A 230,686-nucleotide genomic window follows, 5' to 3' on the forward strand; every position below is an offset into this window, starting at 1 on the left:
AGTCCGTAGACTTTATTCTTTCGTCTCGCAAGTGCCCACACAGATTGTCTGTTTCTTCTTTTTAAAGAGCTGACAGTGTTTTTTTACCTTATCAAGTTTTGTTGATTTAGTTTGCTGTCTCAAGGGTTGCGTATGTTACTCACTTCACTTGATGTCGTCAACCCTTATTTTGGTTTTTTTATTATTTTTGGGTTGAGTGATTGCTTTTTATTCAAAACAAGGCGTTATAGTATAAATTTTATCTGATTTGTAACCTGTTTAGCTTTATCTATCGCATCGTTTATATTATTTGCTCTTGCTAATGCAACCCCCATTCTTCTTACCCCTTTAACCTCAGGTTTACCAAACAGACGTAAATCGGTCTGTTCAACGCGTAGTGCTTGGGCTAAATGAATAAAAGAAACTTGATTTGAGTCACCTTCTACCATTATTACAGCGGACGCACTCGCCCCATATTGTTCAATCGTTGGAATAGGCAACCCTAAGATAGCTCTTGCATGTAACGAAAATTCGGAAAGATTTTGTGATATTAAAGTCACCATTCCGGTATCATGAGGACGAGGTGAAACTTCACTAAACCATACTTGATCACCTTTTACAAATAACTCAACCCCAAATAACCCTCTACCTCCTAGCGCTTCCGTTATTTTTGATGCAATCTCTTTTGACAAATTTAGCGCTTGGTCAGACATGTGTTGTGGTTGCCAAGATTCACGATAATCACCATTTTCTTGTCGATGTCCAATCGGTTCACAATAAGATACGCCATCAATATGTCTTACTGTTAATAAGGTAATTTCATAATCAAAATCGATAAAACCCTCAATAATGACTTTACCACTGCCTGCTCGCCCACCTTCTTGAGCATATCGCCATGCAGATTCTAGGTCACTATTATTTTGTAATAAAGATTGTCCTTTACCAGATGAACTCATCACAGGTTTAACCAAACAAGGAAAACCAATTTCATTAACAGCTTTTTCAAACTCTATAAAATTTGTCGCAAATCGATAAGGAGAAGTCGGTAATTTTAATTTTTCAGCGGCTAAACGACGAATCCCTTCTCGATCCATTGTTAATTGCGTTGCTTTTGCGGTAGGGATAACATTAAAACCTTGTTGTTCTAATTCTACTAATGTATCTGTTGCAATGGCTTCAATTTCTGGCACGATATAATCTGGTTTTTCTTTTTTAATTACGCTTTTTAGCTCATGACCATTTAACATGTCGATAATATAGTAACGATGCGCAACTTGCATTGCAGGTGCGTTAGCATAACGATCAACGGAAATCACCTCACAACCAAACCGCTGTAATTCAATAACAAGCTCTTTAGCCAGTTCGCCTGCACCACAAATTAAGACTTTTGTCGCCGTTACCGATAATGGCGTTCCTATTTTAGACATACTTTCCTCAACCACAATTATTTATTTGCAGAAACAAAAAATCGGGATAATTTCCCGATTTTGATTAATTTATTATTAGGCTTGGTATGGATCACGTAGAATCATCGTTTCACTTCGATCAGGACCAGTTGAAATAATATCAATTGGCGTCTCGGTTAATTCTTCAATCCTTTTAATATAAGCTTTTGCTGCTTGTGGCAAAGCATCATAGCTTTTAATACCAAAAGTTGACTCGTTCCAACCAGACATGGACTCATAAACAGGTTTAACTAAGCTCCACTCTTCAGCCGAAGCTGGGGCGTTTTTAATCACATCGCCATTAGGTAATTGATAACCCACACAGATTTTAACTTCTTTTAATCCGTCTAATACATCAAGTTTAGTTAAACAGAAACCTGAAACTGAATTAAGTTGCACTGCTTTTCTAACAGCGACCGCATCAAGCCATCCTGTACGGCGACGGCGTCCTGTTGTAGCACCAAATTCATTCCCTTGTTTACAAAGATATTCGCCAACCTCATCGAAAAGTTCTGTTGGAAAAGGGCCCGCGCCAACACGAGTAGAATAAGCTTTTACAATTCCCAGAACATAACCGACATAACGAGGTCCGAAACCAGAACCCGTTGCTACTCCACCAGCTGTAGTATTAGATGAAGTTACAAAAGGGTAAGTACCATGATCAATATCAAGTAATGTACCTTGTGCGCCTTCAAACATAATTCTTTCGCCTTTTTTGCGAGCTTCTTCTAATAGTGCTGGAATATCAGCTATCATGGCAATTAAAATATCAGCAATCGCTAATGTATCATTTAGCACTTTTTGGTAGTCAACCGCTTCTGCTTTGTAATAGTTGACTAATTGGAAGTTGTGATATTCCATCACTTCTTTCAATTTTTCTGCAAATGCTTGGCGATCACGTAAATCACCTACACGGAGACCACGACGAGCTACTTTATCTTCATATGCCGGACCAATCCCACGACCTGTTGTCCCAATCGCTTTACTACCACGGGCTTTTTCACGAGCTTGATCCAGTGCAATATGATAAGGCAAAATCAAAGGACATGATTCTGAAATGAGTAATCTTTCTTTGACCGGAATACCTTTATTTTCTAACTCTTTCATCTCTTTCATTAAAGCATCAGGACAAAGTACAACTCCATTGGCAATGATACTAATAACATCATTACGTAATATTCCTGAAGGAATAAGATGTAATACTGTTTTCTCACCATTAATGACTAATGTATGTCCTGCATTATGTCCACCTTGATAACGGACAACATATTTTGCTTTTTCTGTGAGTAAATCAACAACTTTACCTTTGCCTTCATCACCCCATTGTGTTCCTAACACAACAACATTATTACTCATAGACTTTTACTCATTCTGTTAGTTATTAGATTTTAATTTCATGTATTGAAAAAATTCACTATCTGGACTAATGACCATTACATCATTACCAGAAAAACTTTGTTCATAAGCTTTTAAACTTCGAATAAAACTAAAAAATTCTCTGTCTTTACCAAAAGCATCCGCATAAAGCTTAGCTGCAATGGCATCACCTTCACCACGAATCGCACGTGATTGACGTTCAGCTTCCGAAAGTATTTTTGTTTCTTGTAATGTCGCTTCTGCTCGAGTCTCTTCGGCTTTTCTTACACCTTCAAAACGTTTATCTCGTGCAATAACTTCACGTTCAGCTCGCATTCTGGCATAGATAGAGCCTGAAACTTCAGCAGGAAAGTTAATTTGCTTAATTCGCACATCGATAACTTCAACACCAAATGCACGTAAGCTTGTTTTATTACTTTCTATTTCTTTATGTTCATCCGATGATACATTTTCAGTTACTTCTTGAACACCGCCATTTAGCGCATCTTTAACGCGATTCATCAAAGAATTACGAGATTGTGTATCCGCATTAGAATCATTGATAATATCTTTATTACTTAATTTACCAATCTCAGCACGTAAACGACCGTTTAGTCTTGCTAATAATAAGTCTTCGACATTATTACCACCAGCGACTGTTTCATAATAACGATTGAAATCAATAATTTTCCATTGCACAAAATAGTCGACGATTAATTCTTTCTTTTGCACATTAAAAAATCGTTGTTCTTTATTGTTATTAGAGCTATTAGTCGTTTGAATTTTAGCATCAATTACTTTAACTGTATCCATGCCCGGGATTTTAAAATGTAAACCAGGTTCAGATAATCCAATGATTTTATTGAATCTTAAAACAACACCACGTGTACCTTCTTCAATAACATAAACGCTTGAAATATATACACCAATTAATATTAAAACTATAGGAATTAATAATTTTCTCATATTTTTCTCCTTAACGTCCCATAGTCCGCGTAGTATTTCTTACGCTGTTTGAGTTATTACTACTGCTATTTGTTTTTGGTGATTCAGATGCCGTTTGAGACTGATTTTTTACAGCTTCAGAAGAAGACACATTAAAATTATAATCACTCGTGATACTTGATGATGTTGGTGAATTAGAATTTGTCATTTCTTTATTTTGAAATAACTTTTCTAATGGTAATACCATAATGTTACCACTTTTATCATTAACAATAACTTTATTGGTTTTGGTTAATACTCTTTCCATGGTTTCAATATACAAACGTTCTTTAGTGATTTCAGGTGCTGCTTTATATTGAGGTAGGATTTTTTCAAAGCGTGCAACATCACCCGCAGCTTCAAGTTCAACACGTACTTTATAAGCATTAGCATCGGCCAAAATTCTCGCTGAGCGACCTTCTGCTTGTTGTACGATTTGGACTTTATCTGCTTCAGCCTTTTTAATTTCACGCTCACTATCACCTTGAGCACGGATAGCATCATCATAAGCATCTTGAACTTCATCTGGTGGACGCGCTACCTGAAAGTTCAAATCAACAATATTTATACCCATATCATAATGCGTAATCACATTGACCAATTCATCTTTAGTACTACTTTCAAGCACAGAGCGTCCATCAGAAATAATTGCGTCAATATTTGAACTACCGACAGCGGTTCTAAGTGCACTATCAGCCGCTTGTCGCAGACTATCTTCTACATTTGTGACATTAAATAAATATTTTAAAGGATTATTAATACGATATTGTACGTTCATCTCAACAAACACTAGGTTTTCACCTGTCGTGACGATAAATCCTTTTACATTGAAATTTTTAGTACCTTGAGTATCAACAGGATAAACTTTGTCTACTAATGGTATTCTCCAATTTAATCCGGGTTGAATAATTTCAGGTTGTACTTGACCAAAACGAGTAATTACACCACGTTGGCTTTGATTTATGGTGTAAAAACCACTTGCTCCCCAGATAAGGAGTAAAATGATAAGTATGACAACAATAATGACACTTAGCGGGAATTTATTAGCCGAAGATCCGCCATTGTTGCCTGAATTACCTTTTTTTAAGAGGTCATTAATTTTATCAAAAAAACCGCCAGATAAGTTAGATGGTTTTTTGTTATTATTACCCCATGGATCGTTATCTTGTCCGTTATTGCCGGGCTGATTCCACGCCATATTTTATTTGCTCCATTAAACAATTAGTTGTTATTTTGCGTATTGATAAAGTATAACAGATCTGGCTCTTGTTTACACAAACGGTTCCATTCAATTGCAGGCATTCTTACATCTAAATGGAAGCTACCATCGCTATTAATTACTTCGTGTTCAACTGCATTTAGCTGATATAAACGGCTTCTTAGTTTTGCTAAATGAATTGGTAAGTTTAATTGGCAAACTTGAATTTGCCTAGCAAGTCTTTCTGTTAATGCCGTAAATAAGAGATCTAATCCTAAACCATTTTCAGCAGAAATCCAAACACGAATTGGTACACCATTTGAATCACGATCAATACTTGGCTGTTTATCTTCGATTAAATCAATTTTATTCATGACTAATAGTGTTGGAATTTCATCAGCGTCTATTTCCAACAAAACCTCTTCAACCGCTTGCATGTTATCTAAAAAGTTGGGATCAGCGGCATCAACAATGTGTAATAATAAGGCTGCTTCTTGAGTTTCAAGCAAGGTTGCTTTAAATGCAGCAATAAGATCATGCGGTAAATGGCGTATAAAACCAACCGTGTCAGCCAGCACGACTTCGCCTACATCATCAACAACTATTCGGCGTAAAGTTGGATCAAGTGTTGCAAATAACTGATCTGCGGCATAGACATTCGCTTGTGTTAATGCGTTAAACAGTGTTGATTTACCGGCATTAGTATAACCCACTAAAGATATAGTCGGAATATCTGCTTTATTTCGAGATTGTCTGTTTTGATTGCGCTGTTTTTCAACTTTGGCAAGTTTAGATAAGATTAATTGAATACGATGACGAATTAATCGCCTATCGGTTTCTAATTGAGTTTCGCCTGGGCCTCTTAACCCAATTCCCCCTTTTTGTCGCTCAAGATGAGTCCAACCACGAACTAAACGTGTTGATAAATACTGTAATTGAGCTAATTCAACTTGTAATTTTCCTTCATGGGTTCTTGCACGTTGTGCAAAAATATCAAGAATCAATCCAGTTCTATCGATAACACGACATTCACACAATTTTTCGAGGTTTCGTTCTTGGGTAGGCGTTAGGGTATGATTGACTAAAATAACAGAGGCATCTATTTCTTTCACTTTTTCAGCGATTTCAATAGCTTTACCTTCGCCAATAAAATATTTGGCTTGAGGCGCCTTTCTTGAAGTTGTCACGATATCGAGAATATCTATCTGAGCTGAAGAAACTAGTATTTCAAACTCTTTAAGATCCTCAATATCGCTTTCTTGGGGAAAGAACACATGCACTAATAAGGCGGATTCACCACCTTTATATCGTTCAAACAATCGAACTCTCCACTGAAATTATCAGCTTTCAGTTTCCTCTTCAGGCTGAGATACCAATCCTGAAATAGGTCTTGATGGTACGACTGTTGAAATAGCATGTTTGTAAACCATTTGGCTTACCGTATTCTTTAATAAAATAACAAATTGATCGAATGATTCAATTTGACCTTGTAATTTGATCCCATTGACTAAATAAATTGAGACAGGAATATGCTCGCGACGAAGCAAATTTAAATAAGGATCTTGTAATGACTGCCCTTTTGACATGAGTTTATCCTTTATAGATGAAATAATAATGAAGATAAAATAATTGTAAACGCAAAAAATAATATTTAATGCGACATAAGATACTTCTGTATTATCAAAATAACATAAAAAGCATCGCTATAAAACTAACGAAAAGCGATTAATGCACAAATAACTAAAATTTTAATGTATTTAAACTAAAAAATACAAAAATTATACCGAATCTTGACAATTATCCAAAAAATTTTAAGAAAATGCAATTTTCTATTTTAACTTAAAAGGTTAAAAAAGAAAATTAAAACAATTGACATCATTATATATTTTGGAAAACAGAATCCATATTATCCCCATTTAACCATGTGATTGGTTGCTTCCAGCCCCTTAGCCAGGTAATCTGTCTTTTCGCTAATTGCCGTGTGGCGCAAATCCCTTTAAAGACCATTTCATCATAACTTATTTCACCACTTAAATATTCCCACATTTGACGATAACCGACACAACGTATAGAAGGTAAATTTGGATGTAAATCTCCACGTTCCATTAATCGTTTAACTTCATCCTCAAAGCCAAGTTCTAACATTTGTAAAAAACGTTGTTCAATACGTTGATGCAACTCCGCTCTATCTGGTGGCATAATGGCAAATTGCATAATATCGTAAGGTAATAGTTCTCCACTATGTTGTGTCAATTCAGTTAAACTTTTTCCTGAAATTAAATAAACTTCCAAAGCACGATTAAGACGCTGTGGATCATTAGGATGAATTCTACTTGCCGAAACAGGATCGACTTTTTTTAACTCTTCGTGAATTGACTGCCAACCGTATTTATTGGCTTTTTCTTCAATTTGCTGACGTATTTCACTATTCGCTGCTGGCAGAGGTGAAAGTCCCTCAATTAAAGCTTTGAAATAGAGCATTGTTCCCCCCACTAATAGTGGAATTCGACCATTATTCAAGGTGTTTTCAATTGCTGAAATCGCATCAGACCGAAAATTTGCAGCAGAATAACTTTCAGACGGATCACAGATATCAATTAATTTATGAGGGTATATTTGTAATTCCGATTGTGTTGGTTTTGCTGTGCCAATATTCATCCCACGATAAATAAGCGCAGAATCCACACTAATTATATCAATAGGATAACGATCATAAAGTGCCATAGCAAAGGCAGTTTTACCTGATGCAGTTGGCCCCATTAACGAAATAATTTTTGGTTTACTCATAATAAAATTGATTGCGTAATAGTTTGAATATCAATAGGGTATAAAAACGTTTCTTGATTTAATAGTTTAATATCTATCTGTTCTAATTGAGCAAGCAATTGAATTACGTTAGCGACACTCCAACTGACCATGCTGTTATCTTCGCATTCAATAGCTAACCAACTGGCAATTTGAGTAGGATCGATAGTTGTATTTTCAGCAGATAAAAAAGAAATTAAAGCAGGTAATAACTGTTGCCAATTTGTCGTACGTAACATTTTAGGAACGTTTTGCAAATGTAATTTTGCTTTTTCAAAATAAAAATCAAAGCCTAAAAAGGTTAATTGTGCTTTATAGTGCGTAAGAACTTGCTCTTCTTTGCGATTAATTAAAATTGTTAATGGAATCAGTAATTTTTCAGATTCTTGCGATAATAATTTAATCGCATTCACTTTTTGCTTTGCAACAGGTAGCTTCATTAACATTAGTTTTTGCTCACTGTCTTCATATTTTTCCAGTAATGCAATATCAGGTTGAATAACAGTTAAAACTCGACCAAATTGGACTAATGATGAACTATCAAATTGGTGTTGTAATGATGACTGTAAAGGAGTTGTTCGTTTCGGGAATAAAGTTTCAATCACCGCTTTTTGTGGTTCAGTAATGTGATGATCCGGTGGTAAATCAATCTGTTGTTTTTGCTCTTGATTCTGACGGTTTTGCTGAGCATCAACATTAACAAGTTGTCCGTACAGCGCATTATTTTCTTTTACATTATTGGTTATCTTTTGAGGAAATGGCTTATTCGTAGAATAAGGTAACGGGTTGGTTTGTCGATTGAAAATATTATCACCCGCCGCTTGTCTATTCGGTGTAAAAGCGATTTTAGTTTGGTTATCTTCTAAAGGTAATGTGGATTCAACTGACGACTCCAGTGCCATAACAATAGCTTGATAAACAAAATCATGAACAAGTCTAGCCTCATGAAAACGAACTTCATGTTTAGCTGGATGAACATTGACATCAACTTGCTTTGGATCAAGCTGTAAAAAAACAACATAACTTTGTTGTTCGTTCGTTCGGTTTACATAAGCTTGTCGTAAAGCATGATTGAGTAATTTATCTTTAATTACGCGCCCATTAACATAAAAATATTGTAGATCGCTAACTTCATTACTAGCAACCCATCCTTGAATCAACAAATCATCATGTTGCCAATCTAACTTTACTGCTTTTTGAATGAAAGCACGACCACACACTGATTCAACGCGCTTATCTAACTCAGATGCACGATATTGTTTAACTAATTTACCATTATGTTGCAAGTTAAATGTCACATCAGGACGCGCCAACGCAATACGTCTGATAAACTCTTCAATATGCATAAATTCCGTTTTTTCGGTTTTCAAAAAGCGACGTCTAGCAGGTGTATTATAAAATAGATCCAACACTTCAACTGTTGAACCCACTGGATGTGCTGCAGGTTTAATGGTGGGGGACATATCACGACCTTCAGCATAAACTTGCCAGGCTTCAGATTGTTCCGCAGTACGAGAAGTTAACGTTAATCGAGAAACTGAACTGATACTAGCAAGCGCTTCTCCTCTAAATCCCAGACTTACAATCGCCTCCAAATCGTCTAAAGTATTAATTTTACTTGTTGCATGACGAGCTAACGCTAAGGCTAATTCACTCTTATTAATTCCACAACCATTATCTCGAACGCGGATTAATTTACATCCACCCTGTTCCAAATCAATATCAATTTGCGTACTACCAGCATCTAAACTATTTTCAATTAATTCTTTAATAACCGATGCCGGACGCTCTACCACTTCGCCAGCTGCAATTTGATTTGCTAACTGAGGTGATAGAATATGAATAGCCATTAATGTCTTTCTCCAAACTTAGGATTTTGCTTTACATAATTTTTTATACCTAGATAAATTGCTTTGGCAATTTTATCTTGATGCGCACTACTACCAATTAATTTTTCTTCCCCCACATTTGATATAAAACCAACTTCAATTAAAATTGATGGAATATCTGGGGATCGCAATACACCTAAACTTGCATGCTCAGGTTTATTTTTATGCAATTTGATTGTATTGTTCATCGCTTTTAACACTTGGGTCGCTAACTCATAGCCTACACGTTGTGAATAAGAAAATTGCAAATCGAGTACCGCTTGACTTAAATGAGCATCATGACCATCGCTCAGTGCATCGCCTGCGCCACCTAATAATTGTGACTGTTTTTCCTCTTGCTCAATCCAACGCCCAAGTTCAGTATCAGCTCGCTTAGTTGATAATACCCACACTGAAGCACCAGTAGCACTACGATTCGGCGCTGCATCAGCATGGATTGATATAAGCAAATTAGCTTTACTATTACGCGCAATCTCTGAACGTTTGGATACCGAAATAAAATTATCACTGGTTCGAGTTAATACACCTTTAAATTTTGGATCGTTATTGAGTAAAGTTGTCAGTTTTTTAGCAATAGAAAGGGTTACGGTCTTTTCATATAATTTATTTTTACCTATCGCACCTGAATCTTTGCCACCATGTCCTGCATCAACAGCAATCACCACTTTAGCAGCATAAGCAGAACTGCAAAGCAACAATAACATCACAAAAGTAAATAATTTTTTCATCATGTATTCGCTAAGTGTAGTTGATTAATAATAGCTTGACCTTTTTCCGTTTTTGCCAATAAAGTCGCTGTGCGTTCAAGTTTTAAATAGTTTAAATGAACTTCGATATCTGCAATTGGCAAAATACCTTGTGCTTGCTGTGGCCACTCTATTAAAGAAATAGATCGCGAAGCAAAATATTCACGAATCCCCATAAACTCAAGTTCTTCTGGATCATAAAGCCTATATAAGTCGAAATGATAAACCGAAAATTCATCAAATTGATATGATTCTACTAAGGTATAAGTTGGACTTTTTACATTACCAACATGCCCTAATTGTTGTAAAAAACCACGACTAAATGTTGTTTTTCCAGCACCAAGCTCACCAATTAAATAAATGACTATTGTACTATTATTATTCAATAAATAACTTAAACAATGCTTTGCTAACTGCTTTCCAAAGAAGATGGTTTGTTGTTCGTCGGCTAAAATAATAGGTTTCATAACGGATATTTTGCTTAATAAATAGTTGTTATTATATACTAATAACCTTTAAAGATGTACTAACCAAAATTAACTCAATTTTTGAGTAAATTTTAACTTTAATATCATGTCTTGACATAATAAGTGAAAAAACATGCTACATACTATTTCAACGGATAACCAATCAATAATCGATCCACAACTTATCTGTGCCCAAGATGCGGTCTTATTTTGGCAAAATGGCGTATTTGTTGCGTTACAAAATACTCCTGTTCTTAATGCTATTTTAGAAAAAACTCAACATTGTTATATTTTAGATAATGATATAACAGCGCGTGGACTTGATCCGTTTATTGATAAAAGATTGCATATCATTAATATGCAACAGGTGGTTGAATTAACCGTTCAATATTTTCCTCAAATGAATTGGCAATAATCAAGTAACCTTGTTAACTTTGATTTTTACTTCCTGTATCAACAATATTTCACAATAGACAGAGCCAATTTGCAATTCAATACACCTCGGTTTAATATGATTTTCATATCCTATAATTCTATATCCAACTGTAAATGGTAAATTTATTATCAATAAAAGAAATTAATGACTTGCTAAAAAAAGGCGAAGTTGTTGCTTATCCAACCGAATCCGTTTTTGGATTAGGATGCGATCCTGATTGTCAAACCGCAGTAATGAAACTGCTTGATTTAAAACGCCGTCCCATTGAAAAAGGTTTAATTCTCATTGCCAGCCATTATGATCAACTTATTCCTTACATCGATGAGTCAGCCTTGACCTATCAACAAAAACAGTTAGCTCTTACCAGTTGGCCAGGTGCGGTTACTTGGATTTTTCCTAAGAATAAAAATACCCCACAATTTTTAACCGGACAATTTGATTCGATTGCAGTACGTGTTACTGATCATCCATTGGTATGTACATTATGCAACCTATTTGGTAAACCTTTAGTTTCAACAAGTGCGAATCTTTCAAATTATCCGCCTTGTTTTACCTCAAACGAAGTTGCATTACAATTTGGTGAACAGTTTCCTATTTTACAAGGTGAAACCGGATACAGGGCTTCACCTTCTGAAATTAGGGATATAAAAACCGGCCAAATCATACGACAAGGTTAGTATTATGCACAATTTATATATTGGTATTATGTCAGGTACCAGCATGGATGGGGTAGATATTGCGTTAGTTGATATTACCGCAGGAAAAGTTAAATCAATAGCCAGCAAATGTTATTCGCTGCCAGATGATATTAAACAACAATTACTGACCCTTTGTGAAACCAAACAGACTTCATTACAAGATTTAGGTGAACTGGATCATCAGTTAGGCTTAGTTTATGCCCATCATGTGAATCAATTTTTAACACACCATAAAATAGAACGTAATAAAATTAAAGCTATTGGATGTCATGGACAAACTATTTATCATGCACCATTTGGAGCAAACCCTTTTACGATGCAAATTGGCGATGCCAATATCATTGCCGCCCTAACAGGCATTACTACCGTCGCTGACTTTAGACGAAAAGATATTGCTTATGGTGGACAAGGCGCACCTTTAGTGCCTGCTTTTCATAAATCACAACTTGAAAATCCATCAATTAATCGTGTGATATTAAATATTGGTGGAATAAGCAATATCACGGTACTTATTCCACATCAGCCCGTCATCGGTTACGATACCGGACCGGGTAATGTATTGCTTGACGGTTGGATAAAGGCTTGTCTTGGTAAAAATTATGATAACGATGCTAAATGGGCAAAAACAGGAAAAATGGATACCAAACTTCTCACTAAATTATTAAATGAAGATTATTTTCAATTACCCGCCCCTAAAAGCACAGGACGAGAACTGTTTAACCTATCTTGGTTACGTCAAAAATTGACAGGTATCACATTAAAATCTGAAGATATTCAAGCAACACTGGTTGAATTGACTGCATTATCTATCGTGCAAGAAATAATAAAATTATCCATTAATACAGAATTGCCATGTGAACTTTTAGTCTGTGGTGGAGGCGCAAAAAATCCACTTATCATGCAAAGACTATCTGCGTTATTGCCTAATTGGAACGTGTTAACTACTAGTGAAAAAGGAATAAACAGTGATGATATGGAAGCAATAGCATTCGCTTGGCTTGCCTATTGTCGACTTAATAATATTCCGTCGAATATTCCAGAAGTGACTGGTGCAAACCAAGCTGTATCTTTAGGGGTGATTTATCAGTAACAATATTTAAATCAAACCAAATTTTTTTAGGGCTTTTGCAATCCCATCATTATCATTGGAATCAGTGACAAATTCAGCTTGCTCTTTTAATTTGTCCACAGCATTAGCCATTGCTATCGGGTGATTAACGGTTGTAAACATCTCAAAATCATTCATCCCATCACCAAATGCGTAAGTTGGCACATCAGTGAATCCTTTTTTTTGCAATAACTGATTAATACCGTTACCTTTAGATCCACCATGATTAAAAACATCAACGCAATATGGCGTGTTACGTATAAACGTTAATTCCGGAAAAGCATCACGATAAACAGATTCACCTTCTTCGCACAACAATAACATCATTTGAATCGGTTCGTTTAGATAAAGCAGATCATCAACAGGGGGAATAGGTTGTTTAAGATAGTGATAAAACGTTTTTGCGGCTTGAGTACACTCAGAAATACGCATTATTTCATCATTATAAAAAGCTAAAGGAATATTCATTTGCTGTTTTGAAAACTGATACATTCTGGCGATTAAATCTTTATCGATATTATTCGTAAAAACTTTCTCGCCTTTATATAGAACAATTTGCCCATTCATACCGATAATAGAATCAATCGACAATTTTTTCATTAAATCGGTCACTTCACAAGGTGTACGACCTGTTGCAAGCATTGGAATAATATTATTTTGCTTTAGCTTTGTTATTGCCTCAACTGAACTTGCTAAAACCTCTATTTGACTATTAAATAAAGTCCCATCTAAATCAAAAAAAACGATAGCTTCAGGCTTATTACTCATATTACAAATCCAAAATATTTTTAATAAAAGGAATCGTTAACTTACGTTGTTCCGCTAATGTTGCTACTTCAAACTTTTCTAACAAAGAAAACAGGGTACGCATATCACGATGGACACGCTTTAATAAAAATAATCCAACTTCAGTCGATAATTCAAAACCGCTTAATTGGGCTCGTAGTTGTAACGCCTTAAGCTTATCATCATCACTTAATTCTTTTAATTGATAAACTTGCCCCCAACTAAGTCGTGATACCAAATCAGGCAATATAAAAGAAACCTGTTTAGGGGGTGCACTGGCAGTAATCAATAATTTACTAATATTTTTTTCAGTCAGACGGTTAAATAAATCAAAAATAGCTTCTTCCCAATCCCGATTGCCTGCAATAGCATCAATATCATCTAAACAAACTAAATCATAATTATCCAACCCTTGTAAAATTTCGGGAACAAGGTGGAAATACTGTTTTAAAGGAATATAACTAGCCAGTTTATTTTGACTTGAGGCATGCAATAGATGAGTACGACCAGCAGCACTTGCCGACCACATATAAAATACATTGAAACCTTGCTTAACCAATAAAGTTTGCAATGAATCAAGTAATAATTGATTATCACCTATATAAAAACTGTCGAAAGTTTCACTATTTGGTAATGAAAAAGGCAACGGTAATTGTGAAAGAGTAATAAAGTAACCTCACACTAAAAAATTAATCTAGTTAAGTATAAATTTGCTTTTGTAAAAATAAAAGAATTTTATAAAAAAGGAACAATTTAAAAAAATAAAAAATCGTTATTCAAAAAACCCTCGATATATTTTATCAGTAAACTATTAAAAAACAGCCAACAAAAAGACCAAAAAATAAGCAATCAAAATATATTTTTGTGGATAACTCTGTGCTAAAAGAAAGTAATAAGCTGTGATAAGGCTATTAATAACCTAAATGACAAAACCAATTGTGGATAACTAAGCTAATTATCAACAAGTTTAGATCAACAAAGATCCGATCAATTAACAGTGTTACAGGATCAATAAGATCCTATAAAATAATTACTATATCCAGTTATCAACAGAAAGGATCCGCTCTAGCAGTAATAAAAATAAAAAGATCACATAAAAGATCTTATTTAATTTAAATGGCGATCAAATTAGATCATTTGACGTATTCAAAAAGATGAGTAAAATCGCTAACGCTAATTTAGATCAAAACAACATGTCTGAACTAACAATCATCTTCATAGAAAATAACAACGAGGCTTTATATGTTTTATCCAGATCTTTTTGATGTCATTATTGTCGGCGGCGGTCATGCTGGCACAGAAGCTGCCATGGCATCAGCAAGAATGGGCCGCAAAACACTACTTTTAACCCATAATATCAATACATTAGGACAAATGTCCTGTAATCCTGCTATAGGTGGTATTGGTAAAGGTCACTTGGTAAAAGAAATCGATGCCATGGGCGGATTAATGGCTCATGCGATTGATCTTGCAGGGATCCAATTTAGGATCCTTAATAGCAGTAAAGGTCCAGCGGTCAGAGCAACACGTGCACAAGCGGATCGATCGCTTTATCGAAAAGTGATCAGAACAACACTTGAAAACCAAGAAAACTTAATGCTCTTTCAACAATCCGTAGAAGATGTGATCATTGAAAACGATCAGATCACCGGAGTTAAAACGCAAATGGGCGTCTCTTTTAAAGCTAAAGCCGTCGTCTTAACGGCTGGCACTTTTCTAAATGGAAAAATCCATATTGGTTTAGATAATTACAGTGGAGGAAGAACAGGGGATCCTGCCTCAATTGGACTATCTAAATCATTACATCAATACCCATTTAGAATGGGAAGATTAAAAACAGGTACACCACCGCGTATTGATGCCCGAACAATTGATTTTTCTAAATTAGGTACACAATATGGAGATGATCCTGTTCCGGTATTTTCGTTTTTAGGTAATGCTAATCAGCACCCAAAACAGATCCCATGTTATATAACAAGCACAAACGAAACGACACATGAGATCATTCGTAATAGCTTAGATCGAAGTCCAATGTACACAGGGGTGATTGAAGGCGTAGGTCCAAGATATTGTCCTTCAATTGAAGACAAAATTATGCGTTTTTCAGATCGCAATTCTCATCAGATCTATTTAGAGCCAGAAGGATTAGATAGTAACGAAATATACCCAAATGGGATCTCAACCAGTTTACCATTTGATACGCAACTTGCTTTTGTACGTAGTATGAAAGGTCTTGAAAATGCTAATATCATCAGACCCGGGTATGCGATCGAATATGATTATTTTGATCCTCGTGATCTCAAACCTACACTTGAAAGTAAAGTGATCAAAGGGCTATTTTTAGCTGGACAAATTAATGGGACAACAGGGTATGAAGAGGCAGCAGCTCAAGGCATGTTAGCAGGTTTAAATGCCGCACGGTTTGTTTATGATCAAGATCAATGGTATCCAACGCGTGATCAAGCTTATTTAGGTGTACTGGTTGATGATCTTTGTACGTTAGGCACCAATGAACCTTACCGAATGTTTACTTCTCGTGCTGAATATCGTTTGATGTTACGTGAAGATAACGCTGATATTCGCTTAACTGAAATTGGTCGTAAGCTAGGCATGGTTGATGATTATCGTTGGCAAAAATTTAACGAAAAATTTGAAGCGATAGAACAAGAAAGAGCACGTTTACGCGATATATGGGTGCATCCACATATTGAAACTATTGATGAAGTGAATGCCGTTTTAAGTGCTAATTTAACCAAAGAAGCAAATGGTGAAGAGTTACTTAAACGCCCTGAAATGAGCTATAACACATTGAAATCATTATCACTATTTGCGCCTGGATTAACTGATCCTAGTGCTGCAGAACAAGTTGAAATTCAAGTTAAATATGATGGATATATTAAACTTCAAATTGAAGAAATCGAGCGCCAAAAACGTAACGAAGAAACATTAATTCCTGAGCATATTGATTATGCTGAAATTTCTGGATTATCAAACGAAGTTGTCGCTAAATTGAAACAGCATAAACCAGTATCGATCGGGCAAGCTTCACGTATTTCAGGCATAACACCAGCGGCAATATCAATGTTATTAGTTTATTTAAAAAAGAAGAATTATGTTAAAAAAGAAACTCACTAATCTTATTGATCAAACAGATCTTTTGATCACAGATCAGCAAATTGATCTGCTTATTGAGTATGTTGAAATGCTGAATAAGTGGAATAAAGCCTATAATTTAACTGCTGTGCGTGATCCCAACGAAATGTTAGTAAAACACATTATGGATAGTTTAGTGGTATCGCCCTATTTAGTGGGCGAACATTTTATTGATGTTGGAACAGGACCAGGGTTACCTGGTATTCCATTAGCGATCATCAATCCGGATAAACAATTTGATTTAGTTGACAGTTTAGGAAAACGTATCCGTTTTTTAAAACAGGTAAAATTTGAATTAAAACTGAATAATATTAATCCGGTGCAAAGCCGCATAGAAGACTATACCGAACAACAGTTTGATGGTGTCATTAGCCGAGCGTTTGCTTCATTACAAGATATGCTCACTTGGTGTCAGCATCTACCAAATCAACAGGGATCGTTTTATGCTTTAAAAGGTAGTGAACAAGATCCTATCCCTGAAGGGTTCGAACTTAAACAGAATATCAAACTGACTATTCCACAATTAAATGCGGATAGATGTTTAACGATTATTACTAAAGTTAATTGACGATAATTTTAATTCTTACCTGAGAAAGAAATATTAATTTTTACGCTTTTTCAGGTAATCTTTGATACCACTAACAATCGCTTTTGATACTTGATTCTGGAAAGAAGCGGTTTTTAATTTTTTTTCTTCGTTAATATTACTAATAAAAGCGGTTTCCACCAAAACAGAAGGAATATCAGGGGCTTTTAAAACAGCAAAACCTGCTTTTTCAAGTGAAGGTTTATGTAAACTATTGACGCCTTTTAGTCGATTTAATATAGCATTACCTAATAATACACCGTTGCTAATAGTTGTTTTTTGGACTAAATCTAAAATAGTATTATCTAAATATTTATCACCACTGCGACTCACGCCACCTATTTGATCGGCATTATTTTGTGTTTGAGCCAAATAATTTGCTGCCGAACTTGTCGCCCCTCGGGTGGATAATGAAAATACAGAAGATCCTCTAACTGATCGACTGGTAAATGCATCTGCATGGATAGAAATAAAAAGATCGGCATGTAAAGATCGTGCTTTAGCTACTCGTACTTTCAATGGGATAAACACATCTTCATTACGGGTCATATAAACTTTAACATTCGGCTCTTTTTTCAATAAATTAAAAGTTCTGCGTGCAATTTGTAAAACAATATCCTTTTCTCTGGTTTTGTTATAGCCAATCGCACCCGGATCTTCACCGCCATGACCGGGATCGAGCATCACAATAATCGGGCTATTTTTCTTTTTATTAATGGGTGGTTTGATCTCAGCTTGCTGTTGGTTTAGATCACCTTTTGTATATTCTTCTAACAGTGCTAATAAAGGATCATCATCTGTTATTGAAGATTGTTTTGAAGGATAAAGATCGATGACTAAACGGTTTTTAAATTCGGCTACAGGGGGTAACGTAAAAGTATTGGGGTCTATTCCTTGCTTAGCTTCGATCATGATTCTGACCGTTTTAGCATCCAGCTGGATAACTTGAATTGATTTGATGTAAGGATCGTGACTTAATACTTTCGATGAAATACTTTTTAAAACAGGATTTGAATTGATATTATCAATATCGATCACTAATCGATCTGGGTTAAATAATGCAGCACTTTTGTATTTAAGCTTACTATTAGATTCTAACGTAATTCGTGTGTAAGTAGAGGAAGGCCAAATACGAACAGCGACCATTTGTGCCATTGCTGAAGCAAGACCAACACGAGTGACAGACAATAAACAAGTCGCAAGAATACCTTTAACTAAAAGGCGTTTTGTTGGACTGAACGTTTTTGACATATCTAGGCACTTTCAATAATTAAATTAAGGCGGATAATAACATAAATTATTGTGAATGGTAAAAGTTACCAAGAATTATAACTGTTTCGCATCGTTGCAAAAAAAGCTTTTGCTTTAATTCGAAAACATATTCATAAAATTAAAAAAAAGAGAGTAACAGAAGTTACTCTCTCACTCAATTGGAAGAACTTTGAAAACTACCAAAAGAGTATGTTATAAACTGTATTTAGCAGTTATATCGATTCCTTTAAAAAGGAGGACTACTGATAAATAACGAGTTACTTCTCGTTAAATTTATCCCAACAAATATTAACGAGAAAATCTAGCTTAATGGCCAGTCAATTCAGTGCTAAAGTATTGTTAGTTGTAGTCCTCCAACAATAAGCACCGATTGTTAACTAAAGTCAATCTTTAATTTAATAAAGAAAGCATTTAGTAACTGCTAAATAGTATATCATTTAGAATAAAAATATGAAAGGTAATTTAGTGACTAAAAATTAAAAATATTTAATTGATTGATAGAGTTATTAAGAGCATCTGAAATAAATATAAAGATTATCGTTACAAAAAGACGAGTAACCTAAGTCACTCGCCCTCATTATGTCATTTAAAATCTAAATAGCAATAGTCTTAAAAACGACTACACTAGATGGATTTATTTTGTTTAAATATTTCTGAATTATTCAAATCATTTTGAAATATTTAAAATAAGTTCTGACGAGAAATTCTAACAAATGGTTAGTCATTCAAGTTGGTAGCATAACTTTGTGTAGTTCCTGCTGACAACTATGTTAATACTGAAAAATCCTATGGTAGAACCAAATGATACAAATCAGTAGTAGTAACTATAATCCAAAAAAATGAAAAATATAACAATTAATTAGTAATTTTATGTTAACTGTTTTAAGCATAAATTAAAAAGGTTAAATTGAAATTATTTTTTTTAGATAACAATTATTATTTTATTATAGACCCTACATTCACAAAGGATTACAATATGGCACGCTAAAATCGCGGATTTAAACCCGTTTTCATTTTAACAATTAAATATAGCTGAGTTATTGATGAGCAAAAAATTACATATCAAAACTTGGGGCTGCCAAATGAATGAATATGATTCAACCAAAATGGCAGATCTCCTTGAATCCACCCACGGTTTAACATTAACAGACAACGCAGAAGAAGCAGATATTTTATTATTAAATACTTGCTCGATTCGAGAAAAAGCGCAAGAAAAAGTTTTTCATCAATTAGGACGTTGGAAAAATTTAAAACAACATAATCCCGAAATTATCATTGGGGTTGGTGGATGTGTGGCTTCTCAAGAAGGTGCGCATATTCGTAAACGTGCACCTTTTGTCGATATTATTTTCGGTCCGCAGACTTTTCACCGTTTACCGGAAATGATAGAGCAAATTCGAAGTGGAAAAGGAAATCATGTTGTCGATGTAAGCTTTCCTGAAATTGAAAAGTTTGATCGCTTACCTGAACCTCGCAGTGAAGGTCCGACAGCGTTTGTCTCGATTATGGAAGGATGTAATAAATATTGTACCTATTGTGTGGTACCTTATACCCGTGGTGAAGAAGTGAGCCGACCTTGTGACGATGTAATTTATGAAATAGCTCAACTGGCAGAACAAGGTGTGCGTGAAGTTAATCTGCTTGGTCAAAATGTCAATGCTTATCGAGGACCAACCTTCGATGGCGATATTTGTTCATTTGCAGAACTACTTCGGTTAGTCGCTGCCATTGATGGTATTGATCGTATTCGTTTTACAACCAGTCATCCAATTGAGTTTACTGATGATATTATCGATGTTTATCGTGATACGCCTGAATTAGTTAACTTTTTACATCTACCGGTGCAAAGTGGATCGGATCGTGTTTTAAATTTAATGAAACGTACGCATACGGCACTTGAATACAAATCAATTATCCGAAAACTACGTAAAGTCCGTCCAGACATTCAAATTAGTTCTGATTTTATTGTTGGATTCCCGGGTGAAACACAAGAAGATTTTGAACAAACCATGAAATTAATTGCTGATGTCAATTTTGACTTAAGCTATAGCTTTGTCTATTCTGCACGCCCTGGTACACCAGCGGCAGAAATGGAAGATAACGTTTCTGAAGACGAGAAAAAACAACGTCTTTATATCCTACAAGAACGTATCAATCAACAAGCAATGCAATTTAGCCGTCGTATGTTAAATACCGTGCAACGCATTTTAGTCGAAGGACCATCTAAGAAAGATCTGATGGAACTAACGGGCAGAACTGAAAATAACCGTATTGTTAACTTTGAAGGTCATCCTAATATGATTGGTAAATTTGTTGATGTTGAAATTACCGATGTTTATCCAAATTCATTAAGAGGTAAAGTTGTGCGTACCGAGGATGAAATGGATCTGCGTGTGAGTGAATCTCCTATGTCTGTAATCTCAAGAACCCGTAAAGAAAACGATTTAGGTGTCGGTATCTACCAACCATAATAAAAATAACATATTGAATTATTAAAAAAATAATATTTTATCATAATGGAAAGGAAAGAAAAAAATGCTTATTATATTCGGCTCGAGAGGTCGTGAAGTAAACGAAAAAACAGGGCAATTTAATTGCCCTAGTTGTTGTACACAGCAAAACATCAAAACTGATGAAAAACAACAACAATATACGCAAGTTAAAGTGGCAAGATATTTTACATTGTTTTTTATACCAATATTCAGTTTTCAAACATTAGGAAGATACATTAGATGTAATCATTGTCATTCAGAATATAATGAAAATGTTTTAAAATATGTACCGCCTACATTAGAAGAAGAAATTGGTCAGGATGTTGAGCAAGAATTAAAAAGTGGTACACCAATCTCAATGATGATCAATAAACTAAAAACGCAAGGATTAGATGAACAACAGGCTACAAAACTGGTTGATCAGATAGTATCGGGAAATATTGTTACTTGTCATCATTGTAAAAAGGAATTTTTGAAAGGTGTTGAAAAATGTCCTTTATGTGAAGGATATCTTAGCAATTAACATGAATGATTAGAGGGCTTATCATTGAAAATTATTACACATCAAACCGTGCTTGAACCAGATGATAATCAAAGATTAAATAGTCTTTGTGGCCCTCATGATGACAACGTAAAACAACTTGAACGTCGACTTGGTATTGAAATTAATCATCGAGGTAATCTATTTTTGATTACCGGTGATCAGATTTGTGTTAACGCAGCCGATCAGATTTTAATGTCACTTTATCAACAAACTAAAACCAAAAACAACATTATTGATATTGAACCCGAACACATTCATTTAGCAATAAAAGAATCCGGTGCGCTTGAAAAAATGAAAGAACATCTTCCTGCTTATACTGATCAGCATGGAAGTAAAATGGTGATGATTAAAACAAAACGTGGGGTAATCAAACCAAGAACGCCCAATCAGGCTCAATATATTGCGCATGTTTTAGATTATGATATCTCGTTTGGTATTGGACCTGCGGGAACGGGTAAAACCTATTTAGCGGTGGCAGCTGCTGTTGATGCATTAGAAAAGCAACAGATTCGTCGGATAGTACTGACTCGACCCGCTGTTGAAGCGGGTGAAAAACTTGGATTCTTACCAGGTGATTTAAGCCAGAAAGTCGACCCGTATTTACGCCCACTTTATGATGCGCTATTTGAAATGCTGGGTTTTGAAAAAGTCGAAAAACTGATTGAAAAAAGCGTGATTGAAGTTGCGCCACTAGCGTATATGCGTGGTCGTACCCTAAATGATGCATTTATTATTCTCGATGAAAGCCAAAACACCACAATAGAACAAATGAAGATGTTTCTAACACGCATTGGCTTTAACTCAAAAGCTGTTATAACAGGGGATATCACTCAAATTGATTTACCGCGTCACCAAAAATCCGGTTTACGTCATGCAATTGAAGTTTTAAGCCAAGTTGATGAAATTAGTTTTAACTTTTTTAATAGTGAAGATGTTGTTCGTCATCCGGTAGTTGCCAGAATTGTCAACGCTTATGAACAATGGGAACAACAAGAGCATCAATCAAAAAGCAGTATTTAAGGAGTATTATTATCCCTATTACAACAAAAAAAAAGCGAACTAATATTCGGGATCATTCAGCAGAAACAAACTTATTCCTGCGTAGAGCTTTGTTTGCTTTTGTGGTAATTATCTTTTTGATTATTATTTTATTAGTGAATTTAGCGGATCTTCAAATTGCTAATTTTAGTTATTACAGTACTAAATCAAATAATAATCGTATCGAAATTATTCCTATTCCTCCTAGTCGCGGCATGATTTATGACCGTAATGGAACGCCATTAGCCAGTAATAATATCACCTATCAACTAAACATTATTCCTGATAAAACCAAAAATCTGAATGAACAATTTGAACAATTAAAAAAAGTGGTTGATTTGACAGATGAAGATATTGAAAATTTCCAAAAAGAAAGACGAAATTATCGCGCTCACAGACCCGTTCCGCTAAAAGATAACCTTAGTAAAGAACAAATTGCACGATTTGTTGTCGATCAACACAGATTTCCTTTTGCCTCAATTGTTAAAATACAACACCGCTATTACCCTTATGGTGCATCACTAACTCACATTCTGGGGTATATCTCAAAAATAAATAGCCAAGATAAAAAGCGGTTAGAAGAAGAAAATAAAACCAGTAATTATGTTGCGACGCTCAATATCGGAAAAATGGGCATTGAACGCTATTATGAAAACATATTACATGGCACAGCTGGTTATGAAAAAGTTGAAGTTAATAGTCGCGGACGTATCGTCCGACTCCTTGAACAGCATCCACCACAAGCAGGCGAAGATATCTATTTATCAATAAATCTCAAATTACAACTTTACATCGAAAAACTTCTTGCTGGGCGCAAAGCTGCTGTGGTGGCGATTGATCCCAATAACGGTGAAGTCCTAGCGATGGTATCAAGCCCTAGTTATGATTCAAATGATTTTGTTGGAGGGATATCAAGTGCAAAATATAATGAATTACTTAATGATCCGAACAAACCTTTATTTAATCGGGCTTTATTGGGGGCTTATCCACCTGCTTCAACCGTAAAACCCTTTATCTCTGTAGCTGCATTAAGTGAAGGGGTTGTAACGCCCAAAAGCGTGGTTAACGATCCTGGATGGTGGCAATTACCGGGAACTGAAAGACGTTACCGAGACTGGCTAAAATGGGGACATGGTCGGGTTGATGTACTAAAAGCGATAGAAGAATCAGTAGATACCTATTTTTATCAAGTTGCTTATGATATGGGGATTGATCGTTTAAGTTTATGGATGACTAAATTTGGCTATGGTCAACGCACTGGAATTGATATGTCACCAAGTGAAGAGACACGCGCTGTTATGCCAAGTCGAGAATGGAAAAGTAAACGTCATAAAAAATCCTGGTTACAAGGAGACACTATCCCTGTTGGCATTGGTCAAGGATACTGGACTGCAACACCAATGCAAATGGCAAAAGCATTAACTATCTTAATTAATAATGGAAAAACTTATACCCCCCATTTTTTACTGTATAAAAAGAGTGATATTTTAAATTCCAATGAAGATCAGTTTCACATTGATCCCGTTCAATTTGAACAGCCAAATAATTTAACAGAAGTTAAAACAAATTATTGGGATTTAGCGAAAGAAGGGATGTATAGAGTGATGTTTGGTTCACGAGGAACAGCACGTAAAGTGTATGCTGGCGCTCAATATCAAGCAGCAGGAAAATCAGGAACAGCACAAGTGTATGGTTTAAGAGAAAACGAAACTTATAATGCGAACAATATTCCCGAGCATTTACGTGATCATGCATTATTTATTGCTTATGCGCCTTACGATAAACCCAAAATAGCATTGGCTATTGTACTTGAAAATGGGGGGGGCGGAAGCTCAAATGGTGGTGCGGTTGCACGCAAAATTCTTGATTTTTATCTATTAGGCAATCACTCCACTGATCTCGATGACGCAGTTCAAGATACAGGATATGAAAATTAATTATGAATAACATCAAAAAATCTTTTTGGCAAAAGATACATATTGATCCCCTTTTTTTTCTATTTATAACGCTACTACTCTGTTATAGCTTATATATACTTTGGAGTGCGAGTGGGCAAAATATCGATATGATACAAAAGCGAGTGATACAAATACTTCTTGGTTTTTTTATCATGATATTTTTAGCTCAATTTTCACCTCGAACCTATGAAAAATGGGCTCCCTATCTTTATATTTTTTGTATTATCATTTTACTGTTTGTTGATATTTTTGGTTACACCAGTAAAGGCGCACAAAGATGGTTAGACTTAGGTGTATTGCGATTTCAACCATCAGAAATTGCAAAAATAGCCGTGCCATTAATGGTTGCTAAATTTATTCATCGTGATGGCTGTCCTCCACCTTTAAAAACCACATTACAAACCTTGGCTATTATTGGTGTGCCAACTTTACTTGTTGCAATGCAACCGGATTTAGGTACAGCTATATTAATTGTCATGTCAGGAATATTTATTATCTTTTTGGCTGGTATTGATTGGCGATTTATCATTGTTGCTGTCATCTTAATTGCTGCTTTTTTACCTATCATGTGGTTCTTTTTAATGCATGATTATCAACGTGAACGGGTGTTAACACTTTTTAATCCTGAGCGAGATCCAAATGGTACGGGTTATCATATTATTCAATCTAAAACCGCCATTGGTTCTGGAGGGATATGGGGTAAAGGATGGCTTGAAGGCACGCAATCACAATTAGAATTCTTACCAGAAAGACATACTGACTTTATTTTTTCTGTAATTGCAGAAGAATTTGGTTTTATTGGTACTATCGTTCTGTTAATTCTTTTTTTATGTTTAATTGTTCGTGGGTTAATTATTGCATCACAAGCACAAACGACATTTGGTCGGATATTATCCGGTGGTTTGATTTTAGTCTTCTTTGTCTACGTGTTCATTAATATCGGTATGGTCAGTGGAATCTTACCGGTAGTTGGTGTACCATTACCTTTAATAAGTTACGGTGGCTCATCATTAGTCGTTTTAATGGCATGTTTTGGCATTATGATGTCTATTCACACACATCGATATATGTTATCTAAAAATATTTAACGGAATTCAAATAAATGAAAAAGAAATTTAAATTATCTTTTGCTATCTTGATGCTGTCAATTTGCACATCAGCATCTGCTGATATGCCTTTTCCTATTCCAGCTATTCCCCAATTAAATGCTGAATCTTATATTTTAATGGATGCCAAATCAGGCGAAATTTTAGCGGAATATAACGCTGAACAACAACGTGATCCAGCCAGTCTTACCAAAATGATGACCAGCTATGTAGTTGGTCAAGCTTTACACTCAGGTCGAATTAAAAATGATGATATGGTTGTAGTCAGTAAAGATGCATGGGCAACGGGTAACCCTGTATTAAAAGGATCATCATTAATGTTTTTGGAAGTGGGTAAAACCGTTTCTGTTTCGGATCTTAACAAAGGTATCATCATTCAATCAGGTAACGACGCTTGTATTGCAATGGCTGAACATATCGCAGGTAGCCAAGGTGCTTTTGTTAATTTAATGAATGACTATGCCAAAAAAATAGGTTTGGAACATACCCATTTTGAAACTGTACATGGACTTGATGCGCCAGGACAATATACCACAGCCAAAGATATGGTGTTATTAGGTCGCGCATTGATTCGTGATTTACCTGATGAATATGCGATTTATAAAGAAAAAGAATTTACTTATAATCTTTCTAAACCGCAATTAAATCGTAATGGCTTACTATGGGATACTACATTAAATGTAGACGGAATCAAAACAGGTCATACCCAAGCAGCCGGTTACAACTTAGTTGCCTCTGCTGTCGAGGGTAATACCCGTTTAATATCGGCAGTATTAGGCGGAAGAACCTATAAAGGTCGGGAAGAAGAAAGTAAGAAATTATTAGTTTGGGGCTTTCGATTCTTCGAAACGGCTAACCCTATAAAAGCGAATATGCCTTTATTTACTGAATCCATTTGGTATGGAGATGAAAATAAAATCCAACTAGGTTCAATAGACGGTGCTTATGTTACTGTACCAAAAGGTCGTTCAGCTGATCTACAAATAAAATATGTCATTGATAACTATATTTATGCACCGATAATGAAAGGAAGAACAGTAGGTAAAATACAATTTTTATTAGATGGCAAAGTGATTAATGAACAACCATTAGTGGCACTGCAAAATGTTGCAGAAACTGGGTTCTTTGGATCTGTATGGGATTGGATAGAATTACAGTTTGTAAAAATTTTTAATTAATAGCTTCCTTTTTTAGTTTTGCAAGCTTTGCTTGCAAAACGCTCTATTTATAGCCCTTCATTAATGATTTGATGAAAAAATATCTCCCGTTCTAGTTTCACCTTCCTCCTCAATATTTAAAAAAATTAAAAGCCGTCAATTCACTTTATTTAAATGCGTTTAACATCACTGTATCCATTATCAATAGCAATAAAAAATTAACCTTATTAACAAAATATTTTCAATTTATTTAACAAAAGCTTGCTTAGCTTAACGAATGATCTTATCATTGTAAAATGATTAAGATTATCAAAATCGATAACATAAATAAAAGTTAATTAGGGATAGTATGGATATTAAGGAGTAGTTGTGGTTCGTTGTTTAGTGCTATCAGATAACCGATTACCTATTTACGGTCATTTCTGTCATTTTCATGATGATTTGTATCTCAACTTACAATCATTATCACATCAATTTCTTGATTCTTTTCTGATTATCGATGTCCCCAATTACTCCAACTTAATCAACCAAAATCATTATTACCTAAATAACGTTGGAAAGCTGATTAATCAGTTTGATACATCAGGAAAGGAGTAACCCATGGCGAACAAAATAACTACCCTTATCAATCAAGTCGGTGAAGGTTTACTGAATGAATTAACGGGTGAGGTCAGCCACAATCGCTACACCTTAACGGTTGATAATCTGATTTCGCCTGTTTCTGTTTTACACGTACAAGGTGATGAACAGCTCAACCAGCCATGGCATTACACCATTGACTTTACCAGCCCTGATAAAACCTTATCGCCCGATGATATACTCAACCAAAAAGCGTCATTTTCCTTTAACCCTGCGGTTAAAAATGTGCTGGCAACGGCGATTCGTTCCCTAAGTGACCTGCCTGTCGAGAGTGACTTACGCAAAATATATGGTGCTATCACCCGTTTTAGTTTGTTATCGGTCAGTAAAGAGCAGGCACATTATCAGATAGTGTTATCGCCTCGTTTAGCCAGATTAGCTTTAAATCGCAATAATGCGATATACCAAAACCAAAGTGTGATTAGTGTGGTTGAAGAAGTGCTGCGCAGTCATGGTTTTACCGGCATCGATTACCGTCTGGAATTAAACAGCAGCTACCCTGAACGTGAATTTATCACCCAATGGCAGGAAAGTGACTTAAGCTTTATCCAGCGTCTGCTGGCAGATATTGGTGTCTGGTTTCGATTTGAAACGCATGCTGAGCACAATTGCGATGTAATGGTGATAAGCGATTATGAACAAGGTTATGAGCAGGTCAGCGATATTGATTACCAGTTACCCAGCGGGACGCTGGATGGCGGCGCAGAAAGTATCTGGGATATCCGGTTACGCAGTCGGGTGGTGGAATCATCGGTTAAAGTGCAGGATTACAACTATCGGGATGCGAAAGCGAATTTACACGGTGACGTGAACAGCCAGCCAAAAGACAGCACCACCTATGGCACGGATTACCGTTATGGCGAACACTACAAAGGGCTGAGAAGTAACGGACAAGAAGATAAGCTGAACGGTGATGTAGATGATGTAGATAACGATAACGACGATAATCATTCTAACCCGAGCGACCCGAATAATGTCACGGAAAGCGGACAATGGTATGCCCGAATACGGCATGAACAGGCAATCAGTGAAAAAATCGTGATTAGCGGTAAAAGCAACCGCTATCACCTGACACCGGGACAACGGATACAGATTAAAGGCAGTCCGTTAGTTGATATTGCTGACGGGGTGATAATATTAAGTGTGGAAGGGCAAGGCAACCGCACGGATGCTTACGAGCTGCATTTTACCGCTATCCCGTATCAGGTATTCAAACCATACCGTCCCAAACCGATAGCCTGGCCGCAAATCGGGGGGACTTTACCGGCACGGGTGAGCAGTCCGGACAATGACACCTATGGCTATATTGATACTCAAGGTCGGTATCGGGTGAAATTTAACTATGACCTGAAAGCGTGGAAAGCAGGCAATGAAAGTTTATGGGTAAGACTGGCAAAACCGTATGCCGGAGGCACTTATGGCTTTCATTTTCCGTTAATTGACGGCACGGAAGTCGCCATGGCATTTATGGACGGCAATCCTGACCGCCCGTATATCGCTCATGCCATGCACGACAGTGCCCACCCCGACCATGTCACCACCATAAACAAACACCGTAATGTGATTCGCACCCCCACCAATAACAAATTGCGCATGGATGACAAACGAGGGCAGGAGCATATCAAGCTGGCGACCGAATACGGCAAAACGCAACTTAATCTGGGTCACTTAGTCAACCAAAAAAAAGCGTTACGGGGCGAAGGGTTTGAACTGCGCACTGATGAATGGGGGGCGATAGCGGCTGAAAAAGGCTTATACCTGACCAGCCAGACCGAGCCGAAAGCGCAGGGCAAACAGCTGGATATGCAAGATGCGATTGCGCAACTAGAAAACGCCTTATCGATTGCTAAATCACTGCAAAATGCCGCCAGTCAAGCCGAAGCCCACGGCGCTGACACCGACAGCCAAGACCAGCTCAAGGCAAACTTAACTGAGCTGGCGCAAAGTGGCATATTAGCTTACGCTCAGCAAGGTATTGCGTTAACCAGTCCTGAAAACATCCAGTTATCAACCGGTAACAGCGTAAGTGTCACCGCTGAAAACCAGACTGACATCACGGCATTAAAAAACATCACACTAACATCGGGCGATGCGATAGGGTTATTTGCTCATAAATCGGGGATGAAGGTCTTTGCCAACCAGGGGGATATTGAAACACAAGCCCAAAATGCCAACCTGAATATGGCGGCTAAACAAGATGTCCACATTGACAGTGTAGACAGCAAAATGACATTAAGCGCAGACAAAACAATCGCCTTAATGTGTGGCGGTTCATACATTGAAATTAGCGAAAAAGGCATTGTACTGGGCACACCGGATAATGTGTACATGAAATGTAATGCGATGCAAAAAATGGGACCAAAAACATTAAATTACGAACCAATAAATGTACCTGCATTATTTACAGAACAAGACATGCAAGAAGGTTTAACGTTGATCTTAGAAACTGAAGATGGCTATCGAATCCCAATGACCAAGTATGTTGTACGGTTTAAAAATGGCGAATTAAGGCAAGGAAGATTAGACCGTGAAGGAAAAGTTGTATTAAAAAATGTGCCACAAGGAATGGAATATGCTTATGCCTATCCAGATCAAGACGATATTTTAGCTAAAGCAAATGCACAGCGATTACATAATGCAATAGAAGCCGGAAACGCAGAAAAAATGATTGATTATTTGTGTTTTGCGGAAGAAATTGTTGCAAAAACAATTGAAGTTTATAAACAAATCTATCATCAAGATCTGGTTAAAAATATAGAAAAATCAATTGGTCCTTACAATAACCACAAAGATCTCATTAATTTTCTGTTAGCTAAAGCTAATTCAATCAATAAAAACAATTAGGATTTAAAACAATGGATACTGTAGAGGATTATATCATTGTTGCTAGCCCTTCTTTAAGGTATGTAACACCTAATAGGACAATGTCCTTTTATTTAAAAAAAGTCAACCCCAATGCTAAAGATATAAAAGACTTATCTATTCGTTGGGTATGTATTAATCATACAAATAGAGAAAAAAGTAAACAGAGTAATTTTTTTGGACCACGTGGTGGTCCCGAATGGCTTAATGCAAAATGGAATCTGGTTGGTGTACATACTGTAATGTGTTACGTCAGGGAATCGTTGGGTGGTGAAGCCAAAATTTATCATTATGTACAACATGTGGTGAGTCAAGGTGATTGCTTGAGCTATGACCCAGCGACATTTGAAGAAACAGAAAACCCATTTGAATTTATCCACAACATTAAAAAACAAAATAATATAATTGAGACTTTAGAAAAATACAGTGAATTGGATGAAGAACAACAAGAAAAATATAATGAACGCAAAGAAAATAGGAAACAATTTTGCGATAAATTAGAAAATTTGTTAGAAAAAATACCATTAAGTCACAGAAATCATTTCAAAATGATGAGTGCCAGACACTATTCGTATGAATATCCTGATACCAACTCAATCCTACTACAAGTATGTTATTTTTATCATGAAAAAACAGTTTATTTATTAGATTGGACTAATCCCCTACAACAAGGGTGGTGTGGTGTATTTGAAGGTAAGGGAGATACAGAACAAGCTGCTCTGCTAGATGCCTTAGATGAATGGGAAAGTGATAATCGTTATCCAGAGGGCATATTAAAATGTCGATATTTAAGTGTTAGTCATCCAACACTTGAAATCCCTAAATATGATGGTGAAGGGTTACTTGTTTGGACTATAGAAGATCATAATTTTACTGAAGAATATCAATTTTCAACTGACGGCAAAACTTGGCTTGACAGTATTTCAACAGCCCTCACTTATCTTGCATTTGGTGCATTAATTGTTGCCGGCGCAATAACATTGTTTGTACCTTCGGGGCAAATAGCAACAGCAGCATTTTGGACTTATGGGGCAATAATATTATCGGCTACTGCAGGTGTTAGCTCATCAGCTATCAATATAACGCAACGTTATAATAAAGGTTTTAGTAATTGGAAAGATGATGGTTTTGATGCATTAAATATTGTTGGCAATATGTTAGGCACTGGTGCGGGGCTAGCCTTGGCGAAATGGGGACCGCTTAAATTTTTATCCCAAGTAGGTACGAATACCATGAAAGTGAATGCCATTAAAGCGATGTTAATTGGTGAAGTAACGACAAATGGTGTGCAAGGTATTATGATTTCTACCGATATTGCGTCAGCTATTTACACAGTAATAGAAGATAAATCGCTTCCTCCTGATGAAAAACTATCAAAAATTATGAGTTTAATTGGATCAGGGATGGTAACTGGCGCGTTAGTTTATCTCAATTTAAAAAACACTAAAGCAAATTTTGATTTTATAAAGAAAGATTCGAATTTAGTTCAAAAACTAAGTCGAGAAGAAATCGATGCCTTTATAAACGATCCAAATAGTATCATTATAGATCAACTAACAGAAATAGAAAAAAAATCAACAGGAGTTGCGCTACCAAAAGTTGAATTAGCCGATATGCCGATGCGTGTCTCTGTTAAACAGTTGCAAGAGCAGAATTTATTACCATTAACGAATAATACAACTATCTCAATTGCTAACAACAATCTACCGAATGTTGTCATTCCTCCTGCTAATTATTTTCGGATATTAAATAGCCAAATTAAAAGAGAATTTTTCTTATCTAATGAACTTAATAAGCATATTAATTTAACTGATCCCTTCCAGGCAACAAGAGTCGCATTATTAAATTCAAACCCAGAAGGCAAAATACAAATCTTAGCCAGAAATGGTGATCAAAAGATCAGTAAAACGGTCGTTAATACCCGTATATATGAAGATAAACGTAGTAATCTACAAAGTTTTCAGGCGGAGCTTAGGGAACGCATTTCTAAAGAAGATGGATGGAAAAGTAAGGTTGCTGCTTCAAAGGCAACTTGTACTATTCATGGCATGGACTTTGAAAGTGCTAAGGAATTTAATAATTTACCTTTTACGTTAAAGCATGCGCTAAAAGAAAAGGTTGTTGTACAAGGCGAATTTACGGGTCAATCGGCGCCAATTAAGGTGGTTGATATCAAAGGGTATATTGCGACTTTAAAACCGTATTATCCTGACAAAAATATGGATGAAGCGACGGAAGAATTGATTAAAAAATATCTTATAAAACATAAAGATAATTTGTCAAATTTTGATGGAATGCCTGGTGCGCATGCTGAAATATTGGCGGTAGATGATGTGTTTAAACAACTGCGCGCGAAAGGTTTAACTCCAGGAGATTTTTTCAAGGATATTGACGTTTATACTGTCTATGTCAAAAACACAAAAAATAAAGAACAATTTGGACAACCATTTGTAGCCTGTCGTAATTGTAGTGGTATATTAGATCCACTAATTAACGTGGTAACGAAGCGAAAAGGAGAGTAACCATGAGTAACAGAACCGATATTAAACCGTTTGATTTGCCGGTACGGGTCGAATTGAGCCATTTACAGCTTATTCAAGGCTTTTATTTTTTAAATGATGTGTTATTTAGTGGGTTGGCTTATGACCATCGAGAACAAAAATTGCATAAAGTGTACCAAATGACCGAAGGTAAAATTACGGGGGAACAAGAATTTGGTTTTTATCAGCACAGCAGTGGGGTAAAAATCGATTTTGCGGTGATAGAAGATGATGAGTATTATGAATCTGATGATCCTGTCTATTATCAAGGTGAGTTGTTAAACGGGGTAACTTATAAATACTATGACGGTTTTGTGTGTGTCGAGTCATTGTGGATTGATGGTTATGACGTTGAATGGATTAATTGGTATGTCGATGGCTCAGGATTAGTGCGCGAATATCAGGCTAATTACGAAGAGTCAAGAAGTGTATTTAAGTGGGATTATAAACGGCTAATTAGCGTTGATTGTACTAAAGGCGATATTAACAGCCGATCAAGTTTCACTATAAGTGTAAATGAGCAAAATCAGATTAATTCTTTTGTTTTAGATACCAAAGATACAGCAAGCTTAGAAAAACTGGTTCAATATGATGATCTTCCGTTACCGGCTAATAGTTTATCAGGATTACTGGCTTATTACTCTTTGGCGGAAGAAGTAAGTCTTAGTATTTTTAGTGATGAAAACTTTGAATATTTTGCTGCGCACACTAATTTTCAGCCCGTTAAACGATTACAAATAGCAACGCAAAATTTGTCGTTAGCCCTGTTAACAAAATATATGGACTTGCCACAGTTAACCTGGTTATTTTTTAATGAACGTGGTATTAGCGATTATGACTTAAAAAACTTGCCTGAAGATGAGCGATTGATTAAACAAAAGGAGTGTGATACACGTAACCATGCACTTATCACGTTGTTGTTAGCAATACAGGCTAAATATCATGGTGAAATTCAGTTAAATGCCAGTTCGGGTATTATGTTTCGCTATATTGATACTCAAGGTGAACTAATGATGAATGTGAATCAACATGATTTTAGTTATTTATTAGATCTGTTACCGAACGATAAAATAGTGGATTTGCGTTTACGTCAATGTAAATACCCAATTGTTTTATTAGAAAAGCTTAGTCGGCTGACGCATTTAAAAAAAATCTCCATTAGAGAAGGTGTTTCGCGTTTTGACGGTGATAATCCATCCGAAGCGGAATTGATACAAAGGAGTAATGCACGTAATCAGGCGTTATGGGGATTGTTAAAAAATCTGCAATTAAAATTGCATTGTGATATAGAGCTTATTTCAGAAACATCCGAAGTATTTAAAGAAGACTATCAAGGTGAATAGACAGAGTAAAACATGATTAATGTTGAGTTGAGTGATTTGCCGGTACGGGTCGAATTGAGCCATTTACAGGTTATTCAAGGCTTTTATTTTTTAAATGATGTGTTATTTAGTGGGCTGGCTTATGACCATCGAGAACAAAAGTTGCATAAAGTGTACCAAATGACCGAAGGCAAAATCACGGGGGAACAAGCGTTTGGTTTTTATAGGCACAGTAGTGGGGTAAAAATCGATTTTGCGGTGATAGAAGATGATGAGTATTATGAATCTGATGATCCTGTCTATTATCAAGGTGAGTTGTTAAACGGGGTAACTTATAAATACTATGACGGTTTTGTGTGTGTCGAGTCATTGTGGATTGATGGTTATGACGTTGAATGGATTAATTGGTATGTCGATGGCTCAGGATTAGTGCGCGAATATCAGGCTAATTACGAAGAGTTCAGAAGTGTATTTAAGTGGGATTATAAACGGCTAATTAGCGTTGATTGTACTAAAGGCGATATTAACAACCGATCAAGTTTCTGTATAAGTGTAAATGAGCAAAATCAGATTAATTCTTTTGTTTTAGATACCAAAGATACAGCAAGCTTTGGAAAACTGGTTCAGTATGATGATCTTCCGTTACCGGCTAATAGTTTATCAGGATTACTGGCTTATTACCCTTTGGCGGAAAAAGTAAGTCTTAACATTTTTAGTGATGAAAACTTTGAATATTTTGCTGAGCACACTGATTTTCAGCCCGTAAAACGATTAGAAATAGTAACAGAACATTTGTCATTAGCCTTGTTAACAAAATCGATGGATCTGCCGCAGTTAACCTGGTTATTTTTTGACGAACATGGTATTAGCGATTATAGCTTAGAAATCTTGCCAGAAGATGAGCGATTGATTAAACAAAAGGAGCGTGATACACGTAACCATGCACTTATCACGTTGTTGTTAGCAATACAGGCTAAATATCATGGTGAAATTAAGTTAAATGCCAGTTCGGGTATTATGTTTCGCTATATTGATACTCGGGGTGCATTAATGATGGACGTGAATCAACATGATTTTAGTTATTTATTAGATCTGTTACCGAACGATAAAATAGTGGATTTGCATTTGCGTCAACGAAAATTTCCGATTGTTTTATTAGAAAAGCTTAGTCAGCTGACGCATTTAAAAAGATTATGCCTTGAAGAAGGTGTTGCGAGAATTTTCGATGAAAAGCCATCAGAAGTGGAACTGGCACAACAGTGTAACGCGCGTAATCAGACATTGTGGGCATGGTTAAATTCGCTACAGTTAAAATTGCATTGTGATATAAAGCTAGTCTCAGAAACATTAGACGTTTTTGAACAACGCTATCAAGGTGAATAGACAGAGTAAAACATGATTAATGTTGAGTTGAGTGATTTGCCGGTACGGGTCGAATTGAGCCAATTTAAAATAAAAAAACGATTCAATAAAATCATTTTTTAATAAAAATAGCGTAATAAAAAATGTGGATTATGCATTATTAAATTATGAAATGAAATTGATGGTATTTAAAAATTATATTTAAGGCGTTAATCGATAACTTAATCCTCATTTATTATGACTGTAAATCTTTTTTTGCCAATAAAAATCACATCGATATAAATAAAACTAGCAATATTTATCTAAATATGGTATAAAACGCGCGCTACTTTTCACATTCATTTTTCAAAAAAATCGTTGTGAAAGTCAGCACAAATTTTAAACTTTAATTAACGTTATAACACACACATATCATTACTCTTTTCCGGGGTGCCTTTTGTTTTATGCAATAAGGTCGGTTAAAGCGGGTATGTGGAGGCATAACCCCAACGTCAAAATGAGGAAATCATGACTACAGTATCAATGCGCGATATGTTACAAGCAGGTGTACACTTTGGACACCAAACCCGTTATTGGAACCCAAAAATGAAACCATTTATTTTTGGTGCGCGTAACAAAGTTCACATTATCAACCTTGAAAAAACAGTACCAATGTTTAACGAAGCGTTAGCTGAATTAAATAAAGTGGCTGCACGTAAAGGTAAAATTTTATTTGTTGGTACAAAACGAGCAGCAAGCGAAGCGATTAAACAAGCCGCTGAAAGCTGTGGACAATACTATGTTAATCACCGTTGGTTAGGTGGTATGTTGACTAACTGGAAAACAGTACGTCAATCAATCAAACGTCTTAAAGATTTAGAAACACAAGCTAGTGATGGTACATTTGACAAATTAACCAAAAAAGAAGCACTAATGCGTGCTCGTGAAATGGCTAAATTAGAAAATAGCTTGGGTGGAATTAAAAATATGGGTGGCTTACCCGATGTGATTTTTGTTATTGGCGCAGACCATGAACATATCGCTATCAAAGAAGCTAACAATTTAGGTATTCCAGTCGTTGCTGTTGTTGATACCAACTCAGATCCAGATGGTATTGATTACATCGTTCCAGGTAATGATGACGCAATTCGTGCAATTCAATTATATGCAAATGCAGTTGCGGAAGCCGTTCGTGCTGGTCGTGAACAAAATCAATCTCCAGTATCTGAAGAAAGCTTTGTTGAAGAAGCTCCAGCAGCAGAGTAATAAACTCAAATATTTTCAGGGTCGATAATATAAATAATCGACCCATTCTAATGAAAATCATCACAATGGTTAAATAGAGGATTTAAAAATGGCTGAAGTTACCGCTTCTATGGTAAAAGAACTGCGTGAAAGAACTGGCGCAGGTATGATGGAATGTAAAAAAGCATTAGTTGAAGCAAATGGTGATATCGAAGTTGCTATCGACAATATGCGTAAATCAGGTCAAGCAAAAGCGGCTAAAAAAGCAGGTCGTGTAGCGGCTGAAGGTGTGATTATTTCTAAGATTTCTGCGGATAAAAAATCGGGTGTAATTTTAGAAATCAACTGCGAAACAGACTTTGTTGCTAAAGATGCAGGTTTCTTAGAGTTTAGCGAAAAAGTTGCTACAACTGCATTGAACGATAACATGACTGATCTTGCTGCGTTACAAGCAAAATTTGAAGAAGAACGTACAGCACTAGTTGCAAAAATCGGCGAAAACATCGGTATTCGTCGTATTCAACAAATTTCAGGTGATGTTGTTGGTAGTTACCAACATGGTGCACGTATCGGTGTATTAGTTGCTGCAAACAGTGGTTGTGATGAAGAATTAGTTAAACATATTGCAATGCACATTGCTGCAAGCAAACCAGAATATGTTAGCCCAAGCGATGTTCCAGCTGATGTTGTTGAACATGAGCGCAATATTCAAATCGAAATTGCAATGCAATCAGGTAAACCACGTGAAATCGCTGAAAAAATGGTTGAAGGCCGTATGCGTAAATTTACTGGTGAAGTTTCACTTACTGGTCAACCATTTGTTATGGATCCAAGTAAGACTGTTGGTGATTTACTGGCTGAGAAAAAAGCGACTGTTGCTTCTTTCATCCGTTTTGAAGTGGGTGAAGGCATTGAAAAAGTGGAAGTTGATTTTGCAGCCGAAGTTGCTGCGATGTCGAAACAATCTTAATTGTTTCGTAACAAACCGCCGTCAAGGCGGTTTTGTTTATCTACAAATTTTTTTAAATTATTGCTAGCTAGCCATTTTTAGCTTGTCAGGTAATTAAATAACGAAATAGTGAGACTTCATATGGTAACCCCTTTCTATAAACGTATTCTTCTTAAACTCAGTGGTGAAGCACTACAAGGCGATGAAGGTTTTGGTATTGATCCCACCGTTCTTGACCGCATGGCGCAAGAAATTAAAGAACTTATTGAAATGAATGTTCAAGTTGCTGTTGTTATTGGGGGCGGTAATCTATTTCGTGGCGCTGGTCTTGCAAAAGCCGGTATGAATCGTGTTGTTGGCGATCATATGGGGATGCTAGCAACAGTAATGAATGGTCTTGCAATGCGTGATGCGTTGCATCGAATTGAGGTTAATGCGCGTTTAATGTCAGCTATTCCACTTAATGGAGTATGTGACGATTACCGCTGGACAGAAGCAATTAGCTTGCTTCGTCATGGTAAAGTGGTTATTCTTTCAGCAGGAACAGGTAATCCTTTTTTTACAACTGACTCAGCAGCGTGTTTACGTGGTATCGAAATTGAAGCAGATGTGGTGTTAAAAGCAACAAAAGTTGATGGTGTTTATTCGGCCGATCCTGTTAAAGATCCAAATGCAACACTTTATAAAACATTAAATTATGAAAAAGTGCTTGATGATGAATTAAAAGTAATGGATTTAGCTGCGTTTACGTTAGCACGTGATCATAACCTGCCGATTTGTGTCTTTAACATGAATAAACCAGGTGCATTACGTCGAGTGATTTTAGGTGAACCCGAAGGGACATTAATTAATAATCAGGCAACAGTAAGCTGTTAGTCTTATTTATTCAATATAAGGTTTTTATTATGCTAAATGAGATTCAAAAAGAAGCGCAAGTGCGCATGGAAAAAAGTATAGATGCGTTTCAAACTCATATTTCTAAGATTAGAACAGGACGGGCATCGCCAAACTTATTAGACGGTATTATGGTTGAATACTATGGTAGCCCAACGCCGCTTCGTCAATTAGCAAATGTGGTGGCTGAAGATGCAAGAACATTGGCTATCACCGTATTTGATAAATCATTAACACCAATGATTGAAAAAGCAATTTTATCTTCTGATTTAGGGCTTAATCCAGCGTCGGCAGGTACGGTTATTCGAGTACCATTGCCACCACTAACAGAAGAACGTCGTCGTGATTTAACGAAAATTGTTCGTAACGAAGCAGAACAAGGTCGTGTGTCAATTCGTAATATTCGTCGTGATGCGAATGATCAAGTCAAAGCATTATTAAAAGATAAACAAATATCAGAAGATGATGAACGTAAATCACAAGATTTTATTCAAAAAGCAACTGACGCAGCCATTAAAAAATTAGATGCTGTGCTTGTTGATAAAGAAAAAGAGTTAATGGAATTTTAATTCTTTGTTTAAAAAGCTTAGTTGATTTAACTAGGCTTTTTTCATTTTATTTATATCATTAGCTTTTAAAGTTTTGATTTGCATTTAGTGAATAATGCTTAAATATTCTAAATCAATGGGTAATGTTAGAGTGCGCATTACTTACCCAATTTCTTACCTATCCTATCAACTTGTTAAAAATTAGTGTTACTACGCCTGTTAAATTTTTTAGGCAATAAAATTGCATTCATTGTATTAGACGGCAATCGGGCAGTATCCAGATTTGGATTATGAGCAATTTGTTAATTATTTTTCTGGTCAGTTTGAAAACAAAGTAATTAATGCTGATGAACTTTACTCTAAGATTATTAACCTGTTGAAAACTACTGAAGTGTTAACTACTGTATTTTAATTGCTAACACAATATTGGAATGCATTTGAAAAATACCTGTCAATAATGATATGGAGAAATCACGATTCATTAAAGCTGGGTCTTTATTAAATAATTTTTCTGTTTAAATTGTCTGTAGTTAGCACAGAGTTTTGTTTTTAATTATCATAATTTAAGTATATAATGTTAGGATAATAACATCTATAGTCATATAATGTTATTATCCTAACATTACTAACAATATTTACTAGATATCATTAACAATAATTAAAGGACATTTTATGGGTTATGCAAAGTATATTGATCATACTTTACTCGCAATGAATGCGACTGAAGATCAAATACGTAAATTATGCGAAGAAGCTAAGCAGTACCATTTTTATTCTGTATGTGTTAATTCAGGTTATGTTCCTTTAGTCGCTAGCTTATTAAAAGGTAGTGATGTAAAGGTTTGTTCGGTTGTTGGTTTTCCGCTTGGTGCGATGTTAACATCGGCTAAAGCATTTGAAACCGAAATGGCTGTCAAATCAGGTGCTGAAGAAATCGATATGGTTATCAATGTCGGTTGGCTAAAAAGCAATGATTGGGAAGCAGTGAAAAAGGATATTGAAGCTGTTTTTAAAGCATGCGGTGCAGTTCCGTTAAAAGTCATTTTAGAAACTTGCTTGTTAACCAAAGAAGAAATTGTGAAAGTTTGTGCTATTTGCAAGGAAATTGGTGTTGCTTTTGTAAAAACATCGACTGGTTTTAGTGTATCTGGTGCGACGGTTGAAGATGTAAAATTGATGCGTGAAACAGTCGGTGATAAAATGGGTGTTAAAGCATCAGGTGGCATTAGAGATCGTCAAACGGCTGAAAAAATGGTTTATGCTGGTGCAAATCGATTAGGCGCTAGCGCGGGTATTGCGATTGTATCAGGCGATAAAACTTCCTCTAGCGGTTATTAATTCATCCTTCATAAGCTACTGATACAGTAGCTTATGGCTATAGATGGAATAGCAATGGAAACACAACCCAAAAAAAGAGTCAATGCACTTATTGAACATTTAAAAATAATCGATAAAATTCATTTAAAACAAGCAGCACAAATGCTTGGTGTTTCTGAAATGACAATTCGTCGTGATCTTAATAATCACTCCTCATGTTTGGCTGTTTTAGGCGGTTATGTGGTTAATCAGGCACGTCATACCATATCGCAATATTTTGTGTCTGATCAGCAAGATAAGCAAGTAATTGAAAAACGTTATATTGGTAAGTTGGTTAGTCAATTTGTTGATGAAAACGATACAATTTTTTTTGATTGTGGTACGACTATGCAATTTATCATTGATGAAATTAGTGATGATATTTCTTTCACTGCCATCTGCTACTCGCTCAATTCCTTTCTGGCATTACAAAAAAAACCAAAGTGTAAAATCATTTTATGTGGTGGGCATTATCAACTTAATAATGCAATTTTTACCAGTATTTGTTCAAATAATCAGCTCGATGTTATTTGTCCAAATAAAGCCTTTATTTCGGCAGCGGGTATCGATCTAACTCAAGGTACCACTTGTTACCATTTTGATGAGTTAAATATGAAACATAAAGCCATGAAAAAATCTAATCAAAATATATTAATTGTCGATCACACTAAGTTTAACCAAGTTAAGCCAGCTTTTATTTGTAACCTTGATGAATTTAATTTGGTAATGACAGACAAAGTACCTGATTTAGAATATGTTTCATATTTTAAAGAAAATAACATTGGTTTAATTTATTAATTATGAAAAACATCGCAATTTTAGGTTCAACAGGATCAATAGGCTGTAGCACTTTAGCGGTCATTCGGCAAAATCCAACATTATTTAATGCTTATGTGCTAGTGGGTGGCAGTAATGTAAAAAAAATGACTGAACAATGCCAAGAATTTAAACCCCATTATGTGGCAATGGCAAGTGAACAAGCTGCACAACAGCTTAAAGCAAATCTTGTTGATCTAAAATTGGATATTGAAGTATTAAGTGGTGAACAAGCTATTTGTGATTTAGCACAGTTGCCCGAAGTTCACCAAGTCATGGCTGCCATTGTGGGCGCAGCAGGATTAAAACCGACGCTTGCTGCAATTGAAAAAGGAAAACGTATTTTACTGGCTAACAAAGAGTCTTTGGTTACTTGTGGACATCTGTTTATGCAAGCCGTAAAGCGATATGGCGCTGAACTGTTACCGGTTGATAGTGAACATAATGCGATTTTTCAAAGTCTGCCAACCGCCGTTCAGCATGATCTCGGGTTTGCTAATTTGGTTGATCATGGTGTGACCAAAATCGTGTTAACCGGCTCTGGGGGGCCTTTTCGAGATTGGGCTGTCAATCAATTATCTTCTGTGTCACCTTCACAAGCGATTGCTCATCCTAATTGGTCAATGGGAAAAAAGATTTCCGTTGATTCCGCTACGATGATGAATAAAGGTTTAGAATATATTGAAGCACGTTGGTTATTTAATGCCAGTGCCGAGCAAATGGAAATCATTGTCCATCCACAATCAATTATTCATTCAATGGTCCGTTATCAAGATGGCAGTGTTATTGCTCAATTAGGTGTGCCTGATATGCGGACACCTATCGCTTATTCTATGTCTTATCCATTACGTATCACCTCTGGTGTTCCTGATTTAGATTTTACTCAGATGTCATCACTGACGTTTAATACACCTGATTTTAATCGTTATCCTTGCTTAAAATTAGCCATTGAGGCTTCTTGTCGAGGGCAAGCTGCAACCACGACCCTTAATGCGGCTAACGAAGTGGCGGTTGAAGCATTTTTGCAAAATAAAATTGGTTTTATGGATATTGCCAAACACGTATCGGCAACATTAGATAAACTTGTTTTACCTGAACCAACCACTATTGAGGACGTTGTGGCTATCGATACATGGGCTAGAGCACAGTCAGTTAAGGTGAATTAAAGCGTTTTATACTCTCGACAGGGTGCGCCCATGGCGACCACATTTGAAGGGATATCACGATCAACAATGCTTCCGGCTGCGATAACGGTATTATCACCGATAGTTACATTTGGCAGTATAATTACATTACCGCCAATCCAAACGTTGTGACCAATAGTAATTGGTTTTGCAAACTCAAGACCACGGCATCGTGTTTGGCTATCCAGTGGATGCCCTGAAGTGTAAAAGCCGCAATTAGGTGCAACAAGCACATTATCACCAAATGTAATTTTAGCCGCATCAAGCATGATGCAATTAAAATTGGCGAAAAAGTTTTCACCAATTTCAATATTATAACCGTAATCACATTGGAATCCCGGCATTATCGTAAACTGCTCTCCTGTTTTTCCCAGTAGCGTTTGAAACAGCTGATATCGCTGTTTTTCGGCAAGGGGGGATAATTGATTGAGTTGAAAGCAGAGATCTTGAGCGTAAAGCCGATCGTTAGCCAGTAAATGGATACCAGGATCATACAGTAACCCAGATAACATTTTTTCTTTTTCTGTCATTGAATTACGCCATTTGTTTAGCGGTTAATGCTGGATTATCGCTAATAAATGATTGTAAAAATGCGCTATCAGGTAGTGCCGTTAATGCTCCTTTTTGAGTTGTGGCTAAAGCACCACAGGCACTGGCAATGGTCATCATGCTTTCTAGCATGAGTTTATCTTCTGGCATTCCTGATGACGCTATGCTACTTAACAAACCTGCGACAAAAGCATCGCCAGCTCCGGTTGTGTCAACACTATTCACATGGTAGGAATCAAACGAAAAGGTTTTACCTTGCCATACGACAATACTGCCATCTCGACCTTTGGTCACCAATTTTAGTGGAGCATTATAGTGCTGCTGAAGTTTATTTAATGCTTCATGCCAATCTTGACTTTCTGTCAACCAAAACAGCTCTTCATCAGACAGTTTAAGAATATCTGCATCGTGACAAAACTGCGTAATAATGGTGCGCATTTCGTCTTTATCTTTCCACATTTGCTCCCGTAAATTAATGTCAAAACTAATTAACCCATTTTTAGCGGTCAGATCTTCAATAGCGGTTTTAAGTGTTTGTCGACAAGTTTGTCCAACTAATGCCAAAGAACAAAAATGTAAAATGTCTTGATTAAAATGGGGTATTGCTTGTTTTGAAAGGAATTGATCGGCTGACGGCGAGACTAAAAAAGTAAAGCTGCGTTCGCCGTTTTTACCTAAATCGACAACGACAGTACTGGTTCGATGAAGATCATCTTTTTCAAGGCTTTGGCAGTCAACATGATATTCTTTGAATGTTTTTTCCATAAAGTGACCAAACGGATCATTACCGACGCGGCCGATAAACGCCGAAGGAAGACCTAACTTAGCCACGCCAATAGCAACATTTGCAGGTGCACCCCCTGCACAAGCTTGATAATTCATTTCGCCAAATGGCAATAAATCAATAACCGCATCGCCAAGAGACCAGACTTTAGTATTATTCATTTCATTACTCGATATAATATTTGGTTAATAGGGTTTAAGGTGTGTGAATAGGTTGACGATATTTCTTATTGATATCGTCTGCTACATACAGATTAAACCAAGTTTAATAATTAGTCATTCGCCATAGACTAAATCATTTCAAAAAAAATTCATTGTTAACGTTAAAAATGTGTGACTTTCATCACATATTTTATCGCTTAATTTATCTATAGTTAACGTTAACAATTAAATTAATATACCATATAATCAGATAAATCTGATATCGGATGAACAAAGGGGATTTTATGTCTACTGCTATTGATAAAGCAAATCAAGCTGTTTTGCAATTAGAAACGACCATGAATAAACAGTATTACCCACATTTTCATTTAGCACCACAATCGGGATGGATGAACGATCCAAATGGTTTGATTTACTTTAAAGGGCAGTATCATGCCTTTTATCAACATCATCCTTATGATGAAAACTGGGGACCGATGCATTGGGGGCACGCTGTTAGTGATGATTTAGTGACATGGCGAAGATTACCCATAGCCATTGCACCCGATCAAGAGTTTGATAAAAGTGGCTGTTTTTCCGGTTCGGCAGTCGAAAAAGATGGCGAATTATATTTAATTTATACGGGGCATATTTGGTTAAATGGTCAAGGTAACGATGAGCAAATTCGGCAAACCCAATGCCTTGCTATTAGTAAAGACGGTATTCATTTTGAAAAACAGGGAACGATTTTAACGCCAGAAGATGGCATCATGCATTTTCGCGATCCTAAGGTTTGGCAACAAGATGGGATATGGTGGATGGTTGTCGGCCAGCGAGATCGCAACGATGTGGGCAAAGTTTTACTGTATCGCTCACAAGATCTTAAAAAATGGCAATTTGATCATGTTGTGATAAGTGATATCGATCCTGATGTTTATATGCTTGAATGCCCTGATTTTTTTCCGTTAGGTGACAAATGGATTTTAATGTTTTCTCCGCAAGGTATGAAAGCTAAAGGTTACCAATATCGTAATCGGTTTCAATCAGGTTATATTGTTGGTGATTGGCAACCAGGACAAAAATTTTCTGTTATTAAACCTTTTCAAGAAATGGATTTTGGTCATGATTTTTATGCCCCTCAATCGTTTCTTGCAGCAGATGGACGCCGAATTATTTTTGCTTGGATGGATATGTGGGAATCAGTCATGCCGAGCAAAAAAGATAAATGGATGGGGGCATTTACCTTACCCCGTGAATTGATCTTAGATGCAGACAATAATGTTCGCAACAGACCGATTAAAGAACTTGAAGTATTACGTGAAAAACCTCAATCATTAACCAATATATTGTTGAGTAGTGAATTGAAAAATACGTCGATTGAATCAATTAGTTGTGAACTTAATGTCGAAATTGATCTCTCTGAAAGTAATGCAGAACGTTTTGGCTTGCAACTGGCAGCAACTGAAGATGGTAAACAAGCAACGTTGTTATTTATTGATTTACAATCTAATCGCATTGTACTTGATAGAAGTCTTTCTGGTTTAGAGCTTAAAGGTTACCGTAGTGTACCATTACCAAAAACCGATAAGTTAAGCTTACATATTTATGTTGATGCATCATCCGTAGAAGTTTTTGTGAATAAGGATTTATATAGCTTGTCTAGCCGTATTTACCCTAAATTACCTGCGACAAGAAAGGTGAATTTATTTGCAGAAAATGGGCAGGCTAAAATCATTAAATTAGAAAGCTGGCAATTAAAATCAATCTATCAATCATGAGTCATTAACCCACCATCTCGTCTGGTGGGTTTGTCACTGTGTCTATAAAGATTGGCGTTGTAAAAATGCTGATGCAACTTGTGTTACCGTTTTTTGGGTTTGACCTGTGATGATATGTAAAGCTGCTTGTTCGCCTATTTCATAATGGGGAAGCTGTACTGTTGTTAAAGGGGGATAAAAAAGCTCGCCAGTACCCACCATATTATCATAGCCTAAAATAGCAACATCGTTAGGAATATGGAAACCATTACTTAGTAAATATTGATAAGCAACAAAAGCGATCCGATCATTACCACAAATTAATACATCAAATTCAGGTTTTCTAGCACAGTGTTGTTTTAATATTTCAACTGTCATCATATATTCTTGCGCAAGATTACCTTGAGATGTGGATGTATGATAACTAATTAGGTCATCTAAATTTTTACCTGCATCAAGCCAAGCTTGTTCTGCTGCCTGACGTCTAATGCTACCGGCTAAAGTATGTTCGGATAAATAGATACAAAGCGGTTTTTGATAACCTTTATTAATGACTTGCTGCATTGCTTGGTATTGACCAGAGTAGTCATCAGGAATATAACAAGCTAATTGTTCGGAATCACTAATACAGTTGGCGAGCACCACATTTTTACCAAGTAATCTTTCAGGAAGCTCAACTTTTCTTAGTCCCATGGTGGTGTAAATAATGCCATTAGGGCGATAAGACAATAGCGTGTTAATGGCATGATTCGCATCTTTATCGTCAAATAAATTGACAATAAACGTATTCCAGCCATGTTGCTGGGCTGTTCGTTCAATAGCTTGTAGCAGTTCAACTGAAAACGGTGTCGTGGCGGTTTCTAATGCTAAGACACCGATAGCATGTGGACCAGAATGATCACCACGTATTTTTCGTGCAGATAAATCGGGAACATAATTGAGTTGTTCAATTGCTTTTTTTACCCGTTTATATGTTTCTTTATTTAATTTTTCAGGATTATTGATTGCACGCGAAACAGTCATCAATGAAACCGATGCTAACTTTGCGACATCCTTAAGTGAAGCCATAGTTAAATCCTTTTGCTCAGCATTAAAAGGTTAATAATTAGTAATTACTTAATGTGATGATACCACAAATAAAAATGATAAAAAGTGTGAGGAATGTAACATTTATGATATCTGATTCTATCTATTTAGTTTCATTTATGACAATAATGTTAACATTAACATGTTAACGTTAAACTTCCATAATATAAGAGTACTAAAATATGAAAACGATAGAAACGGTAGAAAATAAAAATTATTGGTTCTCATCAGGTTATCTTATAACCTTTTATGCAGCATGGTCTCTTTGGTGGTCTTTTTACGCCATATGGCTTAAAAGTACAATTGGATTATCTGGCGAGCAGTTAGGAATTGTTTACGCAGCCAACTCTGCCGCCGCTATGTTTTTTATGATCTTTTATGGCATTATTCAAGATAAATTACAAATCGGTAAAGCAGTTATTACGTTTCAAAGTATTATGATGTTGCTGATTGGTCCATTTATGATTTATGTCTATGAACCCTTATTAAAACACGATTTTATTCTTGGTGCTTGCATTGGTGCGCCGGTATTAAGCGCTGGGTTTATCTCTGGATGTGCTTTAGTTGATTCTTTTATTGAGCGAATAAGTCGATTATTTGGTTTTGAATTTGGTCCTGCTCGTTTTTGGGGATCATTTGGTTATGCCGCAGCAACCTTTGTTGCCGGTATTTTATTTGGTATAAACCCGCATATTAACTTTTGGATGGCATCGGCTGTTGCAGCAATCTTTTTTACCATTAATATCCTATTTAAACCTAAACATTATTCGGAGTCCTCATCGGGAAATGATAAAAATCTTGTTGTTGAAAAAACATCAACTATTCCAACGATGAGTGAAATAGTGTCTTTATTTGGCATGAAAAAGTTTTGGTTATTTGTTTTCTTTATTATTGGAACCAATAGTTTTTATACCATTTACGATCAGCAATTATTTCCTAATTTCTATACCACTTTTTTTACTCAACAAGAATGGGGTTACAAAGTATATGGTTATTTGAACTCTTTCCAAGTTTTTTTAGAAGCTATCTGTATGATTTTAGCTCCATACATTATTTATAAAATTGGCGCTAAAAGAGCGTTATTAGTGGCAGCGTTAGTGATGATTTGCCGAATTGCATTATCAGCAACATTAGATAATGTGTATTTAATTTCATTAGTGAAACTTTTTCATGCTATTGAAACCCCGTTATTTATTTTAGCCGTATTTAAATATGTTGTTGCGAATTTTGATGAAAGATTGTCTTCGACATTATATTTAGTTGGCTTTAATATCTCATCAAATATTGGGGTTATTGTGCTTTCATGGTTAGTCGGAAAACTATTTGATACTACCGGATATTCAACCACATTTTATGCCCTTGCCGGTATTGTTCTATTGATTTTGGTCATTGCTATATTTACCTTGTGTGATGAAAAAAAAGCTAAGCTAGAATCTTCATTATCATCGTAAAAATCGTCAAAAATATGGAAACAGATTGTTTCCATTTTGCTATTTAAATGATGATAATAAAATACAACACTTGCTTACTTGATAAGTTTGCGAAACAATGTTGATTATTGTGATTAATATTTATAGGTCGTCATTGTGAAGATTACGAAAAAAGTGGTTGAAGCAGATATGTTATGGCATACCATTCGGCAGGAAGCTTCTCAATTAGTTGAAAGTGAGCCAATGTTAGCGAGTTATTTCCATGCAACTTTACTCAATCATAAAAACTTGGGTAGTGCATTAAGTTATATTTTAGCGAATAAACTTGTTACCCAAGTAATGCCGGCAATTGAAATTCGTGAAATTGCAAGGCAAGCTTATGAAGCAGATACCACGATTATTCAATCAGCCGTGACAGATATCTTAGCGGTTTATGTACGCGATCCAGCAACAAACTACTATTCGACCCCGTTACTTTATTATAAAGGCTTTTTATCGTTACAGGCTTATCGAATTGCCCATTGGCTTTGGAAACAAGATCGTAAGTCGCTGGCTATTTTTTTACAAAGTCAAATCGCCATTGTTTTTGGTGTTGATATTCATCCAGCAGCCCAAATTGGCTGTGGTGTGATGTTTGACCATGCAACCGGTATTGTAATTGGTGAAACGGTCGTTATTGAAAATGATGTATCGATTTTGCAATCTGTGACCTTAGGTGGTACAGGTAAAGAAAACGGTGATCGGCATCCTAAAATTCGTGAAGGGGTAATGATAGGGGCTCACTCTACGATATTAGGCAATATTGAAATCGGAAAAGGGGCAAAAATTGGTGCTGGTTCGGTCGTGTTAGAGCCTGTTCCTGAGCATACAACGGTTGCCGGTGTGCCAGCGAAAGTGGTTGGATGCCCTGATTGTGACAAACCAGCCTTAAATATGAATCAAGATATTTTATATGAAAAAGAGGTTGTTTCAATTTCCGTCGACGTTGATCGACGGAAGTAAAAGAAAACAACTCACTCATTAGTGGTTGGTGGTGACATTGACATCCATTGTTGGATAAGGAATATTAATATTATTCTCAGTTAATGCGTTTTTAATATTTTCGAGTAACTCTGCTTTTAAAGCGCCATAATTTTCGTTTAGTGTCCAAACTAAAACATTAAAATTCATTGATGATGCATCAAGTACATCTAAACGAATAATTGGTTTTTTAGTGGTTAATATATTGCTGGTTTGATTAACCGCTTGATTAAGTACCTGATAAACTTTCTGGATATCGGAGTTATAACCAACATTAATCACTAGATCTAAACGTCTTTCAGGTAGACGACTATAATTAATAATATTGGCACTTACCACTTGCCCATTCGGGATGACAACCACTTCATTAGTCGGTGTGACAATTGAGGTTGAGAAAATTTGAATTGAATCAATTACTCCTCTTTGATTGTTAATCACCACTGTCTCGCCGACTTTAAACGGACGGAAAATGATCAAAATTACTCCGGCAGCGAAATTCGATAATGAACCTTGTAATGCTAAACCGACCGCTAAACCGGCAGCACCAATGACTGCAACAATTGATGCAGTTTGAACACCTAATTGCCCTAATACGGCAACTAATGTCATTATAATAATGGCATAGTAAGATAAAGCACTAACAAACTTTACAACGGTAGGATCTACTTGCCGATTAATTAATATGCGTTTTAGCTGACGGCTAATAAATTTGGCAATAATTCGACCAACGACAAAAATGATAATCGCAAAGCAGAAATGAACAATATAACCAATTACTACGCCGTCATATTTATCAATAAGTGTGACTATCTGCTTTAAAATATTTTCAAAATCCATATATTATCCTCAATAAAGATTATAGAGCAGTTAGTTAAAGATTATTTTATATGTTTAAATTAATTGTTTCGCTAATAACGCCCAACGTGTATCAAAATTGGTGGTTGGTAAATATTTAAAGCCGGAACGAGAATAGCGAACCATCATCCCTTCACAAAAAGCTAATAATTGGCTGGATAAAATTCGCTCATCGGTGGTAAATGCAACGCCTTCACGAATTTTTCGTTCACGTAATACTTGCTTAATTTGAGTTTCAATTCGTTCAAATAGCTGACTAATACGTTCTTGAAGTTGCTCTTGTTCAAACATTAAGGCATGCCCAGTCATAATTCTGGTTAATCCGGGATTTTTTTCAGAAAAACCCAATATTAATGCGAGAATTAACTGTAAACGGACAAAGGTATTTAGCTCATCTTGCATAATGACATTAATGCGAGAAAGTAAAATATCTTCAATGTAGACAATTAAACTTTCAAACATTTTAGTTTTACTCGGAAAATGTCGATAAAGTGCAGCTTCTGATACACCAACACTTGCTGCTAACTTTGCTGTAGTAATGCGTTGGGTACCTTCATTAGATTCAAGCATGGTGGCTAAAGCTTGCAGTATATCTTCTTTCCTATTTTTATTTTTGCTGCTCACAATCATTTTTTACCCGAATGCCCAAATCCACCTTCGCCGCGTGCTGACGCTGTAAATTCATCAACAATATTAAATTCTGCTTGTATGACAGGAACAATAATTAACTGGGCAATGCGATCACCTGCTTCAATCACAAATGGAGTTTGACTACGGTTCCATACTGGTACAAATAACTGACCTTGGTAATCTGAATCAATGAGACCCACTAAATTACCAAGTACAATCCCATTTTTAGATCCTAACCCTGATCGAGGTAAAACTAATGCCGCTAAAGTCGGATCTGCAATATGCATGGATAAACCTGTTGGCGTTAAAATGGTTTCACCGGGTTTTATCTCGGTTGTTTTATCAAACATTGCTCGTAGATCAATGCCAGCCGATCCTTCGGTTGCATAGGTTGGAAGCGGAAAATCATTACCTAAACGTTTATCTAATATTTTAATATCAATTTTTCTTTTCATCATGACTCGCTTTATATCGTGTTATAACAACTTCAAGTAACTGTGTTGCTAATTGTTGTTTACTACTTAATGGTAATGTTTGTTCACCATTTTGCCAATAAAGTGTTAATGCATTTTGCTCAGAATTAAAGCCAATTTTTTTATCAGAAACATCATTAGCGCAAATCAAATCTAGGTTTTTAGCTGTTAATTTTTTTAAGGCATAATTTTTAACATTTTCGGTTTCAGCCGCAAAACCAACCACAAAAGGGCGCTGTTCTTTTAACGCTGCAATATGCGCAATAATGTCAGGATTTTTGACTAACTTAATCAATAATTCATTACTATTATCTGTCTTTTTAATTTTATTTTCGGCGATAGTTTCAGCTCGATAGTCGGCAACGGCGGCACACCCAATAAAAATAGAGGATTGTTTAGCAAATTTTAACGCTTCGTTATACATCTCATTTGCACTTTTTACATCAATTCGATTCACATTTTTGGGCGTATCTAAATTTACCGGACCACTTATTAGGGTTACCTTTGCACCCATATCAGCGGCAACTTTAGCAATAGCAAATCCCATCTTTCCTGAACTATAATTACTAATATATCGAACAGGATCTAACTCTTCAATCGTTGGGCCAGCCGTGATGGTTAGCGATATGCCTGATAATGCAGATGAAGTTGAAAAACAACGTTCAATTTGATCGACAATTGCTTGAGGTTCAACCATTCGTCCTGGGCCGTAATCACCGCAAGCTTGAAAACCATCGTCAGGGCCTAAAATGAATGTATTTCGGTTACTTAGTACAGATAGATTATGTTGGGTTGCTGCTGCTTTATACATCTGTTGATTCATGGCTGGTGCTAACGCAATATTTGCTGATGTTGCTAAACAAACCGTTGATAACAGGTCATCGGCAATGCCATTGGCTATTTTAGCAATAATATTCGCTGTTGCAGGGGCGATTAATACTAAATCCGCCCATTTTGCCAGTTCAATATGGCTCATAGAGAGTTCAGCAGAAGGATCAAATAAATCAGTTGAAACAGGATTACCTGAAACGGCTTGTAACGTCATTGTTGTGACAAAATGGCTAGCCGAGTCAGTGACGATTACTCTTACGTCCGCTCCCGCTTTTTTTAAATGGCGAACAAGATCCGGGCATTTATAAGCAGCTATGCCTCCTGTAATTCCTAATAAAATATGTTTACCAGAAAGATTCATGATCAAGTTTCCTTCACCTTCAAATCAAAATCACTATATTACCACAATTCATTTAGATAATAAGTAACTCTTTCGCATTGGCTAATGTTGCATCAGTAATTTTATCTCCGCCTAAAAGTCGGGCTAATTCATTTAAACGTCCATTATTGTCTAATTTTTGCATATCAGTTGATGTCTGTTTGCTGTTAGTTTGCTTACTGACAAAATAGTGTTGATTAGCTTGTCCCGCAACTTGTGGTAAGTGGGTAACAGTAATAACTTGGGTAGATTGTCCAAGTTGTCTTAATAATTGCCCAACTTTAGAAGCTGTAGGGCCGCTAATGCCTACATCGATTTCATCAAATATCAATGCCGGTGTATCCATTTTTTGAGCCGTCAAAACCTGTATTGCTAGCGCAATACGTGATAATTCACCGCCAGATGCCACTTTGGCAAGGGGCAAGGCATGCTGTCCGACATTGGTGGTAACTAAAAAAGTAACTTGATCGGCGCCGTCTTCATTTAAACGCGTTTCATCAAAGGTTATATCAATGCTAAATTGTCCATTAGGCATAGATAATTCATGCATAATAGCCGTGACTTTTTTAGCTAATGCTTTACTGCTCGTTAAGCGTTTTTGATGTAATTTTTGGGCAATTTCAAGTGCAAATTGATGATATTTGGTAATATCTGCCTTTAGTTGTTCACTTTGTTCATCTTGTTGATTAATCTGTTTGAATTCGGTAAGCAAATTCTGATGCAATTCAGGAAGTGCCTCTGGTGCAACATGGTGTTTACGGGCAAGCGCTATTTGCTTTGATAGCCGTTGTTCAAGTTGCATGACACGCGCTGGATCAAGCTCTAAACTTTCGCTGTAATGGCGCAGTTCATAACTGGCTTCTTTGATCTGGATAGCGGCTTCTTCCAGCATGTTAAACACGTTACTTAAATTTGGATCGAGTTCGGATAACTCCTGCACACTGTTTTTAACACTACCAAGTAGATTACTGACATTGTATTCATCAGCTTCATCTAAAAGCATCACCGATTGTTGGCTAAGCTGAATTAACTGTTCACTATTCGATAAACGTTTGTATTCTTCATCAATTTGTTGGTATTCCCCTTCAATAGGTGAAAATTCATTTAGCTCTTTAAGTTGATATTGTAATAACTGAACATGTGCTTCTCGTTCTTGTCGTGATGCTTGATACTGTTCATAAGTCTGGCGTGCTACTTTCCATTGCTTATAAGCTTGTTGCATTTGATTGAGCAGTGATGGCTCATTCATATAATGATTAAGTAATAACTGCTGATATTCACCTCGTAAAAGACGTTGGGGTTCATGTTGTCCATGAATTTGGATTAACATTTGCCCTAAATCTTTGAGTTGGGATATGGGCACAGCACGACCATTAATAAAGGCTTTTGAACGTCCATCTTGATTGATAACTCGTCGTAATATACATTCATTACCTTCGTCTAGCTGATTTTCGGTTAGCCAAGAAAAGGCGGCTGGTGTGTCATCAAGCACAAAGCAGGCTGAAATATCGACACGTTCAGCACCTAAACGGATAGATGAAGCATCGGAACGATTACCTAAACAGAGCCCTAAAGCATCGATCGCGATCGATTTCCCTGCTCCGGTTTCACCGGTTATAGCAGTCATCCCGGTTGTAAAGTCAACTAACAGGTGATCGACGATAGCAAAATTATTTATAGTAAGTTGAGTTATCATAAAAAATTAATCAGTAATGCTAGTGAAAATATGAGCAGTATAGCAACAAAAATACTGTAAATAAATACAGTTTAATGGTGTTTTGTAAGAAAACTCGTGTTTATTGATGATTTGAATATCCACTGTCATTTGTTTTTTCTAAAAGTTAAATAACGAAAATCCCGTGAATTTACGATGAAATATGAAACAATTGAATATTTTTCTTTGTAAAATGAGTTTTAGATCAAGTTTTACCAATTATTATAATAGATTTTCTTGTGAATTAATCTTATTATACCCTCTTTCAACCTAAATTATTATGCAATATAATTTGGAAAATTTTAACAATAATTAAGGACATTTAACATGTTTGGAAATAAAACAAATCGTCAAATTATTATTTGGACAACTCTGATTGGTGGATTCATTAGTGCGTTAGTTAAATGGGGCTCAGAAGTCAACATGCCTCCTCGTGTACCCGGTGAAGTTTCTCCTCCTGCAGCACATATTGATGCATGGCTTGGTTGGTTAGGTATTAATTCTCACTCGCTTGATTATGCTTATCAAACGGCTATCGTTTCAGGTGCAGTGACACTTTATCACTGGCTATTTAGTTTTGCATTTGCTTTTGTCTATGTGTTTATTGCCTACTTTTGGAATAAAATCCGATTATGGTATGGTGCATTCTACGGCATTATCATTACCGTCACCATGCATGGCTTTTTAATTCCACTGCTTGGTTTCCGTCATCCTGCTTACGATCCAGAGGGTACAGTAGGTTGGTTATGGAATTTAAATGGTTATGAACTTTGGAGTGAATTTTTAGGACATATCTACTGGGGTGTGTCGATTGAAATTTGTATGATTGCCGTACTTGCTTATTTTTCAAGACCTATTCGTGGTGAATGGCGTAAATAGTCAATTTTCCTAAATAATTAACTAAAATCCTTCTGACAATATAACGTTAGAGGGATTTTTTTTGATGTTTAGATATAGAAAAAAACTATATCAATCAATAAAAAACTAGAATTATTCAATAACAGTTTTTTTTGTTATCTTTTTTGCTACTTAAGAAATGTGATGAAAGGAAAACAAAAAATGAATACTGCTGTAATTGGATATCCTCGTGTTGGTAAGCTTCGTGAACTTAAATTTGCTACCGAAGCTTATTTTAAAGGCAATAAAAGCCAGACTGAATTATTAAATGACGCTAAAGCACTACGTGCTGAGCATTTGCAACAACAAGCATCACATAACATTGCTTTTATCTCCTCAAATGATTTTTCGTTTTATGATGCAGTATTAGATACCGCTTGTTTACTCAATGTTATTCCAAAACGTTACCAAGATTTAAGTTTACCGGAATTGGATCGTTATTTTGCAATGGCACGGGGTTATCAAGGTGAGAAAGGTGATGTTCGTGCATTGGCAATGAAAAAGTGGTTTAACACCAACTATCACTACTTAGTACCTGAAATTGAAGATTCAGTACAGATTAAATTAGCTGGCACAAAGCCTTTTGATGAATATCAAGAAGCGAAAGCACTTGGTATACAAACTAAACCGGTTGTTATTGGTGCGTTAACATTTTTCAAACTTGCACAGTATTTAGGAAATAAAAAACTGGTTGATTTTAAAGCTGATATTATTAAAGCTTATCAAGACATCATTCAAAAATTTACGACACTTGGCGCACAGTGGATTCAAATTGATGAACCAATTTTGGTGACTGATTTAAATAAAGATGATATTGCTTTATTTACTGAACTTTATCAGGCGATCTTATCGGTTAAAGGGACAACTAAAGTCGTGTTACAAACCTATTTTGGTGATGTTCGTGATTGCTACAAAGAATTGGTGGCACTACCATTTGATGGTATTGGACTGGATTTTGTTGAAGGCAAGCAATCATTAGCATTACTTGAAAATCATGGATTCCCGTCTGATAAAGTGTTATTTGCTGGTGTGGTTAATGGTAAAAATATTTGGAAAAACAATTATCAAAAAACATTGGCATTAGTGACTAAAATTAAACAAAAAGCGGGTAAAGTGGTGATCAATACGTCATGTTCTTTACTCCATGTGCCTTACACATTGCAAAATGAAACAAAGTTAACAATTCAACAACGTGCTTATTTTGCTTTTGCCCAAGAAAAACTTCAAGAACTTGCTGAACTGGGGTTATTAGTTAACGAGTCTCAACCTGAAAATCATGCAGCGTTTAAAGCTAATCAAACGTTATTTACGCGTGAACGAGAAGGCGCCAATCAAGCAGTACGTCAGAAAGTCGCTGCATTAAAAGAATCCGATTTTACCCGTTTGCCAGCGTTTTCAGTCCGTGAAGCGACGCAGAAAAAAGCCTTCAATTTGCCACTTCTACCAACAACAACGATTGGTTCATTCCCACAAACTCCTGATGTTCGTTTAAATCGAGCAAAATTCAAAAAAGGTGAAATTTGTTTGAATGAATATACCGAGTTTAATAAGCAAAAAATTGCAGAATGCATTAAGCTCCAAGAAAAGATTGGTATTGATGTGTTAGTTCATGGTGAATTTGAACGTAATGATATGGTCGAGTATTTTGGCGAAAGCTTAAATGGTTTTGTCTTTACTGAAAAAGCATGGGTGCAATCATACGGTACTCGTTGTGTTAAACCACCTATTGTTTGGGGTGATATTTCACGCTCTAAACCCATTACTGTTGAGTATTCACAATACGCTCAAAGCCTCACTGATAAACCTGTTAAAGGCATGTTAACTGGCCCAGTCACGATCCTTAACTGGTCGTTCCCTCGTGAAGATATTTCACAAAAAGAATCAGTCTTCCAAATTGGTTTAGCAATCAGTGATGAAGTGTTAGATCTTGAAGCGGCGGGTATTAAAGTTATCCAAATTGATGAGGCGGCGCTAAAAGAGAAATTACCACTACGTAAAGCGGATTGGAATAGTGAATATTTAGATTGGGCTATTCCAGCATTTAGATTAGTTCATAGCAAAGTACAAGCTGATACACAAATTCATACGCATATGTGTTACAGCGAATTTGCTGACATCATCAAAGATATTGACGCAATGGATGCTGATGTGATTTCGTTTGAAGCTTCTCGTTCAAATCTGCAATTGATTGACGTACTTAAAGCTAATCACTTTAAAACAGAAGTTGGCCCAGGTGTTTACGATATTCATTCACCTCGTGTCCCACCGGTTGCCGAAATTAAAGCCACGATTGAGAAGTTACTGGCTAAAATTGAAAAGCAAAAATTATGGATTAATCCAGATTGTGGTTTAAAAACGCGTGGCGAAAAAGAAGTTGTTGAAAGCTTAGAACATTTAGTTCAAGCAACATTAGAAGTTCGAAAAACACTCAATTGATAAGCTTTTTTAACGCTAAATAACGTTGTTAAGCCTTATTATTCCGCCGCCGATTTTGAGCGGCGGAAATGTCAGTAAGGACAATCGTTGGCACACGAATGGATGAAACAAATGAAAACAAATTTACTTTTTAATAAAAAAACGGTGTTCTCTTTTGAAGTGTTTCCACCTAAAAAAACGTCGCCTTTAGAGACTATCTATAGCACATTACGTGAACTTGGCTATTTTAAGCCTGATTTTATCAGTGTAACTTATGGGGCTGGTGGCAGTTTGAACGGTCAAACCACTATTGATATTGCCCACTCGGTCAAACACACTTATGGTATTGAAAGTGTCGCTCATTTACCCGGTATTAGTTTTGATAAAGCAGAAATGCAAAAAATTCTTCATGATCTTAAATGTGCTGGTATTGATAATGTGCTTGCCTTACGAGGCGATATTAATCCTAATATTGCGCCTAAAGATGATTTTCGCTATGCCAGTGAATTGGTCTCATATATTAAAGAAAATGGGGATTTTAATGTAATAGGTGCTTGTTATCCGGAAGGGCATCTTGAAACCTCAACCCTAAAACAAGATTTGATACATTTAAAAGAAAAGGTGAATGCCGGAACGGATCAACTTATATCACAGCTCTTTTTTGATAATGACTATTTTTATACTTTTTTAGATAAAGCACATGATATGGGAATTAACGTACCGATAGAAGCAGGTATTATGCCGGTGACCAATAAAAACCAAATAGAGCGCATGGTATCGATGTGTGGGGTTAATCTTCCGAAGAAGTTTAAACAGATGATGGAAAAATATGAACATCATCCTGATGCATTCCGTGATGCAGGGATTGCTTATGCTATTGATCAGATTGTTGATCTTGTTTCACAAGATGTTGATGGTATCCATTTGTATACGATGAATAATAGCTATATTGCCAGAAGAATCAGTGAGGCAGTATCAACGTTACTTGCAGTACCTAAATCGGCATAATGTGTAACTAATAGAAAAGCTGAAAGTATGGAAGAATTGGTTGCGGGGGCTGGATTTGAACCAACGACCTTCGGGTTATGAGCCCGACGAGCTACCAAGCTGCTCCACCCCGCGTCAAAGAGGTCGCTATATTATAGTATTAAAATAATAAAGCAATACCTTTTTCGCGTAACTGCCCCATTTTTGAACACATTATCTATAAATAGACACTTTCTTTACTAAAATGTATGCCTTTTCTTAAATTTTTTAGATAAAAATCACTTTGTTTTTTGATTAAAAGCTAGGCTGCTATTTATTGCATATTAGAGTAATTGTTATTTATTCAAGAAAGAAAAAAATGTCTAATCAATATTATGGATCATGTTTGCGTGGAAAGGTTAAATTAACGCTACCATTTAAAAATATCCTTAATACTATATTTTAATAGTATTAAGGTTCTTGTTCTCAGCACTTCTGTTAGTCACTATTTTTTTATAGGCTTGCTTTTCACCCAATATTTATGCATAAAGTGTTTGCAATGAAACAACATATTGTGCTGGATCGCAGTCTAATGCAACCGTTGTGGCGTAAGCGGCGTTCATCGTTGTATCATAGTGAACTTTGTACTGTATTGCACTACGACGCAGAATTTTCGATGCTTCAATGGCTGCTCGCCCAGATGTAGTATTAAGAATATAGCTATATTCGCCATTTTTAATATGGTCATGAATATTCGGGCGTCCTTCGTTTTCTTTTTTGACCATTTGGCATGGTATGCCAGCTTGTTGTAATGCCTTAGCGGTGCCAAAAGTGGCATCAATACTAAACCCATGCGCAATTAATCGTTTAGCGATCGCTACCAAGCGAGTTTTATCTTGATCACGAACAGATAACAAGGCTTTCCCCGATTTTTTCATATTCGATAAGCTACCTAGTTGTGCTTTAGCAAAAGCTTCGGCAAAGGTTTTACCGATTCCCATTACTTCACCAGTGGATCGCATTTCTGGCCCTAAAATTGGGTCAACGCCACTAAATTTATTAAATGGTAAAACCACTTCTTTTACTGAGTAATAAGGTGGAATAAGTTCACTGGTCATGTTTTGTTTAGCAAGTGTTTGACCTGTCATGACCCTAGCGGCTATTTTGGCAAGTGGCAGTCCTGTTGCTTTCGACACGAATGGCACGGTACGAGCAGCTCGAGGGTTGATCTCAATCAAATAAATTTGATTATCTTTGACGGCAAATTGTCCATTCATCAAACCTTTAACATTAAGTTCCAAGGCTAACTGTTTGGCTTGTTTGCGCAATTGGTCTAAAATGTCCGGACTTAATGTATAAGTGGGTAATGAACAAGCGGAATCGCCTGAGTGAATACCGGCTTGCTCAATGTGCTCCATAATGCCGCCGATCATTATTTGTTCGCCGTCGGCAATCACATCAATATCAACTTCAATTGCGTCATCTAGAAAGTGATCAAGCAATACAGGAGCGTTGTTAGATTCGCTGATAGCGGTTTTAAAATATCGCCTTAAATCGGATTCATTATAAACAATCTCCATTGCCCGACCGCCAAGCACGTAAGAAGGCCTGACCACTAATGGATAGCCAATTTGTTCGGCTTTAATGACGGCTTCTTCAATATCTGTTACAGTAGCATTAACCGGCTGTTTCAACTTTAATTTTTCAACAATGGCTTGAAAGCGTTGACGATCTTCAGCCTGATCGATTGCATCAGGTGAAGTACCAATAATTGGTAATCCTGCTGCTTCCAGTGCTCGAGCCAATTTAAGTGGTGTTTGTCCACCATATTGGACGATTACACCGTTTGGCTTTTCAACGTAGGCAATTTCTAGCACATCTTCCAATGTAACAGGCTCGAAATAGAGTCGATCTGAAATATCATAATCAGTTGATACCGTTTCAGGATTACAGTTAACCATAATGGTTTCATAACCATCTTCACGTAATGCTAGTGCTGCATGCACGCAACAGTAATCAAACTCAATACCTTGCCCAATCCGATTCGGTCCACCGCCTAATATCATAATCTTAGGGCGAATGAATTGTGGTTTGGCTTCACACTCTTGTTCATAGGTTGAGTAAAGATAAGCTGTATCGGTTGAGAATTCTGCTGCACAAGTATCAACCCGTTTATAAACCGGATGAATATGGTATTGGTTTCGTCGATCACGAACGTCTTGCTCTTTAACATTCAGCAGTTTAGCGATTCGTAAATCTGAAAAACCTTTACGCTTAAGTTGCCATAATGATTCTGAATTAAGGCTAGCGAATGATTGCGATTTTAGTTGGTTTTCAAGCTTGATAAGCTCTTCAATTTGCACCAAAAACCAGCGATCAATATTGGTTAATGTGAAGACGTCGTCTAAACTGAAACCGGCTCGAAAAGCATCCGCAATATACCAAATTCGTTCAGCCCCGGCTTCTTGTAGTTCATAACGTATTTTGTTGAGGTTTTTTTCATCATCATAATTGTCAATTTTCGGATCAAAACCACACGCACCGACTTCAAGTCCTCGTAGCGCTTTTTGTAATGATTCTTGAAAAGTGCGCCCAATCGCCATGACTTCACCTACTGATTTCATTTGTGTGGTTAAGCGATCATTACAACCGGCAAATTTTTCAAAGTTAAAACGTGGAATTTTAGTGACGACATAGTCGATCGAAGGCTCAAATGATGCCGGTGTTCTACCGCCTGTAATATCATTGGCGAGTTCATCAAGAGTATAACCGACTGCCAGTTTGGCGGCGATTTTAGCGATAGGGAAACCAGTTGCTTTTGACGCTAATGCGGATGAGCGTGATACCCGTGGGTTCATTTCAATGACAATCAAGCGTCCAGTTTTAGGATCGACCGAAAATTGAACATTTGATCCGCCTGTTTCTACCCCAATTTCACGAAGTACCGCTATCGAGGCATTACGCATGATTTGATACTCTTTATCAGTCAAGGTTTGAGCTGGGGCAACAGTAATGGAATCGCCGGTATGAATGCCCATTGGGTCAACATTTTCAATTGAACAGACAATTATGCAGTTATCATTTTTATCTCGCACAACTTCCATTTCGTACTCTTTCCAACCGATCAATGACTCATCAATTAGTAGTTCTTTCGTTGGTGATAAATCTAATCCTCGAGTACAAATTTCATCAAATTCTTGAGTATTATAAGCAATTCCACCACCGGTACCGCCCATCGTAAATGAAGGACGAATAATGCAAGGAAAGCCCACTTGTTCTAGTACAGCGTAAGCTTCTGTCAGTGAATGGGCAATACCCGAGCGAGCCGTATCAAGACCAATTTTTTTCATGGCTTGATCAAAACGTTTGCGATCTTCGGCTTTATCAATGGCGTCAGCGGTAGCACCGATCATCTCAACATTAAATTGTTTTAAAATACAACGTTTTTCAAGTTCCAGAGCGCAGTTAAGGGCAGTTTGTCCTCCCATTGTGGGTAAAATCGCATCGGGTCTTTCTTGTTCGATAATTTTGCTTACCGTTGTCCAATGAATAGGTTCAACGTAGGTTGCATCTGCCAGTTCAGGATCGGTCATAATGGTGGCAGGATTAGAATTCACTAAAATAACCCGATAGCCTTCTTCACGTAGTGCTTTGCAGGCTTGTGCGCCTGAATAATCAAATTCACATGCTTGACCAATAACAATCGGGCCTGCGCCAATAATTAAAATAGTGTTGATGTCTGTTCGCTTAGCCATGTTATTGCTCCTGCTGGTAAAATTTAATTAACTCTATAAAGTGATCAAAAAGCGGGGCGGCATCATGTGGTCCAGGACTGGCTTCGGGATGTCCTTGAAAACTAAAAGCGGGTTTTTGATTATGATGAATACCTTGCAATGAGCCGTCGAATAGGGATTGATGCGTAACACGTAAGTGAGCCGGTAAACTGTGTTCATCAACGGCAAACCCATGATTTTGCGCGGTAATCATGACACGATCATGCTCAAGATCTTTAACCGGATGATTTCCACCATGGTGACCAAATTTCATTTTTTTGGTTTTCGCACCACATGCCAGCGCTAACAGCTGATGTCCAAGACAGATGCCAAATATCGGAATATTGGCAGTTAAAAACTGCTTAATGGCATCTATGGCATACGTACACGGTGCTGGATCGCCAGGCCCATTAGATAAAAAGATACCATCAGGATGTAATGCTAAAACTTGTTCGGCACTCGTTTTAGCCGGCACAATGGTTAATTTGCAACCCCGTTCAACTAACATTCGTAAAATAGTTTGTTTAACACCAAAATCATAGGCAACAACATGATAGGGTAAAGCACTTTCAGGTTTTGGTGTTGGATGCTCATTTTGTCTTGTCCAAATGCCTTGCGTCCAACAATAACTTTTAGCACACGTTACTTCTTTAGCTAAATCAAGTCCGGTTAATCCTTTAAAATTGAGAGCTATTTGTTTGGTTGCTTCTGCATTTTCGAGTAAAGTTTGTTTATCTTTGCCCGTTACAATAACGCCATGTTGTGCGCCTTTTTCACGTAAAATACGGGTTAAACGGCGAGTATCAATATCGGCAATAGCAACAACATTGTGTTGTTTTAGATAACTGGAGAGATCTTTTTCACAGCGATAATTACTAGCTAATAGTGGCAAATCACGAATAATAAGTCCTTTTGCGTAAACTTGATTTGATTCAGCATCTGCATCATTAGTGCCCACATTACCAATATGTGGATAAGTTAAAGTAACTAATTGTTCACAGTAAGAGGGATCGGTCAATATTTCTTGATAGCCAGTCATTGAGGTATTAAAAACAACTTCGCCAACAGTTTGACCTTCAGCGCCGATAGATGTACCGATAAATTGTGAACCGTCTTGTAATATAAGGAGGGCATAAGTTTGCATGATTAAAAAGACCTTTAAGAATAAAAAATCATTATATATGAATAAAAATTCATTGCTATTAATCTTGATAAGATAATATTTAGCCATTTTATTACACTTTTTTATACAAAAAAAGCAATATTATTAAAATTAATTGAATAATAATGTCTCATTTTTGAGACTTGTAACGAATCACATAAATTATCAAAGATATTATTATGTTTAGCTTGAAAGTGAATAATTATTCAAATAGAATGGCGTGAATAATAATCTCGATTAGGAGCTTGTCATGCACGGTTTTTATCAGCGCCACTTTTTACGTTTACTCGATTTCACCCCAAGCGAAATTAATCAATTGATCGATCTTTCTATTCAATTAAAGCACGCTAAGCAACAAGGCACTGAAAAAAAACATCTGGTAGGTAAAAATATTGCCTTAATTTTCGAAAAAGACTCAACCCGTACGCGCTGTGCTTTTGAAGTGGGCGCATTTGATCAGGGTGCCCAAGTGACCTATTTAGGTCCAAGTGGGAGCCAAATAGGCCATAAAGAATCTATTGCAGATACTGCCCGTGTATTAGGACGGATGTATGACGGTATTGAGTATCGAGGTTATGGACAAGATATTGTCGAAACTTTAGCGAAGTATGCCGGTGTCCCTGTGTGGAATGGATTAACCACCGAGGCACACCCTACACAGATTTTAGCTGACTTTATGACCATGAAAGAACATATCGGCAATCGGGCATTAAGCAGTGTCAAATTCGCCTATCTAGGTGATGCGCGTAATAATATGGGGAATTCGTTAATGGAAGGCGCAGCTTTAATGGGTATGGAGATTCGTTTAGTGGCGCCTAAAGCGTGCCAACCCGAATCGGAACTGGTCAAACAGTGCCAAGATATAGCAAAAACGACAGGCGCTAAAATCCTTTTAACAGAAGATGTTGCTGATGGTGTTAACGGCGTTGATTTTCTCTATACCGATGTGTGGGTTTCCATGGGAGAACCTAAAGACGTTTGGGATGAACGGGTCAAACTGTTAGCGCCTTATCAAATTAATCAAAATGTGATTAATCTTACTCATAATCCCGATGTGAAATTTATGCACTGTTTGCCCGCTTTTCACGATATGAATACCACCGTCGGCAAGCAAATGGCAGCGCAATATGGTTTAACAGATGGTTTAGAAGTGACTAACGATGTATTTGAATCTCGACACAGTATTGTTTTTGATGAAGCAGAAAATCGTTTACATACCATTAAAGCCGTAATGGTTGCAACGTTAACCAAAGACGAATAATATAATACTCATCAATAAAAATGCTAATTAACTATCAGCATTTTGCTATGTTTGCCGACGTTAAGTCGGCATCATTTTATCAAATTTAAAAGCAAACATGACAAAACAAGCACGTAATAAAGATTTTAAAAAACACTTAAAACTTACTAATCCGATCCATTTTTTAGCGGTGGGATTAGGAAGTGGCTTATCCCCAATTATGCCTGGCACAATGGGGTCATTAATGGCGATTCCGCTGTGGTTGTTATTTAACGAGTTACAACCGATTTTATATTGGATCTTTATTTTTGTGATATTTATGTTTGGCTGTTTTCTTTGTCAAAAGACATCAGATGATACACATACACATGACTCAGGGCATATCGTTTGGGATGAATTTGTTGGTATGTGGATAACGCTATTTTTTATCCCACAATATTCACTACTATGGATTGCGATTGCTTTTGTTGCTTTTCGAGTATTTGATATGGCAAAACCTTGGCCTATTCGTTGGTTTGATAAGCGTGTGCCCGGTGGTTTTGGTATTATGGTGGATGATGTGATTGCAGCGATTTTTTCATCCCTGACTGTTTATGTGTTGGCTTATGTGATTCCCTGCTGATTTAAAATAACAACATTTTTACCTTCTTGGTATGCTCGCAGGTTAAAATGATTACCTGCGAGCCATAATCGATAATGATTTTCTGTCTAAAAGTGGTTAGCTAAATGATTTAATACATTTTTTGTGACCAACCCAATTTACTGGAAAGGTTATTAAAATAATCATAATCTTTAGAATGAATTAAATTAAATTCATATCCAGAACGGCGAATAATAACATCATAGCTTGGTTTGACCGGTAAAATAATTTGGCTATCGCAAGCAATATTCAAATCTAATGCAGTGGTTGGAAACTTAAGATGGATAGGGTTATCACTTTTGATGACTAATGGCCTTACCGCCAATGAGTGTGGAAACATTGGTGTAATAATGAGTGCATCTAAGTGAGGCGCTAAAATTGGTCCACCAGCAGACAAGGAGTAGGCGGTAGAGCCGGTTGGGGTTGCAATAATTAAACCATCCGCACGCTGTGAGAATGCATTGCGTTCATTAATATACACATCGTAATCAATCATATGCGCAACCGTGTTGGGCGTAACGACAATTTCATTAACGGCAAAACCGGAATTGATTAGATTGCCATTATCATAAATTGAAACTTCAAGTAAAAAGCGAGGGTCATCGTCATATTCTCCGGCAATAACTGGACTTAACTGTTCCACGACTTGCTCATGCGAAATGTCGGTTAAAAAGCCCAAATTACCCCGATTCACGCCGATTACTCTAATTTTATAGTGTGATAAATAGCGAGCCGAACGCAACATATTGCCATCGCCACCAACAACAATGGCCAGATCAGCTTGTTCTCCAATTGTATCCAAATTGGCATAGACATTGGCTGGAAATTTAATAAATTCCGCTAATCGGTCTTCAACTAAAACACGAATACCTAATTTGATTAACCAATCATAAAGCACTCTGTGGGTTTCGATAGCGTCTAATTTGCGTGGAATGCCAACTAAACCAATACATTTAAATGGTGCACCCATAAAATATCCTTGTCATTTTTTTATTTAAGTATCATTGATTTTTTTAATTAAAAATAAAAAAATATATATTAACCTATAGAGATAACCTTGCAATAACAAAAATCGTCCCCATAATAACCTTAATTCACTAAGTTTTCGACTATATTTGGAGTACCTTATGACAGAGCAAGACAAGAACATGTCAGAAAATGAACCTAACATTGATGTAGCGGTAGAAGAACCAAAAGAATCAGAAGCGCCAGCTGAACCGAATTACGAGGAGCAATTAAAAGCGAAAAATGCACGTATTGCTGAATTAGAACAGGCATTACAAATTGCGAAAAAAAATGAGAGTGAGGCGATGATTCGTGCCCGTGCTGAGATTGATAATGTTCGTAAACGTGTTGAACAAGACGTTGATAAAGCACGAAAATTTGCGTTAGAAAAATTTTCGAATGAACTGTTGCCAGTTATCGATAATTTAGAGCGAGCTCTAGAATCTACCGATAAAAATAATCCTGAACATCAAGCAACTGTTGAAGGATTAGAGCTTACCTTAAAATCATTTTTAGATACCGTCAAAAAGTTTGGGATTGAAGTGATTAACACAGTAGATTCACAATTAAATCCTGATGTTCACCAAGCGATTAGCATGGTTGAATCGCCAGATCATCAATCAGGTCAAATCGTCAATACCATTCAAAAAGGTTATACTTTAAATGGTCGTTTAATTCGTCCGGCAATGGTGATTGTTGCGAAATAAATAAGCGATTATGTTGAAATAAAAGGGAAATGAAGTATTTCCCTTTTTTGTTTCGGTTTGCTTAAAAAGATAGGTTAATACACCCTTTATCTTTTATTTATGCTGTTTTGGCAATGATAAATATCCTTTTATAAACTCAACGATTGGATCGGCTTGATTGATATCAAATACAGGTAGATGACTCTCTAATGGCTCATCACTGGCGATGGCTAAGGTATATTCGTCAATATACAGCTGAGGTTGATTTGTATGCCGATGACAAATAATTTTAGGTATTTTCTCTTCTTTAAATCCTTCAACCAAAACGATATCGACATGGCTAAATTGGTTAATCAGTGTCGATAAATCGACAGGATTGTTTGGGGTCTCTTCAATAAATGCATAGCGGTTATCACAAGCAATAATGGTTTGTAAAGAACCGGCTTTTCGCAGTTCATAACTATCTTTTCCGGGAATATCAAGTTCAATATTATGATGCGCATGCTTTAACGAGCCTATGCGAAAACCCTGTTCGACCAATAAAGGAATTATTTTTTTGAGTAGGGTCGTTTTACCACTGCCACTATAGCCACTAATTCCAATCATTTTTGTATTGTTCATAGACTCTCTGCTTTATAGTGTTATATTGAAGATGCAATTAATATAACATCATATTAAAAAATGATGGCGGAATAAAGGTAATGATATGTATGATTTTTTGAATGATTATAACCAAACAGTGCATCCAAGCTTGTTAAAAAGCTTTGTTGAAACGACCAATAAAAAGTTAAGTGGCTATGGTTTAGATGAGTGCTGTCATCAAGCTAAAGAAAATATCAAAAAGCGTCTAAAATCGCCGAATGCAGATATACATTTTATGCCAGGTGGAACTATCACGAATTTAACAGTTATTTCACATATTTTAAAACCTTATCAAGCGGTTATTGCGACCGAAAGTGGACATATTAATGTGCATGAAACAGGGGCGATTGAAGCAACAGGACATAAAGTATTAACGGTGAAAAGCCAAGATGGAAAATTGACGCCTGAATTGCTAAAACCCGTTTTGGCACATCATCATGATGAACATATGGTACAACCTAAATTAGTGTATATTTCAAACACCACCGAACTTGGTACTATTTATAGTAAGCAAGAGCTTAAAAAGCTATATCAATTTTGTCAAAATAATCAACTTTATCTGTATTTAGATGGTGCACGTCTGGCAATGGCATTAGCCGCAAAAGATAATGATCTAACCTTTCCGGATTTAGCTAAATATACCGATGTTTTTTATATAGGTGGCACGAAAGTGGGGGCATTTGCGGGTGAAGCATTGGTGTTTAATAACCTGACGATTAACCAAGATTTTCGATTTAGTATGAAGCAAAAAGGCGCAATTTTAGCTAAAAGTTGGATTGTTGCCGTACAGATGAATGCGTTGATGCAAAACAACTTGTATATCAAACTGGGTAAGCATAGTAATTATATGGCAGATAAACTGCAAACACTGTTTGAAAATGCTGGATTTTCATTCTTAAGTAAACCACAAAGCAATCAATTATTTGTTAGTGTGCCAAAACGATTAGCCAAGAAAATCCTTGCACATTATTCGGTCGATAATCTTGGGGCAATTGATGAGGCGCATATCGGGTTACGTTTTTGTACTTCTTGGGCAACACAGGATGTTGAAATAGACGATTTTGCTAAACACCTAACAAAATGGAATAAATAGCAGTTTAATCTAGAAATAAGAGATTTATTTTTTTGATTGAGTGAGTTGCTCAAGTATCTCAGGGGTATTAATATTGGTAAAACATGATGGTTTATCACTAAAATCGACAGCATAAGCATTGATTTGTTGTAAAAATAACATCAATTTACGTTCACCTTGTGCCAAATAAGCTTTAAGTGGGGTAATTATGGTTTTATGAATCAATAAAATGGTGGGATGATGATACCGCCCGTCAAAGGGATAAATAGCGTAATGTGTCGTGGTGTGTTGGGTTAAACGAAAGATTAAATCGTCAGGTAAAAAAGGCGTATCACAACTGACAAATAAGTTCCAGTCGGTAGTGCTACGTAATAACCCACTGTAAATGCCGGAAAGGGGGCCATGATAACCCGCTAAATCATCAATGAAGGTAGGATAGCCTGCCTTTTGATATTGATTTAGATTGCGATTACAGTTAATCATGATGAAATCTGTTTGTGATTCAATACGTTCAATGACATGTTGATAAAGCGGTTTACCATTTAGCTGTAATAATCCTTTATCGTTACCATTCATTCGGGTACTTTTTCCGCCAGCTAAGATAATTGTTGTAATAGGTAGTTTGCCCATAAAATGTCTCTGTTTCACATTGCGAAAAATCTAAATAGCATTACTATATAGCAAAATTAATTTAAGTTATAAGGGAAAATAGACTTATCACAATTATTTCATAGACATTAAATGGTATTGAAAGATAAGTCGATACCCATGACTTTTAACGTGTCGTTTGTATTTAATAAAAAGAATCGCTACTATTGTTTATGTTTCTGTGACAGAATTTATAGCGTTAAATATTTAACATTAATTTTATCTCATCATCTTCAATTAATTTGAAGTATACAAAAAGGTATGAATTATGAAATGTCATCGTATTGATGAATTAATGGAGTTATTACAGGCAGCCTGGGAAAAAAACTCAGATCTGAATCTGTTACAATTTCTTGCACAATTAGGGCAAGAAGCAGGTTTTGAAGGCGACTTAAAAGAGTTAAGTGATGAGGTTCTGATTTATCATTTAAAAATGCGTGACGCTGATAAAAATGAAGCTATCCCCGGTCTAAAAAAAGATTATGAAGATGATTTTAAAAGTGCCTTGTTAAAAGCGCGTGGCATTATTAAATAATAAGGAGAATTGACTAATGAAAAAGACGTTTATTGCTTTGGGAGTATTACTTTTTTCGGTAAATAGTTTTGCAGAGCAAGCCCCCGCAAGTATTGACTCTAAGGAAGATCAAACACCGACTATTACGGCACCATTAGCACCGATTGAAAAAGGTGTTCAGTATGTTGTACTACCGACTAATCCATCACCAGACAAAGAAGTGATTGAGTTTTTTTCATTTAATTGTCCTAGTTGCTACCGATTTGAAACAAAATATCATGGTGCACAACTTATCAGCAAGGATTTACCAGAAGGGGTTAAATTTAAACGTTATCATTTAGAGGATTTTGGGCCACTTGCCAAGGAACTTGCTCAAGCATGGGCGATAGCTAATGTACTTGGTATTCAAGATAAAGCTTCAGACGCTTTTTATCAGGCAATACAAGAAGAGCGTAGCATAAAATCTGCTGACGACATCAAAGCGGTATTTTTAAGGTTAGGCGTGGATAGTAAAACGTTTGATGAAACGAAAGACAATTTTTTAGTTAAAGCTTTTATGGCACAACAAACCGATGCCATTAAAGAATTGAAACCAAACTCAATACCTTCTGTTATCGTTAATCGCAAGTTTTATGTCAATTCCAAAGGACTTAATATATCTGATGAACAAGCATTTATTAATGATTATTTAAGAGTGACTTCGTTCTTAGTCGGCTTAGATCCGAAAACCGAAAATTAAGCGAGTGTCATTGATTAAAACATCTGTTTTGAGTGCGATAGATTGTCATATTATTTGAATGTAACATGATGACAATTTTTAAGGTTGTTATTTTAAATCCCTTTGCAATATCATGATTGCAGAGGGATTTTAATTTTAGGTGAGGTTTTAAAAACGTTATTCTCGTTCTAAAGCATAAATCGGATCAAGTTTGGCGGCTCGTTTAGCTGGAAAATAACCAAAAATTATGCCAATGACACTTGAACAACTAAAGGCAGCGATAATTGAAATGATAGAAAAACGCATCGCAAAAGATGTGACAACATAATTGAAAATCCCACCAACCACAAATGATAATAAGATGCCTAATGTACCACCGATAAGACATACTAATACCGCTTCGATTAAAAACTGTTGCAGTATATCACTTGAACGTGCACCCACTGCCATGCGTACGCCAATCTCTCGGGTTCTTTCTGTGACGGATACTAGCATGATATTCATGACACCAATCCCCCCCACTAACAGTGAGATAAATGCAATGGTTGAAATTAATAATGTTAATACCCAAGCTGAGGAGTTAACGGTGTCACGAATGCTATCTGAATTAAAAATAAAAAAGTCTTTAACACCATGACGTTGTATCATGATTTTATTAATCGCTTGTTCAGCAATCGATAAATCAACATTATCATTGACCCGAACCGTAATACTTCTTAACGAGGTTTGTCCCACCATGCGATTAATGACTGTGGTGTAAGGAAGCCAGATGTTAAGGCTTTCATTATTACCAAAACCTTGTTGTTGTTTTGTGGCAACGCCAATTATTCGTACCGGTAATTGACCCACCATCAGAATTTTGCCGATTGGATTTTCATTCTTAAATAGCTGTTTAATGGTATTTTCATCGATAACGGCATCTTGTGCTGACGAAGCAACACTGGTCTGATCAAACGCAATACCTTGGGTAATGTTATAGCCACGAACGGCAAAAAATTGCTCTCCCACACCATTTACAGTCCCCGTTACAGCCAAATTTTTAACCCGAAAATAGACTGATGTTGCCAGATTTGGGGTCGTGCTATGTACAAAACTTTGTTTTGCTAAAAAGTCGGCGTCGGATGAGCGTAAGGTGGTAATTTTATCTGCGTTGCGATCCCCAAATCCGCTTCCGGGATAAATTTCGAGTGTGCTTGTCCCTAACGAATTTATATTCGATAATATTTTTTGTTTTGTGCCTTCGCCTAAGGCAACCATTGAAACCACCGAGGCAATACCAATGATAATACCAAGCATGGTAAGAAAAGTTCGTAATCGTTGAGAAAGCATCGACAATATTGCCATATTAAAGGCATCTCGAAAACGATTATACTTAGCTTGAAAGTTGTCTTGGGTTTTAGTCGTTTCGATCTGTTTGACTTGGCGATGATCCTCTTCTTCTGCGTGATAGTTAAGATTGATTGAGTCAGAGATAATATTTCCGTCACTGATTTCAATAATCCGTTCTGCACTTTGGGCAATATTGCTATCATGTGTCACAATAATGACGGTATGCCCTTGTTTATGAAGTTCTCGCAAGATAGCCATGACTTCTAAACCGCTTTTACGGTCAAGTGCGCCCGTCGGTTCATCTGCTAAAATAACTTGTCCGCCGTTTATTAAGGCTCGAGCAATACTGACACGCTGTTGTTGACCGCCAGATAATTGACTGGGTTTATTATTAATCTTATCTTCAAGCCCTAAACGGGTTAATATTTCAATAGCTCGTTTTTTCCGTTGTTCATTGGTGATTCCGGCATAAATAGCTGGGATTTCAACATTACCTTGTGCCGTTAAGGCGTTTAGCAAATGATAACGTTGAAAGATAAAACCAAAGTGTTCACGACGTAATTCAGCTAATTCATCAGGTGATAATTGATTGGTGGTTCGTCCTCCAATGGTATAGACACCAGAGCTTGGTTTGTCTAAACAACCTAAAATATTCATTAATGTTGATTTGCCCGAACCAGACGCACCAATAATGGCAACCATTTCGCCAGCATTAATCGTTAGATTGATGCTTTTAAGCACTTGTATGGTTGAATCGCCAGCTGGAAATTCACGAACAATGTTTTCAAGTTTGATCAGCGGATTATTAGTGTTTGTCATATCAGAATCTTATCCTCGGCGTGCGTCCATTAGGATTGAATAATGCGCCATTGTCACTACCAATAATGACGACTTCCCCTTCTTTAAGTCCGGATTTGATTTCCACATTAATATTATTATTGATACCTAAACTGACTTCTCGTTCTTCAGCATTATTTTGTTGATTAAGTACATAGACAATTGCTTTATTACCTGCCAAATTTTTTTGGATTGCTTGAGATGGGATTGCCAATACATCTTTTGCTTCAGATAAAACAATATAAACTTGGGCTGTCATCGAAATTCGTAAAATATGATCAGGATTATCAACATCGAATAATCCATTATAGTAAATTGCTGTTTTGGTGGTGGATGACGAAGAACTTAAACTTGATGAACTTTCCGTATTAATCGAATCTGGCGCAGGTTCAATGGCGCGTAATGTTAAACCGTCAAAACGTCTATTGGGCTCACCTAATATGGTGAAATAGACGGGCATTCCTTTTTTTACATTAATGACATCTGCTTCCGAAATTTGTGCTTCAACGGTCATCTTATCCAATTGTGCAACTTTCACAATGGTTGGTGCACTTTGAACAGAGTTAACGGTTTGACCTTGATCAACGGGTATAGCGACAATCACGCCATCAATAGGGGATCGTATTTTGGTATAACCAAGATTCACTTTGGCTGTATCAACAGCGACTTGTGCACTGATGATATTTGCATCTAAGGCAGCGATATCGGCTTTGATTGCATCGAGATCGGCTTTGGCTGAATCTAAATCGGATTGAACGCCGACCCCTTTATTGACGAGTTTTAATTGGCGATTATAAGTCAGTTGGTAATTAATTAAGTTGGCTTGTTTTGATTTACGTTGTGCTTCAAGGCTACTAAGCGAAGCTTCGGCTTGTTTCAAATCATTGCTTTGTTTTAAATCATCAATTTCAGCAATCATGTCTCCTTGTTTAACTTGATCACCTAATTCAACATATAACTTTTTGATCTGACCCGAAACCTGCGCACCCACGCTGACTTGCTTGAAGGCGCTAATTGTTCCATCAGCCAGTACCGTTTTTTCAATATTAACTTTAGTCACGGGTGAGGTAATATAATTCACTGGCGATTGTGACGGAAAAACGATCAACTTGATAATATAGAGAAGCACAAACAGAAAAATAGCAATCACTATATTTTTGAATTTAATTAACTTTAACAATATCTTTTCATCCTTTTATTCTATTCTTTAATCGTTTTAGCATTGTAGCGTAATAATATAAATGTTATTGATAACTATTCTTAATAAATTGTAATTATTATGAAAATAATACAGGCTAAATTATCTAATTTATATTGAAATATTTCAATAAATTCAAACTTATTTGGTTTATCATGAACATGATAGCTGTATTCTTTTTTAGAAATTAGGAAGGATTGCGCTATAATGGCGCAAATTTTTTGGAGATGATAAAGTTAATTGAGCAATGGCATTAAAAATAACCAGTAAATGTATTAATTGTGATATGTGTGAGCCTGAATGTCCTAACGAGGCTATCTCTATGGGGTTTGATACTTATGAAATCGATCCCAACAAATGTACTGAATGTGTCGGTTATTATGATCATTCAACTTGTCAGCGTGTTTGCCCCATTCAAAATGCTATTATTGCTGATCCTGAGCATATCGAGACCCATGATCAGCTATTGGCAAAGTTTGAGCAACTAAAACACACAAATTAACCCGTTAGTTTGCTTTTACTTCAATACGCAATTCTTTAGGAATTTCAAAGGTAATATTTTCTAAAATTCCGTCTGTTTCGATCAGTGATGTGCAACCCAAACTTTTCAAATGTTCAATAACCTGTTGCACTAAAATATCGGGCGCAGATGCGCCTGCCGTTACGCCCACCGTGCGAGCATTAGTTAACCATTCTTGTTCAATATCGGTGGCATAATCAATCAAATAGGCATTTTTACTGTTGCGTCTGGCAAGTTCAGCTAATCGGTTGGAATTGGATGAATTTTTTGAGCCGACGACAAGTATCACATCTGCTTGGGATGAAAGTTGTTTTACGGCTTGTTGTCGATTGGTTGTGGCATAACAAATATCATTTTTACGCGGGCTACGGATTTTAGGAAATCGTACTTTTAAGGCAGCAATGATTTCCGCCGTATCTTCCACTGATAAGGTTGTTTGGGTTGTAAAGCACAGGTGATCTTCGTTTTTGACTTGTAATGTTTGAACATCGTTTATCGATTCAATCAAATAAATACCACCATTAGGATTATTGTATTGACCTAATGTACCATCCACTTCAATATGCCCGGCATGACCGATTAAGACTACTTCTTCACCACGATAACTGGATCTTGCCACTTCCATATGAACTTTAGTCACTAACGGGCAAGTCGCATCAAAGATACGAAGTTTTCGTTTTTTTGCTTCTTCACGCACCGCTTTAGATACACCATGCGCAGAAAAGATAAGAATACTATCGTCAGGGACTTCGTCAATTTGTTCAATAAAAATTGCGCCTAGCTCTTTCAAGTTGTTAACCACATAGCGGTTATGCACCACTTCATGGCGAACATAAACAGGTGCGCCAAAGAGTTCAAGTGCGCGTTCAACGATCGTGATAGCTCGATCAACACCAGCACAAAAACCTCGAGGGTTAGCTAAAATAATTTGCATGTTATTCGGTCTTTTGGGGTTTTTTATAACTACTTAGAATAAATAATCCAATACCGATACAAATCGCACAATCAGCAATATTAAAGGTTGGGTAGTGCCAGCTACCGAAATTTACATCTAGAAAATCAACCACAAATCCATGATAAAGGCGGTCAAATAGGTTGCCTAAAGCACCACCTAATATAAGTGATAGTGAAAAATTTTCTAATTTTTGCTGTCGTTTGTTACGATAAAGCATATACACAATGGCACCACTAATGAGTAAAGCAACGGCTGCAAGCATCCAACGTTGACCTTCAAAAATACTAAATGCAGCGCCAATATTTTGTACATAAGTAATCGAGAAGAAAGGCAACACGTTGATTGATTCATAAAGGTTGAATTTAGTTAGGATCCAAAATTTACTAGCAATATCAACAAAGAACACAATTGTGCTAATAATTAACCAGTAAAGTCCATTCTCTTTTTTCATAAAGTTCATGCTCATGATGATATTTCGCCGACTGTTGTCGGCGCTTAATGTAATAAGTGGCTATAAGCTATTGTCTTATAGCCGTGTTTATCTGTCATTCTATTGCTAGGCGAAATGTCTAACTTCACCCTTACCATGAATATTTTCTTCACAGCGTTTACATAAATGTGTTGTTGGTTCATTATCAATGGTGTAATGCCAACAGCGAGGACACTTATCACCTTGCGCTTTAGTGAGCTCGATTTTAAGACCGGCTATATCACTTTGTACTGCCTGTTGTGGCGCACTGTCTAGTGGTTTCACGCTGGCTTGTGACGTGAGTAGTACAAAGCGTAATTCGTTCTCTAATTTAGCGAGTGCTGTGGCAATCTGATCGTCTGCATAAAGGGTAACAGCGGCTTCAAGAGAACCACCAATCACTTTATCGTTACGACCTTGTTCTAGCACTTTGTTTACTTCGCTACGAATTGCTAGAATTTGCGCCCAATACTCACTATTTAATGTTTCGTTATCGGATAAACTAAATAGTTCGTTATACCATTCATCTTCAAATACAAATTCTGATTTTTCAGCTGAAGGTAAATATTGCCAAATTTCATCAGCGGTAAAAGATAGTACCGGCGCTATCCAACGTACCATTGCTTGAGCAATATGATATAACGCAGTTTGGCAACTATGACGAGCAACGCTATCACTTTTTGCAGTGTACTGACGATCTTTAATAATATCTAAATAGAATGATCCCATTTCGATTGAACAGAATTGCATAATACGTTGTACGACTTTATGGAAATCATAACTTTCGTAAGCTTGGATAATTTGATCTTGTGCCTCTTTTGCCATGCTGACCGCCCAGCGATCCAGTACCACCATATCTTCAGGTTTGACCATGTTTTTAGCTGGATCAAAGCCGTTTAAGTTAGCCAGTAAAAAGCGAGCTGTATTACGAATACGACGGTAACTATCCGCTGCACGTTTGATGATTTCGTCAGAATAGCTCATTTCACCCGAATAATCAGTCGAAGCAATCCATAAACGTAGAATATCCGCTCCGAGTTTACCCATAACTTCTTGTGGGGTAACGATATTGCCTAACGATTTAGACATTTTTCGACCTTGACCGTCAACCACAAAACCATGCGTTAACACTTGCTTATAAGGGGCTTTGTTATCAATCGCTGTTGATAGCATTAATGATGACATAAACCAACCACGATGTTGATCTGAACCTTCTAAATACATGTCAGCTTCGTGCCCTTCAAACTCAGGGCGTACACCGACTACCGAAAAGAAAGTTGATCCTGAATCAAACCAGACATCAAGGGTATCTGGCACTTTGCGATAATCGTCTGCATCGGGGCCAAGCAAATCTTTGATATCTGCATCCCACCAAGCTTGGATACCGTGTTGTTCAACTAATTTAGCGACTTTTTCAACCAGTGCTAGGGTATCGGGGTGTAGCTCTTCGGTCTCTTTGTGGACAAATAACGTCATCGGTACGCCCCATGTACGTTGACGAGAGATACACCAGTCAGGGCGATTAGCAACCATTGTTTCAATTCGTGCTTGTCCCCAATCCGGAATCCAGCGAACTTGTTTAATTTCTTGTAATGATTGGGCACGTAAACCTTGTTTATCCATGCTAATAAACCATTGCGGTGTTGCACGATAAATAACCGGTGTTTTGTGACGCCAACAACATGGATAGCTATGTTCAATATTTTCAAAATGAAGTAGCGCATTGTGGTCTTTTAATATGTCGATCACAACTTTATTCGCTTTAAATACAAATAAGCCATCTAAGCCTGCACCTGTGCCTGGTAAATAGCACCCATTGCCACCAACAGGGTTAGCAACTTCAAGTCCATATTTTTGACCAACTAAAAAGTCTTCCGCACCATGGCCGGGCGCAGTGTGCACCGCACCGGTACCCGCATCAACCGTAACGTGTTCACCAAGTACAATGGGTTCATCAAAATCAAGGAAAGGATGCTTAAAGCGTAATAGCTCAAGCGCATCACCTTTACAGCTGCCAAGAATTTTCCATTCTGAAATTTCGGCACGTTTCATGACAGATTCGACCAGATCAGTGGCTAAAATTAAGCATTCTTTATCGTTTATTTGTACCAGTTGATACTCAAACTCAGCATTTAAGGCAATACCTCGGCTAGCGGGTAATGTCCAAGGTGTTGTCGTCCAAATCACGGCATAAATAGTTAAATCGGTATGAACGCCAAATTTACTCGCAACAGCTTGGTTATCCACCGCTTTAAATTTTACATCTATAGCGGGTGAAGATTTATCATAATATTCTACTTCTGCTTCTGCTAACGAAGACATACAATCTGTACACCAGTAAACAGGTTTTGCCCCTTTGACTAAATGCCCGTTTTTGATGACTTTACCTAACGCTCGAATAATATTTGCTTCCGTATCGTAATTCATTGTGCGGTAGGGATTTTGCCAATCACCCAATACACCCATACGTATAAAATCAGCTTTTTGTAGTTCAACTTGAGAAGCAGCATAGTCACGACAAATTTGACGAAACTCAGCCGGTGTCACTTTTACGCCTGGTTTGCCAACTTGTTCTTCAACTTTTTGTTCGATTGGCAGACCATGACAGTCCCACCCTGGAATATATGGGGAATCATAACCGCTTAAACCTTTTGATTTAATGATAATATCTTTGATAATTTTATTAACTGCATGACCAATATGAAGTTTGCCGTTTGCATAAGGAGGGCCATCATGCAAAATAAAGGCTTTTTTCCCTTTTTTTACTTGGCGGATTTTGCGATAAAGTTCTTTATCGTACCAGTTTTGCAACATCGCCGGTTCACGTTTGGCAAGATCACCTCGCATTGGGAAACCGGTTTCCGGTAAATTCAATGTATTTTTATAATCTGTCATGCTGATTTATTCCAGTTAATTTTGTTGATACTACTTTCTTAATTGGTTAATTGTGCACTGATCTTTTTCGCAGTGCAAACATCTTGTGTAATTTGTTCTTTTAACGCTGTTATAGAGTCAAATTTTTTCTCGTCTCGTAATTTTTCGAGGAAGGTTACGTCTAAATATTGTCCATAAATATCACCCGAAAAGTCAAATAGATTCACTTCTAAAATGGCTTTTTTTCCTTGAATAGTTGGTCTTATACCAATATTAGCAATGCCATAATAAGATTGTTGGCTACAACAATTTTTGACGTTAACTAAATAGACACCGTGTAAGGCTGGTTTTTTGCGGTGTAGTTGAATATTTGCCGTAGGAAAACCTAATTGCCTTGCTAATGCATTGCCATGAATAACACGCCCTTGAATGCTATACGGACGCCCTAATAGGCAACGAGCTAATTCAAAATCATTGTTGAGTAAAGCTTTACGCACCGCGGTACTACTAATTCGTAACTGATTCCAAACGTAGGTTGGCATGCTTTCGACAGTAAAATCATTTTTTTGTTCATAATGTTCAAGAAGATGAATATCACCTTTACGTTCAAACCCAAACCGAAAATCATCACCAATAATAATATATTTGGCCCGTAACTGATTTATCAACCACGCTTGAATAAAGTCATCAGCAGACATTTTGGCAAAGGTTTGAGTAAACGGAACAGCAATAATATAGTCGATACCGAGTTTTTCAATAAAAATCACTTTTTCTTGAAATGAGGTTAATCGGGAAGGGGCATTTTCCGAACAAAAAAACTCTAACGGTTGCGGTTCAAATAGCATAACCACGGTTGGTAGATTTAATTTTTTACCTTGGGTGATTAAATGGTTAATTAATTGCTGATGTCCTAAATGTACGCCATCAAAATTGCCCAATGTCAGTACGCACTGGGAAAATTGATTTTTTAAATTAGCAATACCGCGAATGATCTTCATGAAAATGTGTTATTTAACTGTGTAATTTAACTCAAGTAGCCGAGAATTATACCAATCTTTCTTGAAGATGCACGTAATATAAAGCTGATTTTCGGTTGTTTTGTATTTGAGTTTTAGGTTTTGATAATTGTTAAATATTCAATTCCCATAAGATTGTTACAAAAATCCGCTGAATTTAGGTTTACGTCAATTTTGATTGTTACCAAAAAATCCGACAATAAGCCAGCTCATTTGCCCGTTTTTTATATTCAGCTTGTTGCGCTTTAGGAATAAAAAAACGGTTTTTTTCTATCTCTTCGCACTCTTTTACATCACGTTTAATTTGTTCTGCTTCTTCTTTTGAAATTCGAAAGAAAACTGTATTAAATATACCGATTTTTGAATAGTTATCGCCATGGAAAGTCACTCTGTTTTCTAAACCAAAATTTCTTTCTGATGGATAAGCGAGTCCATCGAAATTGTCTTGGGGTTTTGTGACTTTTCGCATCGCAATGGTTTGATCATTACCATAAACATAGTTTTCATTGATAAAGTAATTATCCCCTTGTTTACTTATTTCAACAAGATTGGCATAGGTTGCAGTATATTTAAAATCGGGACCACCTTCTACCCAAAAACCAATAAATTTATCGTTATTATTAGAATTATTAGATTCCTGTTCAGAGCATGCTGTTATCAATAATACCATAAAAATGAGTGATAAAAATTTCATTGAATATCCTTATATTAATAGTGATGTAATGCTCTTAAAAATTCTTGTCTGGTACTTGGATTGGTTTTAAATCCGCCACCCAGTGCGGTCGTGGTTGTCATACTGCTTGAATCTTTAATGCCTCTGGCTTTCACACAATAGTGAGTCGCATCGATTGAGACCGCCACATTTACCGTGCCAAGTAAGGTTTGAAGGGCAACAAGTATTTGTTGAGTTAATCTTTCTTGTACTTGTGGTCGCTGTGAAAAAAATTCAACAATTCGATTAATTTTGGATAAGCCAATAACTTTATCTTTAGGGATATAAGAGACGGTGGCTTTGCCGTCAATGGTGACAAAATGGTGTTCGCATACACTGGTTAAGGTAATATCACGAACGGTGATCATCTCGTCGACTTGCATTTTATTTTCAATGAGTGTGATTTTGGGAAAATTTTCATAATAGAGCCCAGAAAAAATCTCATCAACATACATTTTAGAGACACGATGTGGTGTTTCGGCAAGACTGTCATCAGTAAGATCCAACTCCATTAATTTCATGATCTCACGAAAATGTTCTTCGATTTTTGCCTTGCGCTCACTATTATCCATTGCTAAACGACAAGAAGGGGTTTCAAGATTTTTAGCTGCCAGTGCATCTTTAACTTTTTGTGCAGCAAGACTTAACTGTGTCATTAATCGTATACTCAGGTTAAAAAAGATACAGTATTATATAATACTCATTTTGCAATATACAGTTTTTTAAGTTAAAACTTTCTATTAAAACATTGTGTAAATATGAAAGATTTTTACATTTTATTGTTGTAGATAATAAGAATATTGTTGTTAATTGGGGTATACTGTTAACCATTAAAGCGAATAACCTTTGGGTAATACTAATGCCAAATAAAACACCAATTATCCTGATTGATGGATCTTCTTATCTCTATCGTGCTTTTTTTGCATGTCCGCCGTTAACCAATGCCAAAGGTGAGCCAACAGGGGCTATTTTTGGTGTCATCAATATGATCCGTAGTCTGATTAATCAGTACAATCCGACACATATTGCTGTTGTTTTCGATGCTAAAGGCGGCTCTTTCCGTAACGAAATCTACAGCGAGTATAAAGCCACACGTGAGGCAATGCCGGAAAATCTTCGTCCGCAAATTGAACCAATTCACACTATTTTAAAAGCTATGGGGCTGCCTTTACTCTGTATTGAAGGTGTGGAAGCGGATGATGTGATTGGTACACTGGCAAGGCAGGCTGAAAAAGAGAATCTGGACGTTTTAATCAGTACTGGTGATAAAGATATGGCACAGCTTGTCAGCGATAAAATTACCCTGATTAATACCATGAATAATACGGTGCTTGATCCGAAAGGCGTGATGGAAAAATTTGGTGTGCCACCCGAAAAGATTATTGATTATTTAGCATTAAGAGGCGATTCGTCTGACAATATCCCAGGGGTTCCGGGAGTAGGTGAAAAGACGGCCCAAAGTTTATTAACTGAATTTAACAGTGTTAACGATATCTATCAGCGTTTAGATGATATTGAAAAATTATCAATCCGTGGTGCAAAATCATTAAAACAAAAATTGATTGATAATCAGAAAGAAGCCGAATTGTCTTATTTGCTGGCAACGATTAAAACCGATGTGCAATTAGATTTTACTAATGAACAGCTCATGTCGAGCGATATGGATGTTAATGCATTAAACGAATTATTTGCCTATTATGGCTTTCATCGTTGGCAAAAAGAGTTGATATCGGGCAGTTTTTTAAAAAATCAAAAAGCATCAGCGGTCAATGTGAACCAGAACATGCCGTTATTGGCGCAAGAACATTCATCCGCCAAAAATAAGCAGACTGATTATCAATGCATTTTGACTGATAAACAATTAGATCAGTGGGTAAACAAATTATCCCAAAGTCAACAATTTGCATTCGATACTGAAACGGATAATGTCGATCATGTGCATGCTAAATTAGTCGGGATTTCGCTCAGTATCACGCCGCATGAAGCAGCTTATATTCCGCTTGCTCATCAATATCTTGGTGTTCCCGAGCAGTTACCGCTTGATAGCGTGCTGGCGAAATTAAAGCCAGTGCTAGAAAATCCGAAGATTAAAAAAATCGCGCAAAATGCTAAATTTGATTACAGCGTACTGGCTAACTATGGTATTAAAGTACAAGGTATTGCCTTTGATACCATGCTTGAATCGTATGTACTAAATAGTACAGAAAGACACGATATGGATAGCATGGCTAGTCGTTATTTGAATCATAAAACCATCACTTATAATGAGCTAACCAAGCAGGATAAAAAACAAGTGACCATTGATGCTGTTGATGTTGAAAAAACGACACAATACGCAGCAGAAGATGCAGATATTACGTTACAATTACATGAAAAACTGTGGCCAGAGTTAGAAAAAGATTCAAAATTAACTAAACTGTTTACTGATATTGAAATGCCTTTAGCCATTGTGTTGGCTGAAATGGAAAGAACAGGGGTATTGGTTGATGCTAAACAGTTAAATGATTATTCCCATGAACTTGCCAAACAGTTAATGGCGACGGAAGCCGAACTTCAATCATTGGCCGGTGAAAAATTTAATCCTGCTTCGCCAAAGCAGATTCAAGCAATTTTATTTGATAAGCATCAATTGCCTGTTTTGAAAAAGACGCCAAAAGGTGATCCGTCAACCAGTGAAGATGTGTTGAGTGAATTGGCTAATGACTACGAATTACCGCGTATGATTCTATTTTATCGAGGACTGGCCAAGCTTAAAAATACCTATACAGATAAATTACCTTTAATGATTAGTCCAATCGATCATCGTATTCATACAAATTATAATCAAATTGGGACAGTAACAGGACGTTTATCTTCTAATGATCCTAATTTACAAAATATTCCGGTACGTAATGAAGAAGGGCGTCGAATCCGCCAAGCATTTATTGCACCAGAAGGGTATAAGATTATTTCTGCTGACTATTCACAAATTGAATTACGCATCATGGCACATCTATCGCAAGATAAAAGTTTACTCAACGCGTTTGCCCATGACAAAGATATTCACCGTGTGACGGCGAGTGAAGTGTTAAGTAAACCTGAATCAGATGTGACGTCGGAAGAACGTAGACGCGCTAAAGCAGTCAATTTTGGTTTGATTTATGGAATGAGTGCTTTTGGCTTATCAAAACAAATCAATATTCCTCGAAAAGAGGCGCAATTTTATATCGATCGCTATTTTGAACGTTATCCGGGGGTACAAACTTACATGGAAGAGACCCGTCAATTGGCAGCACAGCAAGGTTATGTCGAAACCTTATCTGGTCGACGTTTATATCTGCCTAAAATCACTTCGACTAACGGCATTGAAAAACGAGGAGCCGAACGAGCAGCAATTAATGCGCCAATGCAAGGTACTGCGGCGGATATTATTAAAACTGCGATGATAAAAATGAGTGATTGGATTAACAACCAACCGTCTGGCAATATTAGAATGGTGATGCAAGTACACGATGAATTAGTGTTTGAAGTCAAACAAGAATTGGTTGATAAGTACAGTGCGCAAATCAAATCCATTATGGAAAATTGTTATCAATTATCTGTGCCATTAAAAGTCGATGTTGGCGTCGGTGATAATTGGGATGAAGCACACTAATTTTTCATCAGCATTAGTAAATTATAAGATGTTTACGGTTTTAGATTTAAATGCAAGCTTAAGCTTAAACATCTTGAAAATTTGTGATCGATTTTAAGGCGTGAATAGGCTATTGCTCAAACCTTTTAGCGTGTTAGAATAAGTAACGAAACTGAATTTATATCAAAATGTTATTATTCTGGTTAGTTAGTTAACCGAATTGAATAAAAGAGCGCTGTTAACGCTTTTTTCGTTTACGTGCTCTTTTTTATTATTATTAGGATTATTTCATGAAAATTAAAACCCGTTTTGCACCAAGCCCAACCGGTTATTTACATGTTGGAGGAGCACGTACTGCGCTCTATTCTTGGCTTTATACCCGTCATGCACAAGGTGCATTTGTCTTGCGTATTGAAGATACTGATCTAGAGCGTTCAACGCCAGAAGCCATTGAAGCGATCATGGAGGGAATGAATTGGTTAGAATTATCATGGGATGAAGGTCCTTATTTCCAAACTAAACGTTTTGATCGCTATAATCAAGTGATTGATGAAATGCTCGCTAAAGGAACAGCTTATCGTTGCTATTGCTCAAAAGAACGCTTAGAAAAACTGCGTGAAGAGCAGATGGCGAAAGGCGAAAAAGCCCGTTATGATGGTCATTGTCGTTGTGATGAAGTCCAAAAACAACATAACCACAGTGAACCGCATGTTGTCCGTTTTGCCAATCCGATTGACGGTGTTGTCGTATTTAACGATTTAATCCGTGGCCCTATTGAGATTGCCAATAAAGAGCTTGATGATTTAATTATTCGACGAACAGACGGTTCACCAACTTACAATTTTTGTGTTGTGGTGGATGATTGGGATATGGAAATTACGCATGTGATTCGTGGTGAAGATCATATCAATAATACACCTCGTCAGATTAATATTCTCAAAGCATTAGGTGCACCGCTTCCTGAATATGGTCATGTATCCATGATTTTAGGGGATGACGGGCAAAAATTATCTAAACGTCATGGTGCGGTGAGTGTTATGCAATACCGTGATGATGGCTACTTACCGGAAGCTTTACTCAATTATTTAGTACGCTTAGGCTGGTCACATGGTGATCAAGAGATATTCTCCGTGCCTGAAATGATTAGTTATTTTACATTAGATGCAGTAAGCAAATCAGCTAGTGCTTTTAATACTGAAAAATTATTGTGGTTAAATCATCATTATATTAATCATTTAGATGCTGATTATGTCGCTCAACATTTAGTTTGGCATATGAATCATCAAGGCTATGATTTAACACAAGGACCGGATTTAATCACAATTATTAAATTGTTTGGTGAACGTTGTAAAACACTTAAAGAAATGGCGGAATCATGCCGTTATTGTTATCAAGATTTTGATGATTTTGATGCTGATGCCGCTAAAAAACATTTGCGCCCCGTAGCTAAAGAGCCGTTAGAACTCATCAAAGCTAAAATTGGTGCAATTGCTGATTTTGACTGGCAAATTGATAAAATTCATCATGCTATTGAAGCCACGGCGACTGAACTTGATGTTGGAATGGGTAAAGTGGGGATGCCATTGCGTGTTGCAGTAACAGGAATTGGGCAATCGCCATCCGTGGATGCAACGGTATATGCCATTGGAAAAAAACGAACATTATCTAGAATTGATAAAGCATTAGCTTATATCGCACAGCGAGAACAGTCACCAGCGTAATATTATTGCATTGCCGAGCAACACTCGGCAATAAACCTTGCTAAGTAGAGAGTTTATTTATGGCTCGCTTGAAAAAACGCTATTGGTTTTCATTTATTTTTATGCTGATTATTTCAATGCTAGGTCTGTTTGGATGGCAATATTGGTTGTCTTTTAAGCAAAAAAATCAGTTAACCTTAGATTGGCATGGCTTCAATATTAGTTTGGATGGGCTATCATTTGATACTTTTACCGTTTCTCAGCAATCACAATTATCCTTAACGGCAAAAAATTTGCATGTTTCGTGGTCAAATCTATCAGCAGAAAATGTAGATATCTATTGGCAGTCCGTTAACACTAAAGTAGAGAATATTAGCGATCATGGAGTTGATGGCGAGGCTGATCATCTTGATCGATCTGAATTTGATACCTCATCTTTTTCATCAATGTTGTATTGGTTACCTAAAGCTATTCATATTCATTCGTTGCGATTTTATCAAAACAAAGTGCCTTTGTTTGATATCAAGCTAGATATGAATAAACAGCCACAAGCTATACAGCTTGAGTTATCCACCAATACCCAATACGCTGCAAAGTTATCGACTGTTTTACAATTTAATGAAGCCGATTCCCGTATTGAGATTCAACATGGCATGTTAACGACCTCATTAGCTCAATTTGGCATACAAAATAGCGATTTATCCTTACCGTTTAAAGGATCGATAACTCAAAAACAGCTTACACTAACCAATTTGGATAATGCGTCATTTAGCTTAAAAAAAGCGAATGTTTCGGAAGATTTCATTGTTAATGATCTAAGAGGAAATATCCGCTTTCAAGTTCAGTCATCGCTTCCATTTCAATTGAATCAAACCTCAGCGACAGGTCAATTAACGATTAGTGAGTTTAATGGTCTTTATAAAAATAGTGAGATTAAATCGGCAACAGGTAATATTAATCTTTCGGTTAACAACAATAATTTTACGCTTTCCACATCTGATTTACATATCCAAGAAATCAATCTTGGCATCAATTTTGAAAAAGTTAATGTTGCTGGCGCTTATTCGTCAACTTTAACTGCACCGACAAGAGGCGTCATTACATGGAAAAAATTACAAGCGAGGCTATTTTCTGGTCAGCTGTCGGTTGATAAAGGAAAATTGAATTTAACCAGATTGCCTCAACAAATTAATGTCAGATTAAAACAAATACAGTTAAAAGATGTGTTAGCCAAATATCCGGTTGAAGGGCTTGCCGGTAATGGGGCGATAGATGGCATCTTACCAATTACATTAAGCGAAGTTAAAAACAACAATGAGCTATCATATAAGTTGGTAATTAAAAATGGTCAACTAGTTTCAACTAATCAGGGTGAATTACAGTTTGAAAATTCAGCGCTAAAAGATTATGTAAAAAATAATCCAAATATGAAAATACTCACTGATATTCTTAAAAATTTTCATTATACTAAGCTATCAAGTAAAGTTGATTACGCTAATGATATTGCTAAGTTAGGTCTGACTATTCAAGGAAATAATTTAGATGTGCAAAATGGTAAAGCGGTGAATTTAAATATCACGCTTGAAGAAAATATCGCTAAATTAATGACCAGTTTACTCTTATCAGACCAAATTAGTGAACCGATTCGTAAACGAATTGAAGCACGATTGAAAAAAAATCATGATAAATGAAAGAGGCTATTTTTATGATACGGAATGTGATTGCAGTCATGGTAGTGAGTAGCGTATTAATGGGATGCTCACCGACGGTTAGAGTTCAGGCTCCCAATGAACCAATAAACATAAATCTAAATGTTAAAATAGACCATGAAATCAACATAAAGGTTGATAAAGCGTTAGACAATGTAATTAATAAATCTGGTTTATATTAATTATTTATTGAAGATTCACGATTATATTTTGGTTGGCTTTGTCAAAAGTGAATTAAAAGTGTAAATCACTTTGGCGTTAATGAAATATAAAGTATTTATTAAAGGGGTTATTATGACTATTTATAAAAAGTTAACGATTGCATTATTAACAGCAGCTTTATCTTTACCCGTGTTTGCATTAAATTTAGATCAAGCGATTAACGCATTAAGTCAAGCAAAAGCGAGTGGTTTAGTGGGCGAACAAGAGGATGGTTATTTAGGTGTAGTTAAAAACGAAAGCAATGCAAGTGAAATAGCGCAACTCATTAATCAAGCGCGTAAACAAGAATATCAAAAAGTTTCTGCTGAAAGTAACGTTCCTTTGAACGAAGTTGAAGTGAGAGCAGGAACAAAAGCTCAGGATAAAACACCTGCTGGACAATTTATAAAACAACAAGGTCAATGGAAAAGAAAGTGATGATGTCATAAAGTCGCTAAGTTCTTTTTGCAACGATAGGAAAAGTATCACGACTTGGGACTTTAATTGTTTATAAATAGTGTGTATGCTGTCTACCTTTATTATTTGCGCTTTAAGCTTGGTAAGAATAAAGGGCAAAGTAATTTAAAATAAAAAAATTTTTTCAAATTTTCATATAGTTATTTTTACGTACAAATAGTATCGCGTTTGCGATTTTAAGTGGAGAAAATCAATGTGTTCGATTTTAGGTATTCTTGATATTAAATCAGATCCGGAACAACTACGAACAAAAGCATTAGAACTATCAAGTCTACAGCGTCATCGTGGGCCGGATTGGTCTGGTATTTTTGCTTCTGATAAAGCAATTCTTGCTCATGAACGTTTATCAATTGTAGATGTTAATACAGGATCTCAACCGCTTTATAATAAAGATAAAACTCTCGTTTTAGCGGTGAATGGCGAAATTTATAATCATCAAGAACTCCGAAATCAGTACAAAGATCGCTATGAATTCCAAACAGGTTCTGACTGTGAAGTCATCTTAGCGCTCTATCAAGAAAAAGGAATTGATTGTCTTGATGAACTACAAGGTATGTTTGCCTTTATTCTTTATGATATTAATAAAGGCACTTACTTTATTGGTCGTGATCACATTGGTATTATCCCGATGTATATGGGACACGACGAAAATGGTACATTCTATGTCGCCTCTGAGATGAAAGCGTTAGTACCCGTTTGTAAAACGATTGAAGCTTTTCCTCCTGGATGCTATTTATCGAGCACTGAAGGTGAAATTAAAACCTACTATAAACGTGATTGGATGGATTACGAAAATGTCAAAGATAATAAAACAGACATTAATGCGCTTCGTATAGCATTAGAAGAGTCTGTTAAAAGCCATCTTATGTCAGATGTGCCTTATGGCGTTTTATTATCTGGTGGGCTTGATTCTTCCGTTATTTCGGCAATCACTAAAAAATTCTCAGCGCGTCGTGTTGAAGATCATGAAAAATCTGAAGCTTGGTGGCCACAATTGCATTCATTTGCAGTGGGTTTAAAAGGTGCGCCAGATCTTAAAGCAGCACAAGCGGTTGCCGATCATCTTGGTACAGTTCACCACGAAATTAACTTTACTATTCAAGAAGGTATTGATGCCATTCGTGATGTCATTTATTTTATTGAAACTTATGATGTCACAACTATCCGTGCTTCTACGCCAATGTATTTAATGGCAAGAAAAATTAAAGCAATGGGTATTAAAATGGTGTTATCTGGTGAAGGAGCTGACGAAGTATTTGGTGGTTACCTCTATTTCCATAAAGCGCCAAATGCTAAAGAGTTCCATGAAGAAACAGTGCGAAAATTAGCCGCGTTACACATGTATGATTGTGCACGTGCTAATAAAGCGATGGCGGCATGGGGCGTTGAAGCTCGTGTTCCATTCCTTGATAAGAAATTCTTAGATGTGGCAATGCGCCTTAATCCGAAAGATAAAATGTGTGGTAGTAACGGAAAAATGGAAAAACACATTGTTCGTGAAGCATTTGAATCTTATTTACCTGCGTCTGTGGTTTGGCGTCAAAAAGAGCAATTCTCTGATGGTGTTGGTTATAGTTGGATCGATACTTTAAAAGAGATTGCAGAAAGCAAAATCACGGATCAACAATTGGAAAATGCAAAATTCCGCTTCCCTTATAATACGCCAACGTCGAAAGAAGCTTACATGTACCGAGAAATTTTTGATGAGCTATTCCCGGTTGAAAGTGCAGCACATTGTGTGCCGGGTGGTCCAACTGTTGCTTGTTCTACGGCAAAAGCGATTGAATGGGATGAGTCATTCAAAAATCTTAATGATCCATCAGGTCGTGCGGCAGTAGGTGTACATAATGATGCTTATAAAAAATAAGCGTTAAATGTTGTTATTCATTGATATAAAAAAACGGGGAAATTACCCCGTTTTTTATTGCTCTCATCACTTGTTTTAATAACAGCGACAATTAGTGAGCAGCGCCTTTAGGTGCACCAATTGGTAAAATAGTGCGTCCGTATTGTTCGTTAAGTACTTCAGCCATTGCTAAATAAATCGCACTTGCACCACAAATAATCCCTTCAAAGCCTGCGATATGAATGATGCTGTGATTACCAGAAATATTACCAATTGCTAATAAAGCAAACAGGACAGTTAAACTAGCAAAAACAAATTGTAATACTCGATTACCTTTTAACGTACCGATAAACATGAATGCGGTGAAAATCCCCCATAATGCGAGGAAGATACCAACGAAGGTTGCATCGGTTGGTGCTGTTGCTGGTGAGGTTGGTAAATACCAAATGCCAACAAGCGCAATCCAAAAGAAACCATATGAAGTAAACGCTGTTGTCCCAAAAGTGTTACCTTTGCGAAATTCTAAAATTCCAGCGATCACTTGTGCTAGTCCACCATAAAAAATACCCATAGATACGATTGCTGTCATCACAGGGAAAAATCCCGCATTATGAATATTCAATAAAATGGTTGTCATACCAAATCCCATTAGTCCTAGTGGACCTGGATTTGCAAGTTTAGTTTGTTCCATAAGGATCCTATAAAATGTGTCTTAATAAAAAAAGAGCGGCAATAATAAGTGTAGAAAACTTTATAATCAAGATTTATGCAAAAATAATTTTTCATTCCCCCCCTTGATATTAATAATAATGTTCCCATCTATGTGGAAACACTAACATTTCTTTGACTAAATTAAAGACTTGAAAATCACAATTTCAGTCTTATATATAAGAAATAAAATACAGGTTTTGAGGAGAAAAGATTATGGGTAAAATTATTGGTATCGATTTAGGTACAACAAATTCATGTGTTGCAGTAATGGATAATGGTCAAGCTAAAGTTTTAGAAAATGCTGAAGGTGACCGTACAACACCGTCGATTATTGCTTACACACAAGATGGTGAAATTTTAGTTGGTCAACCAGCAAAACGTCAGGCAGTAACAAATCCACAAAATACATTATTTGCCATTAAACGTTTAATTGGTCGTCGTTATGAAGATGCTGAAGTACAACGTGATGTGGGTATTATGCCATATAAAATTGTTAAAGCTGATAACGGCGATGCATGGGTAGATGTAAAAGGTCAAAAAATTGCGCCACCACAAATTTCTGCTGAAGTACTAAAGAAAATGAAGAAAACTGCAGAAGATTATCTTGGTGAGCCAGTAACAGAAGCGGTTATTACCGTTCCAGCTTATTTTAATGATGCTCAACGTCAAGCAACTAAAGATGCGGGTCGTATTGCTGGTCTAGATGTTAAACGTATTATTAACGAACCAACAGCTGCTGCACTTGCTTATGGTTTAGATAAAGATGTCGGTAACCGCACAATTGCAGTCTATGACCTTGGTGGTGGTACATTTGATATTTCAATTATCGAAATTGATGATGTCGATGGCGAAAAAACATTCGAAGTATTAGCAACTAATGGTGATACTCACTTAGGTGGTGAAGATTTTGACTCTCGGTTAATTAACTATTTAGTTGATGAGTTTAAACGTGAACAAGGTTTCGATCTTAAAAATGATCCACTTGCAATGCAACGTTTAAAAGAAGCTGCAGAGAAAGCAAAAATCGAATTGTCATCAGCGCAACAAACGGATATCAACTTACCTTATATCACAGCTGATGCATCAGGCCCTAAACATTTAAATATCAAAGTGACACGCGCTAAACTTGAATCTTTAGTCGAAGATTTAGTTAAACGCTCTATGGAACCAGTGAAAACAGCATTAAAAGATGCAGGTCTTACTGTTTCTGATATTAAAGATGTGATTTTAGTTGGTGGTCAAACCCGTATGCCAATGGTTCAAAAAGCGGTTGCAGACTTCTTTGGTAAAGAACCACGTAAAGACGTTAACCCTGACGAAGCAGTAGCAGTAGGTGCTGCGGTACAAGGTGGTGTATTAGGTGGTGATGTTAAAGATGTATTATTACTTGACGTTACACCATTGTCTTTAGGTATCGAAACGATGGGTGGTGTAATGACTACCTTGATTGAGAAAAACACAACTATTCCAACTAAACATAGTCAAGTGTTCTCAACGGCTGAAGACAACCAATCTGCGGTAACGATTCATGTATTACAAGGTGAGCGTAAACGTGCTGGTGATAATAAATCACTAGGTCAATTTAACCTTGATGGTATTCAAGCTGCGCCACGTGGTATGCCACAAATTGAAGTGACCTTTGATATTGATGCCGATGGTATCTTACATGTATCAGCAAAAGATAAAAATACTGGTCGTGAACAAAACATTACCATTAAAGCTTCTTCAGGTTTAAGTGAAGAAGAAATCCAAAAAATGGTCAATGATGCGGAAGCGAATGCTGAAGCTGATCGTAAGTTTGAAGAGTTAGCACAAGTACGTAACCAAGCAGATCACCTTGTTCACTCAACTCGTAAACAAGTGACTGATGCAGGCGATCAATTATCTGCTGATGATAAAAAAGCGATTGAAGATGCGGTAACTGCGTTAGAAAATGCTGCTCGTGGTGAAGATAAAGCTGAAATTGAAGCTAAAATCAATGCGTTAATGGAAGCATCAAAAAAATTACTTGAATTAGCTCAACAACAAGCTCAAGCAGATCAATCTGCAGGTCAAGCAAATAATGGTAGCGCTTCGGCACAAGATGATGTTGTTGATGCTGACTTCAAAGAAGTTGATGATGATAAAAAATAATCGTTAACTAAAATGTTTTTTAATGAGTTATTTCAACGAGTTTTAGACATGTAACACATTAAACGGGCGCGAGGTAACTCAAGCCCGTTTAGTTGTTTATGCAATAAAAAATAAAGGTTAATTATGGCGAAGAAAGATTATTATGAAACATTAGGCGTGAGTAAAAGTGCCAGTGAAGCTGAGATAAAAAAAGCCTATAAACGCCTAGCCATGAAATATCATCCTGACAAAAATCAGGATAATAAAGCTGAAGCAGAAGCGAAATTCAAAGAAGTTAAAGAAGCTTATGAAGTATTAACCGATTCGCAAAAGAAAGCGGCTTATGATCAATATGGTCATGCAGCCTTTGAACAAGGGCATGGCGCAGGCGGTGGTGGTTTTGGTGGCTTTGGTGGCTTCGGTGGTTTTGGCGGAGGTTCTGCATTTGATGATATCTTTAGTGATTTCTTTGGTGGGGGTCGAGGACGTAGTCAAACTTCCTCACGCGGTGCGGATCTGCAATATAATATCTCGTTAACACTGGAAGAAGCTGCTGCAGGCGTCAGCAAAGAGATAAAAGTACCGACTTGGGTAACTTGTGATGTTTGTCATGGACAAGGAACTGAAAAAGCCTCAGATGTAATGACTTGTGAAACCTGTCATGGTGCAGGTGTTGTACAAATGCGACAAGGTTTCTTTGCTGTGCAGCAAGAGTGTCCAACCTGTCATGGTCGGGGTAAAGTAGTAAAAAATCCATGTAAAAAATGTCATGGTGAAGGACGAGTTCAGAAAACTAAAACGCTTTCTGTAACGATTCCTGCCGGAGTTGATACCGGTAGTCGTATTCGACTTTCTGGAGAAGGTGAAGCAGGTTTAAATGGCGCACCAGCTGGTGATTTATATGTTCAAATGCAAATTAAACCACATGCCATTTTTGAACGTGATGGTACTAACTTACATTGTGAAATTCCAATTAACATTGCTTTAGCATCGCTAGGTGGAGAAGTAGAAGTACCAACACTTAATGGTAAAGTAAGCTTAACTATCCCTGCTGAAACACAAACAGGTAAAGTGTTCCGCTTACGAGGTAAAGGCGTTAAATCGTTACGTGGAAGTTCAATTGGTGATCTTTATTGCCATGTGGTTGTTGAAACACCAGTTAATTTAACCAGTAAACAGAAGGAATTACTTAAAGAGTTAGGTGAAAGTTTTAAAGCCGATAAAAGCTCTAAGCACAGTCCAAAAGAGAAAAGCTTTTTTGATAAAGTGAAGAAGTTTTTTGGTTAAAAAGACGGATTTAGCTATAAACGAGATTAGTTTTGCTAATCTCGTTTTTTTATGCTTTTATCTTTGATTTTATTAGATGCTATTACCATAATGTTTAAACATACTCTTTATTATCTACTTTTCACTGTTTTAAGCGATATATCTTCTCAAATTTAGTAGTACAGCTGTATAAATGCTATTAATAGGTATCTTCAAGAAGGAAATAAATCTATTGAGATATCGATTGATTTGATTAATCAGAAGATGCAATTAATGCAACTTTAGAAACTAATAAAAACAGAATTCATTGCCAGAATATAGTTAACAGTTGTTAGAAGTAGGTTGTGGCTTGGTAAAGATGAGGTATTAGCCATTTATCTTGCTCAGTATATCGCAAGACAAAATAAGATGCTTTCTATATATTTAATGTGATTTCGTTCCAGTTTGATCACACGATTGAGGCTGGGTTGATTGAGCTGATGAATAACAGATAAAAATAAACCCAGTAAGTACTGGGTTTTATAATGTGTTATCAAAAAATTACATTTTAGTTGTGAATGTACGAGCGATAACGTCGCGTTGTTGTTCTGCTGTTAATGAGTTAAAACGTACAGCATAACCAGAAACACGAATAGTTAATTGTGGATATTTTTCTGGATGTTGTACAGCATCTTCAAGTGTTTCACGACGAAGTACGTTAACATTTAAGTGTTGTCCACCTTCAACTTTGATAGTTGGTGCAATATCTAAAGGAATTTCACGATATTCAAACTGACCAAGTTCAGCTGTTGGAATAACTTGATCTTCTTTATATACTGATTTAGCTGCGACACAACGCGCTTCATTAGTTGAGTCATCTAATAACCAAAAAGAATTAAGAAGTGCTGAGTTGTCAGCTTTAGTAATTTGGATACCTGTAATCATTTTAAAACCTCCTATGAGCGTTATTGCCCCTAAAATATTAGGGTTAATATAACACTTATATAATTTGATTAAAGTCAAAAAAAGCTATTAATACGATAAGCTGTACCTTTTATTTAACTTTTAGAGCACTATAGGTTATGATGAGTAAAAATGAGAATTTCTCAGCAAGATATATTCAGTAATTTTTACGGCGTGGACAAACTATGACAACACAATTAACATGGCATGATGTTATTGGTACTGAAAAAGACAAACCTTATTTTCAAAAAATCATGCAATTTGTTACCGCTGAGCGTAATAGCGGTAAAATCATTTATCCTCCTCAACACGATGTATTTAATGCATTTCGTTTTACTGCTTTTAATGACATCAAAGTTGTCATTTTAGGCCAAGATCCTTATCATGGACCGAATCAAGCACATGGACTTTCCTTTTCCGTGTTACCGGGAGTTAAACCTCCTCCTTCATTATTAAATATTTATAAAGAGTTATCTACCGATATTCCTAGTTTTCAGATCCCTTCTCATGGTTATTTAGCATCTTGGGCGACTCAAGGGGTACTTTTGCTTAATACAGTATTAACGGTGGAAGCTGGTCAAGCTCATTCACATGCCAAAATAGGTTGGGAGACTTTTACCGATAATGTTATAGCGGCTATAGACAAACATCTTGAGGGAGTGGTGTTTTTATTATGGGGATCACCTGCGCAAAAAAAAGGGCAATTTATTAATCGGCAAAAGCATCATGTATTAACTTCTGTGCATCCTTCACCTTTATCAGCCCATCGTGGATTTTTAGGTTGTAAACATTTTTCCAAAGCTAATGATCTTATTGTGCAACAAGGTAAAGCAGCTATTGACTGGCAACCTAAATTACCTTGAAATTAGACATAATTATATAAATTATTGGGTTTTTTGAAAGCGATTTAGAAGTGAAGTTAAACTAAAAATAGTCAATACGATAATGTGTTGTTAATATTCTCATCAGGTTAGCTGATGAGAATAAAAAAACTTACTGAATCCCTTTAGGATTTTCGCCATATTGGTTGCTACCAGGTGTTGAATCTGTAGCTAAAAAGACGATTAAAATAATACCACCAACAAGAGGAATAAGAGCGATCAACATGAGCCAGCCTGATTTATTTGTATCGTGTAAACGACGAGCAGTTACAGCAAGATTAGGTAATAAGCTCCCAAATGCAACAATAAGATATAAGATAGCGCTTAAAGTTTCAGAAATAAAACCTATCACACTAAGATTCACAGCTTGTATAATTAATAAGAATAAAATAAACATCCAGTACTCTTGACGACGAGCACGGCCATTAAAATTAACATAATTTTTTGTAAAACAATTAATAAACCAATTCATCCTATTTCTTTCCTATAAAATTTAATAATTAACAATTAAAAACCACCTTATTAAGGCGGCTGGTTATTCTAATCAAAAAAATTACATAAAACAAATTTTTCATCAATTTTATACTTTTTACATATTATTATCTTTTTTAGTTTTATAAAACTTAGCAATTTAATTTGAGTTTTCTCTCGCTTCTATCTATGTTAAAATCACCCCTCAGTGGTTATTTAAAGTGACCAAAATCTTTCAGCAAAATAACACTGAGGCCCTCCATGAAAATAGTTGAAGTTAAACACCCTCTTGTACGTCATAAAATCGGTTTAATGCGCGAACATGATATTAGTACTAAAGACTTTCGTGCGCTTGCCAGCGAAGTTGGTAGTTTATTAACTTATGAAGCCACGGCTGACTTACCTACTGAAAAAGTGACCATTGAAGGTTGGTGTGGACCCGTTCAAATTGAGCAAATCAAAGGAAAAAAAATAACTGTAGTACCAATCCTTCGTGCCGGTTTAGGTATGATGGATGGTGTGCTTGAGCATGTGCCTAGTGCTCGTATTAGCGTCGTTGGGTTTTATCGTAATGAAGAGACCCTTGAGCCAGTGCCTTATTTCCAAAAATTAACGTCGGACATTGCGGAACGAATGGCTTTGGTTGTTGACCCTATGCTAGCAACGGGTGGTTCAATGGTGGCGACGATTGATTTATTAAAACAAGCAGGATGTAAAAACATTAAAGTATTAGTTTTAGTGGCTGCACCTGAAGGTATCAAAACATTAGAAAAAGCCCATCCAGATGTTGAACTCTATACTGCATCCATTGATGAACGGTTAAATGAACAAGGTTACATTTTACCAGGACTTGGCGATGCTGGAGATAAAATATTCGGCACTAAATAAAATTTCATTTTTTAAACCGGCTTAGCCGGTTTTTTTATGCTTAAAAAATGAGTTTAAAAGATTAAGTTGAAGTGGAGATGATCAACATGTCAAATAAAATAAATGATAAACAAAAATCTAAAACATCACAGGAGAAACCTGCTTGGCAAGATATTTTTACTGGTGCACAAATGCTCTTTGTTGCTTTTGGTGCGTTAGTATTAGTGCCACTATTAACGGGTTTAAATCCTAATGTCGCATTGTTTACAGCGGGTATAGGCACATTATTGTTTCAACTCACCACGAAAGGCAAAGTACCGGTATTTTTAGCTTCCTCATTTGCCTTTATTGCACCGATCTCTTTTGGTGTAGCTCAATGGGGGATTCCTGCAACTTTGGGGGGATTGGTTGCAGCAGGATTTGTGTTTATGTTTTTTGCTTTATTAGTCAAACTAAATGGCAAACATGTTATCGATCGTATTTTACCGCCAGTGGTAACTGGCCCTATTATAATGGTCATTGGTTTATCTCTTGCGCCTGTCGCAGTGGGTATGGCAATGGGTAAAGATAGTGGTCTTCAGGTTAAGGATTATCAATTAATTATGATTTCAATGTCCTCATTATTGACTACGCTGATTGTGGCAATTTGGGCAAAAGGGTTTTTCAAACTTGTTCCAATTATTGCAGGTATTGTCGTTGGTTATGTGATGTCTTGGATAATGGGTATTGTCAACTTTCAACCGGTTATTGATGCACCATGGTTTAAGATACCGGATTTCACTTTTCCTGAATTTCATTGGCAAGCTATTTTATATATGATACCTATTGTTATTGCACCAACGATTGAGCACGTTGGCGATATCATGGCGATTAGTTCTGTTACTGGCAAAGATTATACTCGTGAACCGGGATTACAACGCACACTTTTGGGGGATGGATTAGCAACTTCAACCGCAGGCTTTTTTGGTGGCCCGCCTTGTATCACCTATGCAGAAGTGATTGGGGCCGTCACCTTAACACGAAACTTCAAAACTCGTGTAATGACATGGGCAGCAATTTGGGCGATTTTAATGTCATTTATTGGTAAAATCGGCGCATTTTTGAGTACTATCCCAACTGTTGTCATGGGCGGAATTATGGTGCTTTTATTTGGTTCGATTGCATCCGTTGGCATTAATATATTAATCAAACATAAAGTTGATCTTTCTGTTTCGCGCAATATGTGTATTGTTTCATTAGTGTTGGTGTTTGGTATTGGTGGGATGATTTTTGATTTTGGTTCTTACGCATTGCAAGGGATAAGTTTATGTGGCATTTTGGCTATTTTATTAAATTTAATCTTACCTTATCCGAGCAAAACAGTAAAAACTGATTAAAATGAATAGATATCACGGTTAACGAATTAATCGTTAACGGTGATAAATTAAACTAAAGAAAGGGTGTGGTATTTTCATAAAATATATCATTCATTTATCAATAAAAAGTGAGTAGACACTCACTTTTTTAGTCTCTGGTTAATGACATGTTATTCGTCGTTTTTCTTAGTGGATAAGAAACTTATCCTATTTTTACATTGAATAAAGTTTAATTTTTAGTCCTGATTTTATCACGATGAATGACTATGTTGAGTCCCATTTCTGTGGTTGGTAAGCGATAACTTATTTAAGTTTATAGATTTTAAGAAAATATCATTATTTTCTGTATTTTATTTATACTGATTCAATTTAAAAAAATGTTGAATTGTTGAAATACGCTTGATTAAGATGAACTCACATTTTTAGTTGCATGAAAAACATTATTCAGTTTGTATAGAAAAGTCAGTAATGGCTTACTTAATTATTAACAAATTGATAAACATAAAATATTTTACGAATTTTTGGTATGGTGGAAAGCTAAACTAGAATTATTTTTAGTTGTATAAAAGATATTTGCATTACAATAAAAAACTCACTTATTTGTTGAGATAAGTGAGTTTTCAATAGTAGAGTATCTTATTTTATTGGACGCATGGTTGGGAATAAAATGACATCACGAATAGTATGACTATTCGTAAATAACATCACCGTTCGGTCAATACCAATGCCTAATCCAGCTGTCGGCGGTAAGCCATGTTCTAAAGCCGTAATATAATCTTCATCATAGAACATTGCTTCATCATCACCGGCATCTTTTTGTGACACTTGATCAGCAAAACGTTGAGCTTGGTCTTCCGCATCGTTAAGTTCTGAGAAGCCATTGCCAATTTCACGCCCACCAATAAAGAACTCAAATCGGTCTGTGACAAATGGATTTTCATCATTTCGACGAGCCAGTGGTGATACTTCAGCAGGATATTCGGTAATAAATGTCGGTTGAATCAGATTGGCTTCAGCAACCTCTTCAAAAATTTCAGTCACAACTCGACCAAGTCCCCAACCTTTTTCAATTTTGATACCTACTGCGCTAGCAATGGCACATGCTTTATCAAAATCATCCAAATCAGCATTATTGGTTTCTGGACGATAATGGCATATAGCTTCACGCATAGTCATTTTAATAAAAGGTTTACCAAAATCGAAGGTATGTTCACCATATTGAACAACGGTATTACCCGTTACAGCGATTGCCAGACGGCGGAATAATGCTTCAGTTAGCACAATCAAATCTTTATAATCAGCATACGCCATATACATTTCCATCATGGTAAATTCTGGATTATGTCTTGGCGATACCCCTTCATTACGGAAGTTACGATTAATTTCAAAGACACGCTCAAAACCACCGACAACCAGACGTTTTAAGTAAAGTTCTGGTGCGATACGTAAGTACATATCTAAATCAAGGGCATTATGATGCGTAATAAAAGGTTTCGCTGACGCCCCACCAGGAATAACTTGCATCATCGGTGTTTCAACTTCCATAAAGTGATTTTCAAGCATGAAATTGCGAATTTCAGTTACCACTTTTGAACGAGCGATAAATGTATTTCTCGATTCTTCATTTGTGATGAGATCCAAGTAGCGTTGACGATAACGCATTTCTTGATCTGCAAGCCCATGGAATTTATCCGGTAATGGACGAAGTGCTTTAGTTAATAAGCGAATTTCTTCACAGTGAATAGAAAGTTCGCCAGTTTTAGTTTTAAATAAATAACCTTTAGCACCGACAATATCCCCTAAATCCCATTTTTTAAATTGCTCGTTGTAGTAATTTTCGGGAAGATCATCACGCGTTACATAAAGTTGAATTTGCCCAGCAACGTCTTGTAAAGAGACAAAAGAAGCTTTACCCATTATACGGCGCATCATCATTCGACCGGCAACAGTGACAGTAATTTTATTCTCAATTAATTCTTCGTTGGTTTTATCGTCATACAATTTATGAAGATCACTTGAAATAGCATCACGACGAAAGTCATTTGGGAAAGCAATGCCTTGCTCGCGAATATTTGCTAGTTTTTCACGACGTATAGTTAGCTCGTTATTTAACTCTTCAATATGGTTTTGTTGCTCTTGCTGTGTTGACATAATTTTACCTTTTATTTATCACCAAGCAGTTTATAAACCTGCTTTTAAGCTTTCTTCAATAAATTGATCTAAATCACCGTCTAAAACGGCCTGAGTGTTGCGTGTTTCAACGCCGGTACGCAAATCTTTGATTCTTGAATCATCAAGCACATAAGAACGGATTTGACTACCCCAACCGATATCCGATTTGTTCTCTTCCATCTGTTGCTTTTCAGCATTTTTCTTCTGCATTTCAAGCTCATACAGTTTCGCTTTTAACTGTTTCATTGCTTGATCTTTATTACTATGCTGAGAACGATTATTTTGACACTGGGTAACAATTCCCGTTGGTATATGCGTAATTCGAACAGCAGATTCGGTTTTATTGACATGCTGTCCACCAGCACCTGATGCCCGATAGACATCAATACGAAGATCGGCAGGATTGATATCGATATCAATATTATCATCAATTTCTGGATAGACAAAAACAGAAGCAAATGATGTATGACGGCGATTACCCGAATCAAAAGGACTTTTTCGTACTAAACGGTGGACGCCTGTTTCGGTACGTAACCAACCGTAAGCATAGTCGCCAGTTACTTTAATGGTCGCCGATTTAATTCCTGCAACATCGCCATCAGATACTTCCATGACTTCTGTTGTAAACCCTTTAGATTCTGCCCAGCGTAAATACATTCGCAGTAACATTTCAGCCCAATCTTGTGCTTCAGTCCCCCCAGAACCTGACTGAATATCTAAATAACAATCTGCGCTATCGTAATCGCCTGAAAACATTCGACGAAACTCTAGCCCAGCCAGTTTTTTTTCTAACTGTTCAAGCTCTAGATTTGCTTCATCAAACGTATCTTGATCGTCGGCTTCAATGGCAAGTTCAAGCAAACCTTCAACATCGTCAAGACCTTGAGTTAAAGAATCAATTGTATTGATGATTTCATCAAGCGTTACCCGCTCTTTGCCTAACGCTTGTGCTTTTTCGGGATCTGCCCAGACTTCAGATTGTTCTAATTCGGCATTAACTTCTTCAAGTCGCTCTTTTTTTAAATCATAGTCAAAGATACCCCCGAATCACATTAGTGCGCTCGGTAAGTTCGGCTATTTTGGATTTTATCGGATTAATTTCAAACATGTATTATTTAGTTCGGTTTTGCGATTTTCAATTAATCGCCCATTGTAGCGGATTTAAGTATAATTTAGCAATTGCCAATTTGCAGATACGATGATTGGAAATTAATACCAATAAATAAAAATGACGCATTAAGCGTCATTGATAATTGAGTAACTATACTAAAAACAGTTATTTTTTTGCTTGAGCGTATAACTCAGCAACTTTATCCCAGTTAATTACATTCCAAAATGCACCAATATAATCAACACGACGATTTTGGTATTTTAAGTAATATGCGTGTTCCCAGACATCTAATGTTAAAATAGGCGTACCTGAAACACCTGAGAATTTTTCGCCCATGACAGGAGAATCTTGGTTTGCGGTTGAAACTACTTCAAGTTTACCATTTTGTAACACTAACCAAGCCCAACCAGAACCAAAACGAGTGGCTGCTGCGTTTGAAAATTTTTCTTTGAATGCGTCTACAGAACCGAAATCTTTTTCAATAGCTGCTTTAAGTTCACCTTTAAGCTCGGTACCAACTTTAAGTAATTCCCAAAATAGGGTGTGATTAACGTGACCACCCACATTGTTTTTGATACCTGTTAGTTTATCAGCTGGCACTTTATCTAAATTTTTAAGTAAAGTTTCAGGACATAATTCTTTAAGTTCTGCCGGTAAAGTCTCTAAGAGCGCATTTGCATTATTGACATAAGTTTGATGATGTTTGTCATGATGAAGATGCATCGTTTCCGAGTCAATATACGGTTCTAATGCGTCATAAGCATAAGGTAGAGGTGCAAGAGTGTAAGCCATGAAGATACTCCTTTCAAAAATTAGATATTCGTTATTGCTATATTTTACAGAGTATACGGTCAAATTGCTTATCTCACAATCTATTATTTGAATAGTTCAGAACTATTTAATGATTGGATAATCAATAAATCAAATTGCCTAATTGACAAAGCCCTCCACCAATATCTTTCCCAATCTTACCATTATGCAAAAAAACGACCTTCTAAAAAACTTACGATTTTCCATCAGTTAATTTTACGTTTTAAGATTAAATACTCTTTATCTAATTTTAACCTCAATTTACTTCGTTTTTCGGGGTTGTCTACTTTTAATATTTTGCATAATTTCGAACAACCAACCATGAACGATAATAGAATTTAATTTGTAGAAGCAGATAGATAGTATTGACTCAGCTTATCCAAAAAAACAAAGAGTTTATAATTCATTTTACTATAATCATGTAGACGTAATTTTTCCTCTGTATCAACAAAACGAGATTTAGCCGCTTGACTAAGGTCATTTTGCGAATGGGCAATCAACTTTTCAACTACCTCATGGGTTAACTCCATATGACATTGGAAACCATAAACCAATTTGCTATAAGCAATAATTTGTCGAGGACAGCCTTCACTATAAGCAATGATTTGCGCATTTTGCGTTAAACCTGGCATATCATTGTGCCAGTGACCTACTGCTAGCGTATCGCCGAAATGAGAAAAAAGCGGATTTTTTTTGCCTGCTTCCGTTAAGGTAATGGGGAATTTACCGATCTCTTTTTCAGGACTATGCTCGAAATGAGCACCTAGCGCTTCGCCAATTAATTGGGAACCAAGACAAACGCCAATCACGATTTTATTCGCTTTAATTGCTGATAAAATGAAGGTTTGTTCTGCTAATGAATCAAAATGTGCACACTCTTGTTTCGTTGTAGCAGGGGATTGTGGGCCGCCCATAATAATAAGAAAATCAATGTTATCTATCCTTTCAGGAAGTGGCTCGCCCAGATAAACTCTTGAATAGGTAACCGTATGAAGATGTAACTTAGCCCATTGTTCATAAGCACCTGGTGCTTCAAACTCTTCATGAAGAATAAAATGGATATGCATGGATAAAAATTTCCTTTCTTATTAATTTAACAATAACATTATAGATAAATTTTAAACATTTAAAGTGTTATCAAAAGTATTATGGGTCACAATTTTTTTAAAATATTATTAACCATTTTACTTTAAACACAATATTAAAATTTGAAAAGGAGTGTAATTTGTCGGAAATAAAAAAACCTGCTATAAGCAGGTTTTAATAATTCGGTAAGTTGGCTCCTCCAACTGGACTTGAACCAGTGACATACGGATTAACAGTCCGCCGTTCTACCGACTGAACTATGGAGGAACCGAAATGTAGCGCGCATATTATAGATTAAATGGCGCTATGTCAATAGTTAAATTGTATTAAATGCTTTTTCGTTTTAATAACCTCCCTTTATTTTATTCAAGTGTTAGGATTGTCTTGAATAATTCCGTTTGCCTTAAGAGTTGTTGAGGATGAGATCCAAGCTGTTGTTCTGGGATCTTCTCTTTTAGCGAATGATAATAATCGATCCAATAAGGTAAAACTTGATGGGTCGTTAAATCTCTAAAATTCATCGGATATAAAGCAAAATAACTTTCATTGTGTTCATTTCGAAAAGCGTAGGTAATGAGTTCACTGCAATAAAGTCCAGCTGTATTTGGACGAAAGCTAGGGTTATAAGGTAGACCAATACATGATTTAGCTCGTTTAATAGCATTTTTAATCAACCCTAAATTATCAATTCGACCAATGATATTAAATTGTGCTGCATTGATAAAATGCGTCAGTGTTTGGTTAATGACCCCGTATTTTGGCGTTGCTTCAATAACGATATTATTTCCAATATATAATCCTACATGATTGATATTATTGGTTAACTCATCCACGTTACGTGTTGCACCAGAACAGGTGACAGCATCATTAAAGTCATTAACCTCGTTCAGACACTGGAAAATAATATCGCCTTTTTTTAAATCAGTGATTTTTAGCACGGTAACGCCATAAAAGGAACATGACTGAAGTTGCTATGATAAACTTAAGTGCATCAAATCCTGCAAAAGGGAGATATCCGAGTTTTATTGCTTCAATGAGGTTAATATGTAAATAACCAGCAAGATAAAGAACGCCAAATACAAAGATTAATAAATGTGCACAAGCGAATGCGATTAATCCTAAAATAAAATGGCGATCATAACCTTTTTCAGCGGCAAAGCCGGCTAAATAAGCACTAAATACCGCCCCATATAAATAACCGGCAGAAGGGGAATGTAAAGCTATCATGCCACTACTTCCGTTGGCAAACAATGGTAATCCTATTGCACCTAAAAAAAGATATTGAATTATCGCTAATGCACCTAATTTACGTCCTAAAAACGCACCAATAAGGAGTATTGCTAAAGACTGTAAAGTAAAAGGAACAGGATAAGTTGGAATGCTAATGTTAGCGGCTAGTCCTAATAATAATGCCGCACTTGTTGTTACAAAGAGTTTTCGTTGCCAAGAGGATAGCTTAAATAGCGTTGTAATAAAGGTTGGATAATATGGGGTAACTTGATGTTTCATAATAATTATATCTTGCTTTTATGTGTAAATATTTTGCTAATAATATAGCAAAGTTTTATTATGTAAACTTATTTTTTATAGAAAGGTTTACTTTTGAGAGGGTTATCACACTCTATGAAAAATGAATGTGATAACAACCGCAATATTTTGATTAAACTAAGAAAGGATTATTCATGCGCTCATGGCCAAAGCTAGACATAGGGCCATGTCCGGGAACAAAAATGAAATCATCACCAAGTGGTAATAATTTATGTTTAATTGAAGAAATCAAATCGGCGTGATTGCCTCTCGGAAAATCCGTTCTTCCTATACTACCGTTAAATAACACATCACCAACAAAAGCGATTTTATCAGGATGATTAATAAAAACGATATGACCGGGTGTATGACCTGGGCAATAAAGTACATCGAGTGAAATATTGCCGACTTTGATTTTATCCCCTTCTTTTAACCAATAATCCGGTAAAAAGGGTTCAATATAAGGAAAACCAAATTGAATACATTGCTGAGGTAATCCACTAAATAAAAATTCATCTTCTTGATTTGAGCCGATGATTTTTACATCATAATGTTTTGCTAATTCTACAGCCGCGCCAACGTGATCCAAATGTCCATGCGTTAATAGGATTTGTTTAATATTCACGCCCAGTTTTTCCACGGCTTTTTTGAGTAATTCGGGTTCACCACCTGGATCGATAAAGGCTGCTTCTTTTGTTTCATCACACCAAATAATGCTACAATTTTCCTGAAAAGCAGTAACCGGAATGATTTGGTATTGAAACATATTGTTATCTCCTTGTTTCTTGATGATGAGCGGTTAAGTTTTGCCCATCTTGTTTTTTTAAAGCTGCAAACACAATGCTAGAAAGTATTGTGATAATTCCTAATATCATAAAAGTAATTTGGAAAGACTTAATGGTAGCGGTTTCCTCACCGACTAACCTCACAAGCACGGCACCTAAGGCGATACCGAAGCTAATAGCAAGTTGTTGGTTTACCGCCATTAAACTATTCCCACTACTGGTTGTTTCACCTTGTAAATCAGCTAAAGTGATACTGTTCATTGCCGTAAATTGTAATGAATTGGTACAACCAATGCAAAAAAGTAATAGACACATCAGGATGATCGGGGTGGATAAACTTAATTGTGACATTAATAAAATGAACGTTCCAGCCAATATAGTATTGCCAATCAAGACGTTTCGATACCCTAATTTAGCTAAAATTGTAGGAATAAACGATTTAATAGCCATTGAAGCTAACGCCATAGGAATTAATATCATTCCTGCTTCAATTGCTGAATAACCAAAGCCAACTTGTAATAGTAATGGAATTAAAAAAGGAACGCCTGAAATACCTAATCGACTAATCAAATTACCGATAATACCGATTTTAAAAGTGCGAATACTAAATAAAGATAATGGGAATAGAGGGGTAGTTGCTTTTTGAGCGTAGAATCGGTAACCAAACAGAAAGATTAAACTTATTATTGCCAAAAATAGTGAAATATAACTACTTTGTCCCTCACTTAGCAGCTCCAAACTTAACGTGGCACTAATAAATGTTATGGCAATAATAACAAAGCCCCAAAAATCAAAATAGATGCGTTCACCTTTAAGGTTTGGCATATATTTCCAAGCAATAATGATCCCGGCAATACCAACAGGGATATTGATTAAAAATACCCAATGCCAACTGATCATTTCAGCTAAATATCCGCCAAGAACAGGGCCGATTACAGGGCCTACCAATCCTAAAATGGATGAGGTATTTAGCGCTGATAAAAATTCATTACGTCGATAAGATTTAATTAAGACTAATCTGGAAACAGGTACCATCATTGAACCGCCAATACCTTGTATAACCCTTGAAATATCCATAAAAATAAGAGTATTTGATAGGGCACAAGACAGCGATCCAGCTGTAAAAAGAAACACGGCAGTCACAAAAACATTTTTTGTTCCAAAGCGATCGGATAATAAACCACTAATCGGAATAAACAATGCTAAAGTTAATGCATAACAGATTACCGCTGATTGCATATTTAAGGGGGATTCATGGAGATCTTTAGCAATCGAGGGGAGTGCCGTATTTAAAATTGATGTATCGAGTGATTGCATTAAAAATGCGACTGCCGCAATCCACGGCAACATTCGATATACCATAGGGGATAATTGAATATCATTGCTCATTATAGTGATTACCTATTATTGTTGCGATGATAGTTTTAAGGCTATCAATAAGATGATAGAAGACAATTTATCTCATATTACCTCGAAACGACTTTGTCGTCGATGAAATAAACCAGAAAGCATAATTTATTTAAGTTTTCTTTACAGTGAGTTGGTGATGCTTGTCGGTTTGGATTTGATTGGTCTATCTTATCAATACTTGGAAAGTAATAGATAGCGATTACGCATTGTGTAATATTCATAATGAAATTAAGCGGGTAAGAGACACAATTGCAAAGTCTAAAAATCGATTTTAACCAGTCAAAAAAACTGCCTTGTATCGCTAATGTTTGACAGTGATAATGCACATATAATTATAAAGCTATTTATAATCAATGCTTCAATGCTTTTTGATTGATTCGACTAAATAGCGTTAAGGTATTAGATAAGATTGTACGAAGTATTTCTGGTTGGGGTTCTTTGCGTAACTGACTTAAAACATGAAATATTTCAATTAGATATTCTGGGCGATTGATTTGACCTTGTCGACCACTTAATGGCATATCGGGGGCGTCGGTTTCAAGTACAAGACTTTCTAAAGGCAGTTGGGCAATGGTTTGGCGAGTTTTATTAGCGCGTGCGTAACTTATCACTCCCCCGACACCAATATAATAACCGAGTTTCACAAATTGCATCGCTTGTTGATAACTGCCCGAAAATCCATGTATGACACCCCGACAAGGTAAATTTGCTTGATGAAGTTCGTGATACATAATGTCATGCGTTTTACGTGAATGAATCAAAACGGGTAAATCATATTTTTTAGCCAAGGTAAGCTGTGAACGAAAATAAAATAGTTGTTGTTGCCAATCAACGGTAAGATTGTATTTATCCAGACCAATTTCGCCCATTGCTACTAATTTTTTTGGGTTTTTATTGATAATATCGGATAATTTTTCTAAATCTGATTCTGTGTGTTGATAAATGGGATGTAAACCAAGTGCTGCATAAACTTCATTATATTGTTCAGCAAGGTGTAATATTGTATGAAAATGATTCGCAGAGACAGCTGGCACAATGAGCGCATCAATTTTTGCTTGCTGTATTTTGTCGATAGAATCAGCGATATCTGCGGTAAAAATGGGAAAATCAAAATGACAATGTGTATCAATAAACATAATGCCTCCTATTTTACCTTTTCTTGATGTAATAAAATGGGTAATAAAAATTGTCGAGCCGAATAAATAATCTGCTCAATAAGTGGATTGGTTAATTCAGGATATAATCGGGCATAATAATTATCACATTCTGCTGAATTGAATCCCCCTCCTTGCCAGGTGTTTTTAAGTTGATTGATAGCTTTTTGACTGATTTCAATCTCATTTGTTTTAGAATTATACGCAGATACTAACCAATTCCACGCACTTTGAATTGGGAAGAGTAACGGTTGATTAATGCCTTGCAAATAGCCTTCGATTAAAGTTGTTAAAATAATTTGTGCTTGCTCAGGGTTTAAATATTCAAAACGCCATTCACTCTCTTCCCGACCATAGATGCGACTATAGCTATTCGTGTTTTCAGGATTGGAGATGCAATAAATAAGATGATCGATCCATAATGTCATGCCATCACGGATCGAAAGTTTCGATGGTCGCCATGTTAAAATTCCATCCTCTTGAACATGGGTTAACCAGCCTTGCAGTATGTAATGTTGTCCATTAGCAAAAAGGGTTAAATTGACCTCTTCGGCAGTTTGTATCAGGCGTTCTTGGCAAATTTTATTCGCTAACGATTGCATAGATTCATTTTGTTCATCATAAATAATCTGACCAAAGGCGCCGTCTGGTAACTCGCCGGTTAATGCTAATCGATGATACAAATCTGATTCTTGGATAGTGTGATCAATCAATTGATTTAAAATTTTTACATTAAGCTGGTATCGTTCAAAATTATCCAGATTAAAATTTTCAGCATCCGGTAAAGTATCATCAAGATAATTAATATAGAAATTGAATCGTTTTTGTAAAAAAAATCGTATGGAGTGTTGATAGAATCGTTTTAATTCATCAAGACTAATGTTATCAATCGTCATCGCCGAAATATCACTAATGAAGGATTGACTTTCACCTTGCTGTTGTGCTGCCGGTAGCCATTCATTGGCATAGCTTTTAGGCGGATTTAAATAATTTTGAGGATTAAATGGTGTGCGCGTATGGATGACACGTAAATTATCGAAACCGTTTGTACTATCTTTGGTATCATTATAGTATTGAATGATATAGTCCCATAGTTCATCAATTAATACTGACGGATAACGTTCAGTATTATCTTTAATTTCTCGCCCAATATAACTCATGTAGAGTTGTTTTTGAGCCGATAAAATTGCTTCTAAAAAGAGATACCGATCATCTGTGCGACGACTTCGATCCCCTCGTCTTGGGTACTGAGCAATCAAATCAAAATCAAGCGGTAGCGAAGTTCTAGGATAATCACCATCGTTCATGCCTAATAAACATACCACTTTAAAGGGAATTGAACGCATTGGCATCATAGTACAAAAATTGATTTTGCCCACTAAAAAACGATGAGCTAAATGATTTTGTTCTAAACGTGATTGCATCGCATCATGTAAAATAGTCATCGATATGTTATCCGCAAAATTTGCTAACAATCCACTGTCAATCAGCTTTTGCCACTCATCTTGAATCATCAATAAAATAGATTCACGTTGTTCATTACTAATAAAAAAATCATTGAGTAATTCAAGGCAACAACTTTGCCATTCAACTAATGGTTTGGCTTGACTTAACAATGTTGACCATTTACGGACTATACTAATAAATTCAGCTAATTGACCAATAAGTTCAGCATCCAAACCAGTCGCGCCATCATACGGGAGTATTTGCTGCCAGCTTCCTTGCTCACTGCTCATCGTATAACCAAGCAACAAACGTTCAAGTCCAAATAACCAACTATGGGCATTTTCAAGACCAAAACGAATACCCGATTCAATGATCCATGTCCTTAAAAGCGTTAATTGTGATTCATTGATCGAAAATTTTTCCGAAATTGCTGGAATCTCCAGTAAATTAAATAACTCTTCTGCCGTAAATCGACTTTGAGGAAAATTTAAAATCGCAAAAAATGCTTGCACAATGGGATCAATATTTCGAGCTTTTTGATCGGAGATAGTGAAAGGTAGATAACGTTGACCTTCAGCATTACCAAAAACGGCACGAATATAAGGGATGTATTTATCAATATCTGAAACCATCACAATACAATCACGTAACTCTATGGTTGGATCAGCATCAAAGACAGATAGTAAATAGTCATAGAGTACTTCGACCTCACGCTGTTCGCTATGGCATGCATGAAACGAAATTGATTTATCGGTTGAGTTAATGTGAAGTGCAGTTTTATCTGACGGATATAGCTCCAGTATATCTTGCTGAATAGCATGTAATAAACAAGTGCGATCGTGATCAGCAAACACATCAATATCTTGTTTGTTTTGGAATTCTTGTAATAAAAACAGACAATCCCGTCCTAGTTTTCCCCATGACGTTAAGAGTGGATTTGGGATTTTATCGGGTGTATTTTGTATGTCAGTTAGCTGTTTTTCGACAATATCTCCCCAATACCATTTGCAAGGATTGTTAAACATTAAATGTACATCGATATGTTTTCCAAGTGCTGAGAGTAGCGAAAGATAAATGGGTGGAAGGGAAGTAATACCAAAAATAAAAATACGGTCGGGTAACGTATTTAACCGTTTTTTATCAAAATGGTCATCCAGTAGGATATCAAGCATTTGCTGGTAGATATTTGCACGGTGATACGGCTGACTAATGGCTATTAATTGTCTCCACAGCTCAGCTTGCCAAATTTCATCGGGATGATGATTTAATTCGACCACGGTTTTATTCGATTCCCATTTTGCTAGCCAGTCAGGGCGATAAACTAAGTACTGATCGTATAAACGAGCAATACGTGTTGCCAGTTGATATAACTTTCTTTCTGTTTTATCTATATTGAGATAATGTTTGAGTGCGCTAAATTCCTGCTTATCAATGAGTTGAGGCAGCAAATAAAATAGACGCCAAGTCATGGCTTCAGGATTAAAACTGTTTTCAATAGGCGAATCGGGTAATAAAGCTTGATAAACTTGCCAGATAAACTGAGTTGGATAAGGAAAAGCAATGTTTGCCACAATACCGAGTGCATCTGCAAGCTCGATCTGCAACCATTGCGCCATGCCTTGGCTTTGCACGATCACCATATCGGGCATGAACACATTTTCTAATGGTTGTCTTTGCATCAATTCACTCACCAATGATTTGAGCAGATCGACTTGATTTGAATGATAAATGGTAAACATAGTCGCTTTAAATTCGAAAAGATTATTCAAAATTATCGCTGATAGTGAGTAATAAATCTAGTAGCCTATCTTCATAGAAAACAGATTTTGGGGCTGTATAATTTTAAACGTAATGGAGATCATCAAAGAAAAACACACACAAAACGTTCATAATTTATCTTACTCAAAGTAAATTTTGCAGTTTGCTTAGCAGTATTCTCATTTTTAATTTTTTTTATTTACGACATAAAAATTTAACAATATAAAAAAAGATGAATTAATTATTCAATTCAATTATAAAAGTAATAAACGGTTTTACTTCACAGTGTGAATATGAAGACTTGTCGTTATTGGGGTACTGAACAGGACTATTGGAAAAGCAGAAAAGATTACAAAATTAATTTTTGTAATCTTTTTGATTTTAATAACGAAACTATTGTCCAATACGGCGTGTTAATTCGATAACACGCATTTTAGCTAAAGCTTTTGACAATTCAGCAGAGGCTTGTGCAAATGACATATCATCACTTGGGTGATTAATATGTTCTTGGGCACGTCTGACTGCTTCTTGTGCTCTGGCTTCATCTAAATCTTCGCCTCGAATAGCCGTATCAGCTAAGATTGTTACTATATTGGGTTGAACTTCTAATATACCACCCGATAGGTAGATAAATTCTTCTTCACCATTGGGTTTCACAATACCCACCATACCTGGTTTAATGGTAGTAAGCAGTGGCGTATGACCCGGGTAAATACCGAGTTCACCTTCAATACCTGTGACTCTGATTCGCTGAACATCACCCGAAAATAGGTGAGATTCAGCACTAACAACTTCTAATTGATAGGAAGTTAGTGCCATAATACTATCTCCGTTCAATGAATCTCTTACAGAGATTTCGCTTTTTCAATCGCTTCATCGATTGAACCAACCATATAGAATGCTTGTTCAGGAATGTGATCATAATCACCGTTCATGATACCTTTAAAAGCACTGATTGTATCTTTTAATGGCACATATTTACCCGGTGAACCAGTGAACACTTCGGCAACGAAGAATGGTTGAGATAAGAAGCGTTGAATTTTACGTGCACGAGCCACGGTCAATTTATCGTCCTCTGATAACTCATCCATACCAAGAATAGCGATAATATCTTTTAATTCTTGATAGCGTTGTAAAATTGATTGCACGCCTCGTGCACAATCATAGTGTTCTTGACCAACAACCAATGGATCTAATTGACGACTGGTTGAATCAAGTGGATCAACCGCAGGATAGATACCTAATGAAGCGATTTGACGACTTAATACGATTGTTGCATCTAAGTGAGCAAAGGTTGTTGCTGGTGATGGGTCTGTCAAGTCATCGGCTGGTACGTATACGGCTTGAATTGATGTAATTGAACCAGTTTTAGTCGATGTAATACGTTCTTGAAGGATACCCATTTCTTCGGCTAATGTTGGTTGATAACCTACTGCTGATGGCATACGACCCAATAGTGCCGATACTTCTGTTCCGGCTAAGGTATAACGATAAATATTATCGATAAATAAGAGTACGTCTTTACCTTCATCACGGAATTTTTCAGCCATCGTTAACCCTGTCAACGCTACGCGTAAACGGTTTCCAGGTGGCTCATTCATCTGACCATAAACAAGCGATACTTTATCAAGTACGTTTGATTCTTTCATTTCATGATAAAAGTCATTACCTTCACGAGTACGCTCACCAACACCTGTAAATACAGAGTATCCAGAATGTTCGATAGCGATGTTACGGATTAACTCCATCATGTTAACGGTTTTACCTACACCTGCACCACCGAAAAGACCGACTTTCCCCCCTTTTGCAAATGGACAAATTAAGTCGATAACTTTAATACCGGTTTCAAGTAACTCAGTTGAGTTAGCCAGTTCTTCATAGGTTGGCGCTGCACGGTGAATAGCCCAGCGCTCTTCTTCGCCAATTGGACCTGCTTTATCAACAGGATCACCAAGTACGTTCATAATACGACCTAGTGTTTTAGTACCTACCGGTACTTCAATGCCGTGCCCTGTGTTGACGACTTTAAGTCCACGTCTTAAACCATCAGATGATCCCATTGCGATACAACAAACAACGCCACCACCTAATTGTTGCTGAACTTCCAGAACTAATTTTTCGGCGCCAGTTTCCACTTCTAATGCATCATATACCTTTGGTACTGCATCTTCTGGGAATTCGACATCAACCACCGCACCGATGATCTGGACAATCTTTCCAGTAGCCATTTTTATTCCTCTACGTCTTTTTCTTAACTATAAGCCAATATATTTAGCATTAACCTGAAACAGCAGCTGCGCCCGATACAATATCAATCAATTCATTGGTAATCGCACCTTGACGTGCTTTGTTATACACAATCTGTAATTCATTGATTAAATTTGCACCATTATCGGTTGCTGCTTTCATGGCCACCATTCTTGCTGCTTGTTCACTCGCTAGATTTTCTACCACAGCTTGATAAACCTGTGATTCAATATAACGACGTAAAATCACATCTAAAAGCGATTTAGCATCAGGCTCATAAATATAATCCCATGTTGAAGCAGTGAGTTTTTTATCTTCTGAATGTGGTAATGGTAATAATTGCTGAATAGTCGGTTTTTGCGACATGGTATTAATAAATCTATTCGTTGCGATATATAATCTATCAATTTTTCCATTGTCATACGACTCAAGCATCGTTTTTACTGGACCTATCAAATCAGATAATTCTGGTTCATCACCTAAATTAGTCACTTGGGTTAAAATATTTGTTTTTACTGATGAGAAAAACGAAACCCCTCGTGAACCAATTAATGCGACATCTGCTTCTACACCTTTTTCCTGCCATGCTGACATATCAGCAACGACAGTTTTAAAAAGATTGATATTTAAACCACCACATAAACCACGATCGGTTGAAATAATAAGATAACCAACTCGTTTTACATCCCTTTCTTCTAAATAAGGATGTTTGGCACCTATTTGAGCTAACGCTAAATGTCCAATTACTTCACGAATCATTTCGGCATATGGACGAGAAGATGCCATTCTATCTTGCGTTTTACGCATTTTGGAATTGGCAACCATTTCCATTGCTTTTGTGATCTTTTGCGTACTTTGGATACTGGCAATTTTCGTTCTGATCTCTTTTGCATTAGCCATTTGTTACCTCACCCTTACCAAGTTTGAGTTGATTTAAAGCTATCAAGCATTGCTTTTAACTTACTTTCAATCTCATCATTGTAATTGCCTGTCTCGTCAATCTGTTTAACAAAATCGGCATATTGACTATGCGCATAAGCTAGTAGTGCTGCTTCAAATGGTAAAACCTTAGCGAGTTCAACATCTTCAAGATAACCACGCTCTGCCGCATAAAGAACAATTGATTGTTCAGCAACTGTCATTGGTGAGTATTGCTTTTGTTTCAATAATTCAGTTACTTTTTCACCATGACTTAATTGGTTTCTTGTTGCTTCATCTAAATCAGATGCAAACTGAGAAAACGCCGCTAATTCACGATATTGTGCAAGGGCTGTACGAATACCACCAGATAATTTTTTCATTATCTTAGTTTGTGCAGCACCACCTACACGAGAAACCGAAATACCCGGGTTAACCGCAGGACGGATACCAGAGTTAAACAAGCTGGTTTCTAAGAATATCTGACCATCAGTAATTGAAATTACGTTAGTTGGTACGAACGCTGAAACGTCACCAGCTTGGGTTTCAATAATCGGTAGAGCCGTTAATGAACCTGTTTTACCTTTCACTTCACCTTTGGTGAACTCTTCAACATACGCTTCGTTAACACGTGCTGCACGTTCAAGTAGGCGAGAATGTAAATAGAATACATCACCCGGATAAGCTTCACGTCCAGGTGGACGACGAAGTAACAATGAAATTTGACGGTAAGCAACCGCTTGTTTAGATAAATCATCATAAACAATTAATGCATCTTGACCACGATCACGGAAGTACTCGCCCATTGCACAACCTGCGTACGGCGCTAAGTATTGTAATGCCGCTGATTCAGAAGCGGATGCAACAACAACAATGGTATTTTTTAGTGCACCATGTTCTTCAAGTTTACGTACAACATTGGCAATGGTTGATTGTTTTTGACCAATGGCAACATAGATACATTTAACACCTGAGTTACGTTGGTTAATAATTGCGTCGATTGCTAATGCGGTTTTACCGGTTTGTCGGTCTCCGATGATAAGTTCACGTTGACCACGTCCGATAGGAATCATTGAGTCAACGGCTTTATAACCCGTTTGTAATGCTTGGTCAACCGATTGACGGTCGATAACACCAGGTGCGACGACTTCAACCGGAGAAAACCCATCATTTTGAATTGAACCTTTACCGTCGATTGGTTCACCAAGGGTATTAATAACCCGACCTAATAAACCATCGCCGACAGGTACTTCTAAAATACGACCAGTACATTGTACTTTCATCCCTTCGGATAGATCTTCGTATGGTCCCATAACGACTGCACCGACAGAATCTCTTTCAAGGTTTAACGCCATTGCGTAACGATTTCCTGGTAGTGAAATCATTTCACCTTGCATGACATCGGTTAATCCGTGGATTCGAAGGATACCATCACTTACCGATATGATCGTTCCTTCATTGTGAGCGTTACTCACAATATTGAACTGAGCAATACGCTCTTTAATTAGTTCACTTATTTCAGTTGAATTTAGCTGCATTATCAGTCCCCTTAAGACTGTAGAGCGTCATTTAATCTTGTTAAACGCCCTCTGATACTACTATCAATAACCATATCGCCCGTACGAATAATAAAACCAGAAATGAGCGATGGATCAATATGACATTTTAGTTTTACTTTTCGTGATAAACGTTTTTCGACAGCGATAGAAATCTTATCAAGTTGTTCGTTAGACAGTGCTTGTGCCGAAATGACATCGACATCTGCTTGCGCTTCTCTCTCTAAACAATATTGTTCAAACAGTGTAAGCACTTCGGGAAGAAGAGATAACCGTTTGTTTTCAGACATAATCTTAATAAAATTTGTACTAAACTCATCTAATACATCTTGACAGATATTGATGAGTAAGTTTGCAACCGAATCGGCTTTCATGTCAGATGTCAAAATACTACGTATTTGTTCGTTTTGACTAACTTGAGATGTTACCATTAGCATTTTATGCCATGATTCGATATTGTTTTTTTCTACCGCAAACTCGAAAGCAGCTTTAGCATAAGGGCGAGCAATTGTAATTAAGTCTGCCATTGCTCTTGTCTCCTTATAATTCAGCTACGAGTTTATCAATGATGTCGCTATTTGCGGCTTCATTAACAGAGCGTTCAATAATTTTTTCTGCACCAGCAATAGCAAGTGTAGCGACTTGTTGTTTAAGCTCTTCTTTAGCTCGTTTACGTTCAGCCTCTACTTCAGCAAATCCTTGCGCAACAATTCGTTCTTTTTCTCGAATTGCTTCTTGTTGTGCTTCTTCAAGAATAATTGCTTTGCGTTTATTGGCTTGCTCTATAATTGCATTAGCCTCAACCTTAGCCTGTTGCATTAAGTCAGATGTATTTGCTTTGGCTAGTTCCAAATCTTTTTTTGCTGTTTCTGCTGAAGCAAGTCCATCAGCTATCTCTTTTTGACGTTTTTCAATCGCAGCGATAACAGGAGGCCAAACAAACTTCATACAGAACCAAACAAACAATACAAATGTAATTGCTTGGCCGAGGAGAGTTGCGTTCATATTCATGAGACGATTCCTCTTAGATTTTTATTAGCCGGCAACAGCAAAGATGATATAAAGCGCAATACCCACACAAATCATTGGGATCGCATCCACTAGCCCCATAACAATGAAAAATTGAGTTCGTAACATAGGGATTAATTCCGGTTGACGTGCTGCACCTTCTAAGAATTTACCACCTAGTATACCGATACCAATTGCGCCTCCTACAGCAGCTAATCCCATCATTATGCCTGCGGCTACATATAAAATTTCCATTATATACTCCAGTTTAATATAAAAAATATTGAAATTAATGTTCTTCCGTTGTCGATGCCATTGCTAAATAAACAATCGTCAACACCATAAAAATAAAAGCTTGTAACGTAATAATTAAAATATGGAAAATGGCCCACGGTAAAGATAATACCCATTGTGACCACCAAGGTATTAATGCCGCAATTAAGATGAAAATAAGTTCACCTGCATACATATTACCGAAAAGTCGTAGACCTAAAGATAGTGGTTTAGCTAATAGACCGACAAGTTCAAGTACTAAATTGATTGGTGCAAAAGCCCAGTGATTAAAAGGATGAAGGGTGTAATCTTTGATAAACCCTGAAATTCCTTTGTACTTGATAGAATAGAAAATAATTAAAATAAAGACGCCTAAAGCCATTGACATAGTAATGCTGACATCTGCTGTTGGCACTACTCTTAAATGAGATAAACCTAAGTATTGTCCTGCGTAAGGGAGGAAATCAACCGGGATAAGATCCATGAGATTCATAAAAAAGACCCAAATAAATACCGTTAATGCTAACGGTGCAATGAGCTTGTTTTGACCAGTGAACATGTCTTTGACAGTATTATTAACAAATTCAAAGATCATCTCGACAGCACATTGTAATTTACCTGGTACCCCACTTGTTGCTTTTCTGGCAACACGATGAAAAATCCACAAGAAAATAACACCAAGAAAAATTGAAAAAAACAATGAATCAAGATTAAAGGTCCAAAAACCTGAACCTACTTGTAAGTTTTCAAGATGGTGCTTGATATAAGCCTGTGGCGAAGTCGGAGAGGAAACTGCCATATAACCTTCTTACTTATTCCTAAAAATAAAAAATATTACAATGTTTTATCTATATTAAAAGGTATAGACAATCGCTGTAATAACCCTAAGCTAGTATTTTAAACCCAATTACCTATATAAAGTCAACAAATTATTAACAAAATAAATAAATTCAACACTTTTTACTAAAAAATTGTAAATAAACAGAGCTTGCTTAATAAACTCATTAAACGTATTGACTTATTAAAAACTTATTATTACATATAAAAAATATTATTTTTAAGCTTTAACAGCTAGTGCAATACGTTCTGCCAATTTTTGTACTTCGGCTTCTTCACTGCCTTCAACCATTACTCTAATGAGAGGTTCTGTTCCAGATTTGCGAATTAATACCCGCCCGTTACCATCTAGTTCTTTTTCAACTTGCTCTATTGCTAGTTTTACTGCTGAATTTTTTAATGGATCACTTTTTTCGGTATAGTGAACATTAATTAATACTTGAGGTAACATTATCATGCCACTACATAAATCTGATAAAGACATATCGTTGCGAACCATAGCACTTAAAACTTGTAGACCAGCAATAATTCCATCGCCAGTTGTTGTTTTGTCTAATAGCAAAACATGACCTGAGTTTTCAGCCCCTAAACGCCATTTTTTCTCAATAAGCTTTTCAAGAACATAACGGTCACCAACTTTAGCACGAGCAAAAGGTATGCCAAGGTTTTTAAGTGCTATTTCCAGTCCCATATTACTCATTAATGTACCGACAACGCCACCTTTTAGTTGACCTTGTCTGAGTGCTTCGCGAGCAATGATATAAATAATCTGATCGCCATCAATTTTTCGACCTTCATGGTCAACCATTATAATGCGATCACCATCCCCGTCTAATGCAAAACCTAAATCTGCTTGTTCATCAATAACTCGTTTTGACAATGCTCTAACATCAGTAGCACCACAATTTTCATTAATATTAACGCCGTCAGGTTCACAGCCAATTTTGATGACTTTTGCGCCGAGCTCACGCAATACTTTTGGCGCAATATGATAGGTTGCGCCATTCGCACAATCGACTACAATTTTCAGACCCGATAGACTTAGCTCATGATCAAAGGTGCTTTTACAAAATTCGATATAACGGCCTGCTGCATCAGTAATACGGCTAGCACGTCCTAATTGTTTGGATTCAACACAATCTATATCTTTTTCTAATTCTGCTTCAATTTCTAATTCAATCGAATCAGCAAGTTTTTTTCCTTCGGTAGAAAAAAATTTAATACCATTATCGTAAAAAGGATTATGTGAAGCAGAAATGACAATACCGGCATCAGCTCGAAAAGTACGAGTTAAATAAGCGATAGCAGGCGTTGGCATTGGTCCGGTAAAGGCAGTAGCAACACCGGCAGACGCAAAACCAGCTTCAAGTGCTGATTCAAGCATATAGCCTGATATACGCGTATCTTTTCCGATTAAGACTTTTTTCACACCATCTTTAGCTAATATGCGTCCAGCTGCCCAACCTAATTTAAGAGCAAAATCGGGAGTGATAGGATATTGTCCAACTTTACCTCGTATCCCATCAGTACCAAAATATTTTCGATTAGACATTTTATTTCCTCATACTAAATTTTATTTCTAATAATAATTTTATTGATAAATAATTACATAAGATTTTTGTGCTAATTATAATTAATGATGTCGGATGTTATATTTATGCATAATAAAATTATTCTCTATTATCATTAGCGAATTTTAATAAAACTTGGCTTTCTTTGATAAAACGTTGTGCATAGCTACCAAACCATTTGGTGACTTCATTAAAATTCTCAACAAATTTTGCCTTATCGCGTTGCTCAATCAATTCAACCATCTGTCCAAAGCGCTGATAATAGCGTTTAATTAATTCGATATTATCATCTGATGCCATAATGATATCGGCATAAAGTTCAGGATCTTGAGCAAATAATCTGCCAACCATCATCAGTTCAAGGCGATATATAGGAGAAGAAAGGGCAATTAGTTTTTCTAAATCAACATGTTCTTGCTGTAAATTAACACCATAAGAAAAAGAGGTGAAATGGCGTAATGCTTGAATAAATGACATGCATTTGTCATGCTCTTTGGCATTGATAGCACATAAATTTGCACCCCAAATGCGCATTTGATCAATAAGCCATTGGTATTTTTCAGGCTCTCGTCCTTCACAATACACTATAATTTGTTTTGCTAAATTAGGTACATCAGGACCAAACATAGGGTGTAAGCCAACGACAGGACCAGGATGTTTTTCTAACATGGCTTGAAGAGGTTTTACTTTGATAGAAGTGAAATCGGTTAGTATACAATTTTTAGGTAGAGTCGGTAATTGTCGAATGATTTCACAGGTTTTATTAATTGGTACGGTCACAATGACTGCAGCGGCATCAGCAACAACCTCTGCGGCTTGGTGCATAGTTTTGGAACCTAATGTTTTAACTTCATAGCCAGATAGGGTGAATAATTGTGTAAACAACCGCCCCATTTGACCATTACCACCGATAATGACAATTGATCCTTTACCAGTGTAAACTTTTTTAAAACCTTTGTCGTTTTCACTAATATAAGACTCTCGCATTAGTCGTCGTAATATATCTTCGATTAGCGCTGGAGAAATACCTAAATTTTCTGCCTCTTGCCGTCTTTTCGCTAACATCTCAGCTTCACGTTTCGGATCATAAATTGGAATACCATATTTGCTTTTTACTTCGCCAACTTCGGCGACTAAGGCTAATCGCTGAGTAATGAGTGACAAAATTGATTTATCGACCTCATCAATTTTATCGCGTAGTTCAAGTAATTCCGTTGTCATATTCGGTGATTCCTTTATCACAAATGGTAGCTTTTACTGTAATAGCTTAACAGTATATCGTATTTTTGATAGCATGGTTAAATCTAAACATCAAATCGAATATAATAAATTTATCATGAAAGTTATCTCATTTAATATTAATAGTCTGCGTGCACGCATTCATCAGTTAGCCGCAATTATCGATAAACATCAGCCCGACATAATTGGTTTACAAGAAACCAAAGTTCATAATGATCAATTTCCTGTCGAAGAGTTAGCGCAATTTGGTTATCACTTACATTATCATGGTCAAAAAGGACATTATGGTGTTGCGTTATTAACCAAACAAAAACCAATATCAGTGCAGTGTGGCTTTCCAACCGATAGTGATGATGCTCAGTGCCGTTTAATTATGGCAGAGTTACCGACCAACCAAGGAAATTTAACCGTGATAAATGGCTATTTTCCGCAGGGTGAAAGTATGCATCATGAAGTTAAATATCCTGCCAAACGTAAGTTTTATCATGATTTGATTGATTATTTACGGCAACATCAATTGAGTAATCAGTTATCCTTGATAATGGGAGATATGAATATTTGCCCAACCGATTTAGATATTGGTATTTCTGATGATAGTCGTAAACGTTGGTTACGAACTGGTAAATGTTCATTTTTACCCGAAGAGCGGGAATGGATGGATAATTTAATGTCACTAGGCTTTATCGATACTTACCGTCATGCACATCCAACTGAACAAGACTATTCATGGTTTGATTATCGATCTAAAGGTTTTGATACCTTTACTGGACTGCGCATCGATTTAATTTTAGCTAGTCAAAAATTGTTATCCTATTGTCAACAAACTGGCATTGATTATGATATTCGAGCCATGGACAAACCGTCTGATCATGCGCCAATTTGGGCAGAATTCGATTTAACATAAATTTTAGTGTCATTAAGAAGGATGAGTACATGTTGAATAATTCGATTTTATCGGTAAAAGATCTTAATCAAATGGTCAAAGATCTACTTTCTGATGCGATTGGTCAAATTTGGTTAGTTGGCGAAATTTCGAATTTTTCTCGTCCATCTTCAGGGCATTGGTATTTTACGCTTAAAGATGATGCTGCCCAAGTGCGTTGTGCGATGTTTCGAAATAGTAATTTTCGAACAGGATTTACACCGCAAAATGGACAACAAGTTTTAGTTCGAGCGATGGTGACATTGTACGAAGCACGTGGAGAATATCAATTAGTCATTGATAAAATGCAACTGGCTGGAGCAGGATTACTGCAACAAAAATTTGAGCAATTAAAACAAAAACTATCTGATGAAGGACTCTTTGATCCTATCTATAAAAAAAGTTTACCGGAAAATATTCGTACTGTTGGTATTATTACCTCGGCAACTGGTGCGGCATTGCATGATATTTGTCAGATTTTAAAACGCCGAGATCCCAGTTTACAGGTAATTATTTATCCGACCCAAGTTCAAGGTACAGAAGCTGCTGGTCAAATTGCCAAGATGATCCAAATAGCAAATGTACGTCAAGAGTGTGATGTATTGATAGTTGGGCGAGGTGGTGGATCGCTTGAAGATCTTTGGTCATTCAATGAAGAAGTTGTTGCAAGAGCGATATTTGCTAGTCAACTACCTATTGTAAGTGCAGTTGGACATGAAATTGACTTCACAATAGCTGATTTTGTTGCTGATGTGAGAGCTGCAACGCCTTCCGCTGCCGCAGAGCTTGTTAGTCATGATAATAAAGAACAGATTCGGCGAATTTTGATACAAGAACAACATTTATCGATGGCGATGGATTATTACTTAACAAGACAACGCGAAATATTGAATACATGGTTTCATCGACTTCAAGCGGAACATCCCCAAGCAAAGCTATCTCAACAATTAAATCGACTCATTACTTATCGACATGCGTTATATGAAAATATTCAACAATATTTGCTTAAACTTACTAATCAATATAATCGATTAGATAGAAAGTTATTGAGTGTTTCGCCAGAATATCACATCACGTTTTATGGTCAGACCTTATATCAAAAGCAACAGCAACTGATTAATATGATTAAACAAAAATTAGCAATGTCGCAACATCAATTTGTTTTACAAACCTCACAACTTAATAACTTAAGTCCGCTGGCAACGTTAGAGCGGGGTTATTCAATTACCACTAACCAACATGATGATGTGATTTGTAATAGTCAACAAGTGAAAGTGGGTGAATGTATCACGACAAAGTTAAAAGAAGGGATTTTAGTCAGTCAAATTACTGAGGTGAAATAAAATAATTAATTATTACGGTAAAAATCATATTACTAAACTTCAATTTTATACAATAAAGTATACTGATTATTTTAATCAAATAAAATTGTCATTACTGTAGTAATACAGTATATAATACTGCGTTAAAAATTTTTTTAATAACTAATAATATTTAAGTACATAAGAGAATAGACGATTTATGCATCCCCCAATAGGTATTGATTTAGGTACAACAAACAGCTTAATTTGTGTTTGGCAAGATAGTAAACCGACGCTGATTCCCAACGCAATTGGAGAAGTGGTAACACCATCAGCAATAAGTATTGATGAAGATGGATCCATTTTAGTTGGTCGAGCAGCGTTATCACGATTAACAACTCATCCCAATCAGAGTGCATCAGCATTTAAACGTTTTTTAGGATCGAATAAAGTTTTTGAATTAGGCGATAAGAAGTTTACGCCAACAGAACTTTCTGCAATTGTCCTAAAATCTTTAAAAGCTGATGCTGAAGCTTTTCTAAAACAAAACATTCATGATGTGGTGATTTCTGTCCCTGCTTATTTTAATGATGAGCAGCGCAAACAAACCCGTTTTGCAGCTGAACTTGCTGGTTTAAACGCGGTACGTTTAATTAATGAACCAACTGCAGCGTCCATGGCATATGGCTTGCATGATGAACAATCCGGTAATACATTAGTTTTTGATTTGGGTGGGGGAACATTTGATGTCACCGTACTTGAATACTCTATGCCAATAATCGAAGTCCATGCTTCGGCGGGCGATAATTATTTAGGTGGAGAAGATTTTACTCATGATATTGTTAAAGCTTGCTTAAGTGAATGGAATATTAAACAGCAAGATGTTTCAGCCGATGATTATGCCAGATTACTTGATTTAGCTGAACAGTTAAAATGCAAGTTAAACGGCGAACAGATGCAACACTTAACTTGGTTTTGGCAAGATAAAGAGTGGCAATTTGAGCTTAACGAAAATCGAGCTAAAATGATTTGGTTGCCATTATTAAATCGCCTTCGAGCACCGATCGAGCAAGCGTTAAGTGACGCTCGGTTGAAGCCGAATCAACTAGAACATATTGTGTTAGTGGGTGGTTCGTCTCAATTGGGCGTTGTGCGTGAACTGGTTACCAAATTATTTGGCAAATTACCTTATCGCCATATTAATCCGACCACTATTGTGGCACAAGGTGCTGCAGTACAAGCAGCTTGTCGATTGCGTAATAAAGATGTGGAAGAAGTTATTTTGACCGATGTTTGTCCTTACACATTAGGTATTGAAAGTGCGTCGGATAATGTTCATGGCTTATTTTCCCCCATTATTGAACGCAATACAATTGTACCGACTTCAAAAGTGAAGACTTTTTATACTAGTCGTCCACAACAAAAATTGATTTCTATAGCCGTTTATCAAGGCGAAAATCCACGTGTTGAAAACAATGTGTTAATTGATGAGTTTGAAGTTCCTTTAACGCCTATGGAAAAAATACAAGGGATTGATATTCGTTTCAGTTATGATTTAAATGGATTATTAGAGGTCGATGTTGTGGTACTTGAAACAGGTAAGCAACACGGCAAGGTAATCGATCATAGCCCGATAGGGTTAACAGAACAACAAAAACAGGAAAGTCATGAACGTTTAAAATCACTGAAAATTCATCCCCGAGATCAAATGCAAAATCGTACATTATTAGCTAGATTGGAACGTGCCTGGGCGCAATCACTTGGTGATGAACGTCATTTAATTGGATCTTATCTTGAAGCATTTCTTGATGTATTAAATCGTCAAAATCCAGATGAAATTAATGAGTTTCGTTGTGATATTGAGTCTGAACTTAAAGATCTTGATAGATAATTATTCAAAGTAGTATTTATAAACTTCTCCCCTTTTATTATTGATATAAAAGGGGAAGTTTATACACTAGTTTATCTATTCCTTCACAGGCGGTCCATATCGGTTATTTTTTTTATAACTAGGTTTCCAGAAAGGTAATAATATCAGTAATAATAGCGTATAAATAACGAAGTAACATGGTTCACCTAAATAATTATCATTTGCACGTCGTTTTAATGCGAAAATAATATTTATTCCCGAAATCATATAAGCAAATTTTGAAACTTCGTTATATATTGATGAGTCGGACAAAAATCTATCAAGAAATAAGGCAGAAAAACCAATAATTAACAGACTATAAAAAATTTGTTTACAAAATCCTTTACGATTTGTTCGTCCATTTAAACGCCAAAATTGCCACCATTTATTTTCAGGTAGAGATAATGCATCTACTTTTTTTTGATTTTCACGATTTCTAGCTAAAAGTAAGGCGGCACATAAGCGTAATATCATATTATTGTCTGAATGATCTTTTAGCCCTTCTAACATCTCGATATCATCTTCTTCAATTAGACCACAGTAGTTAGCTAAACACTCATTAAGATATAATATTTTAGCCGTTAGATCATTATGTTGATATTTATCTTTATTTACTGAAGATGGAAATGACCACTGTTTTTCGAGCGAATTTGCGATTTTTTGTAAATCACCATTATCACCTGCAATTTTATTTAACGTTTGTTGTAATTTCAGTTTTTGTTCAGGTTTATATAACAAAAAGGTATTTAATATCATTAAATAATAAGGGTTTTGATTGGCAAATTTGGTTTGCCACAATTGTTCGATTTTATTTTCGATATCTTTTAAATCAATTTTTTCAGGATTGTCTATATAAGATTCGATTGAATCTGGGTAATTGATTAAAATACTATTGATTAACCCACTATTATTATCCATTAAATTATAGAGCTCAGTTTTATTTTGCCAGTTTCCATATTTGAAAATATTAATCACTGGAAGCATTTGATCATCATCGGTTAATTTAAACGTATTATTTTCTTTTCGAAGATATTTTGCTGTTTCGTAGGGTTGATTAATTATAGCCATCGTTAAAATAAATTGACGATACCACTCCCAATAAACGTTTTTATCACACGATGAATCAGGTGGAGTTGGAAACTGGTAATAATGTTCAGATTCTAAGAAAATAAACCAGTCAAACATCTCTATATTTGCATAACGCGAAAAATTATCAAGATGTTTTTTGGCACGCTCCGGAATGGCATCGAATCTATCCAACCATAAACGACCATAGTATTGTTCGTACCCATTCAAGTTAGGATCAAATTTATCTGGAATGGGCGTATTTTCATCACTATCATACAGCCAAGCTTTAAATTCTTTGACGGGTGGAATTTGTTCAAGCCATGTTAAATGTTGCTGAGCTTGGCGTTGTAAATTTTGTAGAATAAAATGCTCAAAGTCATCTTTACTCTGTTCATCAATAATTTGTTGTAATAAAGTTTGATTACCATGTCGTAACATAATGGCATGACGATATAAGCGATATAAACGATTAGTACCGTCATCAAGTAACAACAGTGCAAGAATTTGACGATAATTCCAACTCACATTTAACGACCATTTGATAAAACTTGCAATTTCAGGGGAATACTCATCAGGATCAATTTGTGCTAGTCGTGCAACCGTTGTTGCTGTTAACTGAGGAACTGCGTAAAGGTAAGTTTCTGATGTTTCTGCAGCAATACAATAAGAGTTATTCAATGCGATAATTAACAATGGAAAATAATCACTAGCATAATGTGAGCACCAGCCCGCTATCCAACTGGCTGCTTTTTCTTGATAATGACCTGAGTTATAAAGATCAAGCCAAGCCTGTAAAGACTCATGTTTTTTATCAAGCATAGTATATTGAATTGCTGCAATATATCTCCATTCGATATTGATATGTTCATCTTGATCATCTTGAGTGATGCATTTCAACGCATAATCTAATAAGGTTTGATTAGGGATTCTTGCAACACAGTGCCAATTAGCTAATTGAAGCATTAAGCTTTTATCGTTGGGTAAATAGATGACAGTATCTTGTGATAAAAAGTCATAAAGATCACTACTTCTACGTTCGTAAAATAACCATTTGGTATAATCGATATAATTTATCGTTGCATCTTGCAGAGCTCTGTTTGTGGTGGGTAACAGGGTATAGTCAAATAAATCTTCACTCTCAATATGATTTAAAAAGATATCATACCTTTCAGATTGATTGGGAGATTGTATTTTCAGTTGTTGGCGCCAACGCAAATTATCCGCTAACAGTTTGATACAAGCGTTTGATACATTGCTTGCTTCATAACTTATTTCTAATAGACGCCATTTTACCGAATCAATGATTGCCATTGGGTAATCGTAAAATGAACTAATAAATTTTTGCCATTCATCGGCGTTAAAACACCGTTGTGGATCATTCAAAAGTGCTTGATAAGCAGTACAAATTTCATTTTCTTTGATTTGTTTTTCTGTAAGGGGGTGAGTGACTGCTTGCTCTTGTGATTCTTGTTGTGATTGCCCATCCATTTGTTCGGTTGACTGTGCATACTGTATTGCAAACTCATAAGCTTCACGTAAAGCTTTAAATCCAATCGGGTCTGTTTCGGGATGATAAAAAGGTAACTTGGCTCGATAGGCTTGACGTATTGCGACGGTATCATTCGTTTTTTCTATTTCGAGTAGTTGCCAAATATGTTCATTCATAACCAATCATACTCCGTCAATGATTCTGGTTTTTCAAATTTTTCAATATCAATAAACCATGGTAACCGGTTAAAGGGTGCTTGTTTGTCTTCATATAAATTTGCCATGGATGTGATGTTAGATGGACGGGATAATTCACAGCGTAATTTTTCTAAATCGTCTTTAATCTGTAAATTATTCCAATATTGTAAACCAATAAACCAACTAACAAGGTAGTGTTGCCAAGAATGATAAAAGTATGTTGAACGTAACCCAATTCTATGCAAAATCCACAAACATTCCTCTTCAGTTACATATTTATTCGTCGTGCCAAGTCGTAAAAGATAAGCCATTCGGGCATAATCCCAACTACGAATTCCCGCAGTATTACAGATAGGAAATGTTTGCTCAACAAATGTAAGTATCACTTTATGATAGTCAGTTTGACGTTCATAAAAGCTGAGCCAATCAAATTCAGACAATTGAGAATATTTAGAATAGAATTCAGATAATAATGGTGCATGTCCATCATCAATCATGGTGAAAACGCAATCAAGTAAAGTTTCCCGAGAATCTATTTCCCAACTCTCTTTCAAATCTATAAAATCATCGTTAGGATAAAAAAAAGGTGAGGTATAGCTTGCTCCATATCTTTTATTTAATATTACCATTGGCGCTGACAAACCATATAGCCAATCAATATAATCCTGTTCCATATTAGCCTATAAAATATCAATATATAGTTTAGTGTATAAAGATAACAGATTTTTTAAATAGACGTCAGTCTGTTTTACTGTTTTTCGTTTATTATTTTTAAAAAAATAAACAATAATTATTATGAATAACAGTAAAATTGTTTTGCAAATTACTGTGTGCAAGGCATAATAAAATCAATTTATTTTGTCATCAGTTACACATTACTAAGCCATAAATGAAGGAGTTATAATGAGAAAAATTGCCTTAACGGTAATATTAATGTCTGGCTCATTGATGTTACAAGGCTGTGTTGCTGCGGTAATTGGAGCCGGTGCAACGGCTACAGCCAAAGTTGCTTCAGATCCGCGTACAACCGGGACTCAAGTTGATGATACAACGCTGAATTCACGAATGGGTATGAAATTAAAAGAAAATACATCAGCTTTTATTGGTTCACGTATTTCAACGAGTGCTTATGACGGTAATATTCTTTTAACCGGACAAGCAAATAATGAACAGAGTATGAAAGCCGAAAATCTTGCTCATGAAGTTGAAGGTGTCAAAAAAGTATTTAATCAAATTCGTATCGGTGAGTCTGTTGGTGCAGGAACCATTACCAATGACGCATGGATTACAACCAAAGTTAAATCACAATTAGTCTTAAATTCGGCAACAAAAGCCAGAAATATTAAAGTCGTTACCGAAAATGGCGAAGTCTTTTTAATTGGTATTGTCAAACCTGAAGAGGGTAAAGCTGCTGCAGTTGTTGCCAGTAAAGTAGCTGGTGTTAAAAAAGTTATCACACTTTTTACTTATTTAGATAAGTAAAAAGTGAAATCGATGAAAGGGCGGAAAGATATTTCGCCCTTTTATTATTCTAATTAACTGATTGAATTCGTTCTATTAATTTATCTAATCCTTTTAGGCGAGATTGACTAAGCTCGTCGGTAATTTTAAGTTTACTTAATTCAAACTGAAAATCGATAGCCTGAATTTGCTTCGCTGTTTTATGATTTGCAATGATAAGTAAAATTGCGAGTAACCCTTTAACAATTCGACCCTCACTATCACCTTGAAAAATAAAAGTATCATCAGTTTGTTTTTGAAAAGTAAGCCAAACTCGATTTTCACAACCATTGACTTGGTTACTATCTGTTTTTAAATCGGCTGGAAAGTCAGGCAATTGTTTTGATAACGCAATGATTTGCCGATAACGATCTTGCCAGTTTTGTTGTTTCAATAATAATTCCGTTAATGTTTGCTGCGATAGCATAATATAGACCTATTTGTCGTTTACGTAATGATAAATATTTTTATGTTAGCAAAAGCAGATATTACAATTAATCCAAGATTTGTATAGCATGTTGTAATGCAATTATAAAACAATCGATATCGTGTTTGTTATTATAAGGCATCAATGAAAGACGAATGACACCTTGGCAACCTAGCTTTTGCATTAATGGTTGAGCACAAAGTTCACCAGTGCGTATTGCAATGTTTTGTTCACTTAATAAGATAGCAATATCATTATGATGAATATTGTGGATATTAAATGTGATGATTGAACTATTATTTACACTGTAAAATTGAATATTGGTTAGTTTACTAAGTTGTGATTTTGCATAATCGGCTAATTGTTCGGTATATAATTGTGCTTGATTAAAATCCCAACGTTTTAGCCATTCAAACGTTGCATTAAAGCCTAGCATTCCGGCGATATTGGGTGTGCCTGCTTCAAATTTATACGGATGTTGCTCAGGTATAAAGTGATCGAAAGAGACACTTTTTAGCATTTTACCTCCACCATGCCAAACGGGCATAGTTTCAAGCAAAATTTGTTTACCATATAATACACCGAGTCCTGTTGGACCATATAATTTATGCGCTGAAAATACATAAAAATCAATATCAAGTTTATCAACATCAATGGGATGATGAACAATACCTTGAGCACCATCCACCACTAAAATGGCATTATATTGGTGAACGATTTGGCTAATCGCTGCTAAATCCGGACAAAATCCTGTCACATTGGACATTTGTGTAATGGCGACAATTTTTGTGCGTTCGGATAGAAGTGAAGTCAGATCATCAATAACCGATGACCATTTAATTACTTTGGCTCCCGTTTGCTCTGCAACAATTAGCCATGGCAATAAATTGCTATGGTGCTCTAATTCACTGACAATAATCTCATCACCTGCTTTTAGCAAAGGTCGAGCATAGCTTTGTGCAATAAGATTAATGGATTCGGTCGTACCACTTGTCCAAATAATTTCACTGCTCGTTGAAGCGTTAATCCAATCAGCGACATTTTGCCGAGCTTGATTTATTATTTCAGTCACTTGTAAGGCATTAGGGTGCAAACTGCGTTTAACAGTTGCAGTATTGTGTGCATAATATTCCAGCGTCGCATCGATCATCGCTTGGGGCTTGAGTGATGTTGCGGCTGAATCAAGATACACGTTTTCATTGTTCAGAGCAGGAAATTCTGCTCTAAACTTTTGATGAGAAAACTTTTTACTGGTTAAGTTCAAGTCCTGCAATTCCATTCCAATACCCATTACAGTCTCGTTTATGCTCTATATGTAGCGGATTTAATCCTTCTTCGTTCGCTCTAAACTGTTTCACAATATCCAATGTTTCCAACCCAAGTGGTGAAATACGAACAATATCAACTAATCCTTTCATCTCTTTGAGTTGATTACCTAAATTATAGCAATAACCGCTTTGTGTTTGGATCCCATTTAGAACAAACACTTTTTGTTGTTCTTGTGAAAACACTTCACGCCCAACAGGGTATTTGATACAACATGTTTCGCATTTATCTTTGGGTTTATCTTCTGAACGTGCCGTAAAACAACGAGCTGAATAGGCTAACGGCAGGTAACCGTAACTGAAAACTTCAACGTCAAAATTTCGCTCGATATTGAGACTATCAAATTGATTTAGTACATTTGCTAACCAATCCCGAGAAAGTTCAACGGGCATACACCAACGTACCATACCTTGTTTTTGTAATAATTTTAACGTGTATGCGTTATAGCAATTAATTGCAGGGCCGGCAACAAAAGGTAATTTATTTTCTTGAGCGATATTAATTGCAGCTAAATCATTGGCTTCAATTAAAAAATCGCCATTATTAACGAGTAATCTTAATTCATTTAATTCAGATGGAGCTTCAAGCAAAGCCAACGTTGAAAGCACAACTTGTTTACCTGATTTAGCGACTTCTTTAGCTAATTCAAGCCAGTTAGGGACTTTCATTTCACGGCGTTTAGTACAAACTGTTTCGCCCATATAAATAATATCGGCTTCACTTTCTTTTGCCGCATGATAAAAAGTTTCTGTTTCGGTTTTAGGCCAATAATAAAGCACTGGGCCTAATGCATATTTCATAGTTTTGCTCACTATATTGATTTATGTTAGATCATTTATCAAATCATTTAAAATGATATTTTATTAAATAAATTCAATAATATAAATTAAAGTAATGCCACTTTATTTTTAATAAGTGTCTTTTCCAATAATATGAATTTAAAGTCTAAAATACTCATTATTGCCATTTACGGTGATAAGCACCCAATGTCGTTTGTGTTCCTTCCGACACAGAGCCTAATGTATCCATCCAATGTTGTTCAGCTTGAAATGATTGTGGGTTTGCTTTATAACGGTCAATTGCTTGTCGCCATACTTTGGTTACTTGCTCAACATAAGCTGGACTGCGTTGACGTCCTTCAATTTTGACCGATGCAATATTGGCAGCAAATAACTCGGGTAATAGCTCAATGGTATTTAAACTGGTTGGTTCTTCAATTGGATGATAAAGCTGTTCTCCAACAAAATAACGTCCTTTACATAGGGTTGGATAACCGGCATTTTCACCTTTTTTATGACAATCAATCAATACGTTATTCAAACGAGATTCAAGACCTTTGTCGGTCTCTTCCCATCGCACAAATTTAGCCGGAGAACATGCCCCAACGGTATTAGGTGATTCACCTGTTAAATAAGACGATAAATAGCAACGACCTTCAGCCATTATACATAAACTACCAAAGGCAAAAACTTCTAAAGGGACGGGAGAAACTTTTGATAACTGTTTAACTTGATGCATCGACAGAACACGTGGCAATACAATACGATGAACCTGAAAATTATTATAATAAAACTTAATTGACTCTTCATTGGTTGAAGAGGCTTGAACGGAAACATGGCGTTCAAGATTAGGGTACTTTTCGGCAGCATAATCAAGCATAGCAAGATCAGCAATAATTAACGCATCAGCACCAATGTTAGCCGCGGTATCAACTGCATGTTGCCAACGCTGAAAATTTTCAGGATGTGCAAAAGTATTTATCGCAATATGCAATTTTTTACCACGTTTATGTACATAATCAGCGGCTTCAATTAATCGCTTCTCATTGAAATTTAAACCAGCAAAATGACGCGCATTAGTATCATCTTTTAAACCAATATAAACGGCATCAGCACCATTATCGATGGCTATTTTTAGTGATGGCAATGAACCTGCTGGACAAAGAAGTTCCATAATAATTCCTAAGTTAAGTTCGGTAATTTATACGTCGTGTATTATGCAATAATTCCCAATTTAAAGCGACTAGAAAGCCAAGTATGCGATGAAAAAAGTAACAATAGTGAGGATTAAATAGATTAACTAACTGTCATGGAAAATTGCCAGAATATTAATTCTATTGCTCACAAATTGCTGTTGGTCAATCATGATAAATATTCTTTTATTTTGTACTTAAAGTAGGACAAAATCACCTTAACGATAACGACTGATGAAGAGAAAAATCAAGGTGATTTTATCGACTCAATGACAATACAACGTGTGATTATTGTAATTGGCAGGCGTCTTCATCGCCAGTATTTTGACAAGACAGCTTAAAATAATGTTTAGCTGTGTTAATGTCTTTTTCTCGTCCCAGTCCTTGTTGATAAATAAGACCTAAATAGTATTGTGATTCACCATGATTTTGCTCAGCAGCCAGTTCAAACCATTTTTTGGCTTGCCGATAATCTTGTTTAACGCCGTTTCCGTTAAAATATAGCCAACCTAATTTGAATTGTGACTCAACGTAACCTTTTTTCGCTGCCTTTTCATCTAATTTTCTACCTTTTACGTAATCTTGTTTCAATCCACCTTTTCCAAGATAATAAAAGTTAGCCAAATTATTATTTGAAACAATGGCATTTCCTTTTACGGCTTGTTCATAATACTTTCTTGCTTTGACGTCATCTTGTTTGACACCTCTTCCAGCTTCATACAAAACACCAAGATTTCCGGCAGCAGCTGGTTCTCCATGCTTTAATGCTTTTTCATACCACTTTCTAGCCATGATATAATTTTGATTGATTGCGTCATTTTTTAAATTGGATTCGATTCCTTTTGCTCTTGGCTTTTGAGCAATTAAATCATAAAAAAGCCCCATATAAAACTCGCCACTACTGTTACCGTTCAATGCGCCTTTTTCAATCAGTTTTTTTGCTTTATCTAAATTTTGAGTGACGCCTAAACCATTCAAATATAAGGAACCTAAATAAACTGAGGCATTTTCATTATTTTGTTTTACGGCTTTTTCATACCATTGAGCTGCTTTGGTATAACTTTGCTCAACTTCAATGCCTTTTTCATACATATAACCTACATGAAATTGTGCTTCTGCATCATTTTGGATAGTGGCTTTTCTGTACTCATCCTTATAATTAAGTTCTTGATTTTCATCAGCGAAAATGGGGGTGTTCACTGAAAAAAATAAACATAGAATCAATATTAATTTCTTCATCCATTTTTTCCTATTTATAACAATTTATAGCAAATATATTGTATCAAATTACATCGATAATGGTTTATAAGTATCGTCTTTTAATAAAGTTTTATTAAATAAGTTTGTAATATGTGAAAATTATTTAGCAATGCATACGGTGAAAATCAAAAATAATGTTAGTGATAAGTGAATAATGTGTTGATAGGAATTATTTATGTAGCAGCTAGTCTCTTTGATAAATTATTAACGTATCAAAACATTATTTAATGCGGTGAATTTGGGATGTTGCGTTATTTTTCTCAAAATCAATAATATCGCTGACATTCCCAACATAATCTGGCAATAAGCTTATAAAACCTTTATACTATGCCGTAAATTTTGGTATCACTTTTAAAGTTTGCCAAAACAACCCGTTCTTTAACATCATCAATTGGAAGAAAATTATGCATCCGATGCTTAATATTGCTATTCGTGCTGCTCGCAAAGCAGGTAATGTTGCCATTAAGGCTTATGAAAATCCTAGTTCAATCGAAATTGATACTAAAGGTGCTAACGATTTTGCAACCAATGCAGATCGTGCTGCTGAAGCTTTAATTATTGAAACAATTAAAAAAGCGTATCCAGATCATACTATTATCGCTGAAGAAAGTGGTCTTGCTAAAGGTAGCGATGCCGATACGCAGTGGATAATCGACCCAATTGATGGTACCACCAATTTTATTAAGAATATCCCACATTTTGCTGTGTCTATTGCTGCTCGAGTCAAAGGTAAAACCGAAGTGGCAGTGGTTTATAATCCAATGAGCAATGAATTGTATACTGCTGCACGTGGTAAGGGTGCTCAGCTAAATGGCTATCGTATTCGTGTCAGTAATGCTAAAGATTTAAATGGAAGTATACTGGCAACCGCATTTCCATTTAAAGCGAAACAATATAGCGATAGCTATTTTGCAGTTTTACAAAAATTATTTACTAAATGCGGTGATTTTCGTCGCACTGGTTCACCAGCATTAGATTTGGCTTATGTGGCAGCAGGTCGTTTAGATGGATTTTTCGAAATCGGTTTAAAACCTTGGGATATTGCGGCAGGTGAACTCATCTTACGTGAAGCTGGTGGTGTCATTACCGATTTTGCCGGTGGTAATAATTATATGGTATCTGGTAATGTTGTGGCTGGTAATCCACGAGTTGTGAAAGATTTATTAGTGTCTACTCAAAACGATTGGCCAGAAAAATTACGTAATTAATTTCTATTATGAACAGCGTTGTAATAACGCTGTTTCCTCTTATTTATTGCTTGTCTTTTTGATCACTAAGGAAAAGTAATTGATGCAAAGCATCTTGTATTAAAGTGATTATTGTTTAGGATGGTCAGCTATTGCTGCCATTGTACAATTGATATTCAGCCCTTGGCGATTTAAACAATGGCTTCCCCATTGATACATTGCTTCTAATACAGGTTTAATACTTTTGCCAAAATCTGTTAAGGAATATTCTACTTTTGGTGGGACGACAGGAAACACTTTTCGGTTGATTAATTGATTGGATTCGAGTTCACGTAACTGCTGAGTTAACATTTTTGGTGTGGCGCAAGGAATTTCTTTTCGTAACTGAGAAAATCTTAATGTTTTGTTTGTCATCAGTTTCCATAAAATTAATGATTTATATTTACCTCCAATCAAATTGATTGTTGTTTCAACCGGACAGTGAATAACAGATTCCAAGCATTGCTCGTTGTTATAGGTTTTAACTAAATGATTTTTCACTTAATGCCTCAATAGTATCTTTTTGGATAGTATATATCAAAAAAGTGCATTCTTGTTATTCGAATAATTAGTATTAAAATATTTGTTAAGTAATCAAAAAAATTTGTTGAGAACGTTTTTTAATCTTAACAACCCTCTCACCAAAGGATGCGTCAAATGAAAACAGTTGAATATAATTTTTATGTTGAAGATATGAGCTGCGCATCATGCGTTAGTCATGTTGAAAAGGCGATTAAAAAGGTTGATGGAGTAATTGATGTTAGCGTGAATCTAGCGACTGAAAAAGCAACCGTTAAAGCAAATTCAAATGTTAATTTAGCAACACTGATGTCAGCGGTAGACAAAGCAGGTTATCATGCGGTGAAAATGACGGATCAGCAAACACATGCAGAAGATACTGAAAAACAAGCATCACTTTGGCCGATTGTGGTGTCCATTTTATTCGCTATTCCTTTTGTTTTACCAATGTTATTAGAGCCATTTGGTTTCCATTTAATGATGCCTGCATGGTTACAATTTATTCTGGCTTCGATTGTTCAATTCGGTCTTGGTGCTAAATTTTACCGAAGTGGTTTTAGTGCTTTAAAAGCTTTCACTGGTAATATGGATTTATTAGTGGCTATAGGTACCAGTGCAGCTTATGGTTTATCGTTATATCAATTAATTACAGGGCATTATGATCATCTCTATTTCGAATCATCTGTTGTAATTATAACTTTAATCTTAGTGGGTAAATGGTTAGAGTCAAGAGCGAAACATCAAACCACACAAGCGATCGAAGCACTTTCAGCATTAAGACCTGAAGTCGCTTTAGTCAGACAAGGGGATCACGAAATTAGTTTACCGATTAGCCAAGTTAAAGTGAACGATATTGTTGTAATTAAACCCGGTGAACGTATTCCAGTTGACGGTATTATTATGGAAGGCACATCCAGTAGTGATGAATCGATGTTAACCGGAGAAAGTTTTCCAGTTAATAAAACTGTTAATGATGTGGTCACGGGTGGTACCATTAATGGTGAAGGACTGATAATCGTCAAAACTACCGCTATCCAATCTGATTCAAAACTGTCTAAAATTATTGAAATGGTCGAATCTGCACAGGCTAAAAAAGCACCTATACAGCGAATTGTCGATCGTATCAGCGCAATTTTTGTCCCAGTCATTTTGATCATTGCTTTGATTACCTTATTGGCTTGGGGAATTATTTATCATGATTGGCAACAAGCATTACTTCATGCCGTTGCTGTATTGGTGATTGCTTGCCCATGTGCTTTAGGATTGGCAACACCCACAGCGATTATGGTTGGCACGGGTGTGGCTGCACGTCAAGGTATTTTGATTAAAGATGCTGAAGCTTTAGAAACATTGCATAATGTTAACACTGTCGCATTTGATAAAACAGGCACCTTAACAGAAGGTAAACCTGACTTGGTGGAAATCGATGTCGTTGGAACTGAAACACCCGATCAGATTTTGTCACTTGCTGCATCGATGCAAGCAGGTAGTGAACATCCATTAGCAAAAGCTATGTTATCTAAAGCTAAACAGTATGATTATGCGAAAAATATCACATCAGTAACAGGATCGGGCGTCATGGCAAGGATTGATAACACCGAATACTATTTAGGAAGTTTGCGTTGGATGAAATCGTTAAACGCCTATTTTGTAAACATGGATGATAAAATAGATGAGCTAACCAGTAAAGGGTACACTATTTCATTTTTGGCTAAACAACAAGCTGAAGATAGTGTCGTGATACTTGCTTTATTTGGCTTTGCTGATGTGATTAAACCTGAAGCGAGAAATGCAATTGATGCATTACATCAATTGCATGTTAATACTGTCATGCTAACTGGTGATAATCAACAAGCGGCAAATTATGTGGGTCAACAATTAAACTTAGATAAAGTGATAGCCGAAGTGTTACCCCAAGATAAAGCCAACTATATATATCAATTGCAAAAAGAGAGCCATACCAACACCAATAATCAAGTAGCAATGGTAGGGGATGGCATTAATGATGCGCCAGCGTTGGCTGCCGCTGATATCGGCATTGCCATGGGAACAGGTACTGATGTGGCAATGCATACAGCAAGTATTACCTTAATGCGAGGTAATTTATACCTTATCGCTGATGCTATTGATATTTCTCGTCGAACATATAATAAGATCAAACAAAACTTATTTTGGGCGTTTTTCTATAATTTAATTGGTATTCCATTAGCGGCATTTGGTTTTTTAAACCCAATGATTGCTGGCGCTGCTATGGCTTTAAGTAGTGTTAGTGTGGTGACTAATGCATTATTACTAAAACGCTGGAAGCCAAGAGCAGAAACAAAATAAAATTAGCTTGTTAACCTTTAACTTAAGGGGCAATGGATAATGTCCCTTAATGGTTTGATAGCTGATTGATAATGAGCAAGTGGCTTATGTGCTAAGTGACATGAAAATCAATTTGCGAACCTTTTCCGTGGTCAGTCACAAACACGCCGACAGCGCAAATAAGTTGTTCATCATAATATATCAAAGGGATGCGTGTTCGCATCCAAGGTGGAATATGGTTTTCTTGCCATAGTTTTTTGATTGCTCTTGAGCCTTGACGATTAACGATTTGAAGCTGTCCTTGAGCATGAAAGCGTACGGTAACATGTTCGTCTCTGTTCGGTAGACGACACGTTAAATCATCTTGATAAAGAGCATGTAACTCACCGATATGATCAGGTAAAACTAAAGGCGAAGTCAGATCCCAATTTATGACTTGTTGTTCAGTATCTTTATAGAGTGGCAATAGATAAAGTAAATTTTGATAACGGCGAATTTGCTTATGGTGTAAAACGAATTGCGGATTAGCATCGTTCTTTGCTTGAACAACGGTTTGCCAAATAAGTGCTAGTTGTTTTTGGCTAGGCATCATAACGTGTTGATGTCGTAGCCACATGCGTAAAATGGCATTGCGTTTATATTCTGAATAATCGCGTAATGGCGACAAGCGTAGCTGACCTTGCTGGGTTAATACTTGATGAAAATCGTTAAGTAACAGCTCGTTAATTAAAGCTTCTTGTTGTTGGCAAAGCGATGCACTTCGGGCAACCATTTGTGAAAACTGAGGCCAACGTTGATCAATAATTGGCAAAACATTTAATCTAAGAAAATTGCGATCATAATGGTCATCTTGATTACTTTCATCTTCTATCCAAGTTAATTGATGCCAATTGGCATACGCTTCTATTTGTTTACGTGAAATAGTGAGTAACGGTCGAAGATGTTGTTGGTTTTCAACGGGCATGGCTGATAACCCTGATGGACCGCTTCCTCTTTTTAAAGCTAACAAAAACGTTTCGCATTGGTCATCAAGATGTTGTGCTGTGCATAGCATTTCATCGCTTTTCAAATGACGATAAATCGCTTGATAACGAGCATGTCGAGCTTGTTCTTCAATATTGCCTGCCGAGATATCAAGCTTAACCTTTTCAATAATAAAAGGGATTTCCCATTGTTGGCATTGTTGTTGGCAATGGCTTGCCCAATTATCTGCATTTTGACTTAAACCATGATGAATATAAATGGCTCGTACTGCTAAATCAGCTTGTTGTTGTTTCAATTTGACTAGTGCATGTAACAATACAGTGGAATCAACCCCGCCACTATAAGCTACCAATAGCTTACGGTGTTTTTTTAAACATGTTGAAATGGTCTGTGTGATGGTTTGATCAATCATGAGTTGACTTTGATTATCCATGTTTTTCCCGATTATACTAAGCTTTGTAGTGCATTTGCTTTATGATTATGCTGATTGATTCTTTCTAAACCAGCAGCAAGATCAGCAATTAAATCTTCAGGGTCTTCAAGACCGATATGTAATCGGATGAGTGTGCCTGTAAAACTAATACCCGAAACAGGTCTAATTTTAGCTAGTTCTTCCGGTTGATTGGCTAAAATTAATGACTCAAATCCGCCCCATGAATAAGCCATAGAAAAATGGGTTAAATTATCCAGAAAATCGGAAAGTTGAACATCACTTAGGCGATCATGAAGTATAAAAGAAAATAGTCCACTTGCTCCCGTAAAATCACGCTTAAAAAATTCATGTCCTTTGCAACTTTCTAATGCTGGGTGATTCACTGTTGCAACTTGCGGGTGATTAGCCAACCATTTTGCTATTTTTAATCCACTTTCATGATGTTGTTTTAATCTGATAGCTAAGGTGCGTAACCCTCGTGCTGCCATATAAGCCGTATCGGCATCGCACATTTGTCCCATTAAATAAGAGCGTTCTCGTAGTCTATCCCAGCATCTTTCATTAGCAACCGCGGTACCTAACATTGCATCAGAATGACCAATTAAATATTTTGTGCCTGCCTGAATTGAGATATCAATATCATGATCTAAGGCTTTAAATAATACACCAGCAGCCCAAGTCGTATCCATCATAATGATAATATCAGGATTTGCATGGCGAATCGCTTTAACGATGGCCGGTACATCATGCACTTCCATGGTAATGGAGCTTGGCGATTCTAAAAATACGACTTTGGTATTCGGTTTAATATGGTTAGTGATATAGCGACCAACTAAAGGTGAAAAGTAATCGGTTTCGACGCCAAGATCCTTTAAAATATGATTACAAAATTCTTGAGTTGGTTCGTAGCTGGCTTCGGATACAAGGATATGATCCCCGGTTTTTACAAAAGCTAAAATGGCATTAGCAATTGCAGCTGCACCACATGGATAAAGATAACATCCGGCTCCGCCTTCAATTTCAATCATGGCATCTTGAAGTGAAAAGTGGGTTAATGTGCCTCGGCGTCCATAGAATAGTGCCCCTTTGGCTCGATTTTCTGTTGCTTCTTTTTTTGCAGCGACAGTGTCGAAGACTAATGAAGAAGCACGCTGAATTACCGAATTTACAGCGCCTTGGGTATAGCGTTTTTTGCGACCAGCATTCACTAATTTGGTTTGTAATGACATGATGTATCCTTAGCTATCTGAGAAATTTTAATAACAGTTAGCATAGCATGCTGTTAAAATAGTAAAAAATAATTTTTATGAATACTGGCTTTTCAATTATGCTAATCATCCAACTAGCCAATATAAATACGGCGACAATTAATTATGCGTTGTTATCAGAGCAAATTATCAACGATGCCAATCAGATGAATGGGCAACGTAAAAAACAGTTTTTAATCTGTCGTTCGATATTAGCAGATTTGCTTAATCAGTATTGCCATTGCTCTACCTTGCCAACAATCGTAATCGGTGAAAATAGTCGCCCATGTTTTTTAGATCGAACTCTTCCTGATTTTAATATCAGCCATAGCCAAGATAGGGTAGCTGTCGCGATATCTTTAAACGGTAAAGTAGGTTTAGATATTGAACTTGCTCGCCAGCGTAAACACTATTTAAAAGTAGCAGAAAACTTTTTTGATGATGATGAATATCAATGGATGATAGCGCAAACCGATACATTATCGGCTTTTTGGCAATTATGGACGTTAAAAGAGTCTGCTTTAAAGCTGTATGCGAAAGGTGTTTGGCAAATGAAATCTGTGAAAATTGACCTTAATCACCAATTGATTCATGCTCCTTTTGCAAGTCATTTTTATTATCAATATCAGCAGATTGATGATGTCCATTTGGCGGTCAATAGTAGTGTGCCGATAACAAGGTTTATCTTACAACGTTAAAGACGCTAATCTGCCACATCAAAAAATGAAGCAGATTAACATGTTGTATTAATTATTCGTTGGTCGTTAATAAACCTGATTCACTTAACGTTTTGTTAAAATCTTTATCCATAAAGAATAGGTCACGCTTATTTTCACCGACTAATTCGAGTTTATCGACAATGCTTTTGAAGAGTTTTTCTTCTTCATGTTGTTCAGAAACATACCATTGTAAAAAGTTAAATGTCGAAAAATCTTTCTGTGTTAACGCATAATCAACCAGCGCATTAATTGCTTTGGTAATTTTAAGTTCGTGCTGATAAGCCACTTTAAATAATTCAAGTAAAGAAGGATATTGTGATTCAGGGGCTTCAATTTTGCCAATTAAAGCTAAGGAGCCACAATCTAAAACATAATCAAATAAACGCTCCATATGTTGGCGTTCTTCACCCGCATGATCTCTTAAAAACTTTCCGAAAGATGGAAAATTTTGGTCATCACACCAAGCACTCATTTGTAGGTACAGATTTGAAGAGTAAAACTCTAAATTTAATTGCTCATTAAGCTTTTTGACCATTTGATCGGTTAACATTTTTATTTCCTCACATTGCTATTTTATGACTTCACATTTCAATCGATAACATCGTTGATGTGATTATTATTTAAGTATAGATTAACTATCTATATCATTGATATTGTCTAAATTAGATAAAGGTCTTGAAGTACCTTTCTTTTGTTATTATCTAATTGATATTCCTGAGCTAACCAATTATCAATAGTCTGATAACGCTGTTTAATTGCCGTTATTGCGGCGGTTAGGTACGCTTCTTTAGCAGCAAAAATCACTTTTTGATTTTCAAGTTCGGTTGCCGTTAATTGGTTTTTATTCTGGTTAAGAATGGTGTCACGAAAATCTTTTAATAATTGTTCGGTAAGTAAATAGTCTTGCATGACAACGTCTTCACTCACGCCTAATGCAAACAGTGTTAAAGCGACACCAATGCCCGTTCTATCCTTGCCGACAGCACAATGCTGAACTAAGGGTTGCCCATTACCATTTAATAAAATGTCAGTAAGTTTCTGATAAGCAGGATTATTGAAAGGTAATAATTGATAAAGTTTGATCATAAAATCAAAGGGTGACGTTTTTTTAATGGTAAAAATATCATCTTCAATTTCTGAGGTTAAACTGGCTGTCACTTCATCACTTAATGGATTTGCCGGAACATTAATATAGTTGGCATTACGCCATAAATTGTCGGGATAGCGATTGATTTCGTTCGGATCTCGATAGTCTAAAATGTAGTGTAATTTTAATTCATTCGCTAAGAAGTCTTTTTCTTGTTCGCTAATACGTGAAAATTCACCTGCACGATATAATTTTCCTTTACGTATTTGACGTCCATCTTGTGTTTTAATTCCACCTAAATCACGAAAATTAATTCCATTTTTTATTGGTACAGCAGATGTCATAACGAATCCTTATTTATTCTTAACCTGCTTGCTATATTAGCATGTTTCTGATTAGAATTAAGCCATTGTTTTATTTTTATCAATAATTGGAGTTCTGCTTATGTCGATGTTATCTATTTTACTTTCTGAAAAACCTGCACCCTCGCAATGGGGTAAAGATGCACTACTGAGTTTTTCAGATGAATCAATTACCATTCATTATAAAACTGAGCATCGTTTAGGGGCAATTCAACGTGCAGGGCGTAAACTCGATAATCAAGGTATTAAATCGGTTAAACTTAGTGGTCAAGGATGGGATTTAGAAGCTTGTTGGCATTTTTGGTTGGGTTATCGTAATGCAAAAAACAACAATAAAGTCACTTGGGCAAAGCTGGATAGCAAAGATAAAGCAGAATTAACACATCGTCTGGTCATTATTGATTGGTGTCGAGATATTGTTAACCAGCAAGCGGAAACATTGAGCCCCCTTGAATTAGCTACGCAAAGTGCCAAACTCATCAGTCAATATTCGACAGATGTAACATACAAAATTATTTCAGGCGAAGCTTTAAAAGAGCATGATTATATGGGGATCTATACTGTTGGCAAAGGCTCAGATAGACCGGCAGCGCTACTTGAACTTGATTATAATCCGGGTAAAAATCCAAGAACACCGATTACTGCTTGTTTAGTGGGTAAAGGGATCACATTTGATTCTGGTGGTTATAGTTTAAAACCAAGTAGTTTTATGGAGTCGATGCGCTCAGATATGGGCGGAGCAGCGCTAGTCGCTGGTGCATTAGCGCTTGCTATTGCACGAGGCATAAATCACCGTATTAAACTTTATCTATGTTGTGCAGATAACTTAGTGAGTGGTAGCGCTTTTAAACTAGGGGATATTATTTGTTATCGTAATGGTAAAACAGTTGAAATTGATAATACCGATGCTGAAGGTCGTTTAGTGTTAGCCGATGGGTTAATTTGTGCCGATAATGATAAACCACATTATATTATCGATTGTGCAACATTGACGGGTGCAGCAAAAATTGCGGTGGGTAATGATTATCAATCACTACTTTCATTTGATGATAAATTTGCTCAATTGTTATTGGCAAGTAGCGATATTGAACATGAAGCATTTTGGCGTTTACCATTAGCCGAATTTCATCGCTCTCAATTTCCTTCATCCTTTGCAGACATGTCTAATTCTGGATTACCTAACACAGCAGGGGCAAGTACTGCAGCGGCATTTTTATCACATTTTATTAAAAATTATCAGCAAAACTGGTTACATATCGATTGCTCAGCCACTTTCCGTAAAAGTGCAACTGCATTATGGGCAACGGGAGCAACAGGTGTTGGGGTCAGAACTATTGCTCACTTATTGAGTAAATTAAAAAAAGCATGATTCATTGTTAAGGGATGTAATATCTATTTATTAAAACCGATTAGTTTAATAATTCTTAATAATTTTTGTTATTGCTAATTTGAGTTTTTTTCCTACAATAGGCAGAGTTTAAAATTTGTCAAATGTTTATAATTTAGAGATATAAGGAAAGGTATGAAAAAAGTATTTTTTATTTTGTTAACAGTATTGTTTTCAAATGCAACCTACGCTGGCGAGTGTGAGAAATATTGGAATTCAGAAGAGTATGATAAAGCTTTTGATGCTTGCCAAAAAGAAGCCGAACAAGGTGATAAAAAAGCTCAATTTTATTTAGCTCAAGCTTATGAGGAAGGTTTGGGCGTTGAGGGAGATTTCGATAAGGTATTACATTGGGTAACTAAATCAGCAGAACAAGGATATGATCAGGCACAATATTATTTAGCACTAATGTATGATGAAGGTGAAGGTGTTGAAGAAGATGATCAAAAGGCTGTTTATTGGTATAAAAAAGCTGCCGAACAAGGTTTAGTTGATGCTCAATATAATTTAGCAATAATGTATGATGAAGGGGAAGGTGTCGAAAAAAATAAAGAAACAGCTGTGTTCTGGTATAAGAAAGCAGCGGAGCAAGATTCGCCAGAAGCGTTAAATAATTTAGGTGTCATGTATTACAATGGTGAAGGAGTAGAAAAAAATAGACTGTTAGCCATTAAGTACTTTAAGAAAGCCTGTAGTCTTGGCATAGATGAAGCTTGTGATAATAAAAGCTTGCGATAATATAAAACAAATAGAACTAATTAAAATATGTTAAAACTGAACTGTCTTAAATCATTAAGACAGTTCTTTTGAATAAATGAAGTAGAATAAATAAAATCATTTATTCTGTTATGATAATTGCTTTTTTAATATAAATTGGCTCAATCGGTACATTTTGATGTGGGCCCATCCGTTTAGTTGGCACATTGACAATTTTATCAACAACATCCATTCCTTTTATCACTTTTCCAAATACTGCGTAACCATAATCTTTGGATGGATCGTGGTTGAGAAAATGATTATCGACAACATTAATAAAAAATTGGCTCGTTGCACTATCGATGACACCGGTTCTGGCCATTGCAATCGTACCACGCACATTTTTTAATCCATTATCTGCTTCGTTTTTAATTGGGGCATTTGTTTCTTTAAATTTTAATTCACCGTCTGCTCCACCACCTTGAATCATAAAATTAGGGATCACACGATGAAAAGTGGTGTTTTCATAGAAACCACTTTTAACATAATCAAGAAAGTTTTTGGTCGTAATTGGTGCATGCTCATTGTCTAATTCAATTTCAATATCCCCCATACTGGTTTGCAACAATACTTTTGTATCTGCTAATGCAATGGGTGAAAGTAAAATTAAGCACAATGTGATGATTAATGATCTGATTTTATTCATTATATTTGTTCCTTAGTCCATTTGTTTGTTGATTATACCGAATATAAAATTTATTTAAATAACAATTGTGCAAAATACAAAAAAATTTTGTGAAATAGTTCGAGGTATTGTTTATTTAATATTTTTCAACATGTTAAACAAGATATTATAAGTAAGTTTTTGCATTTGAGTACTATTTTTATGGCTGAAAAAAGTATTTTTTGAACGATATGCGATGGTCTGAAAACAAACTCTTAGTATTGACGTTTTATCCTTTATTAAATGATTGTTTTAAATTTTTGGATGACATTATTTTTAAAGTTGGAGAATTATGCGTTGCTTCTTATGCAATATGCCATTATATTTGGCACATCATGGAATTTGTTATCAATGTTCAAAAAACATACCGAAATTAAACAAGGTATGTCCGCAATGTTGTTTACCGCATTCTTTATCCACTCAGATTTGTTATCGTTGTCTTGAAAATAAACCCTATTGGGATACATTAATTGCGACTAGCGAATACATTAATCCGTTAAAAAAATTAATTCAGCAATTAAAGTTTTATCATAAAACGGAACTGACATTGGCTCTGGCAAGATTAATGTTTTTAACATGGTATAAAAAACGACTTGCAAATGAAATCATAAAACCGGATTTAGTCACTTGCGTTCCATTACATCATATACGTTATTGGTCAAGAGGATTTAATCAAGCAGAATTGTTGGCAAAAGTGATAGCGAAATGGTTAAATTGTGATTTTTATCCTCATTTACTCTATCGACATCAACGAGCAATAGATCAGAAAAAGCTTTCATTAAAAGAACGTAAACAAAATGTAGAAACACTTTATGAATGTCGAAAAAATCTTTCTCAAAAATCGGTAATGCTTATTGATGATATTGTCACTACGGGAAACACAATAAATGCTGTTAGTCAGCAACTAAAAAAATGCGGGGCAATGAATATTCAAGTGATTTGTTTATGTCGCACAGTATTGTAAAATTGTAAACAGTCCCTATAATAACCAACATAGTTAGTCAACTATTACAACAAATCAATTAGCTAGTTTATTACCTAATTGCATCAAAAGTGAGGGGTTATGTCTATTATTACCATTTCTGAATCAGCTCAGCAACATTTCAAAAAACTACTAGCCAATCAACCACAAGATACACAAATTCGTGTCTTTGTCATGAATCCTGGTACGCCAAGTGCAGAGTGTGGTGTTTCTTATTGTCCTGCTGATACTGTAGAAGATAGTGATATAGAAGAAAAGTTTGCAGATTTTTCGGTATACATTGATGAAATGAGTGCACCATTTTTAGAAGAAACCGTTATCGATTATGTTACTGATGAATTGGGTTCGCAATTGACGTTAAAAGCGCCAAATTCCAAAATGAGAAAAGTCAGCGATGATGCACCTTTAATTGAACGCGTCAATTATACGATTCAAACTCAAATTAATCCTCAACTTGCTAGTCATGGCGGTATGGTAAGTTTAATTGAATTAACAGAAGACAATTATGTTGTCCTTCAATTTGGGGGGGGCTGTAACGGTTGTTCAATGGTTGATTATACGTTGAAAGAAGGAATTGAAAAACAATTATTAATGGAATTTCCTGAACTTGCAGGCGTAAAAGATGTGACTGAGCATCAAGCAGGAACACACTCTTTTTGTTAAGAAAAACTAAATAATTTGGATTTAAATCTTGCTTATTGCTAAGATTAAGTCATAATCGCATGATGTCTGCCAGTTCACTTTATGATGGGGTTTTATGAATCAAGTCAGCATTATTTCAGATCTTATCGTTTGGATTGAAAAAAATCTGGAGCAGCCTTTGTCTATTGATCATGTTGCTCAAAAATCAGGTTATTCAAAGTGGCATTTACAACGTATGTTTAAAGAAGTAACCGGTCAGGTACTTGGTACTTACATTCGTCATCGTAGGTTAACTTATGCTGCACTTTCTTTACGAATGACGAGTAAGCCGATTTTAGATATTGCCATGCAATATCGTTTTGATTCTCAGCAAACATTTACCCGTTCTTTTAAAAAACAGTTCAATGAAACCCCAGCAAGTTATCGACGCGCTGAATTTTGGGATCCGACAGGATTAACGCCAGCAATTGAACTTAATAAAACTCAGCTTACATTACCCGAACCCAAATTCGTTAATATGCCAAAACAGACATTTTGGGGTATTACTTATAAAAATAACTGTAATTTAAGTAAATTATTAGAGGAAGAAAATAAGTTGCGAGGGCAATTTTTTCACAATTATCTTTCTCGTTATACCCATAAAAATGAAATTCTGCCGGATAAAATTTATGCTTTTAACCGTATCTTGAAAAGTAAAGAAAATGCTAATGAACAAGAGTTACTTTATACTATAGCGTTAGAACACAATAATCATCTTGAGTATATTGAACAGTTTGTTAGCGAAGGTGGTCTGTATCTTTGTTTCAAATATATTGGCACACCAGAAAACTTTAAAGATTTTATTTCTCAGGTGCATTTAGCTGCGATGCCAGCTTTAAAAGTTCATTTACGTGCCGGATGTTTAATTGAAATCCATCATAATCGAGATAAAAATACGGTTGAAACGGCAAAAGATATCCAACGTATGGAATGCGATTATTGTGTGCCAGTTGCAACAGAAAATGAAGTTCTTCTAAAGAAAAATTCGTAGTAATTCTAAGTTGTTATCTGTATTCAATCTTGTGACTAATTGTAATAACCTAGCATTATAATCAATTTAACAATGTTTTTTCTAACCATTGTCTAAATTCTGGTGATGCTTCTTTCAAACTGTTTGATCCACGTGTGACAGTGGCAATACCAATACCTAATTGTTCTTTAAGCTGTCTTTGATTTATTGAACCATCAAGTAAAGAGTGAATTATTTTCACTCGGGTAATTAAAGCATCACGTTCATCTGCGGTTAGCAGCAGTTTAAATATATCCAGTGAATAACCATCATTAAATGCTTGGTGTAATATTTCAACTGTTTGTTTCCATTCTTGAGTTTTCATAATGCCCACCATTAATAGGTTCTATTAAATTCGTTTGCGGTAAAAATATTATGCCTTTTTTGACCTAACAAATTTTGATAAATATAATCATAAACTAAAACATTTTTAACATAATTACGTGTTTCAGTAAAAGGAATACTTTCAATAAAAGCTACTGCATCAAGTTTACCATCACTATTATTTAACCATTGTTTAACTCGACTTGGTCCAGCATTATAGGCTGCTGACGCCAAAATACGATTTTTAGCATTTTGTTGATAAACATTATTAAGAAAATATGTCCCTAATTCTATGTTTGTCATGGGATCAGATAGCTGAGATGTTGATGTATAACTAATTGAGCTAACTTTTTTTGCTGTTTCTTTTGCTGTCGCCGGCATTAATTGCATTAAACCTTTTGCCCCAGCTGGTGATTGTATCGTGGCATCAAAAGCGCTCTCTTGACGAGATATAGCCAGCGCATAAGAAAGAGATATCTCTTTACCTTTTAATGCCTGTTTATATATATCTTCATACATAATAGGTAAGCGCTCTGTCCAATTATTCCAAAGTTTTCCAGATATTGTTGCTTGGATACTAAGATCTCCCCAACCTTTATAATAAGCATATTGAGCTAAATCTAAATATTCATTATTTTCAACGTGATTATTCAACATAAAGCGCCATTCGCGTGTTGATTCTGTTAACTTCTTCCAGAAACGTAATTCTTTAATTCGTTTTATAACAGTTTGATTATCATACTTAGATTTTAAATTTGCTATCTCGGCTTGTGTAATTTTTCTGGATTGGTTGTTAAGAGAATATTTTTGCTTAAGCAATTGAGCGCTGACCATGCCATAAAATCCACGATTAGCCGATAATTTTTTCAAAATGGTACTGGCTTCATTTTTTTTGTTTTGGTCTAAATAGACGCGAGCTTGCCAATATTGCCATTCTTCTTTTAATTTATCTTCGGGTGTTAATTGTGATAACCAATAAGCAATATCTTTATAATTATTTTCATCAATCGCAACACGAATGCGTTTTTCAACTAACGTTGTATCATGATACTTGGAAATGTAATCATCACGCCATTTAATTTGCTCATTTGTCGCAGAATCACTGAAAAATCTGTTTGCTAAATTTTTTTGTAATGCAATGAGTTCGGTTTCGCTTAGATGTTGCTGCTGTACCAGTTTTGGCAATAGTATTTGCGCAAAATTCATATCCGCTTTAACTACTCGAGGAAAAGAAGCCAATACAATTTTTTTAGTAAAATTGCTGGTTTTGATATTTTTAGAGAAATCCTCTAATTTTTTCGGATTATCTAATAAAGCATATAAATTACTTTTGGTTGTTTTATAGTCATTATCTAATAAATTGATTAAATATCGTGCTAATTTTAAATTATTCGCTTCTATGGCAAGTTCAATTCGTAACAAAATGATATTGTTTGTTTGTTTTCCAGCATCTTTCCATGCATTAAGAAGAGGATCACAGGCAGAAGGTAATTCTTTTCCTGTTAGCCACAATGATTCTACTGTCTCTATAACAGATTGATTACCCTGTTGTAACAAAGCGTATTGATAACGGCAGTTAGATTGAATTGAGTTATCTTTAGGAAAGTCAACAATAGCAGTCCAATCTTGACGATTGGTCAATTCTGATAAGAAAGATTGACTTAATGATGCTGTTAACGGAAATTTACTATACTGAGTGACAAAATTGCTCACCATGTCTGGGGAAACCGTTTTGATATTTTTTTGAAAATATTGTACTGCAGCATAAGGATACAGTGGGTAATCTTTTAGCTCTTTTAAAAGAGCAGTTTGTTCATCAAGATTGAGTGATTGATATGAGTTAAGCCATTTTTTGTAATTAGCTCGTAAATCTTGCTGCGTATTAACCGCGATTGCACTTTTAGTAAAGAGTAATCCTATTATTAAAATACACTTTAATAGTGATTTCATTGCTCAACTCCTATATCAAATTAGTTTACTAGATTAGCATATTTCACCATTGTTCGTCGATGAAAGAACTTAAGGTTTAATTCCCACTAAAATAGTCAACTAAATACTTGACTAAAATTGAAGGATATATAAAATACCTTCCATATATAAAGGGGAATAAATAATGAAATTGACATCAAAAGGGAGATATGCAGTAACTGCAATGTTGGATATTGCATTACATTCTGGTTTAGGGCCCGTATCACTTGCAGATATCTCAGAACGTCAACAAATCTCACTTTCCTATCTTGAACAACTATTTGCCCGTTTACGTAAACATGGTTTGGTCTCTAGTGTTCGGGGGCCGGGTGGTGGCTATGTGCTTAGTCGAAGCATGGATCAAATTGCGATTAGTTCAATTGTTAAAGCCGTCGATGAAACGGTTCACGCAACAAAATGTTATGGTCATGATGGATGTCAAGGTGGCGTGAGATGTTTAACTCACACGTTGTGGAATGACCTAAGTGAACGTATCGATGAGTTTTTAACAAGTATCACTTTAAGCGAATTAGTCAATAATAAAGAAGTTAAAGAAGTGGCTAGTCGACAAAGCAATCTAATATCAATAAATTAAGCAATAAAATTTGCACACAGATTTTGTCATTGGGAGTATTTAATGAAACTACCTATTTATATGGATTATGCAGCAACAACGCCTGTCGATCCTAGAGTTGCTGAAAAAATGATGCAGTATCTAACACTGGATGGTATTTTCGGTAACCCCGCATCTCGTTCACATAAATTTGGTTGGCAAGCAGAAGAAGCGGTTGATATTGCACGAAATCAAATAGCCGATCTTATTGGTGCCGATTCACGAGAAATCGTTTTTACTTCTGGCGCAACTGAAGCGGACAATTTAGCCATTAAAGGTGCAGCACACTTTAATCAAGCTAAAGGTAAACACATTATTACGTGTAAAACTGAACATAAAGCCGTGCTTGATACTTGTCGCCAACTTGAGCGTGAAGGTTATGAAGTAACGTATTTAGCACCTGAATCTGATGGAATATTAGATTTAAACAAACTCGCAGCGGCAATGCGTAGTGATACGACAGTGGTATCAATCATGCACGTTAATAATGAAACAGGCGTCATACAAGATATCGAAAAAATTGGTGAAATGTGTCGTGAAAGAGGCATTGTTTTTCACGTGGATGCAACCCAAGCTGTTGGTAAATTACCGATTGATGTAACCAAATTGAAAGTAGACTTGATGTCTTTTTCAGGTCATAAAATTTATGGTCCAAAAGGTATCGGTGGGCTATATGTAAGACGTAAACCTCGTGTTCGTATCGAAGCCCAAATGCATGGTGGTGGTCATGAACGAGGTATGCGCTCTGGAACGCTACCTGTGCACCAAATTGTTGGTATGGGTGAAGCATATCGGATAGCAAAAGAAGAAATGGCTACTGAAATGCCACGTCTATTGGCACTCAAAAATCGGTTATGGAACGGTTTAAAAGATATAGAAGAAGTTTATCTAAATGGATCTTTAGAACACAGTGCACCAAATATTTTAAATGTCAGTTTTGCTTATATTGAAGGTGAATCGTTAATGATGGCATTAAAAGATTTGGCTGTATCTTCTGGCTCAGCCTGTACGTCAGCGAGTTTAGAACCTTCTTATGTATTGCGGGCACTAGGTCTTAATGATGAATTAGCACATAGCTCAATCCGTTTTTCACTAGGTCGATTTAGTACTGAAGAAGAAGTGGATTATGTTATTGAGTTAATCAAAAACTCTATTGATAAATTAAGAAACTTATCTCCGCTTTGGGAAATGTTTAAAGATGGTGTTGATTTATCAAAAATAAAATGGTCAGCCCATTAAAATTAGGAGTAAATTATGGCATACAGTGAAAAAGTAGTCGATCATTACGAAAACCCCCGCAATGTCGGATCGTTCGATCAAAACGATCCGAATGTTGGTAGTGGTATGGTTGGTGCACCAGCCTGTGGCGATGTCATGCGACTTCAAATTAAAGTGAATGATGATGGCATTATTGAAGATGCGAAATTTAAAACTTATGGCTGTGGGAGCGCAATTGCTTCAAGTTCGTTAGTTACCGAATGGATTAAAGGTAAATCTTTAGATGAAGCACAAGCAATAAAAAATACGGATATTGCTAAAGAACTCGCTTTACCGCCAGTTAAAATTCACTGTTCAATTTTAGCTGAAGATGCAATCAAAGCGGCAATTGATGACTATAAGACTAAAAAAGGGCAAAGTTAATGGCTATTACATTAACCACAAGTGCCGCTGATCGTGTTCAAGCTTTTTTAACTAATCGTGGAAAAGGCATCGGTCTAAGATTAGGCGTTAAAACATCTGGTTGTTCGGGTATGGCTTATGTTTTAGAGTTTGCTGATACGATTAATGACGATGACAGTGTATTTGAAGACAAAAATGTCAAAGTTATCGTGGATAAAAAAAGCTTAGTCTATATTGATGGCACTGAACTTGATTTTGTTAAAGAAGGATTGAATGAAGGTTTTAAATTCAATAATCCTAATGCGCATAATGAATGTGGTTGTGGCGAAAGCTTTAATGTTTAACTGAGGCATCAAGCGTGAATAATTATTTTGAGTTATTTCATCTACCTATTCAATTACCTGTCGATACGCAGCAGTTAACATTACAATATCAGCAATTACAAAGACAGTATCACCCTGATAATTTTGCAACGGCATCGGATAGTGAAAAAATGGCGATTATTCAAAAATCAGCCATGATTAATGATGCTTATCAAGTATTAAAAAATCCTATAAAAGCTGCTGAATATTTCCTATCTTTGCAAGGCTTTAATGTGGCAACGGAACAACATATTATTCATGATGCAGATTTTTTAATGGAGCAATTTGTTTTGCGTGAAAAGCTAGATGATATTGAAAGTCAGTCAAACTTTGAACTATTAGATAGCTTTGAGTCTGAAATATCAGGGCGTAAAAAAGATATTTATAATCAATTGTTGAATAATATATCGCAACAAGATTGGCAATCCGCCCTAAATCAAATCTACAAGATTCGTTATCTTACTCGATTAATAGAACAGATCGAAAAGTTACAAGAAAAGCAATATGCTTTATAATTTAAGATAAATAACACATCAAGTAGAGATAAGTTAAATGGCATTATTACAAATTAGTGAACCAGGTCAAACACCAGAACCCCATCAGCGTCGGATTGCGGTTGGCATTGATTTGGGTACGACCAACTCACTAGTTGCAACCGTTCGAAGCGGTAAATCTGAAGTCCTGCCAGATTTAGAAGGCGATTTTTTATTGCCTTCAGTTGTACATTATGGTGTTGATCATGATGATAATACTATTATCACAATTGGTAAAAATGCTAAAAACAGTGCTACTTCTGATCCAAAAAATACAGTAAGTTCAGTTAAGCGATTAATGGGAAGACGTCTTTCTGATATAGACACATCTCATTTCCCTTATCCATTATCCATGACAGAAAATGGCGTGCCATTACTAAATTTACCGAATCAGCAAGTTAATCCTATACAAGTCTCTGCTGAAATCTTGATTGCTCTAGCAGATCGGGCTAAAGCGAGTTTAAATGCTGAAATCGATGGTGTCGTCATCACCGTTCCCGCCTATTTTGATGATGCTCAACGACAGGCAACAAAAGATGCCGCTAAATTAGCTGGTTTACACGTTTTACGTTTGTTGAATGAACCTACTGCTGCAGCTATCGCTTATGGCCTTGATTCTGGAAAAGAAGGCATCATTGCTGTATATGATTTAGGTGGTGGTACTTTTGATATCTCTATTCTGCGTTTACATAAAGGCGTTTTTGAAGTTCTTTCAACAGGGGGAGATTCTGCTCTTGGTGGTGATGACTTCGATCGTTTACTTGCGGAGTATATTAAAAACGAATTAGGGTTGATTAATCATCATGATGCACAGTTGAATCAGAGAATGATTCATCAAGCGGTTGATATTAAAATTGCTCTCAGCCATCAAGATGCTGTCACGATCACATTTGATAATCAGGTCTTAACTATAACCCGACATCAATTTGAACAACTCATTGAACCGCTAGTTAAACGAACCTTAGCTGTTTGTCGGCGAGCATTAAAAGATGCTGATATTGATATCGATGAAATTGTTGAAGTGGTCATGGTGGGGGGATCTACCCGAATTCCGTTTGTGCGTGAATCGGTCGGTAATTATTTCAAAACAAAACCTTTAACTTCTATCGATCCAGATAGAGTAGTCGCAATTGGGGCTGCCATTCAAGCGGATATTTTAGTGGGTAATAAACCGGATTCCGATATGTTGTTGCTTGATGTAATTCCCTTATCTTTAGGCATCGAAACAATGGGCGAATTGGTTGAAAAAATCATTCCTCGTAATAGTACGATTCCTTGTGCAAGGGCGCAAGAATTTACAACGTTTAAAGATGGTCAGACCGCTATGATGATTCATGTTTTACAAGGTGAACGTGAAAATGTAGCAGATTGTCGATCGTTGGCGCAATTTATCTTACGTGGCATTCCGCCAATGCCTGCTGGTGGCGCACATATTCGTGTCACTTTCCAAGTGGATGCTGATGGATTGCTGAGCGTAACGGCAATGGAAAAATCAACAGGCGTTGAAGCTGCAATACAAGTTAAGCCATCTTATGGGCTAACTGATAAAGAAATTGCAACTATGATTCAAGATTCCATCAATTACGCTCAACAAGATAAGCAAACTAGAATGCTTGCTGAACAAAAAGTTGAAGCAGCAAGAGTCCTTGAGAGTTTACAAAATGCATTAGATAAAGATGCTGACTTATTGAATGAGCATCAGCTTAATCAAATTTTAAATGCTAAACATCGTTTACAAGCGGTAAGCGAATCTGATGATATATACGAAATTGAAAAGCAAATTAAAATTGTTGATAACGTGACGCAGGATTTTGCGGCTAAGCGTATGGATAGATCCATTCGTCAAGCTTTAACCGGTCATAAAGTTGATGATATTTAACTAACGAGATTATTATGCCAAAAATTACATTTTTACCAAATGCTGAACTTTGCCCTGAAGGGAAAACGGTTGAAGCGCAAGAAGGTGAATCTATTTTAGAAGTCGCTTTACGTAACGATATTGAAATTGAGCATGCTTGTGAAATGTCATGTGCTTGTTCAACTTGCCATTGTATTGTCCGTAAAGGTTTTGACTCACTTGAAGAGAGTGATGAACAAGAAGATGATATGTTAGATAAAGCGTGGGGCGTTGAACCACATAGTCGGCTAAGTTGTCAGGCTCGTGTTGCCGATGAAGATCTTGAAGTTGAAATTCCAAGATATAGTCTTAATCATGCCAAAGAAGATCATTAGCCTTGTCGCCATCACTTCATGGCGACAGATTCCTCATTATCATCATTTTCTTAAGTAATCACTACAACTTGTTTGATTAGCTTGAAATTTAATCAATAAAAAGAGTTTATCATTATTTTTAAGCTGATCAATAAAGCATCTATTATTAATTATTTCTTGCATTAGTTAATAATTTACGTATAATCATCGCCACTTTGTTTGTTGAATTTTTAATAAGCAAATGCGTATGAAGATATAATCCTTATTTAATAATATTGAATTATATCAACAATACTCCCGATCTGGGGGTTACGAAAAGAACGGATTACACTCTCCTGTCAATCGAAACAGGGTAAGAGGAGTAGTCTTTTGTTATAACTTTTAAATAGTGGAGCTCTGGTCTCATGTCGAACCAAAGAATCCGTATCCGGTTAAAAGCGTTTGATCATCGTTTGATTGATCAATCAACTGCTGAAATTGTAGAAACTGCGAAGCGCACTGGTGCGCAAGTTCGTGGTCCTATTCCATTACCGACACGCAAAGAGCGTTTCACCGTATTGATTTCTCCGCACGTTAATAAAGACGCGCGTGATCAATATGAGATTCGTACTCATAAACGTCTAGTTGATATTGTTGAGCCAACTGAAAAAACAGTTGATGCTTTAATGCGCCTAGATCTTGCTGCCGGTGTTGATGTGCAGATCAGTTTAGGTTAATCCTAAGCTGAATGATTGAGAGGTCTAAACAATGATTGGTTTAATCGGTCGTAAAGTAGGAATGACACGAATCTTCACCGAAGAAGGTGTTTCTATTCCTGTCACCGTAGTTGAAGTTCAAAGCAACCGCGTTACTCAAGTTAAAACTTTAGAGAACGATGGTTATCAAGCTATTCAGGTTACTACTGGCAGCAAAAAAGCAAGCCGTGTAAATAAACCTGAAGCAGGTCATTTTGCTAAGGCTGGCGTTGAAGCTGGTCGTGGTCTATGGGAATTCCGTTTTGAAGAAGGCGAATTTACTGTAGGGCAAAGTATTAACGTTGATATTTTCACAGACGTTAAAAAAGTTGATGTTACTGGAACATCTAAAGGTAAAGGTTTTGCTGGCGTAACTAAACGTTGGAACTTCCGTACTCAAGATGCAACTCATGGTAACTCTTTGGCACACCGTGGTCATGGCTCTATCGGTCAAAACCAAACTCCAGGTAAAGTGTTCAAAGGTCGTAAAATGGCAGGTCACCTAGGTAATGAACGTGTAACTGTTCAAAACTTAGATATTGTACGTGTTGATGCTGAACGCAACCTTTTATTAATTAAAGGTGCAGTTCCAGGCGCAATCAATAGTGACGTAATTGTTAAACCGGCAATCAAGGCTTAACGTCGAGGAGATAGAGATGGAATTAGTAGTAAAAGACGCGAAAGCGCTTTCTGTTTCCGAAACTACCTTCGGACGTGAGTTTAATGAAGCGTTAGTTCACCAAGTAGTTGTTGCTTATGCATCTGCTGCTCGTCAAGGCTCACGCGCACAAAAAACTCGTGCAGAAATCGCTGGTTCAGGCAAAAAACCATGGCGTCAAAAAGGCACAGGTCGTGCTCGTTCAGGTTCTATTAAGAGCCCAATCTGGCGTAGTGGTGGTGTAACATTTGCAGCAAAACCACAAGATCATAGCCAAAAAGTTAACCGTAAAATGTATCGTGGTGCATTAAAGAGTATTTTCTCTGAATTAGTGCGTCAAGAGCGTTTAGTTGTGGTTGAAACATTTACTGTTGAAGCACCTAAGACTAAATTATTAACTCAGAAATTAAATGATATGAATCTTAATGATGTCCTTATCATTACAACTGAAGTTGATGAGAATCTTTTCTTAGCAGCACGTAACTTGCATAAAGTTGATGTGCGTGATGTGGCAGGTATTGATCCAGTTAGTTTGATTGCATTTGACAAAGTGGTTATCACTGTTGATGCCGTTAAACAAGTAGAGGAGATGTTAGCATGATTCGTGAAGAGCGTCTGCTTAAAGTCCTGCGAGCACCACATGTTTCTGAAAAAGCATCTATTTCAATGGAAAAAACAAATACATTAGTATTGAAAGTTGCTAAAGATGCTACTAAGAGAGAGATTAAAGCCGCAGTTGAACAACTATTTGAAGTTAAAGTAGATGACGTTAATACACTTGTTGTTAAAGGCAAAGTAAAACGTCGTGGTCAACAACTTGGTCGCCGTAGCGACTGGAAAAAAGCTTACGTAACTTTAGCAGAAGGTCAAAACTTAGACCTTGCTGGCGTCGCTGAGTAATTCGGAGGAGTAAGAACAATGGCAGTTGTTAAGTGTAAACCTACATCTCCGGGTCGTCGCCACGTTGTTAAAGTGGTTAACCCAGAGTTGCATAAAGGTAAGCCTTATGCACCGTTGCTTGATTCAAAAAGCAAAACTGGTGGTCGCAATAATAATGGTCGTATCACTACCCGTCATATCGGTGGTGGTCATAAACAACATTATCGTATTGTTGACTTTAAGCGTAACAAAGATGGTATTCCAGCAGTTGTTGAACGTTTGGAATATGATCCAAACCGTAGTGCAAATATTGCATTGGTTTTATATAAAGACGGTGAACGTCGTTATATTTTAGCGCCTAAAGGCTTAAAAGCAGGTGATCAGATCCAATCTGGTGTTGATGCATCGATTAAAACAGGTAACTGTTTACCAATGCGCAATATTCCAGTCGGTTCTACCGTGCATAACATTGAAATGAAACCAGGTAAAGGCGGACAACTTGCTCGCTCAGCTGGTAGCTATGTTCAAATCGTTGCGCGTGATGGTGCATATGTAACATTACGTCTACGTTCAGGTGAAATGCGTAAAGTATTATCTGATTGTCGTGCCACTATTGGTGAAGTCGGTAATTCAGAACATATGCTTCGCGTACTAGGTAAAGCGGGTGCAACGCGTTGGCGTGGTGTTCGTCCTACTGTTCGTGGTACAGCAATGAACCCGGTAGACCATCCACATGGTGGTGGTGAAGGTCGTAACTTTGGTAAACATCCTGTGTCTCCATGGGGTCAAAAAGCCAAAGGATTGAAAACGCGTAGCAACAAACGTACTGATAAGTATATTGTTCGCCGTCGCAATAAGAAATAATTAATATAGAGGATTAGCTATGCCACGTTCTCTCAAGAAGGGTCCTTTTATTGACCTACACTTGCTGAAGAAGGTAGAGAAAGCGGTGGAAAGCGGGGACAAGAAACCAATTCGTACTTGGTCCCGTCGTTCAACGATCTTTCCTAACATGATCGGTTTGACCATCGCTGTCCATAATGGTCGTCAGCACGTTCCAGTTTATGTTACCGACGAAATGGTTGGTCATAAATTGGGTGAATTCGCGCCGACTCGTACTTATCGCGGTCACGCTGCGGATAAGAAAGCTAAGAAGAAATAAGTAGGAGAAAGAGATGGAAACAATTGCAAAGTACCGCCACGCTCGTTCTTCTGCACAAAAAGTTCGCTTAGTTGCAGATCTTGTTCGCGGTAAAAAAGTGTCTCAGGCACTTGATATTTTAACGTACACCAATAAAAAAGCGGCTGTACTTGTTAAAAAAGTATTAGAGTCTGCTATTGCTAATGCAGAGCATAACGATGGTGCTGATATTGATGATCTAAAAGTTGCGAAAATTTTCGTAGACGAAGGCCCAACCATGAAGCGTATTATGCCTCGTGCGAAAGGTCGTGCAGATCGAATTTTGAAGCGTACGAGTCACATCACCGTGATCGTCTCAGATCGCTAGGCTGGAGAATAGCAATGGGTCAAAAAGTAAATCCAAATGGTATCCGATTAGGCATTGTCAAGCCTTGGACATCTACATGGTATTCGGGTACAAAGACATTCGCTGATAATTTAGAAAGTGATTTTAGAGTGCGTGAATTCTTAAATAAAGAATTAGCACAAGCGTCAATCTCTAAAATTGTAATCGACCGTTCAGCAGAAACTAACGTTCGCATTACTATTCACACTGCTCGTCCAGGTATCGTGATTGGTAAAAAAGGTGAGGACGTTGAAAAATTACGTAATGCCGTAGCTTCTATTGTCAATAAGTATAAAGACAAAAGAGAAAAACGTGATGTTGCAGTACAAATTAATATTGCTGAAGTTCGTAAACCTGAACTTGATGCAAAATTAGTTGCTGACAGCATTACTTCTCAGTTAGAACGCCGTGTTATGTTCCGTCGTGCAATGAAACGTGCGGTACAAAACGCAATGAAAGCGGGTGCTAAAGGTATCAAAGTTGAAGTAAGTGGTCGTTTAGGCGGCGCTGAAATTGCTCGCTCAGAGTGGTATCGTGAAGGTCGTGTACCTCTACATACACTACGAGCTGACATCGACTACGGAGTGTCTGAAGCATTAACTACCTATGGTATTATTGGTGTTAAAGTGTGGATCTTCAAAGGTGAGATCCTTGGTGGTATGGCTGCCGTTGAACAAGCAGAAAAACAACCTGCTGCTCAACCGAAAAAGCAGCGCAAAGGCCGAAAACAATAAGGAGCGTCGCTGATGTTACAACCAAAGCGTACAAAATTCCGTAAAGTGCACAAGGGCCGCAATCGTGGTCTAGCTGTGAGTACTGACGTAAGTTTCGGTACATTCGGTCTTAAGGCTGTGGGTCGTGGTCGTTTGACTGCGCGCCAGATCGAAGCAGCACGTCGTGCAATGACTCGTGCAGTTAAGCGTCAAGGTAAAATCTGGATTCGAGTTTTCCCTGATAAACCAATTACTGAAAAACCACTTGAAGTGCGTATGGGTAAAGGTAAGGGTAACGTTGAATACTGGGTTGCTCAGATTCAACCAGGTAAAGTCCTTTATGAAATGGACGGAGTACCGGAAGAAGTTGCTCGTGAAGCATTTGCGTTGGCAGCTGCAAAACTGCCAATTAAAACCACCTTTGTGATTAAGACGGTGATGTAAATGAAAGCAAAAGAGCTACGCGAAAAAAGCGTTGAAGAGTTAAATACTGAACTTCTTAATTTATTACGTGAGCAATTTAACTTACGTATGCAATTAGCTGGAGGTCAGTTGACACAGACTCATATGTTAAAACAAGTGCGTCGTAATATTGCACGAGTTAAAACGTTATTAACTGAAAAGGCGGGTGCGTAATATGACTACTGAAGTAAAAATTCGTACTCAGCAAGGTCGTGTTATTAGCGACAAAATGGATAAATCTATTACTGTAGCTATTGAACGTAAAGTGAAGCATCCGTTATATGGTAAGTTCATTAAACGTACGACTAAATTGCATGTACATGATGAAAACAACGAGTGTGGTATTGGTGATACTGTAGAAATTAAAGAGTGTCGTCCATTATCAAAAACCAAATCTTGGACTCTTGTTCGAATCGTAGAAAAAGCAGTTAGTTAATCTAATCGATTAAAAACTGTACATAATATAATAAACGGCTAAATGCAGCCGTTTATTTTATGCTATCCATTTTATTTGAGTGGTGTTATACTATGCGCCCTCACATATGTGGGTTTTTGGTTGTCTATTCTTATCCATGGTAGTTGAGGTGGATGAAGGTAGATTAGACAATAATTTATTTATACGGAGCATTAAAATGATCCAAGAACAGACTAGGCTAGATGTTGCCGATAACTCTGGCGCACGTAGTGTAATGTGTATCAAGGTTCTCGGTGGATCGCACCGTCGTTATGCAGCGGTTGGTGATATCATCAAGGTTACCATTAAAGAAGCAATTCCACGTGGTAAAGTAAAAAAAGGTGATGTACTTAAAGCTGTTGTCGTGCGCACTAGAAAAGGTGTTCGTCGTCCTGATGGATCTGTCATTCGTTTCGATCGCAATGCTTGTGTTATTTTAAACAATAACAGTGAGCAACCGATTGGTACGCGTATTTTTGGACCGGTCACTCGTGAACTTCGTTCTGAGAAGTTTATGAAGATCATTTCATTAGCACCAGAAGTACTGTAAGGAGCGGGTAATGGCAGCGAAAATCCGTCGAGAAGATGAAGTTATCGTGTTAACCGGTAAAGATAAAGGTAAACGCGGTAAAGTAAAAAGTGTTTTGTCTACAGGCAAAGTGATTGTTGAAGGTATTAATTTGGTGAAAAAACACCAAAAACCAGTACCTGCATTAAATCAAGAAGGTGGAATTGTTGAAAAAGAAGCAGCTATTAATGTTTCTAATGTGGCAATTTTTAACCCAGCTACAGGCAAAGCAGATCGCGTAGGCTTTAGAATTGAAAATGGTAAAAAAGTCCGTTTTTATAAGTCTACTAATGAATTAATCAATTAAGTAATTTGGAGTGTACGATGGCGAAACTGCATGATTACTACAAAGCACAGGTAGTAAATAAACTGCAAGAACAGTTTGGCTACAAATCTGTCATGCAAGTCCCTCGGATCGAAAAGATCACCTTGAATATGGGTGTGGGTGAAGCAATTACTGATAAGAAATTATTAGATAATGCGGTTGCAGATTTAGCAGCAATCAGTGGTCAAAAACCACTTGTCACAAAAGCACGCAAATCAGTTGCTGGTTTTAAAATCCGTCAAGGGTATCCTATTGGTTGTAAAGTCACTTTACGTGGCGAACGTATGTGGGAATTTTTTGAACGTCTAGTTTATATTGCGCTTCCTCGTACTCGAGATTTCCGCGGTTTAAGCGCAAAATCTTTCGATGGTCGTGGTAACTATAGCATGGGTGTTCGTGAACAAATCGTTTTCCCTGAAATCGATTATGATAAAGTTGATCGTGTTCGTGGTTTAGATATTACTATCACAACAAGTGCACAATCAGATGAAGAAGGCCGAGCTTTATTATCTGCCTTTAACTTCCCATTTCGTAAGTAAGGTAGGGCATAATGGCTAAACAATCAATGATTGAACGCGATAAGAAACGCGTAAAGCTAGCAGAAAAATATTTTGCAAAGCGTCAAGAATTAAAAGCGATTATCTCTGATCTTAATGCATCAGATGAAGATCGTTGGAATGCAGTGCTTAAATTGCAAACGCTTCCTCGTGATTCTAGTCCATCACGTCAACGTCGTCGTTGTCGTCAAACAGGTCGTCCTCATGGCGTCCTTCGTAAGTTTGGTTTAAGCCGTATTAAGGTTCGTGAATCAGCCATGCGTGGTGAGATTCCTGGTCTTAAAAAGGCAAGTTGGTAATCAGGGGAGTGTTATAGATGAGCATGCAAGATCCTATAGCAGATATGTTGACCCGTATTCGTAACGGTCAAGCTGCGAATAAAGTTGCAGTCACCATGCCTTCCTCTAAGCTAAAAGTGGCAATTGCCAATGTGCTAAAAGAAGAAGGTTACATCGGAGACTATAAAGTTGTTGGTGACACTAAGCCAGAATTGGAAATTTCATTAAAATATTTCCAAGGTAAGGCTGTAGTAGAAAGTATTAAACGTGTTAGCCGTCCAGGTTTACGTATTTATAAACGTAAAGACGAATTGCCAAAAGTTATGGCTGGATTAGGTATCGCAGTTGTTTCTACTTCTAAAGGTGTTATGACTGATCGAGCAGCACGCCAAGCAGGTCTTGGTGGTGAAATTATCTGCTACGTAGCGTAAGGGAGAAAAAAATGTCTCGTGTTGCAAAAGCACCTGTCGTTGTTCCTGCTGGCGTAGAGGTAAAACTCAATGGTCAGGTAATTACGATTAAAGGTAAAAATGGCGAGTTAACTCGTACAATTAATAATGCTGTTGTTATTAATCAAGAAGAAGGTCAAATTAAATTTGCTCCTCGTGACGGCTTTGCGAATGCTTGGGCTCAAGCTGGTACTGCACGTGCGTTGATTAATGCAATGGTTATTGGTGTTACTGAAGGTTTTACTAAAAAACTTCAGCTAGTTGGTGTCGGTTATCGTGCACAAGTTAAAGGTAATGCTATTGGTCTATCTCTTGGATATTCACATCCAATTGAGCATCAATTACCTGCTGGTGTGACCGCAGAATGTCCATCACAAACTGAAATCATACTGAAAAGTGCTGATAAACAGTTAATTGGACAAGTGGCAGCAGATATCCGTGCTTATCGTCGTCCTGAGCCTTATAAAGGTAAAGGTGTTCGTTACGCAGATGAAGTTGTGCGTACTAAAGAAGCTAAGAAAAAGTAAGGTAACACTATGGATAAGAAATCAGCTCGTATCCGTCGTGCAACTAAAGCGCGTCGCAAGATGCATGAACTACTTGCAACTCGCTTAGTGGTTCACCGTACTCCGCGTCATATTTATGCGCAGATTATCGCACCAAACGGATCAGAAGTACTGGCAGCTGCTTCTACATTAGAAAAAGCTATCAGTGAAAGTTTAAAATACACCGGAAACAAAGATGCAGCAGCTGCAGTTGGTAAAGCAATCGCAGAGCGAGCATTAGCGAAAGATATCAAAGAAGTTTCTTTTGATCGTTCGGGTTTCCAATATCATGGTCGAGTTCAGGCGCTAGCAGATGCTGCTCGCGAAGCTGGCCTACAGTTCTAAGGTAGGAGTTAAAGATGTCAAACATCGAAAAACAAGCTGGTGAACTGCAGGAAAAACTAATCGCAGTTAACCGAGTTTCTAAAACCGTAAAAGGTGGTCGTATTTTTAGTTTTTCTGCACTAACAGTTGTTGGTGACGGTAATGGCCGCGTAGGTTTTGGATATGGTAAAGCACGTGAAGTGCCAGCAGCAATCCAAAAAGCAATGGAAAAAGCACGTCGTAATATGATTAATGTTGCTTTAAATAACGATACTTTACAGCATCCTGTTAAAGGTGCTCATACAGGTTCTCGTGTTTATATGCAACCAGCATCAGAAGGTACTGGTATTATCGCCGGTGGTGCAATGCGTGCTGTATTAGAAGTTGCTGGTGTTCGTAACGTTCTAGCTAAAGCATATGGTTCAACAAACCCAATTAATGTGGTTCGTGCAACGATTGATGGCTTAGAAAATATGAAATCACCAGAAATGGTTGCTGCTAAGCGTGGTAAAACCGTCGAAGAAATTTTGGGGTAATTAACCATGGCAAAGACAATTAAAATTACACAAACTCGTAGTTCTATTGGACGCATACCGAAGCATAAAGCAACGTTAGTCGGACTTGGATTACGTCATATTGGTCATACTGTTGAGCGCGAGGATACTCCTGCTATTCGTGGTATGGTAAACCAAGTTTATTACATGGTCAAAGTTGAGGAGTAATAGTAATGCGTTTAAATACTTTATCTCCTGCTGAAGGTTCAAAGCATGCACCAAAACGTCTAGGTCGAGGTATCGGTTCTGGATTAGGTAAAACAGGTACCCGTGGTATCAAAGGTCAAAAATCACGTTCAGGTGGTGGCGTTCGTCGTGGCTTTGAAGGTGGTCAAATGCCTTTATATCGTCGATTACCAAAATTTGGTTTTACTTCTCGTAAAGCTCTAGTTACAGCACAAGTTCGCCTTTCAGATTTAATGAAAGTTGAAGGTGATGTTGTTGACCTAAATAGCTTAAAAGTTGCAAATGTGATTAATTCACAAATCGAATACGCAAAAATCATGTTATCTGGTGAAGTTACAAAACCAGTAACAGTTCGTGGTATTCGTGTAACGAAAGGTGCTAAAGCTGCAATTGAAGCTGCTGGCGGAAAAATTGAGGAATAATTAGAAAGATGGCAAAGCAACCAGGATTAGATTTTCAAAGTGCCCGTGGTGGTGGGGGTGAACTTAAGAAGCGTTTACTATTTGTGCTTTTAGCACTGATTGTTTTTCGTTTAGGTTCTTATATTCCAGTTCCTGGCATTGATACTAAAGCGTTATCGGACATACTTTCACAAGCATCATCTAATGGTATTGTGGATATGTTCAATATGTTCTCTGGTGGTGCTTTAAGCCGTGCTTCAATTTTTGCATTAGGGATAATGCCTTATATTTCTGCATCGATTATTGTGCAGTTATTAACGGCCATTAACCCTAAATTGGCAGAATTGAAGAAAGAAGGTGAATCAGGTCGTAAGAAAATTAGCCAGTATACTCGTTATGGCACATTGGCTTTAGCTATTGTACAAGCAGTTGGTATTGCGACTGGTTTACCAAATATTCCTGGTTATGAGCGTGTTGTGACTAATCCAGGATTTTCTTTCTATTTTATTGCATCGGTTAGTTTAGTTACTGGCACTATGTTTCTTATGTGGCTTGGTGAGCAGATCACGGAACGTGGAGTAGGTAATGGTATTTCAATCATTATTTTCTCTGGAATTGTGGCGGGTCTTCCTCATGCAATATATGAAACAATTGAACAAGCTCGTTCTGGTGAATTGAATCCGATTCTATTATTAGTTGTCGCAGCTTTAGTGATAGGTGTGACTTATTTTGTTGTTTTTGTTGAGCGTGGTCAACGTCGAATCGTTGTTAACTATGCCCAACGTCAACAAGGGCGTCGCGTTTATGCAGCGCAAACATCACATTTACCATTAAAAATTAATATGGCTGGCGTTATTCCAGCGATATTTGCCTCAACAATTATTATGTTACCATCTATGATGGCATCTTGGTTTCAAGGAAATGGGGAAGGCTGGAGATATGTATTTGTACTTATTGGTCAATATTTCTCTCATGACCAACCGTTATACATAATCTTTTTTGCGGCAGCGATAATCTTCTTTTGTTTCTTCTATACAGCGTTGGTTTTCAACCCTAGAGAGACAGCAGATCAGCTTAAAAAATCTGGTGCATTTATTCCAGGTATCCGCCCAGGTGAGCAAACATCTAAATATATTGACAAAGTAATGACACGTTTAACATTAATAGGCGCAATCTACATTACTTTTGTATGTTTGGTACCAATGTTTATGACAAGTGCAATGAAGGTTCCAGTTCAATTTGGTGGAACATCTTTATTAATTGTGGTTGTTGTAATCATGGATTTTATGGCACAAGTACAGACTTTAATGATGCCAAATCGTTATGAGTCAGTGTTAAAGAAAGCGAACCTTAAAGGCTACGGCCGATAAGTTAGCCAGAAGTTACGGAGAAAAAAATGAAAGTTCGTGCTTCAGTCAAGAAATTATGCAGAAATTGTAAAATCATTAAACGCAATGGCATCGTTCGTGTTATTTGTGTTGAAGGTAAACATAAGCAACGTCAAGGTTAATTTATTTAGCCTAAAAGTTGAACTTTTGCATATTTTACTTGCCAAAGTATAGTAAAGCTGGCTAGAATAGCCAGCCTAAATTTTATTTGCAGACTTACTGTTTGAGTATCCTGAAAACGGGCTTTTCAGTATGGTGAGTTTGTTAAACATTAACAATAAAGGAGTGCATAGTGGCCCGTATAGCAGGCATTAACATTCCTGATCAGCAACATGCTGTAATTGCGTTACAAGCAATTTATGGTATCGGTAATACTCGCGCTAAGACAATTTGTGCTGAAGCAGGTATTCCTGAACATGTTAAGATCAGAGAACTATCTGAAGATCAGATTGAGAAGTTACGTGAACAAGTCGCTAAATTTACTGTTGAAGGTGATTTACGTCGTGAAGTAACTATGAGTATCAAGCGTTTATTAGACCTTGGTTGTTATCGTGGCATCCGTCATCGTCGTGGACTTCCAGTTCGTGGTCAACGCACTAAGACTAACGCTCGTACCCGCAAGGGACCGCGTAAGCCAATCAAGAAATAATTGAGGTGATAATAAATGGCAAAGACACCTGTTCGTACACGTAAACGTGTAAAAAAACAAGTTTCTGATGGTGTAGCTCATATTCATGCATCATTTAACAATACAATCGTAACTATTACCGATCGTCAAGGTAATGCGTTGGGTTGGGCAACCGCTGGTGGTTCTGGTTTCCGTGGCTCTCGTAAGTCAACTCCGTTTGCTGCTCAAGTAGCTGCTGAACGTTGTGCAGAAGCCGTAAAAGATTACGGAATTAAGAATCTGGAAGTTATGGTAAAAGGACCTGGTCCTGGTCGTGAGTCAACAATTCGTGCATTAAATGCAGCGGGTTATCGCATCACTAATATTACTGATGTTACTCCGATTCCTCATAACGGTTGTCGTCCACCAAAGAAACGTCGTGTTTAATGTTTATTAAACATTGAATGTTTAGGATTATTGGAGAAATAAAATGGCAAGATATTTGGGACCAAAGCTCAAATTAAGTCGTCGTGAAGGTACTGATTTATTCCTTAAATCTGGTGTTCGAGCGGTTGACAGTAAATGTAAGTTAGAACAAGCTCCTGGACAACATGGTGCGCGTAAACCGCGTTTATCAGATTATGGTGTTCAGTTACGCGAAAAACAAAAAGTTAGACGTATTTATGGAATTTTAGAACGTCAATTCCGTAATTACTACAAAAATGCAGCACGTATTAAAGGTAATACAGGTGAAAACCTATTAGGTCTTTTAGAACGTCGCTTAGATAACGTTGTTTATCGTATGGGATTTGGTGCAACTCGCGCTGAAGCTCGTCAATTAGTTAGTCATAAAGCTGTTCTTGTTAATGGTCATGTTGTGAACATTGCATCTTATCAAGTTTCGCCTGAAGATGTGATCAGCGTTCGCGAAAAATCAAAAAAACAAGCACGTATTAAAGCTGCTTTAGAGTTAGCTGAGCAACGTGAAAAACCTACATGGTTAGAAGTTGATGCTAGCAAAATGGAAGGTGTATTTAAACGCTTACCAGAACGTTCAGATTTATCTGCTGACATCAACGAACATTTGATCGTCGAACTTTACTCTAAGTAAAGTTTAGCACTTAAGAGAGGACATAATGCAGGGTTCTGTAACAGAGTTTTTAAAACCTCACCTAGTTGATGTTGTTCAATACACTCAAACTCATGCGAAAGTGACTTTAGAGCCACTTGAGCGTGGTTTTGGTCATACTTTAGGTAATGCACTACGCCGCATTTTATTATCATCAATGCCTGGATATGCAGTAACCGAAGTTGAAATTGACGGTGTTCTGCATGAGTACAGTACTAAAGAAGGCGTTCAAGAAGATGTACTTGATATTTTGCTTAATTTGAAAAAATTAGCAGTACGTGTACATACCAAAGATGATGTTATGCTGACTTTAAACAAATCAGGCATTGGTGCGGTAACTGCATCTGATATCACTCATGATGGTGATGTTGAAATTGTTAATCCTGATTTAGTGATTTGTCATCTTACTGATGCAAATGCTTCAATTAGTATGCGTATTCGTGTACAACGAGGACGTGGTTATGTCCCTGCTTCTGCTCGCGTTAAGTCAGAAGATGAAGAGCGACCAATTGGTCGTTTATTAGTTGATGCATGTTATAGTCCTGTCGAGCGTATCGCTTATTCTGTCGATGCAGCTCGTGTGGAACAACGCACCGATTTAGATAAACTGGTTATTGATATGGAAACTAATGGTACTATCGATCCAGAAGAAGCTATTCGTCGTGCGTCAACTATTTTGGCTGAACAACTTGAAGCTTTCGTTGATTTACGTGATGTACGTCAACCTGAAGTTAAAGAAGATAAACCGGAATTTGATCCGATTCTTCTACGTCCAGTAGATGATCTCGAATTAACTGTTCGGTCTGCTAATTGCTTAAAAGCAGAAGCAGTTCATTATATTGGTGATTTAGTACAACGTACAGAAGTTGAGCTACTTAAAACCCCTAATCTTGGTAAGAAATCACTTACTGAAATTAAGGATGTGCTCGCATCTCGTGGTTTGTCTTTAGGCATGCGTCTTGAGAACTGGCCACCAGCAAGTATTGTTGAAGACTAAAATAAAATTTATATAAGAAGGATAAAGTTATGCGCCATCGTAAAAGTGGTCGTCAACTGAACCGAAATAGCAGCCATCGTCAAGCAATGTTTCGTAACATGACTAGTTCACTTGTTGAACATGAAATCATCAAAACTACATTGCCTAAAGCAAAAGAGTTGCGTCGTGTTGTTGAACCGTTAATTACGCTAGCCAAAAGCGATAGCGTAGCTAATCGCCGTTTGGCTTTTGCTCGTATCCGTGATAAAGATACAGTGAAAAAATTATTTTCAGATCTAGGTCCACGTTTTGCTACCCGTCCAGGTGGTTATGTACGTATTTTGAAATGTGGTTTCCGTGACGGAGATAATGCTCCAATGGCTTATATTGAATTAGTTGATCGCCCTGCAGTAGAAGCAGAAGCAACAGCTGAATAAGATTTTAAATCATTGTATACAAAAGCCGGCTATACGCCGGTTTTTTATTGATGATATCTATCACAGATCTTTTAACTTTGGTTTCCTTATCCTTAAGTTCATCGTATCTAAATCTACTATATTTCTATTCTTTTAATTGATTAAAAATTAAGCTTATGTTGTTTTTAATAAACATATGGCATGAAAATCTATTGAGAGGGATTAGTTTAATTGAAATTTCAATGTTAATTTATTTTTAAGTAGATTTAGATATCGATGTTTTTATAACTCTTCTGGATATTTCTAATGTTAATTTAAGAGCATCTAATAAATAAGTATTAATAGTTTTTTAAAAATAGGCTACATTATTATTTCATCATTGAGATATCTGACTATAAACATAATTAATAGTGTGGTGGTGGGGTTTCCTCAGATAAATTAGCAATATTCGATGTTTGAGTGGCTTGTAGTTTTTGTGATAATAACATTAATTGCTCTTTTAGTTTACTAACATCGGCTTGAAGGTTGGTTACTGCTTGGTTTAATTCTTCAATGGTGATTTCTTGAAACGCAACTTTGGTTTCTAATAATTCAATTTGTTGTGTCATATTATTTTCACAGTTAGACTTTTTAAATATTGACCTCTATTGTAAGTAAAAATAACAATTAAATCCATCCACGTTCAGCAAATGAGACATATTCACCTTTACCAATTACAATATGATCAATAATACGGATATCGATTAATTCACAAACTTGATCCAACTTGCGCGTTAAATTCCGATCTGCTTGGCTTGGTTCTGCTAAACCAGAAGGGTGATTGTGGGCTAAAATTAAAGAGGCAGCATTATATTGTAATGCTTTTCTGGCTACTTCTCTGGGATGAACTTCTACACAGTTATAAGTACCAATAAACATTTCTTCAGATGTAATGACGTGATTTTGATTGTCCAGAAAAATAACCATGAAGATTTCACGATCTTTGTTAGCTAAGCGACTAGCTAAATAATGGTGAGTTAACGAAGGTGAAGTGAGATAATTTTCATTTGTCATTTTTACTTTCAAATATCGGTGCGATAATTCAATGACAGCTTTGAGCTGAGTATATTTAACGGTACCTAATCCATGTTTTTTACAAAACTGCTCATGAGTAGCGTTCATTAAATGATAAAATGAGCCAAATTCATTTAATAAATTTTGAGCTAGTTCTAAAACAGGTAATTTTCGTGTACCTGTACGTAAAAATAGCGCAAGCAGTTCTGCATCACTTAGCATTTCAACACCAAATTGTAAAAGTTTTTCTCTCGGCATCAGTTTTGGACATGGAGGATGCATAGTATTTGTATTCCACTCATAAAAAAACTAATTATTCTTAGAAAATTGGCTTAAAAGAATTGAAAATTGAGAAAACTGTGAACTGTTTCTCAAAAAAATGAATAATATTTCACATGATGACAAAAAAGCGCTATCAAGCGCTTTTTTGTAAATTAATATGATGACTTAATGGCAACCGCAGCTTCCATGACCGCCACCACAACAACCACTATCTTCTTCATCTTCATGATCGTGTCCGCCACAGCCACAACCACCATGCCCATGTTCGTGACCATGTTCACCATGGATATGTCCATGCGCAATTTCTTCTTCTGTTGCTTCACGAATAGCTAATACTTCAACATTAAATTTTAAATCTTGTCCCGCTAACATGTGATTTCCGTCAATTGTCACAGTATCCCCATCAATTGCGGTAATTTCAACGGGTAAAGCGCCATGGTCGGTATCTGCAAAAAAGCGCATGCCAACTTCAAGTTCATCAACCCCGACAAATACATCACGTGGCACATTTTGCACCAGTGCATCATTAAAATCACCGTAAGCATTGATAAGTTCAACATCAAATTTATCACCAACTTGATGGCCTTCTAGTGCATTTTCAAGCTCTTGTAATAAATTACCAGCGCCTTGTAAATATTCTAGAGGTGCAACAGTTGTTGCTTCGTCAACCAAAACCCCGTCTTTAGTGCGAACTTGATATGCCAAACTGACTACTGTATTTTTTGCTATTTTCATTTTTTCTCCAACAAACTTGTATTGAGCAAACATCTTAAGATTTTAACGGAAAATGAAGGATAAGTATTCATAATTTTTATTTTTGACTAAAACTGACCAATGAAATGATAAAAGATCATGAAATGAATAATGATTAACATCGTGTTAGTGTTAACACGATAAAAACAGTCGATAAAGAATTCTTACAAGAAAAGTGTGGAACTTACGATATATCTGAATAGATTCAAAAATCAAAGGATGAAATCAAATGAATGTATGGACTTCCCTTTTTAATCCTAAAAAATTAGAAAATAGACGAATAAAAAAGGCATCAATATTGATGCCTTTTTTTTATTTTTAAATGATACCTATTATTTAAGTTCTAACTCGTTCATTGCAGCAATGCTAAATCCACCGTCAACATGCACAACTTCACCCGTAATACCCGATGCTAAGTTTGAACATAAAAATGCCGCAGAATTACCCACGTCTTCAATTGTAACTGTACGACGAATTGGCGTAACCGATTCACAATGTGATAGCATTTTTTTGAAATCTTTAATGCCTGATGCAGCAAGAGTACGAATTGGACCAGCAGAGATAGCATTCACACGAATTCCTTCTGGCCCCATAGCATTTGCCATATAACGCACGTTTGCTTCTAGAGACGCTTTAGCAAGACCCATTACATTATAGTTAGGGATCGCTCTTTCAGCACCAAGATAAGAAAGGGTCACTAACGCTGAATTTGGATTCAACATCGAACGACATGCTTTAGCCATTGCAACAAAGCTATAAGAACTAATGTCGTGAGCGATAGCAAAACCTTCACGAGTGACGGCATTAACATAGTCACCGTCTAATTGATCGCCAGGCGCAAAAGCAATAGCATGGACAAAACCGTCAAATTTATCCCATGTTTTTGCCAGTTCTGTAAATAGATTAGTAATACTATCATCGTGAGCAACATCACAAGGTAACACGATTTTAGAACCAAAGTCAGCCGCAAATTCTTCAACGCGTGCTTTTAATTTATCACTTTGATAAGTGAATGCTAATTCTGCACCCTCACGATGCATTGCTTGTGCAATACCATAAGCAATAGAACGATTACTTGCAACACCGGTAACGAGTATGCGTTTACCTGTTAAAAATCCCATAAAGTTTTCCTCTATTATTTTACTATACAGTCTAGGATGGTGAAGATTATATGTTGATAAAGTCAACTTCGCTACTATAAATTTACTTTTAATGATTTTGTTTTGGTTGCTGAGTTACCAACAAAACGTTGTTTATCTCATCAATAATTGACTATAATAGTCAACTATTAATTTAGTTAACTCGTGATAAAATTTTGAAAAACCTAATTTGTTATAAAACATTACCTGTTTGGAATGCTAAATCATTACCTCAATCATTTTGTGAAAAACATAATACGCAAGTTGGCACTTGGGCTAAGCTCAATATCCTAGTGGGCAGTATCGATTTTGAGATATTAACTGAACAAGGGGAAATCATATCGCAACATCATTATGATGTTTCTCACCAGCCTCCCTTTATTTTGCCTCAGCAATGGCATCGTATCGCTCAGGTATCTGAAAATTTACAATGCCAACTATCATTTTACTGTTTACCAGAAGACTATACTTTTAAAAAGTATCAAATGACCAAAACACATTCTGAAGTGCTAGCGGCAAGCAAAATTATCCCGTTAGGAAAGGTATTGGATTTAGGCTGTGGTTCGGGACGTAATTCGCTCTATTTACAGCTACTTGGTTTTGATGTGAATGCAGTTGATAAATCCGAATTAAGTATTGGTAATTTAAATCAAATCATCAAAGATGAAAACCTAAAGCACATTAATGCAAAGGTATATGATATCAATCAAGCAAATTTAGAAGGCGAGTATGATTTTGTTTTTTCAACGGTTGTCATGATGTTTTTACAACCTGAAAAAATCCCTGAAATTATTGATAATATGCAAAAATTGACTAAATCGGGTGGTTATAATCTTATTGTAAGCGCTATGTCTACTTCTGATTATCCTTGTTCTGTGGGTTTTTCATTTACGTTTAAAGAAAATGAATTGCGGGAATATTATCAGGATTGGGAAATACTGAAATATAACGAAAATGTTGGGGAATTACATAAAACCGATAGTCATGGTAATCGAATTAAATTGAGATTTGCGACTTTGCTGGCTAAAAAAAGGTAATTATTACAGGATGATTCATCCTGTAATTTTTTACATTGATTAATTAGTTGGTACTTAGTTTTTCGCCAACAACAAACCAAGCTTTGCGAGAGTTTAATAAATCTTGAGCTGACATCGGTTTTTTTCCGGCAGGTTGTAGCAGTGTCATATTTAATGCACCATCGCTTGTTGCAATGCATATCCCTTTTTTGTCTGCTTGTAAAATAGTACCGACTGGTTGATTGTGGTGAGTGGATACCACTTCTGCTTGCCATACTTTCACTGGTTCGCCATTAACTTCAAAATAACTAACAGGCCAAGGATTAAAGGCGCGAACACAACGTTCAAGTTGCTGTGCCGATAAATTCCAATCAAGTTTAGCTTCTTGTTTAGATAATTTTTCAGCGTAAGTGACCTGTGATGGATCCTGTTTTTCAGGTTGGATTTTCCCTTCAGCAATGAGTGTTAAAGTATTAAGTAGTCCTTGTGGACCTAATTGCGCCAGTTTGTTATATAACGTTGCACTTGTATCAGAAGGTTCAATTGGACAGGTGAGTTTATATAACATATCACCCGTATCAAGCCCAGCATCCATTTGCATAATTGTGATACCGGTTAAAGTATCTCCAGCCCAACAAGCGCGTTGAATAGGAGCTGCGCCTCGCCATCTTGGTAATAATGAACCATGCACATTTAAACAACCTAGTTTAGGCATATCAAGCACAGCTTGCGGTAAAATAAGACCATATGCCACCACAATCATAATGTCGGCATTTAGCTCCGCGATGATTTTTTGATTTTCTTCCGTTTTGAGTGTTGCCGGTTGATAAACAGGAAGATGATTTTCAATTGCTAATTGTTTAACCGGACTTGCGGTTAACTTATTACCACGTCCGGCAGGGCGATCGGGCTGAGTAAAAACCGCAATGACATTATGTTTAGCATCAATTAATGCTTTTAAATGGGTTGCTGCAAAGTCAGGAGTACCAGCAAAAATAATATTTAATGGCTTGGCTGTTTGTGGCATATGTCTATAATCCATCATCAAAAAACTCGGATAATTATAACTTAATTTTCATTAAGAATCTTTAATCAAAAAGAATCGATATGTTGGTTTTATCAAACTGATGATGAATTAATAGTTAAAAAGGGAAAAATATTGGTACTAATGCAATATTCACCGCCATAACGAGAAACGTTAAAGGTACACCGACTTTTACAAAGTCACTAAAGCTGTAACCACCTGGCGCAACGACCATGGTTTTTACCGGCGAAGAGACCGGCGTGATAAAGGAAGCAGAGGTCGCTATAGCCACAGTCATTGCAAACGGATAAGGTGAATAACCAAATTTTATTGCCAGATCAATTGCAATAGGGGCAATGAGTATTGCTGTAGCCGTATTAGAAATAAAGAGACCAACAGTTGAACATAATAAGAAAATGAAGGTCAGCACCATATACGGACTGAAAGAACGTAAATGAATTTCTAACCATGCCGATATGAGCGAAATGCCGCCGGTTTTATTCAGTGCTAAAGCAAACGGCATCATACCGATGATCAAAATGAGTGTTGGCCAGTGTATCGATTTATAAGCACTATTCATGTCGATGCAGCGTGTTGCTCCCATTAAAAGACAAGCTATTAGGGCAGCTACGACATTAGGAACAAGCCCCGTTACCATCAATATAATCATAATAGCTAAATTAATTAATGCTGCAAATGCTTGAGAACTTGCAGGTGCAACATCATCAATATCCGACGGATAATCTAAAACAACAAAATCATTGGTACGAGTTTGTAATTTTTGAATCGATCCCCAATCCCCACATACCAGTAAAGTATCACTCATTTCTAAACGTTCTTGGAATAAGTTATTGGTATCAACAGGGGCATGATTACGCCAAATTCCAATTACGGTTAAAAAGTATTTTTCTCTAAAATCGATTTCATTGAGTGTTTTGCCACAAAGTGACGATTCAGGTAATAGCGCCACTTCTGCCATGCCAACTTCTTTCACTTGTTCCGAAAAATATTCACCTCGTAAAACTTTAGGTTCAAGATTATTGGTCGATAAAAATGTTCGATAATCGGCTTCGGAGTGGGACATATCTAATAATAAAATATCGTTTTCCCGAAATTCTGTTGCCCCGTTAACGGGGATTAACACTTTTTGAAATTTGCGCCAACGTTCAATACCAATAACATTGACACCGTGTTCACTTCGTAAATGTAGACCATCAATCGTACGACCAACAAAAGGCGAGCCTGGTAATATTTGTGCACGATGTGCCCGACCAATTAATTTATAGTCTCTGATTAAATCTGTGATTTTTCTTCTTTGTGGCTGGGTATTTGTCGGAGAAACTTGTTGAGCTGTTAATAACCAATTGCGCGTTAATATACAATAAATGACGCCAACAACAAGCACGCCTAACCCAATAGGGGTGATAGAGAAAAAACCGAATTCGGTTAAATTTGCTCGATTTAACTCACTATTAACCACCAGATTAGGTGCGGTTGCAACCAATGTCATCATGCCACTAATTAAAGCGGCAATACACAGTGGCATCATTAATTTTTTAACATGAATACCCGTATGATTGGCAATACTGATGGCAACAGGAATAAAGATAGCGACAACGCCTGTGGAACTCATTATTGAACCCAGTAACGCCACACCGAGCATAATACAGGTAATAATTCGAACATCATTTTTTCCGGATACCTTAAGAATATATTCGCTCATTTTGAACGAAATGCCAGTACGGACTAAACTTTCACCAATGATAAACAATAACGCAATTAAAATGATATTAGGATCGCTAAACCCCGAAAACGCTTCAGCAGGCGTTAAAATACCCGTGACTGAAATAGCTGTAATGGTTAGCAATGCAATAATATCCATTCTTAATTTGCTGAATGAAAACATTAAAATTGCTATAAATAGCAATAAACAAACAGTGATAAGCGGATAATATTCGATAAAGTAATGAGGCAAAAATGCAGTTAAAGAGGTTAATAAATTTTGCCCGGATGACAAATTTTCCACAAAAAGTCACTCTATGAGAACGATTGGATTTTAACCATAATACCTTGATTTATTGTAATAGGGAATATTTTCCAAAAAAGTTTATTCTCAAAAAAATTAACGAATATTACATTTTTAACATTTTTTGCTTTTTTTTTCATAACCTATTCGCTTTATTAAAACTTAGGTGTAATTTAGTTAACTTAGATTATTTAATCTGTTAATTGTGTCTAGGAGACAGTATGTCATTAAAAAAATCAGTTGCACAAATTATTATCGAAGTCTTAGAGGAAGCTGGTGTTAAACACTGTTATGGTATTGTGGGTGATACACTCAATTACATTACCAGTGCCATTAAAAAAAGTGACATTAAGTGGGTGCATGTTCGACACGAAGAAGTCGGAGCTTTTGCAGCAGGAGCCGAGGCTTATCTGACTAATCAGCTAACTGCATGTGCTGGTTCTTGTGGGCCGGGAAGCTTACATTTTATCAATGGTATTTATGAAGCTCAGCGCAATAAAGCACCTGTTATTCTCTTAGCCAGTCAACTGGTTACCTCACAACAGGGAACAGATTTTCCGCAAGAAGTTGATTTTGAATCTGTTTATAAAAATTGTTCTGTCTTTTGTCGTCAAATTAACGATCCTACTCAAGCAAGACAGATTACGACGGCTGCCGTTCAAGCTGCAATAAATCAACGTGGCGTTGCTGTTCTGGTTATTCCTTATAATATTAGTTTACAAAAAGTGGAAGATAAAAGTGGGCATAAAATTTATCATCCTAATCCGATCATTCGCCCATCAGATACAGAGCTTACCCAAATTGCAGAAATCTTAAATAAAAATCAAAAAGTGGCTATTTTTGCCGGACAAGGTGCAAATGGCGCTCATGATGAATTAATTGCACTTGCCGAAAAATTGAAATCGCCCATTGTGCATACATCAAGAGGTAAGGATTTTGTTGAATACAATAACCCTTACAATGTCGGTATGACGGGCATGTTTGGCGTTGAATCAGGATTAACCGCCATTAAAGAGTGTGATGTGCTGCTAATGTTAGGCGCTGATTTTGCATGGTCTCAATTTTACCCAAATGATGCCACCATTATTCAAGTTGATATCGATGCAACTCACCTTGGTCGACGTCATCCAGTGAGTGTAGGTGTTGTCGGAAGTAGTCAACCTACTTTGGCGGCTTTAATCCCTTTAGTTGAAGAAAAACAAGATGCTGCATTTTTAGAAAAATGCCGCCAATTATATATGAAAGCAATGGATAAATTGAACAAAAAAGCCATGCCTTCAAAATCAACGATTCATCCGCAATATTTAACGGAATTAGTTGATAAATATGCTAATGATGATGCTGTTCTTTGTGCTGATGTGGGTTCAGCAATGGTTTGGGCTTGTCGACACTTTAATACTAATGGAAAAAGACGCACGGTCATCAGTTTAAAACATGGCACCATGGCTAATGCTATGCCACAAGCTTTAGGCGTACAAAAAGCATTTCCTAATCGACAAGTGATAACCTTATCAGGTGATGGTGGCATTAGTATGCTATTAGGAGATTTACTGACGACTATTCAAGAACAGTTACCGATAAAAATTATTGTATTAAATAACAGCTCTCTCAACTTTGTCGAATTAGAGCAAAAAGTAGAAGGAATTGTGGATCATTACACCGATTTACACAATCCAGACTTTGCTAAAGTGGCTAGTGCAATGGGACTGTTTTCGATCAGAGTAGAAGATTCAGATTTACTTGAAGCGGCGATGCAATCATTTTTAGCACATTCTGGACCTGCCTTATTAGATGTCAAAACAAGTGCTAATGAGCTGGTTATGCCACCGGAAATTCAAGCATCTCAAGTGATGGGAATGGCGCTATATAGCGTCAAAGCATCATTGAGTGGCAAAATGGGGGATGTTGTAAATTTATTAGTGGATAATTTTATTAAAAAATAATGTTAAATTATCTCGATTATTCTGCCGATACATCGGCAGAATAGTTGATGATACATTACCAACTGATTAACAATAATTGCAGAAAGTGATTGTTTAGCTGTTACAGATTTTCTGTATGATACATTCGGTATCATTGACTACATCGGCTAAAGGTTGTTCGATATTAACGGTATAAACATCGTTTTCATCTTGTGATGGTTCTTCTAAAGTATCGAATTGGGATTGTAACATTCCCATTTTTTGATAATGACCTTGACGTTCAGCTAAACGGTTTGCAATGACCTCAAACCCACCTTTTAAATAAATAAAATGAATATTTTTATTTTCGCCTCGAATAATATCTCGGTATTGTTTTTTTAACGCTGAGCATATAATAATTGAAATAGGATTAACATTGCTCATGGCAAATACTGCATCACTAATTACACGAAGCCACGGCATTCTATCTTCATCATCTAGAGGCATACCACTGCGCATTTTTAAAATATTGGCTTTAGGATGTAAATAATCACCATCTAAAAAAGCGGCATCAAGATCATAAGCCACATGTTTGGCAACAGCTGATTTACCACTTCCTGATACCCCCATTAATACAAATACCTGTTGAGTTTTTTGTGACACAAAGACCTCTTACCTTTCCGTTTTTTATCAATAATATTCTGAGTATTTTAATGATATTTTCAATATCGAGAACGCGCTTTTGTGATGAAGATCATGAACTATATTATGCCCAATCATAAATTTATCACAATCAATTTCAAATTTTACTTAAAAAATAGATTTCGATCACAAAAATAATAATTGTCATTTGCTTTTAATTTCGAAAGAAAATAATCTTTCATTATAACTTTTGATTTCGAAAGCATTATTAAAAAAATGAAGAAAGGCAATAAGGGTGATCAAAGATGAACAAATGTCAGCTCTTTATCGAAGATGATCTTCGATTTAACAATGAACAAGAAGCGCTTACTTATATTAGTGAACAACTACAACAAAAAGGGATTGCCAAAAAAAGTCATTTAGAAGCATTGATAGAAAGGGAAAAAACATTTCCAACGGGTATTGCGCTTGATGGTTATGCGGTTGCCATTCCTCATTGTGAAGCAGAGCATGCTATATCGCCGGCTATCTTTATTGTTCGAACACTATCACCTGTTGCGTTTAATCGAGCAGATGAAGACAGTATTGTAGAAGTTTCATTAATCATTTCACTGGTCGTGACTTCACCGGAAGATCAACTCACGCTTTTAAAAGCATTATTTTCAAATTTACAAGATAAAGAGTTCTATCACTTCTTATTAAATGCACAGCAAGATCAGATAGCTGAGCGATTTAATAACGTGATATTTAATTAGGAAGTTGTTTAGGAGGCATTATGAAAAAAAAGATTATTGTTGCGTGTGGTGGTGCAGTTGCAACATCAACTTTGGCTGCAGAAGAGATAAAAGAACTCTGCAAAGAAAATAATATTAAGTTAGATCTTGTTCAGTGTCGTATTAATGAAATTAATACTTTTATTGATGATGTCGATTTGATCTGTACTACAGCCAGAATGGATCAAACTTTTGGTGATATCCCGATTGTACACGGTATGCCTTTTGTTTCGGGGGTAGGGATTGATCAGCTAAAAGATAAAATATTGTCGATTCTAAAAGGATAAGTATATGTTTACCGAAATTATGCAGTACATTTTGGATCTTGGCCCTTCAGTCATGTTGCCGATTGTGATTATTCTCTTTTCATTAGTGTTAAGAATGAAAGTGGGTGATGCCTTAAAAGCTGGTATTCATATAGGCATCGGTTTTGTTGGAATCGGTTTGGTTGTGGGGTTGCTCACAAGTTCAGTTGGACCAGCAGCAAAAGCCATGGCAGAAAGATTTGATATCAGTTTGAATGTTATTGATGTTGGTTGGCCCGGCGCTGCGCCGATGACATGGGCATCACAAATTGCTTTAGTTGCAATTCCTATTGCTATAGCCGTCAATATTGTGATGTTGGTTTCTAAACTCACTCGAGTTGTTAATGTTGATATTTGGAATATTTGGCATATGACCTTTACTGGTGCACTGGTTTATATCGCATCTGGATCCTACTGGTTAGGTATCGCAGGTGTAATTGTCCATGCCATTATTGCTTATAAGCTAGGGGATTGGTTTGCCAAAGATACTAAAGAGTTTTTTGAACTTGAAGGCATTGCTGTTCCGCATGGCACATCTGCTTATTGTGGACCAATTGCGGTATTTGTTGATGCTGTGATTGAGAAAATACCTGTTATTAATAAGATTAACTTTAACGCCGTTGACATGCAAAAAAGATTTGGCGCGTTTGGTGAACCGGTCACTGTTGGATTATTTATGGGGATCTTGTTAGGAATATTAGCCGGATATGGCGTTAAAGAGACATTACAACTTGCTATTCAAACAGCCGCAGTAATGTTATTGATGCCACGCGTAATTAAACCGATTATGGATGGCTTAACACCAATATCTAAACAGGCACGTAAACATTTACAATCTAAATTTGGTGGGCAAGATTTTCTTATCGGTTTAGATCCTGCTCTATTATTAGGACATTCAACCGTTGTTTCGGCTAGTTTAATTTTTATTCCTTTAAGTATTTTTATCGCCATTATATTACCGGGTAATGAGGTCTTACCCTTTGGGGATTTAGCAACGATTGGCTTCTTCATTGCGATGGGGGTAGCGATTCACCAAGGTAATTTATTTAGAATTATTCTTTCCGGTTCCATCATCATTGCTATCACACTATGGATTGCTACACAAATGATTCCACTTACGACCCAATTAGCCCTCAATGCAGGTACGATCAATTCCGATACCGGTATTTCAGTCGGTGCTATGGATCAAGGTGGATCGCCTATTACTTATATCATGGTTCAACTAGTCAATTTGAAACAACCTATTGGATTTATCGCTATTGGAATTTTCTATCTTTTCTGCCTATTTTTAACATGGAAACGAGCTCGAAAATATCAAGTTGCAACTGGGCAAAATTAAATAAATAGAGGCGATAAACACAAAGCAATAAGTTATTGAAATGAAGTTGATTTCTATGCTTTCACTGAAATGTCAGTGAAAGCATGCATTAACAAAATTGATTATTTAAAAAGGAACATAAAATGAAAGTGATTCTAGTCAATGAAGGAGGTACGTTATCTATAAAGGATATTCCAGTACCCAAAATAATCTCACCGGATCAGATTTTAGTTAAAGTCGCTTATTCGGGATTGTGTGGCTCGGATATACCTCGAATATTTCATCATGGCGCACATTTTTACCCTATTACACTGGGGCATGAATTTAGTGGTGTTGTGACAGAATTAGGTAGCGGTGTGACCGAATTTGAAATAGGTGATTTAATCTCATGTGCCCCTTTATTGCCATGTTTTGCTTGTGATGAGTGTAAAAAACATTATTACTCACTTTGTAAGCACTATACCTTTGTTGGCTCAAGAATAACGGGGGGATTTGCTGAGTATATTTTATTAAATAAAAAAAATGCCTTTAAATTGCCAAAAGGCGTTACACCACTTCAAGGGGCTTTTTTCGAACCAATGACAGTGGGAATGCATGCCATTTTATTAGCTGGTGGTTGCCAAGATAAAAACGTGGTCATTGTAGGCGGCGGTACAATTGGATTGCTTGCTATGCAATGCGCAAAAGCAATGGGTGCCAACACGGTAACTGTTCTTGATATTAATGACGATCGCCTTTTGCTAGCTAAACGCTTAGGCGCAGATCAGGTCTATAACTCAAAAGACCTTACAGCAGATGAAATTTATCAAGCATTATCAATCAATCGGTTTGATCAGTTGGTATTAGAAACGGCTGGATCACCGATTACCGTTAAACTCGCCATTGAGATTGCTGGTCCACGAGCTCAAATTGGTTTGGTTGGCACTTTACATAATGATCTGACGCTTTCAGAAAAAATATTTAGTTTAATTTTACGAAAAGAATTACAAATTTTAGGTAGTTGGATGAATTATTCTGCGCCATGGCCAGGCAAAGAGTGGCAACTGGTAAGCCAATTTTTTGTAGAAGGAAAAATAAAACTGGATGAACTGGTTGCTGGTATCCGTGATTTTGATTCGTTTATTGAGCAAGTTACCAATTTAAATGGGCGAGCCATGAATGGAAAAATATTGCTCAACTGCAATTAACTATTGATTAACGTCAATCATTGAAAATGAAAACTTATCTTTTGATTTTGTTTGTTATACACTGCTGAAAAGATTTCGAAAAAGGAAATATTATGAACGCAAGTGAAAGACGCCAACAAATTATAAATATTCTTAATATGAAAGGTACGGTATTGGTCAGTGATCTGTCAGAACAGTATGGAGTTTCTGAAGTGACCATTAGAACAGACCTTAGATTATTAGAAAAACAAGGCGTGCTAAGCCGATTTCATGGTGGTGCAACCAAAATTATTGACAATGATGACATCAAATCATTTAAAGAATTGCAATTAGAAGAACGTTATCAGCGATTTATTGAAGCTAAAAAACGCATTGCAATTGAAGCAGTTAAACATGTTAAAGAAGGCGATATTATTATTTTAGATAGTGGTAGCACCACGATGTTGATAGCTGAAGAACTGGTTAAATTAAAGCATATCACTGTCATTACCAATAGTCTTACCTCTGCTTTTATTCTCTCCGACAATAGTGACATTATGTTATTTATATGTGGCGGAACACTCAGACACAAGACTCGCTCTTTTCATGGAAAAATTGCTGAGCAATCGTTAGACGGCATCTCTGCTGATATTTTATTTGTCGGCGCAGATGGAATCGATGCAAAACGAGGAATAACAACGTTTAATGAAGGTTACACCATTAGTAATATTATGGCAAATGCCGCTAAAAAAGTCGTCGCAGTTTTAGATTCATCTAAATTTGGACGCAATGGAATCAACATCGTGTTACCGCTCAATAAATTAGACACTATCATTACGGATTCGGGTATTGATGATAGGTGTCGACAAGAATTTGAGCAGCAAGGCGTCAATTTAATAGCGGTTTGAGATATTTTTCTGGTCATGGTGTACTACTTTTTTAAGACAATTGAGTGGAGCGAAAAACGTTATTTTCATCAATACGGTTTAAGTCTTTTTTAACCAGTTGAAAATAGGTGTTAGTTTAAAGATTACGGTTGCTCAATGGTTATTTCTCACAAAGCATTAACATGTAGGTGAGAATATGATATTAACGATTACAATGAATCCTTCAGTGGATATCGCATACCCTTTAAATAAATTAATTATTGATGATATTAATCGGGTATCGAATGTAAAAAAGACAGCTGGTGGTAAAGGGCTTAACGTGACCCGAGGTATAAAATTTTCTGGTATACCTGTTTTAGCCTCTGGCATTATTGGTGGAACAACTGGTGAATACATTAAAAAGCAGTTAGACAAAGATAACATTGCTTATTGCTTTTATATAACTAAACAGGAGTCAAGAAACTGCATTGCTATTTTGCATGAAGGCAATCAAACCGAAATTTTAGAGTCAGGCCCAGAGTTGGACAGTAATGATGTTGAACAATTTCTGAACCATTATGAAACCATGCTTGAGCAAGCCAAAATCATTACAATATCGGGGTCATTGCCTCAAGGTTTTCCCATCGATTTTTATGTTAAATTAATTGAACAAGCTGAAAAACGTCAAATTCCGGTGTTGTTAGATTCATCAGGCAAAATGCTCTATGCAACACTGATTTCAAAACACAAACCTTATTTAATCAAGCCAAATAAAGAAGAATTACAACAAATCATTGAGATGAAGATTGATGCGGATGATACCCATTCATTAATCCAAGCACTCAACCATCCGTTATTAAGTGACATTCCGATTATTGTTATCTCATTAGGGAAAAATGGAGCGTTTGCGCGTTGCCATCATCAATATTATCAAGCTTCAATTCCCCAAATTAAGGTCATTAATCCGGTGGGTTCAGGAGATATTACTTTAGCTGGGCTGGCAGTCAGCTTGCATGAAAATGAATCGATTGAAGTGATGTTAGCTCGAGCTATGACGATGGGAATGCTCAATGCCATGGAATCACAGACAGGGTTTGTGAATATGCGTCATTACGACCACTATTATCAACAAGTGAAAATTACAAAAATTATCTAAAAATATAAGGTTAATTAGGAGTGACTTATGTATCTTATTTCTAGTCAAGAGATGTTAAAAAAAGCACAACGTGAAAAATATGCCGTACCTGCGTTTAATATACACAATCTGGAAACCATTCAAGTTGTGGTTGATACAGCTAAAAAAATGGAATCACCGGTTATACTCGCAGCAACACCGTCAACTTATCAATATGCAGGCACACCCTACTTAATTAATATTTGCAAAACTGCAGCACAAATGCTGCGCTTTCCATTTGCGTTACATTTGGATCACCACGAAAACATCAGTGATATTAAAGAAAAAATTGAAGCGGGTATTCGCTCGATTATGATTGATGCGTCACATCATCCCTATGAAGAAAATATTGAAATTGTGAAAAAAATGGTTGAATTTAGTCATCAATATAATGCAAGTGTTGAAGCCGAATTAGGCAGGCTTGGTGGGCAAGAAGATGATTTAATTGTTGAAGATAAAGAGAGTGCATTTACAGATCCGGATGCCGCCAAAGCGTATGTCGAGCGCACAGGTATCGATTCGCTAGCTGTTGCCATTGGTTCAGCTCATGGGCTCTATAAAGGTGAACCTAAACTTGATTTTGAACGATTAGCCAAAATACGCGATAAAGTTGATATTCCACTGGTATTACATGGCGCATCGGGTATCCCTGAAGTGATGGTAAAAAAATCGATTTCCTTAGGCATTTGTAAAGTGAATGTGGCAACGGAATTAAAAATTGCTTTTTCAGATGCGTTAAAGCTAGATTTTAATCATCACCCTGATGCTAACGATCCAAGACATTATATGCAACCAGCTAAATTAGCTATGGCGAAAATTGTGGAAGAAAAAATTCGCATTTGTGGAAGTGCAGGAAAATTATAATAGAAAAGTATGGGTAATTAACTTGAAATGAGCGTTAATTTATTACACTGGCAGTCACTTACTGTCAGTTAATAATGGGGGGTATGTATTGTCACTAAAAAGTGATTTTATAGTTATAATGGTGAACTCATTTTATTTTTACGAAATGAGTGAGCCACGGCTAACATCAAAATACATCGTTATGTTTTAGGATTTGATAGAGTGTGCTTAAGTGACTTTTTAAGCACACGAGCGATAAAATTAATGCTATTGGATGAGATGATTCAGCACTTGTTTAAACGTTGAAAATGAACAAAATCCATTAGCATTAATAGGACAATTTTCCATTTCTAATACGACTTTATGAGGTGGGTTTTGACGGTTTAATTGTACTAAGTCACGGATCTGGTCGGTGGATTGATAAAAATATTCAATTTTCATCAATGCTTCGCCATTGTGATTATTACGCCATTTTTGAAAGACAATTTTCCCACCAATAGGGGTGGTTTCAAACTGCTCTGGTAACGTGTAATGCTTAATTTTAATTGTTGAAAGTAGGGAGGCTACATTGGAATCATGTCCCACTAACAGCGTAAATTTAGGATGTACTTCATTTTCTGAAAAAGCGTGATTAATATAATTAACTAATTTTGCTGACACTTGTTTTGCCACAACGGGCGATCCAAATAAAACGCTATTGTAGTGCTCTTTGATCGCAACTAATTGTTCGAATTGTTGTTTATCCTTTATTTGCCCCCAAGCAATATCATGTAAAGGCGATCCTTCATAATATTGTAAGATAAAAGCATCAGCAATGGATGTTCCCGTGCGAAGTGCGCCTGTTATGCCAGGTTCCTTGCCTTTTTCAATAATAAGCTCGGTGGGTAAATGTGCAAAATCACACTGTTTATGTGTAATACAATTGGTTGAATTAGGGTAATTTAGGATAGTCGACATGTCTTGATACGCTTTACCCAGTTTTTCATTCAGCCCTTCAATGCCTTTGGTATCGGCAGTTTGGTTAATTGAATTGATTGCGGCCTGTTTAAAGGCTGAACTATTATCATCAATGACAGGAAAAAATAGCGGATCCATGCTGCCAAGCTTTTCTTTATGGATAATTGGCACAAGACAACCCGGAAAAGCACCAACCGCAAAAAACTGTCCGGTGGCAATTGTGCGTTGCAAACTATTGGTATAAATATAAACATCTTGGTCGTTTGGACAACGATCTTGATTTAATAATTTGTTATCGACTAACCATTCACTGAAATAGTGACCAAAATAGCTTTCTAATGCCCCACCACGAGTCGTTAAATAACTCGCTGGGGTATCCCATTGCGGCCATTGATTGGGCGTGACTTTACCCAACGTACTATTAGGGCTAGCTAATGGTGCTCGCAAACCATGGCGACTAAAAACAACAACTTGTTCTAATGTAAAATCGTTCACTGTTTCTATAGCTGGTACATTGAAAGATAAAACAGTTGTTAATGCTATGATTCCCTTTGATATTATTTTTTTCATCTGATCTCCTAATTTGCTTAAATCAAAACTCAATTGCTATTAATGATGAGTTATTATTCAGGCATTTTCCATATTTATTAAACTTGTTTGGGGTGAGTGATATATTGTTCGTTGAATTGATTAGATTGATAAACGATATTGCCTTTGACTAAAGTTGCAATCAATTGATTTTGTTCATTAAGAACAACCAAATTAGCGATTTTATCTGGCGCAATGCTACCCAATGTGTTGTCTATGCCTAATGCTTTGGCTGGGTAATAACTACCATGTAGCCAAGCCTTATCAAAAGAAGTATTAGTAAAGTTTGCCAAATTATTAACTGCACAATCAAGAGTTAATGTGCTACCTGCCAAGTTTCCATCATCGGTGCGAACAACATTATCTTTCATATGCACTCGCAACTGACCTAAATAATAGTCACCATTAGGCATACCCGTTGCGCGCATAGCATCGGTGATTAAAAGTAAATTTTCTCCACAACACTTATGGGCAATTGCAACTGCGGCAGGGTGTACATGGTGACCATCAACAATGATTTCGGTTTGGCAATGATCTATGCTGAGAGCTGCACCCACTACACCTGGGTTACGATGATGTAATCCTGACATGCCATTATAGCAATGCACTACACCACTTGCGCCTGCTAAAAGTGCGGCTTTTGTTGTTTGATAATCTGCATTGGTATGCCCAATCATGACCCGAATATTTTGATGACGTAACCATTTGATAATGGCTAAAGCATTGGGATACTCGGGCGCTAAAGCGATACACTTTAATGTTCCTTCGGCTAAGGTTAGCCATTTTTCAATTGTAGCGCGATCGGGGGCTTGCAGTAATGCTTCTGGGTGGGCACCTTTATGAATAGCATTAAAAAAAGGACCTTCCAGATAAGAACCTAACAAAGTTGCGCCTGTTACGCCTTGCTGAATGCTGTTTTTAACTTGTCGTAATGCGGCTTCGATTTTGTCATGGCTTTCTGTCACCGTCGTTGCCAAAAAAGCACCTACCCCATGTTGGGCTAAAAAATTGCTCATGGTATTGAGTGATTCATGGGTCGCATCCATGGTATCGGCGCCCATGACACCATGAATATGCGTATCAATCAGTGCCGGTAATAGTTTGATTTGATTAGGACACGGTTTATCATTCGGTGTGATATCCGTGATGATTCCGTTTTGAATGGTGACAATGACATTATCAAGCCAGCCAACCGGTGTTAACACTTGTTTGGCGTGGATTTGCTTAAATTCCATCAGAACACTCCTCATTTTTAGGTGATTTTTTTTGGTGCTCGTGCCATAAGCTCGTTATCGCTCTTTGCCCATTTTCAATGGTTTCTTGACGAATTGTTGCTAAGTCCAGATCCTCTCGCTGTAATAATATTTCAAGTAATAATGGCAGATTAGTCCCACTTATCACTTCAATATTATTATATTGATAACTCAACATGGCGGCTAGTCGAAAAGGCGAACCACCAACAATATCTGTCAAACATATCACACCTTGACCACGATCACACTGTTTTAATGCCGTATTTAACTGTTCTGCTAATTGTTCGCTACTCATGCCATCAGGAAAATTAACGGCATTAAATTGTGTTTGTTCACCAATGATTTGTGTTGCTGCTTCAAAAAGTCCGGTAGCAAAGCTACCATGACCTGTTAATATTACGCCTAACATAAATTTCCTCTATAAAATTCCCACTAATTTGCCGACCACACCAATAATCACCGTTAACCCAATTAATTTAACGGGTGAAAAGTTACGTTTCATCAAGTAATAAATAGTTAATGTAAATCCAAGTGGTAACAAATTCGGCATAAGTTTATCGAGCACATCCGCTTGTAACGCAATATGCGCTTGACCCGCATTAATTTCTAACGGCGTTGAAAAATGCACGTAAGAGGCAACCAGTGCACCAATAACGGTCATACCGACAATGGAGGCTGCGTGTGAAATACGCTTAGTATGGGATTTTAATAAAGGTAACGCACTGGTTCCTGCATGATAACCGTAATGAGCAAGTCCAAAACGTAGACCGAAATGGACTAAATTGAACATTAACAAGAAAATGATCGGACCAAACAGACTTCCTTCTAAAGCTAATGAGGCGCCAATCCCTGCGCAGATTGGTAATAAGGTGAGCCAAAATAGCGCATCACCGATTCCGCCTAATGGCCCCATTAAGGCAACTTTTACCGCCCGAATAGTCGATATGTTTTCTTTTCCTTTTTCCATGGCTAAGACTAATCCAGATAAAAAGGTCGCATCGAAAGGATGAACATTGATAAATTCCATATGCATGTGCATAGAATTTTTTAGATCATCCTTATTTTTATGAATTTTACGCAATGCAGGTAATACGGTAAAAAGCCAACCGCCAGCTTGCATCCGTTCGTAATTAAATGATGCTTGCAACGCCAATGAGCGAAACGCCATTCGGTTTATATCACCTTTAGATAGTGTGACATCTTGGCTTTGGTCGGTAAACGTATCTGCCGAGACTTTACTTGTGGCGAGTGCTTGTGCCATACGTTTTTCTTCTTTATCTGCCATTTTTTGGTCATGATCATCATTAAATTCCATCCTCTACCTCCACTGAAGTTGCGCTTACAGACTTGTTACTGTCATTGTTATCACGGCTATAATTATAGAAATCAATCATTGCAATGGCTAAAGCACCTAACGCAATGGCTAAAATAGGTAAATTAAGATAGGTCACCCCCAGAAAACCTAAAATAAAGTAAGCAACATACGTTTTCTTCATCATAATTTTCATTAGCATTGCAAAACCAATTGCTGGCATCATTCCGCCCGCGACACTAAGCCCATCTAATAACCATTTAGGTGATTTTTCAACTAACGCGGTTGCTGCATCAGCACCAAAATAGATAGGTAAAAATGCGACAATGAAATAGAAACAAAATAGAATTATCATCCCCAGATAGTTCACCCACTCAATACCTTTAAAATTGAGCTGATCAACATAGCGATCACATTTGTGCATCATTGGCGAATAGAATGTAAATAAAAGGGTAATACAACCTTGTACCGCTATGGCAAAGGGAACCGCTATCCCAATGGCAACTTTAGGTTCAGTATGTGTTAAAATTGCAAAACTGGTACCAATCACGCCGCCTATAACAACATTTGGAGGTTGTGCGCCGGCGAGTGGAACCATGCCCATCCAGACCAGTTCTAATGAACCACCCACATATAAACCTGTTTTTACATCACCCAAAATCAACCCAACTAACGGTCCAATTACGATTGGTCTGTGTAAATGCGTAAGTCCGTCATATAAGTCTACGCCAGCAATACCGGCTAGTAGTCCTATCAATAAAGCATCCATTAACATAATTTGCCCCTCTTGCTATGATGATAGATTGAGTAAATCTGCTATTTTTTCGCCAGATTCGTCTGGTACACGGCGAACTTCGCAAGTGACGCCTAACTTTTCCAGCTCTTTAAAAGCAGCGATATCATTGTCATCAACGGATACCGTTTTATGGATCTGTTTTTTCCCTTCATAAAAGTGCATATTACCAACATTGACAAATTTAATGGGTACGCCACCCTTAATTAGAGTTAGAACATCTTGTGGTGTTTTACAAACAATAAAGATTTTTTGACGTTCAGCGGCTTTGCCAATAATGTCGATAGTTTTTTGCAAGGTGAAATAACGCGTTTGAATTCCTTCTGCAATAACCATATCCATCAGATTTTGTTGTACCGGATCTTGCGCAGCGCTGTCATTGGCAACTAATAAAAGATTAGCGCCAAGCGCATTCACCCAAGTCACACCGACTTGACCATGAACTAAGCGGTTATCAATACGTGTCATAAGAATATTGGGAGTACTCATATTTTTTTATCCTTTTATTTAAAGGTTTAATCGGATTGATGACTTAAATTTGATGAAATGGATAAATGGTCACACCTTTTACAACTCGATTCACTTCACCGGTAGGACAAGGATTGTCAGGGGTTAATCCAACACTCAGTGATTTTTCAAACGCTAACATTTGAGCAAAAACTAAGTAAGGAAAAATCAACCAACAATCGGAAAGATGACAATCAACCGACAATATTTGTTTATGCGTGCTCTGCTGACCGCTCAAAGCAAGTACATCTGTTGCGATACGATCGTGTTCTAACTCATTAAATAAATCGATATCGTATTGGTGGATATAAGCATCGTTAGAAAAGAAACATACCACTAAACTTTTTTCATTAATCATAAATTTAGGGCCATGGCGTAAACCTAATATTGAATCAAATCGGGTTGCAATTTTACCGGCAGTGAGTTCTAAAATTTTTAATGCGGCTTCTTGAGCGGTGCCAGTGAAGCAACTACTACCAACATAAATTACTCGTTCATGATTTTTTTTGGCTAATTGTTTTGTGATGGTTTGCCAATTTAAAAGTTGTTGCTCACAAATAGTGGCAATTTTCATGACTGCATCATTTGCATCATGAGTATCGATACCGCCTAAAAGCAGCAGTGTGGCTAATATCATGCTACTAATACTCGATGTCATCGCAAACCCAAGATCATGCGTTCCTTCTGGCAGGACTAATTGAAATATACGCTGAGCATTATTTTTATGGTTAGCATAATCGGTTAATGCACAATTGGGATTACAGGTTAAAAATAGGTGATAGCAATCTGAAACGATTTGATCGGCTAATTTTACGGTTGCAACGCTTTCAGGGCTGTTGCCAGAACGAGCAAACGAAACAATTAATGTTTTTTTATGGGCAGATAAATATTGTAATGGATCAGCAACAATTTCAGTAGTGCCATAAGCATAAACATTGCGTTTAGTCTGTTCTCTTAGCCATGGTGCAAGGGCGACACCGCCAAAAGCAGAAGATCCCGCACCGGTAAGGATAATAACTAAATTCGGATCAGCCAGTAAAGGGGTTAGAAAGGCTTCTATTTGAGGTTGTCTTTGGGAAAGTAATTGAAGCAAATCACGCCAAATTTTAGGTTGTTGACAAATTTCTTTAGCTGTATGAATTGCGCCGTGTTGTTCTAACCACTCTTTCGAATAATTTAAGTATTGTTGCATAATAGTGATCCTGTTCGTTAAGTCATAAAAATAAAAAAAGAGAAAAGTTTATAGATTGGCAATAACCACATTAATGCCTAATGTGTGTAATTGCGTTAAATATTCTTTTGGAATGTTTGAATCTGTAATCAGCGTTTCAATAGGATTGATTTTTTCAATCATACAAAAGCTTTTACGTCCAAATTTACTTGAATCCGTTATCGCAATGATTTGACCTGAAACTTGACACATGACTCGATTAACCGATGCTTCGCCAAAATTGGGGGTTGTGATACCTGCGCTAAGGTCAAAGCCATCAACACCTAAAAAAAGTTTATTAAAATGATACATTTTAAGTTGTTGTTCTACGGTTGGTCCCGAAATAGAAAAGGCTTTTTTTCGAATATTACCGCCAGCAATGATGACTTCAATGTCAGTATTGATTGATAAATCGTAGGCAATATTAATTGCATTGGTAAAAACAATGAGATTTTGTTTTTCACGCAGGTAAGGCACCATGGCCGCAGTTGTTGACTCTGAATCGAGAATAATGCGATCACCATCTTTAACCATTTCTGCCGCTTTTTGGGCTATCTTATTTTTAATGGTAGAGTTAATACGACTTTTATCTTGTAAAGGTCTATCAAAAGCGAAAGCTTTATTTAGCATAGCACCGCCATAGGAACGCAATACACAACCTTTTTGTTCTAAATGGCGAAGATCATTACGAATGGTGACAGTTGAAACTTTAAAAAGCTTACTTAATTTATTGACTGAAACGGTATTTTCTTTACCGAGTAAATAAATAATTTTTTCTCGACGTTGCAATGTATTCATTATTAAATCATTCATAACATAATTACTTGTTTTGCTTTCATTCTGTTATTCAATTTAAACATATGCAAAGGATCGAAAAATGATAGGTGAGTCACAAAACCGATTTTGGTTGTAAAAACGTGAAAACCTTTTCATTTGAAAGGAAGTGAAAGAAAGGGTAAGGGGAGTAATAATAACTTAAAAATAATATTGTATTGTTATTCAGTTAATTAGCAAACTTGAATGGATAATGAAAAATACTTAAATCATCAAAAAAATAACGTGTATTTCGTTTAATGAAGTGATGAAGATCACAAATTGGATAATTTGACCGAAATATTTAGAAATTTTATCAATAAAAAAGAAATGACGTTGAGTCCAAAGTTTAATACAGTGAAAGTCGTTATTGAAACCCAATGAGAGTTTCAATAACTTTATTAACGAGTTAGCTTAGGTCGGTTTTGGGTTGTGCAATGGATTTTTGCGTTCGTTCAAAAACGATCATCACCACAAACGCAATGACAGTTAAATAAATAATGAAAGTGCCATAGGTAGATAGCATATCAATCAGTGAACGTCCTCGCATGGCGATATCTCGGAAGAATCGAAATAGCCAGACTAAAGGAAATGCATGACTAACATAGTAAGTCCAAAGTGGCATAATCCCGACCGCCATGGTTGATCCACCCATAATAAATCCCGGTGGCACTAAGAAAATCATTTTGCTTGCACCTTCACCTGGATTATTGGTTTTCCAGGAAAGTAAAAAACCTAACCAACCAAACGCAAGTCCAGTCATGAAAATGCTTGGTATAAAAATAAAATAGTTACCATCAAAACGTAATTGTCCAAAGATCACTAATACGGCGGTTATTAATGTTAATCCGGTCGTATAAAATAATGCATAAGGGACTGTTCTTGCTAATAGTGCAACAAAGCCTCTTTCTAAAACTGTATTCCACATGCCAGTGACTTTTAAACGACCGACAATCATTAAAGAAGTTAATCCATACGTCAGTGACGAAAAGAAGTAAACAAAATAGATAATTGTCGATATAGTGGAAGAGCTAGCTGGATTGAACATATAGCGCGTTTTAAGTTGCATTGGCGATAAGGTGGCTTCTGTCCCTTCATGTCCTAAACCTAATGCAGACACTTTACCAACGCTAAGTTCAGCCCCTAACTCAGGAATATATTCATTTAAGCTTTGTAACACTTTGGCATTTTGTGCATCATTGGTATCATCGGCAAAATACCCTAAACGAACAGTTTGGTCACCTTTTTTAAGACTTTTCTCTAATCCTTTAGGAATATAAAGTACCCCTAAATTGCGATCGTGCGAAACTAAAGTGATAGGATTCACCGGTGATCGGATGACTTCGGATACTTCGATATAAGGCGAAGTATTGACTTTACTGATTAATTCCGTTGAATAGTGTGAACCATCAAGATCAATAACCGCAATCTTACCTTCAAAAACGGCACCATGACTTAACACAATGGAAAAGATTAGCGCAACAATGGCTGCTAATCCTATTGCAACTTTATAATATGGAATGAAGTGACCTGACAACATTGCGTCAAGTTCTTCAAGCATAGATTTAATGATGTTTTGCATCATTGATCAACCTCGATTGTCATACCGGTTAAAAGTTTTGGAATAGATTCCATATATATTCTGACCTGATAAGAGGTTAAATCAGCTTGACCACGTTCACGTGTCATACGTAAATCCGCAAAAGAAGGTGCTGCGGTTGCAAAACGAACTTTACCTTTTATCTCTTTATCAAGGGCGATAACATTGGCTTTAACCGTTGTGCCCGGTTGGTAGTCATTAACCATTTTTTCGTTTACATAAATATCAATGTATTTACGATCGGTCTCTAATAACACTGCTGGTGCGCCTGTCGGAGCTAATTCACCATCTTCAAACATGATTTTTAATACTTTGCCATCTTCAGGAGCCGTTAATGTTAATCGTTGATAATTGATATGTAGCTGTTTTAAGTCAGCTTCACCTTGTGCAAGTTGTGCTTGGAGCTGAGCTAACTGATTTTGTCGATTTTGAAGTTTTTGTCGGGCAATAGTAACAGATTGTATTGTCATACCTGTTGCATTTCGAGTTTGCTCAAATTGATTAATTTGTTCGGGTGTTGCACCAATCATTAAGGTGGATAATTGGCTTTGAATCTGAACAACTTGCATTTTCGCAACCGTAAAGGCATTACGGGCGGTATCAAGTTGCGATTGCGAGTTTCCCCCTGTTTTACGTAATTGAGTTTGACGATCAAACTCCATTTGAGCTAAATTGTGAGCTGATTTAGCGGCTTCTAAATTTGCTTTCACTTCTTCAATTTTACGCCAAGTGGATAATTCGGTTAAATTTGTTTCGTTTTCGGTGATCGCAATGGCAGCTTGTTCTTGAGCAACTGCCGCTTTTTGGCTGTCAACCTGCGCTTGTAGACGATCGATAGCTAACTTAGTATCGACATCTTCTAATTGCATTAACGGATCCCCTTTTTTTACAAATTGTGATTCTTCGACAAATCGTTTGATGACTTTTCCGCTCACATTTTGAAAGGCAATATTAATCTCATCTGCGGTTAATACGCCAGATTTAATGCTTTTAGCCACGGTGACGGCATCATTTCGAGAACCTAAAAAGATTAAAAAAGAGGCAACTGTTAGGATAACCAAAAATATAACAGGGATTTTGATATTTTTTTTCATATATAGCTTATTTTCCATTTAATTAGTCAGCTAAGTATTTAGATAAATAAAATAGACTTTAAGTAAGCTTAAAGTCAGTTATTTTCGTAAAAGTTTACGTAACATCAATATTAAAGACTCTTGTTCTTGCGAGTTTAAAACTTCGGCAAAAGCACGAATCGATTTTAGGTGATTAGGTAATGCTTCTTGAATTAATTTTTCGCCAACTTCAGTCAATGAGATAAGTCGAGAGCGACCATCTTCACCACTTTTAGACATGGTGATTAATGGTGGAGTTGCAGCTAGCATTCGCTTAACCATAACTGACACGGTAGCAGGGGTAACACCTATGCGTAATGCCAAATCACTGGCACAGGTTTCACCTTCCGAAAAGAGTGACATTAATAATGCAAACTTACCTTCCGAAACATCATAATCTTTAGTCAGTTGTGCGTAAATGTTTGAACGGATTAAGTCAGCCGTGGTGATCAAGCTTAAGACCAGATCAACGCCTGAAACATCAACAATATCATCATTAAATCTTTGTGCTCGTGCTAACGTTTCACGAGACGGAAGCTTTCTTGACTTGTAATTCAATTATCATTACTCAATTTATTTAGTCGGCTAATTATACTATTTAAATTTTGATTAGCAACATTATTTAACCAAGGGTGATTGGATATTAAAGGTTAAAGCCTATCAGGGTAGGGATCCTAAATTTAATTGACGTTAAATATTTTATAATGCTTTGTTTTAAAAATAGTTATCCTTATTACTACTAAAGTGGTAATCCTTGAGGATAATTATAATCTGAGCAAAGTAACATAAAATGGAACACAGCTATAAATTAAATAATTGAATTAAAATAAAATTGGAGCTTTATTATGAGTAAAACCAATCTCGTTATCATCGGTAATGGGATGGTTGGACATCGTTTTATTGAAGAAGTTATCGATAAAATGCAGTCTGATCTGTTCAATATTACCATCTTTTGTGAAGAACCTCGCCTTGCATATGACCGTGTTCACCTTTCTTCCTATTTTTCTGACCACACTGCTGAAGCGCTTTCTTTAGTTCGTGAAGGGCTATATGAAGAAAATAACATTCAAGTATTACTGAATGAGCGAGCAATATTGATTAATCGTCAACGTAAAGAAGTTCACTCACACACAGGGCGAATTGTTTACTATGATAAATTGATTATTGCTACCGGATCTTATGCGTGGGTACCACCTATTAAAGGTTCAGATGGTGCAGATTGTTTTGTTTACCGAACCATTGAAGATCTTGATGCCATTCGTGAATGTGCAAAACAGTGTAAATCAGGTGCTGTTGTCGGTGGGGGGTTGTTAGGGCTTGAAGCTGCCGGTGCGCTGAAAAACTTAGGAATACAAACGCATGTCGTCGAATTTGCGCCAGTATTGATGGCTGAACAACTTGATACCATGGGGGGAGATCAGTTACGCCGAAAAATTGAAGAGATGGGCGTTGGAGTTCATACCAGTAAAAATACCCAAGAAATTATTCATACGCCGTTAGGTAAAAAGATGCAATTTGCTGATGGTTCGTCGCTGGAAGTTGATTTTATCGTATTTTCAACAGGTATTCGCCCGAATGATCAACTTGCTAAAGCATGTCAACTTGAGATTGGTCAACGTGGTGGCATTGTGGTGAATAACCATTGTCAGACATCTGATCCTGATATTTACGCTATTGGTGAGTGTGCTTGTTGGCAAGGTAAAGTATTTGGTTTGGTTGCTCCGGGCTATAAGATGGCACAAGTTGCCTTAGCGCACTTAATGGGTGAGCCAATGCAATTTGAAGGCGCTGATATGAGCGCTAAATTAAAGTTAATGGGCGTTGATGTCGGTAGTATAGGGGATGCCAAAGGAAAAACACCCGCTAGCCGTAGCTATGTCTATTTAGATGAAAATGTACCGGTTTATAAAAAATTGGTCGTTTCGTCAGATAATAAAAAATTATTAGGTGCTGTATTGGTGGGTGATACGGCTGATTACAGTAATTTATTACAATTGATGTTAAATGAGATGGATCTTCCTGAGCATCCGGACACCTTAATTTTACCAGCTCATGCTGGGGCTAAACCCACAATGGGCGTCGAAGCTTTACCGGATACTGCACAAATTTGCTCATGTTTCGATGTGACAAAAGCAAAAATCATTAATGCGATTCACGCAGGTTGTCATACTGTAGCGGCAATCAAGGCAGAAACCAAAGCCGGTACAGGTTGTGGTGGTTGTATTCCATTGGTGACTCAGCTCTTAAACTCAGAATTAGCTAAACAAGGTATCGAAGTCAGCCATGCTTTATGTGAACATTTTAAATATTCACGCCAAGAATTATATCATTTAATTCGTGTTGAAGGATTAACTTCATTTAATGAAGTGATCAAAAAACATGGTACGGGTTATGGATGTGAGGTGTGTAAACCGACGATCGCCTCTTTATTGGCTTCATGTTGGAACGATTATATTCTCAAACAAGATTTAGTTCCGTTGCAAGATAGTAACGATATCTTTCTTGGTAATATCCAAAAAAATGGAACATATTCGGTTATTCCGCGTAGTGCCGGAGGTGAAATTACGCCAGAAGGCTTGATTGCGGTGGGGCAAATTGCCAAAAAATATCAACTTTATTCAAAAATTACCGGCTCACAACGTATCGGTCTTTTCGGTGCGCAAAAAGATGATCTACCCGCTATTTGGAAAGAGTTAATTGATGCTGGCTTTGAGAGTGGCTATGCGTATGCAAAAGCCTTACGAATGGCTAAAACCTGTGTGGGGAGTACGTGGTGTCGTTTTGGTGTTGGGGATAGTATTGGTCTGGGTGTTGAACTGGAAAATCGTTATAAAGGGATTCGGGCTCCACATAAATTCAAATTAGGTGTATCGGGTTGTACACGTGAATGTGCGGAAGCACAAGGTAAAGATATTGGCGTTATTGCAACTGAAAAAGGTTGGAATCTTTACGTATGTGGTAATGGCGGGATGAAACCTCGTCATGCTGATTTGCTTGCTGCTGATCTCGATAGACAGACATTAATTCAATATCTTGATCGCTTTATTATGTTTTATATCCGTACCGCTGATAAATTACAACGCACTTCGGTATGGCTTGAAAATCTGGAAGGCGGGATTGACTATTTGCGTAGTGTAATTATCGACAATAAGTTAGGTATTAATGATGAGTTGGAAAGTGAAATGACTCGTCTGCGTAAATTGGTGGTGTGTGAGTGGAAAGAAACGGTTGAACATCCTGAAAACCAACAACGATTTACTCACTTTATTAACAGTAATTTGCGTGATGAAAATGTCAAATTTATTCCTGAACGTGATCAGCATCGACCTGCGACAGCCGAAGAACGTCAAGCAATGTTAGGAGAGCAATAATATGAGTCAATGGATAACAGTTTGTCAACTCGATGACATTTTACCGGAAACAGGCGTGTGTGCACTTGTCGGTCATGAACATGTTGCAGTATTTCGTCCTTATGATTCCGATGAAATTTATGCAATCAGTAATATCGATCCTTTTGCACAAGCCAGTGTCTTATCTCGAGGTATTATTGGACAGCATGAAAATGACTTGTATGTTGCAAGCCCATTAAAAAAACAGCGTTTTCGTTTAAAAGATGGTTATTGCATTGATGATGCCGACTATTCAATTGCGCATTATGAAGTAAGAGTCAATACAGATGGTTTTGTTGAAGTTAAATCATCGAGTTAAAACAATTTTAAAGGTTTAGATAGTTATGTATACCGATACAATTAATAAATGTGCTGCCAATGCAGCACGTATTGTACGTTTAGCCAAAACTAACCCGATAGGGTTTTGGTTAAGTTCTGCTATGGCCGGCGCTTATGTTGGTCTTGGTATTATTTTGATCTTCACTTTAGGTAATTTACTTGATCCATCGTTAAGACCTTTAGTCATGGGGGCGACATTTGGTATTGCCTTAACGTTAGTTGTGATTGCAGGATCTGAGCTTTTTACTGGTCACACAATGTTTTTAACGTTTGGCGTAAAATGTAAGAAAATTACGCATACACAGATGTGGCTAGCATTACCTCAAACGTGGTTAGCCAATTTATTGGGGTCTATTTTTGTCGCTGCTTTATATTTTTATGCTGCTACCCCATTATTATCAACCGATACCAGTTTAGTGCATAGTGCAGCATTAGCCAAAACGACCGCATCGGCTAGTGCGCTGTTTTTTCGTGGTATTTTATGTAACTGGCTAGTTTGTTTAGCTATTTGGATGGCAAATCGTGTTGAAGGTTCAGCTAAATTTATTGCGATTTGGTGGTGTTTGCTAGCATTTATTGCCTGTGGTTATGAGCATTCGGTGGCGAATATGACGTTATTTTCACTTTCATGGTTTGGTCATCATAGTGATGCTTATACCCTATGTGGAATTGGTCATAATTTACTTTGGGTATCGTTAGGTAACCTTGTTTCTGGCGTTGTTTTTATGGGCTTGGGATACTGGTATTCGACACCAAAAACTGAACGACCATAATCTTGGCTGAATTAAAAAGGATATATATTGAGGTTTTATGGATTATTTTCCACTATTTTGTAAGTTAGAAAATCGGGATTGTCTGTTAGTCGGGGGTGGTGAAATCGCTGAACGAAAAGCTCGGCTATTACTCGAAGCAGGTGCAAAGTTAACGGTTAACGCACTTGAATTTAATGAGCAATTTTTATGTTGGCAAGCGCAAAACCAGTTGATATTACAGCAAGGGGAATTTAATGAACAACTGCTTGATAATAAATGGTTAGTCATTGCAGCGACCGATTGTCCTAAAACCAATCAAACCGTCAGTATCGAGGCTGAAAATCGCCGTATCTTTTGCAATGTTGTCGATTCGCCGAAAGATGCTAGTTTTATTATGCCTTCGATTATTGATCGTTCACCAATTATGGTTGCTGTGTCATCAGCAGGGCATGCGCCGGTTTTAGCTCGTCTATTACGAGAAAAACTAGAATCAATATTGCCTCAGCACTTAGGTAAATTAGCGCAATATGCGGGTTATTTACGAAATAAAGCTAAGCAAACCTATAAAACGCTCACAGAACGCCGTCGATTTTGGGAAAAGCTGTTTACTCATGATAGATTGGCACAAGCCATTGCCAATAATGATTCTGAACAAGTTGAAACACTAACCAACGAGTTATTTAATTTATCACTGGATCATCGTGGTGAAGTGGTTTTAGTGGGCGCCGGTCCCGGTGATGCAGGCTTACTGACTTTGAAAGGATTACAGCAAATCCAACAAGCCGATATTATTGTGTATGATCGATTGGTTTCGGATGAAATTATGAATCTTGTCAGGCGGGATGCTCAGCGTATATTTGTTGGCAAACGGGCAGGGTATCACTGCGTGCCACAGGAACAGATTAATCAAATTTTGTTAGAACAAGCGCAAAAAGGGTTACGAGTTGTCCGTCTAAAAGGGGGCGATCCGTTTATTTTTGGGCGAGGGGGCGAAGAGCTGGAAACGTTGTATAATGCTGATATTCCATTTTCAGTTGTACCGGGAATCACTGCTGCATCGGGGTGTTCTGCATACAGTGGTATCCCTTTAACACATCGAGATTATGCGCATAGTATTCGTTTAATTACCGGGCATTTAAAAGATGGTAGTCATCTTGATTGGCAAAGTTTAGCGGCTGAAAAGCAGACCTTAGTGTTCTATATGGGGCTGTCTCAAGCTGAAAATATTAGTCAACAATTAATCAAACACGGTATGGATGCTAATACGCCCGTCGCCATTGTTGAGGAAGGTACCAGTACCAAACAAAAAGTGGTAACAGGTTTGCTTGGTGAGTTAGCTAAAATCGCTTTGCAAGCATGTAGTCCAAGTTTGATTATCATCGGACCTGTTGTTGCATTACGAGAAAAACTTAATTGGTTTTCAAATCATTAATTTTAAACAGGCAAGTCTATTACTTTACAGCATAATGGTCTTGCCTGTTATCTAAACGTATACTGCCTTATATCATCATAATTTAAGGGATGACAGCTTTTAAACTTTTCGATCGAGTTAAGTATAATCAATTATCTTTAATTGATGCATTACTCTTTGCTCTGTAAATACCATACGGTCATTTCCATGCGTGATTTAAAATTTAATTTTTTAAAGATACTTTTTACATGCACTTTTACGGTACTTTCAACAATATCCAGATCTTTGGCAATACGTTTATTCGAAAGTCCTTGCACTAGCAGATTAAATATTTCATGTTCTCGAGGTGTTAATAAGTTTATATCGTGAATTTGTTTGGTTGTTGGTTCGCCGCTGTGTCGCATATAGTGAAGAATAATATGCGAAATTGCTTCATCCATAATGATTTTACCTTCCGCAATATCTTTTAGCGCTTTAATAAAATCTTCTGGCTCCATATCCTTTAACAGGTAACCATCCGCTCCACTTTTGAGTGCGGTAATAATATCTTCTTTGGCATCCGATACCGTGAACATAATGATGCGACTTGAGATATTTTTTTCCCGTAAATAACGTAGTATTTCTAACCCACTAACATTTTGAATATTGATATCCAGTAAGATCATATCGGGATCGAGCTTTTCAGCGAGTTTTATCCCTTCCGTTCCAGACCCCGTTTCACCAATTACTTCAAAATGGCTAACGGTATTGATTAATTGTTTTACACCATTTCTAAGCATAGGGTGATCGTCAATAATTAGTATCGAACTTTTTATCTGTTCCATGGGTTACTCTTCTATTATCGTAAATGGAATGGTCTTATTGGCTTTAAATATTACCATAACTTGCGTGCCTTTTTGTGGCTCAGTATTAATTGTTAGATTACCATTTAGGATTTCTGCTCTGTCTCGCATAATCACCATACCATAATGATTATCCTGCTTAACATCAGTTTGAAAACCAATACCATTATCGCTAACACTGACCGTGATAATCTGATTATCATCAATGGTTAACGCAATGATAACGTGTGATGCTTGTGCGTGTTTGTACACATTGTTTAGCGCTTCTCGAATAAATTGTAGTAAATGAAAAGCATGTTTGCTTTTAATGATATTGAGCGGTAATTGATATTCAAGTTGGATGTTAAATTTTAGTTTTTGATTAAACTCTTCAATCATCTCCATTAAGCTAGCATAAAAACCTGTTTGATTGAGCCGCAAACGAAAAGAGGTAATTAATTCACGTAACTGAGAATAGGTGATATTGACCTCTTTTCGCATTGTTGCTAATAATTCAATACTACTTTGTGATGTCAAATCAGATTGCATTTGTAGACAGCTAAGATGTATTTTTAAACAGGATAATGATTGCGCAATTGAATCATGCAACTCTCTTGCCATTGCTGATCGCTCTTTCATTAATAAATACTGCTTTTGTTGCTCTATTTGTCGATCGAGCATCATCGCCGTGGACATCTGCTCGATAAGTCCTGTTATTAAGTTTTCCTGCTCGTCGCTAAGGGTAACATCTGTCGGTTGAATGGCAAATAAAATGCCATATTTTTCGCCATTGTCTTGAAGATACCAATAACGTTGAAATCCATGTTGTTGAGAATGTTTTGATTCGGTTAAACAAGCACAGCAATGCGGATTTTGGCAGAAAGGTAATTTCTGCTCATTGTCATAACTAATTTGTTGGTAATGTTCAGGGTTTTCCGATTCATAAAATCGGATTTGAAATTGAGTGAGTGGTACAAGTTCTTCTAATTGACGTAAAATCATTAAAAAACGTTCACATAATGGCTTTGATGTATGGAGCTGTTTGGTGGCGTGATATTGAAATGAGATGATGTTATTGGTTTGTTGCAATTCAGCCGTTTTTTCAGCCACCCGTTCTTCAAGGATTAAATATTGAGATTCGATTTGATCAGACATGTTATTTAACGCTAACCCTAACAAATCGAATTCATTTTTTCTGGAACGTAGCGGAAAACGTTCACTAAAATTGTGTTTTGAAATAGCCTGAGCCATATTAATCAGTTTGCGCCAAGGGGCGAGAAGATAACGACGCAAATAGTAAATCTGAGCAATAAGAAAGACCACAATAATGATAATAAATAATTGTTGCAAGCGAGATATATAATGAATCTGGTTTTCGGTCTTCTGATCGATCTTATGTACTAAATAATTGGTTTTGATAACAAATTGATCGATATCCGTTTTTATCTCATCGATGTTTTTGGCTTGTGCAATTTTTATTGCAATTTCAGTACGCCATTTATTATGTAACTCATTGAATTCATCTATTAAATCATAACGTTCAAAAAGAGCTAATTGTTGCTTTGACGACGTTATTTCACTAAAAATATTTAAATGGTCATTATCGTGTTTATTAAGGGGAACCATTGATAAAAGTTGATAACTTTTCATACGAATTAGCCCTAATTGATTAATCATATAAGCGCTACCTTTGGTATCATTAGCGACTTGAATAGATAGCGATAACGCAATTAACGCAATGGTGCCTAAAAAACACATTAATAGCGACAAACGATTAATAATTGAAGCATGATAGCGAGTTTTATTATTGGTTGTTTTAGTACTCAGCATAGAATTACAATAAATTAACTAAGAAATAATGATTTATCCGTATTGTAACGCTAAAACGATATCTTGCTGATCTTTTTTGTAACTTTTTGCGATCTTTTAGTAAAGACTGCTTGCAACAAGGATAAATTTTGCGTAAAATTCACGCCCTATAAGATTAATCAATGCAGACATATATGCTAAATCAGGAATAGTCTGCTTTTTATTGCGGAGTTAAGTATGTACGCAGTTTTCCAAAGTGGTGGTAAACAACACCGAGTCAGCGAAGGACAAGTCGTTCGCTTGGAAAAAATTGAAGTCGAAACAGGTGCAGAAGTTGTTTTCGATAAAGTTTTAATGGTAGCAAATGGTGAAGACATCAAAGTTGGTGCTCCGTTTGTTGAAGGTGCAACAATTAAAGCAGAAATTGTTGAGCACGGTCGTGGCGATAAAGTGAAAATTGTTAAATTCCGTCGTCGTAAACACTATCGTAAACAACAAGGTCACCGTCAGTGGTTCACTGATGTGAAGATCACTGCAATCGCTTAATAGGAGTATCGAACAATGGCACATAAGAAGGCTGGTGGTTCATCACGTAATGGTCGTGATTCCCAGAGTAAACGTTTAGGTGTTAAACGTTATGGTTCTCAAGAAGTTCTTGCTGGTAATATTTTAGTACGTCAACGTGGAACTCAATTCCACCCAGGCACTAATGTAGGTTGTGGTCGTGACCATACCTTATTTGCTTTAATTGACGGACAAGTAAAATTTGAAGTTAAAGGACCTAAAAACCGTCGTTATGTTAGTGTAATTGCTAACAGCTAATAAAAAGCGGTTTAACGTTTATGGAAGCCTCACAGCTATTGTGGGGCTTTTTTCATTTCTTGAATTCATATAATATTAGTTAATATGATAAAACAGCAAAATGTTAAATTAGGTTTTGCCTTAGCCATGTTAACAGCGGTTATGTGGGGGCTAGTGCCGATTGCAATGAAATATGCATTGGTGGTTATTGACCCATTAACGTTAGCGTGGTCTCGATTGGCAATTTCTGCCGTCGGTATTACGATATGGTTAGCTTATAAAAAACAATTTCCTAATTTAGCGATGTTTAAAAAACGTCGACGTTTTATCTTATTAATGATTGCCGGATTTGGATTACTTGGTAATTTTGCGTTATTTGCAAGTTCTGTTCAGTATCTTTCTGCGACAACGGCTCAAGTTGTAGGTCAAATGGGTATTGTAATTTTTATGATTTCAAGTGCGTTTGTTTTTAAAGAGCGATTAAGACCAACGCAAATAATGGGTATTTCGGTATTGCTAATTGGATTAGGACTATTTTTTAATAAAAATATTACCGTTCTATTTGCTAATATATCGACTTATGGCATTGGTGTTTGGCTTGCTTTACTTGCTTCAATTTCATGGGCAGCTTATGCATTGGCACAAAAAGTGTTATTACGTAAATTACGTGCAGAACAGTTACTTTGGCTAATTTATCTTATTTGTACGGTATTTTTATGGCCATTGGCATCGCCAACAAAAATCGCTCATGCCGATGCAACGCAGTTATTTGCCATTATCTTTTGTGGTTTAAATACCATTATTGCTTATGGCGCATTAGTTATGGCAATGGAACGTTGGCAAGCTGCACAAGTTAGTGCAATTACCACATTATCACCGTTGTTTGCATTAATTTTTTCAGATTTATTTGCCGTAATTTGGCCAGAAAAATTTGCTATGCAGTATTTAAATATTTTAGGTTATATTGGCGCAGTATCAGTCGTTGCTGGTGCGATGTTTGCCACAATTGGGCACTATTTATGGCATCCAAGAAAAGGCTGGCTAATTAACCAGAAGAAAGAGGAAGAATAATGAAATTTGTAGATGAAGCTTCAATCCGAGTCGAAGCCGGTGATGGTGGCAATGGTTGCGTAGGTTTTCGTCGAGAAAAATACATTCCCAAAGGTGGCCCTGACGGTGGTGACGGTGGTGACGGTGGTGATGTCTATTTTATTGCGGATGAAAATCTCAATACTTTGGTTGATTTCCAATTTGAAAAAAATTATCGGGCAGAGCGTGGGCAAAATGGACAAGGTTCAGATTGTACCGGTAAAAGAGGCAAAGATATTACCGTAAAAGTGCCCGTTGGAACTCGAATCACAGACAAATATACGGGTGAAATTATCGGCGATTTAACGCATCATCAACAAAAAGTGTTAGTCGCAAAAGGTGGGTTTCATGGCTTGGGTAATGCACGATTTAAATCTTCAGTGAATCGGGCTCCAAGGCAAAAAACCGATGGTACGCCCGGTGAAAAACGTGATGTACTGTTAGAATTATTGCTACTTGCTGACGTTGGTATGCTTGGTTTACCTAATGCCGGTAAATCCACATTTATTCGATCAGTTTCAGCAGCTAAACCGAAAGTCGCTGATTATCCGTTTACGACTTTAGTGCCAAGTTTAGGCGTGGTAAGAATGGATAATGAGCAAAGTTTTGTTGTTGCGGATATTCCGGGATTAATTGAAGGTGCTGCGGACGGTGCTGGTCTGGGGATTCGTTTTTTAAAACATCTTGAACGTTGTCGAGTTTTAGTGCATTTAATTGATATTGCACCAATTGATGAATCTGATCCTATTGAAAATGCGAAAGTCATTATTCAAGAACTTCATCAATATAGTGAAAAACTTGCCAATAAACCTCGTTGGTTGGTATTCAACAAAATGGATGTTTTAGGTGAAGAAGAAAGTGCTAAACGTGCTGCCGAAATCGCTAAAGCATTGGATTGGGATGACAAATATTATGTTATTTCAGCGGTCAATCATGAAGGGGTAAAAGCTTTATGTTGGGATCTGATGGATTATATGAATGCTCATCCACGTGAAGAAGAGCAAGAAGAAACATCACCAGAAAAAGTTGAATTTATGTGGGATGATTATCACCAACAAGCTATGGATGAGGCTTTTGATGACGACGACGATGATTTTGATGATTGGGATGAGAGTGACGAAGAAGGGGTTGAATTTATCTATCAAAAATAGTAATAACCTAAAATAAGTTAAACTTATCACTTCAAATTATCAACTAAAAAATCAGCATTGCGAAAATACAGGGTGACATAGCCCTGTATTCCTCTTTATTATTTTCACACTAACTCAATGATTTCATATTAAAAAACTTTTATTTTAAATTTTTTCTGTTTTTTTGAAAAAAGTCAAAAAAAACGCTTGCTTTTAATAATGAGAATTATTATCATTAAGATGTACTTGATTAGAGCGTCGCAAGACTTCTGAAAAAGTATGACATTGCTCACATTGCTTCCAATGTTTGCCAGCCTAGCGCAACTATGCTGGCTTTTTTATTTTAAAGTGATTTTAAATCCGATGTTTTGATAACTAATTGATCGTCAATAACCATTTTCCATTGACCGTCCTCAAAATAAGGAGGCGTACTTACTTTGAATAAAGAATTTAAACCTAAAACCCCTACTTTAAAATCATCACCCATAAATTCTTGTATCGGTCCTTTAATGGTTGTAGTCACCCCATCTTTTTTATAATTGTAATTAACTCTGGCGTCTTTAGCTATACTTATCACCATATATTCACCTTGCCATGTGCCAATATAGTTACTTTTTTCGGGTGGAATTGCATCAAGTTCGTTACATGCAGTAATAAAGATGGCAAGTATTAGAAGTAGATAAACATGTTTTATTTTCTTTAATAATTTCAAGTCGTTATTCCTTATGTGTTTAACATTTATTTTTAGTTATTAATTGTATCAAATAAAATAAGTAATGCTGCACTGCCGCCAAATTCTTTCGGTGCTTGATGAAAACAAATGATATTAGGATGCTGGGCTAACCACATTGGTGTCTGTTTTTTTAAGATGTTTTTACCATGTCCATACATGATACAAGCACAATGTGCGTTTTCGCTTAAGCAAGCAGTAATAAGCGATGCTATTTCTTTTTTCGCTTCTTGCTGTGTTAATCCATGTAGATCTAAAAAAAATTCAGGTTCATAAAACCCACGACGTAATTTTTTAATCTCATAAGGATCGGCGTTTTCACGACTATAACGAATGGGATCGTCTTGTAAGAGCGGTTGATAATCATCCGAAAAATAAAACTCAGCATGATTTTTTTCATGTTGTCGTTTTTCAATCGCAATGGTTTTTTGAGACCGTTTTAAGGGTTTATGAACAACGGTATCTTGTGCAAGTTTTTGGGTATTGCCAATGCTACTTTTAAATAAGTTTATCTCTTCTTGAGTTAATTTGAATTTTTCAGTCATTGATAATTACTCTGGGTAAACTTTTTGTTTGAATTCACATAAATCTTCAATCACACAAGCCCCGCATCGAGGTTTTCTGGCGATACAAGTATAACGTCCATGCAAAATTAACCAGTGGTGACAATTTATTTTGTACTCTTTGGGTACCACTTTCAATAATTTTTCTTCCACTGCCTCAACGGTTTTTCCGGGTGCAAAGCCCGTGCGATTGCTGACACGAAAAATATGAGTATCAACCGCAATCGTTGGCCAACCAAAAGCCGTATTTAGCACTACATTCGCTGTTTTTCTGCCTACACCGGGTAATGCGATTAATGCATCAAAATTTTCTGGCACTTGACCTTGATATTTCTCAACTAAAATCTGACAGGTTTTGATAATATTATCTGCTTTACTATTGTATAAGCCAATGGTACGGATATAACTTTTGAGCTTATCAACCCCAAGCGCTAAGATTTGTTCCGCTGTATTAGCAATTGCAAATAAAGGTTTGGTTGCTTTGTTTACACTCACATCGGTTGCTTGTGCAGAAAGAACAACAGCAATGAGCAATTCGAAAGGGGTTTGATAAACAAGTTCAGTTGTTGGATCTTTAATGTGATCTTTTAATCTTTCTAAAATTTGAATACGAGTTGATTGTTTCACAGAGTATGATAAATATAAATAACATGTCTGATATTATATACTTTATTTGTATAAATATTGTAGGTTAAATTTAATTTTTAGCTAAAATTCACTTTATGCGACAATAATTAAAATTACGGCAAAATAACAATCTCAATGACCTATCTGAAAAATTTTAGCGTGACGGATTGTCAGCTTAGTTATATTCATTCATCGCCTGCTTTTTAGCATGTGGTTTTTATGATAAGCTACTCCACTATTTTTTAATTTCATCAACAAGGTTTTTTAGAAATATGTCCTTACCAATGATTGTCACCTTTGCTATATACATTTTAGGAATGATTGCGATCGGTTTTTTTGCCTTTCGATCAACGCAAAACTTTGGTGATTATATTTTGGGGGGGCGCCGTATTGGTAGTGTTGTCACTGCGCTTTCGGCTGGCGCTTCGGACATGAGTGGTTGGCTATTAATGGGGCTGCCAGGGGCTGTTTTTTTATTCGGTATTTCGCAAAGTTGGATTGCAATTGGTTTGATAATTGGGGCTTACTTAAACTGGTTACTGATTGCCGGTCGGTTACGTGTTTTTACTGAAATTAATCATAATTCCTTGACCTTACCCGACTATTTTGCTCGCCGATTTGATGATAAAAGCGCTTTGCTGCGTATTATTTCAGCGGTAATCATTCTTATCTTTTTTACGATTTATTGTGCATCAGGCGTTGTTGCGGGTGCAAAACTTTTTGAAAGTACCTTTGGAATGAGTTATGGTTGGGCCATGTTAGCTGGTGCTGGCGCAACAATCGCTTATACTTTTATAGGTGGTTTTTTAGCGGTCAGTTGGACGGATACTATTCAAGCGAGTTTGATGATGTTTGCACTTATCTTAACTCCCGTTATGGTTATGGTGAACGCAGGTGGTTTTACCGATGCCTTAGCAAATATTGAATCGCTCAATCCTGATTATACCAACATCTTTGCTCACATGGATTTTATCGCTATTATTTCATTGCTTGGCTGGGGGCTTGGCTATTTTGGGCAACCGCATATTTTAGCTCGCTTTATGGCGGCTGACTCACATGATGTGATGAAAAATGCCCGTCGAATTAGTATGACTTGGATGATTTTATGTTTAGGTGGAGCAATTACGGTAGGATTTTTTGGTATTGCTTTCTTTGCCAATCATCCAGAGTTTTCAGATCTCATTAATAACGGTAAACATGAACGTATTTTTATTGAGTTATCCAAATTATTGTTTAATCCATGGGTTGCTGGTGTTTTATTAGCGGCGATTTTGGCTGCGGTGATGAGCACGTTAAGTTGTCAGTTACTTGTCTGTTCAAGCGCATTAACGGAAGATTTTTATCGAGCCTTTTTTAGACCGAAAGCAAAACAACGTGAACTTGTTTGGGTTGGACGAATTATGGTTTTACTGGTATCGGTCATTGCCATTTTGTTAGCAATTAACCCTAATAATAGTGTCTTAGATTTAGTTAGTCATGCATGGGCAGGATTTGGTGCTGCCTTTGGTCCCATTATTGTTTTTTCTGTATTTTGGTCTCGCATGACACGCAATGGCGCTCTAGCAGGTATGATTACAGGAGCGGCAACAGTATTGCTTTGGATTAATTTTAATTGGTTTAATCTTTATTCACTTATTCCGGGTTTCTTATTTGCGTCTTTAGCGATAGTAATCTTTAGTTTATGTGATAAAAAACCGAATGAAATAGTGGAAGATCATTTTAAACAAGCGTATAAACGTTATCATAATAAAGTAGAATAGATTTCAATAAAAATAGAGTTATCCAAAGTCAAATTTCAACGTAATAAAATTTTTATAGGTAAAATAACATGACAAAAAATGTGATCAAACAACTGCAAGAGCGAGGATTGATTGCTCAACTGACAGATGAAAAAGCACTCATGGAACTAATTGAACAAAATCCCATAGCGCTTTATTGTGGTTTTGATCCCACGGCTGATAGTTTGCATCTAGGTCATTTGGTACCATTACTTTGTTTAAAACGCTTTCAGTTAGCCGGTCATAAACCGATTGCGCTTGTTGGCGGCGCAACAGGTTTAATTGGTGACCCGAGTTTTAAAGCCGTTGAACGTAAATTAAATACTCAAGAGACTGTTGTTGAGTGGAGCGAAAAAATTAAACAACAAGTTTCTCCATTCTTAGATTTTAATTGTGGTGCAAATGCAGCGATTGTCGCTAATAACTATGATTGGTTTGGTGGCATGAATGTATTAACTTTTTTACGTGACATTGGTAAATATTTTTCAGTTAACGCCATGATTAACAAAGAATCAGTCAAACAACGTATTGATCGTGATGAAGCTGGGATTTCATTTACTGAGTTTTCTTACAGTTTATTACAATCTTATGATTTTGCTTGTTTAAATAAAGATCATAATGTGGTGTTACAAATTGGGGGATCAGATCAATGGGGTAATATTACTGCCGGTATTGATTTAACTCGTCGATTACATCAAAAACAAGTTTATGGTTTAACGGTTCCTTTAATTACCAAATCTGACGGTACAAAATTTGGTAAAACGGAAAGCGGTGCGGTTTGGCTTGACCCTAAAAAGACCAGTCCGTATAAATTCTATCAATTCTGGATTAATACCGCTGATGCTGATGTTTATCGTTTCTTAAAATTCTTTACTTTCATGTCATTAAATGAAATTGATGCACTTGAAGAAGAAGATAAAAATAGCGGTGTGGCACCAAGAGCACAATATGTTCTTGCTGAAGAGGTCACACGTTTAGTCCATGGTGAAGAAGGCTTAATGGCAGCCAAACGGATCACTGAAAGTTTATTCTCAGGAAAATTAGCCGATCTATCTCAAGCCGATTTTGAACAATTGGCGCAAGACGGTATGCCAACGATTACGGTTGAGGGCGATATTGATTTGCAACAAGCGATCGTTAATGCGCAGTTTGCACCGTCAAGAGGTCAAGCCAGAACAATGATTGAATCTAATGCGATTTCAGTTAATGGTGAACGTAACGCGACAACAGATTATCATTTTTCACAAGAAGATAAGCTTTTTGGACGTTATACATTACTTCGTCGAGGTAAGAAATATTACTGCTTACTAATTTGGAGTTAATTTATGAAAAATATACTATCTATTCAGTCACATGTTGTATTTGGTCATGCAGGTAATAGTGCTGCTGTATTCCCTATGCGTCGTGTGGGAGTAAATGTATGGCCTTTAAATACTGTGCAATTTTCAAATCATACGCAATATCGTCAATGGACAGGCACGGTAATGCCAGCATCACATTTAACTGATATCGCCGATGGCATTAACGCCATCGGTGAACTTAAACGATGTGACGCAGTATTAAGTGGTTATATGGGATCCCCTGAACAAGGTAGTGCCATAACCGAAATAGTAAAAAAAGTAAAAGCTGTAAATCCCAATGCAATTTATCTTTGTGATCCTGTTATGGGGCATCCTGAAAAAGGTTGTTTTGTTGCGCCTGGCGTATCTGAATTTTTGTGTAATACTGCATTACCGATAGCAGATATGATGGCGCCTAATATTTTGGAGCTAGAAGAGTTAAATGGAAAACAGCCAATTAATAACGTTGAAGAAGCGGTATTTGCATGTAAAGCACTTTGTAAAAAAGGGCCTAAAGCGATTTTAGTTAAACATTTAAGTCGTGCGGGATATCGTAAAGATCGTTTTGAAATGTTACTCGTCACAGAACATGAAGCATGGCACATTGAGCGCCCTTTAGTTGACTTTGGCGTGAGACAGCCTGTTGGTGTAGGCGATATGACGAGTGGATTGTTTTTAGCGAATATTTTGCTTGGTAAATCGCTGGTTGAGGCGTTAGAACATACCACTTCTGCGGTTTATGCTGTTATGCTTGAAACCTTGAAACTCAATGAATATGAGCTTCAATTAGTTGCCGCTCAAGATGAAATAGCAAAACCTTCACAATGGTTTAATGCGAAAAGAATTGATTAATTTTAAAAATATGTAAAAATGGATCCAATTTAATTTATTTTTAATTCTTAACAAAAATGAGGGGATGATGGAAGACAATATTTCTTTGGGTAAGATGCTTTCCAATTTACGTAATAATATGGGATTAACTCAAGAAGATATTGCCAATAAGATCCATGTTCGAAAGGCAGTGGTCGAAGAAATTGAAAACGATCAGCGAGTTCATGCCCCTCTTGTCTTTGTTAAAGGTTATATTCGTTCTTATGCTGAAATTGTTGGTTTATCTGAGGACGAGTATCAACCTTATCTAGAAAAAATGTCAAAGCAAAATGCATCCGAAACAAAAATAAAGCAACTCATTCCTGCCCTTGAACCTAGAAAAAGAGGAAAGCGGATTTTATTTTTTAGCTTATTTGTAGTGGTTTGTATAGTTGGTGTAACTATTTATTATTTTAATAAAGAAAGTAAAAATAATTATGTAGAAGTGAGTCATTACATTTCGCCATCATCATCGAATCACGTTAACAGTTAGCAAATTTTCTTACTCGTATACAGACATTTGATGCAAATCTTGTTAAGATCACAAGCTAGTTATTTTGTTATATCATTAGGCGTGTTATGAGTCATCAGGATTCACCGATAATCAGACGAGAATCTACCCGAATTTATGTCGGCAGTGTACCTATTGGTGGTGGTGCGCCCATTGCCGTTCAATCCATGACGAATACCCGTACGACGGATGTTGAAAAAACAGTTGCTCAGATTCAAGCACTTGAACGAGTAGGTGTCGATATTGTACGTGTGTCGATTCCAACAATGGATGCGGCAGAAGCGTTTAAATTGATTAAACAACAAGCGAAAGTGCCACTTATTGCAGATATTCACTTTGATTATCGTATTGCTTTGAAAGTAGCAGAATATGGCGTGGATTGTTTAAGAATTAATCCGGGAAATATCGGTAATGAATCAAGAATTCGAGCAGTTGTTGATTGTGCTAAAGATAAAAATATTCCAATAAGAATTGGGGTTAATTCCGGATCACTTGAAAAAGATATTCAAGAAAAATATGGCGAACCTACGCCACAAGCAATTGTAGAATCAGCGATGCGTCATGTTGATATTTTGGATAGGCTCAATTTCGACCAATTTAAAGTGAGTGTGAAAGCGTCAGATGTATTTACAGCGGTGGATGCCTATCGACTTTTAGCTAAACAGATAAAACAACCCCTACATTTGGGGATCACTGAAGCTGGTGGTGTTCGCAGTGGTGCAATTAAGTCGGCAATAGGTTTAGGTTTGTTATTATCTGAAGGTATTGGTGATACATTGCGTGTCTCTTTAGCCGCTGATCCTACTGAAGAAGTTAAAGTCGGTTTTGATATATTAAAATCATTGAGAATTCGATCTCGTGGTATCAACTTTATTGCTTGTCCGACCTGTTCAAGACAAGAGTTTGATGTCATTAATACAGTCAATACGTTAGAACAACGTTTAGAAGATATCATTACACCAATGGATGTATCGATTATTGGTTGTGTTGTTAATGGGCCAGGTGAAGCTTTGGCTTCAACGATGGGTGTTGCTGGCGGTCATAATAAAAGTGGCTTTTATGAAGATGGTGTACGTATTGGTCGTATTGATAACGAACAGATGATCGATGAACTGGAAGCAAAAATTCGAGCTAAAGCATCAATACTAAAAAACAGAATTGCAGCAACTGAACTATAATTTTATTAGATAGCGAATACATAAATGACAGAGAAAAAAATCCAATCTATACGGGGAATGAATGACTTACTCCCAACAGATAGTGCCAGTTGGCAACAAATTGAAAAAATTGTTAAAGGTGTTCTAAATAGCTATGGCTATAATGAGATAAGAACCCCCATTGTTGAAGATACTGCGCTATTTAAAAGAGCCGTCGGTGAAGTGACGGATATTGTCGAAAAAGAGATGTATACTTTTAATGACCGTAATGATGAAAGTATCACTTTACGTCCCGAAATTACTGCGGGTTGTGTTCGTGCGGGCATTGAGCATGGGCTTTTTTATAATCAAGAACAACGTCTATGGTATTTAGGACCTGCATTTCGTTACGAAAAACCGCAAAAAGGTCGCTATCGCCAATTTCATCAATTTGGGGTTGAAGTTTTTGGGCTTGAAGGACCTAATATTGATGCTGAACTAATTTTATTAACCGCAAGATTCTGGAAAGCACTGGGTATACAGGATCACACTTCGTTAGAATTAAATTCAATTGGCTCACTTGAAGCTAGAGCGAACTATCGTCAAGCACTCGTTGATTTTCTTGAACAACATAAAGATAAATTGGATGAAGACTGCTTACGTAGAATGTATACTAATCCATTACGTGTACTCGATTCGAAAAATCCAGTCGTACAAGAATTACTTAATCAAGCGCCAAAACTATTTGATTATTTGGATGCGGAATCGAAAGAACATTTTGAAGGGCTGTGTCGTTTACTGGATAAAGCAGGAATAAAATACAATATTAATCAAAGATTAGTAAGAGGATTAGACTATTACAATCGTACAGTATTTGAATGGGTAACAAGTAGCTTAGGTGCTCAAGGTACTGTTTGTGGTGGGGGGCGTTATGATGGATTAGTGAGCCAGTTAGGTGGTCAATCAACGCCAGCTGTTGGTTTTGCTATGGGACTTGAACGATTAGTTTTACTTGTTCAAGCTGTCAATCCTTCATTAAATCGAGATAATTCGATTGATATTTATATGATCTCCTCAGGAGATGAAAACACGATTTCAGTAGCACAATGTGTTGCTGAATTATTACGTGACGGTTTACCTGATAAACGAATTGTGACTAATTATGGAACGTCTAATTTTAAGAAACAATTTGCAAAAGCAGATAAATTAGGTGCTAAAATAGCGGTTATTGTTGGTGAAAACGAGTTAGCGAACCAAACGGTAACTATCAAAAATTTACAAACAGGTGAACAAACTGAAGTCGCGCAAAGCGATATTGTTCAAACTTGTTTGGCAATGATATAAATCTAAAGGAAATAGGAGATAAGCGTGAGTTATCAATCGTCAAGTGAAGAACAAATGTGGGCTTTAAAAGAGTTTCTTGCGAAAACGTGGAAAATTATTGTTGCCGTTATTGTCATCGGATTATTGGCTTATTATGGTTGGAATTACTATCAATCAAATCAAGTTAAAAAATTGGAACAAATGTCAGATCGTTATGAGCAACTTGTAAAACAGTTAGATCAGACAAAACCGGAATCCGTAAATGATTTAGTTGCTTTTGCAAAAGAGGGGGATAGCGTTTATAACGTTTTTGCTGATCTTTTTGCGGCTAAATTTTATATCGAAGTAACAAAAGATTATGCAGGTGCTCAAGCATTATTGACTGATGCTTTATCTAAAACAAAAGCGGAACCGATAAAATCCGTTATTAATATTCGTATTGCACGTGTGCAGTATCAACAAAACCAATACCAAGAAAGTTTAGCAACGTTAGATAAAGTTAACAATGAAGCTTGGGAACCAGTGATTAACGAAATACGGGGCGATATATTAACCAAAATGTCTCGTTATGCTGAGGCGGTAGATGCTTATAAAATTGCGCTAAAATCAGCGGCAATGATAAGTTCAGAGCCAAATATTAAAATTAAACTAAATCAAGCTGAATATTTACAAGCTAAACAAACAGTTGAACAAGATAAACAAACTGCTGAAGAAAAAGCAGAGCAAGAGGATCAGTCAAAGACTGAAACGGAAGAAAATAAAAATTAATTTATCCTGCTATAAGGGTCTATACAATGAAGTTATCTAAATGTTTTTTAACCAGTGTTTTTATGTTTTCACTTGCTGGATGCTCGATATTTGGAGGAGAAGAAGAAGTTATTCAAGTTTCACCTTCTCCTATAGTCAGTAACCAATTTACTATTCACCAATTATGGCGTAACAGTACTGCAGGAAATACTCGTATTTATTCATTATTAGGTCCTGCTAGTTATGATAATGTTATTTATGCAGCGAGCCGAAGTGGAGAGGTAAAAGCAGTTGATTTAACGACGGGTAATACATTGTGGAATGTCGATTTATCTAAAAGTACACTTTTCAGTAGTAAAACAGCGCTCTTTTCTGGTGGTGTAAGTGCCGATGAAAATTATGTTTATGTTGGCAGTGAACGTGCTGTTGTTTATGCTTTAGATCGTCAAAACGGAAAAGTCGTCTGGGAAAAATCAGTTAAAGGAGAAGTCCTTGCTCGCCCGGTATCGTCTGATGATAAATTAGTGGTTCATACCGCTAATGGTATATTACAAGGGCTTAATCGTGAAACGGGTGACGAACTTTGGGAAGTGACTTTTGAAGTTCCGGCATTATCATTAAGAGGTAACTCAACACCAGTCATTGCCCATGGTGCAGCTATCTTTGGTGATGATAATGGTCGAGTAAATGCTTACTACATTAATGATGGTCAATTAATTTGGCAACAACGTATTTCACAACCGACTGGTTCAACAGAAATTGCAAAATTAAATGATGTTGATTCAACCCCTGTAGTTGAAGGAAATACTGTCTATTCTGTTGGATTTAATGGTTATGTTGCTGCACTGGATTTAAGTAATGGTGAAGTCATATGGCGTAAAAAAATAGGTTCAACACACAGTTTTGCGGTTGATAAAAATCGATTATACGTAGTAGATCAAGATGATAATATTCAATCATTATCAAAAACGGAAGGTGGCGTACTTTGGACGCAATCAAGTTTTACACACCGCCAATTGACTGATCCAGTCATTTATCAAGATTATGTCGTATTTGGTGATTTTGAAGGTTACCTGTATTGGTTAAATGCTGAAACAGGTGAACTTGTAAATAAAATAGAAGTAAGTAGTAGCGGAATAATCGCTAAACCATTGGTGGTTGACAATAAACTGATTGTTCAAGTCAAAAATGGTGATATTTACGCTTTCACAAAAAATTTAAGTAATTAGAGAATAAACATGGTACCTGTTGTAGCACTAGTTGGTCGTCCAAATGTTGGAAAATCAACTTTATTTAATCGGTTAACAAGAACACGAGATGCGTTAGTCGCAGATTTTCCTGGATTAACGCGTGATCGTAAGTATGGACGAGCTGAAATCAAGGGCCATGAATACATAGTAATTGATACGGGTGGTATTGATGGCACCGAAGAAGGGGTTGAAAGCTTTATGGCTGACCAATCCTTACAAGCTATCGAAGAAGCCGATATTGTTCTGTTTTTAGTCGATGCAAGAGCGGGTGCTATGCCGGCAGATCATGCGATAGCTAAACACTTGCGTTCTCGTCAAAAGGCTACTTTTTTAGTTGCCAATAAGATTGATGGTATTGATGCTGATACGGCTATCTCAGATTTTTACTCATTAGGTTTAGGCGATATCCACCCCATAGCGGCAAGTCATGGACGTGGTGTCAGTTCTTTGATTGAAACGGCGTTGGAACCTATTTTTCAATTTAAAGATCACGATGAAGATGACTTTAATGAAGACCAATTGCCACCAGATTTATCAGAATCTTATGACGATGTTGACGAAGATGATGTTGAATCACTGATTAATCAACCGATTAAAGTGGCTATTGTCGGGCGTCCGAATGTAGGTAAGTCAACACTAACCAACCGAATTTTAGGTGAAGAACGGGTTGTGGTCTATGATATGCCAGGTACAACTCGAGATAGTATCTATATCCCAATGACTCGTGACGAACGAGAATATGTTTTAATTGATACGGCAGGGGTGCGTAAACGTGGTAAGGTAACGCAAACCGTCGAAAAGTTTTCAGTGATTAAAACATTACAAGCGATTGAAGATGCAAATGTTGTCATATTGGTGATTGATGCCAGAGAAGGTATCTCAGATCAGGATTTATCATTACTCGGCTTTATCATCAATAGTGGGCGTTCACTTGTTATTGCTGTCAATAAATGGGATGGGTTATCACAAGACATTAAAGAGCAAGTTAAAGCAACACTAGATGACCGACTTGATTTTATTGATTTTGCCCGTTTGCATTTTATTTCGGCTTTACATGGTAGTGGTGTGGGTAATTTATTCGATTCAATTCAAGAAGCTTATGAATGTGCAACCCGTCGGGTAAATACTGCATTATTAACCAAAATTATGCAAATGGCACAAGATGATCACCAACCACCTCTCGTTCGTGGACGTCGAGTAAAACTCAAATATGCCCATGCCGGAGGCTACAATCCACCTATTGTGGTTGTTCACGGAAATCAAGTTGAAGATCTTCCTGATTCTTATAAACGATATTTAATGAACTATTTTAGACGCTCATTAAAAATTATGGGAACGCCGATTCGAATTCAATTTAAAGAAGGGGCGAATCCTTTTGAAGGTCGAAAAAATAGTTTAACGGCATCACAACAACGTAAACGACGTCGATTGATGAAACACGTTAGAGGTCGTAAATAGTTTATGTCAAAAAAAAATATAGCAGGGCAAAGTCAAGAAGGCTTGTGCCCTAAATGTCATCATAAAATGGATGTTATGTCTGCCCAGCATTACGTTTGTGCTCACTGTAAACAACATTTTGTCGAACACTATATATGCCCCACTTGTCATCAACCTGCTCAAATGATCAAAGGCTGTGGTGCCATAAATTATATTTGTCCAACTGATGGATTAATCTCCAGCAGTAAAGTGATATTTCAATATTTACCAGAATAGAAAATCTATCTATATAAAAACCATAAGAGGTTATTTCATGCGTATTATTTTATTAGGTGCACCAGGTGCGGGAAAAGGAACTCAAGCACAATTCATTATGAAAAAATATGGTATTCCTCAAATTTCAACTGGCGATATGTTACGTGCAGCAGTGAAAGCTGGTACGCCACTTGGTCAACAGGCTAAAGAATTAATGGATGCCGGTAAACTTGTTACTGATGAACTTGTGATTGCATTAGTGAAAGAACGTATTGCACAAGATGATTGTGCAAATGGTTTTTTATTAGACGGATTCCCTCGAACTGTACCCCAAGCTGATGCTATGAAATCAGCAGGTATTAATGTTGACTATATACTTGAATTTGATGTGCCTGATTCTGTTATCATTGATCGAATGAGTGGACGCCGAATTCATGCGCCATCGGGACGAGTTTATCATGTCCGTCATAATCCACCAAAAGTAGAAAATGTTGACGATATTACGGGTGAACCTTTAACAACTCGCAAAGATGATGATGAAGAGATAGTCCGTAAACGCCTTGTTGAATATCATCAATTAACTAAACCTTTAATTGATTACTATCAACATGAAGCGAAAGAAGGTCGTGCAAAATACTACCGCATTGATGGTACCCAATCTGTATCTGATGTGACAAACGAACTTGTTAAAATCTTAGATTAATTAATCGATTGTTAAAAAAGCCAGTTATACATTTGTTATCTGGCTTTTTGAATTTGATTATAGTGTCGCTTTTAATGCCTGTGCTAAATCAGAAATAATATCATCAATATGTTCTATCCCAATAGACAAACGAATCATTTCTTGGCTTACTCCTGCCTTTTTCAGTTCTTCATTATTAAGTTGCCTATGCGTAGTTGATGCAGGGTGACAAGCTAATGAGCGTGTATCGCCTATATTGACCAGACGAATAATTAATTTTAGTGCATCAATAAATTTAGCACCTGCAGATTTTCCACCTTTAATACCAAACGATAAAATGCCAGCAGGTAAATGATTATCCATCTGTTTTACCGCTAAATCATGTTCAGGATGATTGCTAAGACCAGCATAGTTAACCCATTCAACTTGTGGGTGTGAGATTAGATAATTTGCAACGTTGAGTGCATTTTGACAGTGGCGTTCCATGCGCAAAGAAAGGGTTTCAAGCCCTTGTAGTATCAAAAAAGTATTAAATGGCGATAGTGCAGCGCCCATATTGCGTAAAGGGATTACTCGACAACGTGCAATGTAAGCCGCATCACCAAAGGTATCCGTATAAGAGACACCATGATAAGATGGATCTGGTTGATTAAGCATTGGATATCTATCCGCATATTTTTTCCATGGAAACCGTCCTGAATCAACGATGATTCCTCCAAGACTATTACCATGCCCACCAATATATTTAGTTAATGAATGCACGACAATATCAGCACCAAATTCAAATGGTCGGCAAAGTGCAGGACTGGCGACGGTATTGTCGACAATTAACGGAATACCATGCCGATGTGCGATGTCGGCAAGTTGGCTTAAATTAACAATATTACCTGCAGGATTGCCAATACTTTCGCAATATATTGCCTTGGTTTTGTCATCAATTTGCTGTTCTATAGCCACTAAATCGTTATGAGGAGCAAACTTGGTTGTAATACCAAAATTAGGTAAGGTATGGGCAAATAAATTATAAGTGCCGCCATATAATTGCGAAACAGAAACAATATTTTCGCCAGCAAAGGTAATTGCTTGAATAGCATAAGTGATAGCCGCCATGCCCGATGCAACAGCTAAAGCACCAATACCACCTTCAAGCGCAGCGACTCGAGCTTCGAGTACGGCGTTAGTTGGGTTGGTAATACGGGTATAAATATTGCCAGCGACTTTTAAATCAAATAAATCTGCGCCATGCTGTGTATCATCAAAAGCATAAGAGGTTGTTTGATAAATGGGAACAGCAACAGCATGAGTAGTGGGTTCAGGGGTATAACCTGTGTGAAGTGCAATGGTTTCTGGTTTCATGATTGAGCCTCGTCGGAATAACAAGGCTCTATTTTGTACAAAAATTGATGAAAAAGTAAAGTGTTATAAAACCATTCTTACAATATCTATTTCACCTAATTCTTTATATAAATTTTCAATCTGATCAATGTGTGTTGCATTAATAGTAATCGACACAGAATGATAATTCCCTTTACTGCTAGGTTTGATTGACGGACTGTAATCACCCGGTGCGTGACGTTGGATAACGGACACGACTTTATCAACCAGTTCTGGTTTAGCTTCTCCCATGACTTTATAAGTAAAAGAACAAGGAAAATCTAATAATTCTTTTAAATTTGTTTTCTGTTGCATAATTTTATGTTTCTCACGTAATCGGTATGTTTGGGGTATTACTACCAGGAATAACAGTCATATATAGGCGCTTTGATGTTCTTCAAGTGATCAAGCATAAACTTCGCTTCTTAAAGTATTCAAATTGATCTATGATAGATTAATTTTATCACAGCTTAGTTAGCATTATCCTATAAATTATAAAAAAGGTTGAAAAATATGTTAGCACACTCCGATGATAGAGAACCTTTTGGTACATTGTTAGGTTATGCCCCAGGTGGCGTTGCCATTTACTCTTCTGATTATGAAACATTAGACCCAACTCAATACCCTGATGATGCCTCTTTTCGAAGTTATTCCGGGCATGAATATATGGGATATAAATGGCAATGCGTTGAATTTGCAAGGCGTTTTTTATTTCTTAATTATGGTATTGTGTTTACTGATGTCGGCATGGCTCATGAAATTTTTTCACTTCGTGTCTTAAGACAAGTCATCAATGAAGCGATATTGCCTTTACAAGCTTTTGCTAATGGTGGTAAGAAAAAACCTGAAGCTGGCGCATTACTTATTTGGGATGATGGTGGCGTTTTCGATAGAACGGGTCATGTTGCTATTATTACCGAAGTCTTTGAAGATAAAGTTCGGATAGCTGAACAAAATGTTATTCATACCCGATTACCAATTGGTCAACATTGGACTCGTGAATTAAGGATGACGGTCACCGACAATGGTTATTTATTACATGATACGTTTGACGATACCACCATATTAGGTTGGATGATTCAAACCGAAAATACACAATATAGTCTACCACAACCAACCGTACCGGCGCCTTTACTGGCTATTCATAGTCAACATATTGAAAATCAAGGTCAATTTGATATTAACTGGCTTAATGAGCAAGATAGTTTAGAAAATGCTTATATCCAAGCGGCAGGGCATGCAATTAGTCATGATGATCACTACCGATATTTCACTATTTCTGAAAGTGCCGAGCAAGAACTTATTCGAGCGACCAATGAGTTACATCTTATGTATTTACATGCAACCGATAGAGTACTAAAAGATGATAACTTGCTGATGAATTTTAATATCCCCGAAATTTTATGGCCTCGCTTACGTCTGTCATGGCAACAACGACGTTATCAAATGATAACCGGTCGGCTAGACTTTTGCATGGATGAACGAGGCTTTAAAGTTTATGAATATAATGCTGATTCGGCATCGTGTCATACTGAAGCTGGACAGATACTACAAAATTGGGCAATACAAGCTGGGCTAAATGTTGGCGTAAACCCTAGTGCTGGGTTGCTTAACGCATTAGCGAGTTGTTGGAAGCATAGCGATGCACAAGCTTTTATCCATATTATGCAAGATAATGATAATGAAGAAAATTATCATGCTTTATTTATGCAAAAAGCCCTAACACAAGCAGGATTTAAGAGCAAAATTTTACGAGGTTTGAGCGGCTTAAAATGGGATAAACGCGGTCGGTTAGTTGATGATGAAGATCGTCAAGTAACCTGTGTCTGGAAAACATGGGCATGGGAAACCGTATTAGAACAACTTCGTCAAGAAAGTGAAGCCCAAATAGCCGGATTACCAATACGGACTTGGCATCCAGAAAATGCGGTAAGGTTGATAGACGTTCTTTTACGTCCCGAAGTCACTGTATTTGAACCTTTATGGACAGTTATTCCAAGCAATAAAGCGATTTTACCGGTGCTGTGGTCTCTATTTCCTAATCATCGTTATTTATTAGAGTCTACATTCGAACTTAATAAAAGTTTAGAGAAAAAGGGGTATGCCGTTAAGCCGATTGCAGGGCGTCGGGGGAGTGATATTCAATTAGTCAGCAGCAAAGAAACCATTTTGGGGAAAACAGTCGGTAAATTTGCTAAACAAGAAAACATCTATCAAGAATTGTGGTGTTTACCGAAAGTCGATGATCGTTATTTGCAAATCTGTACTTTCACTGTCGGCGGACATTATGGGGGAACGTGTTTACGTTCTGATCCATCCTTAGTCATTCGGGGAGATAGTGATATGCAACCATTACGAGTATTGACTGATGATATGTTTTTAAAATGACGATTATGGTAAGGTAATTTTGCAGTATGTAAAAAATAAAGTAAAAAAATCTTAACTTATCCTATAGATACCAATTACAACAGCTGGATTTTTCTGTTAGAATTAAAAGATTACAAAAATATCATATGATAATGGAATGGAAAGGTCAGTATGGCAAATACACTACTTAGAACTGGTGATATTAAAGATTTTAAAATGCTTGGGCATGACGGTAAAGCTGCTTACTTAGTGGCAACCCAAATTCGTGAAATGTTCAGAGTAAAAATAGGTAAACAATATGCCGACTATTTAGCCATTCCACAACGTAATGATCAAGGAAATAGGGTTGATTGGTATATTCCTTTTGATTCGGCTCAATATGATATTGTGCCTTGGTCATCTGCCAGCGAATCAGAACAGCAATCAGCGCTTCAATTGTTGGCAGCATTTGAACAAAAGGTAGTTGAGCTAGGCAAACAATTAGCTAATAATCCAAACCTTGAAGGCGATCAATTGCTATTTAGCCGCCTAATTTATGATCCTAATCACCGTGAGGACAGCCAAGAACCAAATCTTATGGCGATTCGGTTTCCAAGCAATGAATATATTTATATCGTTAATGGCAAGCCTGTTATTACTTTTTGGGGATTTATTAATCCACAAACTCAACTAACCCAATCACCTTTCAAATGTTTAGAACAATCAGAAAGCACAGCACCTTATGTTACTGAACAAATTGACCCCCCGATAACGTCTAAACGTCCTTGGTGGAAACGTTGGTGGATGTGGTTATTAATGCTGTTGCCACTATTATTGTTATTATTACTACTGTTTTTATTACGAGGGTGCTTTTATCACCCTGAATCATCAATTACACCGCTATTGTCAGTCGATAATGCGGTGAATGTACCGGTTGAGACTGATCGGGACAAAAAACCAGAAGATAAAAAAGGTGAGGATCCTATTCGTGATGTGAATGTTATCCATAGATCGGTGGGTACTAACATAAATCATGATTCGGTGTTAAATACTGACAATCGTAATGACGTAATTGGTACAACTGTTACAGAAGGTAACATTGATGTGACTGATACGCTCAACACGCCTGCCACATTACCTGTCGATAGTCATGGTGCAGGTGATGATAATCCGCCAATTCATGACATAACGCCTGATAATGCAGGTACGACTTCTGATGTTGATAACACTAATCAGAATGAAAACCAGAATCAAAACACAGCAGCTATGGATACCAATAACACTACACAATCCCAAAATTTAAGTGTACCACCAGATGCAATTAAGCAAGGTTCTATGGATTTTCTTAATGGACAATGGACAGTAGGTGGTGGAATCCAAGATAAATCAACGGGTAAACCATTACGTTTAAACTACAGTTTTGATCAAGGAAATGGTGAAGTTACGGTAATTCGTAGTGATGGTGTGAAATGTGTCGGTAAAGTTGGTAGTGGTTTTCAAAACTCAAATTTAAGTATAAAGAGTAATACTGAAGCGCTTTGTAGCGATAATACAAAATATCAATTACCGAAAATAGAGTGCTCAACAAACAGTAACAATCAAACTGATTGTAAGGGAAATTATAATAATGGTACATCGTTCCCGTTAACGATGAAAAAACAATAGGGTAGTATATGCTTCCAGAATTACGCAATTATGGTCAAGAAGTGACTCTTATCATGAACAGTGGTATTCAGTTTCTTGATTTTGCACTTAAAATAGATTGGAAAGACAGCCAATGGCGCAATAAAGCGAATGGGTGCTTTATTGATCCGTCCGAAAGTGGTGCATTGATTCGATTACTAGAAGATGTCGAAAATGGTCAATTTTTTAGTCCTGACAACCCCACTTTTGCGGTTACCCCCACACAAGAAATTAGTGTCGATCAATCCCTAAAATTGTATGACGGTGTTTGGTTACCGATTCCTGTTTTACGGTCGATTCCTCCAGAACGATTTGATAAAGGTCCTCATAACTGGAGCAGAGTAAGAATTGTCAGTATTCCTCAAGGTGAAGATCCCGATGGTAATACGCATCGTATAACATTTGCGTTTGACACTAAAATCTTTGCTAATTTGGATGATGTTGCTTATCTTGCTCCAACTGAAAATGACGTAATGACAGGTGCGATTTTTAGTCTGGCGCACCGCTCTGATCATGTGTCATGGTTTTTAGAACTCAAATGGATTTCTAGTTGGTTAATCGATCTGTTTGAAGAATTAGCGCAGCAACCTGAACGCTTAAAGATGCATAAGGATGATATCCAGCAAGAAATGAATAATAAGGCTTATTATGGGCACTATCTTAATATCATTAATTTGCTCGGTGAAACATTAAATCTACCAACCATTAAAATTGTTTCTAACAATAAAAATGATATTGTGAAATCGATTCCTGTCGATATGATTTTAGATGTGGGTAATTCACGAACTTGTGGCATTTTGATTGAAGATCATGTTCAAGATAAAGACAGTCTTAATCATCGCTATGAATTGGAGATACGCGATCTAACCAGACCTGAATATATCTATAACGAACCATTTGAAAGTCGAGTTGAATTTGCACAAACCTTTTTTGGTAAAGAACACTTTTCGCTACAGAGTGGTCGACGAGATACCTTCCGTTGGCCTAGTATTGTTCGTGTCGGTAAAGAAGCAAGCCGCTTAGCTAGTCGCCGTGAAGGCAACGAAGGTGCAACCGGGCTTTCAAGTCCAAAACGTTATTTATGGGATCAAGATAAGTACGAACAAGGTTGGCGTTTTAACTCTTATTATGTAAAAAGCGATCATGAACCTTTTGCAACGGCAGAGCCTTTTTCAAATTTAATTAATGAATATGGTGAAGCCCTACATATTCTTAATAACAATATTCAAGAAGAATATGATCGTAAAATACCGGTATTCCACCCTAAATATTCACGTAGTTCGCTCATGACGTTTATGTTATGCGAAGTATTGATGCATGCTTTGATGCAGATTAATAGCGTTGCGCAACGTAATAAACTTGAACATGCTAAAACGCCACGTAATTTACGTTCAATTATCTTAACGATTCCGCCCGCTATGCCAAAACCCGAGCAAGCGATATTTAAAAGTTGTGTGTATCAAGCTATTGGACTTGTTTGGAAAAGTTTAGGTTGGGATAATTCGGATGATAATATTGATTTTACTCATCCGGAAGAACTTAAACATATTTGGCCAAACATACCGGAAGTTTATATTCAATGGGATGAAGCAACCTGTGGTCAAGTAGTTTATCTTTTCAATGAAACACAAAATAATTTTAACGGACGTAGTGAAGAATTTATTGCTTCAATTGTTCGACCTGACAAAACCAATAAGCAAAAAGTTACCATTGCGACGGTGGATATCGGTGGGGGTACAACCGATTTAGTCATCAACGATTACCATTTAGATTATGGTGCAAACGGGCAACAAAACAGTAGTAATGCCTATATTGTTCCAAGTCAGCGTTTTCGTGATGGTTTTAAAGTAGCGGGTGATGATATATTACTTGATATTATTCAAGATATTGTTTTAACCTCGTTAACCAACGGCTTAAAGCAGGCAGGACTTGCTGATCCAAGCCCAATCTTGTCAACGATTATTGGTTCACAACAACTTTCTATTCAAGATGCGGTTTTACGTCAACAACTGACATTACAACTGTTTACGCCGATAGGTTTGCGAATCTTGAAAGAGTATGAACTTTACGATCCTTTACATAGTGAACAGCAGGTATTTAGCGCAAGTTTTAAAGAATTATTAGAGCATCATGTTATGACTGATAGTGTGCTGAATTTTATTAATGAGCCAATCAAGCGTGCATTAAATAATCCTGACTTTTCAGTACTTAATTTGAATATTGAGATTAATCTCAAACGAATTCATTACCTGTTTATACGTGGTGATTATTACAATATTTGTAAAACGTTTGACGCATTGTCCGAAATCATCAGTTGTTATCAATGTGATGTGCTGTTATTAACTGGACGCCCTTCACGCTTACCGGGTATTCAAAGTTATTTTCGATCTCGTTTATCTATCCCTGCAGGGCGAATCTTGCCACTCCATGGTTATTATACGGGCGGATGGTATCCATTCCATAAACAAGAACGCATTGATGATCCTAAAACCACCGCTGCTGTAGGCGCTATGCTTTGCTTCTTAAGTAAGAATTTAAGGCTACCTAACTTCTATTTTAGATCAACAAATATGGATCTTTATTCAACAGTCAAATACATTGGATTGTTGGATAATTTAAACATGATTAAAAATGAAAATGTCTATTACCGAGATATAAATTTAGATGATCCGGATTATGATTTTCCTGATCTGTCTTTTG

At 36.7% G+C, this 230,686-nt stretch carries 220 protein-coding genes, 2 tRNA genes and 1 pseudogene (1 of these 223 cut by a window edge); 124 read left to right on the plus strand and 99 right to left on the minus strand.

Annotated elements, in window-relative coordinates:
- Window positions 1-224: 224 nt before the first annotated feature.
- The 10 genes and pseudogenes from purT to tsaE form a co-directional block, all read right to left on the minus strand.
- Window positions 225-1,406, minus strand: a complete 1,182-nt coding sequence (gene purT / locus ACGH4F_RS00005; RefSeq protein ID WP_411589493.1) for a formate-dependent phosphoribosylglycinamide formyltransferase — start codon at window positions 1,404-1,406, stop codon at window positions 225-227.
- Window positions 1,407-1,481: 75 nt separating this feature from the next.
- Window positions 1,482-2,780 carry an adenylosuccinate synthase gene (locus ACGH4F_RS00010; RefSeq protein WP_411589495.1) on the minus strand — a complete coding sequence of 433 codons (1,299 nt, stop codon included), beginning with the start codon at window positions 2,778-2,780 and terminating at the stop codon, window positions 1,482-1,484.
- An 18-nt stretch (window positions 2,781-2,798) separates the two neighbouring features.
- Window positions 2,799-3,746, minus strand: a complete 948-nt coding sequence (gene hflC, locus ACGH4F_RS00015; RefSeq protein ID WP_267351185.1) for a protease modulator HflC — start codon at window positions 3,744-3,746, stop codon at window positions 2,799-2,801.
- Window positions 3,747-3,756: 10 nt separating this feature from the next.
- Window positions 3,757-4,962: an FtsH protease activity modulator HflK gene (hflK, locus tag ACGH4F_RS00020; RefSeq protein ID WP_411589497.1), complete on the minus strand. Its 1,206-nt coding sequence runs from the start codon at window positions 4,960-4,962 to the stop codon at window positions 3,757-3,759.
- A gap of 23 nt (window positions 4,963-4,985) precedes the next feature.
- Window positions 4,986-6,281 carry a ribosome rescue GTPase HflX gene (hflX, locus tag ACGH4F_RS00025; RefSeq protein WP_411589498.1) on the minus strand — a complete coding sequence of 432 codons (1,296 nt, stop codon included), beginning with the start codon at window positions 6,279-6,281 and terminating at the stop codon, window positions 4,986-4,988.
- A gap of 21 nt (window positions 6,282-6,302) precedes the next feature.
- Entirely contained in the window at window positions 6,303-6,548 is a 246-nt protein-coding gene (hfq, locus tag ACGH4F_RS00030) for an RNA chaperone Hfq (RefSeq protein ID WP_220216206.1), read from the minus strand.
- A gap of 292 nt (window positions 6,549-6,840) precedes the next feature.
- Window positions 6,841-7,749, minus strand: a complete 909-nt coding sequence (gene miaA / locus ACGH4F_RS00035; RefSeq protein WP_411589500.1) for a tRNA (adenosine(37)-N6)-dimethylallyltransferase MiaA — start codon at window positions 7,747-7,749, stop codon at window positions 6,841-6,843.
- On the minus strand, window positions 7,746-9,617 hold the full coding sequence (mutL, locus tag ACGH4F_RS00040) for a DNA mismatch repair endonuclease MutL (protein ID WP_411589501.1): 1,872 nt from the start codon (window positions 9,615-9,617) through the stop codon (window positions 7,746-7,748). Before mutL ends, miaA begins: the two co-directional genes overlap by 4 nt.
- A gap of 20 nt (window positions 9,618-9,637) precedes the next feature.
- Window positions 9,638-10,342: pseudogene (locus ACGH4F_RS00045) on the minus strand (N-acetylmuramoyl-L-alanine amidase); the annotation flags it as partial.
- A gap of 41 nt (window positions 10,343-10,383) precedes the next feature.
- A complete protein-coding gene (gene tsaE, locus ACGH4F_RS00050) occupies window positions 10,384-10,869 on the minus strand; it encodes a tRNA (adenosine(37)-N6)-threonylcarbamoyltransferase complex ATPase subunit type 1 TsaE (protein WP_411589503.1) in 486 nt (161 codons plus the stop codon).
- Window positions 10,870-11,002: 133 nt separating this feature from the next.
- On the opposite strand from tsaE, the gene tusB reads away from it, so the two are divergent.
- The 3 genes from tusB (at window position 11,003) to ACGH4F_RS00065 (ending at window position 13,093) form a co-directional block, all read left to right on the plus strand.
- Window positions 11,003-11,284 carry a sulfurtransferase complex subunit TusB gene (tusB, locus tag ACGH4F_RS00055; protein WP_411589504.1) on the plus strand — a complete coding sequence of 94 codons (282 nt, stop codon included), beginning with the start codon at window positions 11,003-11,005 and terminating at the stop codon, window positions 11,282-11,284.
- A 134-nt stretch (window positions 11,285-11,418) separates the two neighbouring features.
- Window positions 11,419-11,982, plus strand: coding sequence for a Sua5/YciO/YrdC/YwlC family protein (locus ACGH4F_RS00060; RefSeq protein ID WP_411589505.1), 564 nt, complete (start codon window positions 11,419-11,421; stop codon window positions 11,980-11,982).
- Between the two features lie 4 nt (window positions 11,983-11,986).
- Window positions 11,987-13,093: an anhydro-N-acetylmuramic acid kinase gene (locus ACGH4F_RS00065; protein ID WP_411589506.1), complete on the plus strand. Its 1,107-nt coding sequence runs from the start codon at window positions 11,987-11,989 to the stop codon at window positions 13,091-13,093.
- 6 nt (window positions 13,094-13,099) lie between these two features.
- Here the strand turns inward: ACGH4F_RS00065 and ACGH4F_RS00070 are convergent, their stop codons facing one another.
- Complete coding sequence (locus ACGH4F_RS00070; RefSeq protein WP_411589508.1) at window positions 13,100-13,879, minus strand: Cof-type HAD-IIB family hydrolase; 780 nt, start codon at window positions 13,877-13,879, stop codon at window positions 13,100-13,102.
- 1 nt (window position 13,880) lies between these two features.
- Window positions 13,881-14,564 carry a DnaA inactivator Hda gene (hda, locus tag ACGH4F_RS00075; RefSeq protein ID WP_081299048.1) on the minus strand — a complete coding sequence of 228 codons (684 nt, stop codon included), beginning with the start codon at window positions 14,562-14,564 and terminating at the stop codon, window positions 13,881-13,883.
- A 575-nt stretch (window positions 14,565-15,139) separates the two neighbouring features.
- Here hda and mnmG point away from each other — a divergent pair.
- Together mnmG and rsmG are read left to right on the plus strand one after the other, a co-directional pair.
- Window positions 15,140-17,032, plus strand: coding sequence for a tRNA uridine-5-carboxymethylaminomethyl(34) synthesis enzyme MnmG (gene mnmG / locus ACGH4F_RS00080; protein ID WP_267351168.1), 1,893 nt, complete (start codon window positions 15,140-15,142; stop codon window positions 17,030-17,032).
- Complete coding sequence (gene rsmG / locus ACGH4F_RS00085; RefSeq protein ID WP_267379479.1) at window positions 17,010-17,618, plus strand: 16S rRNA (guanine(527)-N(7))-methyltransferase RsmG; 609 nt, start codon at window positions 17,010-17,012, stop codon at window positions 17,616-17,618. The genes mnmG and rsmG overlap by 23 nt, the downstream gene beginning before the upstream one ends.
- Window positions 17,619-17,651: 33 nt before the next feature.
- On the opposite strand, the gene ACGH4F_RS00090 is transcribed toward rsmG, so the two are convergent.
- Window positions 17,652-18,887, minus strand: coding sequence for an N-acetylmuramoyl-L-alanine amidase (locus ACGH4F_RS00090; RefSeq protein WP_267360529.1), 1,236 nt, complete (start codon window positions 18,885-18,887; stop codon window positions 17,652-17,654).
- Window positions 18,888-19,951: 1,064 nt separating this feature from the next.
- Here ACGH4F_RS00090 and miaB point away from each other — a divergent pair.
- The 17 genes from miaB (at window position 19,952) to ispC (ending at window position 42,881) form a co-directional block, all read left to right on the plus strand.
- Complete coding sequence (miaB, locus tag ACGH4F_RS00095; RefSeq protein WP_267351163.1) at window positions 19,952-21,379, plus strand: tRNA (N6-isopentenyl adenosine(37)-C2)-methylthiotransferase MiaB; 1,428 nt, start codon at window positions 19,952-19,954, stop codon at window positions 21,377-21,379.
- Window positions 21,380-21,443: 64 nt separating this feature from the next.
- Complete coding sequence (locus tag ACGH4F_RS00100) at window positions 21,444-21,923, plus strand: zinc-ribbon domain-containing protein (RefSeq protein ID WP_065558468.1); 480 nt, start codon at window positions 21,444-21,446, stop codon at window positions 21,921-21,923.
- A 24-nt stretch (window positions 21,924-21,947) separates the two neighbouring features.
- Window positions 21,948-22,964, plus strand: a complete 1,017-nt coding sequence (locus ACGH4F_RS00105; RefSeq protein WP_411589511.1) for a PhoH family protein — start codon at window positions 21,948-21,950, stop codon at window positions 22,962-22,964.
- Window positions 22,925-24,919: a penicillin-binding protein 2 gene (mrdA, locus tag ACGH4F_RS00110; protein WP_411589513.1), complete on the plus strand. Its 1,995-nt coding sequence runs from the start codon at window positions 22,925-22,927 to the stop codon at window positions 24,917-24,919. The genes ACGH4F_RS00105 and mrdA overlap by 40 nt, the downstream gene beginning before the upstream one ends.
- 2 nt (window positions 24,920-24,921) lie before the next feature.
- Complete coding sequence (gene mrdB / locus ACGH4F_RS00115) at window positions 24,922-26,028, plus strand: peptidoglycan glycosyltransferase MrdB (protein WP_267351159.1); 1,107 nt, start codon at window positions 24,922-24,924, stop codon at window positions 26,026-26,028.
- 14 nt (window positions 26,029-26,042) lie between these two features.
- Window positions 26,043-27,224 carry a serine hydrolase gene (locus ACGH4F_RS00120; RefSeq protein ID WP_267351158.1) on the plus strand — a complete coding sequence of 394 codons (1,182 nt, stop codon included), beginning with the start codon at window positions 26,043-26,045 and terminating at the stop codon, window positions 27,222-27,224.
- 579 nt (window positions 27,225-27,803) lie between these two features.
- The gene (locus ACGH4F_RS00125) at window positions 27,804-30,686 is read left to right on the plus strand and encodes a type VI secretion system Vgr family protein (protein ID WP_411589515.1); all 2,883 of its coding nucleotides are present in this window, start codon (window positions 27,804-27,806) and stop codon (window positions 30,684-30,686) included.
- Window positions 30,687-30,697: 11 nt separating this feature from the next.
- Window positions 30,698-33,226, plus strand: coding sequence for a YwqJ-related putative deaminase (locus tag ACGH4F_RS00130; RefSeq protein ID WP_411589517.1), 2,529 nt, complete (start codon window positions 30,698-30,700; stop codon window positions 33,224-33,226).
- 2 nt (window positions 33,227-33,228) lie between these two features.
- Window positions 33,229-34,587: a hypothetical protein gene (locus tag ACGH4F_RS00135; RefSeq protein WP_411589519.1), complete on the plus strand. Its 1,359-nt coding sequence runs from the start codon at window positions 33,229-33,231 to the stop codon at window positions 34,585-34,587.
- Between the two features lie 12 nt (window positions 34,588-34,599).
- On the plus strand, window positions 34,600-35,949 hold the full coding sequence (locus tag ACGH4F_RS00140; RefSeq protein WP_411589521.1) for a hypothetical protein: 1,350 nt from the start codon (window positions 34,600-34,602) through the stop codon (window positions 35,947-35,949).
- 486 nt (window positions 35,950-36,435) lie between these two features.
- On the plus strand, window positions 36,436-37,173 hold the full coding sequence (rpsB, locus tag ACGH4F_RS00145) for a 30S ribosomal protein S2 (RefSeq protein ID WP_065558472.1): 738 nt from the start codon (window positions 36,436-36,438) through the stop codon (window positions 37,171-37,173).
- A gap of 88 nt (window positions 37,174-37,261) precedes the next feature.
- On the plus strand, window positions 37,262-38,122 hold the full coding sequence (tsf, locus tag ACGH4F_RS00150; protein WP_411589523.1) for a translation elongation factor Ts: 861 nt from the start codon (window positions 37,262-37,264) through the stop codon (window positions 38,120-38,122).
- A 120-nt stretch (window positions 38,123-38,242) separates the two neighbouring features.
- Window positions 38,243-38,977, plus strand: coding sequence for a UMP kinase (gene pyrH, locus ACGH4F_RS00155; protein ID WP_065633747.1), 735 nt, complete (start codon window positions 38,243-38,245; stop codon window positions 38,975-38,977).
- A gap of 29 nt (window positions 38,978-39,006) precedes the next feature.
- Window positions 39,007-39,564: a ribosome recycling factor gene (frr, locus tag ACGH4F_RS00160; RefSeq protein ID WP_065558475.1), complete on the plus strand. Its 558-nt coding sequence runs from the start codon at window positions 39,007-39,009 to the stop codon at window positions 39,562-39,564.
- Between the two features lie 651 nt (window positions 39,565-40,215).
- Window positions 40,216-40,881, plus strand: coding sequence for a deoxyribose-phosphate aldolase (gene deoC / locus ACGH4F_RS00165; RefSeq protein WP_220216240.1), 666 nt, complete (start codon window positions 40,216-40,218; stop codon window positions 40,879-40,881).
- A 54-nt stretch (window positions 40,882-40,935) separates the two neighbouring features.
- The gene (gene deoR, locus ACGH4F_RS00170) at window positions 40,936-41,697 is read left to right on the plus strand and encodes a DNA-binding transcriptional repressor DeoR (RefSeq protein ID WP_267350177.1); all 762 of its coding nucleotides are present in this window, start codon (window positions 40,936-40,938) and stop codon (window positions 41,695-41,697) included.
- Between the two features lie 2 nt (window positions 41,698-41,699).
- Window positions 41,700-42,881, plus strand: coding sequence for a 1-deoxy-D-xylulose-5-phosphate reductoisomerase (gene ispC, locus ACGH4F_RS00175; protein ID WP_411589526.1), 1,182 nt, complete (start codon window positions 41,700-41,702; stop codon window positions 42,879-42,881).
- Here the strand turns inward: ispC and ACGH4F_RS00180 are convergent.
- Both ACGH4F_RS00180 and ACGH4F_RS00185 read right to left on the minus strand, forming a co-directional pair.
- Entirely contained in the window at window positions 42,878-43,429 is a 552-nt protein-coding gene (locus ACGH4F_RS00180) for a sugar O-acetyltransferase (RefSeq protein WP_267350180.1), read from the minus strand. The two genes, ispC and ACGH4F_RS00180, sit on opposite strands and share 4 nt — an antisense overlap.
- Before the next feature lie 4 nt (window positions 43,430-43,433).
- Complete coding sequence (locus ACGH4F_RS00185) at window positions 43,434-44,393, minus strand: aminoimidazole riboside kinase (protein WP_267350181.1); 960 nt, start codon at window positions 44,391-44,393, stop codon at window positions 43,434-43,436.
- A gap of 284 nt (window positions 44,394-44,677) precedes the next feature.
- Between ACGH4F_RS00185 and ACGH4F_RS00190 the strand changes: the two genes are divergently transcribed.
- On the plus strand, window positions 44,678-46,150 hold the full coding sequence (locus ACGH4F_RS00190) for a glycoside hydrolase family 32 protein (protein WP_267350183.1): 1,473 nt from the start codon (window positions 44,678-44,680) through the stop codon (window positions 46,148-46,150).
- A 42-nt stretch (window positions 46,151-46,192) separates the two neighbouring features.
- On the opposite strand, the gene ACGH4F_RS00195 is transcribed toward ACGH4F_RS00190, so the two are convergent.
- Complete coding sequence (locus ACGH4F_RS00195; RefSeq protein WP_411589528.1) at window positions 46,193-47,197, minus strand: LacI family DNA-binding transcriptional regulator; 1,005 nt, start codon at window positions 47,195-47,197, stop codon at window positions 46,193-46,195.
- Between the two features lie 200 nt (window positions 47,198-47,397).
- On the opposite strand from ACGH4F_RS00195, the gene ACGH4F_RS00200 reads away from it, so the two are divergent.
- Both ACGH4F_RS00200 and cysE read left to right on the plus strand, forming a co-directional pair.
- On the plus strand, window positions 47,398-48,666 hold the full coding sequence (locus tag ACGH4F_RS00200) for an oligosaccharide MFS transporter (protein ID WP_411589529.1): 1,269 nt from the start codon (window positions 47,398-47,400) through the stop codon (window positions 48,664-48,666).
- A 168-nt stretch (window positions 48,667-48,834) separates the two neighbouring features.
- On the plus strand, window positions 48,835-49,647 hold the full coding sequence (gene cysE, locus ACGH4F_RS00205; RefSeq protein ID WP_411589693.1) for a serine O-acetyltransferase: 813 nt from the start codon (window positions 48,835-48,837) through the stop codon (window positions 49,645-49,647).
- An 18-nt stretch (window positions 49,648-49,665) separates the two neighbouring features.
- On the opposite strand, the gene ACGH4F_RS00210 is transcribed toward cysE, so the two are convergent.
- The 5 genes from ACGH4F_RS00210 to recN are packed head-to-tail and all read right to left on the minus strand — an operon-like array spanning window position 49,666 to window position 54,529.
- Window positions 49,666-50,502 (minus strand): mechanosensitive ion channel domain-containing protein, encoded by an 837-nt coding sequence (locus ACGH4F_RS00210; RefSeq protein WP_411589531.1) that lies wholly within the window; start codon window positions 50,500-50,502, stop codon window positions 49,666-49,668.
- Window positions 50,503-50,556: 54 nt separating this feature from the next.
- Complete coding sequence (gene slmA / locus ACGH4F_RS00215; RefSeq protein ID WP_065558483.1) at window positions 50,557-51,150, minus strand: nucleoid occlusion factor SlmA; 594 nt, start codon at window positions 51,148-51,150, stop codon at window positions 50,557-50,559.
- Window positions 51,147-51,605 (minus strand): dUTP diphosphatase, encoded by a 459-nt coding sequence (gene dut / locus ACGH4F_RS00220; RefSeq protein ID WP_065558484.1) that lies wholly within the window; start codon window positions 51,603-51,605, stop codon window positions 51,147-51,149. Before dut ends, slmA begins: the two co-directional genes overlap by 4 nt.
- Window positions 51,589-52,818, minus strand: a complete 1,230-nt coding sequence (gene coaBC, locus ACGH4F_RS00225) for a bifunctional phosphopantothenoylcysteine decarboxylase/phosphopantothenate--cysteine ligase CoaBC (RefSeq protein WP_411589696.1) — start codon at window positions 52,816-52,818, stop codon at window positions 51,589-51,591. Before coaBC ends, dut begins: the two co-directional genes overlap by 17 nt.
- Before the next feature lie 49 nt (window positions 52,819-52,867).
- Complete coding sequence (recN, locus tag ACGH4F_RS00230) at window positions 52,868-54,529, minus strand: DNA repair protein RecN (RefSeq protein ID WP_267379523.1); 1,662 nt, start codon at window positions 54,527-54,529, stop codon at window positions 52,868-52,870.
- A gap of 345 nt (window positions 54,530-54,874) precedes the next feature.
- Between recN and ACGH4F_RS00235 the strand changes: the two genes are divergently transcribed.
- From ACGH4F_RS00235 to metF, 3 genes are all read left to right on the plus strand, one after another.
- On the plus strand, window positions 54,875-55,426 hold the full coding sequence (locus ACGH4F_RS00235; RefSeq protein WP_065558486.1) for a YagU family protein: 552 nt from the start codon (window positions 54,875-54,877) through the stop codon (window positions 55,424-55,426).
- Window positions 55,427-55,606: 180 nt separating this feature from the next.
- Window positions 55,607-57,880 carry a 5-methyltetrahydropteroyltriglutamate--homocysteine S-methyltransferase gene (metE, locus tag ACGH4F_RS00240; RefSeq protein ID WP_411589534.1) on the plus strand — a complete coding sequence of 758 codons (2,274 nt, stop codon included), beginning with the start codon at window positions 55,607-55,609 and terminating at the stop codon, window positions 57,878-57,880.
- Window positions 57,881-57,991: 111 nt separating this feature from the next.
- A complete protein-coding gene (gene metF, locus ACGH4F_RS00245) occupies window positions 57,992-58,867 on the plus strand; it encodes a methylenetetrahydrofolate reductase [NAD(P)H] (protein ID WP_220216253.1) in 876 nt (291 codons plus the stop codon).
- Window positions 58,868-58,904: 37 nt separating this feature from the next.
- On the opposite strand, the gene ACGH4F_RS00250 is transcribed toward metF, so the two are convergent.
- From ACGH4F_RS00250 to carA, 3 genes are all read right to left on the minus strand, one after another.
- A tRNA-Met gene (locus tag ACGH4F_RS00250) sits at window positions 58,905-58,981 on the minus strand.
- A 383-nt stretch (window positions 58,982-59,364) separates the two neighbouring features.
- Complete coding sequence (carB, locus tag ACGH4F_RS00255) at window positions 59,365-62,580, minus strand: carbamoyl-phosphate synthase large subunit (RefSeq protein WP_411589536.1); 3,216 nt, start codon at window positions 62,578-62,580, stop codon at window positions 59,365-59,367.
- Window position 62,581: 1 nt separating this feature from the next.
- Window positions 62,582-63,742, minus strand: a complete 1,161-nt coding sequence (gene carA, locus ACGH4F_RS00260; RefSeq protein WP_411589538.1) for a glutamine-hydrolyzing carbamoyl-phosphate synthase small subunit — start codon at window positions 63,740-63,742, stop codon at window positions 62,582-62,584.
- A 268-nt stretch (window positions 63,743-64,010) separates the two neighbouring features.
- Between carA and argF the strand changes: the two genes are divergently transcribed.
- Both argF and ACGH4F_RS00270 read left to right on the plus strand, forming a co-directional pair.
- Entirely contained in the window at window positions 64,011-65,021 is a 1,011-nt protein-coding gene (argF, locus tag ACGH4F_RS00265; RefSeq protein ID WP_267358991.1) for an ornithine carbamoyltransferase, read from the plus strand.
- Between the two features lie 97 nt (window positions 65,022-65,118).
- Window positions 65,119-65,622: a phosphatidylglycerophosphatase A gene (locus ACGH4F_RS00270; protein WP_411589540.1), complete on the plus strand. Its 504-nt coding sequence runs from the start codon at window positions 65,119-65,121 to the stop codon at window positions 65,620-65,622.
- 109 nt (window positions 65,623-65,731) lie between these two features.
- On the opposite strand, the gene nadK is transcribed toward ACGH4F_RS00270, so the two are convergent.
- The gene (gene nadK, locus ACGH4F_RS00275) at window positions 65,732-66,610 is read right to left on the minus strand and encodes an NAD(+) kinase (protein ID WP_220216258.1); all 879 of its coding nucleotides are present in this window, start codon (window positions 66,608-66,610) and stop codon (window positions 65,732-65,734) included.
- A gap of 157 nt (window positions 66,611-66,767) precedes the next feature.
- Between nadK and grpE the strand changes: the two genes are divergently transcribed.
- The gene (grpE, locus tag ACGH4F_RS00280; RefSeq protein WP_267350211.1) at window positions 66,768-67,352 is read left to right on the plus strand and encodes a nucleotide exchange factor GrpE; all 585 of its coding nucleotides are present in this window, start codon (window positions 66,768-66,770) and stop codon (window positions 67,350-67,352) included.
- A 93-nt stretch (window positions 67,353-67,445) separates the two neighbouring features.
- Here the strand turns inward: grpE and mobB are convergent, their stop codons facing one another.
- Window positions 67,446-67,952 (minus strand): molybdopterin-guanine dinucleotide biosynthesis protein B, encoded by a 507-nt coding sequence (mobB, locus tag ACGH4F_RS00285; protein ID WP_267358986.1) that lies wholly within the window; start codon window positions 67,950-67,952, stop codon window positions 67,446-67,448.
- An 85-nt stretch (window positions 67,953-68,037) separates the two neighbouring features.
- Here mobB and ACGH4F_RS00290 point away from each other — a divergent pair, with 85 nt between their 5' ends.
- Window positions 68,038-69,066 carry a threonine aldolase family protein gene (locus ACGH4F_RS00290; protein WP_220216259.1) on the plus strand — a complete coding sequence of 343 codons (1,029 nt, stop codon included), beginning with the start codon at window positions 68,038-68,040 and terminating at the stop codon, window positions 69,064-69,066.
- A 24-nt stretch (window positions 69,067-69,090) separates the two neighbouring features.
- Here the strand turns inward: ACGH4F_RS00290 and mobA are convergent, their stop codons facing one another.
- Window positions 69,091-69,675 (minus strand): molybdenum cofactor guanylyltransferase MobA, encoded by a 585-nt coding sequence (gene mobA, locus ACGH4F_RS00295; RefSeq protein ID WP_411589542.1) that lies wholly within the window; start codon window positions 69,673-69,675, stop codon window positions 69,091-69,093.
- Between the two features lie 286 nt (window positions 69,676-69,961).
- Between mobA and ACGH4F_RS00300 the strand changes: the two genes are divergently transcribed.
- Together ACGH4F_RS00300 and ACGH4F_RS00305 are read left to right on the plus strand one after the other, a co-directional pair.
- Window positions 69,962-70,228: a YihD family protein gene (locus tag ACGH4F_RS00300; RefSeq protein WP_411589544.1), complete on the plus strand. Its 267-nt coding sequence runs from the start codon at window positions 69,962-69,964 to the stop codon at window positions 70,226-70,228.
- Between the two features lie 16 nt (window positions 70,229-70,244).
- Window positions 70,245-70,946, plus strand: a complete 702-nt coding sequence (locus ACGH4F_RS00305) for a DsbA family protein (RefSeq protein WP_411589546.1) — start codon at window positions 70,245-70,247, stop codon at window positions 70,944-70,946.
- A 156-nt stretch (window positions 70,947-71,102) separates the two neighbouring features.
- Here ACGH4F_RS00305 and ACGH4F_RS00310 read toward each other — a convergent pair whose 3' ends face one another.
- Both ACGH4F_RS00310 and ACGH4F_RS00315 read right to left on the minus strand, forming a co-directional pair.
- Window positions 71,103-73,073: a MacB family efflux pump subunit gene (locus ACGH4F_RS00310; RefSeq protein WP_411589548.1), complete on the minus strand. Its 1,971-nt coding sequence runs from the start codon at window positions 73,071-73,073 to the stop codon at window positions 71,103-71,105.
- Between the two features lies 1 nt (window position 73,074).
- Window positions 73,075-74,271 carry an efflux RND transporter periplasmic adaptor subunit gene (locus ACGH4F_RS00315; protein ID WP_411589549.1) on the minus strand — a complete coding sequence of 399 codons (1,197 nt, stop codon included), beginning with the start codon at window positions 74,269-74,271 and terminating at the stop codon, window positions 73,075-73,077.
- 265 nt (window positions 74,272-74,536) lie between these two features.
- Between ACGH4F_RS00315 and ACGH4F_RS00320 the strand changes: the two genes are divergently transcribed.
- Entirely contained in the window at window positions 74,537-74,791 is a 255-nt protein-coding gene (locus ACGH4F_RS00320) for a YfhL family 4Fe-4S dicluster ferredoxin (RefSeq protein WP_220216264.1), read from the plus strand.
- 4 nt (window positions 74,792-74,795) lie between these two features.
- On the opposite strand, the gene ispH is transcribed toward ACGH4F_RS00320, so the two are convergent.
- The 6 genes from ispH to folE all read right to left on the minus strand — a co-directional run bounded on the left by ispH (window position 74,796) and on the right by folE (window position 81,491).
- Complete coding sequence (gene ispH / locus ACGH4F_RS00325) at window positions 74,796-75,743, minus strand: 4-hydroxy-3-methylbut-2-enyl diphosphate reductase (protein ID WP_065558502.1); 948 nt, start codon at window positions 75,741-75,743, stop codon at window positions 74,796-74,798.
- Window position 75,744: 1 nt separating this feature from the next.
- Window positions 75,745-76,215: a signal peptidase II gene (lspA, locus tag ACGH4F_RS00330; protein ID WP_267358974.1), complete on the minus strand. Its 471-nt coding sequence runs from the start codon at window positions 76,213-76,215 to the stop codon at window positions 75,745-75,747.
- A gap of 105 nt (window positions 76,216-76,320) precedes the next feature.
- Window positions 76,321-79,128, minus strand: a complete 2,808-nt coding sequence (ileS, locus tag ACGH4F_RS00335; RefSeq protein WP_411589552.1) for an isoleucine--tRNA ligase — start codon at window positions 79,126-79,128, stop codon at window positions 76,321-76,323.
- A gap of 38 nt (window positions 79,129-79,166) precedes the next feature.
- On the minus strand, window positions 79,167-80,105 hold the full coding sequence (gene ribF / locus ACGH4F_RS00340) for a bifunctional riboflavin kinase/FAD synthetase (RefSeq protein WP_411589554.1): 939 nt from the start codon (window positions 80,103-80,105) through the stop codon (window positions 79,167-79,169).
- A 199-nt stretch (window positions 80,106-80,304) separates the two neighbouring features.
- Window positions 80,305-80,817 carry a hypothetical protein gene (locus ACGH4F_RS00345; RefSeq protein WP_267350228.1) on the minus strand — a complete coding sequence of 171 codons (513 nt, stop codon included), beginning with the start codon at window positions 80,815-80,817 and terminating at the stop codon, window positions 80,305-80,307.
- A gap of 14 nt (window positions 80,818-80,831) precedes the next feature.
- Complete coding sequence (gene folE / locus ACGH4F_RS00350) at window positions 80,832-81,491, minus strand: GTP cyclohydrolase I FolE (protein ID WP_220216270.1); 660 nt, start codon at window positions 81,489-81,491, stop codon at window positions 80,832-80,834.
- Between the two features lie 203 nt (window positions 81,492-81,694).
- Between folE and polA the strand changes: the two genes are divergently transcribed.
- From polA to asnB, 6 genes are all read left to right on the plus strand, one after another.
- The gene (polA, locus tag ACGH4F_RS00355) at window positions 81,695-84,469 is read left to right on the plus strand and encodes a DNA polymerase I (RefSeq protein ID WP_411589556.1); all 2,775 of its coding nucleotides are present in this window, start codon (window positions 81,695-81,697) and stop codon (window positions 84,467-84,469) included.
- A 269-nt stretch (window positions 84,470-84,738) separates the two neighbouring features.
- Window positions 84,739-86,169 (plus strand): glutamate--tRNA ligase, encoded by a 1,431-nt coding sequence (gene gltX, locus ACGH4F_RS00360; protein WP_411589558.1) that lies wholly within the window; start codon window positions 84,739-84,741, stop codon window positions 86,167-86,169.
- Window positions 86,170-86,228: 59 nt separating this feature from the next.
- Window positions 86,229-87,839 carry a YdbH domain-containing protein gene (locus tag ACGH4F_RS00365; RefSeq protein ID WP_411589560.1) on the plus strand — a complete coding sequence of 537 codons (1,611 nt, stop codon included), beginning with the start codon at window positions 86,229-86,231 and terminating at the stop codon, window positions 87,837-87,839.
- Window positions 87,840-87,853: 14 nt separating this feature from the next.
- Window positions 87,854-88,039, plus strand: a complete 186-nt coding sequence (locus ACGH4F_RS00370) for a YnbE family lipoprotein (protein ID WP_065558684.1) — start codon at window positions 87,854-87,856, stop codon at window positions 88,037-88,039.
- Window positions 88,040-88,151: 112 nt separating this feature from the next.
- Complete coding sequence (locus ACGH4F_RS00375; RefSeq protein ID WP_411589561.1) at window positions 88,152-88,496, plus strand: YdbL family protein; 345 nt, start codon at window positions 88,152-88,154, stop codon at window positions 88,494-88,496.
- 232 nt (window positions 88,497-88,728) lie between these two features.
- Window positions 88,729-90,402, plus strand: coding sequence for an asparagine synthase B (gene asnB, locus ACGH4F_RS00380; RefSeq protein ID WP_220216275.1), 1,674 nt, complete (start codon window positions 88,729-88,731; stop codon window positions 90,400-90,402).
- A gap of 91 nt (window positions 90,403-90,493) precedes the next feature.
- On the opposite strand, the gene satP is transcribed toward asnB, so the two are convergent.
- Window positions 90,494-91,072: an acetate uptake transporter gene (gene satP, locus ACGH4F_RS00385; protein ID WP_065558513.1), complete on the minus strand. Its 579-nt coding sequence runs from the start codon at window positions 91,070-91,072 to the stop codon at window positions 90,494-90,496.
- A 233-nt stretch (window positions 91,073-91,305) separates the two neighbouring features.
- Between satP and dnaK the strand changes: the two genes are divergently transcribed.
- Together dnaK and dnaJ are read left to right on the plus strand one after the other, a co-directional pair.
- Entirely contained in the window at window positions 91,306-93,225 is a 1,920-nt protein-coding gene (gene dnaK, locus ACGH4F_RS00390; protein ID WP_065558514.1) for a molecular chaperone DnaK, read from the plus strand.
- Window positions 93,226-93,348: 123 nt separating this feature from the next.
- The gene (dnaJ, locus tag ACGH4F_RS00395; protein WP_411589563.1) at window positions 93,349-94,491 is read left to right on the plus strand and encodes a molecular chaperone DnaJ; all 1,143 of its coding nucleotides are present in this window, start codon (window positions 93,349-93,351) and stop codon (window positions 94,489-94,491) included.
- A 519-nt stretch (window positions 94,492-95,010) separates the two neighbouring features.
- Here the strand turns inward: dnaJ and grcA are convergent.
- Window positions 95,011-95,394 carry an autonomous glycyl radical cofactor GrcA gene (gene grcA / locus ACGH4F_RS00400; RefSeq protein ID WP_220216278.1) on the minus strand — a complete coding sequence of 128 codons (384 nt, stop codon included), beginning with the start codon at window positions 95,392-95,394 and terminating at the stop codon, window positions 95,011-95,013.
- Window positions 95,395-95,597: 203 nt separating this feature from the next.
- Here grcA and ung point away from each other — a divergent pair, with 203 nt between their 5' ends.
- Window positions 95,598-96,275, plus strand: a complete 678-nt coding sequence (gene ung, locus ACGH4F_RS00405) for a uracil-DNA glycosylase (RefSeq protein ID WP_267350237.1) — start codon at window positions 95,598-95,600, stop codon at window positions 96,273-96,275.
- A 130-nt stretch (window positions 96,276-96,405) separates the two neighbouring features.
- Here the strand turns inward: ung and ACGH4F_RS00410 are convergent, their stop codons facing one another.
- Window positions 96,406-96,765 carry a DUF805 domain-containing protein gene (locus tag ACGH4F_RS00410; RefSeq protein ID WP_267350239.1) on the minus strand — a complete coding sequence of 120 codons (360 nt, stop codon included), beginning with the start codon at window positions 96,763-96,765 and terminating at the stop codon, window positions 96,406-96,408.
- 260 nt (window positions 96,766-97,025) lie between these two features.
- Between ACGH4F_RS00410 and upp the strand changes: the two genes are divergently transcribed.
- Entirely contained in the window at window positions 97,026-97,652 is a 627-nt protein-coding gene (gene upp, locus ACGH4F_RS00415; protein WP_065558519.1) for a uracil phosphoribosyltransferase, read from the plus strand.
- Window positions 97,653-97,738: 86 nt separating this feature from the next.
- On the plus strand, window positions 97,739-99,007 hold the full coding sequence (locus tag ACGH4F_RS00420) for a uracil-xanthine permease family protein (protein ID WP_411589565.1): 1,269 nt from the start codon (window positions 97,739-97,741) through the stop codon (window positions 99,005-99,007).
- 615 nt (window positions 99,008-99,622) lie between these two features.
- On the opposite strand, the gene lysS is transcribed toward ACGH4F_RS00420, so the two are convergent.
- From lysS to tyrA, 21 genes are all read right to left on the minus strand, one after another.
- Window positions 99,623-101,137, minus strand: a complete 1,515-nt coding sequence (gene lysS / locus ACGH4F_RS00425) for a lysine--tRNA ligase (protein ID WP_267350243.1) — start codon at window positions 101,135-101,137, stop codon at window positions 99,623-99,625.
- Window positions 101,138-101,167: 30 nt separating this feature from the next.
- Window positions 101,168-102,266, minus strand: a protein-coding gene (prfB, locus tag ACGH4F_RS00430) for a peptide chain release factor 2 (protein ID WP_411589566.1) whose coding sequence is annotated in 2 segments (ribosomal slippage) — window positions 101,168-102,190 and window positions 102,192-102,266 — 1,098 coding nt in all. Because the reading frame shifts where the segments join, the coding sequence is not laid out codon by codon here.
- Window positions 102,267-102,434: 168 nt separating this feature from the next.
- A complete protein-coding gene (locus ACGH4F_RS00435) occupies window positions 102,435-103,061 on the minus strand; it encodes a Fe-Mn family superoxide dismutase (protein ID WP_220216282.1) in 627 nt (208 codons plus the stop codon).
- A gap of 356 nt (window positions 103,062-103,417) precedes the next feature.
- Window positions 103,418-104,146, minus strand: coding sequence for a type 1 glutamine amidotransferase (locus ACGH4F_RS00440; protein WP_411589568.1), 729 nt, complete (start codon window positions 104,144-104,146; stop codon window positions 103,418-103,420).
- A 210-nt stretch (window positions 104,147-104,356) separates the two neighbouring features.
- Window positions 104,357-104,432 (minus strand) — tRNA-Asn (locus ACGH4F_RS00445).
- A 95-nt stretch (window positions 104,433-104,527) separates the two neighbouring features.
- Window positions 104,528-105,103: a YiiX/YebB-like N1pC/P60 family cysteine hydrolase gene (locus ACGH4F_RS00450; RefSeq protein WP_267379586.1), complete on the minus strand. Its 576-nt coding sequence runs from the start codon at window positions 105,101-105,103 to the stop codon at window positions 104,528-104,530.
- Complete coding sequence (locus ACGH4F_RS00455; RefSeq protein WP_267358952.1) at window positions 105,087-105,674, minus strand: biotin transporter BioY; 588 nt, start codon at window positions 105,672-105,674, stop codon at window positions 105,087-105,089. Before ACGH4F_RS00455 ends, ACGH4F_RS00450 begins: the two co-directional genes overlap by 17 nt.
- A gap of 151 nt (window positions 105,675-105,825) precedes the next feature.
- The gene (locus ACGH4F_RS00460) at window positions 105,826-106,458 is read right to left on the minus strand and encodes an MBL fold metallo-hydrolase (protein WP_411589570.1); all 633 of its coding nucleotides are present in this window, start codon (window positions 106,456-106,458) and stop codon (window positions 105,826-105,828) included.
- Window positions 106,459-106,462: 4 nt separating this feature from the next.
- The gene (locus ACGH4F_RS00465; protein WP_065558527.1) at window positions 106,463-107,866 is read right to left on the minus strand and encodes an MFS transporter; all 1,404 of its coding nucleotides are present in this window, start codon (window positions 107,864-107,866) and stop codon (window positions 106,463-106,465) included.
- Between the two features lie 371 nt (window positions 107,867-108,237).
- Entirely contained in the window at window positions 108,238-109,023 is a 786-nt protein-coding gene (locus ACGH4F_RS00470) for a TatD family hydrolase (protein WP_267350252.1), read from the minus strand.
- Between the two features lie 8 nt (window positions 109,024-109,031).
- The gene (gene recC, locus ACGH4F_RS00475; protein WP_411589572.1) at window positions 109,032-112,256 is read right to left on the minus strand and encodes an exodeoxyribonuclease V subunit gamma; all 3,225 of its coding nucleotides are present in this window, start codon (window positions 112,254-112,256) and stop codon (window positions 109,032-109,034) included.
- A gap of 382 nt (window positions 112,257-112,638) precedes the next feature.
- The gene (locus ACGH4F_RS00480; RefSeq protein WP_220216301.1) at window positions 112,639-113,064 is read right to left on the minus strand and encodes a F0F1 ATP synthase subunit epsilon; all 426 of its coding nucleotides are present in this window, start codon (window positions 113,062-113,064) and stop codon (window positions 112,639-112,641) included.
- A gap of 26 nt (window positions 113,065-113,090) precedes the next feature.
- On the minus strand, window positions 113,091-114,473 hold the full coding sequence (gene atpD / locus ACGH4F_RS00485) for a F0F1 ATP synthase subunit beta (protein WP_065558531.1): 1,383 nt from the start codon (window positions 114,471-114,473) through the stop codon (window positions 113,091-113,093).
- 49 nt (window positions 114,474-114,522) lie between these two features.
- Complete coding sequence (atpG, locus tag ACGH4F_RS00490; RefSeq protein WP_065558532.1) at window positions 114,523-115,392, minus strand: F0F1 ATP synthase subunit gamma; 870 nt, start codon at window positions 115,390-115,392, stop codon at window positions 114,523-114,525.
- A gap of 14 nt (window positions 115,393-115,406) precedes the next feature.
- Window positions 115,407-116,948 (minus strand): F0F1 ATP synthase subunit alpha, encoded by a 1,542-nt coding sequence (gene atpA / locus ACGH4F_RS00495; protein WP_220216303.1) that lies wholly within the window; start codon window positions 116,946-116,948, stop codon window positions 115,407-115,409.
- 11 nt (window positions 116,949-116,959) lie between these two features.
- Window positions 116,960-117,493 (minus strand): F0F1 ATP synthase subunit delta, encoded by a 534-nt coding sequence (gene atpH, locus ACGH4F_RS00500; RefSeq protein WP_267350255.1) that lies wholly within the window; start codon window positions 117,491-117,493, stop codon window positions 116,960-116,962.
- Window positions 117,494-117,506: 13 nt separating this feature from the next.
- Window positions 117,507-117,977, minus strand: coding sequence for a F0F1 ATP synthase subunit B (gene atpF, locus ACGH4F_RS00505; RefSeq protein ID WP_065558535.1), 471 nt, complete (start codon window positions 117,975-117,977; stop codon window positions 117,507-117,509).
- 24 nt (window positions 117,978-118,001) lie between these two features.
- The gene (atpE, locus tag ACGH4F_RS00510) at window positions 118,002-118,229 is read right to left on the minus strand and encodes a F0F1 ATP synthase subunit C (protein WP_370632135.1); all 228 of its coding nucleotides are present in this window, start codon (window positions 118,227-118,229) and stop codon (window positions 118,002-118,004) included.
- Window positions 118,230-118,263: 34 nt separating this feature from the next.
- A complete protein-coding gene (atpB, locus tag ACGH4F_RS00515; RefSeq protein WP_411589575.1) occupies window positions 118,264-119,046 on the minus strand; it encodes a F0F1 ATP synthase subunit A in 783 nt (260 codons plus the stop codon).
- Window positions 119,047-119,304: 258 nt separating this feature from the next.
- Window positions 119,305-120,636 carry a phosphoglucosamine mutase gene (gene glmM, locus ACGH4F_RS00520; RefSeq protein ID WP_267358943.1) on the minus strand — a complete coding sequence of 444 codons (1,332 nt, stop codon included), beginning with the start codon at window positions 120,634-120,636 and terminating at the stop codon, window positions 119,305-119,307.
- A 118-nt stretch (window positions 120,637-120,754) separates the two neighbouring features.
- Window positions 120,755-121,876, minus strand: a complete 1,122-nt coding sequence (tyrA, locus tag ACGH4F_RS00525; RefSeq protein ID WP_411589577.1) for a bifunctional chorismate mutase/prephenate dehydrogenase — start codon at window positions 121,874-121,876, stop codon at window positions 120,755-120,757.
- A gap of 115 nt (window positions 121,877-121,991) precedes the next feature.
- Between tyrA and xthA the strand changes: the two genes are divergently transcribed.
- From xthA to ACGH4F_RS00540, 3 genes are all read left to right on the plus strand, one after another.
- Window positions 121,992-122,798, plus strand: a complete 807-nt coding sequence (gene xthA, locus ACGH4F_RS00530) for an exodeoxyribonuclease III (RefSeq protein ID WP_411589697.1) — start codon at window positions 121,992-121,994, stop codon at window positions 122,796-122,798.
- A 29-nt stretch (window positions 122,799-122,827) separates the two neighbouring features.
- Window positions 122,828-124,159, plus strand: a complete 1,332-nt coding sequence (gene xseA, locus ACGH4F_RS00535; protein WP_411589579.1) for an exodeoxyribonuclease VII large subunit — start codon at window positions 122,828-122,830, stop codon at window positions 124,157-124,159.
- A gap of 178 nt (window positions 124,160-124,337) precedes the next feature.
- Complete coding sequence (locus tag ACGH4F_RS00540; RefSeq protein ID WP_267358938.1) at window positions 124,338-126,008, plus strand: molecular chaperone HscC; 1,671 nt, start codon at window positions 124,338-124,340, stop codon at window positions 126,006-126,008.
- Between the two features lie 75 nt (window positions 126,009-126,083).
- Here the strand turns inward: ACGH4F_RS00540 and ACGH4F_RS00545 are convergent, their stop codons facing one another.
- Both ACGH4F_RS00545 and ACGH4F_RS00550 read right to left on the minus strand, forming a co-directional pair.
- A complete protein-coding gene (locus ACGH4F_RS00545; RefSeq protein ID WP_411589580.1) occupies window positions 126,084-128,759 on the minus strand; it encodes a hypothetical protein in 2,676 nt (891 codons plus the stop codon).
- Window positions 128,756-129,454 (minus strand): DUF1266 domain-containing protein, encoded by a 699-nt coding sequence (locus tag ACGH4F_RS00550; protein ID WP_411589582.1) that lies wholly within the window; start codon window positions 129,452-129,454, stop codon window positions 128,756-128,758. Before ACGH4F_RS00550 ends, ACGH4F_RS00545 begins: the two co-directional genes overlap by 4 nt.
- Window positions 129,455-129,683: 229 nt before the next feature.
- Between ACGH4F_RS00550 and dolP the strand changes: the two genes are divergently transcribed.
- Window positions 129,684-130,262 carry a division/outer membrane stress-associated lipid-binding lipoprotein gene (gene dolP, locus ACGH4F_RS00555; protein WP_267358932.1) on the plus strand — a complete coding sequence of 193 codons (579 nt, stop codon included), beginning with the start codon at window positions 129,684-129,686 and terminating at the stop codon, window positions 130,260-130,262.
- Window positions 130,263-130,311: 49 nt separating this feature from the next.
- Here dolP and ACGH4F_RS00560 read toward each other — a convergent pair whose 3' ends face one another.
- From ACGH4F_RS00560 to ACGH4F_RS00580, 5 genes are all read right to left on the minus strand, one after another.
- The gene (locus ACGH4F_RS00560) at window positions 130,312-130,707 is read right to left on the minus strand and encodes a SufE family protein (RefSeq protein ID WP_411589583.1); all 396 of its coding nucleotides are present in this window, start codon (window positions 130,705-130,707) and stop codon (window positions 130,312-130,314) included.
- Between the two features lie 67 nt (window positions 130,708-130,774).
- Window positions 130,775-131,998 carry a cysteine desulfurase CsdA gene (gene csdA, locus ACGH4F_RS00565; RefSeq protein WP_411589585.1) on the minus strand — a complete coding sequence of 408 codons (1,224 nt, stop codon included), beginning with the start codon at window positions 131,996-131,998 and terminating at the stop codon, window positions 130,775-130,777.
- Window positions 131,955-132,833 carry a U32 family peptidase gene (locus tag ACGH4F_RS00570; RefSeq protein WP_267358926.1) on the minus strand — a complete coding sequence of 293 codons (879 nt, stop codon included), beginning with the start codon at window positions 132,831-132,833 and terminating at the stop codon, window positions 131,955-131,957. The genes csdA and ACGH4F_RS00570 overlap by 44 nt, the downstream gene beginning before the upstream one ends.
- Window positions 132,834-132,990: 157 nt before the next feature.
- Entirely contained in the window at window positions 132,991-133,986 is a 996-nt protein-coding gene (locus ACGH4F_RS00575) for a peptidase U32 family protein (RefSeq protein ID WP_255556881.1), read from the minus strand.
- A gap of 307 nt (window positions 133,987-134,293) precedes the next feature.
- Window positions 134,294-135,244, minus strand: coding sequence for a tetratricopeptide repeat protein (locus tag ACGH4F_RS00580; RefSeq protein ID WP_411589586.1), 951 nt, complete (start codon window positions 135,242-135,244; stop codon window positions 134,294-134,296).
- Between the two features lie 425 nt (window positions 135,245-135,669).
- Here ACGH4F_RS00580 and suhB point away from each other — a divergent pair, with 425 nt between their 5' ends.
- Complete coding sequence (gene suhB, locus ACGH4F_RS00585) at window positions 135,670-136,473, plus strand: inositol-1-monophosphatase (protein WP_411589587.1); 804 nt, start codon at window positions 135,670-135,672, stop codon at window positions 136,471-136,473.
- 108 nt (window positions 136,474-136,581) lie between these two features.
- Here the strand turns inward: suhB and ACGH4F_RS00590 are convergent, their stop codons facing one another.
- Window positions 136,582-136,992, minus strand: coding sequence for a winged helix-turn-helix transcriptional regulator (locus ACGH4F_RS00590; protein ID WP_411589589.1), 411 nt, complete (start codon window positions 136,990-136,992; stop codon window positions 136,582-136,584).
- 156 nt (window positions 136,993-137,148) lie between these two features.
- On the opposite strand from ACGH4F_RS00590, the gene ACGH4F_RS00595 reads away from it, so the two are divergent.
- The gene (locus ACGH4F_RS00595) at window positions 137,149-139,338 is read left to right on the plus strand and encodes a heavy metal translocating P-type ATPase (RefSeq protein WP_411589590.1); all 2,190 of its coding nucleotides are present in this window, start codon (window positions 137,149-137,151) and stop codon (window positions 139,336-139,338) included.
- A 91-nt stretch (window positions 139,339-139,429) separates the two neighbouring features.
- On the opposite strand, the gene tilS is transcribed toward ACGH4F_RS00595, so the two are convergent.
- Both tilS and metC read right to left on the minus strand, forming a co-directional pair.
- Complete coding sequence (gene tilS, locus ACGH4F_RS00600; RefSeq protein WP_411589698.1) at window positions 139,430-140,713, minus strand: tRNA lysidine(34) synthetase TilS; 1,284 nt, start codon at window positions 140,711-140,713, stop codon at window positions 139,430-139,432.
- 32 nt (window positions 140,714-140,745) lie between these two features.
- Complete coding sequence (gene metC / locus ACGH4F_RS00605) at window positions 140,746-141,963, minus strand: cystathionine beta-lyase (protein ID WP_411589592.1); 1,218 nt, start codon at window positions 141,961-141,963, stop codon at window positions 140,746-140,748.
- Window positions 141,964-142,040: 77 nt separating this feature from the next.
- Between metC and ACGH4F_RS00610 the strand changes: the two genes are divergently transcribed.
- Window positions 142,041-142,679 carry a 4'-phosphopantetheinyl transferase family protein gene (locus ACGH4F_RS00610; protein WP_411589594.1) on the plus strand — a complete coding sequence of 213 codons (639 nt, stop codon included), beginning with the start codon at window positions 142,041-142,043 and terminating at the stop codon, window positions 142,677-142,679.
- Between the two features lie 52 nt (window positions 142,680-142,731).
- Here the strand turns inward: ACGH4F_RS00610 and ftnA are convergent, their stop codons facing one another.
- Together ftnA and ACGH4F_RS00620 are read right to left on the minus strand one after the other, a co-directional pair.
- Window positions 142,732-143,250, minus strand: coding sequence for a non-heme ferritin (gene ftnA, locus ACGH4F_RS00615; RefSeq protein ID WP_267358913.1), 519 nt, complete (start codon window positions 143,248-143,250; stop codon window positions 142,732-142,734).
- A 107-nt stretch (window positions 143,251-143,357) separates the two neighbouring features.
- Complete coding sequence (locus ACGH4F_RS00620; RefSeq protein ID WP_267379642.1) at window positions 143,358-144,131, minus strand: tyrosine-protein phosphatase; 774 nt, start codon at window positions 144,129-144,131, stop codon at window positions 143,358-143,360.
- Between the two features lie 94 nt (window positions 144,132-144,225).
- Between ACGH4F_RS00620 and pepB the strand changes: the two genes are divergently transcribed.
- Window positions 144,226-145,518, plus strand: coding sequence for an aminopeptidase PepB (gene pepB / locus ACGH4F_RS00625; RefSeq protein WP_411589699.1), 1,293 nt, complete (start codon window positions 144,226-144,228; stop codon window positions 145,516-145,518).
- A gap of 153 nt (window positions 145,519-145,671) precedes the next feature.
- On the plus strand, window positions 145,672-146,274 hold the full coding sequence (locus ACGH4F_RS00630) for a tetratricopeptide repeat protein (protein ID WP_267358907.1): 603 nt from the start codon (window positions 145,672-145,674) through the stop codon (window positions 146,272-146,274).
- A gap of 100 nt (window positions 146,275-146,374) precedes the next feature.
- Here ACGH4F_RS00630 and ACGH4F_RS00635 read toward each other — a convergent pair whose 3' ends face one another.
- Complete coding sequence (locus ACGH4F_RS00635; RefSeq protein ID WP_267379647.1) at window positions 146,375-146,938, minus strand: peptidylprolyl isomerase; 564 nt, start codon at window positions 146,936-146,938, stop codon at window positions 146,375-146,377.
- A 310-nt stretch (window positions 146,939-147,248) separates the two neighbouring features.
- Between ACGH4F_RS00635 and ACGH4F_RS00640 the strand changes: the two genes are divergently transcribed.
- The 3 genes from ACGH4F_RS00640 to robA all read left to right on the plus strand — a co-directional run bounded on the left by ACGH4F_RS00640 (window position 147,249) and on the right by robA (window position 149,610).
- Window positions 147,249-147,920 (plus strand): phosphoribosyltransferase family protein, encoded by a 672-nt coding sequence (locus ACGH4F_RS00640; RefSeq protein WP_267358904.1) that lies wholly within the window; start codon window positions 147,249-147,251, stop codon window positions 147,918-147,920.
- Between the two features lie 105 nt (window positions 147,921-148,025).
- Window positions 148,026-148,601 carry a Fe-S biogenesis protein NfuA gene (gene nfuA, locus ACGH4F_RS00645; RefSeq protein ID WP_065558691.1) on the plus strand — a complete coding sequence of 192 codons (576 nt, stop codon included), beginning with the start codon at window positions 148,026-148,028 and terminating at the stop codon, window positions 148,599-148,601.
- 94 nt (window positions 148,602-148,695) lie between these two features.
- On the plus strand, window positions 148,696-149,610 hold the full coding sequence (gene robA / locus ACGH4F_RS00650; RefSeq protein ID WP_267350297.1) for an MDR efflux pump AcrAB transcriptional activator RobA: 915 nt from the start codon (window positions 148,696-148,698) through the stop codon (window positions 149,608-149,610).
- 61 nt (window positions 149,611-149,671) lie between these two features.
- On the opposite strand, the gene trpR is transcribed toward robA, so the two are convergent.
- On the minus strand, window positions 149,672-149,953 hold the full coding sequence (gene trpR, locus ACGH4F_RS00655) for a trp operon repressor (protein ID WP_218837341.1): 282 nt from the start codon (window positions 149,951-149,953) through the stop codon (window positions 149,672-149,674).
- A gap of 11 nt (window positions 149,954-149,964) precedes the next feature.
- Window positions 149,965-151,902: a murein transglycosylase gene (gene sltY / locus ACGH4F_RS00660; RefSeq protein WP_411589598.1), complete on the minus strand. Its 1,938-nt coding sequence runs from the start codon at window positions 151,900-151,902 to the stop codon at window positions 149,965-149,967.
- Window positions 151,903-152,065: 163 nt separating this feature from the next.
- On the opposite strand from sltY, the gene iscR reads away from it, so the two are divergent.
- The 35 genes from iscR (at window position 152,066) to rplQ (ending at window position 171,409) form a co-directional block, all read left to right on the plus strand.
- On the plus strand, window positions 152,066-152,515 hold the full coding sequence (gene iscR, locus ACGH4F_RS00665) for a Fe-S cluster assembly transcriptional regulator IscR (RefSeq protein ID WP_065558570.1): 450 nt from the start codon (window positions 152,066-152,068) through the stop codon (window positions 152,513-152,515).
- Between the two features lie 42 nt (window positions 152,516-152,557).
- Complete coding sequence (locus ACGH4F_RS00670; protein WP_065558571.1) at window positions 152,558-153,772, plus strand: IscS subfamily cysteine desulfurase; 1,215 nt, start codon at window positions 152,558-152,560, stop codon at window positions 153,770-153,772.
- 15 nt (window positions 153,773-153,787) lie between these two features.
- Window positions 153,788-154,174 (plus strand): Fe-S cluster assembly scaffold IscU, encoded by a 387-nt coding sequence (gene iscU / locus ACGH4F_RS00675; RefSeq protein WP_065558572.1) that lies wholly within the window; start codon window positions 153,788-153,790, stop codon window positions 154,172-154,174.
- Window positions 154,174-154,497, plus strand: coding sequence for an iron-sulfur cluster assembly protein IscA (gene iscA, locus ACGH4F_RS00680; protein ID WP_065558573.1), 324 nt, complete (start codon window positions 154,174-154,176; stop codon window positions 154,495-154,497). The genes iscU and iscA overlap by 1 nt, the downstream gene beginning before the upstream one ends.
- Before the next feature lie 14 nt (window positions 154,498-154,511).
- A complete protein-coding gene (gene hscB / locus ACGH4F_RS00685) occupies window positions 154,512-155,030 on the plus strand; it encodes a Fe-S protein assembly co-chaperone HscB (protein WP_267350304.1) in 519 nt (172 codons plus the stop codon).
- Window positions 155,031-155,067: 37 nt separating this feature from the next.
- Window positions 155,068-156,927: a Fe-S protein assembly chaperone HscA gene (gene hscA / locus ACGH4F_RS00690; protein ID WP_411589601.1), complete on the plus strand. Its 1,860-nt coding sequence runs from the start codon at window positions 155,068-155,070 to the stop codon at window positions 156,925-156,927.
- A 14-nt stretch (window positions 156,928-156,941) separates the two neighbouring features.
- Window positions 156,942-157,280: an ISC system 2Fe-2S type ferredoxin gene (gene fdx, locus ACGH4F_RS00695; protein WP_065558576.1), complete on the plus strand. Its 339-nt coding sequence runs from the start codon at window positions 156,942-156,944 to the stop codon at window positions 157,278-157,280.
- Window positions 157,281-157,663: 383 nt separating this feature from the next.
- On the plus strand, window positions 157,664-157,975 hold the full coding sequence (gene rpsJ, locus ACGH4F_RS00700; protein WP_006120582.1) for a 30S ribosomal protein S10: 312 nt from the start codon (window positions 157,664-157,666) through the stop codon (window positions 157,973-157,975).
- A 31-nt stretch (window positions 157,976-158,006) separates the two neighbouring features.
- Entirely contained in the window at window positions 158,007-158,633 is a 627-nt protein-coding gene (gene rplC, locus ACGH4F_RS00705; protein ID WP_065558577.1) for a 50S ribosomal protein L3, read from the plus strand.
- 16 nt (window positions 158,634-158,649) lie between these two features.
- Window positions 158,650-159,252, plus strand: coding sequence for a 50S ribosomal protein L4 (gene rplD, locus ACGH4F_RS00710; RefSeq protein WP_065558578.1), 603 nt, complete (start codon window positions 158,650-158,652; stop codon window positions 159,250-159,252).
- Window positions 159,249-159,551, plus strand: a complete 303-nt coding sequence (gene rplW / locus ACGH4F_RS00715) for a 50S ribosomal protein L23 (RefSeq protein WP_065558579.1) — start codon at window positions 159,249-159,251, stop codon at window positions 159,549-159,551. Before rplD ends, rplW begins: the two co-directional genes overlap by 4 nt.
- 18 nt (window positions 159,552-159,569) lie before the next feature.
- A complete protein-coding gene (gene rplB / locus ACGH4F_RS00720; RefSeq protein WP_065558580.1) occupies window positions 159,570-160,394 on the plus strand; it encodes a 50S ribosomal protein L2 in 825 nt (274 codons plus the stop codon).
- A 19-nt stretch (window positions 160,395-160,413) separates the two neighbouring features.
- A complete protein-coding gene (rpsS, locus tag ACGH4F_RS00725) occupies window positions 160,414-160,692 on the plus strand; it encodes a 30S ribosomal protein S19 (protein WP_065558581.1) in 279 nt (92 codons plus the stop codon).
- A gap of 13 nt (window positions 160,693-160,705) precedes the next feature.
- Window positions 160,706-161,038, plus strand: coding sequence for a 50S ribosomal protein L22 (rplV, locus tag ACGH4F_RS00730; protein ID WP_034884235.1), 333 nt, complete (start codon window positions 160,706-160,708; stop codon window positions 161,036-161,038).
- A gap of 14 nt (window positions 161,039-161,052) precedes the next feature.
- Window positions 161,053-161,790 carry a 30S ribosomal protein S3 gene (rpsC, locus tag ACGH4F_RS00735; RefSeq protein ID WP_065558582.1) on the plus strand — a complete coding sequence of 246 codons (738 nt, stop codon included), beginning with the start codon at window positions 161,053-161,055 and terminating at the stop codon, window positions 161,788-161,790.
- Between the two features lie 12 nt (window positions 161,791-161,802).
- Window positions 161,803-162,213 (plus strand): 50S ribosomal protein L16, encoded by a 411-nt coding sequence (gene rplP / locus ACGH4F_RS00740; protein ID WP_025314389.1) that lies wholly within the window; start codon window positions 161,803-161,805, stop codon window positions 162,211-162,213.
- Entirely contained in the window at window positions 162,214-162,405 is a 192-nt protein-coding gene (rpmC, locus tag ACGH4F_RS00745) for a 50S ribosomal protein L29 (RefSeq protein WP_034902373.1), read from the plus strand.
- 1 nt (window position 162,406) lies between these two features.
- A complete protein-coding gene (rpsQ, locus tag ACGH4F_RS00750) occupies window positions 162,407-162,667 on the plus strand; it encodes a 30S ribosomal protein S17 (protein WP_025314391.1) in 261 nt (86 codons plus the stop codon).
- 196 nt (window positions 162,668-162,863) lie between these two features.
- Entirely contained in the window at window positions 162,864-163,235 is a 372-nt protein-coding gene (rplN, locus tag ACGH4F_RS00755; RefSeq protein WP_025314392.1) for a 50S ribosomal protein L14, read from the plus strand.
- 10 nt (window positions 163,236-163,245) lie between these two features.
- Entirely contained in the window at window positions 163,246-163,560 is a 315-nt protein-coding gene (gene rplX / locus ACGH4F_RS00760; RefSeq protein WP_065558583.1) for a 50S ribosomal protein L24, read from the plus strand.
- A gap of 17 nt (window positions 163,561-163,577) precedes the next feature.
- The gene (gene rplE / locus ACGH4F_RS00765) at window positions 163,578-164,117 is read left to right on the plus strand and encodes a 50S ribosomal protein L5 (RefSeq protein WP_065558584.1); all 540 of its coding nucleotides are present in this window, start codon (window positions 163,578-163,580) and stop codon (window positions 164,115-164,117) included.
- A gap of 11 nt (window positions 164,118-164,128) precedes the next feature.
- On the plus strand, window positions 164,129-164,434 hold the full coding sequence (rpsN, locus tag ACGH4F_RS00770; RefSeq protein ID WP_025314395.1) for a 30S ribosomal protein S14: 306 nt from the start codon (window positions 164,129-164,131) through the stop codon (window positions 164,432-164,434).
- Between the two features lie 17 nt (window positions 164,435-164,451).
- Entirely contained in the window at window positions 164,452-164,844 is a 393-nt protein-coding gene (gene rpsH / locus ACGH4F_RS00775; protein WP_065558585.1) for a 30S ribosomal protein S8, read from the plus strand.
- 11 nt (window positions 164,845-164,855) lie between these two features.
- Window positions 164,856-165,389 (plus strand): 50S ribosomal protein L6, encoded by a 534-nt coding sequence (gene rplF, locus ACGH4F_RS00780; RefSeq protein ID WP_065558586.1) that lies wholly within the window; start codon window positions 164,856-164,858, stop codon window positions 165,387-165,389.
- 9 nt (window positions 165,390-165,398) lie between these two features.
- A complete protein-coding gene (rplR, locus tag ACGH4F_RS00785; protein WP_025314398.1) occupies window positions 165,399-165,752 on the plus strand; it encodes a 50S ribosomal protein L18 in 354 nt (117 codons plus the stop codon).
- A 14-nt stretch (window positions 165,753-165,766) separates the two neighbouring features.
- Window positions 165,767-166,267 carry a 30S ribosomal protein S5 gene (gene rpsE, locus ACGH4F_RS00790; protein WP_025314399.1) on the plus strand — a complete coding sequence of 167 codons (501 nt, stop codon included), beginning with the start codon at window positions 165,767-165,769 and terminating at the stop codon, window positions 166,265-166,267.
- A gap of 6 nt (window positions 166,268-166,273) precedes the next feature.
- Window positions 166,274-166,453, plus strand: coding sequence for a 50S ribosomal protein L30 (gene rpmD, locus ACGH4F_RS00795; RefSeq protein ID WP_267350311.1), 180 nt, complete (start codon window positions 166,274-166,276; stop codon window positions 166,451-166,453).
- Between the two features lie 5 nt (window positions 166,454-166,458).
- Complete coding sequence (rplO, locus tag ACGH4F_RS00800) at window positions 166,459-166,893, plus strand: 50S ribosomal protein L15 (RefSeq protein WP_065558588.1); 435 nt, start codon at window positions 166,459-166,461, stop codon at window positions 166,891-166,893.
- Between the two features lie 8 nt (window positions 166,894-166,901).
- A complete protein-coding gene (gene secY, locus ACGH4F_RS00805; RefSeq protein ID WP_065558589.1) occupies window positions 166,902-168,242 on the plus strand; it encodes a preprotein translocase subunit SecY in 1,341 nt (446 codons plus the stop codon).
- A gap of 26 nt (window positions 168,243-168,268) precedes the next feature.
- Window positions 168,269-168,382 carry a 50S ribosomal protein L36 gene (gene rpmJ, locus ACGH4F_RS00810; RefSeq protein WP_025314403.1) on the plus strand — a complete coding sequence of 38 codons (114 nt, stop codon included), beginning with the start codon at window positions 168,269-168,271 and terminating at the stop codon, window positions 168,380-168,382.
- Between the two features lie 170 nt (window positions 168,383-168,552).
- Window positions 168,553-168,909: a 30S ribosomal protein S13 gene (rpsM, locus tag ACGH4F_RS00815; RefSeq protein ID WP_065558590.1), complete on the plus strand. Its 357-nt coding sequence runs from the start codon at window positions 168,553-168,555 to the stop codon at window positions 168,907-168,909.
- A gap of 15 nt (window positions 168,910-168,924) precedes the next feature.
- Complete coding sequence (gene rpsK / locus ACGH4F_RS00820) at window positions 168,925-169,314, plus strand: 30S ribosomal protein S11 (protein WP_034948028.1); 390 nt, start codon at window positions 168,925-168,927, stop codon at window positions 169,312-169,314.
- A gap of 43 nt (window positions 169,315-169,357) precedes the next feature.
- Window positions 169,358-169,978: a 30S ribosomal protein S4 gene (gene rpsD, locus ACGH4F_RS00825; protein ID WP_065558591.1), complete on the plus strand. Its 621-nt coding sequence runs from the start codon at window positions 169,358-169,360 to the stop codon at window positions 169,976-169,978.
- A gap of 25 nt (window positions 169,979-170,003) precedes the next feature.
- A complete protein-coding gene (locus ACGH4F_RS00830; RefSeq protein WP_065558592.1) occupies window positions 170,004-170,993 on the plus strand; it encodes a DNA-directed RNA polymerase subunit alpha in 990 nt (329 codons plus the stop codon).
- 29 nt (window positions 170,994-171,022) lie between these two features.
- A complete protein-coding gene (gene rplQ, locus ACGH4F_RS00835; RefSeq protein WP_065558593.1) occupies window positions 171,023-171,409 on the plus strand; it encodes a 50S ribosomal protein L17 in 387 nt (128 codons plus the stop codon).
- A 383-nt stretch (window positions 171,410-171,792) separates the two neighbouring features.
- On the opposite strand, the gene ACGH4F_RS00840 is transcribed toward rplQ, so the two are convergent.
- From ACGH4F_RS00840 to fabI, 4 genes are all read right to left on the minus strand, one after another.
- Window positions 171,793-171,996, minus strand: coding sequence for a SlyX family protein (locus tag ACGH4F_RS00840; protein ID WP_065558594.1), 204 nt, complete (start codon window positions 171,994-171,996; stop codon window positions 171,793-171,795).
- Window positions 171,997-172,054: 58 nt separating this feature from the next.
- Window positions 172,055-172,723 (minus strand): RadC family protein, encoded by a 669-nt coding sequence (gene radC / locus ACGH4F_RS00845; protein WP_411589607.1) that lies wholly within the window; start codon window positions 172,721-172,723, stop codon window positions 172,055-172,057.
- Window positions 172,724-172,888: 165 nt separating this feature from the next.
- Window positions 172,889-173,458, minus strand: a complete 570-nt coding sequence (slyD, locus tag ACGH4F_RS00850; protein WP_411589609.1) for a peptidylprolyl isomerase — start codon at window positions 173,456-173,458, stop codon at window positions 172,889-172,891.
- 350 nt (window positions 173,459-173,808) lie between these two features.
- Window positions 173,809-174,597 carry an enoyl-ACP reductase FabI gene (gene fabI, locus ACGH4F_RS00855; RefSeq protein ID WP_065558597.1) on the minus strand — a complete coding sequence of 263 codons (789 nt, stop codon included), beginning with the start codon at window positions 174,595-174,597 and terminating at the stop codon, window positions 173,809-173,811.
- Window positions 174,598-174,791: 194 nt separating this feature from the next.
- Here fabI and tehB point away from each other — a divergent pair, with 194 nt between their 5' ends.
- Complete coding sequence (gene tehB / locus ACGH4F_RS00860; RefSeq protein ID WP_411589611.1) at window positions 174,792-175,652, plus strand: SAM-dependent methyltransferase TehB; 861 nt, start codon at window positions 174,792-174,794, stop codon at window positions 175,650-175,652.
- A gap of 43 nt (window positions 175,653-175,695) precedes the next feature.
- Here tehB and fmt read toward each other — a convergent pair whose 3' ends face one another.
- Window positions 175,696-176,658 (minus strand): methionyl-tRNA formyltransferase, encoded by a 963-nt coding sequence (gene fmt, locus ACGH4F_RS00865; protein WP_411589612.1) that lies wholly within the window; start codon window positions 176,656-176,658, stop codon window positions 175,696-175,698.
- Between the two features lie 115 nt (window positions 176,659-176,773).
- Window positions 176,774-178,630, minus strand: coding sequence for an SLC13 family permease (locus ACGH4F_RS00870; protein ID WP_411589700.1), 1,857 nt, complete (start codon window positions 178,628-178,630; stop codon window positions 176,774-176,776).
- Window positions 178,631-178,902: 272 nt separating this feature from the next.
- Between ACGH4F_RS00870 and ACGH4F_RS00875 the strand changes: the two genes are divergently transcribed.
- Window positions 178,903-180,624 (plus strand): thiamine pyrophosphate-dependent enzyme, encoded by a 1,722-nt coding sequence (locus ACGH4F_RS00875; RefSeq protein WP_411589614.1) that lies wholly within the window; start codon window positions 178,903-178,905, stop codon window positions 180,622-180,624.
- Window positions 180,625-180,717: 93 nt separating this feature from the next.
- Here the strand turns inward: ACGH4F_RS00875 and ACGH4F_RS00880 are convergent, their stop codons facing one another.
- A complete protein-coding gene (locus tag ACGH4F_RS00880) occupies window positions 180,718-181,212 on the minus strand; it encodes a gluconokinase, GntK/IdnK-type (RefSeq protein ID WP_411589701.1) in 495 nt (164 codons plus the stop codon).
- Between the two features lie 317 nt (window positions 181,213-181,529).
- Between ACGH4F_RS00880 and gatA the strand changes: the two genes are divergently transcribed.
- The 7 genes from gatA to ACGH4F_RS00915 all read left to right on the plus strand — a co-directional run bounded on the left by gatA (window position 181,530) and on the right by ACGH4F_RS00915 (window position 187,669).
- The gene (gatA, locus tag ACGH4F_RS00885; RefSeq protein WP_411589615.1) at window positions 181,530-181,979 is read left to right on the plus strand and encodes a PTS galactitol transporter subunit IIA; all 450 of its coding nucleotides are present in this window, start codon (window positions 181,530-181,532) and stop codon (window positions 181,977-181,979) included.
- A gap of 20 nt (window positions 181,980-181,999) precedes the next feature.
- Window positions 182,000-182,284 (plus strand): PTS galactitol transporter subunit IIB, encoded by a 285-nt coding sequence (gene gatB / locus ACGH4F_RS00890; protein WP_220216354.1) that lies wholly within the window; start codon window positions 182,000-182,002, stop codon window positions 182,282-182,284.
- 4 nt (window positions 182,285-182,288) lie between these two features.
- On the plus strand, window positions 182,289-183,641 hold the full coding sequence (locus tag ACGH4F_RS00895) for a PTS galactitol transporter subunit IIC (protein ID WP_411589617.1): 1,353 nt from the start codon (window positions 182,289-182,291) through the stop codon (window positions 183,639-183,641).
- 122 nt (window positions 183,642-183,763) lie between these two features.
- The gene (locus ACGH4F_RS00900; protein ID WP_411589618.1) at window positions 183,764-184,807 is read left to right on the plus strand and encodes an alcohol dehydrogenase catalytic domain-containing protein; all 1,044 of its coding nucleotides are present in this window, start codon (window positions 183,764-183,766) and stop codon (window positions 184,805-184,807) included.
- Between the two features lie 92 nt (window positions 184,808-184,899).
- On the plus strand, window positions 184,900-185,673 hold the full coding sequence (locus ACGH4F_RS00905) for a DeoR/GlpR family DNA-binding transcription regulator (RefSeq protein ID WP_411589620.1): 774 nt from the start codon (window positions 184,900-184,902) through the stop codon (window positions 185,671-185,673).
- A 175-nt stretch (window positions 185,674-185,848) separates the two neighbouring features.
- The gene (locus ACGH4F_RS00910) at window positions 185,849-186,787 is read left to right on the plus strand and encodes a hexose kinase (protein WP_411589622.1); all 939 of its coding nucleotides are present in this window, start codon (window positions 185,849-185,851) and stop codon (window positions 186,785-186,787) included.
- A gap of 27 nt (window positions 186,788-186,814) precedes the next feature.
- Window positions 186,815-187,669 (plus strand): tagatose bisphosphate family class II aldolase, encoded by an 855-nt coding sequence (locus tag ACGH4F_RS00915; protein WP_220216359.1) that lies wholly within the window; start codon window positions 186,815-186,817, stop codon window positions 187,667-187,669.
- A 246-nt stretch (window positions 187,670-187,915) separates the two neighbouring features.
- On the opposite strand, the gene agp is transcribed toward ACGH4F_RS00915, so the two are convergent.
- The 11 genes from agp to ACGH4F_RS00970 all read right to left on the minus strand — a co-directional run bounded on the left by agp (window position 187,916) and on the right by ACGH4F_RS00970 (window position 198,351).
- The gene (agp, locus tag ACGH4F_RS00920) at window positions 187,916-189,175 is read right to left on the minus strand and encodes a bifunctional glucose-1-phosphatase/inositol phosphatase (RefSeq protein ID WP_411589624.1); all 1,260 of its coding nucleotides are present in this window, start codon (window positions 189,173-189,175) and stop codon (window positions 187,916-187,918) included.
- A 77-nt stretch (window positions 189,176-189,252) separates the two neighbouring features.
- Window positions 189,253-190,428, minus strand: a complete 1,176-nt coding sequence (nagA, locus tag ACGH4F_RS00925) for an N-acetylglucosamine-6-phosphate deacetylase (RefSeq protein WP_411589626.1) — start codon at window positions 190,426-190,428, stop codon at window positions 189,253-189,255.
- Complete coding sequence (gene agaF, locus ACGH4F_RS00930) at window positions 190,418-190,855, minus strand: PTS galactosamine/N-acetylgalactosamine transporter subunit IIA (RefSeq protein WP_220216362.1); 438 nt, start codon at window positions 190,853-190,855, stop codon at window positions 190,418-190,420. The genes nagA and agaF overlap by 11 nt, the downstream gene beginning before the upstream one ends.
- Before the next feature lie 9 nt (window positions 190,856-190,864).
- A complete protein-coding gene (locus tag ACGH4F_RS00935) occupies window positions 190,865-191,761 on the minus strand; it encodes a PTS system mannose/fructose/sorbose family transporter subunit IID (protein WP_411589628.1) in 897 nt (298 codons plus the stop codon).
- Window positions 191,751-192,533: a PTS N-acetylgalactosamine transporter subunit IIC gene (gene agaW / locus ACGH4F_RS00940; protein WP_411589630.1), complete on the minus strand. Its 783-nt coding sequence runs from the start codon at window positions 192,531-192,533 to the stop codon at window positions 191,751-191,753. The genes ACGH4F_RS00935 and agaW overlap by 11 nt, the downstream gene beginning before the upstream one ends.
- Before the next feature lie 15 nt (window positions 192,534-192,548).
- Window positions 192,549-193,040 carry a PTS N-acetylgalactosamine transporter subunit IIB gene (agaV, locus tag ACGH4F_RS00945; protein ID WP_411589632.1) on the minus strand — a complete coding sequence of 164 codons (492 nt, stop codon included), beginning with the start codon at window positions 193,038-193,040 and terminating at the stop codon, window positions 192,549-192,551.
- 43 nt (window positions 193,041-193,083) lie between these two features.
- Window positions 193,084-194,250 (minus strand): SIS domain-containing protein, encoded by a 1,167-nt coding sequence (locus ACGH4F_RS00950; protein WP_411589634.1) that lies wholly within the window; start codon window positions 194,248-194,250, stop codon window positions 193,084-193,086.
- Between the two features lie 48 nt (window positions 194,251-194,298).
- The gene (gene agaR, locus ACGH4F_RS00955) at window positions 194,299-195,069 is read right to left on the minus strand and encodes a transcriptional repressor AgaR (RefSeq protein ID WP_411589702.1); all 771 of its coding nucleotides are present in this window, start codon (window positions 195,067-195,069) and stop codon (window positions 194,299-194,301) included.
- 421 nt (window positions 195,070-195,490) lie between these two features.
- Window positions 195,491-196,666 (minus strand): ABC transporter permease, encoded by a 1,176-nt coding sequence (locus tag ACGH4F_RS00960; protein ID WP_411589636.1) that lies wholly within the window; start codon window positions 196,664-196,666, stop codon window positions 195,491-195,493.
- Window positions 196,663-197,775, minus strand: a complete 1,113-nt coding sequence (locus ACGH4F_RS00965) for an HlyD family secretion protein (RefSeq protein ID WP_411589638.1) — start codon at window positions 197,773-197,775, stop codon at window positions 196,663-196,665. The genes ACGH4F_RS00960 and ACGH4F_RS00965 overlap by 4 nt, the downstream gene beginning before the upstream one ends.
- A 78-nt stretch (window positions 197,776-197,853) precedes the next feature.
- Complete coding sequence (locus tag ACGH4F_RS00970) at window positions 197,854-198,351, minus strand: MarR family winged helix-turn-helix transcriptional regulator (RefSeq protein ID WP_220216370.1); 498 nt, start codon at window positions 198,349-198,351, stop codon at window positions 197,854-197,856.
- 287 nt (window positions 198,352-198,638) lie between these two features.
- Here ACGH4F_RS00970 and nirB point away from each other — a divergent pair, with 287 nt between their 5' ends.
- Genes nirB through cysG form a run of 4 tightly spaced genes read left to right on the plus strand, consistent with a single transcriptional unit; the run spans window position 198,639 to window position 203,705 of the window.
- A complete protein-coding gene (gene nirB, locus ACGH4F_RS00975) occupies window positions 198,639-201,164 on the plus strand; it encodes a nitrite reductase large subunit NirB (RefSeq protein WP_411589639.1) in 2,526 nt (841 codons plus the stop codon).
- Window position 201,165: 1 nt separating this feature from the next.
- Window positions 201,166-201,501 (plus strand): nitrite reductase small subunit NirD, encoded by a 336-nt coding sequence (gene nirD / locus ACGH4F_RS00980; protein ID WP_267350354.1) that lies wholly within the window; start codon window positions 201,166-201,168, stop codon window positions 201,499-201,501.
- A gap of 25 nt (window positions 201,502-201,526) precedes the next feature.
- Window positions 201,527-202,294 carry a nitrite transporter NirC gene (nirC, locus tag ACGH4F_RS00985; protein WP_411589640.1) on the plus strand — a complete coding sequence of 256 codons (768 nt, stop codon included), beginning with the start codon at window positions 201,527-201,529 and terminating at the stop codon, window positions 202,292-202,294.
- Window positions 202,295-202,331: 37 nt separating this feature from the next.
- Window positions 202,332-203,705, plus strand: coding sequence for a siroheme synthase CysG (gene cysG, locus ACGH4F_RS00990; protein WP_411589641.1), 1,374 nt, complete (start codon window positions 202,332-202,334; stop codon window positions 203,703-203,705).
- A gap of 149 nt (window positions 203,706-203,854) precedes the next feature.
- Here cysG and narL read toward each other — a convergent pair whose 3' ends face one another.
- Both narL and narX read right to left on the minus strand, forming a co-directional pair.
- A complete protein-coding gene (gene narL / locus ACGH4F_RS00995; RefSeq protein ID WP_411589642.1) occupies window positions 203,855-204,508 on the minus strand; it encodes a two-component system response regulator NarL in 654 nt (217 codons plus the stop codon).
- A 3-nt stretch (window positions 204,509-204,511) separates the two neighbouring features.
- Window positions 204,512-206,335 carry a nitrate/nitrite two-component system sensor histidine kinase NarX gene (gene narX, locus ACGH4F_RS01000; RefSeq protein WP_411589644.1) on the minus strand — a complete coding sequence of 608 codons (1,824 nt, stop codon included), beginning with the start codon at window positions 206,333-206,335 and terminating at the stop codon, window positions 204,512-204,514.
- 216 nt (window positions 206,336-206,551) lie between these two features.
- Between narX and rplU the strand changes: the two genes are divergently transcribed.
- The 4 genes from rplU to cgtA all read left to right on the plus strand — a co-directional run bounded on the left by rplU (window position 206,552) and on the right by cgtA (window position 209,355).
- Window positions 206,552-206,860: a 50S ribosomal protein L21 gene (gene rplU / locus ACGH4F_RS01005; protein ID WP_025314436.1), complete on the plus strand. Its 309-nt coding sequence runs from the start codon at window positions 206,552-206,554 to the stop codon at window positions 206,858-206,860.
- A 15-nt stretch (window positions 206,861-206,875) separates the two neighbouring features.
- Window positions 206,876-207,136 carry a 50S ribosomal protein L27 gene (gene rpmA, locus ACGH4F_RS01010; RefSeq protein WP_025314437.1) on the plus strand — a complete coding sequence of 87 codons (261 nt, stop codon included), beginning with the start codon at window positions 206,876-206,878 and terminating at the stop codon, window positions 207,134-207,136.
- Window positions 207,137-207,220: 84 nt separating this feature from the next.
- On the plus strand, window positions 207,221-208,186 hold the full coding sequence (locus ACGH4F_RS01015; RefSeq protein ID WP_220216377.1) for a DMT family transporter: 966 nt from the start codon (window positions 207,221-207,223) through the stop codon (window positions 208,184-208,186).
- Window positions 208,186-209,355 (plus strand): Obg family GTPase CgtA, encoded by a 1,170-nt coding sequence (cgtA, locus tag ACGH4F_RS01020; RefSeq protein ID WP_220216378.1) that lies wholly within the window; start codon window positions 208,186-208,188, stop codon window positions 209,353-209,355. Before ACGH4F_RS01015 ends, cgtA begins: the two co-directional genes overlap by 1 nt.
- A 322-nt stretch (window positions 209,356-209,677) precedes the next feature.
- Here the strand turns inward: cgtA and ACGH4F_RS01025 are convergent, their stop codons facing one another.
- Genes ACGH4F_RS01025 through nth form a run of 3 tightly spaced genes read right to left on the minus strand, consistent with a single transcriptional unit; the run spans window position 209,678 to window position 211,254 of the window.
- Window positions 209,678-210,046 (minus strand): hypothetical protein, encoded by a 369-nt coding sequence (locus ACGH4F_RS01025; protein ID WP_411589647.1) that lies wholly within the window; start codon window positions 210,044-210,046, stop codon window positions 209,678-209,680.
- A gap of 32 nt (window positions 210,047-210,078) precedes the next feature.
- Window positions 210,079-210,609 (minus strand): endonuclease SmrB, encoded by a 531-nt coding sequence (gene smrB / locus ACGH4F_RS01030; protein ID WP_411589649.1) that lies wholly within the window; start codon window positions 210,607-210,609, stop codon window positions 210,079-210,081.
- Between the two features lie 6 nt (window positions 210,610-210,615).
- Window positions 210,616-211,254 carry an endonuclease III gene (gene nth / locus ACGH4F_RS01035; protein WP_220216381.1) on the minus strand — a complete coding sequence of 213 codons (639 nt, stop codon included), beginning with the start codon at window positions 211,252-211,254 and terminating at the stop codon, window positions 210,616-210,618.
- 272 nt (window positions 211,255-211,526) lie between these two features.
- Here nth and putP point away from each other — a divergent pair, with 272 nt between their 5' ends.
- The 11 genes from putP (at window position 211,527) to adk (ending at window position 222,604) form a co-directional block, all read left to right on the plus strand.
- A complete protein-coding gene (gene putP, locus ACGH4F_RS01040) occupies window positions 211,527-213,014 on the plus strand; it encodes a sodium/proline symporter PutP (RefSeq protein ID WP_065558621.1) in 1,488 nt (495 codons plus the stop codon).
- Window positions 213,015-213,082: 68 nt separating this feature from the next.
- On the plus strand, window positions 213,083-214,354 hold the full coding sequence (gene tyrS, locus ACGH4F_RS01045; protein ID WP_220216382.1) for a tyrosine--tRNA ligase: 1,272 nt from the start codon (window positions 213,083-213,085) through the stop codon (window positions 214,352-214,354).
- A gap of 3 nt (window positions 214,355-214,357) precedes the next feature.
- Window positions 214,358-215,224 (plus strand): pyridoxal kinase PdxY, encoded by an 867-nt coding sequence (gene pdxY, locus ACGH4F_RS01050; protein ID WP_065558623.1) that lies wholly within the window; start codon window positions 214,358-214,360, stop codon window positions 215,222-215,224.
- A 67-nt stretch (window positions 215,225-215,291) separates the two neighbouring features.
- On the plus strand, window positions 215,292-215,735 hold the full coding sequence (locus ACGH4F_RS01055) for a helix-turn-helix domain-containing protein (RefSeq protein ID WP_065558624.1): 444 nt from the start codon (window positions 215,292-215,294) through the stop codon (window positions 215,733-215,735).
- Window positions 215,736-215,821: 86 nt separating this feature from the next.
- Window positions 215,822-216,931, plus strand: a complete 1,110-nt coding sequence (gene ispG / locus ACGH4F_RS01060) for a flavodoxin-dependent (E)-4-hydroxy-3-methylbut-2-enyl-diphosphate synthase (RefSeq protein ID WP_267350370.1) — start codon at window positions 215,822-215,824, stop codon at window positions 216,929-216,931.
- Between the two features lie 24 nt (window positions 216,932-216,955).
- The gene (hisS, locus tag ACGH4F_RS01065) at window positions 216,956-218,233 is read left to right on the plus strand and encodes a histidine--tRNA ligase (RefSeq protein ID WP_267350372.1); all 1,278 of its coding nucleotides are present in this window, start codon (window positions 216,956-216,958) and stop codon (window positions 218,231-218,233) included.
- Window positions 218,234-218,257: 24 nt separating this feature from the next.
- A complete protein-coding gene (locus tag ACGH4F_RS01070) occupies window positions 218,258-218,980 on the plus strand; it encodes a YfgM family protein (protein WP_411589652.1) in 723 nt (240 codons plus the stop codon).
- Between the two features lie 26 nt (window positions 218,981-219,006).
- Entirely contained in the window at window positions 219,007-220,188 is a 1,182-nt protein-coding gene (bamB, locus tag ACGH4F_RS01075; protein ID WP_267379753.1) for an outer membrane protein assembly factor BamB, read from the plus strand.
- A gap of 9 nt (window positions 220,189-220,197) precedes the next feature.
- Window positions 220,198-221,667 carry a ribosome biogenesis GTPase Der gene (gene der, locus ACGH4F_RS01080; protein ID WP_294826117.1) on the plus strand — a complete coding sequence of 490 codons (1,470 nt, stop codon included), beginning with the start codon at window positions 220,198-220,200 and terminating at the stop codon, window positions 221,665-221,667.
- Window positions 221,668-221,670: 3 nt separating this feature from the next.
- Window positions 221,671-221,922 carry a zinc-ribbon domain-containing protein gene (locus ACGH4F_RS01085; RefSeq protein ID WP_267350379.1) on the plus strand — a complete coding sequence of 84 codons (252 nt, stop codon included), beginning with the start codon at window positions 221,671-221,673 and terminating at the stop codon, window positions 221,920-221,922.
- Between the two features lie 37 nt (window positions 221,923-221,959).
- Complete coding sequence (adk, locus tag ACGH4F_RS01090) at window positions 221,960-222,604, plus strand: adenylate kinase (protein ID WP_267350381.1); 645 nt, start codon at window positions 221,960-221,962, stop codon at window positions 222,602-222,604.
- A 57-nt stretch (window positions 222,605-222,661) separates the two neighbouring features.
- On the opposite strand, the gene ACGH4F_RS01095 is transcribed toward adk, so the two are convergent.
- Window positions 222,662-223,939, minus strand: a complete 1,278-nt coding sequence (locus ACGH4F_RS01095; protein WP_411589655.1) for a bifunctional O-acetylhomoserine aminocarboxypropyltransferase/cysteine synthase — start codon at window positions 223,937-223,939, stop codon at window positions 222,662-222,664.
- 63 nt (window positions 223,940-224,002) lie between these two features.
- Window positions 224,003-224,272 carry a DUF493 family protein YbeD gene (gene ybeD, locus ACGH4F_RS01100; protein WP_065558632.1) on the minus strand — a complete coding sequence of 90 codons (270 nt, stop codon included), beginning with the start codon at window positions 224,270-224,272 and terminating at the stop codon, window positions 224,003-224,005.
- 198 nt (window positions 224,273-224,470) lie between these two features.
- Between ybeD and gss the strand changes: the two genes are divergently transcribed.
- The 3 genes from gss to ACGH4F_RS01115 form a co-directional block, all read left to right on the plus strand.
- On the plus strand, window positions 224,471-226,345 hold the full coding sequence (gene gss / locus ACGH4F_RS01105) for a bifunctional glutathionylspermidine amidase/synthase (protein WP_411589656.1): 1,875 nt from the start codon (window positions 224,471-224,473) through the stop codon (window positions 226,343-226,345).
- Between the two features lie 150 nt (window positions 226,346-226,495).
- Window positions 226,496-227,968, plus strand: coding sequence for an SrfA family protein (locus tag ACGH4F_RS01110; protein ID WP_411589658.1), 1,473 nt, complete (start codon window positions 226,496-226,498; stop codon window positions 227,966-227,968).
- A gap of 8 nt (window positions 227,969-227,976) precedes the next feature.
- Window positions 227,977-230,686 carry the 5' portion of a virulence factor SrfB gene (locus ACGH4F_RS01115; RefSeq protein WP_267379767.1) on the plus strand. It continues 317 nt past the right edge of the window, so 2,710 of the gene's 3,027 nt are visible here — the first part of the coding sequence; it begins with the start codon at window positions 227,977-227,979; the stop codon falls past the right edge of the window.

The sequence above is a fragment of the Gilliamella sp. CG35 genome (assembly GCF_046635745.1).
In the GTDB taxonomy this organism is placed as follows: Bacteria; Pseudomonadota; Gammaproteobacteria; order Enterobacterales; family Orbaceae; genus Gilliamella; species Gilliamella apicola_I.

Excerpts from the sequence above, each read along its gene's own strand:
- gss (WP_411589656.1), top strand. The coding sequence starts at position 224,471 with ATGTTAGCACACTCCGATGATAGAGAACCTTTTGGTACATTGTTAGGT.
- ACGH4F_RS00465 (WP_065558527.1), bottom strand. The coding sequence starts at position 107,866 with ATGAGCAATGATATTCAATTATCCCCTATGGTATATCGAATGTTGCCG.
- ACGH4F_RS00560 (WP_411589583.1), bottom strand. The coding sequence starts at position 130,707 with ATGCTATCGCAGCAAACATTAACGGAATTATTATTGAAACAACAAAAC.
- atpH (WP_267350255.1), bottom strand. The coding sequence starts at position 117,493 with ATGGCAGACTTAATTACAATTGCTCGCCCTTATGCTAAAGCTGCTTTC.
- ACGH4F_RS00575 (WP_255556881.1), bottom strand. The coding sequence starts at position 133,986 with ATGGAACTTCTTTGTCCAGCAGGTTCATTGCCATCACTAAAAATAGCC.
- fdx (WP_065558576.1), top strand. The coding sequence starts at position 156,942 with ATGCCAAAAATTACATTTTTACCAAATGCTGAACTTTGCCCTGAAGGG.
- ACGH4F_RS00670 (WP_065558571.1), top strand. The coding sequence starts at position 152,558 with ATGAAACTACCTATTTATATGGATTATGCAGCAACAACGCCTGTCGAT.
- tilS (WP_411589698.1), bottom strand. The coding sequence starts at position 140,713 with ATGATTGATCAAACCATCACACAGACCATTTCAACATGTTTAAAAAAA.
- rplX (WP_065558583.1), top strand. The coding sequence starts at position 163,246 with ATGGCAGCGAAAATCCGTCGAGAAGATGAAGTTATCGTGTTAACCGGT.
- ispG (WP_267350370.1), top strand. The coding sequence starts at position 215,822 with ATGAGTCATCAGGATTCACCGATAATCAGACGAGAATCTACCCGAATT.
- nirB (WP_411589639.1), top strand. The coding sequence starts at position 198,639 with ATGAGTAAAACCAATCTCGTTATCATCGGTAATGGGATGGTTGGACAT.
- dolP (WP_267358932.1), top strand. The coding sequence starts at position 129,684 with ATGAGAAAAATTGCCTTAACGGTAATATTAATGTCTGGCTCATTGATG.
- hflC (WP_267351185.1), bottom strand. The coding sequence starts at position 3,746 with ATGAGAAAATTATTAATTCCTATAGTTTTAATATTAATTGGTGTATAT.
- ACGH4F_RS01085 (WP_267350379.1), top strand. The coding sequence starts at position 221,671 with ATGTCAAAAAAAAATATAGCAGGGCAAAGTCAAGAAGGCTTGTGCCCT.
- ACGH4F_RS00420 (WP_411589565.1), top strand. The coding sequence starts at position 97,739 with ATGTCAAATAAAATAAATGATAAACAAAAATCTAAAACATCACAGGAG.
- tyrA (WP_411589577.1), bottom strand. The coding sequence starts at position 121,876 with ATGACAACGGAATTACTTGAACTACGCGATAAAATTGATGAGGTCGAT.
- ACGH4F_RS00610 (WP_411589594.1), top strand. The coding sequence starts at position 142,041 with ATGAATACTGGCTTTTCAATTATGCTAATCATCCAACTAGCCAATATA.
- deoC (WP_220216240.1), top strand. The coding sequence starts at position 40,216 with ATGGGTTATGCAAAGTATATTGATCATACTTTACTCGCAATGAATGCG.
- atpE (WP_370632135.1), bottom strand. The coding sequence starts at position 118,229 with ATGGAAATTTTATATGTAGCCGCAGGCATAATGATGGGATTAGCTGCT.
- tusB (WP_411589504.1), top strand. The coding sequence starts at position 11,003 with ATGCTACATACTATTTCAACGGATAACCAATCAATAATCGATCCACAA.
- ACGH4F_RS00210 (WP_411589531.1), bottom strand. The coding sequence starts at position 50,502 with ATGGATTTTGAAAATATTTTAAAGCAGATAGTCACACTTATTGATAAA.
- polA (WP_411589556.1), top strand. The coding sequence starts at position 81,695 with ATGCCAAATAAAACACCAATTATCCTGATTGATGGATCTTCTTATCTC.
- ACGH4F_RS00135 (WP_411589519.1), top strand. The coding sequence starts at position 33,229 with ATGAGTAACAGAACCGATATTAAACCGTTTGATTTGCCGGTACGGGTC.
- ACGH4F_RS00570 (WP_267358926.1), bottom strand. The coding sequence starts at position 132,833 with ATGAAATATGCATTAGGCCCAGTGCTTTATTATTGGCCTAAAACCGAA.
- atpD (WP_065558531.1), bottom strand. The coding sequence starts at position 114,473 with ATGGCTACTGGAAAGATTGTCCAGATCATCGGTGCGGTGGTTGATGTC.
- bamB (WP_267379753.1), top strand. The coding sequence starts at position 219,007 with ATGAAGTTATCTAAATGTTTTTTAACCAGTGTTTTTATGTTTTCACTT.
- agaW (WP_411589630.1), bottom strand. The coding sequence starts at position 192,533 with ATGTTAATGGATGCTTTATTGATAGGACTACTAGCCGGTATTGCTGGC.
- grcA (WP_220216278.1), bottom strand. The coding sequence starts at position 95,394 with ATGATTACAGGTATCCAAATTACTAAAGCTGACAACTCAGCACTTCTT.
- hisS (WP_267350372.1), top strand. The coding sequence starts at position 216,956 with ATGACAGAGAAAAAAATCCAATCTATACGGGGAATGAATGACTTACTC.
- ACGH4F_RS00290 (WP_220216259.1), top strand. The coding sequence starts at position 68,038 with ATGTATGATTTTTTGAATGATTATAACCAAACAGTGCATCCAAGCTTG.
- nagA (WP_411589626.1), bottom strand. The coding sequence starts at position 190,428 with ATGGAATTTAAGCAAATCCACGCCAAACAAGTGTTAACACCGGTTGGC.
- dnaK (WP_065558514.1), top strand. The coding sequence starts at position 91,306 with ATGGGTAAAATTATTGGTATCGATTTAGGTACAACAAATTCATGTGTT.
- rplF (WP_065558586.1), top strand. The coding sequence starts at position 164,856 with ATGTCTCGTGTTGCAAAAGCACCTGTCGTTGTTCCTGCTGGCGTAGAG.
- gatA (WP_411589615.1), top strand. The coding sequence starts at position 181,530 with ATGAACAAATGTCAGCTCTTTATCGAAGATGATCTTCGATTTAACAAT.
- fabI (WP_065558597.1), bottom strand. The coding sequence starts at position 174,597 with ATGGGATTTTTAACAGGTAAACGCATACTCGTTACCGGTGTTGCAAGT.
- ACGH4F_RS00620 (WP_267379642.1), bottom strand. The coding sequence starts at position 144,131 with ATGACATCTGCTGTACCAATAAAAAATGGAATTAATTTTCGTGATTTA.
- rpsC (WP_065558582.1), top strand. The coding sequence starts at position 161,053 with ATGGGTCAAAAAGTAAATCCAAATGGTATCCGATTAGGCATTGTCAAG.
- rplO (WP_065558588.1), top strand. The coding sequence starts at position 166,459 with ATGCGTTTAAATACTTTATCTCCTGCTGAAGGTTCAAAGCATGCACCA.
- csdA (WP_411589585.1), bottom strand. The coding sequence starts at position 131,998 with ATGGGTATTGGAATGGAATTGCAGGACTTGAACTTAACCAGTAAAAAG.
- trpR (WP_218837341.1), bottom strand. The coding sequence starts at position 149,953 with ATGAAAACTCAAGAATGGAAACAAACAGTTGAAATATTACACCAAGCA.
- sltY (WP_411589598.1), bottom strand. The coding sequence starts at position 151,902 with ATGAAATCACTATTAAAGTGTATTTTAATAATAGGATTACTCTTTACT.
- ACGH4F_RS00235 (WP_065558486.1), top strand. The coding sequence starts at position 54,875 with ATGTTTGGAAATAAAACAAATCGTCAAATTATTATTTGGACAACTCTG.
- upp (WP_065558519.1), top strand. The coding sequence starts at position 97,026 with ATGAAAATAGTTGAAGTTAAACACCCTCTTGTACGTCATAAAATCGGT.
- ribF (WP_411589554.1), bottom strand. The coding sequence starts at position 80,105 with ATGAAGATCATTCGCGGTATTGCTAATTTAAAAAATCAATTTTCCCAG.
- ACGH4F_RS00900 (WP_411589618.1), top strand. The coding sequence starts at position 183,764 with ATGAAAGTGATTCTAGTCAATGAAGGAGGTACGTTATCTATAAAGGAT.
- ACGH4F_RS00130 (WP_411589517.1), top strand. The coding sequence starts at position 30,698 with ATGGATACTGTAGAGGATTATATCATTGTTGCTAGCCCTTCTTTAAGG.
- ACGH4F_RS00635 (WP_267379647.1), bottom strand. The coding sequence starts at position 146,938 with ATGAATAAAATCAGATCATTAATCATCACATTGTGCTTAATTTTACTT.
- ACGH4F_RS00595 (WP_411589590.1), top strand. The coding sequence starts at position 137,149 with ATGAAAACAGTTGAATATAATTTTTATGTTGAAGATATGAGCTGCGCA.
- ACGH4F_RS00875 (WP_411589614.1), top strand. The coding sequence starts at position 178,903 with ATGTCATTAAAAAAATCAGTTGCACAAATTATTATCGAAGTCTTAGAG.
- frr (WP_065558475.1), top strand. The coding sequence starts at position 39,007 with ATGCTAAATGAGATTCAAAAAGAAGCGCAAGTGCGCATGGAAAAAAGT.
- ACGH4F_RS01055 (WP_065558624.1), top strand. The coding sequence starts at position 215,292 with ATGGAAGACAATATTTCTTTGGGTAAGATGCTTTCCAATTTACGTAAT.
- ACGH4F_RS00470 (WP_267350252.1), bottom strand. The coding sequence starts at position 109,023 with ATGTTTATTGATACACATTGTCATTTTGATTTTCCCATTTTTACCGCA.
- ACGH4F_RS00185 (WP_267350181.1), bottom strand. The coding sequence starts at position 44,393 with ATGAATAATACTAAAGTCTGGTCTCTTGGCGATGCGGTTATTGATTTA.
- nadK (WP_220216258.1), bottom strand. The coding sequence starts at position 66,610 with ATGGGTGCACCATTTAAATGTATTGGTTTAGTTGGCATTCCACGCAAA.
- rplQ (WP_065558593.1), top strand. The coding sequence starts at position 171,023 with ATGCGCCATCGTAAAAGTGGTCGTCAACTGAACCGAAATAGCAGCCAT.
- ACGH4F_RS00010 (WP_411589495.1), bottom strand. The coding sequence starts at position 2,780 with ATGAGTAATAATGTTGTTGTGTTAGGAACACAATGGGGTGATGAAGGC.
- rplN (WP_025314392.1), top strand. The coding sequence starts at position 162,864 with ATGATCCAAGAACAGACTAGGCTAGATGTTGCCGATAACTCTGGCGCA.
- fmt (WP_411589612.1), bottom strand. The coding sequence starts at position 176,658 with ATGCCACAAACAGCCAAGCCATTAAATATTATTTTTGCTGGTACTCCT.
- rplR (WP_025314398.1), top strand. The coding sequence starts at position 165,399 with ATGGATAAGAAATCAGCTCGTATCCGTCGTGCAACTAAAGCGCGTCGC.
- dut (WP_065558484.1), bottom strand. The coding sequence starts at position 51,605 with ATGAAAAGAAAAATTGATATTAAAATATTAGATAAACGTTTAGGTAAT.
- ACGH4F_RS00125 (WP_411589515.1), top strand. The coding sequence starts at position 27,804 with ATGGCGAACAAAATAACTACCCTTATCAATCAAGTCGGTGAAGGTTTA.
- hscA (WP_411589601.1), top strand. The coding sequence starts at position 155,068 with ATGGCATTATTACAAATTAGTGAACCAGGTCAAACACCAGAACCCCAT.
- ACGH4F_RS00630 (WP_267358907.1), top strand. The coding sequence starts at position 145,672 with ATGAAAAAAGTATTTTTTATTTTGTTAACAGTATTGTTTTCAAATGCA.
- ACGH4F_RS00545 (WP_411589580.1), bottom strand. The coding sequence starts at position 128,759 with ATGAATGAACATATTTGGCAACTACTCGAAATAGAAAAAACGAATGAT.
- ACGH4F_RS00460 (WP_411589570.1), bottom strand. The coding sequence starts at position 106,458 with ATGTTTCAATACCAAATCATTCCGGTTACTGCTTTTCAGGAAAATTGT.
- suhB (WP_411589587.1), top strand. The coding sequence starts at position 135,670 with ATGCATCCGATGCTTAATATTGCTATTCGTGCTGCTCGCAAAGCAGGT.
- nirC (WP_411589640.1), top strand. The coding sequence starts at position 201,527 with ATGTATACCGATACAATTAATAAATGTGCTGCCAATGCAGCACGTATT.
- ACGH4F_RS00640 (WP_267358904.1), top strand. The coding sequence starts at position 147,249 with ATGCGTTGCTTCTTATGCAATATGCCATTATATTTGGCACATCATGGA.
- metF (WP_220216253.1), top strand. The coding sequence starts at position 57,992 with ATGAAAACAAATTTACTTTTTAATAAAAAAACGGTGTTCTCTTTTGAA.
- ACGH4F_RS00915 (WP_220216359.1), top strand. The coding sequence starts at position 186,815 with ATGTATCTTATTTCTAGTCAAGAGATGTTAAAAAAAGCACAACGTGAA.
- miaA (WP_411589500.1), bottom strand. The coding sequence starts at position 7,749 with ATGAGTAAACCAAAAATTATTTCGTTAATGGGGCCAACTGCATCAGGT.
- rplE (WP_065558584.1), top strand. The coding sequence starts at position 163,578 with ATGGCGAAACTGCATGATTACTACAAAGCACAGGTAGTAAATAAACTG.
- pyrH (WP_065633747.1), top strand. The coding sequence starts at position 38,243 with ATGGTAACCCCTTTCTATAAACGTATTCTTCTTAAACTCAGTGGTGAA.
- ACGH4F_RS00180 (WP_267350180.1), bottom strand. The coding sequence starts at position 43,429 with ATGACAGAAAAAGAAAAAATGTTATCTGGGTTACTGTATGATCCTGGT.
- slmA (WP_065558483.1), bottom strand. The coding sequence starts at position 51,150 with ATGATTGTGAGCAGCAAAAATAAAAATAGGAAAGAAGATATACTGCAA.
- atpB (WP_411589575.1), bottom strand. The coding sequence starts at position 119,046 with ATGGCAGTTTCCTCTCCGACTTCGCCACAGGCTTATATCAAGCACCAT.
- ACGH4F_RS00200 (WP_411589529.1), top strand. The coding sequence starts at position 47,398 with ATGAAAACGATAGAAACGGTAGAAAATAAAAATTATTGGTTCTCATCA.
- deoR (WP_267350177.1), top strand. The coding sequence starts at position 40,936 with ATGGAAACACAACCCAAAAAAAGAGTCAATGCACTTATTGAACATTTA.
- tyrS (WP_220216382.1), top strand. The coding sequence starts at position 213,083 with ATGACAAAAAATGTGATCAAACAACTGCAAGAGCGAGGATTGATTGCT.
- ACGH4F_RS00310 (WP_411589548.1), bottom strand. The coding sequence starts at position 73,073 with ATGACAAACACTAATAATCCGCTGATCAAACTTGAAAACATTGTTCGT.
- ACGH4F_RS00960 (WP_411589636.1), bottom strand. The coding sequence starts at position 196,666 with ATGATGCAAAACATCATTAAATCTATGCTTGAAGAACTTGACGCAATG.
- mnmG (WP_267351168.1), top strand. The coding sequence starts at position 15,140 with ATGTTTTATCCAGATCTTTTTGATGTCATTATTGTCGGCGGCGGTCAT.
- agaF (WP_220216362.1), bottom strand. The coding sequence starts at position 190,855 with ATGTTAGGCGTAATATTAACAGGTCATGGTAGCTTTGCTACCGGACTT.
- ACGH4F_RS00880 (WP_411589701.1), bottom strand. The coding sequence starts at position 181,212 with ATGGGGGTATCAGGAAGTGGTAAATCAGCTGTTGCCAAACATGTGGCT.
- smrB (WP_411589649.1), bottom strand. The coding sequence starts at position 210,609 with ATGACTGAAAAATTCAAATTAACTCAAGAAGAGATAAACTTATTTAAA.
- ACGH4F_RS00840 (WP_065558594.1), bottom strand. The coding sequence starts at position 171,996 with ATGACACAACAAATTGAATTATTAGAAACCAAAGTTGCGTTTCAAGAA.
- rplP (WP_025314389.1), top strand. The coding sequence starts at position 161,803 with ATGTTACAACCAAAGCGTACAAAATTCCGTAAAGTGCACAAGGGCCGC.
- radC (WP_411589607.1), bottom strand. The coding sequence starts at position 172,723 with ATGCATCCTCCATGTCCAAAACTGATGCCGAGAGAAAAACTTTTACAA.
- ACGH4F_RS00365 (WP_411589560.1), top strand. The coding sequence starts at position 86,229 with ATGGCTCGCTTGAAAAAACGCTATTGGTTTTCATTTATTTTTATGCTG.
- ACGH4F_RS00100 (WP_065558468.1), top strand. The coding sequence starts at position 21,444 with ATGCTTATTATATTCGGCTCGAGAGGTCGTGAAGTAAACGAAAAAACA.
- ispH (WP_065558502.1), bottom strand. The coding sequence starts at position 75,743 with ATGCAAATTATTTTAGCTAACCCTCGAGGTTTTTGTGCTGGTGTTGAT.
- hflK (WP_411589497.1), bottom strand. The coding sequence starts at position 4,962 with ATGGCGTGGAATCAGCCCGGCAATAACGGACAAGATAACGATCCATGG.
- gatB (WP_220216354.1), top strand. The coding sequence starts at position 182,000 with ATGAAAAAAAAGATTATTGTTGCGTGTGGTGGTGCAGTTGCAACATCA.
- ACGH4F_RS00140 (WP_411589521.1), top strand. The coding sequence starts at position 34,600 with ATGATTAATGTTGAGTTGAGTGATTTGCCGGTACGGGTCGAATTGAGC.
- mrdA (WP_411589513.1), top strand. The coding sequence starts at position 22,925 with ATGGGAACAACAAGAGCATCAATCAAAAAGCAGTATTTAAGGAGTATT.
- ybeD (WP_065558632.1), bottom strand. The coding sequence starts at position 224,272 with ATGCAACAGAAAACAAATTTAAAAGAATTATTAGATTTTCCTTGTTCT.
- ACGH4F_RS00305 (WP_411589546.1), top strand. The coding sequence starts at position 70,245 with ATGAAAAAGACGTTTATTGCTTTGGGAGTATTACTTTTTTCGGTAAAT.
- xthA (WP_411589697.1), top strand. The coding sequence starts at position 121,992 with ATGAAAGTTATCTCATTTAATATTAATAGTCTGCGTGCACGCATTCAT.
- asnB (WP_220216275.1), top strand. The coding sequence starts at position 88,729 with ATGTGTTCGATTTTAGGTATTCTTGATATTAAATCAGATCCGGAACAA.
- ACGH4F_RS00910 (WP_411589622.1), top strand. The coding sequence starts at position 185,849 with ATGATATTAACGATTACAATGAATCCTTCAGTGGATATCGCATACCCT.
- agaV (WP_411589632.1), bottom strand. The coding sequence starts at position 193,040 with ATGAGTACTCCCAATATTCTTATGACACGTATTGATAACCGCTTAGTT.
- slyD (WP_411589609.1), bottom strand. The coding sequence starts at position 173,458 with ATGAAAATAGCAAAAAATACAGTAGTCAGTTTGGCATATCAAGTTCGC.
- mobA (WP_411589542.1), bottom strand. The coding sequence starts at position 69,675 with ATGGGCAAACTACCTATTACAACAATTATCTTAGCTGGCGGAAAAAGT.
- rpmC (WP_034902373.1), top strand. The coding sequence starts at position 162,214 with ATGAAAGCAAAAGAGCTACGCGAAAAAAGCGTTGAAGAGTTAAATACT.
- ACGH4F_RS00270 (WP_411589540.1), top strand. The coding sequence starts at position 65,119 with ATGACAAAACAAGCACGTAATAAAGATTTTAAAAAACACTTAAAACTT.
- rpsJ (WP_006120582.1), top strand. The coding sequence starts at position 157,664 with ATGTCGAACCAAAGAATCCGTATCCGGTTAAAAGCGTTTGATCATCGT.
- ileS (WP_411589552.1), bottom strand. The coding sequence starts at position 79,128 with ATGACAGATTATAAAAATACATTGAATTTACCGGAAACCGGTTTCCCA.
- lspA (WP_267358974.1), bottom strand. The coding sequence starts at position 76,215 with ATGAAAAAAGAGAATGGACTTTACTGGTTAATTATTAGCACAATTGTG.
- agp (WP_411589624.1), bottom strand. The coding sequence starts at position 189,175 with ATGAAAAAAATAATATCAAAGGGAATCATAGCATTAACAACTGTTTTA.
- mutL (WP_411589501.1), bottom strand. The coding sequence starts at position 9,617 with ATGGCTATTCATATTCTATCACCTCAGTTAGCAAATCAAATTGCAGCT.
- ACGH4F_RS00320 (WP_220216264.1), top strand. The coding sequence starts at position 74,537 with ATGGCATTAAAAATAACCAGTAAATGTATTAATTGTGATATGTGTGAG.
- ACGH4F_RS00935 (WP_411589628.1), bottom strand. The coding sequence starts at position 191,761 with ATGGAATTTAATGATGATCATGACCAAAAAATGGCAGATAAAGAAGAA.
- rpmA (WP_025314437.1), top strand. The coding sequence starts at position 206,876 with ATGGCACATAAGAAGGCTGGTGGTTCATCACGTAATGGTCGTGATTCC.
- narL (WP_411589642.1), bottom strand. The coding sequence starts at position 204,508 with ATGGAACAGATAAAAAGTTCGATACTAATTATTGACGATCACCCTATG.
- argF (WP_267358991.1), top strand. The coding sequence starts at position 64,011 with ATGCACGGTTTTTATCAGCGCCACTTTTTACGTTTACTCGATTTCACC.
- folE (WP_220216270.1), bottom strand. The coding sequence starts at position 81,491 with ATGACACAGTTAAGTCTTGCTGCACAAAAAGTTAAAGATGCACTGGCA.
- ACGH4F_RS00440 (WP_411589568.1), bottom strand. The coding sequence starts at position 104,146 with ATGCATATCCATTTTATTCTTCATGAAGAGTTTGAAGCACCAGGTGCT.
- rplC (WP_065558577.1), top strand. The coding sequence starts at position 158,007 with ATGATTGGTTTAATCGGTCGTAAAGTAGGAATGACACGAATCTTCACC.
- atpG (WP_065558532.1), bottom strand. The coding sequence starts at position 115,392 with ATGGCTAATGCAAAAGAGATCAGAACGAAAATTGCCAGTATCCAAAGT.
- ACGH4F_RS00580 (WP_411589586.1), bottom strand. The coding sequence starts at position 135,244 with ATGAAGAAATTAATATTGATTCTATGTTTATTTTTTTCAGTGAACACC.
- ACGH4F_RS00540 (WP_267358938.1), top strand. The coding sequence starts at position 124,338 with ATGCATCCCCCAATAGGTATTGATTTAGGTACAACAAACAGCTTAATT.
- rplB (WP_065558580.1), top strand. The coding sequence starts at position 159,570 with ATGGCAGTTGTTAAGTGTAAACCTACATCTCCGGGTCGTCGCCACGTT.
- rpsS (WP_065558581.1), top strand. The coding sequence starts at position 160,414 with ATGCCACGTTCTCTCAAGAAGGGTCCTTTTATTGACCTACACTTGCTG.
- rpsD (WP_065558591.1), top strand. The coding sequence starts at position 169,358 with ATGGCAAGATATTTGGGACCAAAGCTCAAATTAAGTCGTCGTGAAGGT.
- ACGH4F_RS00410 (WP_267350239.1), bottom strand. The coding sequence starts at position 96,765 with ATGAATTGGTTTATTAATTGTTTTACAAAAAATTATGTTAATTTTAAT.
- gltX (WP_411589558.1), top strand. The coding sequence starts at position 84,739 with ATGAAAATTAAAACCCGTTTTGCACCAAGCCCAACCGGTTATTTACAT.
- adk (WP_267350381.1), top strand. The coding sequence starts at position 221,960 with ATGCGTATTATTTTATTAGGTGCACCAGGTGCGGGAAAAGGAACTCAA.
- ACGH4F_RS01095 (WP_411589655.1), bottom strand. The coding sequence starts at position 223,939 with ATGAAACCAGAAACCATTGCACTTCACACAGGTTATACCCCTGAACCC.
- ung (WP_267350237.1), top strand. The coding sequence starts at position 95,598 with ATGACAACACAATTAACATGGCATGATGTTATTGGTACTGAAAAAGAC.
- cysE (WP_411589693.1), top strand. The coding sequence starts at position 48,835 with ATGTTATGGCATACCATTCGGCAGGAAGCTTCTCAATTAGTTGAAAGT.
- ACGH4F_RS00550 (WP_411589582.1), bottom strand. The coding sequence starts at position 129,454 with ATGGAACAGGATTATATTGATTGGCTATATGGTTTGTCAGCGCCAATG.
- carB (WP_411589536.1), bottom strand. The coding sequence starts at position 62,580 with ATGGCTAAGCGAACAGACATCAACACTATTTTAATTATTGGCGCAGGC.
- dnaJ (WP_411589563.1), top strand. The coding sequence starts at position 93,349 with ATGGCGAAGAAAGATTATTATGAAACATTAGGCGTGAGTAAAAGTGCC.
- ACGH4F_RS00300 (WP_411589544.1), top strand. The coding sequence starts at position 69,962 with ATGAAATGTCATCGTATTGATGAATTAATGGAGTTATTACAGGCAGCC.
- ACGH4F_RS00830 (WP_065558592.1), top strand. The coding sequence starts at position 170,004 with ATGCAGGGTTCTGTAACAGAGTTTTTAAAACCTCACCTAGTTGATGTT.
- rsmG (WP_267379479.1), top strand. The coding sequence starts at position 17,010 with ATGTTAAAAAAGAAACTCACTAATCTTATTGATCAAACAGATCTTTTG.
- rplU (WP_025314436.1), top strand. The coding sequence starts at position 206,552 with ATGTACGCAGTTTTCCAAAGTGGTGGTAAACAACACCGAGTCAGCGAA.
- rpsN (WP_025314395.1), top strand. The coding sequence starts at position 164,129 with ATGGCTAAACAATCAATGATTGAACGCGATAAGAAACGCGTAAAGCTA.
- atpF (WP_065558535.1), bottom strand. The coding sequence starts at position 117,977 with ATGAATATGAACGCAACTCTCCTCGGCCAAGCAATTACATTTGTATTG.
- rpsH (WP_065558585.1), top strand. The coding sequence starts at position 164,452 with ATGAGCATGCAAGATCCTATAGCAGATATGTTGACCCGTATTCGTAAC.
- ACGH4F_RS00345 (WP_267350228.1), bottom strand. The coding sequence starts at position 80,817 with ATGAAATTTTTATCACTCATTTTTATGGTATTATTGATAACAGCATGC.
- ACGH4F_RS00950 (WP_411589634.1), bottom strand. The coding sequence starts at position 194,250 with ATGCAACAATACTTAAATTATTCGAAAGAGTGGTTAGAACAACACGGC.
- ACGH4F_RS00060 (WP_411589505.1), top strand. The coding sequence starts at position 11,419 with ATGGTAAATTTATTATCAATAAAAGAAATTAATGACTTGCTAAAAAAA.
- rplW (WP_065558579.1), top strand. The coding sequence starts at position 159,249 with ATGATTCGTGAAGAGCGTCTGCTTAAAGTCCTGCGAGCACCACATGTT.
- rpsB (WP_065558472.1), top strand. The coding sequence starts at position 36,436 with ATGACTACAGTATCAATGCGCGATATGTTACAAGCAGGTGTACACTTT.
- hfq (WP_220216206.1), bottom strand. The coding sequence starts at position 6,548 with ATGTCAAAAGGGCAGTCATTACAAGATCCTTATTTAAATTTGCTTCGT.
- cysG (WP_411589641.1), top strand. The coding sequence starts at position 202,332 with ATGGATTATTTTCCACTATTTTGTAAGTTAGAAAATCGGGATTGTCTG.
- ACGH4F_RS01015 (WP_220216377.1), top strand. The coding sequence starts at position 207,221 with ATGATAAAACAGCAAAATGTTAAATTAGGTTTTGCCTTAGCCATGTTA.
- metC (WP_411589592.1), bottom strand. The coding sequence starts at position 141,963 with ATGTCATTACAAACCAAATTAGTGAATGCTGGTCGCAAAAAACGCTAT.
- ACGH4F_RS00090 (WP_267360529.1), bottom strand. The coding sequence starts at position 18,887 with ATGTCAAAAACGTTCAGTCCAACAAAACGCCTTTTAGTTAAAGGTATT.
- rpmD (WP_267350311.1), top strand. The coding sequence starts at position 166,274 with ATGGCAAAGACAATTAAAATTACACAAACTCGTAGTTCTATTGGACGC.
- iscU (WP_065558572.1), top strand. The coding sequence starts at position 153,788 with ATGGCATACAGTGAAAAAGTAGTCGATCATTACGAAAACCCCCGCAAT.
- cgtA (WP_220216378.1), top strand. The coding sequence starts at position 208,186 with ATGAAATTTGTAGATGAAGCTTCAATCCGAGTCGAAGCCGGTGATGGT.
- tsaE (WP_411589503.1), bottom strand. The coding sequence starts at position 10,869 with ATGAAACCTATTATTTTAGCCGACGAACAACAAACCATCTTCTTTGGA.
- atpA (WP_220216303.1), bottom strand. The coding sequence starts at position 116,948 with ATGCAGCTAAATTCAACTGAAATAAGTGAACTAATTAAAGAGCGTATT.
- miaB (WP_267351163.1), top strand. The coding sequence starts at position 19,952 with ATGAGCAAAAAATTACATATCAAAACTTGGGGCTGCCAAATGAATGAA.
- purT (WP_411589493.1), bottom strand. The coding sequence starts at position 1,406 with ATGTCTAAAATAGGAACGCCATTATCGGTAACGGCGACAAAAGTCTTA.
- iscA (WP_065558573.1), top strand. The coding sequence starts at position 154,174 with ATGGCTATTACATTAACCACAAGTGCCGCTGATCGTGTTCAAGCTTTT.
- narX (WP_411589644.1), bottom strand. The coding sequence starts at position 206,335 with ATGCTGAGTACTAAAACAACCAATAATAAAACTCGCTATCATGCTTCA.
- satP (WP_065558513.1), bottom strand. The coding sequence starts at position 91,072 with ATGGAACAAACTAAACTTGCAAATCCAGGTCCACTAGGACTAATGGGA.
- rpsQ (WP_025314391.1), top strand. The coding sequence starts at position 162,407 with ATGACTACTGAAGTAAAAATTCGTACTCAGCAAGGTCGTGTTATTAGC.
- rplV (WP_034884235.1), top strand. The coding sequence starts at position 160,706 with ATGGAAACAATTGCAAAGTACCGCCACGCTCGTTCTTCTGCACAAAAA.
- ACGH4F_RS00480 (WP_220216301.1), bottom strand. The coding sequence starts at position 113,064 with ATGGCACTAACTTCCTATCAATTAGAAGTTGTTAGTGCTGAATCTCAC.
- ACGH4F_RS01110 (WP_411589658.1), top strand. The coding sequence starts at position 226,496 with ATGGCAAATACACTACTTAGAACTGGTGATATTAAAGATTTTAAAATG.
- putP (WP_065558621.1), top strand. The coding sequence starts at position 211,527 with ATGTCCTTACCAATGATTGTCACCTTTGCTATATACATTTTAGGAATG.
- ftnA (WP_267358913.1), bottom strand. The coding sequence starts at position 143,250 with ATGTTAACCGATCAAATGGTCAAAAAGCTTAATGAGCAATTAAATTTA.
- ACGH4F_RS00195 (WP_411589528.1), bottom strand. The coding sequence starts at position 47,197 with ATGGCTTCACTTAAGGATGTCGCAAAGTTAGCATCGGTTTCATTGATG.
- ACGH4F_RS00455 (WP_267358952.1), bottom strand. The coding sequence starts at position 105,674 with ATGAAACATCAAGTTACCCCATATTATCCAACCTTTATTACAACGCTA.
- glmM (WP_267358943.1), bottom strand. The coding sequence starts at position 120,636 with ATGTCTAATCGAAAATATTTTGGTACTGATGGGATACGAGGTAAAGTT.
- ACGH4F_RS00905 (WP_411589620.1), top strand. The coding sequence starts at position 184,900 with ATGAACGCAAGTGAAAGACGCCAACAAATTATAAATATTCTTAATATG.
- ACGH4F_RS00120 (WP_267351158.1), top strand. The coding sequence starts at position 26,043 with ATGAAAAAGAAATTTAAATTATCTTTTGCTATCTTGATGCTGTCAATT.
- recN (WP_267379523.1), bottom strand. The coding sequence starts at position 54,529 with ATGATAACTCAACTTACTATAAATAATTTTGCTATCGTCGATCACCTG.
- pdxY (WP_065558623.1), top strand. The coding sequence starts at position 214,358 with ATGAAAAATATACTATCTATTCAGTCACATGTTGTATTTGGTCATGCA.
- lysS (WP_267350243.1), bottom strand. The coding sequence starts at position 101,137 with ATGTCAACACAGCAAGAGCAACAAAACCATATTGAAGAGTTAAATAAC.
- metE (WP_411589534.1), top strand. The coding sequence starts at position 55,607 with ATGAATACTGCTGTAATTGGATATCCTCGTGTTGGTAAGCTTCGTGAA.
- rpsK (WP_034948028.1), top strand. The coding sequence starts at position 168,925 with ATGGCAAAGACACCTGTTCGTACACGTAAACGTGTAAAAAAACAAGTT.
- ACGH4F_RS00435 (WP_220216282.1), bottom strand. The coding sequence starts at position 103,061 with ATGGCTTACACTCTTGCACCTCTACCTTATGCTTATGACGCATTAGAA.
- ACGH4F_RS00895 (WP_411589617.1), top strand. The coding sequence starts at position 182,289 with ATGTTTACCGAAATTATGCAGTACATTTTGGATCTTGGCCCTTCAGTC.
- ACGH4F_RS00190 (WP_267350183.1), top strand. The coding sequence starts at position 44,678 with ATGTCTACTGCTATTGATAAAGCAAATCAAGCTGTTTTGCAATTAGAA.
- der (WP_294826117.1), top strand. The coding sequence starts at position 220,198 with ATGGTACCTGTTGTAGCACTAGTTGGTCGTCCAAATGTTGGAAAATCA.
- ispC (WP_411589526.1), top strand. The coding sequence starts at position 41,700 with ATGAAAAACATCGCAATTTTAGGTTCAACAGGATCAATAGGCTGTAGC.
- rpsE (WP_025314399.1), top strand. The coding sequence starts at position 165,767 with ATGTCAAACATCGAAAAACAAGCTGGTGAACTGCAGGAAAAACTAATC.
- ACGH4F_RS00965 (WP_411589638.1), bottom strand. The coding sequence starts at position 197,775 with ATGAAAAAAAATATCAAAATCCCTGTTATATTTTTGGTTATCCTAACA.
- carA (WP_411589538.1), bottom strand. The coding sequence starts at position 63,742 with ATGCAAACTTATGCCCTCCTTATATTACAAGACGGTTCACAATTTATC.
- mrdB (WP_267351159.1), top strand. The coding sequence starts at position 24,922 with ATGAATAACATCAAAAAATCTTTTTGGCAAAAGATACATATTGATCCC.
- rplD (WP_065558578.1), top strand. The coding sequence starts at position 158,650 with ATGGAATTAGTAGTAAAAGACGCGAAAGCGCTTTCTGTTTCCGAAACT.
- secY (WP_065558589.1), top strand. The coding sequence starts at position 166,902 with ATGGCAAAGCAACCAGGATTAGATTTTCAAAGTGCCCGTGGTGGTGGG.
- ACGH4F_RS00375 (WP_411589561.1), top strand. The coding sequence starts at position 88,152 with ATGACTATTTATAAAAAGTTAACGATTGCATTATTAACAGCAGCTTTA.
- ACGH4F_RS00370 (WP_065558684.1), top strand. The coding sequence starts at position 87,854 with ATGATACGGAATGTGATTGCAGTCATGGTAGTGAGTAGCGTATTAATG.
- iscR (WP_065558570.1), top strand. The coding sequence starts at position 152,066 with ATGAAATTGACATCAAAAGGGAGATATGCAGTAACTGCAATGTTGGAT.
- ACGH4F_RS00065 (WP_411589506.1), top strand. The coding sequence starts at position 11,987 with ATGCACAATTTATATATTGGTATTATGTCAGGTACCAGCATGGATGGG.
- rpmJ (WP_025314403.1), top strand. The coding sequence starts at position 168,269 with ATGAAAGTTCGTGCTTCAGTCAAGAAATTATGCAGAAATTGTAAAATC.
- ACGH4F_RS00070 (WP_411589508.1), bottom strand. The coding sequence starts at position 13,879 with ATGAGTAATAAGCCTGAAGCTATCGTTTTTTTTGATTTAGATGGGACT.
- nirD (WP_267350354.1), top strand. The coding sequence starts at position 201,166 with ATGAGTCAATGGATAACAGTTTGTCAACTCGATGACATTTTACCGGAA.
- robA (WP_267350297.1), top strand. The coding sequence starts at position 148,696 with ATGAATCAAGTCAGCATTATTTCAGATCTTATCGTTTGGATTGAAAAA.
- tsf (WP_411589523.1), top strand. The coding sequence starts at position 37,262 with ATGGCTGAAGTTACCGCTTCTATGGTAAAAGAACTGCGTGAAAGAACT.
- mobB (WP_267358986.1), bottom strand. The coding sequence starts at position 67,952 with ATGAACAATACAAAAATGATTGGAATTAGTGGCTATAGTGGCAGTGGT.
- grpE (WP_267350211.1), top strand. The coding sequence starts at position 66,768 with ATGACAGAGCAAGACAAGAACATGTCAGAAAATGAACCTAACATTGAT.
- xseA (WP_411589579.1), top strand. The coding sequence starts at position 122,828 with ATGTTGAATAATTCGATTTTATCGGTAAAAGATCTTAATCAAATGGTC.